This window comes from Murimonas intestini (genome assembly GCF_024622195.1).
In the GTDB taxonomy this organism is placed as follows: Bacteria; Bacillota; Clostridia; order Lachnospirales; family Lachnospiraceae; genus Murimonas; species Murimonas intestini.
On record NZ_JANKBI010000002.1, the window covers coordinates 230,686 to 461,371 of the forward strand.

The window sequence follows — 230,686 nt, forward strand, 5'->3', positions numbered from 1 at the left end:
TAATCCTTACAGCAGAAGGATCATGACAAATATCTATGTCCACGCTGACCTGAATGAGATGAACCTCTATCCATGTGCGTACAGTATGACCTTCAATGTGACTAAGGAAAAGGATTCTGAGAAGCTGGTGCTCAACGCTGTGCTTAACCAGCGCTCCCAGGATGTGTTGGCGGCAAATAACTGGAATGTTTGCCAGTATGCGCTGCTTGTCCATATGATGGCACAGTCCTGCGGTATGCAGGCAGGTGAGCTCGTCCATGTGATAGCTGACGCACATATCTATGACAGGCATATCCCGCTTGTAAAGGAACTGATAGAACGTGAGACATACGATGCGCCCAGGGTCTGGCTGAATCCGGAGATCCATGATTTCTATTCTTTTACAGTGGATGACCTGCATGTAGAAGATTATGTTACAGGGCCGCAGATCAAAAACATACCGATAGCAGTGTAGGATGAGGGAGGAAAAACATGAATTTAATAGTAGCAGCAGATAAAAACTGGGCAATAGGCAAGGACAATAAGCTTCTTGTGAGCATTCCGGCGGATATGAAGTTCTTTCGTCAGACAACCACGGGAAAAGTAGTTGTGATGGGAAGGAAGACGCTGGAGAGCTTTCCTGGCGGCCAGCCTCTTAAGAACAGGGTGAACATTGTGCTGACAGGAAATGAAAATTACAGAGTGAAGGATGCTGTCATAGTCCACACAAAGGATGAACTGATGGAAGAACTTAAAAAATATGACAGCGGGGATGTATATGTTATCGGCGGAGCAAGTGTGTACGAAATGCTCCTGCCTGAGTGCAGCGTAGCCCATGTAACAAAAATAGACCATGAGTATGAGGCGGACACTTACTTCCCGGATCTGGATAAAAATCCTGAATGGGAGATCACAGGTGAGAGTGAGGAGCAGACCTACTTTGACCTGGAATATACCTTCTTAAGATATGAGAGGAAATGCTGATGGAAATATTTCTGGGACTTTTAATTCCGTTTATTGGGACAACGGCAGGCGCTGCCTGTGTGTTCTTCATGAAAAATGATCTGAAGCCTCTTGTGCAGAAGATGCTGCTGGGCTTTGCCTCCGGCGTCATGGTTGCAGCATCAGTGTGGTCCCTTCTGATGCCGGCCATGGAGATGTCATCAGATATGGAGAAGTTCTCATTTGTTCCGGCAGCAGTTGGTTTTTTATTGGGAATTGGCTTCCTGCTGCTGATGGACAAATTGATCCCCCATCTGCATATGGGATGTGAGCAGTCGGAGGGGCCTAAATGTAAACTTAAAAAGACGACTATGCTGGTGCTTGCGGTGACACTGCACAATATACCTGAGGGAATGGCTGTGGGTGTTGTGTTTGCGGGTATGCTTTCCAGCAATGTGGAGGTTACAGTTGCGGGGGCATTTGCACTGTCCATCGGTATCGCCATACAGAACTTTCCGGAGGGGGCCATTATCAGCCTGCCTCTGAAAAGCCAGGACGGACTGGGAAAAGGAAAGGCGTTTTTATATGGAACTCTTTCAGGAGTCGTGGAGCCTGTGGCTGCGGTAGTGACTATACTGCTCTCAGAGGTGCTCACCCCCATACTTCCCTATCTGCTGGCCTTTGCGGCAGGCGCTATGATCTATGTGGTCGTAGAAGAATTGATACCTGAAGCGTCAGAGGGTGAACACAGCAATATCGGAACCATAGGGTTTGCGCTTGGATTTGTGCTCATGATGATCCTGGATGTGGCGCTGGGATAGAAGTTAAAAAGCTGCTGTTCACCTCGCGGGATATTGGCTGTGAACAGTGGCGTTAAAAAACTTCTTGACATTACTATGGAAAAGTATAATAATGGGTAGCAAAGTTAAATACGGGAGGATTAAGAAAATGTTAGATATTAAAATTGAAAAAACAACGAATCCGAAACCAATTCCCGGACCAGAAGATCCATTAGTATTCGGTACTATTTTTACAGATCATATGTACGTGATGGAGTACTGCCCGGAAAAGGGATGGCATGATCCGGCTATAATGCCGTATCAGCCCATATCTCTGGCGCCGTCAGCAATGGTATTTCATTACGGACAGGAAATGTTCGAAGGTTTAAAGGCATATAAGACAGAGGATGGAAGAATCCTTTTATTCCGTCCTGATAAGAATGCAGAGAGGGCCAACAATTCAAACCGCAGGCTCATGATCCCGGAAATAGATCCTGAGGATTTTATTAATGCGGTGAAGACGATCGTAGAAGTTGACCAGGCCTGGATCCCCACAAAACCGGGAACATCTCTGTATGTCAGGCCATTCGTGATCGCTACGGACCCATTCCTGGGTGTGAGGCCTTCCAATACTTATAAGTTCATCATCATCCTCTCACCTGTAGGAGCTTATTATCCGGAAGGGCTGAATCCTGTAAAAATCTGGATAGAGGATAAATATGTCAGAGCCGTCAGAGGCGGCATCGGTGAGGCTAAGACAGGCGGCAACTACGTGGCATCCCTGGCAGCACAGATCAAGGCTCACGATGAAGGATATTCCCAGGTTCTGTGGCTGGACGGTGTAGAGCGCAAGTATATAGAAGAAGTCGGAGCCATGAATATTTTCTTTAAGATAAACGGGACAGTAGTGACTCCTGTTTTAAATGGAAGCATCCTCCCTGGAGTGACAAGAGATACATGTATCGCTCTGTGCAAAGAGTGGGGACTTCCCGTAGAAGAGAGAAGAGTCTCTGTGGAAGAACTGGAAGCTGCTGCAAAGGACGGAAGCCTCGAGGAAGTATGGGGAACAGGTACGGCAGCAGTCATCTCACCTGTAGGCCATCTCAGATACGAGGACGACGTATTCCAGATCGGAGACGGAGGAATAGGCCAGATCAGCCAGAAGCTGTATGACACAGTGACAGGCATCCAGCTGGGCAAGGTAGAAGATAAATATGGATGGACTGTGGAAGTAAAATAAGAAGGAAGGTAACTATTCAACAGGTCTGTGCATTTACTGCACAGACCGTAAGAAAATGATTCAAGGGTGCAAAAATCCCATTGCCGGAGGCGATTTTAAATGGATTTTTGCATGTAACTGTGAAGGTACTGAACAGTTACGAAGTAAAATAAGTCAGGACAGCCCCATGGCAGCAGACAGATGATGTCGCTGCCGTGGGGCTATTTCGTTATTCTATAAGAAACTTCGTTCCTTATAGAATAACACCCTCCGGGGAGATGCGCAGCTGCGCGCGCGGAACAAAAGCTGCGCTATTCATAATATTGGCCCGCGGTGGTGTGCAGAGCGCACTTTTGTTATAAAAACTCTTTCTTGAAAATCCCGGCTAACCTTGTTATACTTAAAGTCAGTTATTGACTACGGTTAGGCCGTACCCGGTTTGGTGGAAAGGGGTAAGAGATGGACAGGACACATACTAAGACGATACATATAGGAGACAGAGTGATAGGCGGGGGGAACCCGGTGCTTATCCAGTCTATGACAAATACAAAGACTGAGGATGTGCAGGCGACTGCAGACCAGATCAACAGGCTGGCGGCGGCAGGCTGTGATATAATCCGCTGTGCTGTGCCGAACATGGAAGCTGCCAGGGCTTTGAAGGAGATCAAGAAGCAGATCACAATCCCTCTTGTGGCGGATATTCATTTTGATTACAGGCTTGCCATCGCATCCATAGAGAACGGTGCAGACAAGATCCGCATCAATCCCGGCAATATTGGAAGCAGGGAGAGAGTAAAGGCAGTCGTGGATGCTGCAAAGGAGAGAAATCTGCCCATAAGGGTGGGAGTTAACAGCGGTTCTCTGGAAAAAGAGCTGGTTGAGAAATATCATGGGGTGACGGCTGAGGGGATCGTGGAGAGCGCTCTTGATAAGGTGAAAATGATTGAAGATATGGATTATACAAATCTTGTCATCAGCATCAAGTCATCAGATGTGCTCATGTGTGCAAGAGCTCATGAGATGATTTCCCAGCGGACAGATTACCCGCTCCATGTGGGGATCACAGAATCAGGTACCTTGCTTTCAGGAAACATTAAGTCGGCTGTGGGCCTGGGGATCATCCTTTATCAGGGGATAGGAGATACCATCAGGGTGTCCCTGACGGGAGATCCTCTGGAAGAGGTAAAATCTGCAAAGCTCATACTGAAGACTCTCGGACTTAGAAAGGGAGGGGTGGAAGTTGTATCCTGCCCCACCTGCGGAAGAACTCAGATAGATCTCATTGGTCTGGCGAATGCAGTGGAGGATATGGTAGCTGATATACCACTGGATATCAAGGTGGCGGTTATGGGATGCGTGGTGAACGGCCCCGGAGAGGCGAAGGAAGCAGATATAGGTATTGCCGGAGGAAAGGGCGAAGGGCTCCTGATCAAAAAGGGAGAGGTCATAAAAAAGGTTCCGGAGGAGAAGCTTCTGGAGGCTCTGAGAGAAGAACTCGGCAAATCATTTTGATGGAGTGACAATATAGATGGAAAAAATGTTCTTTGAGGTGTTCCCACAGCTGCAGCTGGGGGAACACCTTTCAGGCCTTTTTGCCCAGGTTGTGGTACCAAAGGTCACCATGACATCTGCAAAGGACCTGATACGTGTTTATATATCGAGCGAGAAGCTCATACATAAGAAATACATCCTGGAGACAGAGCGGTCCATTAAGGACCAGCTCTTTTCTGCTGTAGATGTAAAGATCAAGATCATAGAGAAATTCATGCTGTCCAGGCAGTACACGCCGGAAAAGCTCATGCCTCTCTACAGGGAGAGTATCCTGCTGGAACTGAAGAATTATAATATTTTTGAGTTCAACCTGTTCAGGCAGGCCGATATAGAATTTCCGGAGCCTGAGCTTCTGAAGCTGACCATGGTTGACAGCGTGGTTGCGGAGGGAAAGGCGGAGGAGCTTATCAGAGTCCTGGAAAAGATATTTTGTGAGCGGTGCGGCATGAACCTAAAGATCCAGGTGGAGATGAAAGAGCCGGTAGAGAGCAGGGCCAGAAGAAATTCAGAACTTCGCATTCAGCATGAGGTGGAGGCCATAGTGAGCCGTCTGGCGCCCGGAAAATCAGATGAGTACGGCGAGGACGGGGCAATGGCGGCAGGAGCAGAGGGCCTTGATACCTCCCGGACTTCCGGGGCGTCCCAGGGAGGGGAAGACGCTGCAAAAGGCAGCGCTGCAGCTTCAGCCAGACAGCCTGCCCGGGAGGCAGGAAAACAGGAAGCCGGAAAGGGGTTCCAGGGAAACGGCAGGGGAGGAAAAGGGTACAGGAAGGATTTCGGAAGGAAGGGCGGCTTTGGAAGAGGCGATGCTTTTTCTGGCAGCTTTAAGAAATCAGATAATCCTGATGTCCTCTATGGCAGAGATTTTGAGGAAGAGGCAATATCCATCGAACAGATATTAGGTGAGATGGGAGAAGTTGTGATAAAAGGCCAGGTTCAGAACATTGAGACAAGAGACATTAGAAATGAGAAAACGATCATAATGATTGAGATCACGGATTTCACAGATACGATCGTAGTCAAAATGTTTGCAAGGACTGAACAGGTTCCGGATATCACTGCGGGGATCAAAAAGGGCGCCTTCTTAAAACTGAAGGGGGTCACTACCATTGATAAGTTCGATGGCCAGCTTACAATAGGCTCCGTAGTGGGCATTAAAAAAATAACAGATTTCAGGGTAGGGAGGAAGGATACGTATCCTGAAAAGAGGGTGGAACTTCACTGTCACACAAAGATGAGTGATATGGACGGGGTCTCTGAGGCAAAGGATATAGTAAAAAAGGCATATTCCTGGGGACAGCCGGCAATAGCGATCACAGACCACGGTGTAGTGCAGTCTTTCCCTGATGCCAATCATGTCATGGATGACATTGATGCAGACTTCAGGAAAAAATATAAAGAAGAACATCCTGACGTGGACGACAAAGTTCTGAAGAAAATGAAGAGCCCGTTCAAAGTGATCTATGGGGTGGAGGGATATCTTGTAGATGATCTCCAGAAGCTGGCTGTGAACTCTAAAGGCCAGAGCCTGGATGATACTTATGTGGTATTCGACCTGGAGACAACAGGCTTCAGCCCTCTGACCTGCAAAATTATCGAGATCGGGGCAGTGAGGGTCACCGGGGGCAGGATAACAGAAAAATTCAGTACCTTTGTGAACCCCGAGGTGCCTATCCCATTCAGGATAGAAGAGCTGACGGGCATCAATGACAATATGGTACTGGATGCCCCTTTAATAGAAGAGGTACTGCCTAAATTCATGGAATTCTGCGGGGACGCAGTGATGGTGGCGCACAATGCGTCATTTGATATGAGCTTTATAGAGGAAAACTGTAAGCGCCAGGGTATAGCCACTGATTTTACTGTGGTTGATACTGTTTCCATGGCCAGGGTGCTTCTGCCCCAGCTAAACAGATTTAAACTGGATACTGTGGCCAAGGCGCTTCATGTTTCTCTGGAAAACCACCACAGGGCTGTAGATGACGCAGGATGTACGGCAGAGATATTTGAAAAGTTTGTGGAGATGCTCAAAGAGCGTGACATCCTGGATCTGGAAGGCCTTAATGAACTGGGAAGTTCTTCTGACAGCCAGATAAAGAAGCTGCCCAGTTATCATGCCATTATACTGGCGAGAAATGAGATAGGGCGCATTAATCTGTACCGCCTTGTATCTATGTCTCATATAGATTATTACCACAGGGTGCCCAGGATCCCCAAAAGCGTATTCATGGAAAACAGGGAAGGACTGCTGCTGGGGTCTGCCTGTGAGGCGGGCGAGCTTTACCAGGCAGTGCTGAATAACAGGCCCCAGCAGGAAATTACAAGGCTGGCGGAATTTTATGACTACCTGGAGATACAGCCTCTGGGGAATAACTCATTTATGATCAGGGATGAGAAGAGCGATATCGCTTCAGAAGAGGACCTGATCGCCATAAATAAGAAAATAGTAAAGCTGGGCGAACAGTTCAACAAGCCTGTGGTTGCCACATGTGACGTACATTTCCTGGAGCCTGAGGATGAGGTGTACAGGAGGATCATCATGGCGGGAAAGGGCTTTAAGGACGCGGATGACCAGGCGCCTCTTTATCTGCGCACTACAGAGGAGATGCTCAAAGAATTTTCCTATCTGGGAAGTGAAAAGGCTGAGGAGGTTGTCATCACCAATACAAATAAAATAGCAGACATGTGTGAGAAGATATCACCCGTCCGTCCTGATAAATGTCCCCCTGTCATTGAAAATTCTGACCAGACCCTGAGAGCTATCTGCTATCAGAAGGCTCATGAGCTGTATGGGGAAGAGCTGCCGGAGGTGGTAAGTGAGCGTCTGGAAAGGGAACTGAACTCTATCATAAGCAACGGATTTGCCGTTATGTATATTATCGCCCAGAAGCTGGTGTGGAAATCAAACCATGACGGATATCTGGTTGGGTCACGCGGCTCTGTGGGTTCCTCATTCGTGGCAACCATGGCGGGGATCACGGAGGTAAATCCTCTGCGTCCGCACTACTATTGCGAAGAGTGCCACTATAGTGATTTTGATTCTGAGGATGTGAAGCCCTATGCGGGCAAGGCGGGGTGCGATATGCCTGACAAGATATGTCCAAACTGCGGGGCAGTGCTCAGGAAGGACGGCTTTGATATCCCCTTTGAGACGTTCCTGGGCTTCAAGGGAAATAAAGAGCCGGATATTGACCTGAACTTCTCAGGAGATTATCAGGGAAATGCCCACCGCTATACGGAGGTCATCTTCGGTAAGGGGCAGACCTTCCGCGCAGGGACCATTGGTACGCTGGCTGATAAGACTGCTTTTGGATATGTGAAGAATTACTTCGAGGAGAGAGGGGAGAGAAAGCGTGTCTGTGAGATCAACAGGATCGTGCAGGGGTGTGTGGGAGTGCGCAGGACAACAGGGCAGCATCCCGGAGGTATTATTGTGCTTCCTCACGGAGAGGAGATATATTCCTTTACTCCCGTGCAGCATCCGGCAAATGATATGACTACAGATATCACAACGACTCATTTTGACTACCACTCCATCGACCATAACCTGCTAAAGCTTGACATACTGGGACACGATGATCCTACCATGATCCGTATGCTGGAGGACCTCACAGGGCTGGATGCAAAGAAGATCCCTTTAGATGACCAGGAGGTTATGTCACTGTTTACAAGTACCCAGGCCCTTGGCATCACGCCTGACCAGATAGGCGGCTGTAGGCTGGGAGCCCTTGGGATCCCTGAGTTTGGCACAGATTTCGTTATCCAGATGCTTGAGGATACAAAGCCCCAGAGCTTTTCTGACCTGGTCAGGATATCAGGGCTTTCCCACGGTACTGACGTGTGGCTTGGAAACGCACAGACACTGATCCAGGAGGGAAAGGCAACGATCTCTACAGCTATCTGTACAAGGGATGATATTATGTCATATCTGATCCAGATGGGACTTGAAAGTGAACTTTCATTTACCATTATGGAGAGCGTCCGTAAAGGGAAGGGCCTGAAGCCGGAGTGGGAGACAGAGATGAAAAAGCACGATGTTCCTGACTGGTATATATGGTCCTGTAAGAAGATCAAGTATATGTTCCCCAAAGCCCATGCGGCGGCGTATGTCATGATGGCATACAGGATCGCTTACTGCAAGGTATTTTATCCGCTCGCCTACTATGCGGCGTTTTTCAGTATCAGGGCTTCAGCCTTCAGCTATGAGCTGATGTGCCAGGGCCAGGAAAAACTGCTCTATTACATGGAGCAGTATGAGAAGCGGGGAGATGAGCTCTCAAAAAAAGAGCAGGATGCATATAAAGATATGAAGATAGTCAGGGAGATGTACGCCAGGGGATTCGAGTTTCTTCCCGTTGACATCTACAGGGCGCAGGCTAACAGGTTCCAGATCATAGACGGCAAGCTCATGCCTTCATTAAGTACAATAGAAGGCCTTGGGGACAAGGCCGCTGACGGTGTAGTGGATGCGGTGAAGGACGGTCCCTTCCTGTCAAAAGACGATTTCAGGGAGAGGACAAAGGTCAGCAAGACAGTGGTGGACCTGATGGAGGATCTGGGCGTGCTTCAGGGACTTCCGGAATCCAACCAGCTCTCACTCTTTGATTTTTCGTAACACAAAATTTTATATTGTCCATACCCGGGATTTGGTATATACTAATGGACAGCAGTAATTTTTCAGCCGACGGGCTTTAGAGAAGGCGGCTACAAAAAGAGGAGTATCTATTATGAGAATATTTGAAAAATCTACGAAACTGGATAATGTGTGTTACGATGTGAGAGGCCCTGTTGTAGATGAAGCAAACCGCATGATTGAAGAGGGTATCGATATCCTGAAGCTCAATATAGGAAACCCGGCTCCATTTGGTTTCCGCGCTCCGGATGAGATCATCCGGGAGATGGCGGGCAGCCTGACAGATACGGAAGGCTATTCTGATTCAAAGGGGATCCTTCCGGCAAGAAAGGCGATTGCAGAATACTGCCGGAAAAAGAATATCCCCAATGTGGAGATAGGAGATATCTATACAGGAAACGGTGTAAGCGAACTCATTGTCATGGTCATGCAGGGACTTTTAAATGACGGGGATGAGATTCTGATGCCGTCACCTGATTATCCTCTCTGGACTGCAGCGGCAAACCTGTCAGGGGGCCGTCCTGTACATTATGTCTGTGACGAGAAGGCAGGCTGGTATCCGGACATGGATGATATCAAAAGGAAGATAACAGACAGGACAAAGGGTATCGTTATCATCAACCCCAATAACCCCACGGGAGCATTATACCCGAAGGAAGTGCTTGAGGAGATCGTACAGATAGCCAGAGAGCATGAACTGATCATTTTCTCAGATGAGATCTATGACAGGCTTGTCATGGACGGCAAGGAGCATGTCTCCATAGCTTCCCTGGCTCCCGATTTGTTCTGCATCACCATGAACGGGCTTTCCAAATCGCATAAAGTGGCAGGGTACAGAGTGGGATGGATGTGTCTGAGCGGCGATAAGTCAAAGGTCAAAGGATACATAGAGGGGCTGAACATGCTCTCATCCATGCGCCTGTGTTCTAATGTGCCTGCCCAGGCTATTGTAGCTCCGGCGCTGAAGGCAGCAGCCTGCCAGGATGACCTGCTGCTACCGGGAGGGCGTATTTATGAACAGAGAGAATTTATCTGTGACGCACTCAACAGCATTCCGGGAGTATCAGCAGTGAAGCCTTCTGCCGCTTTCTATATATTTCCAAAGCTGGATATCAAACGCTTTAATATCAGGGATGATGAGCAGTTTGCCTTAGACTTCCTGAGACAGGAAAAGGTGCTTCTTGTCCACGGCAAGGGATTTAACTGGGAGGTGCCGGATCATTTCAGGATCGTTTACCTTCCGGAGATGGATGTCCTGGAGAAAGCCATGAAAAAACTGGAGATATTCCTCAGTACATACAGGCAGGTGTGATTCTGTCCCGGACAGAGTACGAAAAACAGTGAGGCATACCGTAATAACTTATAAGAGGTGGGAAAATGGTAAATAATGCGGCGGTAATTCTGGAAGGCGGAGCTGTCAGAGGAGTCTTCAGTTCTGGAGTCCTGGATTATCTTATGGAGCAGGAATGCTATTTTAAATATGTGTACGGTGTCTCGGCAGGGTCCTGCAATGCAGTGGACTTTGTATCCAGACAGCCGGGAAGGACCAGGGACTGTATTATCAGGAGCAAGGAGGACGGAAGTCTTATCAGCTTCAGAAATGCGATCAGGAATAAAAGTATCTTCGATATGGATCTTTTATTTGAGAAAGACCCTGAGGGGAGCCATCCCTTTGACTATGATACCTTTTTTCATTCCAGGTCCAGGTGTGAGATCGTGCTGACGAACTGCCTGACAGGCAAAGCAGAGTATAAGACGGAGAACCAGGACAAAAAAAGGCTGATGCAGCTTTTAAGGGCATCGTGCAGTATCCCGCTGGGATCTCCCATGGTGTTTATAGATGGGGTGCCGTACCTGGACGGAGGAATAGCGGATTCTATCCCCCTCATCCATTCAATGAAGTCAGGCAATAAAAAGAATGTGGTAGTGCTGACAAGAAATAAAGGATACAGGAAGACAATATCCAGGAAACGGATGTCTGTATATGCTGCGGCATTTAAGAAGTATCCAAAATTTGTAGAGGCCCTGTGCCTCAGGCCGTACTATTATAATCAGATCGTTACCTACATCGAAAAATGGGAGGAAGAGGGGAAGGTTTTCGTGATCAGGCCCCAGATAAAGCCTGTTTCAAGGACTGAGAGGGACCCGGAGGTCCTGACGGAGTTCTACAGGCACGGTTATGAACAGATGGAGAAACAATACCAGGACATGATGGAATTTTTAAAAAAATAATGCAGGATAATACAGGAAGGCGAATAAAATATGCTGGAATCATTTTATCCGGATGAATATCTGGATTCAGCCTATGTGATTGATTATAAAAAGCTGTCTGAGGAAGGCTACAGAGGTGTGCTCTTTGATATAGACAACACCCTTGTGCCCCACGGGGCGCCGGCGGATGAGAAGGCGGCAGCTTTTTTTGAGATGCTGAGGAAGCTGGGTTTTTCAACATGTCTGATATCCAATAATAAAAAGAGCAGGGTCCAGCCATTTGCAGATGCCGTGGGTTCCGCATATATAGAGAATGCCCACAAACCTTCCAGAAAGAATTATCTGGAGGCGTGCAGAAAAATGGGTACAGACGCGAAAAACACTATATTTGTGGGAGATCAGCTCTTTACAGATGTCTATGGCGCTAAGAGGGCGGGAATCAGGTCAATTCTTGTCAAACCGATCCATCCTAAAGAAGAGATACAGATCGTGCTGAAACGCTATCTGGAAAAAATAGTTTTATATTTCTACAGAAAAAAGGAAAAAAAGAAATGAACCACATCATACTGATCGGTTTTATGGGGAGCGGAAAGACAAGTGTGGGGAAAAAGCTGGCAAAAAACAGGAAGCTGGAGTTTGTGGACACTGACAAAATGATAGAAGAACAGTCCCATATGAAGGTTTCGGAAATATTTGCAGAGTATGGGGAGGAATACTTCAGAAATCTGGAGACACTGACCCTGAGGCAGCTCCTGGACTGTGAAAAAAGTCTTGTTATCTCTGTGGGAGGCGGTCTGCCTGTCCAGCCCCAGAACAGAGAGTACCTAAAAATGCTGGGAAGCGTAATCTATTTAAAGGCTTCTACCAGGACGCTCACGGAAAGACTGAAAGGCGATACGAGCAGGCCCCTGCTGGCAGAAGACTCAGGGGAGAGCCTGTCAGAGAAAATAGACCGGCTCAAATCAGGCAGGGAAGATATTTACAGAGAGGTGGCGGATTTTGAGATCACCACGGACAATAAAGGTTTCAGAAAAATAATAGAGGAGATTAACAGATATGTTGGATAAGAGAATCAGTGAAATATTAAAAGAAAAAAAATTGGATGCGATCCTTGTCTCTGACCCGTTTAATATGCGCTATATCACGGGATTCAGAGGAGGAGAAGGCTATGTATATCTCTCAGAGCAGAGGCAGGTCCTTCTGACGGATTCACGGTATACGACACAGGCCAGGGATGAAGCAGACGGATTTGAGATAGTCCAGGTGGATGGCACTGCTGATTATATTAAGCGCCTGTATGGTTTTATGCAGGAAGAAAATGTAAAAGTTCTCGGCTTTGAGGATGAACATCTGATCTATGTGAGCGTAAAGGGCCTGCAGGACGGATGCCCGGGAGTAGAATTCGCGGCGCTGGGCGGTGCGCTGAACAGGCTGCGCATCATCAAGAATGAGACTGAGCTTAAGGCTCTCAGGCAGGCTGAGCATGTGGGCGATCTGGCATTTGAAGAGATACTGAAGATCATCCGTCCGGGAATGACGGAGCTTCAGGTGGCTGCTGAACTGGAATATTCCATGAAAAAAAATGGCGCAGTGCGCACAAGCTTTGAGACGATCGTAGCTTCAGGCATTAATTCTGCCATGCCTCATGCCATCCCTTCAGAGAAGAAGATTGAATCCGGCGATTTTGTGACTATGGACTTTGGATGTATGATAGACGGATATTGTTCAGATATGACAAGGACCATAGTAGTTGGAAAAGCGGATGAGAAGCAGAAGGAGATCTATAATATTGTGCTCCAGGCACAGCTGGCTGCACTTGATGCAGTGAAAGCGGGCATGAAAGGCTCGGAAGTGGACAAGGTGGCAAGGGATATCATTTACAGCGCCGGGTATCAGGAGTGTTTCGGACATGGCCTGGGCCACAGCGTGGGCCTGTTTATTCATGAGGATCCGCGTCTGTCTCCGAAATGCCATGAGGTTCTGGAAGAAAATATGATACAGACAGTTGAACCGGGCATCTATGTACCTGGATTCGGCGGCGTCAGGATTGAAGATATGATCATTGTAAAGAAAGACGGCCACGAGAATCTGACTCATTCTCCAAAAGAATTACTGGAAGTGTAAAAAACAGTTGAAAAAGTGTTTATTTTATTATAAAATGGTATAAACTATGGGAATCGCGTAATTCCTGTATTTGAAATTTAAGGAGGAATATTAAATGATATCAGCAGGTGATTTTAGGAATGGCATTACACTGGAAATAGAAGGCAATGTTGTTCAGATTATTGAATTCCAGCATGTAAAACCAGGTAAAGGCGCTGCATTCGTTCGTACAAAGTTAAAAAATATAATCAACGGTGGTGTGGTTGAAAAAACATTCCGTCCTACAGAAAAATTCCCGCAGGCACGTATCGACCGCGTGGACATGCAGTATCTGTACAGCGACGGAGATTTATACCATTTTATGAATGTAGAGAATTATGAGCAGATCGCGCTTAATGAGGAAGCTATCGGGGATTCTTTAAAATTCGTAAAAGAAAACGAGATGGTCAAGATCTGTTCCTATAACGGAAACGTATTTGCCATTGAAGCACCATTATTTGTTGAACTGGAGATCACAGATACAGAACCGGGATTCAAGGGAGATACAGCCCAGGGAGCAACAAAACCGGCTGTAGTGGAGACAGGCGCAAGTGTTAATGTGCCGCTGTTCGTAGAGCAGGGTGACAAGATCAAGATCGACACACGTACAGGGGAATATCTCTCCAGAGTATAAGTTTATCCCGAGCAGATATGCGATAGGATTTCAGCTGTCTTTGCCGTTTGGCGAAGGCAGCTTTTTAAAGCTTAAAAATATATCACATTTTGCTGTCACTTAAAAACTACTTGCAATAAGTTACTGCATGTGATATAGTTTACAACATAGAAAGTCTTTATGTTCTATATATCTTATCTTGTGCGTTCGCACGGCATTCCAATTAATTAAAATTAAAAAAAGGAAGGATGGTTGAATGAATTACGAGGATTTTATCTGCTATGTTCAGAGAGAGGTACAGACAAAAATGGGGGAGGGGGTGCGTGTTGAGCTGCACCGGGTGATGAAGAACAATTCTGTACAGCTGGACGGGCTGTCTCTTGTGGAGCTGCCTCACAGCATTTCCCCTACGATCTACCTGAATGATTATTATGAAGAATATCAAAAGGGAAGGACGATACCTGAGATCGTGCAGGACATTGCAGATGTCTATCAGGAGACGCGGGTGGAGATGGCAGTGGATACAGATTTTTATTCTGACTTTGAGAAGGTCAGGGATTTTGTGGCTTTTAAGCTCATTAATTACAGGCGCAACAGGGAGCTGTTAAAGAAGGTGCCGTTTGTGCCGTGTATGGATCTGGCAATTGTATTCTATTATATCTTCAGGGATGAAAATGTGGGTAAGGGGACAATACTGATACATAACAGCCATCTGAATATGTGGGGGATCACACCGCAGAACCTGTACGATACCGCCAGGCAGAATACATTAAAGCTGCTCCCCTATGAATTCAGGAGCATGATGGACATTATGATGGAGGTTATGGAGGGACCGTCTGTCTCTGAATTCATGCCGGATTCGGAGAAAGAAAATCCTATCCCCATGTATGTCCTTTCAAATTGTGAGCGGAACCTGGGGGCTGCCTGCATACTCTATGACAGTGTGCTTTCAGAAGTGGGGGAGCAGTTGGGGAAGGATTTTTATGTGCTGCCCAGTTCTGTCCATGAATGCATCATAGTGCCCTGTGATGTGGCGGTCTTAAAGGAAGAGCTCAGGGACATGGTGAGGGAGATAAACGCCACCCAGATTCCGCCTGAGGAGATATTATCAGACGAAGTCTATGTGTATGACAGAGAAAATCATCGCTTATCTTTGTGAAAATTAACCGAAAAACAGTCCAAATCTCCGTTTCGCTTTACAAGCTGTTTAAAATGTGTTATTATGGCATAGTAATTTTTCAGCCATGGGAGATTATGCAGCAATGATTAGATATGCAAAATCTTGTCCGATGGAATATTACAGTTTAGTTCGCGCTTGTAGCTCAGGGGATAGAGCACTGGTTTCCGGTACCAGGTGTCGGGGGTTCGAATCCCTCCAGGCGTGCTTCTGTTATATTTAGGAGGATAATCTGCCGTCAGTGTGTGGTCCGCACATTCAGGGGCAGGTATGTCGGTAGCCGGTAGTGATCAGCTGAAGGTGTTTTGTCCGGTTCCGCGTTTATTTGTATATCTTACGGCGCCAAAAAAACGGAGGTAAGTATAGTGGGTAATTTTAGAGAATGGCTTTCAGATAATCTAAGATATATCTTACTCGGCTTAGCAATCATTTTAATACTCGTGGCCGCCATTTTCGCAGTCAAGCTTGTGAACAAGCTGAATAGTGATACCCCGGCAGAGACGCAGAAAGAAACACAGCCGGTGATTGCGGAAACGAATGCCCAGAGTGAGACAAGCGTACAGGTTCCGGCATTGGAACAGAATGTACCGGCAGTTTTAGAATTGATGCAGCAGTATTATGCAGCAGTGAGCAGTAAGGATATTGAGTTGCTTAAGACATTTGTAGAAAATCTGGACGAGGAACAACAGCAGGATATCCTGAATGATAATTACATTGAAAGTTACAGCAACATCACCACATATTCCAAAAAAGGACTGGCAGACGGAAGTTATGTAGTCTATACGTATTACGATGGAAAGATCACCGGCATTGATACATTGGTACCAAGCCTGACAGCTTTCTACGTAAAGACGGATGAGAGCGGAAAACTGTATGTAGCGGACAGGAATGCAGATCCGGATGCAGAGGCATTTTTGGAGAAGACAAATGCAGAGCAGGATGTTGTGACTTTGATTGAAGACGCAAAACAGAAATACGATGCAGCCGAGGCATCTGATCCGGCACTGAAGAAATTTATGGATGATCTCGCTGTCCCGGAGACACAGAGCGGTGCGAACATTCCTGACAGCAGTGATGCAGGGGTGGAGGTCAATAGAGTAGTTACGGCCAACACGGTATGTAATGTCCGTGAAGATTCAACAGAAGATTCTGAGATCATTGGTATGCTGAATACAGGTGATTCAGTGACGAGAGTCAGAACACTTGACAATGGATGGTCAGAAATCCGCTATGAGGGCGGAAGGACCGGATATGTGATGAGTGATTTCCTGACAGACAGCAAGGACAATGCAAATGGTTCTGGTGACGACGGCAGTTCCGGAGATGGAGCAGATGCACCATCAGATGACGGGAATACAGGCGAATAAAAAATACAGCAGCCTGGATTTGTTCAGAAATGAATAAATCCAGGCTTTTTCCATATCCTAACCAGAGAAAATATGACAGGAGGAGTAGCTTATGCTGACACACTCAGAGCAAAATATTCTGGAGGATATATGCAGGAACAGTAAAACGGCGATCCTGGACATTCATACCATACTGGGAAAGGTATATGATGATGAACTGGCCCTTGACCTGAACAGGCAGGCAGCCAGATATTCCAGGATGCAGGAAAAGGCAGTGGACAGGCTGCTGGAAAAAGGAGTCATGCCCCAGCCGATCGGAATTCTGGAGAGGACGAAGAGGTGGGCAGCCATACAGGCGGAGACAGCGCTTAATGTGAGCACACCGCATGTGGCTGACATGATGCTCCGGGCCAATGAGGAAAGAGTGGAGAGAATGCATCACACTGTGGAAGAAAATCCGGTGACAGACAATGCAACCTGTGAATTGGCGGAGGAATTCCTCGATTTTGAGGAAGAAAATCTTCACATTTTGAAAACGTATTTATAAGGAATATGCCAAAGCTTAAAAAAACCTGAAATTTTTAGCAGTATTAAGAAAAAATTTAAAAAGAGAAGAAAGACTTTGTGGTATAATTCTTGTATATTGGGACATTGGCCATAGCCGTACCTAAATGAAGGCGGATTTGGCAGATGACCAGACAGAGAGAAATATATAAAATAAAAGACAGAGGATGTTTAGAATGTGTGGAATTTGCGGTTTTGTTGGTAAAACACGTGACAGAGAAAATGTACTAAGTGACATGATGCAGGCGATCATACACAGAGGACCAGATTCAGACGGTAAATATTGTACAGAGGATGCCTGCCTGGGGTTCCGGCGCCTCAGTATCATTGACTTAAATGAAGGTTCGCAGCCGATGTATAATGAAGAGGAAGACAAGGTGCTGGTGTTCAACGGCGAGATATATAATTATCAGAGCCTGCGGAGCGTTCTTTTGGAAAAGGGCCACAAGTTCCGGAATCATTCAGATTCTGAAGTTTTGCTGCATGGCTATGAAGAGTACAGAGAGAATCTGCTGGATAAACTGCGCGGCATGTTTGCCTTTGCTATCTGGGATGAGAAGGAGCAGAGGCTCTTTGCCGCCAGGGATCCTTTCGGGATAAAGCCTTTTTATTATGCCCTGATTGACGGATGTTTTGTATTTGCTTCCGAGATAAAAAGCATCCTCAAGTTTCCAGGATATAAAAAGGAGCTTAACGAAGAGGCTCTGGAGCAGTATCTCTCTTTTCAGTACTCAGCCCTACCGGAAACCTTTTTTAAGGGAATATACAAGCTTCTTCCGGGCAGCTATCTGACTTACGAGAACAGGAGACTGGAGATCCATACTTATTATGATCCTGTACTGACACCTGACAAGAGTCTGAAGGAAGAGGAACTGATCAGGGCGACGGATGAGATCATGGGGGATTCTATAAAGCATCATATGATCAGTGATGTGGAAGTAGGCGCCTTTTTATCCAGCGGTGTGGACTCAAGCCTGGTGGCAGCCAGGTGCGGCGCTAAGAAAACTTTCACAGTGGGATTTTTAGATGACAGCAGCAAATATAATGAGATACATTTTGCCAAGGAAACGGCTAAAAAACTGAATCTGGAAAACACCAGCAAGGTAGTCTCCAAAGAAGAGTACTGGGATGCGGTTCCCAAGGTCATGTATTATCTGGACGAGCCTTCAGGTGATGCGGCTGCGGTAGCATTGTACTTTGTAGCCCAGGAAGCAGCTAAACAGGTAAAGGTAGTGACATCAGGCGAAGGGGCGGACGAGCTGTTCGGCGGATACAATATATATCTGGAGCCTAAGGCTCTGAAATGGATATCATGGGTTCCAAGGCCGCTGCGCCGGGGAATTGGGAAAGTGGCGGAGAAGCTTCCTGCACATATGAAGGGGCGCAATTACCTGCTCAGAGGAAGTAAAGATGTGGAGGAGCGTTTTATTGGCAATGCCAATATCTTCTCAGAAAAGGAAAGAAAGAGTATCCTGAAAAATCCGGGCAAAGCAGTCTCGCCAGAAGAACTGCTGCGCAAGAAATATAAAAAGATGGAGCGCCAGAGGGATATCAACAAGATGCAGTACATAGACCTTACATGCTGGATGCCGGGTGATATCCTGCAGAAGGCGGACAAGATGAGCATGGCGCATTCACTTGAGCTGCGTGTACCGTTTCTGGACAAAGAGGTCTTTGAAGTGGCCAGGAAGATTCCTACAAAGCTTAAGACAAAGCATTATACAACAAAGTATATCCTGCGTCAGGCTTCCTGGAAATATCTTCCCAGGGAGACTGCTGATAAGAAAAAACTGGGATTTCCGGTTCCTATCAGAGTATGGCTAAAGGAAGAAGAGACATATAAGGAAGTAAAAGATACCTTTACGGGGGAAGCTGCGTCTAAATATTTTGAGACAGACAAGCTTGTGGGTCTTCTTGATGCCCACCGCAGAGGGGAAGCGGATAACAGCCGCAAGATCTGGACCGTATATGCATTCCTTGTATGGTACAGGATCTTTTTTGGCGAAAAGAGTGAGGCAGGGAAATAACCGGACTGGTTTATAAGATATCAGGGGGCCGTTGCATTTGCAATGGCCCCCTGATATCCTTATCTGTCAGCTGTGAAAGGAGCATCGGCGGGATAACCGCCTGCCGCTTTCTGCATACAGCGCTGGATGCTGTCTTTTGAATTCCCCCAGTCCTTGTCCTTGTTCCTGTAGTCATATTTTTCAGTAAACCAGGTGACCTCCTCTTCGAGACGTTTCATGTTTTCTTCCATCAGACTAAAAAGGATGGGATAAAATTCAGCCTTCTGCTTATCATTCAGCTTATTTTGTCCGCCTGCAGCCAGTTCTTTGAAATGGTGGAGGCAGAACCCCTTACTCTTCTTAAAAAGTTCCAGAAATTCAGGGTTTTTCTTATAGAGTTCAAAGAAAGTGTCCAGATACCTGTCATAATTCTTCTCTATGTAATTACATACATAGCAGCTGTGTTCCTTTTTCTCTATCCAGTCAGAAAGCGGGTTCTCAGACGCCTTGCTCTTTTTAAAGAGAGAAGTCTTTCCCGGAGAAAATGCTTTTATCTGCTCCTTTAAGTCTTTGTTCAACTTCTTGAAATGAGTGCTCAGGATCAGCGCGCTGCCCAGCCTGTTTCCGTAGTCATACATCATTTTATAGTGATGACGGCAGAAGCCTGTCTCATCTGTCTCCATCCGGATATCATCTTCCATATAGGCAGATCCCAGGATAAATGAAATAGCATGCTGTTCCAGTTCCCTCTCAATAAAGCAGAAAGGGCATTCGTCATCCGCCTTGAAAGCATCCATCAAGGGGATTGTATAAAGTGATTCTTTCATATTGAACCTCCAGATATTATTTACGCGTAAGTGTATGTCTAATACTATACAGATGTGCCGGCTGATTTGCAAGCAAAAGGTTGTAATAGTGTTACAGTTCAGCCGTCTGCTGTTCAGCAGCCGTCTGACCTATAACAACGCTTCGCGATGCACACAAAATGCTGTTTACAGCATTTTGGCGCTGCTGCTCTCGGGATTTTCGTGCATTTTGCACGAAAACACCTCGCGGAACAGTGGAAGGCTGAACTGTTACGTAATAGCAATAATACACTGGCTTGAATATTGGACAAAAAATGTGTATACTGGTAGAATGTCCATGAAAGGAATGAAGAAGAGATGAGAGGCCCAGAAGAAAGGGAATTTACGGACAGGGATATAAACGGGCCTGTCCGGCTGAATAAATATATAAGTGAGTGCGGAATCTGTTCGAGAAGAGAGGCAGACAGGCTGATCGGAGCAGGTGAGGTGACAGTGGACGGCAGCATTGCCGTGAGCGGAATGAAAGTGCTGCCGTGCCAGGAGGTAAAGGTAAAAGGAAAGCTGGCCGTCCGTGAGGAAGAGATGGTTATCCTGGCATTCCACAAACCGGCAGGGGTCGTGTGTACTACAGATAAGAGATGGGGGGATGTGACTGCAGAGGAAGCAGTCGGCTACCACAAGCGTCTGTTTTATGTGGGAAGGCTGGATAAAGACTCGGAAGGCCTGCTCCTGATGACAAATGACGGTGAAATACTGAATAAAATTATGAGAGCTGGAAACTATCATGAGAAAGAGTATGAAGTTACAGTTGATAAACCCATAGATGGGAAGTTCCTGGAGGGGATGGAAAAAGGTGTCCCTATCCTGGATACGGTGACAAGGCCGTGCAGGGTCAGGAAGCTTGGAAAAAACAGATTCTCCATTATCCTGACACAGGGACTGAACCGGCAGATACGCAGGATGTGTGAATACTTTGGATACAGAGTTACGAGGCTGGTGCGCACTAGAGTGATGAACATCCGCCTGGAAGGATTAAAGAGCGGTGAATACAGGGAGGTGACAGGCTCAGAGCTGAGCTGTCTGAAATCTATGCTGAAAGATTCCCGCAGCGGCCCGCCGTCAGGCAGGCCTGGCCAGAAAAGAAAAATAATGCAAAAGACCGGAGGCAGAAATGGAAAATAAGCTTCAGAGAATGAAGGAGTTAGCAGGCCTGTTAAGCGAGGCTGCAAAGGCATATTATCAGGAAGACAGAGAGATCATGAGCAATTATGAATACGATAAGCTCTATGACGAACTGCAGATGCTGGAGGAGGAGACAGGGACAGTACTGACAGGAAGCCCTACAATGAAGGTTGGCTATGAGTCAGTTGATGAACTCCCCAAGGAACGCCATGAGAGGCCTATGCTGTCTCTTGACAAGACGAAGGATGTGGCTGTTTTAAAAGAATTTGTTGACGGACAGAAGACACTGATATCCTGGAAACTGGACGGCCTTACCGTAGTACTGACATACAGGGGCGGAGAGCTTGCCAAGGCAGTTACAAGGGGAAACGGTGAGGTTGGAGAGGTCATCACAAATAATGCCCGGGTGTTCAGAAATATACCTCTTTCAATACCTTTTAAGGGTGAACTTGTCCTGAGAGGGGAGGCGGTCATTTCCTATTCTGATTTTAAGGAGATAAATGAAGAGATAGAGGATGTGGATGCTAAATACAAGAACCCCAGAAATCTCTGCAGCGGTTCTGTGAGGCAGCTGAATAATGAGATCACGGCAAAGAGAAAGGTACAGTTCTTTGCATTTTCTCTTGTGAGGGCAGAGGGCCAGGAATTTGAAAATTCCAGGGAATGCCAGTTTGAGTGGCTTCGGAGGATGGGCTTTGATGTAGTGGAGTACAAAGTGGCTTCAGCGGAGAATCTGGAGGAAACTGTGGAGTGGTTTTCTGAGAGGATAGCAGAAAATGACATCCCCTCCGACGGCCTTGTGGCAGTTTATGATGATATAGCTTACGGACAGTCACTGGGAAGCACTGCCAAGTTTCCAAGGGATTCCTTTGCCTTTAAGTGGGCGGATGAGATCAGGGATACCCATCTGCTGGAGATCGAATGGAGTCCGTCCAGGACAGGGCTGATCAATCCGGTGGCTATATTTGAACCGGTAGAGCTGGAAGGGACGACGGTGAGCCGTGCCAGCGTCCATAATCTGAGCATTATGAAGGGGCTTGAACTGGGGCTGGGGGATACGGTGCAGGTCTACAAGGCTAATATGATCATTCCCCAGATAGCAGAAAACCTGACCCGCAGCAATAATATAGAGATTCCTGATAAATGTCCCGTATGCGGGCATGAGACCCAGATCAAGAACCTTAACGGCGTGGAGACACTGTACTGTCCGAATGATTCCTGTCTGGCTAAGCAGCTCAAGCTGCTGACTTTATTCGTGAGCCGCAATGCAATGAATATTGATGGCCTTTCAGAGGCCACGCTGGAAAAATTTATTGCCAGGGGCTACATCCGGGAATTTGCTGATATCTTCAAGATAGGCAGATACCGGGAAGAGATCATGGAGATGGAGGGATTTGGGGAGAAATCCTACAGCAACCTGGCTGAGAGCATTGAGCGTGCCAGGATGACAACTTTGCCCAGGCTGATCTACGGTCTGGGGATCTCCAATATCGGCGTGGCGAATGCAAAGATGATATGCAGGGCATTTGACTATGACCTGGAGAAGATCAGGAATTCAAGCCCCGAAGAGCTTTCTGAGATAGACGGGATCGGGGAAGTGATCGGCAGGGCATTTTCTGATTATTTTAAAGATGAGGAGAACAGCCTGCATCTGGATCACCTCCTGGCTGAACTGGAGATTGAGAAGCCTGAGTCAGAAGAGGGGGAGCAGGTGCTGCAGGGACTGAATTTCGTAATTACAGGCAGCGTGGAGCATTTTGCAAACAGGGATGAGGCGAAAGCTCTTATTGAAGAAAAAGGGGGAAAAGTCACAGGCAGCGTAACGTCAAAAACGAATTATCTGATCAATAATGATGCGGCGTCTAATTCATCAAAGAACAGGAAAGCAAAGGAACTGGGGATTCCTATCATTTCTGAAGAAGAATTTCTGCAGATGATAAGATAACCGAGCTATTCATCAGGTCTGTGCATTTACAAGACAGCATATATCGGAAACCGCCCAGGTCAGGTGAGCGGGTCTGGCTTTGGCCCGCTGTCCGCGGGAATATAGGATAAGAGGAATCAGGATGAGTGAAAAGATAAAGATAAATAAGCAGGCTACCATAGAAAAAGGGAAAAAAGGCTTTTTTGGCCTTGTATACGGGAGAACGGCTGTAGTAGTCCTTCTGCTGGTATTGCAGGTGATCATACTCATGGCAGGCTTTTTCTGGCTGGGTGAGTACATGTACTATATATACGGAGGAGTTACAGCCCTGGCTGTGCTTCTTGTATTGTTCATTATAAATAAACGGGAAAATCCTGCATTTAAGCTGGTATGGATCATTCTCATACTGCTGGTGCCGGTATTCGGAGCCATGCTCTATCTCTTCGTAGAGCTTCAGATAGGGACGAAGTGGATGAATGCCAGGATACAGAAGCTCCACCAGCAGATGAGAAGATATACGGTCCAGGACCAGGTGGTAGCGCAGAATCTGGAGAGAGAGAATCAGCAGGTGGCACATCTGGCGAACTATATTAACCGATTTGGGGGGTATCCGGCTTACCAGAATACTTCGGCTAAGTTCTTTCCGATTGGGGAGGATAAATTCAAGGAGATGGTGATACAGCTGGAAAAGGCTGAGAAATTTATTTTCCTGGAGTACTTCATTATCCACGAGGGTTATATGTTAAATACAGTGGTGGATATATTGAAAAAGAAGGTTAAGCAGGGAGTGGAAGTGAGATTTATGTACGATGGGATGTGCAGTCTCGCCCTCATGCCCTACAGATATCCGGAGGAGCTGGAAAAGTACGGGATACAGTGCAGGATGTTTTCACCTGTGAAGCCGGCGCTGTCCACCCACCAGAACAACAGGGACCACAGAAAAGTTCTTGTAATAGACGGGCGTGTGGCATTTACAGGAGGCGTTAACCTGGCAGATGAGTATATTAACCAGAAAGTCAGGTTCGGCCACTGGAAGGATACAGCTATCATGATCGAGGGAGACGCAGTGCGCAGCTTCACGCTCATGTTCCTGGAAATGTGGAATCTGGATAAATATAAAGTGATAGAGGATTATGATAAATATCTGAGTGTGAATTTTCAGAAGACCCCTGATGCGGGGGACGGCTTTGTGATCCCTTACGGTGATAATCCTCTGGACAGAGAGCCTGTGGGTGAGCTTGTCTATATGGATATCCTGAATACGGCCAACAGGTATGTACATATCATGACGCCGTACCTGGTGCTGGACAATGAGATGATGACGGCCCTGACATACGCCGCCAAGCGGGGTGTGGAGATCATTATCATTATGCCTCACATTCCGGATAAATGGTATGCGTTTGTCCTGGCCAAGACTTACTATAATGAACTTCTGGATGCAGGTGTCCATATCTACGAATATACACCGGGCTTTGTACATGCCAAGGGCTTTATATCTGATGATGTGAAGGCTGTGGTTGGAACTATTAATCTGGATTTCAGGAGCCTGTACCTGCATTTTGAGGATGCGGTATATATGTATAAAAATTCCGCTGTGGCTGATGTGGAAAGAGATTTCCAGGAGACACTCAAAAAGTGCCAGAAGATAACACAGGAGGATTATAAGAAGCAGAAGCTGTTCAATAAGCTGGCGGGAAGGGTGCTGAGACTTTTGGCGCCGCTGATGTAGAAAGAAAAATGACGGAAAAGCCATGAAAACAGGCATTTCCGTCATTTTTGTAATTATTCAGCCTTCAGATGATTTCTTAGTATTAAAGTCAGGCGTCCCGTGGAGATCATAGGGGGTAGTCTGATATACGTAATAATTCAGCCAGTTGGTGTAGAGATTGTTGGCGTGGGAACGCCATAAGAGCAGGGGCTTATTTTCAGGATCATTATCCGCATAATAATTTTTAGGCAGCTGGATATCCAGCCCTTTTCCCTTATCTCTCTTATATTCTCCGTCCAGTGTGACCCTGTCGTATTCCGGATGGCCCATCACGAATATCCTGCGGCCTTCATTTGCCATGCCCAGGAAGAAGCCTGCTTCCTCCGATTCTGCAAGGATAGTGATATTGCTGCATGCGCGGATATCTTCGATAGGTACTTCAGTATGTCTGGAATGGGGGGCCAGAAACATATCATCAAACCCTCTGACAAGGGGGATTTTCCTGTTGAGGACCTTATGCCAGAACAGGCCGAACATCTTGTGGTCCAGAGGTTTCTTCTGAAGGCCGTAGTGGTAATAAAGGCCTGCCTGGGCCGCCCAGCACAGATAAATAGTAGAAGTGACATTCCGGTCACTCCATTCCATCACCTTTGTCAGCTCATTCCAGTAATCCACATCTTCAAATTCCATATTTTCAACAGGAGCCCCGGTGATGATCATACCATCGAATTTAAGGTCTTTCACCTGGTCGAATTCAATGTAAAATTTATTCAGATGGCTGGTGGAGGTATTTTTAGACTCATGAGTGCTCATAGTCATAAAAGTAACATCCACTTGGAGAGGAGTGTTGGAGAGGGAACGAAGCAGCTGCAGTTCTGTCTCCTCCTTGAGCGGCATCAGGTTCAGTATCAGTATCTGGATAGGACGTATATCCTGGTGAACAGCCCTGTTTTCATCCATTACAAATATATTCTCACGTTCCAGTATTTCTTTTGCTGGCAAATCACTTTGTACTCTAATCGGCATTATTTTCACCCCTTAATAAATATAGAGATAGTATAACACATGATTGGGTTTTCATGGAAGTATAAAATAATAGTACAAGTGTGCGCGGACGGGCGACAGCTGAATAGATACAAATAATGTAACTGTTCAGTACCTTCACAGTTACATGCAAAAATCCATTTGTAATCGCCTCCGGCGATGGGATTTTTTCACCCTTGAATCATTTTCTTACGGTCTGTGCAGTAAATGCACAGACCTGCTGAATAGTTACCAAATAATTTACATATTTCTCTGTGTATTCTTCATGGTATTATCAGGAATATTTTTATAATATTATGACAGGCAGCAGAAAAAGGCAGATGTAAGGAGAATAAAAGAATGCAGGAGAGAGCAGAGAGTATAATTAATATTACAGATAAAGGCAGAGCCTCTGTATTACATTCCATGAGTGGAAAAGACAGCAGGGGAAATTTATATGAAGCTGATAATGTCAGCTTTATAAAAAACGGGAAGCGTTTTATTCCTGTAATGGGAGAATATCATTTTTCAAGGTATGAGCCTGAAGGCTGGAAAGAGGAATTGCTCAAGATGAAGGCCGGAGGGGTGAACATTGTTTCAACCTATGTTTTTTGGATCCATCATGAGGAAAAGGAGGGGGTCTGGGACTTTGAGGGATGCAGAAACCTGAGAGCTTTCCTGTTTGCCTGCAAAGAGACAGGGATGTCCGTATGGCTGCGCATCGGTCCGTGGGTCCATGGTGAATGCAGGAACGGAGGTTTTCCCGACTGGCTTGTCAGGGACACATCTCCTGTCAGGATAGATGACCCCATTTATCTGGAGAGGGTAAGGCGGTTTTGGGAAAAGACGGCGGAGCAGGCAGAAGGAATGATGTGCAAAGATGGAGGGCCCATCTTGGGTATCCAGCTGGAAAATGAATATGGCCATTGCGGAGGCCAGATCAGCTGCAGTGCGGGTATGGCCCATATGCGTACCCTGAAGAAAATGGCGAGGGAGACAGGTTTTGTGGTGCCTTATTATACGGCTACAGGGTGGGGGGAAGCTTATGTGCCGGATGATGAGATGCTCCCTGTATTAGGCTGTTATGCAGATGCGCCGTGGGCCGGGCATGTGGAGGAGATGCCTGCAAATGCTAATTTTCTTTTTACTTCCTATAAAAAAGATGAGAACATCGGTTCAGACTGGAAGAAGAATGAGGAGAGCAAATCTACCTTTGATCTGAAAAAATGTCCTTATCTGACAGCAGAGCTGGGAGCCGGACTGCAGGTAACCAGCCACAGGAGGACATATCCCTGGCCGGAAGATATTGAGGCCCAGGCTTTGTGCGTGCTGGGGAGCGGTGCAAATATGCTGGGATACTACATGTATCACGGAGGAATTAATCCGGACGGAAAATACAGTACCCTGCAGGAATCCAGAGCTACAGGATACAGCAATGACCTGCCCGTAAAGAGTTATGACTGCCAGACCTGTATCCGGGAATCAGGGGAGATAAATAAAAGCTACGGAAGACTGAAAAAAATGCATCTTCTGCTGGACTCTTTTGGAGAAATTCTGGCCGGGGCTGACGCTTATTTTCCGGAAGAGCAGCCGGAGGCGGCGGAGGACTGCCATACACTGCGGGTCTGTGCGAGAGTAAACCATAAGGCGGGAGCCGGTTTCCTTTTTATTAATAACCATCAGAGAAAAAGGCATATGGATGATCATGAGGACTGCAATATCCGGCTGATCCTGGATGGAAAGGAAATAATACTGCATCATATTACAGTAAAGGACCACGACTGCGGGATTATACCATTCCTCCTTCCGAAAAATGACAGTGAGGACAGTCCGGCAGAAAGAGAGGCAGTATCCCTTCTGCCTTATGAAACGAATGCATTCCTTTTATGCAGAATAAAAGACAGGCTGTTTTTCTATACTGACCTGGAGAAGACCTGGTTTTTACCGGAAACCGGGAGGGCAGGCCATGTAGTTCTCACCAGCGGACAGGCAGAACGGGCATTCATGTTTGGGGATAAGTTATATATAACAGAGAGGGCAGACAGCTGTATAGTCTCTGAGAACGGGCATTTATACCTGATAACTAAAGCAGAGCAGGAGATGATCACGGTTTACGGAGAATGCGGGGAGCCTGAACAGATACAGGTAAAGAACAATAAAATAGAGATCCCTGTTAAAATAGAGAGGCTGGAACAGGACAAAGAGGCAGGCAGCAGTTTGGAATATGTGGATTACCTGGTAAAAATTGATAAAGATCAGAACATATCCCCCTGGCAGCTGTATCTGGAAGCTGACTATCTGGGGGACAGGGCAGAGGTTTACATAGATGGCAGATTGGTGGATGACTGGTTTACTACAGGAGAAAAATGGCATATATCCTTGAAACGTTTTGGCTATCCTGAAGTGATGACCCTCCGCATATATCCCAGTAATAAAACACTCCCAAATCCGTATGGAAACAAGGTATATTATGACCTTCCGGTGAGAGAAGGGTGTGAGATAATGGAAGTCAAAGTACTGCCGGAATATAAATCAGAAATTATTTTACATATTTTCCGATAAATTCTGCATGGTATAAGCCTCAGGTTTTTTATAATATAGTGAAAGAAAGGAAGGCAGGAAAGAATATGAAGATAGCATTAGTATATACAAGTACGACACCGGAACTGACAGAACTTGTTGAGAGGGAAGTTAAGAAAAATATCGGGGAGGAGGCCGGGATCATAAGCCTTCAGGACCCTTCTATACTGGCTGAGGTCAGGGAGGCAGGATATGTGACAAAGACAGCCGCAGCCAGACTGATCGGTATGTTTATGGATGCTGTGGCACAGGGGGCTGACGCTGTTCTTAATATATGTTCATCAGTAGGCGAAGCGGCTGACTGTGTGCAGGAGGCTGCAGCTTATATTGGTGTTCCCATAGTGCGCATTGATGAAGAGATGTGCAGGGAGGCAGCAAGAAGGGGGACAAGGATAGCAGTGCTGGCGACTCTTCCCACTACACTGGAGCCCACAAAGAATACCATCAAAAGGGTGGCCAGATCCATGGACAGGCATGTAGAGATCGTGGAAGGGCTGATAGACGGGGCTTTTGGGCTTGATCAGGAGCAGTTTAGGACACTTCTTATTGCCAAGGCAGAGGAAGTAAAGGCATATGCGGATGTGATCGTGCTGGCACAAGGGTCCATGGCTTATGTGGAAAAAGATATTCAGGAGGCCTGCGGCATATTGACGCTTTCCAGCCCCCGTTTCGGGGCGGTGGAACTTAAAAAGGCTCTTGAAGAGAAGGGAGTGATGTAAACCGTGTTGACAGATACAAAAAAATCCCCGTATGCCAGACTGTATTCCCTTCCCTGTGAAGATATATCCTGGACAGGCGGGATCTATAAAGAACGGTTTGACACATGTGCAGAGGTGACGGTACCCCACCTGCAGAAGATGTTTGAAAGCGCTGACATCAGCCATGTGGTAGAGAATTTCAGGATAGCTGCAGGGGAGTCCGAAGGAGAATTTGACGGGACCGTATTCGGTGACGGCGATTTTTATAAATGGATGGAAGCTGCCATGTACACAGCTGTCAAGAAGGGCAGCCGGGAAATGACAGAACAGCTGGAAAAATATGTGGAACTGATCGGAAGGGCCCAGCTGGAAGACGGCTATATATCCACCAAGCAGATCATTGGAGAGAAAAACGGGACAGGCGCGGGACGTCTGGGGGATATCAATGACTTTGAGGTTTATAATTTCGGACATCTCTTTACAGCTGCCTGTCTGTATAAGAGGCTGACAGGACGGGACAGCTTCCTGAAGATTGCCGGAAAAGCTGCGGGATACCTGGAAAATCTGTATGAGGAGGCTGAGAGGACAAAAGAGGTCCAGACAGCGGTGTGCCCTTCACATTACATGGGGCTCATAGAAATGTACAGGACCACGGGTGAGCAGCGTTATCTGGAGCTGGCCCGGACAGCCATAAGACTCAGGGACAGCGTGGAGAATGGGCTGGATGATAACCAGGACAGGATTCCTGTAAAAGAGCACGAAAAGATCGTGGGGCATGCAGTGAGGGCGAATTACCTCTATGCGGGGCTGGCAGACCTCTGCATGGAGGAGGATGATGGAGAATACAGGGAAGTCCTTCACAAAGTCTGGAAAAGCCTTGTGACTCAGAAAATGTACATAACAGGCGGCTGCGGCGCTCTCTACAACGGGGCATCACCCTATGGGAATTTCTTCGTGCATCAGATCGTACACCAGGCCTATGGATATGAATACCAGCTGCCAAATGTGACAGCCTATAATGAAACATGTGCGTCTCTGGGAGGAGTGTTCTGGGCCTGGAGGATGTTCTGCATGGAAGGAAAGGCAGAGTACGTGGATGTGATGGAGCGCATGATGCTGAATGTAAATCTGGCGGGCATCAGCCTGGACGGGCGCAGATTCTTCTATGAAAATATGCTGCGCAGGGCAAAGGAGCTGCCTTATGAGCTTTTCTGGGGACAGGAGAGAGCATCTTATATCTTAAGCTACTGTTGTCCTCCCAACCTGGCCAGAACCATAGCTGAGTCATCAGAATATGCATATGCCCTGGATGAAGAGGGCGTATGGATGGGGCTTTACGGGGAAAATACCGCCCATATACAGCTAAAGAGCGGGACACGCTTTACACTCAGCCAGAAGACAGACTATCCATGGGAGGGCAGGATTGCCTTTGAGATAGAGGATGTACAGGATTTTCATCCATTTACACTTCATCTGCGGATTCCAGGATGGGTAAGAAGAGGAAAACTGGCCCTGGGAGAAATAAAAAAGGAGATATCCAGGAAGGAGGCCGGGACATACATAGATGTCAGGATTGAAAAGCCGGACCCTGCATGTGTCCTTCTGGAGCTGGATATGCCTGCAAGGCTCACCTGCGGCCATGCCCTGATCGAAGAAGACAATGGCCATGTGGCAGTTGAGAGAGGGCCGCTGGTATACTGCCTGGAATCATGTGATGTGCATGAGGCCGGTTCATTGGCGGAGCTGGTGATACCATCTGACGCAGAATTTGAGACAGAAGATATTCTGATCGAAGGGCGCAGCATACGTTCGCTGAATTCTGTATTCCTGAAACTGAAGCAGAGGGAATATGACGAGGATGCCCTGTATCAGGATTTCCTGTTTGACGGGTATGACAAAGTCAGGGTTAAGCTGATACCGTATTTTGCGTGGGATAACAGAGGAAGAGGCGAGATGATGGTCTGGATGCCTGTTTCCTGCAGGCAGGAGGCATAGATGGAAAAATACAGACAGATAGATGCCAAAGCGCTGGAAGACAGAGGAAGGCCTGACGGGGCGGCCGCCAGAAGGATATTCCAGGCTGAATACACGGGTTTTAGCAAAAAGATCATTGTGCTGGACGACGACCCCACGGGAACGCAGACGGTCCATGATGTTTCTGTATACACTGACTGGAGTTATGAGAGCATACTGGAGGGCTTCTGCGAAGATAGAAATATGTTTTTCCTGCTGACTAATTCCAGAAGCTTTTCAGAAGAAAAAACAAAGCAGGTGCACCGGGAGATAGGAGAACGTATAGTCAGGGCATCCAGGGAGACAAAGAAGGATTTTCTTGTGATCTCAAGGGGGGACTCGACCCTCAGAGGTCATTATCCTCTGGAGATGGAAGTGCTGGGAGAGGCACTGAAAGAATATGACGGGCGGATGCCGGATGGGGAGATACTTTGTCCGTTTTTTAAAGAAGGCGGGCGGTATACCATAGACAGTGTCCATTACGTACAGGAGAAGGGAAAGCTTATCCCTGCAGCACAGACAGAATTTGCCGGGGATGCCACTTTTGGGTACAGTCATTCTGAACTGGGAGAGTATGTGGAAGAAAAGAGCCGGGGCAGGAAGAAATCACAGGACTGTATACGTATTACCCTGGATATGCTCCGGGGACCAGATCTTGAAGTGCCGTCAGAGAAGCTGCTGGAAGCCGGAGGATTCTCCACTGTGCTGGTGGACGCCGTCTGTTATGAAGATGTGGAAATATTCTGCGCAGCTCTTTTGAAGGCATTGAAAGCCGGTAAGCGGTTCCTGATAAGAAGCGCGGCAGCCGTGCCGAAGGTTCTGGGGAATATAGCTGATAAACCTCTTCTGGGGCGGGAAGAGCTAATCAAACCGGGAAGCGTCACAGCAGGTGGTACCATCACAGATGCAGCCAGTGTACCGGGAGGGATCGTACTGGCAGGTTCCCATGTGAAGAAGACTACTGTCCAGCTGGAGAGGCTGCGCGAAGCTGACTGCCCATTGTCATTTCTGGAATTCAATGTGAATACTTGTTTTCAGGAGGAAGGGCTATCAGCCGAGGCAGACCGCATTACAGACAGAGCAAGTGAGGAAATGAAGAAGGGCAACACGGCAGTCGTATATACAAGCAGGGAACTGTTTGCCCCGGCGGGTTATTCTAAGGAAGAACTGCTGAAGGCCTCTGTGAGGATATCAGATGCTGTGACAAGTGTGATCCAAAAGCTCACTGTCAGGCCCAGGTTCATAATCGCAAAAGGCGGGATCACGTCAAGTGATGTGGCTGTAAAGGCGCTGGCAATAAAAAAAGCTGTTGTCATGGGGCAGATACAGCCGGGAATACCTGTCTGGATGACTGGAAGCGAAAGCAAATTTCCGGGAATGCCCTATGTGATCTTTCCGGGAAACGTAGGCGGCGAAGACACACTGAAAAAAGTGGTGGAGACTCTCTCACGGGACAGTGAAGAGCAACAATAAACCGTCAAAGTACGACAGGCAACGGAAAGAGAGGATGAAAATGAAAAGCAATGATGAGAAAATGAGCCGGGAGTGCAGAAAGGTAATAATTTCACTGGCTCCTGTAGCAGCAGGAACACCCACAGATGTGGAAAAATTGGGAGAAGATGTGAGAAAGTCGTGGCAGGCAGGAGCAGCTATGTGCCATCTGCACTGCAGGAAACCGGATGGCAGCCTGACACCTGATACGGGCTTTCTGACAGAACAGTTTGAATATATAGCTGAGAATACAGATATGATCATCCAGGCATCTACAGGAGGCGTTTCTGATATGAACATTGAAGAGAGATGCCGTCCTCTGGATTACTGGAGGGTTGAAAGCGCTTCTCTGAACGGAGGGACAACAAACCTGGGAGAGGCAGTGTACATCAATTCATTTGAAGACATCCGCTATTGTGCCAGGGCCGTGTATGAACGCGGCATCATACCGGAAATAGAGGTATTTGATATTGGAATGATATACAATATTGAATACACAAAAGGACAGGCGCCTTACCGGGAGCCGGTACTGTATAATCTGGTATTTGGCCATAAGGGTGGAATGCAGCCGGATATAGACTGCCTGTGCGCATTTCGTGGGGCAGTCCCACCGGGAGCGAAGTGGGGTGTGACACATTTTGGCAGAGACAACTGGGACTTTCTGGCAGCGGCTATCGCCATGGGGGCGAGTGTTGTAAGAATAGGATTTGAAGACAGCGCCTTTCTGGGGCCGGAAGAGACGGCAAAGCAGAATTACCAGCTGGTAGAGAGGCTTGTACGGCTCATCCGGGCCATGGGCCTGGAAGCGGCCACACCCCGGGAAGCCAGAGAAATCATGGGTATACTGCCAAGAACTGAAAAGTAAAGTCAGAGTGAACATAAAATAATTAGTATATAAGGAGACTTCTCATGAAGACATCAGAAAACAAAACTACAGCACCGGAGTGGGGCAGGGTTGTGCATGAAGCGCCCAAATGGTTCCGTGATGCCAAGTTCGGCCTCTTTTTCCACTGGGGCCCGTACAGCGTCCCGGCTTATCAGAATGAATGGTATTCCAGAAATATGTATACACAGGGACTGGAGCAGAATATCCACCATGAGAAAACGTATGGCAGCCTCCATGATTTCGGGTATAAAGATTTCTATGACATGATGGACGGAAGCAAGTTTGACGCTGACGCCTGGGCGGATCTTGTTGTGCGCTCCGGGGCGCGCTATGCAGGGCCGGTGACAGAACATTGTGATAATTTCTCCATGTGGGACAGCCAGGTCAATCCTGTGAACAGTGTAAATTACGGACCCCACAGGGATATCACGGGAGAATGCGCAGAAGCCTTCAGGAAACGCGGGATCAAGTTTTTGTCCACCTTCCACCACCAGTGGCTTTGGGGCTGGTTCATGTCTACTGACAATGAGGCAGATGTATATGATCCGGCAAATGAAAAATATTATGGACCGGCTCTGCCGCTTGAGACAAACCGCTATATTCCGTACAGGTATCCTGACGAAAAGTTCTGTAAAATGTGGAGGGAAAAGGTATTTGAGGTCATTGATAAATACCAGCCGGATGCCATATATTTTGACAGCCGTACATGTATCATTGACGAGGAAAGCCGTTTTTCAATAGCAGATTATTATTATAACAAGGCAGGACATACAGACGGGATCATCACCTACAAACAGGAAGACTTTCCGAAGGGCATCGGTGTATATGACATAGAGTGCGGGCGTTTTTCACAGGCAAAGCCTTATCCCTGGCAGTCAGATGACCGTCTGGAAGATAATATCACCTGGTGCATGGTACAGGAACCAAAGTATAAATCTGCCGCCAGGATCATACACCAGCTCTGCGATATTGTATCTAAAAACGGATGCCTGCTCCTGAATGCAGGGCCGTATGCGGACGGTTCATTCCATCCCGAAGCAGTAAAGGTTTTATATGAGATTGGGGACTGGCTGTCAGTGAACGGGGAAGCTATCTATGAGACACGTCCTTTCAGAGTAGCAGCCGAAGGGCCGACCGACGTGCAGGATGCCAATTACGATGTGGAAAAGATCCGGGAGCAGCTGGATAAAGGGGATGCAGCAGATGTGCACAGCGATATCCTCACAAGCCTGGACTTCCGTTTCACTCAGAAAGACGGAACAGTCTATGGGATTGCCATGGGCTGGCCGGAGGATAATACACTGCGGATCCGTACCCTGGGAAGAAAAGGGCCGGGGAAGCTTGTTCTGGATGAGAATTCCAGGCTTTCACTAGTGGGCAGCAGCAGCCCTGTCGTATGGAAGCAGGAAGATGAGGCTCTGGTTGTAGATCTGCCGGAGGACAGGCCATGTAAGCATGCATATACAGTTCGCATTGAAGGCGGGCATTTTTAAAAATCATCACGGAAAATAACAGGCAGGAAATATCCCTAAAGAGGTATTTCCTGCCTGTTTTGACTAACTTCTATAGTTTGCAGGGACAAAAAGTATGGTTTGTGGGGATGCCAGCACGTATATAAATGTTACATTGAGAGAAAAGATTAACTGTTCAATCTGACTGTACATTTACTTTCCAGTCTGCTGTATGGCCCCTGGACAGTTAAAAAAATATTTGGAGGAAATGTATGAGAAAAGGAGCATTTGCAACAGGTGTATACCGTAATATTTTTGCAGAAATGGGGTATGACGAACAAGAGGTTGAAAAACGAAAAGAAGAAATTTTTCATACCCTGTTTTATGGGAATGAGGAAGAACGTATTTACCATCCGGTGGGAAGTGACATGGGATATATTGAAGATACAGGGAATCATGATGTGAGGACAGAAGGAATGTCATATGGCATGATGATGTGTGTCCAGATGGATAAGAGAGAAGAATTTGACCGTCTGTGGAATTGGGCTAAGACTTATATGTATATGGAAGATGGGGAAAATGCAGGATATTTTGCATGGTCATGCCGGACAGATGGAAGTAAGAATGCCCATGGGGCAGCACCGGATGGAGAAGAATTTTTTGCCATGGCATTATTCTTTGCATCACACAGATGGGGAAACCGGAAAGGAATTTATCACTACAGCAGGGAAGCACAAGAAATTCTACATGCTTGTATACATAAGGGTGAAAATGGCGAGGAAGGACGTGCCATGTGGGATACACAAAATTATCTGATCCGTTTTGTGACTGATGTGGATTTTTCTGACCCCTCCTACCACTTGCCTCATTTCTATGAACTGTTTGGACTGTGGGCTGAGGAAAATGACAGATTATTTTTTAAAAAGGCGGCAGCGGCAAGCCGTGCATATCTGAAGAGTGCGTGTCATCCTGTTACAGGGTTATGTGCAGAATATGCGGAATTTGACGGCACACCATACGAGTCTGATGGAAAGATGTGGGGAGGCCGCCACGACTGGTATTATAGTGATGCATACCGCACGGTAGCAAATATTGCCCTTGATTATCAGTGGTTTGCAGCAGATGAATGGGAAAAACAGGAGGCGGAAAACGTCCAGAAATTCTTTTGTGAAACCCTGGATGAGAAGGACAGAGATGGGGTTTATCTCACTGACGGCACAGTGCTTAAAGAGAAGGCGCTGCACCCGACTGCAGTCATTTCTGTAAATGCTCAGGCCAGTCTGGCCGCCGGTGGGAAAAATGCCGTTTCCTGCGTGCAGGCGTTTTGGAATACACCTCTGCGCACCGGAGACAGAAGATACTATGATAACTGCCTGTATTTTTTTGCGTTTTTGGCGCTTAGCGGAAATTATAGGATCTATTAAACTATTGAAGCAGGAAATACAAAAAGAGGGCTATGCCTTTCAGATTGAAACGTTCAGGAGGATTTTATAAATGAATACAGATATCAATCCGATTATTAAACTGGATTATCCTGACCCGGATGTCATACGGGTGGGGGACACTTATTTCATGGTTTCTACAACAATGCATTTTATGCCGGGATGCGAGATACTGCGGTCATATGATCTGGTGAACTGGGAACATGTTTGTTATGTATATGAGACTCTGGATGGCACGCCCGGGCAGCGCCTTTCAGATGATGAATCGATCTATGGAAAAGGGATGTGGGCAGCCTGCATACGTTTCCATGAGGGAAAATTTTATATATGCTTTGTGGCAAATGATACCCATAAAACATATTTATTTACAGCAGAAAATATAGAGGGGCCATGGGAAAAACATTTTATTGAAGGATTTTACCATGACAGTTCGCTGCTGTTCGATGATGACGGAAACGTTTATATTGTATACGGAAATAAAGACATTTGGATAACACAGCTGAAAGAGGATCTGTCCGCTCCAAAGCCCGGCGGCCTGAACCGGATTATTATAAGCGATGAAGGCCATCCGGGGCTGGGGTATGAGGGATCACATATCTATAAGATCAATGGAAGGTATTATGTTTTTCTGATCCACTCCAGGCGGGACCGGTGGTTTAGGACAGAGGCGTGTTTTTCAGCAGAATCGTTAGAAGGGAAATTTACAGGCAAAGATGTTCTGGAAGACGACAGGGGCTACTGCGGCCAGGGAGTTGCCCAGGGAGGGATTGTGGATACGCCGTGGGGAGACTGGTATGCCGTGCTTTTTCAGGATCACGGCGCGGTTGGCAGGATACCTGTGCTGATGCCCGTAACCTGGAAAAATGACTTCCCCGTTTTTGGAACGGAGGGGAAAGTCCCGGGAAAGGTATCAGTTACCAGTACAAGACCCGGATATGCATATAAGCCTCTGACAGGAAGTGATGATTTTTATTATAGTCCTGGTGCGGACGGAAAAATCCGGCCGGATGCGAAATGGCAGTTTAACCATGAACCTGCGGAGAGTGCATATAAGTTGGACGGACAGAGCGGAACGTTCGAAATAACAGTATCAAAAATCTGTAAAAACCTTACCCAGGCGCCAAATACCCTTACACAGAGGATGTGTTTTCCTGCCTGCAGTGCAGAGGTAACGATAGATGCAGGAAATTTGTCAGAGGGCGATTATGCGGGACTTTGTGTTTTACAGGGCTGTTATGCTATGGCAGCCCTCACCCGCAGAAAAGGCAGGCTGTGGATCGTGATGCAGTCCAGAGAAGCGGAGAATGCATCTTTAGAGGCCATGGAACCTGATCTTTCATCAGGGATGGAGTGGGAGGCAGTGCAGATAGAGGGAGATACAGTGAGGATAAAGGTGACGGCGGACTTTGGCCATATGAAGGATGAGGCTGTGTTTTATTATCAGAAGAACGGACAGTTTATACCAATTGGGCCAGCACATAAATTGTATTTTAAGATGGATCATTTTACTGGCTCCAGGGTGGGTCTTTTCTGCTATGGTACCATGACATTGGGAGGAAAGGCATATTTCAGCCGTTTTGTGTATGGAGCCGGCAGAGAGTAGAACGCTGTCCCACATGTATAATTTCCCCTGATTTTATATATGCTTTGTCCGGTTGTTAATTCAGCCCAATACAGTAAAATAAAAGCATAAATAAATGAATCAGGAGATGGCTGGCAGGAGAAAATGAGAGACTTATGAGAAGGCAGGGGCGGCCGTTTTCCGGAGAAAATCAAGGAGGAAAAAGAATGAAATTCAGAAAGGTGGCAGCAGTGCTGCTCGCAGCTGCGATGACAGCATCCATGATGTCAGGCTGCGGAAAGTCAGCAGAGATTGGAGCATCATCTGCAAAAGAATCATCAGATGCAGCAGAGCAGACAAACGATGAAGCAAAAGCGGAAGAGGAAGCAACAGCAGGGGCAGAGGAACTGGATGCTGTTAAGACAAGCAGCGCAGGGGAGGATGTTAAGGAATTTACAGCATTTTTCGCAGTCCCCGGAGATGAACTGAATGATGATAATGAAATACAGCAGAAGATAGCAGAAATTACAGGCGCCAAGGTGAAAGAGACCTGGCTGACAGGGCAGACTGCGGAGGAAGCAGTAGGAACACTGATTGCAGGCGGCGAGTACCCGGATTTTATAGATGGCAGCGATGGAACAGCACAGCTGTATGCGGCAGGTGCATTAGTGGCGTTGGATGATTACCTGGATAATTATCCGAACCTGAAAAATTTCTGGTCAGAGGAAGAGTGGGATAAGGTACGCCAGGACGACGGCCATATCTACTGGATCCCTCAGTTCGGAAATCCGTATGAAGAAGATATGACGGCTACTCCGGCAGAGGCGTTTTGGATCCAGACAAGGGTATTGAAGTGGGATAATTATCCTGAAATCAAAACGCTTGACCAATACTTCGATCTGATTGAAAGGTACAATGAAGCAAATCCTGTGATGGAGGACGGCACATCCAATATACCATATACAATCCTCTGTGATGACTGGAGATATTTCTGCCTGGAGAATCCGCCGCAGTTTTTGGATGGATATCCAAATGACGGATCTGTCATTGTAAATGTGGAGGACAAAAAGATTGTAGATTATAATACTACTCCAACGGCAAAGGCATACTTCCAGAAACTGAATGAAGAATTCCAGAAAGGTATTGTGGATCCGGAATCATTTACCCAGTCCTATGATGAATACATAGCTAAACTTTCAAGCGGAAGAGTTTTGGGAATGGTAGACCAGGCATGGCAGTTCCAGAATGCGATGGATACACTTAAGCAGCAGGGACTGGAAAGCCAGGGATGCAGTTATGTCCCGCTGGCATTAACGATCAGCGAAGATTTAACACCGCAGTATATGTCAGAACCGGCTATTAATGTGGCAAATGGAGTTGGGATTACAGTGAGCTGTGAGGACGTGGAAGGTGCACTGCAGTTCCTGAATGATATACTGGAGCCTGAGGTGAGGATATTAAGAAGCTGGGGAATAGAAGGTGTGGATTATGAAGTTGGAGATGACGGTATTTTCTACAGGACAGATGAAGAGTGGGCAAAGTCTACAAACAGCGCTTATAAAGCATCACACGGGTGTGCATACTCTTACCTGCCTAATTATACAGGACTGCTGGCAGACAAGATAAATACCTCTGATCCGAAAGAACAGCCAAGCGAATTTATAAAGAGTCTTCCTTCTGATACCCAGGAATGTCTGAAAGCGTATGGATGTGAGACATATGTTGACATGATGGGCGGAATTGCTCCGGTGCCTGGCCCGTGGTTCCCAATGTATTCCTATTCAAATACGATGACTACAGCGACAGCTGGCGGTACTGCCTGGACCAAGATGGGTGAGATCAAACATGAATATCTTCCTAAAGTGGTAATGGCTGAAGACTTTGAACAGGGATGGAGTGAATATCTTGATGTTTATGCAGGGTGTCAGCCTGAAGACTTCCTGAGCGAGATGCAGGAAGAATTAGACCGCCGGATTGAAAACGCAGCAAAATATCAATAGCAGGATTTATGCGGGCAGCCGGAGTGCAGTGGCATTTCTGGCTGCCTGTACTATGCAGATATTTGTCAGATGCGGTGAGCTGTGAAAAAGCGGCGGGAAGAGGAAAGGAGAGCATATGGCTTCAAAAGCAGAGAAGGTGAAATCACCTGTTAAAAAATTTGACTGGAAAGAATTTAAAAGGCAGAAGGTATTAATGATCTGGGCGGCGTTATTTGTAATATACGGAATTATATTCTGCTATCTGCCGTTAGCCGGATGGGTAATGGGATTTCAGAACTATACGCCTAAGAACGGGCTTCTTCACTCCGAGTTTATAGGCCTGGACAAATTCCGGCAGCTGTTTTCCGATACTACTTTTTTAAGAGTAATCAGAAATACGCTTGCAATGGGCGTTATGAACCTGGTATTTACGTTCGTGGCTGCCATAGGCTTCGCCATTCTGTTAAATGAAATAGTCTCAAAGGGAGGGAAGAAGACTGTACAGACCATATCTTATCTGCCTCATTTCCTTTCCTGGATCGTTGTTACCGGTATCCTGCATGATATTTTGTCCGGGACTGGTATCGTCAATGAACTGCTGCTAAAGGCAGGTATCCTGAGCCAGCCGCTGAATTTTTTTGCTCATCCGAAGTACTTCTGGTGGATCGTAGCAGCTGCAAATGTCTGGAAAGAGACTGGCTGGAACGCGATTATATATCTTTCAGCGATCACCTCTATAGATCCTTGTCTGTATGAGGCGGCATCTATCGATGGCGCAGGGCGCTGGGCTAAAATCAGGAATATCATTTTGCCGGGGATTAAGCCGACTATTATGATCCTGCTGCTGATGAATGTAGGCAATGTCCTGAATGCCGGATTTGAAGTGCAGTATCTGCTGGGCAATGGGCTTGTACAGAGCGTGTCCCAGACGATAGATATCTATGTCCTGAAATGGGGCATCAGCCAGAACGATTTTGCAATCGGTACTGCGGCAGGCATATTCAAGAGTTTTGTAAGTATCATTCTGATCGTGATAGCAAATCAGATTGCAAAACGCAGTGGTGAAGAGAGCCTGTTCTAAGGAGGATGAAAATGAAAAAATCAAGTAAAGATGATATCAATATAAAGCCGCCCAAATATAAAACAAGTGTGGGAAGCAAGATTTTTACTGTCTGCAATGTTATTTTCATGATTTTATTTGTGACAGTCACTTTGTATCCGGTACTGAATACGCTCGCAATCTCGTTTAATGACGGTGTGGACGCACTCAGGGGAGGCATTTATATCTGGCCCAGAAAGTGGTCATTGCAGAATTATATTACTGTATTGCAAAAGGATAACCTTCTGACAGGAGCCTATATATCTGTCGCAAGAACAGTCTTAGGCACGGTACTGGCGCTGGCGGCTAATGCCCTGCTGGCATTTATTGTGAGCCGGAAAAGATTTTTGTTTAAAAACCAGCTGTCCCTGTTCTGGGTTATTACCATGTATGTGAATGGAGGGATGATACCTGTCTTCCTTCTGTACAAAAATCTGCATTTGACGAACAGCTTTTGGGTATATGTCATACCCGGAATGGTCAGTGCGTTCAATATGCTGGTGATGAGGACTTATATGCAGGGAATTCCTGACAGCCTGGAAGAATCAGCTCAGCTGGACGGGGCAGGATATATGACTATTTTCGCCAGGATCATATCGCCGCTGTGTAAACCGGTGTATGCTACAGTTGCCTTATTTATCGCTGTGGGCCAGTGGAATTCCTGGTTTGATGCGATGCTGTACAACAGGATGAGTTCTCAGTATACGACTCTGCAGTATGAATTGATGAAACTGCTTTCATCAGTTACAAATCAAAGCGCCAGCGCTGAGACAATGAAAAATGTTGCCAATGCAGTCACTCCCACATCAGTGCGTGCGGCAGCCACGATCATCACAATGCTTCCCATCGTCTGTCTGTATCCATTTCTGCAGAGATATTTTGTGGCAGGTCTGACCATCGGAGGGGTAAAAGAATAATGAAAAAAGAATATAAGATTGATGAAACGGCGGCATGCCAATTTAAAAACAGGGCAGGGTATTGTGTGGGAACAGGACGCATGGGACTTGCTCTTCAAAAGGAATACCAAGAACAGCTAAAGCTGGTACAGGAGCATATAGGCTTTAAATATATAAGAGGTCATGGAATTTTCTCTGATGATATGGGTATCTATCAGGAATATGAGGATGAGAATGGAAAAATCATACCCGAATATAACTTTACATATCTGGATAGGGTAATGGACTCCTATCAGGAGATGAAGATCAAACCATTTCTTGAATTAGGTTTTATGCCGCAGAAAATGGCAGGCGGAGAGCAGACAGTCTTTTATTGGAGAGGTAATGTGACCCCGCCTAAATCCTATAAGGCCTGGACAGACATGGTACAGGCTGTGCTGAACCATTTAATAGAACGCTATGGCAGGGATGAGGCAGTGAGCTGGCCCATCGAAGTATGGAATGAACCAAATCTCTCCATTTTTTGGAAAGATGCGGATATGGAGGAGTATTTCAGCCTGTTCAGACATACTTTCAGGGCTGTGAAAGAGGTGGATGAACAGTTTCAGGTAGGTGGCCCCTCTATCTGCGGTGTGGATGATGTAAATTGGCTCAGGCAATTTCTGGATTATTGCAGCCGGAATAACCTGATGCCGGACTTCTTCACCCGTCACCACTATATGTGGAGTGAACCTGTAAAAGAAGGCCGTTACAGCTACGGAAAACTGCGTGATCCACAGGAGGCCATGGAAGAATTAAAGGTTTCCAGGACAATTATTGACAGCTTCAGACAATACCAGAATCTTCCCATGTATATTACTGAGTTTAATACTTCTTATTCTCCGGACAGCCCGGTACATGATTCTGTCCAGAATGCTTCTTATGTGGCGTGGCTTTTGTCCAGGATGGGAGAAGTCTGTGACGGATATTCTTATTGGACATTCGGAGATGTTTTTGAAGAAAACGGAGTGCCGTTTTCACAATTCCATGGCGGTTTTGGCCTTGTGGCAAACGGAGCAGTTCCCAAACCTTCTTTTTGGGTCTTTGCATTTTTTAAGAATCTTCAGGGGCGTCGTGTCCATCTGTCTGATGAAGCTGTGGTTGTGCAAAAAGAGGACGGAAGTTATTGCGGTGTGGCCTGGAATTTGTCGTTTGGCAAGCAGGAGCCGCTGGATATCGAATTAGCTTTGCCCTGTAAGCCAGGAGCAAACTTCTGCTTTTTGCAGAAATTAGTGGATGAAGAGCATGGGAACCCGGTAAAGCTATGGCATGATATGGGGGAACCTTCCAATCCTTCAAAAGAGCAGCTTGCTTTATTGAGAGAGGGCGCAGCTCCGTGGCTGCTGACAAAAAGGCTGGCGGAAGAGGAAGGGTATGTAACTGCTGCCCTTCATTTAAAACAGGATGCAGTTGTGTACTTTGAATTAAGAGAGACAGAGGTCTGCAGTGACAGAGGATACCACATTATTTCTCTAAATAAATAAAACGGGGATTCCCTGGTAAGGTTAAGTTATGATATGATATGCTGTATATAATGATCCAGCAGGCCTGTGCATTTGCTGCACAGGCCTGTTGAACATGATGTAAGAACGCAGAAATCGATGAGTTATCTGAGCAGCAGTGAGGCCGGAGGGAGAGACATGGGGAGAAGGAATAGAACAGGGCTTTGCTTTGAATATTTAAAATCCGTCGGCAGGGGACTGGCAGAGCAGCTTTCAGACAGGATCAATAATTACAAAGTACAGAAGAAGCTGCATATGCTGTATATCTGCTGTGTGCTGATCCCGCTGGTCATTACAGACAGCGTGATACTGGCTATTGTCCTCAGGTCTGACAGTGCCTCCAGGAAACATGAATTGGAAAATATTGCTAATGCTGTCCGGTACAGCATTGCGGGGAGCATAGATACGGCCGCGATGACGGTAAAAGATATCTATATGAATAAATACATAAATAATTTTCTGGATGGTACATATGAGTCTGCACTGGATTATTATAATCATTACAGATCATTTATGAAAGATTCCCTGTTTGAGAGCAGTATGGGGTCCAGCAGTTCCACAGTGACCATGTATGCAGATAATGATACGATTATAAACGGCGGGGAATTTGCACGGCTGGAGGGAGTAAAAGATACTGAGTGGTACCAGTACCTGGATGAGTCCGGACAGGATATCGTGCTGTATACATATTACGATGAGAGCAATACCCCGGCGGTTGAGGCCAAAAGAAAAATATCCCTGATCAGGAGGATGAACTTTTATAAAAGAGAGGGCTGCGAGAAAATAATAAAACTGGATCTGGATTACAGTGGTATTGTGCGCGACCTCATGCAGATGAATTATGATGCACCGGTATATATCTGCAGCAATAGGAAAATTTTATTTTCTAACGATGGAAATTCCAGTGTGGGCAAGGACTTTGAGATCTTTGATATGCAGGCGGATATAGGATATGAAGAGGGAATGGTTTCTTATGGACAGGGAATGGATATCTATGTACTTCGGAAGAGTCAGAGCGCATGGAAACTGATATGGAGCAATCTGCCCCTGATACTTTTTTTGATCTGCATAAATGCCTTTCTGCCCTGGATGTTTATGAAACTGCTCAATCGTTCCTTTACAGAGAGACTGCAGGAACTGAGCAGTGTATTCGACAAGATAGAAGGGGACAACCTTCAGGAAATACAAAGAGCCAGAGGCAGCGATGAACTTGGAATGCTCATGCGCAACTATAATAAGATGGCGGGGCGGATCAATGAGCTGATACAGACCGTATATAAGGACAGGCTGAAGGAACAGGAGATGGATATTGCCAGACAGAATGCGGAACTTCTCGCGCTGCACAGCCAGATCAACCCTCATTTTCTGTTCAATGCCCTGGAGAGTATCAGGATGCACAGTATCCTGAAAAAAGAAATGGAAACAGCGCATATGGTAGAGATGCTGGCCGTGATGGAGCGCCAATATGTGGACTGGGGGACGGACCTGGTCACAATAAAAGAAGAACTGAATTTTGCACAGGCATATCTGGAGCTGCAGAAATACAGATTTGGAGAGCGGCTGTCCTATAAAATCGAGATGGAAGACGGCTGCAGCGGCTACTATATTCCGAAGCTCAGCGTAGTCACATTTGTAGAAAATGCCTGTGTACATGGGATTGAAAACAAATCAACACCTGGCTGGGTATTTGTACGTGTTTATATGGAGAAGGAAAAACTCTGCCTGGAAGTAGAGGATACCGGAAACGGGATAGATGATGCTCTGCTTCGCGAACTGCAGTACAATATGTCACACTGCGGAATAGCATCCCTGAAAAAGAAAGGGCAGGTAGGGATTATGAATGCCTGCCTCCGGCTTAGGATGGTGACCGGGGATGCGGTAATATTTGCCCTGGAGAGCGAGGCGGGTGCCGGGACAAGTATAACGATCCAGATGCCCGTTAATGAGAAACAGACAACAGAGCAGCGGTGAGTGAATGGAAAAGAGGGGGATGACATGCTGCGTGTATTATTAGTGGATGATGAGCCATTTATTGTTCAGGGTCTTTCTGTACTGATAGACTGGGAAGCAGAAGGTTATGAGGTTGTGGGAATGGCTGCAAATGGGGAGGAGGCTCTGGAATTTTTAAAGGTCAACCAGGTGGAGCTTATTATAGCTGATATTAAAATGCCGGTTATGAGCGGTATAGAACTCCTGGAAATAATTAAAAAAGACAGGATATCAGATGCATATTTTGTAATATTGAGCGGCTATAGTGATTTTAATTATGCACAGCAGGCTATCCGGTTTGAATGTATGGATTATATCCTTAAGCCTGTGCAGCAGGAAGAACTTACAAGGATACTCAGAAAAGTGTCAGGAATGTACCAGACAAAGGAACGTGCGTTAAAAGAAAGCCGCCAGATGGAAAAAGCATATCTGTCCAGGAATGTGATATCTTTGCTGTCAGGAAAGTATGACCAGATTAACATAGACTATGTGAAGGCGCATATGCGCCTGTCAGAAAAGATGAGGTACATTGATATTGAAATTGACGCTTTGAGCCTTCCGGAGGAGATGGAAGAAGAAAAAAAGCGCGCCATGCAGCGGCAGCTTTATCAAAAATGCATGGAGTATCTGGGAAAAGAAGACAGTCTGCACTGTATTTTTGATGTGGCAAACCATGAATATGGCTATGACATCGGCTTTTTGTACTGCAGCTACATGGCGGAGGAACGCGGGCTTACAGAGCAGCAGTTCCTGGATGCATTTTCGGATACACTGACGCGGGAGACGGAGGCACCTGTGCTGATGTTTGTGGGGAGTCTGGCGAAAGATATGGATGAACTGTCAGAATCCTACAGGACAGCGGCCATAGTGAAATCTTTCCAGGCTTTTAGCAGTATACGCAATATCACGTATTATGAAGCTGAGATACGAAAAAACCATGACGGCACCATCTTGTGCAAACAGAATCTGGATGCCCTTGTCACAGCTGTGGAGCAGAATAATCAGGCAGATATTAATCAGTCAGTGCGCCAGCTTTACGAAGTGATGAACCGCCTGGGCATGGACGCCCAGTTAATTGACCTGAATATAAGTTATCTGCTGTTTCAGCTGATCCACCTGGCGGCAGAGCAGGATGATCATGTAAATCAGGAAGAGATTATGCACTATATCAGCACAAATGCCTTTGACAGGGGAACCATGAGGGGAAGCGAACGTCATCTGAGGAGGTTTGCATATGAGTATGCGGAATACCTTGTCCAGCTCAGGAAGAATGTATCAAGAGGAGTTCTGGGGGATATAGAAAAAGAGATAAAAGAGCATTATATGGAGAATATGACATTAAAGGAACTCAGCAAAAAGTATTATGTCAACAGTGCATATTTAGGCCAGCTGTTCAGGAAACAGTATGGTCAGTCCTTTAAAGACTACCTGAACAATTACAGGATAGAACAGGCGGCTGCTCTGCTGCTGAGGACTGATAAAAAAATATATGAGATTGCGGAAGAGGTGGGTTATCATGACCTGGACTATTTTATTAACCGCTTTATATCGGTGAAAGGATGTACCCCAGCCAAATTCAGAAAGCAGTCCAGAGAACAAAAAAACTAAGTGACGGAAAGCAGAATGCGAGGTTTGGGGATATGAAAGGATCACGGAGCAGATGGAAGGCGGAAATGCCATTTAGGAATAGAAAAACAGGCAGAGCTGTAATTTATTTTATTTTGGCGGCATGTATATGGATTCTGCCCGGATGCAGAAGTGAAAAAGAGATAAAAGAGTTTACGGCTTTTTTTAATGTGCCGGGAGATGAAATTGACGAGAACAATGAGATTAAAAAGAAGATTGCGGAAATAACCGGTGCAGAGTGCAAAGAAATATGGCTGGCAGGACAGACTCCGGAAAAGGCCGTCAGTTCACTGATAGCGGGCGGGGAGTATCCTGATTTTATCGGTGCGGACGCCCAGCTTTATGAAGCCGGTGTGCTGGTTCCGCTGGATGAGTATTGGGATGATTATCCCAATATTAAGAACTTCCTGAGTGAAGAGAAGTGGGAACGCTTCCGCCAGGAGGATGGCCATATCTATTGGATACCGCAGTTTGGCATCGCGAATGGGAGAACAGAGGGTGTGATACACAACGACGAGGCATTCTGGATACAGACACGTGTATTGAAGTGGGCAGGGTATCCGAAGATTGAGACACTGGATGAATATTTTGCACTGCTGGAGGCCTATGCGAAAGAAAACCCCACGATGGAAAATGGACTGGAGAATATCGCTTTCACAGTCCTCTGCGATGGGGAGCGGTATTTTTGCCTGGAAAATCCGCCGCAGTTTCTGGAAGGTTATCCAAACGATGGAAGCGTGATCGTAGAACCTGATACACAGAAAGTCAGGGACTATAGTACGACACAGACAGCGCAACGGTATTTCAGGAAGCTGAATGAGGAATTTCAGAAAGGCTATCTTGACCCTGAATTTTTTACACAGACTTACCAGGAGTATCTCAATAAATTATCCAGCGGCCAGGTACTTGGCATGGTTGATCAGTGGTGGAGATTTGCATATGATATAAATGCGGTTCTGGAACGTCAGGAATTGTGGAAGGAGGGGTGCAATTATGTGCCTCTTCCAATTACAATTGATAAAGGGATAAAGAATCAATGGCATACCATCGGTGGGGATATGTATAATGTGGCAGAGGGGCTGGCAGTGACTGTCAGCTGTGAAGATCTGGCAGGAGCCCTTTCCTTTGTGAATGATCTTTTAAGCCCTGAGGTTCAAACACTTCGGTTATGGGGAATAGAAGGGGTGGACTATGAGGTGGATGCAGAGGGGATCTTTTATCTTACAGAGGAGCAGAGCGCCAGGTCTACTGACAGCGAATATAGTGCATCTCATTTTTGCAGCTATTCTTATTTTCCCAGATACGAGGGTCTGAATCCTGACGGGATCAATGCTTATTCACCTGAGGTACAGCCGGGTGAATTCTTCAAGGGGCTGCCTCAGGATGTGAAAGACTGCTTTGATGCATATGGGTGCAGGAATTATGTAGAAATGCTGGGCTCCAATGAAAAGCCGGGCCCCTGGTTTCCGATGTATTCCTACTCTGCCCAGCTGACATCCTCCAGCAGGGCGGGAGAAGTGTGGGCGGCCATGACAGAAGTGAAGCAGGAATATCTCCCCCGGGTGGTGATGGCGGAGGATTTTGACACTGCATGGAATGAATATATGGAAGAATACACCAGATGTGAGCCGGAAGTTTACCTGGAGGAAATGCAGGCAGAAGTGGAGCGCCGGGTGGCGGCAGGAGACTCTGCCTCTATACTTTCAAAATAGCGTTCATTCTGCCTCTGTATGTATTCGTCCAGCCCCTGTTTTTTGTAGCCGTCCAGCACCTTCTCCCACATGAGGACCGCGTCCTCCTCTCCGATAATGCACTTTACAAAACTGTTAAATGCATTTGTAGTGCTGAAGATATCGGAGGTCTCTTTGGGAAACAGTAAGAATTGATAGGGGCGTTCCAACTGTATGGTGTTTTCCTGGTTCCAGGTGACATCCTTTTTGGCCAGAGTGACACAGTGCCTGCCATAACGCAGATAATTGGCCTCGGTTTCTTCGAAATCACTCCAGCCGCCGTTCAGTGAAGCCAGATTGGCGAACAGGTAGATAGAAGGGTACTTTTCCTGAAGTACCCGTATGGTACTCTGGCTGTCAGTGTCCAGCAGGCAGGAATAGCTGCCGTCTTTGTCCAGCTCATAGTCTTCTCCCTCCAGACCGTATTTTGTCAGGCGGATCCCTTCGTCAGAGAGAAGATATTCATACAGGCAGAGTATCCTCTCCATTTTTTCGTCATCCACCTGGGAGGAGATAAAGGACTCGGACCAGGAGACGAAGCTGGAGTTGCTGTAGCAATTTCCGTCTGGAGCCGGGAATATATGGAGGATGTCCACACATTCGTCAAAGGGCTTGTCGTTATAACGGTCCCACAGGGCCTTCAGGTCTTCCAGGGAACCGGCTGCTGACTTATATTCCAGGGCGCCCAGACGTCCGTTGGCGAAATCTTCCATAACAGCATTTGGTGTTTTAATATAAAAATCAGGATCCAGGCCGCCGGATTCATACATTCTTCTGTAGGCTGCCACCACATCTTTGAACCCTTCTGTAGTCCAGCATGGCACAAATGTGCCGTCATCTGATTCTACCCATGTGTAAGTGTTGCATTCAGGAGCTATACCCAGCATCACCCATTTACCTATGGCAACCAGGTTATTTACATTGTAGCCCAGCGTATCATCAATGCCATTGCCGTCAGGATCATCCTTTGCAAAAGCTGTTATCATATCAATGAATTCATCCAGGTTCTTTGGATCATCGATGGATAGATTATCCATCCAGTCACGCCTCACGAGCATGGCGGCATCAGTACTGCCCAGGATCTCATCACGGAAGCTGACCCGGGGAATGGCGTAGTATTTGCCGTCCTGGCGCCGTGTATATTCAAGATCATCAAATAAGCTGTTTAAATCTGGGTATCCAGTCAGATCATCCGGCAGAGGCCTGATGGCGCCTGAATTTATAAAATCTTCAAATATTGCGCTGTCATTCGAATCATTGGAGGATATTGTAAGTGTGGCGAAGACATCAGGAAGATTATCGGTGGCATTTAGCATTTGGTAGTATTCCTTATAATTTGTCCATGTGACGGATACAGGCTTGATTGTGATATTGAGAAGTTCTTCAATATATTTCTGTATTGCATCTGGCTGTGTGCGCGCAGCCATTTCCTCGATATTCCAGTAGCCTACGCTGATTTCCAGATGTTTTGAGAAATCCTTCCCGGCCATCCATTCGGGTTTTTCACCTCCGCCTGCAGTCTGGCTGCATCCTCCGGCTGCACATACGCCCAGGATACAGGCGGATGCAAGTACTGTTAAGAAACAATTTTTTATCTTCATGGCTCACTCTCCTCATCACTGCCGTCTTCAGAATTTTGTCCCAGCACTTCTTTCCGGTAGGAGGTAGGTGTTGTGCCAGTGATTTTCTTAAAGACTTTTGCAAAATAGAAATAGTCCCTGTAGCCCACATGGGAAGCGATTAAAAAGACTGCCATATCTGTAGTGGCCAGCAGGTGTACGGCCCTTTGTATACGAAGATTTGTCAGATGGCTGCTGAAGGTGGTCCCGGTTTCCTGCTTGAAGAGCTGGCTGGCATAGTTTGGATTGATGTAGCAGAGGTCAGCCAGTGTCTGGATAGAGATATCTTCACAATAATGAGCCATCATGTAGTCCAGCATTGTCTGTACGGTCCTGTTGGATACAGTCATGGATTTTGGAACAAATGTCCGCGGAGGGGGAACGTTTATGGGATCTTGTATTACTGATTTCTGTTTTTCCAGAATATGATAAGCCTTCTGCATGGAATCCAGCAGCTCATTTCTGGAGAAAGGCTTCAGGCAGTAGCCGATAGCATTATGCTGCATGGCTTTCTGGGCATAGGCAAATTCAGCATGTCCGCTGATCACGATAAATAGAGTTTTACATCCGTACTCTTCTGCGGCCTTGAGCAGCTCCAGGCCGCTCATGCCGGGCAGCCTCACATCCACAAACGCCAGTTCCGGCATGGAATTCTGTATATAGGAAAGTCCTGACACTCCGTCATAGAGCTCTTCTACGACCTGAAAATAATCCTGGTCCTTTATAGTTGCAATAAGGCTTTTTACAACCCATTTCTCATCATCGATTACAATTGCACGATACATTAAATCACCTCATTTTTGTCTGCTTCCTTTTCAGACTCTTCACGTGTGTGGTAAGGTATCCGAAGTTGTATATTTGTTCCCACATTTTCCTCGGAATCAATAAGCAGGGAATATTCTTCACCAAAATATAGAGTCATGCGGGTATTCACATTCAGTATACCTATGCTTTCATGATTCTGTTCATCCATCTCCAGCAGATCCTTCCTCGCGTCTCCCGATTTTGTCCTGGAGGAGCGTTTCAGCGCCCTGCGGATCTCTTCCAGCTTTTCTGAAGGCATCCCCACACCAGTGTCATAGATCCAGAGAGCCAGGTAGCCATACTCTGGATTGCGTCCGGCGCCTATCAGCAGTTCACCTTTTTTCAGGCTCTGTTCCAGTCCGTGTACAATGGCATTCTCCACAAGCGGCTGTATGATCATCTTGGGGATCAGGCAGGCATAGGAATCATCTGACATATCATAACGGACTGTGAACCGTCCTTCGAACCTGGTCAGCTGTATTTTTAGATAAGATTTTACTATTTCCAGTTCCTCAGCTACAGTTACAAGGTCAGAACCCTTGATGCTGTACCGGAATATCTGTGAGAGTGCATTAGTGACAGAGATAATCTCATCTGTCATGCCTGCGGAGGCCATGCCGCATATAGCTGTGAGTGTATTATACAAGAAATGCGGGTTGATCTGACTGCGAAGAAAGGCAATTTCAGTATTGCGGTTATTCATTTCCAGCTCGTACATTTCCGTATAAGTTTTAAAAATCGTATAATTAAGCCTGTTTGTCTCCCTGAGCATTTCATTAAATGCGTCACTGATGTTGGTGATCTCCAGACATCCGAACATTCCCTGCTTTATGGTGATCCCTTCTTTGGCAGCTTTACGCTCCCCTTCTGTGATCTTCTTCATAAACTGTGTCAGTTCATTTAATGATGAGATCAGGGGATGGAAAAAGCGCAGCAGGAGGACTCCGGAGAAGAGCAGGATCACAGCCATCCATAGCAGCTGACGCCCGGCCAGCTGCAGGGTCCGGGCACTATACTGGCTTTTGTCGACCAGGACATAAAGGTCATAGCCCAGATGTGACAGGGAGTAGTGGTTGGCGGCATAGGTGGCGGAGCCTGCTTTCAGGCTGAAGGATTCAGAATTTTCTCCGGCTTCCAGGACTGCGTCATACAGTTTGCCGTCCCCATAGATAAGTTCACCTTCAGAGGATGTGGCAAAGAGGACAGAAGGTTTGTATTCTGCATTTTCAGGCATGCCGTTTTCAAAGAAACGGCTGATGTCTATGGCCAGGAACATAGCTCCCAGATAAGAAGATCCGGCCTGGAGTCTGTGGACAGGCATGGCAAGGATATGGCTGTCAATATACTTTACTGTCATGATACCCATAGACTGATAGGAAAAACGTGACGACGGAAGAGAGTCAGCCAGTGCCTCGTAGGAGTCAGTAGACCCGGAGAGAGCTATGGAATTGCCATTTTTGCCTATAACTGCAATATCAGTTATGTAGCTGTCCAGATTGGCGGTATTGCTCAGATAATTCTGCATTTCCTGGTACTCATCATACTTCTTCAGGGGATCCGTTTCGCAGATATAATCCTGTATAGCCTGATTGAAGGCCACACTGTAGCAGATATTCTCGTAAGTCTCATAGACCTGCCGTGTATTCTTGGCCAGCTGTGTTGCATAGAGCCGGTTATTATCCTCGATCATTGAAGTCTGAAGCTTCTTATAATCATAGGTACTGTATATTGTTATAGCGATGATACATATGGTAAAAATAATCAGCAGCTCAATCAGATGAGATTTCAGCGGCCTGGTTTTTGGAGTTCTTTTTATATTTATCATAAGAAATACCTGTCATTTATTTTTTAGTCAGCAGATATGCCTTTTGCAGCAGCTGGGATAGACTTTGCCGTTACACTTTTTAATTTTACCGTACTATTATAAGGGCTGGTTATGGAAAAATCCATAAAATATATGGAAAAATTACATATTTTTTGCCTGTCTATAAAAGATTCATAAAAAAAATACATAAAAACACGGGGTATCGTCCATTCAAAATAACCAAATATGAATTTATAATAAACATGTAATTGTTCAGTAACTACAGTTACATACGGAATTCCATTTAAAACGGCTTTCAGCAATGGATTTCTGCATTCTATAAAGAAAAGAAAGGAAATAGAGAGAATGGGAAAGAAAAGTAAAAAGGCTGCATCCTCGTCTGTGATAGCGGCAAGCCCAAAAACATCCTTCTGGAAAACACTTTGTAAGCAGCGGACGCTGCTTTTAATGCTTTTACCCGGGCTGCTTCTGCTGATAATTTTTAAATACGTGCCTATGTACGGTATCCTGATTTCATTTAAAAATTACAAGTCTTCTAAAGGTGTTTGGGGGAGTGCATGGCTTGACCCGCTGTTTAAGAATTTTATAACCTTCTTTAAAAATGTAAACTGCTGGAACATTATATGGAATACTGTAAAAGTCGGAGTGATGACTATGCTGTTTACATTTCCGGCGCCAATCATATTTGCCCTCCTTTTAAATGAAGTCAGAGGCAAATATATGAAGAAATCCATACAGACGATTTCATATATACCGCATTTTATTTCTATAGTGGTTATCTGCTCCATGCTCAATGGATTTGGTTCCACAACAGGGTTATTTAATGATATCCGTGAATTCTTTGGAATGGCAAGGGTGGATATGAATAACGGAAGTACATATTTTATGCTGGAATATGTAGGGTCAGCCGTATGGCAGACAATCGGGTGGGGTTCCATCGTATACTTGTCGGCCCTGACGAATATAGATACTTCACTTTATGATGTGGCGAACATTGACGGCGCTAACCGCTGGCAGAAAGTTAAGAATATTGCATGGCCGGCTATAGTGCCGACTACAACAGTCATGCTGATTATGAATGTGGGACAGATATTGAATGCTGATTTCACAAAAATCCTCTTAATGCAGAATGATACGAACAGAAGCCAGCTGGATGTCATCGCTACCTTCGTATACCAGAAAGGTATCGTGGAGGGCAAATTCTCGTATTCAACGGCAGTAAACCTGTTTTCATCTATTGTCTGCTGCATCCTGGTATTCGGCACGAATATGATAATCAGGAAGACAAATCCGGAAAATAGCTTGTGGTGAGGGGGAGAAAAATGGACAAAACAAAGAAAAGAAAAAATAAAATATACATCGGGAACAAGGCTTTTGATGTGGTTCTGATCATCTTCATGCTGCTGATGTGCGTGATCTTCCTGTATCCGTTTTTAAACGTCCTGTCAGTATCATTTTCCAGCAACAGTATGATCACAACAGGGCAGGTCACATTCTTTCCAAGGGAGTTCAACCTGGAAAGCTATAAGGTGCTTTTTGATGCCGAGAATATTCTGAGGGCCTATGGCAATACAATCGTCATTGCTGCAGCAACAACGATTTTGAATCTGGTCCTTAATTCTCTTGTGGCATATGTGCTTATGGTTCCGGAGTTCTGTCTGAAAAAACCATTGTCGATCATCATATTGATAACAATGTTCTTTACAGGCGGTACAGTACCAACTTACCTGCTGATCCAGAACCTGGGGCTTTTAAACAGCTGGTGGGCGCTGATTCTGCCAAATGCAGTGTCAGCTTACAATATCTTCTTATATAAAGCATTTTTTAAGGGGATTTCACCGGAGATAAGAGAAGCGGCTAAGATCGACGGCGCAGGGGAACTGACAATTTTAACAAGGATATATGCGCCGCTGTCAAAAGCGCTCTATGCCACATTCGGGCTGTTCTCTGTAGTAGGCGTATGGAATAACTACTATGAGGCCCTGCTGTATATTAAAGATGCTGATAAACAGCCGATACAGATGATCCTGCGTAAAATTGTATTTTCATTTACAACCACGAGCATGGGGGATGCACAGGCGATGATCGGTCATGGAAAATTAAACCAGCTCAGCGTGCAGTATGCATGTATCATAGCGGCAATACTCCCCATCCTCTGTATCTATCCTTTCGTGCAGAAGTACTTTGCACAGGGAATGCAGGTGGGTGCGGTCAAGGGGTAGTTACGTAAACTTGTGAAACGGTATCACAAATTCAAATATGGATTTTGATATACATAGAAAAAATGGGAGGTAAACAAAATGAAAGCAAAAAAAGTAACAGCATTACTGCTGGCTGCAGTCATGACTGCAGGGATCGTATCAGGCGGTTCATTAGGCAGAGTTGAGGCGGCAGAGGATACGGCAGGCGAGTGGGCTACAGCTGCAGGCAACGGGATTGAGCTTCCGGAGCTGGAAGACGGTACATTAAAGCTCAGCGTAAGTATCACGGATTATCAGACATCTTCAGACGGAAAGAGGCTTCAGCAGCTCTGGCAGGAGCGTATGGAAAACTACTTGGGATGTAAGCTGGATATCACATGGACAAGGACTCCAAGCCTTGACTATGCTGACAATGAGCTGGTAGTGCTTCAGTCCGGCCAGGTTCCGGATGTGGCAACTGTCACAAAAGGCGCTGCAGTTAATGAATACGGCGAGGACGGGACACTTTTAAACCTTTCTGATTATTCAGATTATATGGTTTACTATCCGGAGTATATGAAGGATACAAACGGCGGGGAAGACTTTGCCAAAAATGAAGACGGATCCATGTACTATTTTATGGATGGCTTCTACAATCCAAAGAATATTGAAGGAGCACAGTCCTTTGCAGACTTTGCATACCGTTTTGATATCCTCAAAGAAAACGGCTGGGAGCCGCCCACAACACTGGATGAGTTTACAAAGCTCTGCGAGGATATGAAAGCAAAGATCGATGACGGATCCCTGGATCTGGATTATGTCATTATGAACAGCACAAAAGACTACTCACTTTACAGAGGCTTTGTGGGAATCTTCCATACATGGGACTGCCTCTATTATAATGACGGCGAGTGGAAATTTGGACCTCTGGAAGACAATTTCCGCGAGATGCTGGCATACCTCAACGGCCTGTATGAAGCAGGTTATATTGATCCGGAATTTTCAACAGCAGACTTTAATGCAGCCCAGGTAAAGGCTACCACAAATGTAGCAGGCATCTGCCCGACACTGTGGTCAGGAAGTGCTGCAGGATGGAATACGGCTTCAACAGATGAAAATATGGAATGGGGACTTGCCTTCCTTCCTGAAAATGAAAAATACGGTACACCATGGAAATGGGGTTCCAGACAGGCAGGAAAATCGCTGAATCCTAATATGGGTATCTATGTAAGCGCAGAGACAGAATATCCGGAATATGTAGTAGCAATGATTGACTACCAGTATTCAGATGAGCTTGTTGAGATGATGAACTGGGGAATCGAAGGCGAAGACTACACTGTTGAAGGTGACACAAAACAGTTTGCCGACAAGTACATGAATGCGGAAGACCCTGCTTTGGCAGTGGCAGATGAAGGTATTCTGGCATCCTCTGTATGCCGCTCAGGAATTGCATTTGTACCATTGGATTTCGATGCTATGCTGGAAGTATCTTCCCAGTCTGAGCCATGGTGGAATCCGGAAGAAGGATATTATGTAGGCAAATACTGGGTAGAGACATCCAAAAACGGCGGAGAAGAGTCAGTGTCTCCTTATGACAGAGCTCCTGTTACTTACCTGACAGCAGAAGAAAAGACTTCAAAAGCACAGCTGGATTACGGCGGTGTATGCGAGACAAGAGTAAAAGAGCTGGCGCTGCAGTTTATCACAGGGCAGCAGGATATTGAAGATGATTCAGCATGGGAGAATTATGTTGCTGATATCAAGAGCCAGACAGATGATGATTTTGATGGTATACTTGAGATGATGAATGAGAATACAGTGAAATGATATTTTTAAAGAATTAAAACAGGAAAAAGGGCTCTTATTACCAGGGCCCTTTCTTCCTATATCGTTACAGTTCAGCCGTCTGCTGTTCAGCAGCCGTCTAACCTGTAACAACGCTTCGCGATGCACACAAAATGCTGTAAACAGCATTTTGGCGCTGCAGCTCTCGGGATTTTCGTGCATTTTGCACGAAAACACCTCGCGGAACAGTGGAAGGCTGAACTGTTACCCTATATCAACAATTCTGACAACGGGACAATCCGGTGAGACAGCAGCGTGTGGACGTAACATTTTGGAGGACATTAATTATGAAAGTATGTGGGCTTCGTACAGAGAACAAAATAAGGCCAATTGATATTACAGTAGAGAAACCGGCATTTCGCTGGAGGGTAGAAACAGAAGAAGAGAACTGGAGACAGAAGGAATACAGGATAGTAGTCAGAAATGAAAGGAAAACAGTGTGGGACAGCGGATTTATAAGGAGCGCGCAGATGACAAATGTGCCTTACCAGGGTGAGGCTCTTGTGTCAGATGAGCGCTATTTCTGGTATGTGGAATGTGTTTCGTCGGAGGGGGAGATCGCCTCAGGTGAAGAGACATGGTTTGAGACAGGCCTGTTCTGCGAAGAAGACTGGAAAGGTATTTATATCGGAGAGAAAGAAGACCATGTCTATCATATCTTCCGAAAAGAATTCGAAATTGAAAAAGAGGTTGTGAAGGCCAAGCTCTATGTATGCGGGCTGGGGCATCACGAATTTTATATAAATGGTGGGAGGATATCCGACAGAGTACTGGAGCCGGGCTGGACGGATTACAGGAAGACCTGCTTCTATTCAGCATACGATGTTACAGATTTTATAAAGAAAGGTAGAAACGGAGCCGGGGTAAAGCTGGGGGACGGCATGTACAATGTGCCGGGAGCAGCCTCGGAAGGCCGCTATGTTTATTTTGAGCGCAGTTACGGCAAATGTAAGCTGAATGTACAGCTGAACATCACATATGCGGACGGGAGCAGGCAGGAGGTTGTCACGGATGAGAGCTGGAGAATGGCAAAAAGCCCGATCCTCTACTGCTGTATCTACGGCGGAGAGCTTTACGACGGAAGGCTGGAAAAGAAAGGTTTCTCACTTCCGGGGTATGAGGAAGGGCAGGATTGGGAAAATGCAGCGGCCGTTGAGCCTCCTACGGGCCGGGTGACTGCCTCCCCCGTGCCTCCCCTCAAGGTGATGCAGAAATATACACCTGTATCCATACAGGAAAACAGACCCGGGTCATTTCTCTACGACCTTGGCACAAACTTTTCCGGCTGGGCCAGGATCAGGATATGTACAGACGGGAAGATGGCCGGGCGTAAGATTACCATGACTCCGTGTGAGATACTGGACAAGGATATGAGACCCGACCAGCGTGTGACAGGACATGATTACAGGTGGGAATATATACTGAATGACCAGGAGGAGCAGGAGTTTGCACCGGATTTCACGTTCACAGGTTTCCGATATGTGGAAGTCACAGGCGCAGTCCCCAGGTTTGATCTGGATGAGGAAGGGGAAAATACGGGCATGGACCCCAGAAGTCCGGAAGGGGGGATTCCTGTTATCATCTCCATGGAAGGGGAATTTATCTATCCGGACATAGAAGTGACAGGAGGATTTTCCTGTTCAAACCAGCTATTTAATGATATACATAAGATAATCAGCCAGGCAATATTAAGTAATACGAAGAGCTATTTTACAGACTGCCCACACAGGGAAAAGCTGCCCTGGCTGGAACAGACACATTTGATCGGCCCGGGAATCATGTATAATTATGATGTGCACAATCTTTATCTGAAGATAGAGCAGGACATGGCTGATTCTCAGAGAGAGAACGGCCTGGTGCCGGATATCTGTCCGGAGTATGTGGTGTTCGGGTACCATGAAGGGTTTGTAGATTCACCGGAATGGGGAAGCGCATGTATCATAAATCCATGGTATGTGTATAAGAGATATGGGGATACCTCCCTGATGGAAAGATATTACAATACTATGGAAAAGTATATGGATTACCTCACAGGACGGACACATCACAATGTGCTCCACCACGGGCTGGGAGACTGGCTGGATATCGGGCCGTGCACTCCCTATTCCCAGAATACGGCAGTGCCCATTGTGGCTACGTCAGTCTACTACTATGATCTGTGCATCATGAGCGAGGTGTCTGCACTGCTGGGGAAAAGAGAAAAAGCAGAGTACTATGAGGAGCTGAAAAAAGATGTGTTCAGAGAGTATAACCTGCAGTTTCTGGATGACCAGACAGGGCGCTACGGGACAGGCAGCCAGGCATCCCAGGCCATGAGCCTGATGGCAGGTCTTGTGCCGGAGGAATATGAAGAGAAGGTTCTGAAACAATTAAGAGATGAAGTGGTTAAGAGAAAATATGCGATCACGGCAGGGGATGTGGGACACCCATTCCTGATAGCAGCCCTGATGAAATACGGCATGTCAGATCTGCTTTGCGAGATGACAAATATTACTGAGACCCCGGGATACGGGTACCAGGTCGTACACGGCGCCACCACCCTGACAGAAGAGTGGGACGGGCCGGATCCTGAGAGGCCCCATGGCTCCCAGAACCATCTTATGCTGGGAAGCATAGAGGAGTGGTTTTACGGGGGGCTGGCAGGGCTTGCCAGCTTAAGGAGCGGGCTGGCGTTTGATGAAGTGCTTATTAAGCCGCATATTGCTGAAGGGGTGGATACCTGCAGCGCCTGGATGATGCATCCCTACGGCAGGCTGTCTGTATCATGGGAGCGGAAAGGGGATATGGCTGAGGTAAATGTAACCATACCGCCTAACATGATTGCTTATCTGGAATCAGAGGACGGCAGAGTGAAAAGAAAAGCAGGCTCAGGAAAATACACATACTTTGTAAAAGTTAAGAAAGGATAGAAGATGATCTCAATACATGACGAAAGAATACAGAAATATCTGACACCATATAAGTATACACGTCCTGTGCTCACGGGCTCAGGCATAAAAGGAGCCTTCGACGAGCAGGCAGTGGATATTCCTTTTGTTTTCTGGCATGGGGGCCTGTACCATATGCTCTATACTGGTTTTGACGGGACGGGATACCAGTCGGCCCTGGCCGTCAGTGATGACCTGCTGAACTGGAAGCATAAAGGCATGGTGCTGACAAGGGATCTGGACAGCGGCAGATGGGATGGGATCGGTGGGGCAGCCACCTGGATGATCAAAGAGAGCGACAGTTTGTGGGATATTCCTAAATTGAAAAAGGTGGATGGGAAGTACTGGCTGGTATATCATTCTTATCCGGGAATGGGATATGAGGACGGGCCTGCCCAGATAGGGCTTGCCTGGTGTGAGGATGAAGAGCTTCTGGACTGGCACAGGCTGGATGAACCGGTGTTTTCCTGGAAGGACGGAGAAGAATGGGAGGCCGGGGGCTTATACAAAGCCTGCGTGATAGAGCATGAAGGACTCTGGTATATGTTCTATAATGCAAAAAACAGGGAAGCAAGATGGACAGAGCAGACAGGTCTTGCAACCTCCAGGGATCTGCTCCACTGGGAGAGATGCAGGGAGAATCCTGTTTTAAGAGTCACCGAAGGGGCCTGGGATGAGAGGTTTGTCTCGGACCCGTATGTTGTCAGGGACGGTGATATGTGGATTAACTTTTATTTTGGACTGGGGCCGGGACATGCCCAGGAAGGGCTGGCGCTGTCCACAGACCTGATCCACTGGGAGAAAGCAGACTCTCCCATCCTGACACATGGAAAGCCGGGAGAACTGGACTGCACACATGCCCATAAGCCGTCCATGCTCTATGCGGACGGAAGGCTCTATCATTTCTACTGCGGGACAAGGCCGTGGCAGGAAGGTGACCCGGCAAAGATCTATCAGGAATTCAGGACTCTCTGCGTGGCCTCAGATCAGCCATTCACACAGGGGGAGCATATGCACAGGGAAACGTTAAAAAATGTAACGTTTGAGGAGGGATAGCATGGAAGCTCTGAAAAGGATAATAGATGGGAACGGCGGCAGCCATATCCTGCCCTTTTTCTGGATGAAGGGTGAGGATAATCAGACTATAAGGGAGGAACTGGATGCAGTATGTGAATGCGGCATCCGGGAAATCTGCCTGGAATCCAGGCCGCATCCTGATTTCTGCGGCCCCGGATGGTGGGAAAATCTGGATTTTATAATGAAGGAGGCCAGAGAGCGCAGGATGCGCATCTGGGTCCTGGATGATGATAAATTTCCAACTGGACACTGCAACGGAGCCATAGAGAAGAAGTATCCACATCTGGCAAAGACCTACCTGGCGGAGAGGCATATGGATATCTGCGGGCCGTGCAGGAATAATGCAGTTCTGGTGGAAAACTTCCTGGGCAGTGACGGAAAGCTCCTGGGCATCCTGGCTGTTCCAAAGCCGGACGGGGAAAGCCTTGCCGTAAGCGGAGAAGGGATCGTTGACCTGACAGAGAAGTACTATGATGGCTTTGTCTACTTTGACCTGCCGGAGGGACGCTACAGGCTCTTTATACTGTTTACCACCCAGGCAGGGGGAGGCAGGCCCCATTATATGAACCTGATCGATTCTGCTTCAGTGAGGGTGCTCATAGACGAGGTATATGAAAAGCACTATGAGAGATATAAAGAATATTTCGGAAAAGAGTTCGCCGGATTTTTCTCCGATGAGCCGGAGCTTGGAAACGTACCGGGATATCCTTTTGACTGCGCCTTGGGACAGAAGGACACGAAACTGCCCTGGAGCGGGGAACTGGAGGATGCTTTAAGGGGAATCTGGAAAGGCAGCTTTCTGAAGAGCCTTCCCGCCCTCTGGTATGAGAGCGGGGCTAAGACAAATGCCATAAGGTTTACATATATGGATGAGATGACTAAGCTTGTATATAAGTGTTTTTCAGGGCAGCTGGGCAGCTGGTGCGAAAGCCGGGGGGCAGAGTACATCGGCCATATCCTGGAGGATGCCAACAGCCATACGAAGCTGGGCTGCGGCACAGGCCACTATTTCAGGGAGATGAGGGGCCAGCATATGGCAGGTGTGGATGTGGTCCACCATCAGATCGTACCCGGATTCACAGAAAAAGTGCACCAGTGGATAGCCGGAGATACGGACGGGGAATTCTTTCACTTTGGCCTGGCAAAGCTGGGCAGTTCAGCGGCCCACATTGATCCATCCAAGAAGGGCAGGGCGCTGTGTGAAATTTTCGGCAATTATGGCTGGGCAGCAGGGATGCCTCTTATGCGCTGGCTGACAGACCATATGCTGGTGAGGGGGATCAATGAGTTTACGCCCCATGCGTTTGCAATGAAGTATCCTGACCCTGACTGTCCGCCCCACTTCTATGCCAGAGGAAATAATCCCCAGTTCGGCTGCTTTAAAGAGCTGATGAAATATATGAACAGGGCAGCTGCATTACTGTCAAAGGGCGTGCATAAAGCACAGGCAGCCGTCCTTTATCACGGCGAGGCAGAGTGGGCTGATGAAAATGCCATGCTTTTCCAAAAGCCGGTGAGAGCGCTGATGGAGAGACAGCTGGACTGTGATGTGGTTCCCTGCGACGTACTCTGCGGGGAACAGGATCAGGGCAGGCAGTCTGCAGCTGCCGGCGGGGCGTATGTTCAGGACGGGCTGCTGCACATTAATCAGGAGTCATACGCCTGCCTTGTTATACCGGGCTGCAGGATGCTCCCCCCAGGGCTGGCGGAATTTGTCATAAATTCAGCCAGGGCCGGATTAAAGATATATGTGGCGGGAGAGATGCCGGGCAGGCTGACAGATGGTTCAGACCTGCCGGAAGGATTTACAGCTGCCTGTGAGAATACAGAGCTTACAGCTCTGGCAGACAAGGTGGAGGCGCAAAATGCTGCGCCAGTGACTGTAACAGAACACAACAGGGGGCTGAGGCTCTATGTGACAGAGCAGGAAGACGGCCTTGTATGTATGCTGTTTAATGAAAATGTCTCAGAAAAGATCAGTACAGCGCTCAGGTTTGCTGATGCTGAAATTGACAGGGTGACGTATTACGATGCATGGAACAACAGGAGCGAGACATATAAGCTGCCGGGGGAAGGTCTGCCTGTCTCTCTGGAGCCTGGCAGTTCCCTGCTGCTGGCAGCCGGGAAAAATAATGACGTAACTGCGGGAGAAGATACAGAAGAGATTCTTAAAGAGATTCCGGAAGAAGCAGGAAGCAGGACGCTTTCTGTTGAATGGAAGGTTTCCAGAAGAAAGGTATCAGCCCGGGGATACGAGGAATCCGGGGAGGCTTTTGAGGAATATGTGACACTGCCGCCGGCAGCTCTGCTTCCGAACCTGAACGGTCCCGGATATGATATTGGATTTACCGGGACATACAGGTATGAGGGGAGCTTTGTATTGGAAAAAGAGGAAGGCGTCAGGTATTTCCTGAAATTCCCTGAAGCTTCAGATGCCCTTTGTCTTTATATAAATGACAGGGAGGCCGGATGGCTGGGAAATTTCCCGGGAAGCGTGGAAGTGACAGAGCTGGTCCTAGACGGCGAAAACAGGATCAGGGCGGACGTTACAACTACTCTTGTGTGGGAGCGCAGGGACGGCGCGTCCACTCATCTGCAGATACCCGCATCAGGGATCACAATGCAGCCGGTATTAGAAATGTACAGATAATGTACAGATAGGTAACTATTCAGCAGGTCTGTGCATGTAACTGTGAAGGTACTGAACAGTTACACAGATAGGTATAAATAATTGGAGGAATTATATAGATGAAGAAAGCTGACAGGATTTATTACGGAGGGGATTACAACCCGGATCAGTGGGATGATGCCACGATCGATGAAGATATGAGATATTTTAAGGAAGCGGGGATCAACCTGCTGACTCTGCCCGTGTTCTCATGGGCAAAGCTGGAGCCTGATGAGGGTGTGTATGATTTTGGCTGGCTGGACAGGATCATTGACAAGATATGGGAGAACGGCATCTATGTCTGCCTGGCCACACCGACTACGGCCCAGCCAGCCTGGCTCTCCACAAGATATCCCGAGGTGCTTCCTGTAGATATACAGGGGAGGAAGAGGACGCACGGGATGAGAGTCTTCTTCTGTGTAAACAGCCTGAAGTACAGGGAGAGGGCTGCGGCTGTGGCAGAGGAGATGGCTAAGCGCTATGCACATCATCCGGCCCTCGCCATGTGGCATGTGTCAAATGAATATGGCACCTACTGTTACTGCCCCACATGCCAGGCCAAATTCCGCCTGTGGCTGCGCAGAAGATACGGAACCATAGAAGAATTAAACAAGAGGTGGCATACTTCATTCTGGGGAAGGATTCTCACCAGCTTTGAAGAAGTGACGCTTCCCACAGAGCTGAACGATGACTACAGGTTCAACCCTGCCATCCAGCTGGACTATATGCGCTTTGTGACAGATTCCACGATTGAATGCTTCCAGAATGAGTATGATGTACTGAAAAAATATAATCCAGAGATTCCCATCCAGACAAATATGTCAGGATTTATTAAAAAGCTGGACCAGTTTGCCATGACAAAGCATCTGGATATAGTCGGCTGGGACAATTACCCCTGGCCCACGGACCCGGCATATTTTATAGCTATGAAGCATGATATCATGAGGGGGCTCAAAGGAGGCCAGTCATACGTGCTGACAGAACAGTCACCCAACCAGCAGAACTGGCAGCCCTACAACAAACTGAAAAGGCCCGGGGAGGTCAGGCTGCTGAGCTACCAGGCAATGGCACATGGAGCTGATACATGTCTGTTCTTCCAGATGAGGCAGTCAATAGCAGGCCAGGAAAAATTCCACGGCGCTGTGATCACACATGCAGGCCACAATAATACACGTGTGTTCCGTGAGACGGCCGCCCTGGGTGCGGAGCTGGAAAAGATAGGACAGGCATTCCTGGAAGGCAGGGTAAAAGCCAGGGTGGGAATGATCCTGGACTGGAATAACTGGTGGGCTCTGGAGCTGTCCAGCGGCCCGAGCCAGGATATGGATTATCTGAAGACATTTTCTAAATATTATAAGCCCTTCTATGAGAAAAATATCCCTGTGGATGTGCTCAGCACGGAAAGCAGCCTGGAAGGCTACAGCGTGATCGTGGCGCCTATGCTTTATATGATGAAAGACGGCATAGCAGAAAAGCTTCAGAAGTTTGTTGAGCAGGGAGGGACATTGCTCACAACAGTGATGTCAGGCCTGGCTGATGAAAACGACAGGTGCATATTTGGGGAATATCCAGGTCCGCTTAAAGATATACTGGGAATCTGGGTGGAGGAGACAGACGCCCTGCGCCCTGAAGAGCAGAACATTATAAAGATTAAGGATGGCGGGGAGAGCGGCATGACATTTGGCAGAGAGTCTTATTCCTGCGGATTTCTGTGTGATATTATCCACCTGAGGGGTGCCAGAGGGCTGGCTTCCTACGGAGAGGACTTCTATGCAGGCAGCCCGTGTGTGACAAGAAATGAATACGGGAAGGGCAGGGCTTATTATGTGGGGACACAGCCGGAGGATGATTTTCTGCTGGAGCTCACAGGCCTGATCGCGGAGGAAGCGGGAATAGAGCCTCTATATCCTGCCGCAGCAGGTGTGGAGCTGACCGCACGTGAAAATGAAAGAGGCTGTGTGGTATTTGCCATTAATAATAATGAAGAGAGCGCCTGGGTTGATTTCGGTGATGAAAGACTTGAAAACCTCATGACAGGAGAAGCAGTCACAGGAAGGACCATGCTGGCGCCGCGGGATGTGATCGTGGCAAAGATAAACAAGGACAATTAAGGAACAGGAGGATGTTATAGTATGAGTATTTTATTTCCAAAGGTGGACGGCCTGCTGCACGGGGGAGACTATAATCCTGAACAGTGGCTGGATCGGGAGGATATTCTTAAAGAGGATATCAGAATGATGAAAAAGGCCCATATCAATACAGTTACCCTGGGAGTGTTCTCCTGGTCAGTGTATGAGCCTGCGGAGGGTGAGTTTCATTTTGAATGGCTTGAGAAAATCATGGACAGCCTGTATGAAAACGGCATCTACACAGTGCTTGCCACTCCCACAGGGGCAAGGCCTGCCTGGCTGGATGCCAGATACCCTGAGGCTATGCGTGTGACCAGGGACGGGGTGAGGAACCGCCATGGTCTACGGCACAATCACTGCATGAGTTCGGAAAAATTCAGGGAAAAGGCTGAGATCATAATCAGGGAGCTGGCAGGACGTCTCGGGGGACATCCGGGACTGATCCTCTGGCATATCTCAAATGAGCTGGGAGGGGAGTGCTGCTGTCCCTCCTGCCAGGAACGTTTCCGGGAATATCTTAGAAAGAAATTTGACGGTGATATTGAAAAACTGAACCATGCCTGGTGGACTACATTCTGGAGCCACAGGTTTTCGGACTTTGATGAGATCGAAGCGCCTATGACGAACGGTGAGGGAAGCATCGGGGGGCTGAACCTGGAGTGGAAGCGTTTTAATACATGGAACATGACAGATTACATGAAATTTGAGATAGGGCTGTTAAAGGAGATCACACCTGATATCCCGGTGACAACGAATTTCATGAAAACTTATCCTTATCTGGATTACAGGGTGATGGCAAAAGAACTGGATATAATTTCCTGGGACAGCTATCCCAGATTTCACAATGATTATGAAGAGCTTAGTGATACATTTGCAGAGAATGCATTTGACCATGCCCTGATGCGCTCCATGAGCGGGGATAAGCCTTTCATGCTGATGGAGAGCGCCCCGGGCCTGGTGAACTGGCATCCTTTTAATAAACTGAAGAGGCCGGGAATCCACAGCCTTGCAGGAATCCAGGCTGTGTCCTGCGGAAGCGACACTGTCCAGTATTTCCAGTGGAGAAAGGGCAGAGGGTCATATGAGCAGTACCACGGGGCCGTGGTAGACCACCTGGGCAGGGATGACACCAGGATATTCAGAGAGGTGGAAAAGATGGGGGAAGAGCTCCTGGCCATGAAAGCGGCCGCGGGCAGCAGGGTAAAGGCGGAAGCCGCACTGCTTTTTGACTGGGAGAACCGCTGGGCCCTTGATGATATGGCCGGCGCCAGCCAGGAGAAAAAGCAGTATGAGAAAACCTGTCTTCTGCAGTATAAGAGCTTTCTGAGAATGGGAGTGGAGATGGATATCGTGTCCATGAATGATGATCTGAGCTCCTATAAAGTAGTGGCAGCCCCTATGCTTTATCTTCTTAAAAACGGTGCGGCAGAAAATCTGCGCTCCTATGTGGAAAATGGCGGTAGGCTGATAGCCACATATCTGACGGGATATGTGGATGAAAATACACTCTGCTATCTGGGAGGATTTCCGGGAGACGGACTGACAGAGCTTTTCGGGCTTTACAGTGAAGAGCTGGATACACTGTATCCGTCTGATAAGAACGAGGCTGTGTTTACAGACGGGACCATCTGCAGCATCAGGGATTTTGCAGAGATACTGAAGGTGAAGGATGCAGACATTGTGGCCTCCTACGGGATGGATTTCTATGCCGGGACTCCGGCCGTCACCCGGAAAAGGTCAGGCATGGGAGAAGCCTGGTATATAGGCGCCCGGCTTGATCAGGCGGGTATGGAGAAGATATACCGGACCTGCTTAACAGAAGCGGGCGCTGCAGTTATGGAGCTGCCTGAGGGTGTTGAATACAGGGTCAGAAGCGATGGGGAGCATGATTATGCTTTTTATCTGAATGAGACAGATCATGAGGCAGCGCTGCCGGATGCATCCGGGGTTGATCTGCTGACAGGGAAAAGAGCAGAGGGACTAACTCTAAGGGCTTACGAGGCAGCAGTATTAGAGTCGGATGCGCTCTGATCAGGACGGAGGAAGAGGCTTGAAGATATTTATAAATACAGCTGCCGGGAACGGCCATGATACGTGGCAGCTTGCAGTGCGCTGGATGATGACAGAAGAAGATACCGGAGGGTCAGACAGAGCTGCCCAAAATGCAGACTTCATACGGATCAGGATCGAAGATGCAGCGGACAGTGCAGATGAGACTGCCCCGGAGGTGATCTCACAGACTGAATATCTGCTTTGCGGCAGCGGGGGAACATTCAGGGTACAGATAAAAGGTGTCAGGCCATGGAGTCCGGCAGACCCTGTATTGTACACAGCAGATATACTCTTAAGCTTCCGGGGGAGAGAGATAAAAGTCCGGGAGAGAGTGGGCTTTCGAAGTATAGAAAAGAGAGGGAATAAAGTATTCTGGAATGGGGAGCAGATGAAGCTGAAGGGGATCTGTTTCAGGGAAAAGCCGGGAATGACAGAGGATGAGCTGTACCGGGTTCTTATGATGTTCAAGGAAGCGGATATCAATTATCTGAGAAGTATTTACGGGCCTTTTGGCCGGACAATGCTCTGCTTATGTGATGAACTGGGATTCTGGGTGGAAGACACAGCGCCCCTTTACGGCGTGGGGGATTCCCGCCCCGCCACACAGAACAGCCCCGCCCATCTGGAGTCTGATTATATGGGGCCATTTCGCAGAATGACAGAGGAGTCTTTCTCCCATGTGAGCATCCTTTTGTGGTCACTTGGGCATGACTGTATCTGGGGCAGGAATTTCAGAAAAATGTACGAGTACATAAAAGGACTGGATGATACAAGGCTCATAAATTTCCATCTCCCTATGACAATACCTGCTGAGGAACCGCAGATGGATGTGTGGTCAGTAAATTATATTGACTGGAGACAGCCTGCGGATGAACACTATGACCAGATGGTGATCTTCCATACCCAGGGAGCACACAATGAGATCGGGTATGCCACAGGCCGGGCAGAAGATTATACTATGCCGGCACTGCATGATATCTATGCGCCGGCGCCCTGCCGCAGCCTGGACGAGATAGAGCGCGACCCCGGGATCAGAGAGTTCTGGGGGGAGAGCCTGAAACGCCACTGGGAAAAAATGGAGAGCATGCCGGGATGTCTGGGCGGCGCCATACTTGCGGCAATTGATGAGGAGGGCGTTGTCCTGGACGGTAAGGGGGCTGAGATACCTGAGATCAGAGACATCAAGTGGGGTATTCTGGATGCGGGACATAACCCTAAGCCGGAATACTTCCATGTAAAGATGGTATACAGAGAGCATCCCGCCTTTGTGAAAAAGGAGCTGCCCGGGGAAGCTGTAGTGACTAACGGTATATACGAGTATTATTTTTCCAGGGAGAGCTGTCTGATGACAGGAGCATATGTGAAGAAAGCAAAGATCCTGGATGGAGGGCCGTATCTGCAGGCCACAAGGCTGAAGCTGGAAAAATGGCAGGGGATGGGACTGGAAATACTGACAGCCGGGCCTGGCATCAATAAGGGAGCAGCTTTAGTGAAGATGAGAGGCAGCTACGGAAATGTGTGTGATATAGAATTCACCATGACGCTGTCTCCTGACGGGAAGATCAGGACAGAGTATGAAGTACTTAAATTATCAGCCTTCATGCCCCATACAGTGAAGGCAGGCATCGGCCTGGATCCCGGAGGTCTGGATGAGAGAGGGCTCGCTTTTCGCACTGCCGGAAAAATGGAGAAATTTTCCTGGGAGAGAGAAGGGCTGTGGGACTGGTATCCCCAGGGACATCCGGGCGCCGGAACAGGATCAGCCGCGGCCGCAGAGAAGGAAGCATTTCACAGCATGAAGCATCATATCCGCAGGGCTTTCATATCCAGGCAGGAGGACGGCGCAATGATCCGGGTACACTCAGATGGCAGCCACAGTGTCAGGCTGGAGGAGTGGCCTGATGACAGGATGGTGATTGATGACAGGGACAGCAGGATTGTCTATGAAGGAAACTGGCTGCAGATGGATGACGGCTGCGGAAATTATATGGACACAGAGACCATGAGCGCCAGGGCTGGAGATAAGGCTGTCTGCAGATTTAAGGGAACCGGGATCGCCGTGTATGGCCCCACCGATATCATATGCGGTAAATGTGATGTGATCCTGGACGGCAGGACTGCAGCCGTTGAGATATCACAATATCCAAAACCTGTAGAATTCATGACTATGAGCAGAGGGTATGAAAAGAGATACAGAGTCTGCCTCTTTCATGTATCAGGTCTGGAGTATAAAGAGCACCTTCTGGAGATCAAAGTGCGGGGAGACAAGGAGGCGGGAGCACAGGACACATATACTTCCATAGATTATTTTGTAGTGGAATCACCTGAGTATCCTGTTTCCCAGAGGCTTATCATCAACAATGATTTCAACTATGCGCGGCTTGTCCAGGGAAACTATATGAATGATAAGGTGGCGCTGAAAGCAGGGATAAAAGAAGGATGCACTATCAGCATAGGAAGGGAGAGGCAGGAATGGAAAGTATGACAGATAAGAAAAAGACATCCTCCGGCAGCCCGGCAGGAAAAGGCCAGGCCTGGGATCAGGCAGAGGATTACAGCAGAATACCGGGAACAGCTGTAAAGCCATACTGGTCAGCTGCAGCTGCAGTTCCTGTGATTTCTCTGGACGGTCCGTGGGAGGTAAAGCACACGGATTCTTTGGAGAAGGAGATTGGATCAGTAATTCAGACAGGCTGGCGGCAGATAGATATCCCTTCAGATATGAATGCCCACAGGGATTCAGACTTTACCGGGAAATATGTATACAGGAGGCTTATAGAGGTACCGAAGCTTGTCAGAGGCAGCCATATCGTACTCAAATTTGAGGGGGTGAACGGCTTTGCCCAGGTCTGGATCGACGGCAGGGCCGCTGCCTCACACAAGAATGGCTTTGTGTCCTGGAGCGCTGATATCACTGAGCTTGTAGAAGGCAGGAAGGAAGCTTATCTGTATGTCACTGTGGATGAGACAGCAGACAGAGTATGTTCCTTCAATCATGGGGGTATCCTTCACAGTGTATTTATGTACTGTCTGCCGGAAGCTTGGCTGGATGGGGTATATCTGACCACCAGCTTTGAAAATGGATATGAAGACGCCGTGCTGCGGGCCGATGTGACCATCTGCGGGCAGAAAACAGGAGATGAGCTTCTTTTTAAGGTATATCCGCCGGACGGTATCCAGGAATATGAACTGCAGATCTCCACACAGGGGGGAGAAAGAGGGCACAGCACAGCTGTCATAAATATGAAAAACCCCCTGAAGTGGGATGCCGAGCATCCATGGCTCTACCGCCTTGAGATCTCGCTTATCCGAGACGGACAGGTGCTGGAAAAGGCCGGGCGCTTTTTCGGAGTCAGACAGATCGAGAGAAGAGAGAACCGTCTTTACGTGAACGGTCAGGAGGTAAAGCTTCGGGGAGTATGCCGCCATGAGATCACTCCTAAAAATGGAAGGGCTGTTACGAAGGAGATCATAGATAAGGATATCAGCCTGTTCAAAGAGGCAAACTGTAATTACATCCGTACCTCCCACTATCCGCCAAGTGAGTATTTTCTGGAGGAGTGCGACAGGCGCGGGATGTACGTGGAGGATGAACTGGATCTGGCTTTTATTGCCAAAAACCTGGATTATACGCAGAGAGATCCGGCATATACGGACCGTTATCTGTCTGTATTCGCGGAGGTTCTGGCCAGAGATTACAGCCACCCTTCAGTCCTGATCTGGTCATTGGCAAATGAGGCCTTCGGAGGTTACAACTATGACCTCCTGAACCGTTTTGCACATAGGATGGACAGGACTCGTCCCACAAAGTTCAGCTATCCCATGACTATGCAGGCTGAACATGAAGGGATAGATATCTGGAGCATCCACTATGCAAATGTGGAGGGAGAGGCGGATAAAAAATGTGATAATGTAAGTGTGGGATATACAGAAGGCCATGATGTCCCTATTCTGAATGACGAATATGTGCACATCCCGTGCTATAACAGGAGAGAGCACAGGAGAGATCCTAATGTGCGGCATTTCTGGGGGGAGAGCCTCAGAATGTTCTGGGAAAAGATATGGGAGACTAAGGGCGCCCTGGGCGGCGCCATCTGGGCAGGAATCGATGAGACTGACATGTTCACAGATACAAGGAAGAATTTTCCCATGACGAAAAGAAACGGAGATACATGTCTGGAATGGGGGATTATTGATATCTGGAGAAGAAGAAAACCCGAGCACTATATGACAAGGAAGGCTTATACGCCTGTGCTTATCCGGGAGAAGACATTTAAGTGGGCAAATGGCTGTGCGCTGATACAGGCGGAGAATCGTTTCTGCCACACAGATCTTTCGGAAGTGCGGATCGAATGGAATGTACCGGGAAATACAGGAAGCATACCAGGGCCGCAGGCCGCCCCCGGGGAGACAGTGATCATATCAATTCCGGCTCAAAATGCAGGATCAGGTGCGGAAGATGCGGCCGCTCCCCGGGAACTGGAACTGAAAATCTTTGATGCCTTTGGAAACCAGGTGGATGAATACTGCCTCAGGCCGGAAGGACGGCAGGTACAGAGCGGCGGCAATGATACGCAGGCAGGTCAACAGCAGGTGTCAATAGATGAAACGGCAGATCAGACAGAGGTTGGCAATGATGATTTTAAATTCTGTTTTTCAAAGAAGACAGGTCTTCTGACTTGTGCCAAAAGGGGAGGAGAACTTCTTCTGATGGGCGGCCCCATTCTGCATGTACCTTATCTGACACTGGGAGAGTGGAAGCTTCGGAGCATATGTGCAGAAAAGGATGAAGGAACGTCAGAGGCAGCAGTCCGCATCTCCGGCAGCTATACAGGTACCGCCGATGTCACATTTACGATCAGGATCAGGCGGGATGCATCCTTTGTGACGGAATACAGGATTGACCGGCTGTATGCTGTCATGCCCAGGGAGAAGAAACTGCGTGTGGGAGTGGATGCCGGAGGGCTGGATGAACTTGGCATATCATTTATAGCAGCTCCGGGGATGGACAGTCTTGGCTGGAAGAGAGAAGGACGGTATACTCTGTATCCTGAGGACCATATTGCCAGACTGGAGGGGATCGCGGGACGGTTCAGCAAAGGCAGTATTTTTGCAGAAGAGCCGGACATCCCATGGGCACAGGAAATGAAGAATTATATCCTGAATGGTATCTATGACGTAGATTACAGAGGGACAGCAGACTTCAGAAGCCTGAAGGAAAATATATATACTGCCAGTCTGTATAAGAAGAGCATAACACACGCTGTCACTGCTGTATCTGACGGCAGCTGCCACGTTCGGGCCGAGGTTTTAGAGCCGGAAGAATACCTGGTTTCTGACAGGGATGAAAGGATAAAATACCATGGCGCCTGGTATCCTGTGGAGGATTTTAGCGGCTGCAGGGGAAATACAGAGACAGTCAGCTGTGAAAAAGGAGCTTTTGCGGAATTTACTTTCTGCGGAACAGGAATCGTGTGGTTTGGCTCTGTGGACACTATAAATGGGATTGCAAAGGTATGGCTGGACGGCAGACTTGCGGATAAATGCATCAGCCAGAAGGTGGCGGGTGTGGATTTTCCGGGCTCTGCTGCAGGATACGACAAAAAATATGGTTATCCGCTCTATTATGTATCCGGGCTTCCGGCAGGAGAGCATACTATACGAATAGAAGTATCAGGAGAGAAGACGGCAGATTCAGGAGGCTGCTATATATCAATCGATTATTTCAGAATACTGACAGAAGGGCGGCCGGAACCTGTGAAGCTTGCCGTGCTGAACGACTTTAATTATCCGCAGATATCATGGGGAAATTATAAGAAGCCGGCTATACGCATCAGTTCCGGTTATCACAATCAGGTGGAGATGGTGCTGTCTGTCCGCACATGAAGCTGTTACTGTTCACTCCGTGACCAGTAACACGCTTCGCGATGCACAGAAACGGCCAAAAGTGCCGTTTCGCGCTGCAGCCCTCGGGATTTTCGTGCAAAATACGCACGAAAACACCTCGCGGGACGGTGACGTGTGAATAGTAACCATGAAGCTTACACTTTTATACATCAAGCAGTTGCTTGACATATTTCACAGTATAATTTAAACTAAAATTATAAAAAGAGGAACATCGTGAAAGGAAGTGCTGCTATGGCAATACCACAAAAACAGATATACACAGAAACCGACTATTATGATCTTCCAGAGGATGTTCGGGCCGAACTGATTGACGGGCAAATTTATTATCAGGCGGCGCCCAGCCGGGCGCATCAAAAAATTTTATCAGAATTGCATATCACTATCGGGACTTACATCAGGTCAAAGGGCGGCTCCTGTGAAGTCTATCCTGCCCCATTCGCTGTTAAATTGCATGAGGACAGGAAAACCATAGTGGAACCGGATATAAGCGTTATATGCGACCATAACAAACTTACGGACCGGGGCTGTACAGGGGCACCGGATTGGATTATTGAAATTGTTTCCCCAGGCAATTCCAGCCATGACTACATCCGCAAACTGAACCTATACGCGGATGCAGGCGTTCGTGAATACTGGATTGTGAACCCTGTGCAGGAATCTATCTATGTATACCATCTGGAAGAAACTAAATTCGGGACAAACGCCTACTCTTTCCAGGACAAAATAAAGGTCAATATCTATGATGATCTATGGATTGACTTCAAGGAAATCACCCTGTAATCATTTTCAGCAATCTGGCAGCAGGCGGGAGTTACTTCTCTGCTGCCTTTTTCTTATCCCTTAAATCAGCCTGTTTAAGACCTCCTTCATGCTGCGAAGCCCGGACCTGGCTAAATAGCTGTCATCTTCAATAGTCTGGATCAGTGATGACACAGTAAAATCTAATTGTATTTTTCGAAGCACATCTATGCAGTGCCTGGCTGTTTCCTCCTGTATGATCCGCCCGGTCCTGTCCATCCAGGACTCTATGGCATCTATGTTCATATTCAGCTCATGGCGGGATGCATTCAGGTCAAACTGTGCATCTGCAGTTAAATTGCAGACTGACCAGCCTATGCCAAGAGGCAGGATGACCTGAGGATTTATATTCAGCAGGATCCCATCCTGGTATAAAACCGGTTTTCTGATATGCAGGTCTTCGCCTGCATAATTGTCTGAAATGAGGTCATTTTGAAAGAATCTGAAACTGTTGTTACTTATTTCAGGAAGCGGGTAGCTGTTCTCAAAATCATATAGTGATACATTGTATAGAATCTGGAATTCATTTTCATCACAATAGATAATATTAAATGTATAATCCCGGGATTCGTAATCCTGGGCACTGTAATCCTGGGAGTATGTATATGGCTGCCAGGTCATTGATTTATAATAATCTTCACTGTCTTCAGTTTCATAGCTCAGCTTTGTCTCGTACTCCAGGTCTTCCAGCTGCTCCAGACCCAGAATGCCATCACGGCTGTTCTCCTCATCCGGGTCGCTGTATACCTTTACAAGGGATTTTACGAGTTCTCCCCGGTGGAAGAGAAATGCGTTTACAGCCTGCCATTCAATACCTGATTCAGGCTTATCTATCCGGGTTTTTATAAAAAGGATTCCACTTCCTTTACATTTTTGATCCAGGCGGTTTTTTTGGATACTCTCTGTATTGAAATTGTTATTGATTTTGACACACTGAAGCTCGTAATCAACAATGTCCATGATCCTGCCGTTGTCAATAGGGAAGGTGAAGCTGGGGTATTGGCTCATATACAGCTCAATCTCGCCTTTTACGTTAAAAATTAATTTACTTAACTGGACATCGTCGTTTTGGGCAGCTTTTTCTGCCAGCCGTATAAACTCTTCCCGGCGGGCATATATGATTCCTTCAGGGTCTGCTGCCTCTGTCAGGAGTTTTATTTTGCCGGGCAGCATACTTTTTTTTCTGTCTTCCTGTTTTTCTATTATTATCTTTTCGAGGAGCCTTTTATCCAGCTGATACTTATGAATAGTGCTTTTCCTCAGTTTTTCAATATTTTCATATTCCTGTATAACAGTGAGGATGTTTTCTATGAAATAATCATCCTGTCTGCCCCGGGGCAGTAAGCAGAGGCTCTTATCCAGCCGGTATAAGCTGTCCAGATCGATCACCGCGATGGGGACACTGGGATATCTGAAAGTTAAAATCAGATATTCTTCCAGTTCTTTAAAAGAGAATCTGTTTTTTACTTCAAGCTTCACTGTTGTCCCTGTTATATCTGATTCAGGGTGCCTTTCGATAAATGCAATTGTACTCTTTCCCTCGATCTCGGCTTTTATTTTCTTTTCACCTGTTTTCTGGGAGGAGATCTCGATCTTATCTGCTTTTGTAAGGCAGGAGGCAAATCCAATGCCAAATTTTGCTATTGCCGGAAAAGCAAATGAACTCCGCCCCCTTTTTAATTTATAGCCGGAGCTGGCAGCTTTAAAGAGATAGTTTTTGATGCCCTCCTCAGACATGCCTATGCCTGTATCAGATACATACAAAAGCCCCTTTTCGGCGGAATAAAGGACGTATACTCTGTCTTTGACGCCCCAGCTCCTGGGCGACGCAAACTCTAACACATTAGATTCATCTGAATAATATTTTAAAAGAACAGCGTCAATGGCATTCTGTATCAGCTCTCTTATATAGTCCGTCTGGTTTGTATAAATATTTTTTGTCAGGATATCCCACAGGGCGCCCTCCTCATCCAGCTGGAAGCGTATCTCTTCCACAAGGAAATTTGCGCCGGGGTCCGGTTTTATTTCAAAAGAGAGCCCTGGGAGCCTGAGCTTTTTAATATCGTGTGTCCCAATGCTCTGGAAATAATGCGTGTTTGCGTACATGATCTCATTGTCCAGGTATTTCAGCCAGGCATTCCAGATTTTATAGCGCTCCCTGTTTGAGGTCTTGACTCCCACCTCTATACCCTCAGGAGAGTAATTGTATTTTGTGAGTTCAAGGTGTCTTTCGTGGTGTTCTATGGAAATTTTATTCTGGTAATATGACGGATTCAGATGCATATTAAATTCACTTGTCCTGCCTTCCTCAAGATCCATCAGATCACCGGTGCGCAGAAGCACTGCCAGCAAGCCGTACCTCAGCCTCTGGCCCTGTATAGTATCATTCTTTCTGAAAGTTTCATCAGAATAGAGCTCTTCAATATCCCGGCCATGAGCTTCGCAGACAAAAACAACACAGTCCCTGATCCTTCTGTGCTCACTGTACATCCCCAAATATTTTTCGCAATATTGTATGATGGGCTCCCTGGCATACAGATGGTGGCAGGACCGCTGTTTTTCTTTATCTTCAATATCAGTCAGTGTCATACCTATATCATGAAACAGGGCTGACATAATAAAACAGAAGATTTCCACATCTGTCAGCCGGTCTTTAAAATCGTCGCTGAGAATATCATTAATATAGTCTATAATGCGCAGAGAATGCTGTATGCCGTGTTCTGTGAAACCGGGAAAGTTGGTTTTAATAAATTCCAGCACAGGAGCAACAGCGGTCTCCATATTAAGCAGTGAACCCGCCAGGCTGATTGTAAAAGAATCTTCTTTTCGTGCTTCTAGTAATTTATACATTCTGCATGTTCTTAATATCTTTTGCATATGATTCCTTTCTGCTGCAGCGCCAAAATGCTGTAAACAGCATTTTGTGTGCATCGCGGAGCGTTGTTATAGGTCAGACGGCTGCCAAATGGCAGACGGCTGAACTGTAACATTTCTTTAACCAATTATAGCATGAATACTTGTACAGGGGGTTAAAAAATGATACCATGGATCATAACGATACATCAGATATGTGCATTAACTGCGCAGGAATATGATGCAGGAGTGAAGTAACCAACAAATTTACAGAGAAATGGGGAGCAGATACCATGTATGAAAGAATGCTGGATAAAATGAACAGGCCGTCAATTGAAGAATTCAGGTCCTTCATAGGCAGCCGGGAGGATATGTTTGAAAATTTGGATGATTTTATGGGGGAGGTGCAAAATATTCAAAGGGAGCTCAGATTCCCTTACGGAAACCACTATGGCTGGGGAATCAAGTATTCAGTCAGGAAGAAACATATATGTGATATTTTTGCGGAGAAGGATGCTTTCACTGTTATGATGAGGCTGTCAAACGACCAGTTTGAAGGCTTATACAGCGGCTTGTCAGCTTATACAAGAGAATACATAGATAATAAGTACCCCTGCGGCAGCGGGGGATGGATCCACTACAGGGTCTTAGAGCCGGAGCATCTTGAAGATGTGAAGAAAATGCTCGGTGTGAAGCTGCACGCATAACCGGGTTTTTACATTAAAAGTGATCAGGAGCAAGTGAAATCAACTGTGAGTAGAATTATCCAGCCAGGCTCAAATAACAAGTTATTGTATGTCAGGGATAAGAATATTACAATCTTCCTATAGACGGCAGCACAAAGGAAAAGGAGAATACAGTTATGCTTGATAATAAGAAGATTGGTGAGTTTATAGCTTCAAAAAGAAAAGAGTCAGGGCTGACACAGTCGGATATTGCGGAAAAATTGGGAGTATCCTTTCAGGCAGTTTCAAAATGGGAAAATGGTACTCTGCCCAACATTTAACTGCGGCGTGGGGATGATCATGGTGGTGGGGAAGGAATATAAAGACCAGGCCATAAAGCATATCATGCCTTGCTGTGACTGCTATGAGATAGGAAGAATCATAGCAGGGAGCAGAAAAGTTGTATTTAAAAATCATTTCAGCTGGTAATATTAATCATAAAAGCGATAATATTCATCACAAAAGTAGTTGAAGAACCGGAAAGAGCTATGCTAATGTTTAAAGTAATAAGCTCTTTACAGGTGCAGACAGATGGGAAATAGAGGAAAGCAGCCGTCAGTTGGACAAAGGCCATAAATTCTGTTAGGATTATTTACAGAGTTTATGGCCTTTATCTGTTTTTAGGAGGGGGAGGAAAATGAAAAAGAAGCAGAAGCCGCTTTATTTGAACAGGGCAATTTCAATGATCGTGATGGTTGGATACAGTGCTTTTTTAATACTGATGCTGATCATGGACTGGTACCTGATACGTGAATACCAGTACGAGAACAGGAGGGTGGAGCAGGCCGCCCTGAATTCATATATTGATAAGACCAGGAGCTATATGGACAGGATTGACAGGCAGTTATACGATATATATGCAAATGACGAGAATTTTCAGGCTCTGCAGAAGAAGGAAGAGCCGGTAGATGAATTCGGACATGCATATGAGCTGAAGGAAACATTGAATAAGAGAATGCTGGCGGAGGAGAATATGAGCGGTTTTTTTGTATTCTATGATAACCGTCAGAAGTCCTGGTACTATACGAATCTGGCCAAGGTGAGGGCTGAACAGACAGCAGAGATAAAAGAGATCCTCCTGCGCCATCTGGAAAATGATGGGAAGATGAGGAGCTGGATATCCCTGACTGTAGACGGAGACACGAACCTGGCTACATATTATGAGAAGGACAGAGTGGCTGTATTTGGCATCCACAGTATGAAAAACATGGAACAGGAGCTGCGGGAAAGCATGGGCAAAGAGATAAGCGTCATCCTGCTGGACAACGGGATAGCGCTGGAGAATAAAGAGCTTTCAAAAGAGCTTGGACTCTCAGAAACGGTACAGTCATACTCAGATTCATTCCAGATGAAAAAGGGGAAATACCAGCTGTACGGGCGCCGTATCCCAAATATGGATCTGTGGGTGTGCACTGCGTATCCTGTCAATATATGGAGCGTTATGACTGTACAGCAGCTTTTTTTGCTGATCCTGACCGGAATCTCTGTATTTGCAGTGGGCGTAATGTACAGATTTGTGCGCAGGGAAGTAGTCCGTCCCCTCCATCAGCTGACAGACACCATGAATACTATACGCAGGGGCGGAAGCAGGGAAGTCCCCCGAATGGATGCGCGGTTTTACGAGATACAGGAAGTGAATGATACATTAGGGGAGATGGTCAGAGAACTGGAAAAACAGAAGCTGCTTGTATATGAGGAAATCATTGAGAAGCAGAAAGCCCAGATGCAGTATCTGCAGCTTCAGCTGAAGCCCCATTTCTATCTGAACGGACTGAAAACATTAAATGCCCTGGCCATAGAGAACCAGACAGGAAAGATGCAGGAGCTGATACTGAATCTGTCTGCCCATCTGCGCTATCTGCTGCAGGCGGAGAGGGAATTGGTGCCTCTGCGCATGGAACTGGAGTTTGTGGAGAATTATGTCAGCATGCAGAAGCATATCACCGGGCGTCCTGTGAACTGCAGCATTGTGAGGGATGGTGAAGCAGACAGCTGGCTCGTACCTGTGCTGGCAGTGCATACCTTTGTGGAGAACAGTGTAAAGTACGCACGCCTGGGCGGAAGCAGCATACCTCTTGAGATACAAGTATCTGCAAGCCTGCTTGCCGCGGAGGAAGGCCGGTTTTTAGATTTGATCATACAGGACAACGGGCAGGGCTATCCTGATGAAATTCTGGAGGAAATCAATGGAGATACTGCTGTTGGGACAAGGTGTGTGGGGATCAATAATATTAAACGGCGCTGCCAGCTCTTATATGGAGAGAGGGCGGAGTACAGCTTCGCTAACTGTGACGGGGCTATGAGTGAATTAATAATACCGGAAAGGAAGCAGGAAGATGAATGTTTTGATTGTAGATGACCAAAAGGCGGTTGTGGAAAGCCTGAAGAACGGGATACGCTGGGAGAGGCTGCCTGTGGAAAAAATATATACAGCCTGTAGTGCAAAAGAGGCGAAGCTGGTCCTTATGAATTTTGAGACGGATGTGCTGGTGAGTGATATTGAGATGCCGGAGGAAGACGGTATCTCACTGTGCAGATGGGCAAAAGAGAAGTTTGAGGGGCTGGAATGTATTTTCCTTACGTCCCATGCAGAGTTTGAGTATGCCAAAGAAGCCATCAGAATGGGAGGCTTTGACTATATCCTCCAGCCTGTGAGGTATGAGGAGGTGGAGAAGGTGCTTTTAAAAGCCTGGGAAAAGATCAGCAGGCAGAAGAAGATACTGCAGATCATGGATACCCGGAAAATGGTAATACAGCAGAGAAATACCATACTGGACGCCATGATCTCAAAGATGCTGCAGGGTAAGGAGGAGGACGCAGGCCAGATTTATTCCCATTTTCACGAAATGTTCAGAACAGAATATAAAGACTGTGGGATATGTCCTGTACTGGTGCAGATCAGGAAGTGGAAAAAGATAACAAATGTGTGGGATGAGAAGCTTGTGAGAATGGTGCTGTGCAATGTGATGGAAGAACTTTTCCGGGAGGAAGACGGAAAGGCAGGGGTTTCCTGTCTGAGGGAGAACAGGTACTGGGTATTTTTGATCCTGGAAAAGGAAAAAGCGGGAGAGGAACTGGTGAGACAGAAAATCATGGCCTTCTACCAGTTCATAGACAGCAATATGGATTTTTCAATTGCTGTCTATCCCCCTGACCCATTATTTGAACAGGATTTCGTGAAGGCTTTCAACAGGCTGGGGCAAAGGGCAGATAATAATAAGGACAGGCAGAGAGGCATTTTCTGGGAGGATATTCCTGATGAGATCCGGGAAACAGAAGAAGATCCAATTGAGAAATCTATCCAGTATATAAAGCAGAATTTGAATAAGAACATCTCCAGAACAGATGTGGCAGGATACGTACATTTAAATGAAGAGTATTTTTCCAGGCTTTTTAAGCAGGAAACAGGGGCTACCTTCAAAGATTATATCCTGATGGAGAAGATGAAGGCGGCGCAGAAGCTTTTGGAAAAATCCAGGCTGTCAGTGAGCATCATAGCCTCTAAAGTAGGATACGATAATTTTTCCCATTTCTCTAAAATGTTTAAAAAGGTTACGAATCAGACTCCGCAGGAATACCGCAAAGAGAAACAGAAGTCATAAAAACAACAATGGATATCATGAAAGTAGCAGTTTTTTATGAAAAGCCTTGGGAAGGCAATGGAGACATCACAAAAAGAATAAACAGAATCATAAAAACAGCAGAGAAAACAGACAGGAAAAAGTAAAATAACATCATCAGAAGCCTGTTGGAAAACGGGGCGGTAAAAGAGAAATGGAGGATGTTAGTATGAGAAGAGGTTTTAAAAAGACGATTGCATTTGCAGGAGCGGCGGCTATGGCATTATCCCTGACAGCATGCGGGGGAGGAAGCGGCAGTGCGAAGGGCAGCAATGAAAGCAGCAAAGAAGGGGCGGCAAAGGATGAGGTTACAAGTGTAAATGTGCATATTCCCACAGCTTATGACCTGCCCGATGCACAGCTTGTGGAGGATGAGATCAATAAGATCACAGAAGATAAGTATAAGCTCCATCTGGATCTTAACTTTATTTCCACAGGAAACTGGCTGAACCAGTCCAATCTGCTGTTTACAGGAGATGAAGCAGACGTGATTGCCGTATATTCCACACCCCTGACTACATATGTGAGAAACGGACAGCTGGCAGACCTGACAGATTATTATAATAATTCCACAGAAGGGATGAAAGGTATCTGGTCGGAGGCGGAGATAAACGGCACCTCAGTTAATGGAAAGATCTATGCGATCCCAAATATGAGAAACTTTGGAAATTATTTCGGCGTGACTGTAGATAAAGATATTGCGGCGGAATATGGATGGGAGGCAGGACAGAAGATTACATTTGAAGATCTTGACAAATTCCTGGCGGATATGCATGAGAAATATCCTGACCGCTACGGACTTGCACCCCAGGGCGGTGACACGCTGATCGGACAGTGGAGCTGGGATGGCCTGGGTGATACAAAGATGATAGGGGTCCTGCCCGATCAGGGCCAGTCCACAGAAGTACAGAACCTGTTTGACACAGATGATTTCCAGGATTTCTGTAACTGGGCGCATAAATGGTATCAGGACGGCTATATCATGAAAGATATTTTAAGCAATACAGAGCCCTGGCAGGGTATGATCAGAAACAAAAAAGCAGTGGCGGCGCTTAACAACTATGGGCCGAATAAGCTGGAAGGAATGATTAATGTAGTTATCCTGGATAAATGGGTTCCGGCCGGAAATTATCAGGATCTCTGCTATGGAATCAGTATGAACTCCAAAAAGAAGGACGCTGCATGGAAAGCCATGGAGATCCTCTATACAGATAAAGAGGTGGGGATTCTTCTGAATAATGGTATTGAAGGAAAGCATTATGTAAAAAATGAAGACGGTACCATTTCGATCCCAGACGGAAAATCAGCAGCTGACTGTGGATATGGGATGTCAGAACTGAACTGGATCACACCTTATTCAGCAAATTCCTATCCTCTGCAGACAAATGGGGCGGATTATTTTGAAAAGCTGAAAGACTTCAATGCTTCCACATTAAAATCGAAGGCAAATGGATTTTTCTTTGACAATACAGAAGTGGCAGACCAGTATACTGCCTGCTGCAATGTAATGGATAAATACTATAAGGCATTGATGTCAGGCGCTGTAGATGTTGAAAGTACAGTCAAACAGGCGAATGAAGAGTTAAAGGCGGCTGGCATTGACGACATCATCAAGGCTAAACAGGAACAGCTGGATGCTTTCTTTGCCCAGCAGACGAAATAGGACGTGCGGAGTAAGGAGGGTACTATGGCAACTACAGCAAAGCCGGGGGGAATTCGAAGAACCAGCATGGCCAAAAGAAAAATGACATTGGCATTGTTTTCTATGATGGTTCCGGGACTTATCTACCTGGTCATCAATAATTATATCCCCATGGCGGGACTGACCATCGCATTTAAAAAGTTTGATTACAGTAAGGGGATCTGGGGCAGTGAATGGTGCGGACTGAGCAACTTTACATATCTTTTCAAGACCCGGGATGCTTTTAATATTATCAGGAATACAGTACTGTACAATCTTGTGTTTATTGTCCTTGGGACAATACTGGCTGTCACAGTGGCCATCATGCTGAACCTTCTGAGGGGAAGCATGAATAAAAAGATATATCAGACAGTGATCCTGATCCCATATCTGATCTCTATGGTAGTAGTATCTTATATTGTCTACGGGTTTCTCAGCCAGGAAAATGGATTTTTAAACAGTATGATCGTATCAGCGGGCGGTGAATCCGTCAGCTGGTACACACAGTCCAAATACTGGCCGTTTATACTGACAATAGTGAACCTGTGGAAAGGTTTCGGCTATACAAGTATCCTGTATTACGCCACAGTCATCGGAATCGACTCATCTTTGTATGAGGCGGCCACAGTGGACGGCGCCGGCAGATGGAAACAGATCTGGCACGTTACTCTTCCCGGACTGAGAGGTACTATCATCACTATGGTACTTTTAAATATAGGCCGCATGTTCTACTCAGATTTTGGATTGTTTTACCAGGTGCCCATGCGTTCAGGCCTTATCTCTTCTGTGACTGATACAATAGATGTATTTGTTTACAAAGCACTGACACAGCTTAACGATGTGGGACGTGCTTCAGCGGCAGGATTTATGCAGTCTGTTCTCGGATTTATTCTGGTATTTGGCGCAAACATGATAATCCGTAAAGTAGATGAAGAAAGCGCATTATTCTAGGAGGAAATAACATGGTAAGCAGAAATAAAACAGGGCAGGCGGTCCTGAACATAATATTTATCTTGCTGACGGCAGCAGCAGTAGCTCCGTTTCTTTTACTGGTTTCCTCCTCTCTGACAAGTGAAGCATCACTTGTCAGAGAAGGATACTGTTTCGTTCCCCACGAATTTGACCTGGGGGCGTATACATACCTGTTTAAGAGCGGAGCCAAGATACTCAGGGGCTATGGCATAACTATACTTGTCACTGTGATGGGAACTACTCTCAGTGTGCTTTTGACGACTTTGTTTGCGTATCCCCTGTCCAGAAAAGAGCTGCCGTTCAGGTACGGCTTCTCCTTCTTTGTATTTTTTACAATGCTGTTTAATGGCGGGCTGGTTCCCACATATATGATGTGGACTCAGGTTTTTCATATTAAGAATACTATTTTTGCCCTGCTTCTTCCGTCCCTGCTCATGAATGCATTTTATATCATCATGATGCGCTCATTTTTTACTTCTAACATTCCGGATGCGCTTGTGGAGGCGGCCAGGATAGATGGAGCCGGTGAGTACAGGATATTGTACAGGATCGTACTTCCACTTTCCAAGCCGATGATGGCTACTATCTCTCTCATGGTAGGGCTGGGATACTGGAACGACTGGATGAACAGTCTCTATTATGTCTCAGATGAGAAAATGTTCAGCATACAGGCGATCTTAAATACCATCATTACGAATATCCAGTTCCTCATGAGCAGTTCCAGCACTGCCAGCTCCGGCATGGATGTGAGTACACTGCCCAGTGTGGGGATCAGGATGGCGATCGCTGTGATAGGGGTTGTGCCTGTTTTATGCATCTATCCGTTCTTCCAGAAATATTTTGTGAAAGGGATTGTGGTAGGCGGTGTTAAGGGGTAAGATGGAAGGAAGCTGAGGAATATCAGGAGGAGCAATATGAAGACGATATTGATTTTTATGGACACATTGAACAGGCATATGCTGCGGGTATATAATCCGGAGGCAAAGGCAGTGACGCCGAACATCGACCGCCTGGCGGAAAAAAGCATGGTGTTTGACAAACATTTTATAGGTTCGGCGCCTTGTATGCCGGCGAGAAGGGATATCCTTACAGGCAGGCTGAACTTTCTGGAGAGAGGCTGGGGGCCGGTTGAGCCTTATGATGTGACTCTGCCCCAGCTGCTACGGGCACAGGGGGTCTTTACACATATAACAACCGACCACAGCCACTATACTTCCATTGGGGGAGAAGGCTATATGCAGCAGTATGATACGTGGGATTTCAACCGGGGCCAGGAGACAGATGTGTGGGAGTCCAGGCTGGAAGAGCCCCCTGCTCCCAGGTCTTACCTGGGAAGGGTCGGACGTCAGTACCAGTGGAACCGCCAGCATTATAAAACAGACGGGGACAGGCCGACTCCCAGGACATTTGCGTCAGCAGTCAAATGGCTGAAAAATAATGAAGACAGAGATGATTATTTTCTGACAGTGGAGGCTTTTGACCCTCACGAGCCCTTTGATGCCTCTGAAGAGTTTAAGGCCATGTATCCTGATTCCTTTGACACCTTTTATGAATGGCCCCGGTATGATGCGCTGAATGAGCAGGAGACGCCGGAGGCAGTTGAGCATCTGAGGAACCAGTACTGCGCCACACTTTCCATGGCAGATAAGTGGCTTGGAAAACTGCTGGATGAGATGGACAGGCAGGATCTGTGGGAGGACACTCTTGTAATATTTACCTCAGACCATGGCCATATGCTGGGAGAGCACGGTGTCACAGGAAAGAACAGATATCATGCCTGGAATGAGATGAGTCGTATTCCTCTGTTTATACATCTGCCAGGGGGAAGAAACGCCGGTGAAAGAGCAGAGGGAGTGACCCAGAACATAGACCTGTTTCCCACCATCCTGGAATATTTCAGCAGGGAAAAGGAAGAGCGCATGGAGCGCGCCCAAAGAAGAAAAGAACAGGATAAAAAGAATCTGGCAGGAAGGATGTTCATCCCGCCGGACTGGAGTATGCCGGTCCAGGGCAGATCCCTCTGGTCGCTTCTGAATAGGGAAAAGGAAAAGATACGGGACTATGCCATCTATGGGTGGTTTGGAAAACCGGTAAACATTACAGATGGGGAATATACATATTTCAGGGCAGCGGCAAATGATAAAAACGCCCCCCTCTACCTGTATGCGGCAGGGCTGACTTCCTTTGAGCAGTACCTGGGATGTAATCTGCCGGGAGAAGACATCTGTGCAGGTTATTTTCTGAAGAATGTTCCCATGCCTGTATTCAGGATCGACATGAGCAGGAAGACGCCAGAAAAACCGTCTATGGGTCTGGGAGAAAACAGACTCTACAGGATCTCCCATGATCCGGGGCAGCTGCATCCTCTGACAGATCCCCTTTTGGAGGAAAAATACTGCCAGGCTCTCATAAAGACAATGAAAGAGCATGATGCACCGGAGGAACAATTTGAAAGGCTGGGATTAATATGAGCTGCAGAAAACCGAATATTGTGTTTTTCTTCTCAGACCAGCAGCGTTGGGACACGGCTGGATGTCTGGGAGGCCCGGCCCAGGTAACGCCTAATCTGGATGCCATGGCAAAAGAAGGGGTGTGCTTTACAAATGCATTTACCTGCCAGCCGGTCTGCGGTCCGGCGAGGGCCTGCCTGCAGACCGGGAAATATGCTACTCAGACGGGGTGCTACAGGAATAATATCGCTCTTCCTATGAAGGAAAAAACTCTGGCTTCTTATCTGAAGGAAGCGGGATATAAAGCAGGATACGTAGGAAAATGGCATCTGGCGTCCACAGGGGATGCATCTAATGAGCCCCTGGAAGATCCTGTGGAATATATATTTGAAGGGGTACCCAGGGAGCGCAGAGGCGGATATGATGACTTCTGGATCGCTTCAGATGTATTGGAGGCCACTTCACACGGATATGGCGGCTATCTCTTTGATGAAAAGAATAAGAAGACAGAATTTACAGGCTACAGGACAGATGCGGTGACAGATTACGCGCTTGGCTATATAAAGAGCTGGAGGAAGGATGAGCCGCATTTTCTTTTACTGTCCCACATTGAGCCCCACCATCAGAATGACAGGAACTGTTTTGAAGGACCGGCAGGCTCGAAAGAGAGATTCAAAGATTTTGCTGCTCCGGCAGATCTTAAGGATGCGCCGGGAGACTGGGGCAGTGACTGGAAAACACAGTATCCTGATTATCTGGGATGCTGCAGGCGACTAGATGATAATCTGGGAAGAGTGCTGAAATGTCTGAAGGAGAACGGGCTAAGGGATAATACAATTGTCATCTACACAAGTGACCACGGTTCTCATTTTAAGACCAGAACCATGGAATATAAACGTTCCTGTCATGATGCCAGCATCCATATACCACTTGTGATAAGCGCGGGAAAAGATGTGCTGAGCAGCTTTACAGGCGGCAGAAAGGAGGAAAGGCTGGTAAGCCTGATCGATCTGCCGCCTACTATCCTGCGTATGGCAGGAATACGGCCCCCGGAGGATATGGCCGGACATGCTGTTCAGGATATGGAGAAGGGGCAGTGGCAGCAGGATGTATTTCTTCAGATCAGCGAAAGCCAGGTAGGACGCTGCATCCGCACAGAAAAATATAAATATTCTGTCAGGTCTGTAGAAAAAAACGGATGGCTGGATGCGGGGGCGGATGTATATTATGAAGATTATTTCTACGATCTGGCAAAGGATCCTCATGAACTGCATAATCTGTCCGGACATGCCGGTTATGAGCAGGCGGCGGAAGAACTGAAGAAACGTCTGAAGGAGTATATCAGGCAGGTGGAAGGAAAAGAGGCTGTAATCCTGCCGCCGCTTCCCTGGGAGTCAGTGCATAATGGGCTCAATGCCAGGGTATGTGACCTGGTGGAACATCCTCTCACAAAGAGAATGATGAAAGAATTGCTTCCAGCAGATTTTACTGAAAGGGTGGTCTATCAGCAGACAAAAGATATGCGGATATCTGAAGCCCTGAAAATATGGGGAAATCGGGCAGGAGAAGATATTGAGGAAAGGCTGTTATCCGGTCTGTGCAGATACAGCTGACCGGGATGCGTCAGGATGAAAAAATGTCACAAAAGTATTATACTTTGTCAAGAAAGGAATAGAACGCGGCGGTGTTATCCGGTATACTTCTAAATACAGGAAGTCTGCAGAATGCAGATACAGGAGGAGATTATATGAGCTTTTATTTGAAGGATATATTAGTAGAATATCAGGATCATCCCATAGGCCTGGATGAGGCCGCGCCGCGTTTTTCGTGGATACTTGACGGGGATGAGAAGAATATCCGCCAGGAGGCCTGCCGGATACTTGTGGGCAGCCGGGAAGGAAAAAGCGACTGCTGGGATTCAGGAAAACTGGCTACGGCTGAGTCAAAGGGGATCCCTTATGCAGGGACAGACCTGCAGCCATGCACCAGATATTTTGTAAATGTGACTGTGTGGTGCAGGGGAGGCCAGGAGCAGACGGCAGCCACATTTTTTGAGACTGGCCTTATGGATCCTTCCATTGAAGCCTGGGAAGGGGCAAAATGGATCGCGGCGCCCAGATATACGGTGAATGCGGCCAACAGGGGTGTATTTATCCTGGAATCAGAATTCCGGCTGGGTGAGGGTTCCGGCAGGGCCGGCGTGGTATTTGGGGCCAATGACAGCCGTCTTCTGGATGAGTCAAAAAATGAATACAGGATTGCCGGGGAAAATTACATACGTTTTGAGATAAATATAGGGAAAGAGCAGCCGGTACTTGATATTTACAGGGTCGGCTACGCCAGTGAGGACAGGGCGGACGTGCCTTTTGCCAGTGTGCCGCTTGTAAATTTTGAGGGTGAAGAAAAGCGCCCGCTGATCACTGATGATAATAAATACGGATTTCACACACTGCGTATTGAGATAGATGGGAATAATTCTTTTACTTATCTGGATGGTGTTTTAGTTGATGCTGCTGTTCAAAAGGATGCCTTCGGGACAAAGACGGTGGGACGTGTGCTGAATCCCAGAGGGCATAATGATGTCATCACATATCCCAGGCTGAACGAGATTGGATTTTTTGCAGGAGACAAAGACACAGCTTACTTTAAAAATCTTACTGTCAGAAATATGCGCAAGCCGTCAAATGTATTTATCCGGGAGACACCTGCGGGCGGTCTGTACGGCAGAAAAAGTATCTTTGAGGGCAGGATTGAAGTGCAGGACGGATGCTTTGTAATGAACGACGGACAGGTCACGGCTGACCCGTCTGATACGTCGGTGCCCATGTTCAGAAGGTCTTTTGCGGTGGAAGGAGAGAGAAATCTAAAAAAAGCCAGGCTGTATATTACCTCCAGGGGCATCTATGAGTGTAAGGTGAACGGGGAAGTCCTGAATGGGAACCTTCTCGCTCCGGGGCTGACCCAGTATGACAAGAGGATAAATTACCAGACATACGATATCACAGGAAAAATAAAAGATGGAGATAATGCCATCGGTGTCACAGTAAGCTCCGGCTGGTGGAGTGATGCACAGACATTTGTGGTGAAGAATTATAATTATTTCGGGGATAAGGAGGCACTCCTGGCAAAACTTGTTTTGGAATATGAGGACGGCACGCGCCGGACAGTCGTATCAGATGACAGGGAATGGAAGTATTACGGGGAAGGGCCTTATGTATATGCCGGACTGTTTAACGGGGAGATCTATGATGCCAGAAAGGCAGATATCTATGAACAGTATTCGGTCCCCGGCTACGACGACAGCAGCTGGGAAGCGCCGGTGATCTATAAGCCTGTCATGATTGAAAGCATCAGGACTATGCCGGAAGGCTTTGGAAGGGCATGGCCTGCTGTAAATGAAGGGGAGCCTCTGCTGATTGGAGGCTATGACGCCCCTGTGGCTGTGGTGGACAGGCGTGCTGCAAAGACAAGGACAGAAGTCTTAAACGGGGTCTATATCTATGACCTGGAGCAGGAGATGGCAGGCGTGCCCAGCATCACATTCAGGGAAAAGGCAGGAACTGTGATCACCCTGCGCTATGCGGAGGTGCTCTATCCTGACATGCCTGAATATGCGGGAAATGAAGGCAGGATGATGCTGGAAAATTACAGGGATGCAGCCAGCACTGATGTATATATATGTCAGGGCAGGGAGGGCGGAGAAATATACCAGCCGCGTTTTACATTCCATGGATACCGCTATATCGAGATCAGCGGAGCCTTAAATCCGCCAAAGCCTGACGAAGTTGTGAGCCTGCAGTATTCCTCCATACAGGATTTTGAGGGCAGCTTCGACTCATCCAGCAGTCTGCTGAACCGGTTCACACAGAATGTTAAATGGTCGCAGCTCTGCAATTTTATCAGTATACCCACAGACTGCCCTCAGAGGAATGAACGCATGGGATGGGCAGGGGATACGCATGTTTTCTGTCACACAGCGCTGAACAACAGTAATCTGAAAGGTTTCTATGAGCGAAATCTGACAGCGATGGCTGACCTGCAGGAGGAGAGCGGACAGTTCCCGGAGATAGCTCCTGTAGGAGGGGGCTTTGGAGGCATTACTTGTGAATGCGCTTCCATATTTATGACTTATGAGCTCTACAGCCAGTATGGGGATATAAGGACTGTGGAAAAATATTATCCGGGCCTTGTAAAGTACATGGACTACATGGAAGGACAGGGACTTCCGGGGGAGGCGCCTGTAAGCACGATAGGGCCCCTGGGTGACTGGCTGGCGCCCCAGGAGACGGACATGCAGCTTTTGTGGAATGCGTTCTATTACAGAGAAGCTGACCTGATGTCCAGGCTTGCAGCCATTCTGGGCAAAACGGAAGACCAGGAGAAGTACAGCCATCTGGCGCAGAAGATCCGCAGGTTCTGGAATGATACGTTTGTGGATAAAGAGACAGGCAAAACTATCACAATGGATAAAAAAATATGTGACACACAGTGCTCCTATGCGCTTTCTATAGAATACGGAGTGATGGAGGATGTAAAGCGGGCCGGTGAGCATCTGGCACGCAAGGCAGAGGAGCTAAACTATACGGTTGGTACGGGATTTTTTGGCACAGGGCTTTTAAACAGGGCTCTCACCCGGCTGGGATATGAAAAGGCGGCATACAGGCTCATGCTTCAGGAAGGATTTCCGTCATGGCTCTACCCGGTGACCCAGGGGGCGACTACCATCTGGGAGCATTGGGATTCCTATACAAAAGAGAAGGGGTTCGGAGGGCAGAATGCCATGAACTCTTTTAACCACTACTCCCTGGGAAGTGTGCTTTCCTGGCTGTATGAGACAGTGCTTGGAATTGTGAGGGAGGATGAGCATCCGGGCTACACTCATTTTACGTTAAAGCCTGTAACAGGAGATCTGGAATACGCAAAAGGGAGTGTATCCAGCCCATATGGCACCATCAGCAGCGGATGGAAAAAAGAAAATGATATTCTTGTATATACATGCAGGATACCGGCCAATACAGGAGCCACATTAATACTGCCTGACGGAAGTGTGCAGGAGCTGGGATCTGGCGAATATGAGTTCAGGAGGAATTGGAAATGAAACAGAGAGATTTAGAGGCACTTTTAGCGGATATGACACTGAAGGAAAAGGCGGACCAGATGCTTCAGGTCGTGGGACAGATGATACTGTCGGAGGATAAAAATGTAATCACAGGGCCTATGCAGGAGCTGGGGATCACAGAAGAAGATGTAAGGCTGGCAGGAAGTGTGCTGGGAAGCATGGGAGCGGCTGATATTAAGAAAATCCAGAAAAAGTATATGGAGGAGCAGCCTCATAAGATCCCGCTGATATTTATGCTGGACGTGATCAATGGCTACAGGACGGTATTTCCTATCCCTCTGGGGCAGGGAGCTACATTTGAGCCGGAGGTGTCAAAGAGGTGCGCTGCCGTGGCTGCCAAGGAAGCAGCTGTGTCAGGCGTCCAGGTCACTTTCGCTCCCATGGTGGACCTTGTCAGAGATGCCAGGTGGGGAAGAGTCATGGAGTCAACAGGGGAGGACCCCTATCTGAACAGCCAGTTCGCGAAAGCGATGGTGGAAGGCTTCCAGGGCAGTGATGTGAGCGAAAAGTATAAGGTGGGCGCCTGTGTAAAGCATTTTGCCGGATATGGCGGGGCAGTGGCTGGACGTGACTATAATACTGTGGAGCTGTCAGAGCATACCTTCAGGGAATTCTACCTTCCGGCATATAAAGCGGGGATCGATGCGGGGGCAGAGCTTGTGATGACATCCTTTAATACAGTGAACGGGATCCCGGCATCCGGAAATAAATGGCTCATGAGGGATATACTGAGGGATGAGATGGGCTTTGACGGAGTGCTGATCTCTGACTTTGCAGCCATTAAAGAGACTATTGCCCACGGATATTCCAGTGATGAGGCAGATGCGGCCAAAAAAGCCATCGAGGCCGGGGTGGATATCGATATGATGACCAGCTGCTACAGCAAAAATCTGGTAAAGCTGGTAGAAGACGGCGAAGTTGATGAAAAGCTGGTGGATGAGTGTGTGATGCGCATCCTGAAGCTGAAAAATAAACTGGGGCTTTTTGAGAATCCATATAAGGATGCAGATGAAGAGGAAGAAAAGAAATTTATACTATGTAAAGAGCACAGGGCGCTCTCAAGAGAGGCGGCCGTGAAATCCTTCGTACTCCTGAAAAACGAGGATCAGGCGCTCCCGCTGAAAAAAGGCCTGAAGGTGGCATTTATCGGGCCGTACACAAATAACCACAATATTATGGGGAGCTGGTCCCTCATCGGAAAACGGGAGGAGACAGTTACTATTGAGGAAGCAGCCAGAGAGGTGATGGATCCTGAAACGACTGTGTTTCGCCAGGGCTGCCCTGTGCTGGGAAATGATGTGCGTATCCACGCGTTTAACGGCAGTGAGCAGGAGGCAGAGGTGGAAGAGGCAGACCAGGAGAAGATGATGGAAGAGGCTCTCAGGGCGTCCGGAGAAGCTGATGTGGTAGTAATGCCCATAGGAGAACATTTCCTTCAGTCAGGTGAGGCCACAAGCCGTGCCATGATAGATATCCCTGAGGTACAGATGGAGCTTTTCCGCCGGATAACGGCAGTCAATGACAATGTTATAACAGTCCTCTTTAATGGAAGGCCTCTGGACTTAAGAGAGATCACCAGAAAGTCAAAAGCAGTGCTGGAAGTATGGATGCCTGGAACCGAGGGCGGACATGCTATTGTGGATGTGCTGACAGGAGCTGCATCTCCCTGCGGAAAGCTGCCCATGAGCTTTCCCTACTGTGTGGGGCAGGCGCCGGTCTTTTATAATGAATATTCCACAGGACGTCCCTATACAGAAGGGATAGAAGAGGTGGACAGGTTCCGTTCCAGATATCTGGATGTACCGAATAAGCCTCTGTATCCATTCGGATACGGACTGACATATACGGATTTTAGCTTATCGGAAATAACTCTGGACAAGGAGAAGATGGAAGCTGATGGTGTCATAAAGGCATCTGCCATCCTGAAGAACACAGGCAGCGTCAGGGGGACAGAAGTAGTCCAGCTCTACATCAGGGACCTGGCGGCCAGCATCGTGCGTCCGGTAAAGGAACTGAAGGGCTACAGGAAGGTCACACTGGAGCCGGGAGAGGAAAGAGAAGTTGTTTTTGAAATAACAGAAAAGGACTTGCGTTTCCTGCTGCCTGACAATACCTGGGACAGTGAAAAGGGCAGCTTCAAAGTATATATTGGAACAGACAGCCAGACAGAGAATGGGGCTGGATTTGAATTGATTTAATTCTTAAAGGTATTAGCTTCAGCCGGGGCGGGCCCTTTTATTTCCCAAAGGGAGCAGCCCCGGCTGAAGTTTCTGAAGATATGCTGTAACGGTTCAATGCTTTCACAGTTACTGGAACGGTTTCTGCCGGTACTGTGTCAAAGTAAGGCCGCTGTAATTTTTAAATGAAGTGCAAAAATATGCAGGATTATTTATAAATCCTGTTTTCTGGCAGAGCTCAGTCAGCTTGATATCAGGATTCTGTGATATCAGTTCTTTCGCATACTGCATACGCTGGTCAGTCAGATAATTTGAAAATTTCTTCCCTGTTTTTTTCTGAAACAGTTTCCCTAGATAATTCTCATTCATATACAATTTATTATGGGCGATCCATTTCAGGCTCAGGTCAGGATTGGACAGCTCCTCATTAATAATAAGCTTTACTTTCTCTATAGGATCCTGCGGGGAGATTTGGGCGGGGACACTGGGGGAGGCGCCGGTAAAAGGACGGCGCCTCCTTTGCTCCGTATACAAGTCCGCGGCAATTTCTTTCAGGGCCTGGATGATCTGGGATTCATCTGTGGGTTTGAGGAGATAATGCCTCACTCCGTAGTGCATGGCGGATTTGGCATATTCAAATTCTCCATAGCCTGTGAGCAGGATAAAGCGTACAGAGAATCCGGCATTAGCACATGCGCGTATCAGTTCAATGCCGCCCATCAGAGGCATACGGATGTCTGTTATAACAATATCCACAGGACAAGTACTTATATATTCAAGAGCTTTCTGGCCGTTTTCGGCGCAGCATACCAGCTCCATATCCAATTCATCCCATGAGATCAATGTAGAGATCCCTGTCCTTATGATCTGTTCATCATCTGCTAATAAAACTTTTATTGACATTGGAAGCCTCCTTCCAGAGGGATCAGTATTGTGATGCATGTTCCTCCCTGCTCATCTGTAGTTATCTGCAGCGGCTCATCCATAGAATACAGGAGCTTCAGGCGGTCGCTGACATTTTTAAGACCGACACCGCTGCCCCGGGGTTTTAACTGGCCTGACAATATAAGAGGGACAGTTTCGGGCAGAATGCCGGGACCGTTGTCCAGGATGCGGATACGGCAGCAGTCAGGCTTATAGGGCTTCACCTCCAGCAGGATCTCGCATGTCTTATCCATATTCTCCAGAGCATATTTTATAGAATTTTCTATAAGGGGCTGAAGTATCAGTTTTGGGACGGGCAGGGAGAGCATTTTGTCATCAATGGAGTTGGAAAAGTGAAGACGTTCTCCATAGCGTATCTGCTGGATCGACAGATAATTCTCCAGCAGCTTCAGCTCATCCCCAAGTGTATATCCCTCATTCCCGGCGCTCATAGTCTGGCGCATCAGGGCGGCCAGCGACTGGACTATAGTGGATATATCCTTCTGGCCAGCCAGCTTTGCCAGCCAGTTGACTGAGTCAAGTGTATTGTAGAGAAAGTGCGGATCTATCTGGGCCTGAAGTGCTCTCAGCTGTGCATCCTTGTTCAGGAGCTTTACCGCATAATTTTCAGTGATAAGCGTATCAAGCTGGTCTGTCATCTGAATAAAATGAAGGCAGATTGAGCGCAGCTCATCATCCGCAGTGCTGTCTAGAAGTTCATCCTCCCGGATCTGAAAGTTCCCTGATGCCACAGAGTCCATTTCCCTGGAAAGATGGAAGAGGGGAAGGGTGATACGGCGTGACAGGCAGAAGCTTGTGAGGATGCACAGAAAAATCAAAAATATAAATATGAGTATAAGGCTTACTGTTATTGTGACGATCCGTCCCAGTATCTCTGATTTTGGAAGAAGGAGGCAGTAGCTCCAGCCAGCGACAGAAGAGGGCTGGGTAGTCACAAAATAGGCGGTGTCATTAAAATCCTGGTAGATGGAACTGCCCACTGAGGTGACAGTATTCAGTTCTTCTGCGTTCCCGGGCCTGTAGAGTATTTCTCCGGAGGGTCCTGTAATAAAAAAGAAACTCTTATAATAATTCTTTGAGAAATTTTCCAGATCTGTCAGAACATCCACATCTATGTAAAAGGACAGGATCCCCAGAGGCTCATATGTAAAATTATTATTTATAGTCTGAATCAGCCGTGACATGACAAGCTGCCCGGATGACTGGCCGGAGGGGGATATCTCCCACACGCAGCGGCCTTTTTCTCTGATAATGTGCTGCAGTTCCTCATATGTCTGACCGGGCTTTGTGATCCTGCCTGAAGCGGAGGAGAGAAACTGGTTTCCGGGAGTTATAATATCAGCATGGTCCATATAGTCAAGTGAGGAAGCAGAGAGGAAAAGCTTCTCATTAAGCCTGTTCTTTATCATCAGCAGCTCATAGGAATCTTTCGTGGAAGAGAGGTTCACCAGATTATCCTGGACAGCAGAGTCAAAGATCAGGTTCAGGGAATATCCCGCCAGCTGAGAGAGGGAATCATCCAGCTGCCTTGTATAGAGGTCCAGGGTTTTGGAAGTCATAGTGACAGTCTGATGGGAAAAATCTTTATATATAAAGAGCAGGGCGCTGAAAATGGTGATTCCGATGAGTGATAATGAGGATATCAGAAAAAGCAGAAGTTTTTTTCTGATAGGCTGGTTCATGTAATGTCTGATCAGATGCATAGTCTTTCCTTTCCAAAATTAATCTAAAAATATTATAAAATAAATATTCTGAAATAAAAAGGACTTGCGGAGAAAAAACAATTTTTTTGAAAGTGCAGAGCGTTTTTTTGAATTGTTATTTCCAGCTGTATTTCATATAATCACCATATCGGCCGAAGAAAGAAAAGGAGGAAAAAATGGGGAAAAAGAAATTGAAGGACAGAAGCCTTCCGTATTTGATGATCCTGCCGTCGGTGATCCTGCTGCTTGGTATTTTTGGATATCCCATCCTGAAAGTATTTATGCTGAGCCTTCAGAATTACAATTATGCGGATTATGCGAATAAAGGGTTTGCGGGCCTTGAAAATTTCAGGAAAATATTTACAGAGGATACAGTCATTAAAGAAAGCCTTGTTTTCTCACTGAAATGGGTAGTTTCAGAGGTAGGGCTGCAGCTGGTATTCGGAATGATACTGGCGCTTATCCTGAACGCCAGATTTAAGGGCAGGGGAGCAGTCAGGGCGCTGGCTCTGATCCCATGGGCAGTATCAGGAGTGCTGACTACCATGCTGTGGATGCTGATCTTGAACCAGAGCATCGGGCTTGTAAACCAGCTTCTGATCAGGTTTGGAAGCATGCCGGGCGAAGTACCGGCCTGGCTGGCAAATACAGGACTGATATTTCCCTCCATCGTAGTGATAGAATTGTGGAGAGGGATTCCGTTTTTCGCTATAACACTGCTGGCAGCTATGCAGGGAATACCGTCTGATGTATACGAAGCCTGTGATATAGACGGAGCGGGAAAAACTGCCAGGTTCCGTTACATAACACTGCCCTATCTGAAGGAGACGATCGTCCTGACGACACTTTTACGAGCCATATGGGAATTTAATTCAACTGATATGATCTTTACACTGACAAACGGAGGACCGGTAAATATGACAACAACACTGCCGATATATATGCTGAAAACAGCAGTGGTGAGCGGAAATTACGGTTATGGTTCCGCACTGGGGGTCATTGCATTTGTAATCCTGCTGGTATTCGCGGTTCTGTATATGAAGGCCAGCAGATTCGGAGGGGAAGACAATGAATAAGAGACGAAAAATAATAGAAAAAATATTTCTGATCTATCTTCCGCTTACAGTCATGATGCTCTTTGTGCTGATACCTTTTGTCTGGGCGCTTGTCACCTCCTTCAAGACACCGGAGGCTATCACAGGCACAGAGATATCACTGCTGCCCCATCCGGCTGTATTTGATAATTATATCAAAGTGTGGAAGACGAATAAGTTTTCAACGTATTTTATAAACAGCCTGCTGGTCTGCACGGCGGCCCTTATCGTGATCGTGCTGTGCTCAGTGTTAAACGGCTACGCTCTGGCCAGGTTTAATTTTAAAGGCAAGAAGCTGTTTATGCTCCTGCTGATCGGAACACAGCTGATGCCTGTGATCATCCTGATCATTCCGCTTTTTGTTATATTTAAGCAGATAGGACTGATCAATACAAGATGGTCACTGATCGTATTTTATATTGCCATGCAGATACCTTTTAATTCCATATTGATGAAGGGATTTGTATCAGGGATACCAGTATCCATTGAGGAAGCTGCATGGGTGGACGGGGCGGGAAGAGTGAAGACAATGCTCTTGGTAGTATTCCCCAGCCTCCTGCCGGGTATCGTGGCAACAGGCGCCTTTGCGTTTGTAAGCTGCTGGAATGAATTTATGATATCATTTTCTTTTATTACGTCACAGGATCTGTTTACGATCCCTGTCGCACTAAAATACATGATAGGTGAATACACGATTGATTATGGTTCACTTGCGGCAGGAAGTATTATTGCACTTATTCCCCCTGTATGTCTCTTTGCCTATATTCAGAAATATCTGATCAGCGGCCTGGGAGCAGGGGCAGTCAAAGGTTAAAGAAAGGATGGAGAAAAATGAATAATAAAATGATGAAGTGGAATTGGAAAAGAATAGCGGCTGCAGGTATGGCAGTCAGCCTTGCAGGGGCAGCACTCTCAGGATGTGCAGGTAAAGCGGATGCGGCAAAGACAGAGGAGACCGCGGCAAAGACGGAAAATACCGGGGCTGTCAGGACAAAGGCCTCTGATGGCGGGGAGAGCGTCACTTTAAAATTCTGGAAGGCTTCTGCAAACGACGAGAGGAATGCCTGGTGGGAAGAGACGATCGCAAAATTTGAGGCGGAGAATCCGGGAATTGAGATAGAATACCTGGGTGTGGCAGGCGATGACAGCGCTTTCAACCAGAAACTGGATATGGCATTTGCGGCGGGGGAGATGCCGGATGTGATAAGCACATACTGTGAAGCAAATTATATTACAAGAGAGCTTCTGGAACCTCTTGATTCCTACTTTGAGAATTGGGAAAGCAGGGACCAGATACCGGAGGTATACCTGGAGCAGGTCAGGGCAATGGATTATGCAAGCGAGGACAAGAAGCTGTATACGATCCCATTCGGAGGAAATGTCCAGTGCATGTATGCGCGCCCTGATATCTTAAAAGAAAGCGGACTTGATATCCCCGGGACCTGGGATGAGTTCTTCACAGCTGCCGAGACAGCAACAGATAAGGAACAGGGACTTTATGGATATGTCATCCGTGGAGGCTCAGGCGGAGCAAATGCGCTGGAGATGCTCATGTATTCTTATTCCGGCATTACAGATTTCTTTATCGATGATAAATGTACGCTCAATGATCCCAGGAATGTAGAGTTTGTGGAAAGATTCTTAGGCAATTATGGCGTCCTTACTTCTGAAGATGACATAAACAAGGGATGGCCTGAGATGGCAGCCCAGTACCAGTCTGGAAAAGCCGTTCTCATGATGCACAATCTGGGCTCTGCACAGGCGAATTATGAGGCCTTTAAAAATGATGAGAATGTTATAAAAGCAGTGCCTCTTCCAAAGGGAGTGGATGGAAAGCTGACCCTGCCTACCTCAAAGCCTGCAGGAAACATGATAACTGCAGCATCTGAGCACAAAGAAGAGGCATGGAAGTTCGTGTCATGGCTGGCAGAAAAAGAACAGGCCAGTGCCTATGAGCAGATGATGGGGAATCTTCCTGTGAACTCAGAAGCAATAAAGGACAGCTGGGTCCAGGATATCAGCTATATGAAAATGGGCGCTGACGCGTACACAAGCCCGGATTCACAGTTCTGCAGCTTTCCGTACTACCTTCCGAATTTCACTAATATAGAGACAAACTATGCAATGCCGAATATGCAGAAGGTCCTTCTGGGGCAGATGGAAGTACAGGAATTTATGGACGGCTGGGCAGCTGAGCTTCAGAAGGAATATGATAAGGTCGTGCTTGGAAAATAGAAAGGCGGTTAAGATGGGGGCAGATAAACTGTGGTACAGAAAGCCGGCAAAAACCTGGATACAGGGTATGCCGCTTGGCAATGGCCGGATGGGTGCAATGATCCAGGGGCATTTGAGGAATGAGACTGTAGTTCTAAATGATGACACAGTGTGGGCGTGCGGATTTACTGACAGGAATAACCAGGAGTCCGCAGCGTACCTGCCCCGGGTACGCAGGCTTTTGATGCAGGGGGAGCCAGAGAGGGCGCAGATGCTCTCAGAGATGGCCATGGTAGGCACGCCCAAAAAAGGTTCAGCTTATCAGATGCTTGGAGAATTGAATCTGATCTTTTCAGACCACTGTGATGATTCAATGGAAATTTTCAGGGAAGGGACAGCGCTTGCTGCCATGACTGACCTGTTTGGAAAAAGAGTCAGGAATTACAGGCGCGGGCTGGACATGTCAGAGGCTGCCGCATACGTAAGTTATGAGCTGGACGGCGCAGAATATACAAGAGAATTCATAGTCAGCCAGCCTGATAATGTGATGGCAGTCCGCCTTGCATCAAAGCAGAGAGGCGGACTGCAGGTGGGGATATCCCTGTCAAGGAGGTTTGACGCATCAGTCAGGACAGAGGGAGAACGGCGGATCTGCATGGAAGGCCGGTGCGGCGCAGGCGGCTCCGGATTCTGTGTGATCCTCTCGGCGGAGACGCCTGACGGAAAGATACAGCCGGTGGGAGATTACCTGTATATTGAAAATGCCAGTGAGATCATTTTAAAGATAGTGTCTGAGACAGACCAGAGATGTGCAGAGTATTCAAAGATCTGCCGGGAGCGTATAGACAGGGTGGAGCATATTCCGTACAGTGAGATCCGCAGGAGGCACACAGAGGAATATCAGAGCTGGTATAACAGAGTCAAGCTTGAGCTTTCATGTGATCCAGGGCTGCTTTCATTGCCCACGGATGAACGCCTGCAGAGGATTAGGCAGGGAGAAACTGACAATGGAATGATAGAGGCTTATTTTAACTTCGGGCGTTATCTTTTGATATCCTGCAGCCGTCCTGGATCGGAGGCGGCAAATCTTCAGGGAATCTGGTGCAATAGCTTTGTTCCTGAGTGGGACAGCAAATATACTGTAAATATCAATACCCAGATGAATTATTGGCCTGCCGAAGCGTGCGGTCTGGGGGACTGTCAACTGCCTCTGTTCGGACTCATAGAAAAGGCAAGGGTAAACGGGCGTGAGACAGCACAAAGGATGTATGGGTGCAGGGGCTTTGTCATTCATCACAATACAGATCTGTGGGGTGACACGGCACCGTATGACCATACGCGTGCGGGCCTCTGGCCCATGGGGGGAGCGTGGCTCTGTTATCACCTGTGGGAACATTATCTCTACAGCTGTGACCAGGATTTCCTCAGGGAAAAGGCATATCCTGTGATGAAGGAGGCAGCAGAATTCTTCCTGGATTACCTGCAGGAGGATGAGCATGGGCAGCTGCTCAGTGGCCCGTCTCTGTCGCCTGAAAACAGATATATAACAGAGGACGGCCAGATGGGAAGCCTGTGTATGTCGCCTGCTATGGATACGCAGATCATAAGAGGGCTGTTCGGGAGGTGCCTGGATGCCGCCGCCTGCCTGCATATAAGTGACAGCTTTACCTGCCGTGTAACAGAGAGCATGGGGAAACTGCCGCCCATGAAAATCGGGAAAGGCGGGAGACTGCAGGAGTGGATGGAGGACTACCAGGAGACTGATCCGGGACACAGGCATATCTCACATCTGTTTGCTGTCTATCCTGACTCGCAGATTAACAGAGAAGAGACGCCCAAGCTTTTTGAGGCGGCCAGAAAGTCCCTTGAGAGACGTGTAAAGAATGACGGAGGCGGAACAGGCTGGAGCCTTGCATGGATGACGGCATTCAGGGCCAGGTTCAGGGAGGCGGAGCAGGCAGAAGAGACATTGTACAGGCTGCTGCGTGATATGACAGAGGACAGCCTGCTGAATCTGCATCCTCCTCATACATTTCAGATCGACGGTAATCTGGGGGCTGCTGCGGGGATTACGGAGATGCTCATGCAGTGCAGAAAGGATACACTGTATATCATGCCAGCACTCCCTGAGCATTGGAGAGAAGGGTCTGTAAAGGGACTTCGTGCATATGGCGGCCTGGAGATAGATATGGAGTGGGCAGATAAAAGGTGCGCCGTCACATTCCGGGCACATAAAGATGTCAAAAAGTTTGTGAGAACCGGAAAAGAAGATTCTGCATTTTGTACGGTTGATTTAAAGGAAGGGGAAAACTGCAGACAGGAATTTCAGATGTGACAGGAGGGCTGTTTGTTTTTTAGTGCTGCTTAGAATTTACTTCCGCAGGCAGCAGGCCAAGGTCAAACAAGCTTAAGCAAGCTAGACTTTGGCGGCTGCCGCGGGAATGTATCGCTCTGCTCATATTCAATGGTCAGCGCTGCCCTGGAGCGTGGCAGCATTATTTTGTAATGACGGTGCCGGTCCTGCCAAGCATGGCGTCAGCAGCATGTTCCAGATTTGTGATGATAGCTTTGCGGCCTTCACCGCTGGTGACAAAGTCAACAGACGCCTGGATCTTCGGCTGCATGGCAGCCTTGCCGAATTCACTGTTTTCAATATGTGTCAAAGCTTCGGCAGCAGTTATATTATCGAGCGCCTTTGGCTGGTTTGTATGGTACGCGATGCAGACTTTTTCTTCATTTGTCAGGATCATAAGAACATCAGCATCGATAAGTTCAGCAAGTTTGCCTGCAGCCAGGTCTTTTTCAATGATGGCGCTGGCGCCTTTAAGAGCGCTTCCCTGTGCAAGAACGGGGATTCCGCCGCCGCCGCATGCAATAACAAGCTGTCCGGCATCCACCAGGGCGCGGATGGCATCGATCTCTATGATATCCTTGGGACGCGGGGCTGCAACGATCCTTCGAAATCCGCCTCCGGGCACTTCAGTGACAAAGTTTCCCTTCTTTTCTTCCTCCTCTGCTTCCTCAGAGGTCAGGATACGGCCTATTTCCTTGACAGGATTATACAGGGCATCATCGTAGGGATCCACCAGCACCTGTGTGATGACAGTGCTTACGGGTTTGTAGATTCCTCTGCCCACCAGCTCCGCACGGATGGCATTCTGAAGGTCATATCCGATATATCCCTGGCTCATGGCAGAGCAGACGGACATAGGCGCTACAGTATAGTCATCATGTGATTTGCCGAATTCATTCATTGCAGTGTGGATCATGCCTACCTGGGGGGCATTGCTGTGGGAGATGATGAGCTGGCATCCGGCCTCAACCAGATCTGCCAGTACCTTTGCAGATTTTTTGACAGCAACCTGCTGTTCCGGCAGAGTAGTACCAAGTGCCTTATGGCCTAATGCGATAACAACCTTTTTCTTCATATAATTTACCTCTTTCATGTCTATTTTTATGCGGTCCAAAGACCATGTAGTATCAGAACAGATGGGTATATAATTGTTCAGTACCTTCACAGTTACAGTTATTGTATAATTATATAAGTTAGATAAAAAAATTGCAAGAGTGGATATTACTTTCCAAAAAGGAGAAATCATGTTTACAAAAAATGAATCAGGAATATTTCAGAGCGCAGGAGAGGGAGTTACCAGGAAAATATTATCCTGGAGCGAGAATATGATGATCGTGGAGATGGAATTTAAAAAGGGGGCTACAGGAGCTCTGCACAGGCATATCCATGAACAGATCGGATATGTGGTTAAGGGAAAGCTTGAGCTTACGGATGAAGGAGAGAAGACTGTCCTTATTGAGGGTGACAGTTATTACATGGCTCCGGGGGAAGAGCATGGAGTGAAAGCTCTGGAAGAGACTAAGCTGATAGATGTCTTCACTCCAATGAGACAAGATTTTCTATTCACTTTGTGACCAGTAGCATACTCCGCGATACACAGAAACGGCAAAAATGCCGTTTTGCGCTTCAGCTCTCGTGATTTTCTTTGCCGGGTAAATAAGGAATGAAAATGACATAAATGTGCATTAAAGTCAGAAAATAGATTACAATTATTACCAATAAAAAATAATATATTTTTAATTGAAATAATGCTTGACAAAATTCAACACCAGAGATATAATGAAAACAACAAAAGAAGAGAGAGTAAAATTAAAGCACAAAAGAAGGGAAATACCAAGGAGGACGGTCCAATGGGAAGGTAATTTAAAAGAAGTCATTTCAATTCAATAGGATACAGAATGAAGTAATTGTCTGAGAAGGCGAATGACTGAAATTAAAAATAATCCAAGGAGGTACAGACCACCAAAAACTTAATCTTACTTGCTTTTGTATAAACAAAGGTGAGAAAAAAACAATTAAATAGTAAAAATGATTTGAAGTTCAAGGATAAAAAATTAAAGTCCGGAAGATTAAAACTGACAACGAAGATTAAACGAGTTCAGGAAATTGAAAAAACGATAAGAAGAAATTGAAGTGTAAAGTAAGAAGATAGTGATTGAAGAACTTAGAGTACCAATAAGAAATTTGAGGAACAGTAAGAACTGAAATTAAGAGTCGATTTATTTTAAGAAACGAAGTTTTAGAAGATCAGAAGTATCATTTTAGGAATTGATAATTTAGTTGGAAAGTTCTAATGATGAAGGATGATAGTTTTAATCTGAGAAGTGAGAATCATGGAACAGAGAGGTAAGTTAATGATTGAAGTTCAGTAGAGAACGGGCATGGTAAAAAAAGTACATGTCCGTTCTCTATTTTTATTTCTGCTGACAATGAGCCGGGTAAACATGCCTGCATGTGCATTGGGCGAATGCAGCGAGGATACTTGATTTCAGGGAAAAATGCCTGGATAAGCATCATGGAATGCTTTGATGAGTATAAATATAACAGTTAAGCAACATATAAATAGCTAAAATGACAGAAGACAGAGGAGGCAGATTTTAATTTGGATGCGTGTACGATTTATTATGACAGCAGCAGTGCGGACAGTGTAATGGCAGCTAAGGTACTGGCTGAAGATATAGGCGGTATTGCTGTCTGCGCCCAGTCATGTTCCGGGCGGATTATTTATGAGAAAAATACTGAGGTGGGGTTTATCTTTGCCAGTGATGAAGGTGCACTGCCTGCAGTTATGCGAAATGTGGCAAACCGTATAGTTATGGATAAAAACAGTTACATATTTGCGGTAGTCATAGGGGGGCCGCGTGAAGTAAAAGCCGTAAAGGAAATTTATGAGCTGCTTGAGAACAGGGGATATCAGCTTTCATGTGCCTATACAGAATTCCTGCTTGCCAAGATATCGCCGGACTGGCGGGAACAGTTTGAACAGGTGGAAGAGGATATAGCCAGCAGACACGAGACATTCAGTGAGAGAAGAAACTACCTTCAGAGCCTCTCCAGGAGCGAGCTGAAAAAAGTGATGAAAAAAAATCTCAAGGAATTTCTTGAGTTTAAGAAAAGACAGAAAAAGGGAGCCAGGTAGGATACAGGCCGGGTGCCTTTTAAGATAACCGTTGTTAAAACCGGATCAGCCGGATTTTGACAGCGGTTTTTTAATGCATATTTATGGGACAGCCTCATATATTGTGTAAAAGGGGTGAGAGCATGAAGGGAAAGGATGAGCTGATTAAGATATTTTCAATCAGACTGCGGGGAATCCTGCAGAGGATGGATGTAGACCTGGAACAGCTGCAGGAGATCAGGCTGAGGGTGGATAAGCCTCTTATGATAGCCTATGGGGGACGTGAATATTTTGTGGCGGAGAGCGGGAGGATCTCACTGGATGAGGCGTCCGGGTATGTGGTAGATAAAAAAGAACTGCTGGAGACCATGGAATATATTGCAAACTATTCACTGTATGCATTTGAAGATGAATTAAGGCAGGGCTTTATAACAATACAGGGCGGACACAGGGTAGGGGTGGCAGGTAAGATAGTGATGGATGGGGACAAGATTAAAAGTGTCAAATATATCTCCTTTATCAATGTGAGGCTTTCCCACCAGATAAAGGGATGCGCCGGGGAGGTGCTTCCATATGTCATACAGGGGGAAGAGGTATGCCATACGCTGATCATTTCGCCCCCCAGATGCGGAAAGACAACACTGCTCAGGGATATGATCCGTCAGCTGTCTAATGGAACAGATTATTTCCCGGGCATTACGGTAGGAGTGGTGGATGAACGGTCGGAGATAGGGGGAGCATATCTTGGAGTGCCCCAGAATGACCTGGGGATCAGGACAGATGTGCTGGACTGCTGTCCAAAGGCTGAAGGGATGATGATGCTGGTGCGCTCCATGTCACCCAGGATCATAGCTGTTGATGAAATCGGAGATTATGGCGATATCCATGCCATTGAGACTGTACTGCACTGCGGATGCAAACTTCTGGCAACCGTGCATGGCAGCTCCATAGAAGATGTAAAGAAAAAACCTCTTTTGCAGAAGCTTGTCCTGGAACGGATCTTTGAGCGCTATGTCATACTGCACAACCATAACCAGGTGGGGAAGGTGAAGGCGATTTTTGATGCAAGAGGAACAGCGCTGTACGAAGGGAGGGGGACGGGATGCTGAAATGGGTGGGGATCGGGCTGATGATAGGAGCGTGCAGCGCCATTGGCCTCTCTATGGGCCAGGACTTGAAAAAAAGAGTGACACAGCTGCAGGAACTGCGCAGGATGACAGGAATGCTGCAGGGGGAGATACAGTATGCCAAATCTCCTCTTGCAGAGGCATTCCGACATGTGGCGGGGAGGATCAGAGAGCCGTTTTCAGATTTCCTGAGACATACGGCAGAGGATATGGAAGAATTTTCGGGGGAATCGTTCAGTGAGATATTCAGCAGAAATGCTGAAGAGGACTTGAAGGGGTCCGGGCTTCTGAGGGAAGACATGGAGCAGCTGAGAGGTTTTGGTGAACACCTGGGATATCTGGACCAGGAAATGCAGCTTCGCACGATCGATCTCTACAGGACCCAGCTGATGGAGACATGTGAGACGGCCTCTGAAGAATTCAAAAATAAGGAAAAAGTCTACAGGTATCTGGGAGTCTGCATGGGATTGTTTCTGGCCATACTGTTCGTATAAGATGAGGAGATGAGTATGAGTGTTGATCTGATTTTTAAGATAGCGGCAGTTGGCATTCTGATAGCAGTCATCAATCAGGTATTAAAACAGAGCGGGCGGGAGGAGTACTCGTTTCTGACAAGTCTGGCAGGACTTGTGCTGGTGCTGTTCTGGGTGGTGCCATACATTAACCAGCTATTTGACAGTATCAAAACACTTTTTGCGCTTTAGCATACCGCAGGGAGAGCATTTTTCAAACACGCTCCGGGATTGGAGGAAACTTATGCTGAAGATTGGTGCAATAGGGCTGACAGGAATATTGATCGCACTTTTTCTGAGGGAAGTAAAACCTCAGTTTGCCGTCTATATCAGTATGGTGACGTGTCTTTTGATATTCTTTTATTCAGTCAGCAAACTAAGCTATATTGCGGACACGCTGGTGACTATGAGGAATTATGTGGACATTGAGTCTTCCTATCTGACCACACTGCTTAAAATAGTAGGGATCACCTACATTGCTGATTTCTCGTCTAATCTGTGCAAGGATGCGGGTTATGGGGCAATAGCCGGTCAGATAGAAATATTTGGGAAACTCTCGGTGCTGGCTATCAGTACTCCTATTCTGATGGCACTGCTTGAAACTGTTCAGTCTTTTTTGAAATAGGGATGGGGGTGGCTTGTGAAAAGGACAAGGATATTTATCCTGTTCCTGGTACTGTGGGTGTTCTTGCCCGCTGTTCCGGTTCACGCTGAAGATAACGAAGATATGCAGGGGTATTTTCTGGACGAGCTGGACTTGGGCGAAGTAGATAAAGCCCTTGGAGATTCCATGAATGGGACAGGCTTTTCCTTTTCAGAAGCCGTCATGTCACTTGTGAAGGGCGATACCCCCTTAAATATGGAGAGTATCGGTGATCTGCTCTGGAATACACTGTTTTCAGAACTGGAGCAGAACAGAGAAGTGGCAGTGCATGTGCTGATCCTGGTGATCGCAGCCGCTGTATTCACAAATTTTACTAATATATTCGAAAAAAGCCAGGTAGGTGATATAAGCTTTTATATGATCTATCTGCTGCTGTTCACACTGCTGATGCAGGCTTTTTACAGTATCAGCGTCCTGACAGCTCAGACATTGGCAAATGTAGTGAATTTTATGCAGGTCCTCATGCCTGTCTATTTCCTGGCTGTCTCCATAGCGTCAGGGTCCGTCACTGCAGGAGCCTTTTATGAATTTACCCTGCTGCTGATCACAGGTCTTCAAATGCTGATGAAATACTTTCTCATACCAGCAGTGAACCTGTATGTTCTTTTTATGCTGCTGAATCATCTGGCCAAGGAAGAATATCTCTCCAAAATGGCAGATTTGCTGAAGCTTTTTGTGGAGTGGAGCATAAAGACAATGATTGCTGTAGTTGTAGGGTTTCAGACAGTTCAGTGCCTGGTGATGCCGGCTGTAGATGCGCTGAAGACGGCCATTTTAAACAAAGCGGCCGGCAGCATACCAGGTGTGGGCAATGCCTTTAATGCAGTGACAGAAGTGGTGCTTGGTTCAGCGGTCCTGATCAAGAATGCTGTGGGGGCAGCAGGGCTGATCGTGCTTGCGGTTATCTGTATTGTGCCTCTTATGAAGCTTGGCATCTGCACGCTTTTATATAAGCTGATGGCTGCGGTAGTACAGCCGGTATCTGACAAGCGCATGGTAGAATGTATCGGGGCTGTGGGAGACGGGGCAGGGCTGCTGCTGAAGGTCCTTGGCACCACAGGCATCCTGTTCTTCCTGTCACTGGCTATGGTAACTGCTTCGGTAACAGCCGGATAACTGGATGGAGGTGAAAGGGTGGATGCCATATTTGGGTGGATCAGGAATATTGTTTGTTTCCTTTGTTTCATAAATCTTTTTGTGCAGCTCCTTCCTAATAACAGCTTTCAGAAATATGTAAAGTTTTTTGCAGGTATCCTTCTTGTGATCATTGTCCTGGGACCTTTGGCGGACGTAGCGGGATTGAAAGGGAAATTCGAGGCTGCATGGCGGAAGGAAAATCTGAAGGGAGATTACAATGAACTGGAGATAGATATGCACGGAATGGAAGAACTCAGGTCTAAGAAGATCATGGAAGTGTATGAGGGCGAATTAAAGAAACAGATTGAGTCTATCGTAAAATCCCACGGTCTTTTTTTAATTGACAGCGAGATCATCTTTAAAAGCGAGGACGGCTCTTATGTGCCTGAGAGTATAAGTGTGACGGCATCTTATGAAAAGTCAGGCATACGTATAGAGGTTGCCCCGTTTACAGAGAACGGGGGAGAGAGCGCAGAGGTAATAAATATAAAAAATGAAATTCAGGAAGTCTATAACATCCCGGGCAGTAATATAAATATTAGTATACAGGAGTAGGCCATGGAAAAGGAGAAGGATAAAAACGTAAATTTCAAAACCTGGCTTTCAAAAGTTAAAAATCTGAAAAAGAATCAGATTTTTATGGTTTTACTGGCAGGAATCCTGCTTGTCATCATTGCTCTTCCTACAAAGCAGGGGGAGGAGACAAGATCAAAAAACCAGACAGAACAGGCGCCTGTGGAAAAGGTTTCAAATGAGAAGACAGACACAGATGTCCTGGAAGAAAAACTGGTGTCAGCCCTTGGCAAGGTTAAAGGTGTAGGCAAGGTAGAGGTCATGCTGACAAGAAAATCTTCCGGGCAGAAGATTGTGGAAAAAGATAAGCCTGTATCAGATAAGACTACAGATGAACAGGATAATCAGGGGGGAAACAGAGTTACCAGGGAGTCCACTCAGGGAGAAGAGACTGTATATGCACAGGATGGCAGCGGCGCCCAGACTCCGTATGTGATAGAAGAACTGGAGCCGGAGATCCAGGGAGTGGTGGTTGTGGCAGAAGGTGGTGATAATCCAGTTGTAGTCCAGAATATTACTGAAGCAGTTATGGCATTATTTGGAGTAGAGGTGCATAAAATCAAAGTGATGAAAATGAGTTAGGAGGGGGAAAGTGTGAAACATATCTTTAAGAAGAATCAAATTATCATTACCGCACTGGCCGTCATGATAGCAGTGGCCGGCTATCTGAATTATTCAGGTACAAAGCTGGGAGGCCAGGCTCAGGAGACGGTGGCAAAGGATGAAAATGCAGCAAAGAAAGATGGGAATGCAAAAGATACGGCGCTTGTGGATATTGAGAGCCTTGATGCAGATATAGAAGATCTGGACACGGCCGAGGGTGAGACTTCAGCAAGCCAGGATAAGCAGAGCGCAGATGCTTCAGATGTAGTAAATCTGGAAGATGCAGCGGCAAAGGAAAATACAGAAGCTTCAGAAAAAGGCGGTCAGACGGCAGATGCAGGCCTGACAGATGACAGCTTCAGTCCGGATGCAGGTGATGTGGCAGACAATGGGGCAGGTACTGACAGCGCAGCAGCAGACAGTACAGATGTAGAGGCAAATGCAGCCGACACAGCGGGCCAGGATACAACAACACCTGGTGAAGCAGTCCTGACAAGTTCTGCAGCAGCATCTAATTTTGCAGCAGAAGCAAAGCTTTCAAGAGAACAGGTACGTGCCAAAAATAAAGAGACGTTTCTGGAAGTTATCAATAATGCGAACATAGAGCAGGAACAGAAGCAGAATGCTGTCAATGGCATGAATGACCTCACAGAGATCGCAGAGCGGGAAGCAGCAGCTGAACTCATGCTGGAAGCAAAGGGATTCACTAATTCCGTTGTCAGCATCACAGACGATGAGGCAGACGTAGTCATTGCCAAGGCAGAACTCTCAGAAGCAGAACGCGCCCAGATAGAAGATATCGTAAAGCGCAAAACAAACGTGGCAGGCGAGAACATCATAATAACACCTATGTCAGTAAAATCTGAAGAGCAGTAAATACCTATAGGGCCGGAGATTCTTCTTATTATAATAGAAGAAAATCTCCGGCTTTTCAAATGTCGTACCAAAGAAAATTTTTGCCATAAAAAGGCACTTTTTTATTTTATATGCAGCAGACATGTGATAGAATCAGTACACGATAAAAAATATGTTACCTGACGGAAGTGCTTAAGGAGGAAAAGGATGAAATACAAAAAAGGACTTGCAAAGAGACTTATGGCATTGTTTCTTGCATGTGTAATGATAATTTCTTTGGGGAATGGGTTTTCTATGCAGGCGGCTGCGCAGATGCCGCAGCTAGAAACATCGCAGCCGGAGCAGACGGACGCTATGGAGCAGACGGGCGCTGCGGTTACGGAGGCTCAGGCTGAAACGACAGCGCCTGAAACATCTTCGGAAAGCACCGGCGGAGCATCAAATGTGTTAGGAACAGAGTCTTCTGCTGAAACCCAGGCGTCTGCCGAAACGGAGACGGAGACAGAATCCGAAGAAACCGCATTTATGTCTTTGGATGACACGTCCTCCAGCTTTGTGATCGAAGGTTCGGTGAATACGGTTCAAAATCTTTCTGCCAGCGTTCTGTCCGGAGAAAGTTTTGATTATATTATCGGATATACCGTCCCTCCGATCCAGGACGGAGACAGCTATAGTGCCGCTGCCATTCAGATCGAGTTGCCGGAGCACTTGTCCGTGGTTCCGGACGCCGATAATTTTAATCAATTAAGTGTGAATGGTCAGGATGTAAAGTCCTCTTATATGCTTGAACGTACACTGGTCATTAAGCTGGATCAGTCATTGATGACCGGTGAACCAAAAACGGTGACAATTAAATTTCAGACCGATAACTTTAAATGGAAGAATGGTTCTGAGATTACACTTAACCCGGTACTGACCGGAAATAAATCAGGAGGCGCCTCTGTAACCGGTAAGCTTGCCGAAAATGCAAAGCCAGTCGTTACGGTCACTACGGATGATGGATGGATGATCGATAAGACTGTTGGCAGTGTTTCTTCAGATGATGCGTATTATTATGCGCCGTACACAGTTAAGGTGATTAATACCAAATCCGGTACAGCTGCAGATGAGGATCGTTTAGGCCGTTTGGATGTTGCAGGTATGCAGGTGATCGATATGCTGCCTTTGGCCTATGCAGGAAGTATCAACGCTGACGGGCAGCATATTGGCTATGCCGTCAATGGCGCTCAGGCTGAGATCATCGATGTGAAGATGGGGGAAACGGCTCTGACGAACGGTACCGACTATACGGTATCCGGAGACAATGGTCAGATTGTTTTCAAAAGGACTGCTGTAAGTGCTGCTGACGGCAAATATACAAAGGCCGGCACACCGATTTCTGCAACGTACACTTATACTGTAAAGTACCCAAAGGCAGCATACATAACCCCGTCCAATGAAAGTAAGGCGGAGGAATACTGGCTTCAGAATACAGCGATTTTAAAATATACCCTTCTCGGACAAAATGAGGCGACAGATAAGGATACCGCGGAAATCGTTCTGGGCGAAAAGGAGAAGTCTGATGGCACTGTGGAATCTATTGCAGCTGGCCAGGAGCCGGTTTTTGATAAGGCAAATCTCTATGATGATGAGAAAGGCAATGTATCCATCATCAAGCAGGTAAAATGGCAGGGGATGGATACGCCCGCAAAGGATGTGGAGTTTGCGCTTTATGCTGTATCAGGGCGCGGCCAGGCACATGATGAAAACAGTACCGCAGCGGCCACGCTGAAAACAGACGGACAGGGCAACGCTAAGAGCAAGCCGCTGGACGCCGGATGGTATGAGCTTGTGGAAACCAAAGTTCCAGAAGGATATGCAAAGGCTCCGAGCTACTGGGTAGAAATTAAAAACAATGAAGAAAGCACTACGCTCTATAATGAGAATGGCGATGCACTGGGCAACACGATCGTCAACGAGGCCGATAAGGGTAAGTTCATTCTTTATAAGTATGATGGTGATGAGAGTACAAATCAGAGCAGTCTTACCCAGCTGGATCAGGCTCAGTTTACGATCGAACGGAAAGTATCCGACGCGCCCGAAAAGTGGGAATATACGGTTAATAATGACAGAAATCAGTCTATAATAACCGTCCTTGATGATACGAATCAGCCTGGTAATTACCATTACGAGTCCGGGTACCTGGAACCGGGAACATACCGGATTACAGAAATTACGACGCCTGAGTATTCCTATGATAATGGGGGAACGCAGCAGACCATCACATTTGCTCTGAATGGCAGCGCGCAGGAGTTTGAGATTACTAAGGGAGAGACATTGAACGTTAATGCCTACAACAGCCCGCAGGGCTCCATCACACTGACCAAATATGGCCAGTACGATCCGGATCATGTGGATGCCCTTAAAACACTGTCAGGCGCCACCTTTAAGCTTTATAAAGATGGAGCCTGTACCCGGGAAATTGAGAACAGTCTGAGGACTGCCGATGGCAATGGCGTCTGCAGGTGGGAGAATCTGGACCCTGGAACATACTATATTAAAGAGACGGCGGATGGGAAGACGGCGGTAAATAATGCAGGCTTTGAGATATCAACAGAAGTTCAGAGCGCAGTTATTGAGTCGGGGGCCCTGGCAGTCAGAATTGCATCCGCGGATGCCAGTATTAGCGATCCGGAGAAAGCAAAAATTTACAAGGATGTTACCTTTGTCAACCAGTCCAACGCCGGAAAAATCCGTATCGTGAAAACCAATGCGGACGGAGCTCAAAAGCTGTCCGGCGCCGAATTTAAGATCTTCGCGCAGGAAGGAACGGGTTGGAGTGCTGTACCGTTACAGACATTAACCATTACCGATGCCACGAATGGTGTTGTATCTGATTTCCTTAAAGCGGAAATAACCGGAACAAAGTATAAGATTGTGGAAACCCACGCCCCCGAAGGTTATACGCTGGATGGGGAGATGGTCGAGCTGGAGCAGATCGTGACGGTTTACCCATACCATGAACCATCACTGGAAAGTGGTGCGGACAGCCATAATTATGTCACATTCAAAAATGAAAAGGATGACAGCATGACAGGCCTTAGCGGCAAAATCCATAAACAGATCCGGGAAGCCGGTGATGGCGACAACGAGACGACATTTTCCGATGACCCTGTCACTGCGGATGTGAGTCTGCTCAGCAGTGCCTACACCCTGGAATTTAAGGTGGACGGCTATGCTGACGGCGAGAATGAAAAGCCGGTGAAGGAGCTTACAGTCACCGATAACCGCATCGGGCTGGAATACATTGAAAGCGTAAATTCCGGCTCGGAGGTATACAAGGACTTAACGGTTACCGACAGAGATTATACGATAAATTATCTGACTGTGAATTCATCAGAGAATAAGGAGAACACGGCTGAAAAGCCAGGCGCTGAAGTTTACATTCAGAGCAGTATGGCTGAAAAGGCAGCAGGAACATGGACGCACTTAAAGACATTGTCTGATGTTTCCTCGGAGCAGACCATAAGCTTTGACGGCCGGAAGGTTGTGGGCGTGAAGGTCGTTTATACAAACACGCTGGAGAAGTTCAGCAGTGACGGCCTCATTATCAATATAACCTTTGCAAACCGGGGAGAGTGGTCCACTGAAACTGATCATGAAGTCCGGCGGATCAACAATACGGCGGATATCACCTGGAAAGACACGTATCTGGATGCCGCCGGCCAGGTAAAGACAAGAGAGCAAAATAAAAATTCCAATACAGTTTTGGGCAACGTTCCGTCCTTCACGATGAAAATACCGGAGATTGCGATCAAAACGGAAATAACGGATAGCAAGGCGACCTTCTGTTCCGGTGATGAAATCAATTTCCAAGTCCTGGCGACAAATATGTCGCTGCCCGGTGAGGACCGGATTTTAAGACAGCCGGTGCTTTCCTTAAAGCTCCCGGCACAGACGGCGCTGGATGAATCAAAGGACCAGTCCAGCCAGGGCTTCCTTGTACGTAAGGTTGCTGCCGGTAGTTCGGTGATCATACCTCAGTCCTTATATACAGTTACCGCCATAGAGGTTCCGGCGGCACTGAAGGATCAGGGCGGTGATTCATATGGTGAGGATGCCAATTATACAACAACACAATATGCCTTCGCCTTTGCCGACAACGATATGACTACACTGGAAGAAGGCGAGAGCATCCAGATTGAGTTCAGGGGCTATATCTCCTATGAGAGTAAGAGTGGTTTCGATTTAGTCATTCCTGCATATTTAAGCAGCAGTGCCAAAATACCGAAATCCAGTGAAAACCCCAAAGGCTTAAGCTTTGTACCGTATAATCAGACATTGTACGAAAATCCGGTAACCGATGAGCTGGTTGGTGATGACCTGAGCTATATCAATGATACCGCCAGCCGGGCTGTGACAGATGCGACGGATGTGAAGCTGCTCAAATCCATCGGCGTTAAGGGGGATGACGGGCAGATACGTTGGCTCAGCCGCGGGGCTGTGGCCACCGTACATCCGGCCGGAGAAATTTATTACAAGCTGACCCTTTATAATTATTCAGATGCATATATTGAAACTGCAAAATTTGTGGATGTGTTCCCGGGGCCGGATGATACGTATATCACCAGCATGTCCCAGGGCAGAGGTACAGATATCCCATTTGGTCCGGGTTATGAAAATATGACTCTGCTGAATGCTTCCGCCGGAGGAAATATTACCTGGTACTCCACAGACTACGACTTTAGTACACGCAGCGGCAGTGAGACAACAGGAATCCTTCAGCCGCTGTATTATATGCAGTCGGACTGGAGTAATTGGAGCGGTGGAATTATGAGCAATGCCACAGCTCTTGGCGCTGAGGTGGACTTTACCAATGGCGGCGCCGCAGAAGGGCTTGAACCTTCCGGAAGCTATGAAATTATCATCAGCATGAGAGCACCGGGATATACGGCCGATAAGATCAGCGAGTATTATGGTAGATTCATGGACAATTCTGCGGCCGTTAGCGTTGTAAAGGCAGGCGCTGCATCCAGCGGGAACGCCACGATTCCTGAGAATGACCGTATGGAGCCTAATAAGGTTCGGGCCGCTATGGATCTGCCCACCGGAAGTATCGGTGATTACGTATGGTTTGACAGCAATGCCAATGGCATGCAGGACAGCGGTGAAGCTCCGGTGGAGGGCATGACCGTGGAGCTGTGGCAGACCCGCTATCATACATTTAACAGTTCTGTACGCAGGGAAACAAAAATGCTGCAATCCACAGTAACGGATCAGGACGGCAAATACCTTTTCAGCGGGCTGCCCTGCCAGTACCTGACCGACGGTTCCACCGAAGGCTCGCAGAATCCGTCCGACTATGTGGGCGGTGAGTATTACACTTATCAGGTGAAGTTTATCCGCGGTGAACGTTATGACGGCTACACCTTTACAGAGCAGGAAGCCGGAGGTGACCGCGCCGCGGACTCTGATCCGGATGTCAACGGCGAGACAAAGGATATACAGCTCAAGGTCATTTCCAATGCGGACGGCAGCCTGTCCGGCGAGTCCAATATGACCATTGATGCAGGTATCTTTACTTCCTATGCATTAGGCGACTATGTATGGCTGGATAGCAACTGCAACGGCGTACAGGATGACGGCGAGACCGGCGTTCCGGATGTTCCGGTATTCCTCTACAAGGTCGATGGACCGGACGGTGAGGTGGCAAAGGATCAGGACGCTATTAGAACAGTTACTGATAAGGACGGACGCTACTGGTTCGATAACCTTATGGAGGGCTATTATGTGGCAGAGTTCGATATCAGCAGCCTGAAGAAGCTGACGGATGACGGATATACCTATCGTTATGATTTTACACAGGTTCAGGATACATCCCGCGGCGAGATGGCCGCGGATTCCGATGCCCGCCATGCAGTGGATAAGGATGGACGTATCCGCCGGACCAATGTCATCACGCTGACAGAAGAGGCTCTGAGGAGTGCTGGCCTTGAGGAACATACGGACGCGCGCTGGGATGCAGGACTTGTGACCTGCAGTGCTATCGGCGGTTATGTATTCGATGACCAGGATTATGATGATCTGCAAAGTATTTATATACCGCTGGAGGGAACGCTGGTTGAACTTTTCGAGGTCAATCCGGACGGAAGCCTTTCAGATCAGCCGGCGGCCGCTCAGGTGGTCGGTGCAGATGGGAAATATTTCTTTGGTCATCTGGTCTTTGGCACGGAATTTAAAGATTACAGCGTTAAATTTACTTATCCGGAGGGGTATATTGGAGTGGATGCCAATGCCGACGGCGATGGCGGAACCTCAGACCCGGCGAAGGATTCACGTTTTGATTCCGACGTGAATGATTTTGCCACAGATGCATCGGGCAATGAGGACCGTACAAACGGCTATATCCACAGGATACGTTTGGGTCAGGATATGATTACTGCGACATGGGATGCCGGCGCCAGAAAATACAGTGCCATCGGCGGCTATGTATGGAACGATGAAAATAAGAATGGCCAGCGGGATGATGATGAAAAGCCGGTTTCCGGTGTGACCGTTATATTGCAGAGCCGCAGGGACAGCAGTTCACCATGGGAATATGAATCTGATACAGTGACCGATGAGAACGGCCGGTATGCGTTCCAGAACCTGGAGAGCAGCGGCAGGATCACAAAGGAGTACAGAGTCGTATTTGAAGCAGGTCAGGAATTTACCGGTGGCTATGCGACGGCTTACATCAAGCCGGGGTATGGCGAGGAGGATATGGCCTGGAATGCCGGTATTTACAAGTCGCCAGACATAACCGACCCAGAAACGCCGGAAACACCAGAAATACCAGAGACACCAGAGACACCGGAAACACCAGAAACGCCGGAAACACCGGAGACACCAGAAACACCGGAAACACCGGAAACATCAGAAACACCGGAAACACCGGAGACACCAGAAACACCGGAAACACTAGAAACACCGAAAACGCCGGAAACGCCGGAAACGCCAAAAACACCGGTAACGCCGGAAACACCAGAAACGCCAAAAGCACCAGATGAAGAAAAGAGCAATGTGCGTACCGGAGATACAACACCTGTGAACATTCTTCTTGGGATAGCTCTTGTCAGTCTGGGTGTGATCGTCGTTATTGTCTGGCGTAAAAAGAAAAAGAATGACGGTGGCAGGAAATAATTGATAAGCAAAAAGTATCGTAACTGGTAACTGTTCAGCCTTCCACTGCATCGCGAAGCGTAGTTACATATAATCGCCTTCGGCGATGGGATTTTTGCACCCTTGAATCATTTTCTTACGGTCTGTGCAGTAAATGCACAGACCTGCTGAATAGTTACAAAGTATCATCTAATTGGAGCTGCCGCACTAAGTGATTAATGCGCAGCTCCTTTTTGTTGCTGTTCACTTCGTGACCAGTAACACGCTCCGCGATGCACAGAAACGGCAAAAACCGCTGTTTCGCGCTGCAACTCTCGGGATTTTCGTGCAAATACGCACGAAAACACCTCGCGGGATGGTGACGTGTGAACAGTAACTCCTTTTTGACTGCAAATAATAACTGCAGCAATAAACCATTGACAACACCCAGATAACCTTGCTAGAATAGTTTAGGTTTACGTAGAGTGGATATTTCTGGCTTTTTGTGAATAATCAGCCAGGAAATACAAAAAATATATTCAGAACAGACAATGGAGGAATAAAAGTGACTGATATCACAAAAGAAATAGAGAAACGCCGGACGTTTGCTATCATTTCACACCCGGATGCCGGTAAGACGACACTGACGGAAAAATTCCTGCTTTATGGCGGGGCGATCAATCTGGCGGGCAGTGTAAAAGGAAAGGCTACTGCCAGGCATGCGGTGTCGGACTGGATGGAGATTGAGAAGGAGAGAGGTATTTCTGTCACTTCTTCCGTGCTTCAGTTTAATTATGACGGGTTCTGCATCAATATCCTGGATACCCCGGGGCATCAGGACTTTTCAGAGGATACTTACCGTACACTCATGGCTGCGGATTCCGCAGTGATGGTTATCGACGCGTCCAAGGGCGTCGAGGCGCAGACGAGAAAGCTTTTTAAGGTATGTGTCATGCGCCATATCCCCATATTTACATTTATCAATAAGCTGGACCGGGATGCCAATGATACCTTTGAGCTGCTGGATGAGATAGAAAAGGAACTTGGGATCGCCACATGTCCAATTAACTGGCCTATCGGGTCAGGAAAGAATTTTAAAGGGGTTTATGACAGAAACACCAGAAAGGTGACAATCTATACAGATACAGAGAAAGGCACAAAGGAAGGGACTGCGACAGAAATTGACGTGGATTCACCGGAGCTGGAAGCCTTTATCGGCATGGAGAACAAAGAACAGCTCATGGAGGAGATAGAGCTTCTGGATGGAGCCAGTGCAGAGTTTGACCAGGATATGGTCAATATCGGAGAGCTGTCACCGGTCTTCTTTGGATCAGCGCTGACAAACTTTGGAGTGGAGATCTTTCTGAGAAACTTCCTGGATATGACGAGTTCACCCCTTCCGAGAAAATCAGATGCAGGTGAAGTGGATCCCATGACTAATGATTTCTCAGCTTTTGTGTTCAAGATACAGGCTAATATGAATAAGGCACACAGGGACAGGATCGCGTTTATGCGTATCTGTTCAGGTGAATTTGATGCGGGCATGGAGGTATTTCATGTACAGGGCAATAAGAAACTGCGCCTTTCCCAGCCCCAGCAGATGATGGCACAGGAACGCCATATCGTTGACCATGCGTATGCAGGGGATATTATAGGTGTGTTTGACCCGGGTATCTTTTCTATTGGTGATACGATCTGCGCTCCGGGACAGAAATTCCAGTATGAGGGGATTCCCACCTTTGCGCCTGAGCATTTCGCAAGAGTGCGCCAGGTGGATACTATGAAGAGGAAACAGTTTGTCAAGGGCATCAGCCAGATAGCCCAGGAAGGCGCCATCCAGATATTCCAGGAATTTAATACTGGAATGGAAGAGATCATTGTGGGCGTTGTGGGCGTCCTGCAGTTTGAAGTTCTTAAGTACAGGCTGCAGAATGAATATAATGTAGAGATCATCCTGGAAAACCTGCCCTATGAGCATATCAGATGGATCGAAAATAAGGAAATTGACCTGGATATGCTGACAGGCACCTCCGATATGAAGAAGATCAAAGACCTGAAGGGAAATCCTCTGCTTCTCTGGGTGAATTCATGGAGCATAGGAATGACGCTGGACCGCAACAAAGGGCTTGTCCTGTCGGAATTTGGACGGTAGGCCTGGGGAGTGAATAGAAAGAATTTTTGCAGAGACTGTGAAGGTTCTGAACAGTTACCAATATTTTATTTGCAAATAGTTAATTATTTGTTATAATAAAGGCAGCGTAACTGATAAGATACTGAACAGTTATAAGACAGCATAGTTGTAGTAGAGATAAAGATGGAGGTTATGACCATGGGCAAAGAAGAGAATCAGGGCAATTATACCGTACAGGCGGATGAAAGCTTTGGACAGGTTCAGATAGCAGATGAAGTGGTTGCCATTATAGCAGGGCTGGCCGCGACGGAAATTGAAGGGGTTGCCAGCATGGCAGGCAACATCACAAATGAACTGGTATCAAAGCTGGGTATGAAGAAGCTTTCCAAGGGCGTTAAGGTAGTGGTGACAGAAGGTGTCGTCAACGTAGATGTGGCTATTAATATCAGCTATGGGTACAGTGTTCCGAAGACCAGCAAGAAGGTCCAGGAAAAAGTAAAGGCTTCAATCGAGAACATGACTGGACTTTCAGTGGCAGATGTGAATGTACGCATTGCATCTGTGGATATGGACAGCCGCAAATAATGTTACTGTTCGCTCCGTGACCAGTAACACGTTCCGCGATGCACAGAAACGGCAAAAACCGCCGTTTCGCGCTGCAGCCCTCGGGATTTTCGTGCAAATATGCACGAAAACACCTCGCGGGATGGTGACGTGTGAACAGTAACCAAATAATTCTTTTCGTAAAGAAAAATATGTAGTATAATAAGGGATGTCTTTATAAGACATCCTTTTTTAGTCTCACAGGAGGCAGCTGCCGTTTTACTAAATTGATGATAGATAAAATCCCGGAGGATGATGATGAGTAGAAGAGAACTGCGCGAGCATATATTTAAATTATTATTTTTTATAGAATTCCATGAAGAGGACGAGATGCCGGAGCAGCTTGCCCTGTATTTTGAACAGATGACCCATCTGGATGAGAAGGACCACATGTACATTGAAGAAAAATATAACCATGTGTGTGAACGTATGGAGGATATAGACAAGGCTCTTGACGGAGTGTCACAGGGCTGGAAGGTGAGCAGGATGGGAAAAGTAGACCTGGCTATCTTAAGGCTGGGGGCTTATGAATTAAAATTTGACGACGAGATACCAACAGGCGTGGCGATCAACGAGGCTGTAGAGCTTGCAAAAATTTACGGCGGAGATGATTCTCCTGCATTTATTAACGGGATTCTGGCAAAGCTTGTATAAAGAGCAGCTATTTCCGGATGAAAGGGCAGCATGAATGAAGAATGTTTATAGTGTAGGCCAGGTAAACAATTATATTAAAAATATGTTTACCCAGGATTTTATGTTGAGCCGGATCTATGTAAAGGGGGAGGTATCGAACTGTAAATACCATACCTCAGGACATATATATTTTTCTTTAAAAGATGAAACAGGGACCATCGCATGCGTCATGTTTGCAGGAGCCAGGAAGGGTCTGGCCTTCAGGATGCAGGATGGGCAGAAGGTAGTGGCGCTGGGAAGCGTCAATGTCTATGAGAGGGACGGGAGATACCAGCTCTACGCCAGGGAGATCATTCTGGAAGGCGCGGGGCTTCTCTATGAGAAATACGAGGCGCTGAAGAAGGAGCTGGAGGAGATGGGTATGTTCTCTTCTCAGTTTAAACAGCAGATACCGTCCCATATTAAGCGTCTTGGCATTGTCACAGCCCCCACAGGGGCTGCAGTCAGGGATATTATGAATATATCCCGCAGGAGGAACCCATATGTACAGCTCGTGCTCTATCCGGCGCTGGTACAGGGTGAGGGGGCAGCAGACAGCATCGTAAAAGGGATCAGGATGCTTGACGAATATGGTGTAGATACGATTATTGTAGGACGGGGCGGAGGATCCATCGAGGATCTGTGGGCGTTTAACGAGGAAAAAGTGGCAAGGGCCATTTTTAACTGCAGGACGCCTGTGATCTCTGCCGTGGGGCATGAGACTGATGTGACGATCGCAGACTATGTGGCCGACCTGAGGGCTCCCACGCCATCCGCTGCTGCGGAACTGGCCGTGGCAGATGTGCGCCAGGTGACAGAGCGGCTGTCACAGTACCGCTATGCATTTTATGGCAGGATGACCGGGCAGATCGAGAGAGCCACGCAGGAGGCAAAGAGGCGCCTGTTAAGGCTGAATTATTTAAGCCCGGAGAATCAGATCAGGGAGAAAAGACAGAGTCTGATTGATAAAGAGGAAAGGCTGCAGCTTCTCATGAGAAGTGCTCTGGAGGAAAAACGCCACCAGATGATGATCTATGTGGAGCGGATGAAGGGCCTCTCACCGCTTGACAAGCTCTCGCAGGGATATTCTTACATAGCGGATGAAAGTGGAAGAACAGTAACCAGCATCGATGATGTCAGCGAGGGTGAGAGGCTTAAGGTTTATGTGACAGATGGATATATCAGGGCGGAAGTAGCCGGGAAGGAGAAGATGACGTGGCAGAAAAAGAAAAACTGACGGAAGAGAGAAAGCAGGACAGTGAAGAGCTGACTCTTGAGGAGTCTTTTCAGAAATTAGATGAGATGCTTCTGGCGCTGGAGAGCAGGAATATTTCCCTTGAAGAGTCATTTGCGACGTACCAGAAGGGAATGGAGCTGCTGAAAAGCTGTAATGAGAAAATAGACAGGGTCGAGAAAAAGATGCTGATCTTGAACGAAGAAGGTGAAGCAGATGAATTTTGAAGAAATCCGAAAAGAGAGACTGGAACAGATCAACAAAATTATTGAGCTTTATCTTCCAGAAGAGGAAGGGTTCCAGGCAACTGTCAAGAAAGCTATGAATTACAGCGTGAGAGCCGGCGGAAAGAGGCTGCGCCCTATGCTGATGCAGGAGACGTACAGGCTGTTTGGGGGAGAATCCAGGATCATTGAGCCTTTTATGGCGGCCATAGAGATGATCCACACACATTCCCTTGTCCATGATGACCTGCCTGCCATGGATAATGACGAGTACCGAAGAGGAAGGAAGACAACTCATGTAGAGTTTGGAGAAGCCATGGGGATACTTGCCGGTGACGGACTGCTGAACCTGGCATACGAGACTGCGGCCAGAGCATTTATGATGGAACCGGACAATCCCCATATCGGCAGGGCCATAGGTGTGCTGGCTGGTAAATCCGGGATATATGGCATGCTGGGAGGGCAGTCTGTAGATGTGGAAGCAGCCGGACAGGCGGTCAGCCGGGAAAAGCTGGATTTCATATACCGTCTCAAGACAGGAGCGCTGATAGAGGGTTCTATGATGACAGGAGCTATCCTGGCAGGCGCCTCAGAGGAAAAGGTGGACCTTATAGAGCGCGTGGCTGCCGGTGTGGGGCTGGCATTCCAGATACAGGATGATATACTTGATGTGACCAGCACTGTGGAGGAGCTTGGAAAGCCGATCAACAGTGATGAGAAGAATAATAAGACCACATATGTTACAATAGAGGGCATTGAGAAAGCGCGCCGGGATGTGAAAGAGATATCTGAGAAGGCTCTGGCCTGGCTGGACGGACTGGAAGAGAAGAATGAATTTTTGAGGGAGCTGGTTCTGCAGCTTATTAACCGCAAAAATTAGAAGGTGAACCTATGGTTTTAGAAAAAATAAATTGTGCAAATGATATTAAAAAGCTGGAAAAGGATGAGCTGCCGGCGCTGGCCGAAGAGATCAGGGAATTTCTGATCCACAAGATCAGTGTTTCAGGAGGCCATCTGGCCTCCAACCTGGGAGTTGTGGAGCTTACCATGGCTCTTCATCTGGCTTTTGACCTGCCGGAGGATAAGATCATATGGGACGTGGGACACCAGTCTTATACCCATAAGCTTCTGACCGGCAGGAAGGATGGATTTGACCAGCTCCGTAAATACGGGGGGATGAGCGGCTTTCCAAAGACCAAGGAGAGCCCCTGCGATGTATTTAATACAGGACACAGCTCTACCTCCATTTCAGCAGGCCTTGGCTATGCCAGGGCGCGGGACATCCAGGGGAAAGACTATTCTGTCATCTCAGTGATCGGCGACGGCTCACTGACAGGCGGCATGGCTTATGAAGCCCTGAATAATGCATCACAGCTGAAAAGTAATTTTATCATTGTGTTAAATGACAATAATATGTCTATATCAGAGAATGTGGGCGGTATGTCCACATACCTGGGGGAACTCAGGACAAACGATGTCTATACAGGACTGAAGACGGGGGTCACGAACGCTCTTACTAAGGTTCCTGTATATGGAGACCGGATCGTTAAACGTATCAGGAAGACGAAGAGCGGCATCAAGCAGCTCTTTATACCGGGAATGCTTTTTGAAGAGATGGGCATTACCTACTTAGGACCTGTGGACGGGCATAATGTGGCTCAGATGGTGAAAACCTTCAGGGAGGCCAGCAAGCTAAATGAAGCTGTGCTCGTGCATGTCATAACAAAGAAAGGAAAAGGCTACGCGCCTGCGGAACGGCATCCCGCCAGATTCCATGGGGCCGAGCCTTTTGAGATAGAGACTGGGATTCCAAAGAATACAAAAAAGAAACCCAGCTATACAGATATATTTTCCACTGTCATGAGGAAGATGGGGGACAGGGAAAAGGACGTGGTGGCTGTCACTGCGGCCATGCCGGATGGAACAGGCCTGAAAAGGTTCAGGAATATGTTCCCTGAACGTTTCTTTGACGTGGGGATAGCTGAAGAGCACGCTGTGACCTTTGCAGCAGGGCTGGCCGCAGCAGGTCTGATCCCTGTGGTGGCTGTCTATTCCTCCTTCCTGCAGAGGGCATATGACCAGGTGCTGCATGACGTATGTATCCAGAACCTGCATGTCATATTTGCTGTTGACAGGGCAGGACTTGTGGGCAGTGACGGTGAGACTCACCAGGGTATCTTTGATCTCTCCTATCTGTCCAGCATACCTAATATGTGCATTATGGCTCCCAAGAATAAATGGGAGCTGTCAGATATGATGAAATTTGCAGTAAAGTACTCAGGACCTGTTGCCTTAAGGTACCCGAGAGGAGAGGCATATGACGGCCTGAAGGAATTCAGGGCTCCGGTTGCATATGGGCGCGGGGAAGTCATATACGATGAGAGTGAGATAGCCATACTGGCTGTCGGCAGTATGGTCAGGACAGCGGAAGAAGTCAGGCAGCAGCTAAAGGAGATGGGATATGCGTGCAGCCTGATCAATGCCAGGTTTGTGAAACCTATTGACGAAGAACTTATTCTTGAAATAGAGAGAGATCACTGCCTTATCGTCACACTGGAAGAAAATGTAAAAAGCGGAGGCTTTGGTGAAAAGGTTCTTGATTATCTGAACCAGGCCGGAAGCCATGCGAAGGTTTTGAATATAGCACTGCCTGATGACTATGTGGAACATGGGAATGTGGATGTGCTCAAGCAGGAGGTCGGGATTGATGCCGGCTCTGTTCTGAAGAAAATTGTAGCAGCTTATATAGGGCTGTAGACGCCTGAAGGCATAATGCCGCAGAGCGGAGGACAGGAGAAGACAGGATGAAGGAACGATTAGATATTTTGCTGGTACAGAGGAATCTTGCCGCATCCAGAGAAAAGGCCAAGGCAGTTATTATGGCCGGCAGCGTATATGTGAATGGACAGAAGGAAGACAAAGCAGGCTCTATGTTTGATGAAAAGGTCCAGATCGAAGTGAGGGGCAGCACCCTTAAGTATGTAAGCCGGGGAGGGCTGAAGCTGGAGAAGGCCATGAGCCATTTCGATGTCTCACTGGAGGGTAAGGTGTGCATGGATGTGGGTTCCTCAACAGGGGGCTTTACCGACTGTATGCTGCAGAACGGCGCGGTTAAGGTGTACGCCATTGATGTGGGACATGGACAGCTGGACTGGAAGCTGCGCCAGGATGAAAGGGTAGTCTGCATGGAAAAAACGAATATCCGGTATGTGACACCGGCGGATATCCGGGAGCCTGCAGAATTTTCATCCATTGATGTCTCTTTTATTTCTCTGACAAAGGTGCTTCTGCCTGTCAGGGAGCTGCTGTCCGGGGACGGGCAGATCGTGTGCCTGATCAAGCCCCAGTTTGAGGCGGGCAGGGAAAAGGTCGGAAAAAAAGGCGTAGTGCGCGACCCGGCAGTACATAGGGAAGTGATAGAGAAAGTAGTCAGCTATGCCTCCTCCATTTCATTAAAGCCGCTCCATCTGGAATACTCCCCTATCAAGGGACCGGAGGGGAATATTGAATATCTCCTGCATTTGCAAAAAGAGGAAGAGGGGAGTGCGGCAGAAGCGGCGCTGCTTGATATCGCTGCTGTAGTGGAAGCCGCACATGCCTCGTTAGACTGACGGGTGGATGGGACTATGGAAAAATTCTATATTATTACAAATGAGCTGAAGGACCCGGGTCTTGAGACTACAAGGTTTGTGCAGGAATACCTTCAGAAGAGAGGGAAAATATGTGTCGTCAGGGAAAAGCAGGATGAAACAGTTCCTCACTCCTACAAGTATACGGATGCATCCCTTGTCCCTGAGGATGTGGACTGCATCCTTGTACTGGGAGGGGATGGGACTCTTCTGCAGGCGTCCAGGGATCTGGTGGAGAGGGAACTCCCAATGCTGGGGGTGAATCTGGGGACACTGGGATATCTGGCCGAGATCGACAAGTCGGGCATCAGGCCTGCGCTGGACAGGCTGATTGAAGATCAGTACAATATAGGAAGACGGATGATGATAAAAGGCGTAGCCATCCATAAGAATAAACAGATCATGTCAGATATCGCGCTGAATGATATTGTGATAGGCAGGTATGGAAGGCTGCGTGTGATTGATTTTAATATCTATGTAAATCAGGAATTTCTCAATTCGTACAGTGCGGACGGAGTGATCATCTCTACGCCCACAGGGTCTACAGGCTACAGCCTGTCGGCGGGAGGCCCCATCGTCTCACCGGAGGCATCCCTCATCATGATCACACCCATAGCGCCCCATACGCTTAATACCAGGAGCATTGTTCTTCCGGATGATGCAGAGATCACGATAGAGGTGGGCGCAGGGCACAGCACGCCCCAGGAGGGAGCCGAGGCCAGCTTTGACGGGGACTCTACTGTAAGGCTGGAATGCGGGGACCAGATCGTGGTCACCAAGTCAGAGCGCTATGCCAGAATGGTGAAGATCAACCAGGTCAGCTTTTTGGAAGTGCTGCGCAAAAAGATGAGCGAGCAGTGAGGAGGTAAGCAGGATGAAGATAGCAAGACATGCAAAAATCGTTGACTTGATCAATAAATACGATATAGAGACGCAGGAAGAGCTGGCAGAGAGGCTGAATGCCGAGGGCTTTAGCGTGACACAGGCTACAGTGTCCAGAGATATAAGGGAACTGAAGCTGACAAAGATCGCAGTCAATGGCGGGAGACAAAAGTATGCTGTTATGAGCCCTCAGAGCGCTGCCATGGATGAGAAATACCTGAGAGTCTTAAAAGACGGGTTTTTATCCATGGATATGGCACAGAATATTCTTGTGGTGAAGACTGTATCTGGGATGGCCATGGCGGTGGCAGCCGCGCTGGATTCCATGCACTGGCCGGAGATCGCAGGCTGTATCGCAGGAGATGATACAATCATGTGTGCCATCAGAAGTGCAGATGACACCCTGCTTGTGATGGATAAGATCAATAAGATCTTGGAGAGTTAAAGTTTTTCAGGGAATATTGGGATGCCGGCGTGCTTGTGCGGCGGCAGATTGCGCGGGAGAGAGTGCAGGTAAAATATGTTAGTAAATGTACATGTAAAAAATATGGCTCTGATACAGGAGGCGGATGTGGACTTCGGCAGGGGTCTCAACATCCTGACAGGTGAGACAGGAGCAGGAAAGTCCATTATCATAGGTGCAGTAAATGTGGCGCTGGGGATGAGAGGCTTTAAAGGATTCGCCAGGGAAGACGCAGATACGGCTCTCGTGGAGCTTGTGTTTTCTGTGGAAAAGGAAGAACAGGCGGAGAAGATCAAGGCCTTTGATATTCCAGTTGAGGATGGGCTTGTCATTTTGTCAAGAAGGATGACTGGAAACAGAAGCATCAGCAAGGTGAACGGGGAGACAGTGCCTGTGAGCACGATCAGGCAGATAGCGGAGATCCTCATTGACATACACGGGCAGCATGAGCACCAGTCGCTGCTCCATGCTTCAAAGCATCTGGAGATCCTTGATGAGTTTGCAAGGGATGAACTAAGGCCCATGAAGCAGAAAGCTGCTGCGCTCTACCAGGATTATCTCGGGCTTGGCAGGGAGCTGGAAGAGAACAGGATCGACGCGGGACAGAAGCAGAAGGAGATGGATTTCCTGAATTTTGAGATTCAGGAGATTGAAAATGCTGCCCTTAAACTAAATGAGGATACTGAACTGGAGAGCCGCTACAGGAAGCTGTCAAACGGCAAAAAAATCATGGAGGCCGCATCTCTTTCCTATGAACTGACAGGATATGAAAATGGAGCGGCCGGGGACGGCATCGGCAGGGCTTTAAGAAGCCTGGGCGGTGTGACCATGTATGACGGCGCTTTGGAGGAGCTGGCGGGCCAGCTTGAAAATCTTGAAAATCTTTTGAATGATTTTAACCGTGATCTGAAAGACTATATGGGAGAACTAAGTTTTAATGCGGCGGACTTTGACGAGATCGAGCAGAGACTGGATCTGATCAACCGTCTGAAAGCTAAATATGGGGATTCCATTGAAGCTATCCTTTCCTATAAAGCAGAAAAAGAAGAGCGGCTTAAAAAATTAGTTGATTATGAACATTATTTTGCCGGGCTTGAGAAAAAATATGCGCTTGCCAGCGAGCGTCTGCTAAGCTGTGCCGCGGATATGTCAAAGGTGAGAAAAAAGCATGCTAAAATTCTGGAAAAGGCCATATTGGAAGCTCTTATTGACTTGAATTTTCTGGATGTCAGATTTGAGATCTCTTTTGGCAGGACGCATAATGTGACGGATCACGGATATGATGAAGTAAATTTTCTTATATCCACCAATCCGGGCCTGCCGGTACGGCCATTAAAGGATGTGGCGTCCGGCGGTGAACTCTCCAGGATCATGCTGGCTATCAAAAGTGTTCTTGCTGACAGGGACGAGACAGATACATTGATCTTTGACGAGATCGATGTGGGCATCAGCGGCCGCACTGCCCAGAAGGTATCTGAAAAAATGGCAGTCATTGCCAGAAAACATCAGATCATCTGTATTACTCATCTGGCTCAGATCGCTTCAATGGCAGACAGCCATTATGTGATTGAGAAAAAAGTGGAAGGTAATGCCACGGCTACCAGCATCAGGGCCTTGTCTGATGATGAGAGCATCGAAGAGCTGGCCAGGATTTTAGGCGGAGCAAAGATCACTGACATCGTAATGCAGAGCGCCAGAGAGATGAAAGAATTGGCAGTATCGACAAAAAAATACTAGTGTGAAACAACCGTATTTTCACATACTAAGGGAGGATGCACCACATGGAGCATTCTCCTTTATTAATTTTTGTGAAAGGATGTGAAGATATGGAGGAAAAACGCCATTCCCGCCCGCTGCTTAGCATTTTTATCATGCTTGGGCTGATTATTGCGGCAGCAGGCGGTTATTTATTCCTGCAGAGCCGGATCCCGGACAGCATGACTATGGCCAGAGGCGAGGAAACGGGATTTGAGATTGCCGAGGCAGGAAGCCTGGTCAGGTCTAACATACCTGAAGGCCAGGTAAAGATAGATAGACCGGATAACTACACTGTACAGTACAGTCTTTTAGGCATCATACCGCTGAAAGAAATGCAGGTAAATGTAGTTGACAGAAAAGTAGTCTCCCCCAGCGGGATGCCTATTGGAATCTATATGGAGACAAGCGGTGTCCTGGTGGTGGGGACCGGGAAAGTAAACGGGCTTGACGGACTTGATTATGAACCATCTGAAAATATTTTAAAATCGGGTGATTACATTTTGGCAGTCAATGGGACCTCAATAAAAGGAAAGCAGGAGCTTGTAAAGATGGTAAATGAGTCTCAGGGCAAAGAGATGACTCTCGATGTGCTCAGGGAGGGAGAGAAAACCACTCTTGCTGTCGCACCTGTGATGACAGGGCCTTCGGAATACAAACTGGGACTCTGGGTCAGGGACAATACACAGGGAATAGGGACACTTACCTATGTGGATGAGAACGGAAATTATGGAGCCCTGGGCCATGGCATCAGTGATGTGGATGCCGGAACACTGCTGTCTTTAAGTTCAGGCAGGCTCTATCATACAGATATCCTTTCAGTAGTAAAAGGGGAAAAAGGATCGCCGGGTGAGCTGTCGGGCGTGATACACTACCAGGATGACCAGATACTGGGGACTATCACAAAAAATACAGATATGGGCATATTCGGGTGCCTGACATGCAGCCTGAACCAGTTTACAACAAAAAGCCCGGTGGAAGTGGGATATAAGCAGGAAATTGAGACAGGGCCGGCTACAGTGCTGACTACAGTTGACGGTCATACAAGGGAGTATGGCATTGAGATCACAAAAATTAATTTAAGCAGCCAGGATGTTAATAAAAGTATGGTCATCAGAGTAACTGATCCGGAACTCCTGGAAAAGACAGGGGGAATCGTACAGGGCATGTCGGGATCCCCAATACTCCAGAATGGGAGGCTAATCGGTGCAGTGACACATGTATTCATACAGGACAGCACTCAGGGCTACGCTATATTTGTTGAGAATATGCTCCAGCAGTAATATGTTTTTGATAGGGATAACACAGATCAGCTTCTGGGTCGTCCCTATTTAAAGCTGGTGTACATGCAAGATCTGCTGAATAGTTATAAACTGCTTTACAAATTCAACATGAAAATTTTACTTAAATTTGATGATACTAGGATTTGTACAATGTAGAATGTTAATTTAACAGCAGGCCGCTGTTAAATTAATAGTATAACTACAAACCAGTTCCAGATTTTTGTAGTTTTCATCTTGCATTAAAAAAGGAGACAAAATGGCAGAATCAACATTTTGGAAGGAGAGAGTGAGGCGGGGATATGCTTCACTTCGTCCATCAGAGCAGCATGTTGCGGACTATATGCTTGAACATATGGAAGAATTGAAGAAACTGACAATTGGAGCTTTGGCAGACCGGGCACAGGTAAGTGAACCTACTGTGATCCGGTGTGTGCGGGGATTGGGTTTTACCGGCTACAGGGCTTTTAAGCGGGCATTGAATGGATTCTTAGATGAAGAAAAAGAAATACTCCAGGTTTTTGATCCTCTGAGTGGGTTTTCACTCCGCTCATGGGATAAGATAGAGGATCTGCCGCTGAAAACCGTTCATATTGAAACAATGCTGCTGGAGCAGGCGTTAAAAGGGATTGTGGTAAAGAATCTGGAACAGGCCGTTACATATTTAGCAAATGCAAGGATGATAGATATCTACAGTGTTGAAAATTCCTGTACGCCTGCCTCTGATATTTTGACAAAACTCACATACCTGGGACTTAACTGCCGCATGCACACAGACGCGTATCTTCAGCAGATAGCGGCGGCACATCTCACGAAGGAAGATGTGGCAGTTGCATTTTCTCACTCAGGATGTTCAGCAGACACAGTGAAGGCATTAAAACTGGCACACAGGTCCGGGGCAGTTACGATAGCTGTCTCCGGACGCCAGAATCCGGTCATGAAAAAATATGCGGATATTTTCCTCTGCGCGGGCGGTACAGAGTGCTCAATCTATGGGAATGCCATATTTTCAAAAACCTCTGAGATGGCAGTTGTGGATATGCTCTACATGGGTATCATATTAAGTAATTATAAGAGGTTTTCTCGAAATCTGGACCGCAGCGGAGCGGTGATCGCGGACAGGGAATACACTGAAATATAATTGAATAGCAGGCGGATCATAAGAGAAACAGTTTTGCAGGTAAAACTACAAAGCTGTTTCTCTTTTTTGATCTGATTTTACACAGTACTGATAAAAGCTTTACTTCTGCCAGATAGCTGGGGGCTTTCAAAATATGGTAATCTTTTGTTGTCGAAGCGGCCAAAGAGGCTGCCGATCATAATTAGTAGGAGGAAATAATATTATGTTGGAGCTTAAATATATTGAAAAATCATTTGACGGCGTCCAAGTGCTGAAAAATCTATCTTTGCAGGTTGATGACGGAGAGATCATTTCCATACTTGGTCCGTCAGGCTGCGGAAAAACAACGTTACTGAATCTTATATTAGGAATACTTGATGCTGATGAAGGACAGATCATTTATAACGGCAATGATATTACAGACACTCCTATGGAGAAAAGGGGATTTAATATTGTATTTCAGGACTATGCCCTGTTCCCGAATTTAAATGTACAGCAGAATATTCTGTACGGGCTGCGTAACCGGGCCGGTATATCTACTGAAAAAGAGATAGCCGAGCTGATAAAGCTGCTTGGATTGGAGGAGCACCTCAATAAACGGATTGAGCAGCTTTCAGGGGGGCAGAAGCAGAGAGTGGCGCTGGCAAGGACTATGGTCATGAAGCCGCATATCCTTTTACTTGACGAGCCGCTGTCAGCGCTGGACGGTGTTATAAAGGAATCTATAAAAGACCGTATTAAAACAATTGCCCGCGAGTTTAAGCTGACGACCATCATAGTGACTCATGACCCTGAAGAAGCGCTTACACTTTCAGACAGAGTACTGATCATCAACAACGGTGAGATTTCCCAGTATGCCCGTCCAAATGAGATCATTAATACTCCATCAAATGATTTTGTCCGGAAATTCATACTGAATCAGCTTGAGATAAAAAGAAATAATATTTATGCTCTGTTTGGCGGCTTTTCTGCTCCGGCTGTTATGGGGTATACAGTATGAAGCATAAAAATACAGAACTGAAATGTATTTTTGTAATCATTTTGCTTCTGTTTGCCTCATTTCTTGTCATACCAACACTGAACCTGCTTGTTAAATCCTTCTGGGGAGACAATGGATTTACAGGTGAATTTTACACTGCGGTTTTTGCCGGCAAAAATTTTAAATCAGCGCTTGCAAACAGCTTTACAGTTTCGGCAGCGGCAGCGGTGATCGCGGTATGCATTGCGTTTGTGATTGCATACGCGGTACATTATACACATCTGCCGGGCTTCCTTAAAAGTTTTCTGCAGTCAGCGGCCGTACTGCCTATGTTTTTGCCAACTATTACTTACGGATTTGCAATCATATATTCTTTTGGCAGGCAGGGAGTCATCACAAGACTTTTAGGAAAGCAGCCGTTTAATATATATGGCTTTGGGGGACTTCTGACAGGTTATGTGATCTATACAATACCGGTGGCATTTTTGCTTATACATAACACAATGGGCTATGTAGACAAAAAAACTATTACAGTTTCTAAGGTCATGGGCGACAATAATTTGAGGACTTTCTGGATAGCGGTTCTGCGTCCGCTGCTTGGAACACTGGCAGGCGCTTTTATTCAGGCATTTTTCCTGTGCTTTACTGATTTTGGCATTCCGGCTTCAGTAGGAGGAAAGTATGATGTGATCGCTGTCACACTCTACAACCAGATGCTGGGCGGTATTCCTGATTTTAACAGGGGCGCGGTTGTTGCCATGATAATGCTTCTTCCGTCTGTGGCCAGTATCATGCTTCTGCGCTATCTGGAACGGTATAATATCAGGTATGACCGCATAAGCCAGGCCCAGCTCCGTCCCGGCAGATTACGCGACACCGCATGGGGGCTCTCTGGTACAGCACTGTCATTATTGATGTTATCAATATTTGCGGTGATATTTATCATTCCCATGGTACAGAACTGGCCCTACCAGGCGTCTTTTACACTGCAGCATTTCAAAGATGTTTTTAGTGACAGTGAGCTGCGCACAATATATCTCCACTCGCTGTCAATGGCGCTGCTTACAGCGTTTTTTGGGACAATGATCTCTTACGGCGCGGCGCTTATTACAGCCCGCAGCAGTCTGCATAGGAGATGCAAACAGATTATAGACTCTATCGCGCTTATAACAAATACAATCCCGGGCATGGTGCTTGGACTGGCGTTTTTATTTTCGTTTACAGGGACATCCCTGCAGAATACCTTTTTGCTAATGATTTTATGTAATATCGTACATTATTTCTCAACTCCATATTTAATGATGAAAAATTCACTTTCAAAAATGAATTCGGGCTGGGAAACTACAGCCATGCTTATGGGTGACAGTTGGATAAAAACAATCATCAGGATTATAACGCCAAATGCAATAGGGAGCCTGCTTGAAACCTTCAGCTATTATTTCATAAATTCAATGGTCACTGTGAGTGCACTGGTATTTCTGGCCGGAGCCCGCACAATGGTGCTGACTACCGAAATCAAGCAGCTGCAGTATATCAATAAATACAATGAGGTCTTTGTACTGTCACTGCTGATATTATTTACAAATTTAGTTGCTAAGTTCTTGTTTTCAAGACTTGCAGAATATACTTCAAAAAAATATGCTTATGAAAGGAAAAGAAAATGAATTCGAAAAAAATATTGGCAACAGGTATTATATTTAGTATCACATGCGCGGCGTTTGCGGGCTGCGGGGCTTCTGCAGACGAAGTAAAGGCCGGACAGGACCAGGTTGTTATCTATTCTAATGCAGATGACGAGGCGGTCACAGCTATGACTAATGCATTAAACAATAACGGATTTGAAGGAAAATATATTTTTGAAACCTTCGGTACGTCTGAACTTGGCGGAAAGCTCCTGGCGGAAGGGACATCGCTGGAGGCGGACCTTATAACAATGAGTACATTCTATGTCCAAAGTGCCCAGGAACAAAATAATATGTTTCTTCCGCTGGCTTTTGATGTAAATACGCTGGAAACTGTACCGGACTTTACTGCACCCATAACTTCACAGGAGGGAGCCATCATTGTGAATACAGCTATGCTAAAAGAACATGGGCTGCCTGTGCCGGTCAGTCTTAAAGATCTGGCAGACCCTGTATATTCAGGTTTTCTGGCAGTCACGGATGTACAGGCCTCTTCTACTGCGTGGCTGCTTATGCAGGCGCTTGTGTCAGAATATGGTGAGGAGGGTGCACAGCAGATACTTCATGATATTTATGTAAATGCCGGCGACCATATTGAATCCTCAGGCTCCTCACCGCTTAAGCTGTGTGAGGCAGGAGAAGTGGCGGTTGGGTTTGGCCTCCGCCATCAGGCGGTAGCAGCAAAAGCAGAAGGACTTCCTATCGATTTTGTTGACCCGGCGGAAGGCAACTTTTCACTGACTGAGTCGGTTTGTGTCATAGATAAAGGCAGTAAGACAAATCCGGCTTCAATGGAAATGGCCAGGTGCATAATTGAGAACAGCCGCACAGAGCTGCAGGAGTATTATCCAAATGCACTTTATGAAGGAGAAAAATCTGACAGCCAGAATAAATCTGCATATCCAAAAACCTTCAGTGAACCGTTGACATTTGAACTTTATTCACGCCATCAGGAAATTTCAGAGAATGCAAAACCATAATGCAGCATGATGTAAAAAAATATAAATGAGAGGATTTTAAAGATGAAAGACTATAAATTACTGACACCAGGACCTCTGACTACAACAAATACAGTTAAGGCAGAAATGCTTTTTGACCACTGCACCTGGGATAATGACTATAAACAGATCACACAAAGCATACGTGCATCACTGCTTGAGCTTGCACATGTTTCACAGCCGGAGTATACGGCGGTGCTTATGCAGGGCAGCGGCACATTTGGGGTAGAATCAGTGCTGACAAGCGTCATTGGCGGCCATGACAAGCTGCTTATCTGTGCAAATGGTTCCTATGGGATGAGAATGGAAGATATTTGCAGGCATGCAGGCATTGCCTGTACTGTCTATAAAGAAAATAACGATTGCCGGCCGGAACCGCAGAAAATAGCGGAAATACTGGCAGAGGATAAATCGATTACTCACGTCGCGATGGTGCACAGCGAAACAACCAGCGGGATCCTTAATGACATCGCAGCAGCAGGCAGGGTGGTTAAGGATGCCGGCAAAACATTTATTGTAGATGCCATGTCATCATTTGGAGGCATGGATATACCGGTCGCGGACTGGGGAATAGATTTCCTTGTATCCAGCGCCAATAAGTGCATTCAGGGCGTTCCGGGTTTTTCTTTTATCATTGCCAATAGAGAGAAGATTGAACAGAGCAGGGGAAGAGCGCGTTCGCTTTCACTCGATCTGTATGATCAGTGGAAGGGGATGGACGAAGACGGCAAATGGCGTTTTACTTCACCGACCCATGTAGTGCTGGCGTTTGCAAAGGCACTGGAGGAATTAAAGGAGGAAGGCGGCATAGAGGCACGAAATGCACGCTATGACCAAAATCAGCGTTTGCTGACAGAGCGTCTTGGCAGTCTTGGATTTAAGCCTTATCTTGCGCCTGAAGTTCAGGGTCCTGTCATCACTACCTTTTATTATCCTGAAGGCGCCGGGTTTTCATTTCCTGAAATGTATGAATACATAAAGGAACGCGGTTATGTGCTTTATCCCGGCAAGGTCATGGAGGCTGATACCTTCAGAGTAGGAAACATCGGGGAAATATACCCGGAGGATATAGAAACACTCAGCTCGATCATGGCAGACTTTTTAGAGGAGAAAGAAAAATGAAGACAAAACTTATAATCCTTGACTGGGCCGGCACTACGGTGGACTATGGATGTTTTGCGCCGGTAAACGCCTTTGCCCTTGCTTTTAAAACATGCGGGATCGATGCCTCGGTGGATGAGATACGCGCTCCCATGGGCATGCTTAAACGTGACCATATACGTACAATGCTTGAAATGAAACGTATTCATGATTTGTGGGCCGGACTATATGGCACGGAACCGGATGAAGATGATGTAGATCGCATCTATGGTGTCTTTGAGGAATCTCTTATGGAGAGCCTGGCAAATTATGCAGCGCCCAAAAGCGGCACCGTAGAAACTGCCGCACGTCTGAGAAAAATGGGGCTGGCGATCGGTTCTACCACGGGCTATACAGATAAGATGATGAAGGTGGTGGCACAAAAAGCGGCAGAGCAGGGATATGCACCGGACGCTTGCTTTACTCCTGATTCAGTTGGCGGGCTTGGGCGCCCATACCCATATATGATCTATGCCAATATGCAGAAAATGCGGATTGATTCCGTATACAGCGTAGTAAAAGTCGGGGACACTTTAGCTGATATAAAAGAAGGGAAAAATGCAGGTGTAAAGACCCTGGGCGTGATTGAGGGCAGCAGTGCCCTTGGCCTTTGCCAGGCAGAGTTTGAGGCGCTTCCGGCAGAAGAGAAGAGTACTTTGACTGACAAAGTCCGGAAGATGTATCTTGCAGCGGGGGCAGATGGCGTGCTTTACAATTTAGCAGAGCTTCCCGGCTGGCTGGAGGCCGCAGATGAATAAGAGATTTATACCAAAAGCATGATTTCTGTCGATTAATGGAGATAAGTTTTTCTTGCTAATGTCAGTAGATGTTTATATAATACAAGTAGTTTTTGTGTGTTACAATTTTTGGTAAGCCGTGCGGTTTATATGTGGCCGTCAGCTTAAGGGCCCCCAGGATTTAACGGCAATGACAATTTTTTATATAAAACGGAGGACTGTTTCATGGAAAAATTAAATATAGCGATTGCTGACGATAATGAACGTGTTGTGCAGCTTCTTGACAGCATCGTTAGCAGCGATGAGGAGCTGCAGGTTGTGGGAAAGGCCGGAAACGGAGAAGAGCTTTATGAGATAATCAGGGAGAAAGAGCCGGATGTTGTATTGATGGATATTATCATGCCGAAGGTTGACGGACTGACAGTGATGGACAGGGTCAATAAAGATAAAAGTATGAAAAAGCATCCGGCCTTCATCGTGATCTCAGCCGTAGGACAGGAAAAAATAACAGAAGATGCTTTTAATCTGGGGGCTGACTACTATATACTGAAGCCTTTCGACAATGATATGGTGATCAGCCGTATTAAACATACGAGAAGCAGCAGAGAGCGGAATTTTGCCGAAGTCCGCAAGGTCAATGCATATGAGAGCAAGAATGAATATATGGAGAGAAATCTGGAGACAGATGTGACTAATATCATTCACGAGATAGGAGTTCCGGCGCATATCAAGGGATACCAGTACCTGAGGGATGCTATCATCATGTCAGTGGGCGATATGGAAATGCTCAATTCTATCACAAAAATATTATATCCTACTATAGCAAAGAAGCATCAGACTACGCCAAGCAGAGTGGAGAGGGCGATCAGGCATGCTATTGAAGTAGCCTGGAGCAGAGGCAAAATGGATACAATTGATGATCTCTTTGGATATACAGTCAGCAATGGGAAAGGAAAGCCTACGAACTCGGAGTTTATTGCACTTATTGCTGATAAAATACGTTTGGAATACAAGAACAGGTAGGAAGCAGAAATGAAAAACTTAAATAATTCAGATAATACTTTTCATCGGCCGGAAAATGCGTTATAATTTATAAAAAGCGTGGCTAGAATACAGGAGGATTATTGTATGAAGAAAGTGTTATTTGTAGCTTCCGAATGTGTACCGTTTATTAAGACGGGAGGATTGGCAGATGTTGTGGGATCTTTGCCAAGATACTTCAACAAAGAAGAATTTGATGTCCGTGTCATTATACCTAAATACTTATGTATGGACCAGAAATGGAAAGACATGATGCAGTACCGCACACATTTCTATATGGACATGAACTGGAGAAGCCAGTATGTAGGTGTGCTTGAAATGGAATACAACGGAATAAAGTACTATTTTATTGATAATGAGTTTTATTTTTCAGGACCAAAGCCGTATGGCAACATTTTTCAGGATATAGAGAAATTTGCGTTTTTCTCAAAAGCAGCTCTTTCGGCATTGCCTTTGATCGATTTCAGGCCTGACATTGTCCATTGCCATGACTGGCAGACCGGGCTTATTCCGGTCTATTTAAAAGACAAGTTCCATGACGGGGAATTTTTCAGGGATATGAAGTCTGTCATTACTATACATAACCTGAAATTCCAGGGAGTCTGGGATGTGAAGACTGTCATGGATATCACAGGACTGCCGAAATATTATTTCTCACCTGATAAACTCGAGGCCTATGGTGATGCAAATTACCTGAAAGGCGGAATCGTCTATGCAGATGCAGTCACCACGGTGAGTGAAACATACGCGGAAGAGATCAAGATGCCATTTTATGGGGAAGGGCTTGACGGCCTGATGAGGGCGCGCGCCAATTGTCTGCGCGGTATTGTGAATGGTATCGATTATGATGAATACAATCCGGCAACGGATAAATATATCGTACAGAATTACGATGCAAGAACCTTCAGGAAAGAAAAGATAAAGAATAAACGTGCTCTGCAGGAGGAGCTGGGACTGGAGAGAGACGACAAGAAATTTATGATCGGCATTGTCTCCAGGCTGACGGACCAGAAGGGATTTGACCTGATCAACTACATCATGGACGAGATGTGCCAGCAGGATGTGCAGTTTGTAATTCTGGGTACAGGAGAAGAGAGATACGAGAATGCTTTCCGCCATTTTGCGTGGAAATACAGCGGAAAGGTATCTGCAAATATATACTATTCAGAAGCTTTATCGCATAAGATATATGCTTCATGTGACGCATTCCTGATGCCGTCACTGTTTGAGCCATGCGGCCTGAGCCAGCTGATGAGCCTCAGGTATGGAACTGTGCCGATTGTCAGGGAGACAGGCGGCCTGAAAGACACGGTACAGCCTTATAATGAATTTGAGGGTACAGGCACAGGCTTCAGCTTCAAAAATTATAATGCACATGAGATGTTTAATTCTGTAAAATATGCAAAAGATGTATACTATAACAGGAAGCGGGAATGGAACAAAATAATAGACAGAGCTATGGGCGCTGATTATTCATGGAACAGCTCGGCAAAGAAATATGAAGAGATGTACCGCTGGCTGTAAAAACTGGAAAATTGTTTCAGCAGATATATTAAAAATTTTTGAGTTATACTGTTTTTGGGAATAGAAATTTAGAATAGGAATCCTCCTTTTCTGGCATAATAAGAAAGTAAATTGCTTGGCTAACAGCTTGGCAAATTAAACTTAGCCAGAAAAGGAGGATTTTTTTATGACAGAGATTTCAGAACTGGACTTACAGAACCTTCGTCACCTGATCGGAGGATTTTCCACAACTCACTGTAAAATGCAGGCATATGCACAGCAGGCTACAGACCCGGCAGTTAAGCAGTTTTTCCAGAAGTCTGCACAGTCATCAATGGAAACAAAGCAGCAGCTGATGCAGTTCTTACAATAGGAGGGATATGAAAATGGACGAAAAAACAATGGTTTCAGACACACTTGCAAGCATTAACAGTGAACTTGGACGTTATGCAGAGATGATCACTCAGACTGAGAACCCACAGCTGAAGCAGACACTCAAACAGATCCGTAACCAGTGTGAGATGTCTCAGGAAGAGGTATACCAGATCGCCAGAAGCAAACAGTACTATGTACCGGCAGCAAAGGCTACAGCAGAAGAAGTGGCACACGTGCGTTCAATTCTGACTCAGGGCTGATAGAAGATACAGAGAAGCATTTTTGAGAAAATGAAAAATATGCCGCCGCAGAACAGCAGGAATGCATTCAGCGGCGGTATTTATTTTATATAAAGTAGTTTAACCGGCAGCAGCCTTTTTCCTGGTAAGCCAGAGCAGAGCTATGTATGCAGAGCTCATTACTAAAACAAGAAGGATGAGGCTGAGAAGAGAAGGAAGGACAATGCCGGATTTTTCAAGGACAAAGCTTGTAAAAAATGAGATCCCGATTCCTGTTAAGAGTATCAGGGAGGGTTTCAGGAGCCATTCAGCTGCATTAAAGGTGAAGGGAATCTCCTTAAACAGTGAGTGCGCTGATAAAAACGCTGTAAACAGCTGGCTTGCGAGAACACCCCACAAGTATCCTGTGATACCGGCAGCCGGGATGACAAACCATACGAATATGATCCGGATCCCCAGCCCGGCCATGCTCTGAAAGAAAGTGGTGGATGTCTTTCCAAGGCCATTGAGTATGCTGGTCAATGTAGCGTTTAAATACATAAAAGGACAGATCCACCCCAGTATACGTATAAAACTGCAGGACATCTCATTGTTATAAAGCACCATGCCGATGTCACTCCCGAAGGTGACAAATATACCGGTAAACAGGATACCAAGTATAAGGCTGTATTTTATGGTGGCCTGTATTGTCTGGGCGATCCTGGATCTGTTTCCCGTGGCCTGTGCCTCGCTCACTGTGGGAAGAAGGACGATGGACACGGAGCTGGTGATGGCTGACGGGAAGAGGATCAGTGGCATTGCCATTCCGGTCAGGACGCCGTACACACTCAGGGAGGAAGAAGTATCCAGGCCAAACAGCCTGAGCCTGAGGGGGATACAGATGGCTTCTATACTCTGGAGCACATTGATGAGCACACGGTTTGCTGTAAGAGGAGCAGACAGAGCCAGTATGCTTTTGATATTTTTTATCCAGGATACTCTGCCCAGGGAGGACAGCTTTTCCTTGCCGAAGTGTATCAGGATAGCTGTTCCGGCAAAGAGGAAGGAGGTGATCTCCTCCATGACCATGCCGATGATCGCAATAATGGGAGTCACGGCCATTCCTTTTTCCAGCAGGATCAGATACAGCAGATAGGCAGAACCCACACGGACCAGCTGCTCCACCAGCTGTGAGACGGCAGGGATCTCTGTCCTTCTTATGCCGTAATAGTAACCGTTGATGCAGGCGTGAACGCTGCCAAACGGAAGGGCGAAGGAGAGCAGCTGGATAAGAGGGATGCAGCGCTCTTCTTTGAGGAGGGATGCGGCTATGAAGCCTGCATTGTGATACATGACCTGGCATATGATGAGGGACAGGCCAAGGGCGAAGATGAGGCCTGAGAGGAAGATGCTCTTTGCTCCCTTTTTGTCACCCACGGCAACTTTGCCTGCCACAAAACGTGAGAGGGCGGTCTGGATACCGGCGGCGGTCAGGGAAAAGGCCATAGAGTATACAGGCACCACCAGCTGGTAGATGCCCATGCCCTCTGCACCTATCGTGTGGGATAAGAATACTCTATAAAAGAAACCTATGAAACGGGTGAGCAGACCTGCCAGAGTCAAAATAAAGGCTCCCCGTATAATTACGTGTTTTTGACCCATTGTGCACCTTAAAACAATCTTTTTTTTAATATATTCAATGGAAGTGCTTGACAGAACTTCATACCGGTGATATATTCAAAACAGAAATCCCAGTAAAACACTCGGATTTGCAGTTGGAAATTAAAATGTCCTGATAAATATAGAAAGAGCAGGTGATTGGATGAAGCTGTCTACGAAGGGAAGATATGGACTCCGCGCTATGATAGACCTTGCTGTCTGCAGTGAAGAGGAGGCTGTTTCCATAAGCAGTATCTCATCCAGGCAGAATATATCTGAGAGCTATCTGGAACAGCTGGTGGCTAAGCTGCGCAAGGCCGGGCTGGTAGTCAGCATCAGGGGCGCCCAGGGCGGATATAAGCTGGCCAGGGATGCTTCTGAGATCTCTGTGGGAGATATTCTGCGTGCCCTGGAGGGCAATCTGGATGCTGTAGAATGCCCGGGTCTGAAGGCTGAGAATGGATGCCAGGGAGCTGACGTGTGTGTGACTAAATATGTCTGGCAGCGGATCAATGAGAGCATTACAGAAGCAGTAGATGACATAAAACTGCAGCAGCTTGTAGAAGAAAGCAAGAAAGCAAATAAGAAAGGCCAGCCTAACCATGCAGGCTGTGAGAACTAGGAGGGTAAAAAATGTCAAAAAAATTAATATATCTTGATAATGCGGCAACGACGAAAACGGCGCCGGAGGTAGTGGAGGCCATGCTGCCTTACTTTACAGAGAATTACGGAAATCCTTCAAGTGTTTATGAGTTTGCCGGAATCAGTAAAAAGGCAGTGACAGAGAGCCGTGAGATCATAGCAGGCGCTCTGGGGGCTGACCAGTCTGAGATTTATTTTACAGCCGGCGGCAGTGAGGCGGACAACTGGGCTTTAAAAGCGGCAGCTGAAGCATATAAGAGCAAAGGACGCCACATCATTACAACGAAGATAGAGCATCATGCGATCCTGCATACATGTGAATATCTGGAGAAGCAGGGCTATGAAGTGACATATCTGGATGTGGATGAGACAGGTATCGTGAAGATGGATCAGTTAAAGAAGGCTGTCAGGCCGGATACGATCCTCATTTCAGTAATGTTTGCAAATAATGAGATAGGTACTGTCCAGCCGGTTAAAGAGATCGGTGAGATAGCAAAGGAGAAGGGGATCCTTTTCCATACTGATGCCGTACAGGCCTTCGGACAGCTGCCCATCAATGTGGATGAATATCACATTGACATGCTCAGCTCCAGCGCCCATAAGCTGAATGGGCCAAAGGGCATCGGATTTTTATATATCCGCAAGGGTGTAAAAATACGTTCCTTTGTACACGGGGGAGCACAGGAGAGAAAACGCCGGGCGGGAACAGAGAATGTGCCCGGGATCGTGGGCTTCGGAGCGGCTGTGAAACGTGCCATGGAGACAATGGAGGAGCGTACACGGAAAGAACAAGAGCTGCGTGACCATCTGATAGACAGGGTGTTAAAAGAAGTGCCGTATGTAAGGCTGAACGGGCACAGGACTAAGAGACTACCCAATAATACAAATTTCAGCTTCCAGTTCATAGAAGGTGAATCCCTTCTGATCATGCTGGATATGGAAGGTATCTGCGGTTCCAGCGGCTCCGCGTGCACATCAGGTTCTCTTGACCCGTCACATGTGCTTTTGGCCATAGGGCTGCCCCATGAGATCGCCCACGGGTCACTGAGGCTTACTCTCAGCGATGAGACAACCATGGAGGATATTGACTATACAGTAGAGGCGATCAAGAAAATAGTGGAAAGGCTGCGCAGCATGTCACCGCTCTATGAGGATTTTATTAAAAAATCTGCAAGGTGATCAGGACTGCAAAAATATATCTAATATAAAAATACGGAGGAAATTATATATGTACAGTGAAAAAGTAATGGAACATTTTCAGCATCCAAGAAACGTAGGTGAGATAGAGGACGCCAGCGGCGTAGGAACAGTAGGCAACGCCAAGTGCGGAGATATCATGAGGATATATCTGGATATCGATGAAAACCAGATCATCAGGGACGTGAAATTTAAGACCTTCGGCTGCGGGGCGGCAGTTGCCACAAGCAGTATGGCTACAGAGCTTGTAAAGGGAAAGAATATCCAGGAAGCGATGCAGATCACAAATAAGGCAGTTATGGAGGCGCTGGACGGGCTTCCGCCTGTAAAGGTCCACTGTTCACTTCTGGCTGAGGAGGCTATCCATGCAGCTCTCTGGGACTATGCCGAGAAGAACGGCATCAAGATCGAGGGCCTGGAAAAACCAAAGTCTGACATCCATGAGGGAGAAGAGGACGAAGCTGAAGAATATTAATGTTACTGTTTCAGAGTGAACAGCAGCATATTGACAGAGGTTAAAATGGAAAAAAAGAAAGTAGTGGTAGGCATGTCAGGAGGAGTGGATTCCTCCGTGGCTGCCTGGCTTTTGAAAGAACAGGGATATGATGTCATTGGAGTCACGATGCAGATATGGCAGGACGAAGACCGTGAAGCAGTGGAAGAGAACGGCGGATGCTGCGGCCTGAGTGCTGTGGAGGATGCCAGGAGAGTGGCGGGTCAGCTTGACATTCCTTATTATGTGATGAATTTTAAAGCAGAATTTAAAAAAAATGTCATGGACTACTTTGCAGCAGAATATGCCAGAGGAAGGACGCCGAATCCCTGTATCGCATGCAACCGCTATGTGAAATGGGAATCACTTTTAAAGCGCAGCATGGACATAGGCGCGGATTATATAGCTACAGGACATTACGCCAGGATCGCAAGGCTGGAAAACGGCAGATATGCCCTGGAGAAGTCTGCGACAGCTTCCAAGGACCAGACATATGCCCTGTATAATCTGACGCAGTACCAGCTATCCCATACACTTATGCCTGTGGGTGAGTATACAAAGGATGAGATACGCTCCATAGCTGACAGGCTGGGCCTGAATGTGGCACATAAGCCCGACAGCCAGGAGATCTGCTTTGTTCCTGACAAAGATTATGCCAGGTTTATTGATGAGAATTATGGACTGAAATGTCCTGAGGGAAATTTTGTGACAACAGGCGGTGAGGTTATTGGCCGCCATAAAGGAATCACACACTATACTATAGGCCAGAGAAAAGGACTTAATCTGGCTATGGGACATCCTGTATTTGTAACAGAGATACGCCCTGATACAAATGAAGTTGTGATCGGAGAAAATGAAGACGTTTTTGGAAATGTGCTTTATGCAGGCCATCTGAATTTTATGGCTGTGGAGGACTTGGATGGCGAGAAAGAGGTCGTGGCAAAGATCCGTTATAACCACAAAGGCTCCCCATGTGTAATCACAAGGACAGGGGAAGATGAAGTGAAGTGTACGTTCCCGGAACCAGTCAGGGCTATTACTCCCGGACAGGCTGTTGTCTTCTATGATGGAGATTACGTGCTGGGAGGAGGGACGATCCTGTGATAACAGCTGATTACCATATCCACACCTCACTCTCGGAGGATTCCACAGCCCCGATGGAAGAGATGATCGAGCAGGGGATCCGTGCAGGACTGACTGTCATGTGTTTTACGGAACATATGGACAAGGATTATCCTGGCGGGGGAGCCGGTTACTTTGAAGTAGACACTAAGGCCTACAGGGAAAGATTTCTGGAATGCCGGGCAAAGTATGCGGACAGGATCGAGCTGCTCTTTGGCATTGAGCTGGGGCTTTCTCCTGACCTGGCCCAGTGGCAGAGAGAGTATACAGAGTCCTGGCCCTTTGATTTTGTGATAGGTTCGTCCCACCTTGTGCATGGGGAGGACCCATATTATCCGGAGTTTTATAAAGACGGAGAGGATGAGGGGTACAGGCGGTATTTTGAATCAGTCAGGGAAAACCTGGAGGCTTTTTCAGGTATTGATACATACGGCCATATTGATTATGTGGTCAGGTACGGCCCTGAGAAGAATAAAAATTATACATATGAGAAATACCGCAGCGAAATAGACAGTATCCTGACAGCCCTGATTGATAAAAAGATAGCATTGGAAGTGAATACCGGCGGATATAAATATGGATTAGGTGAACCAAATCCTGCAGCGGAAGTGATAAAGCGCTACAGAGAGTTGGGAGGAAGCCTTATCACGGTGGGGTCTGATGCCCATGAACCGCAGTATCTGGCTTATGAGTTTGAAAGGGCCGGGGAGGTGCTTCGGGCCTGCGGATTCGGGTATTACACACAATTCCGGGGCAGAGTGCCGGTGCAGGTGAGATTTTAGAGTAATTAGTGCTGATTTTCAGCGTTTAAAAGGTACAATAGTTATAAATATGTAAAAGAAGAATAAAATTTGAAATTTTACTTGAATTTTCATGGTAAATTAGGTAGAATATGACGTAGAGTGACAGGCAGTCATCTGCGTGTAACTATGGATTGATTATTCTTTAACAATCTTGTGCAACTCAATAATAGCCTGATGCCAGTCACCAGGTTAAAATATTTTATTTCTAGGAGGAATTAAAATCATGGCAGTAAAAGTAGCAATCAATGGTTTTGGACGTATTGGACGTCTTGCATTCAGACAGATGTTTGGCGCAGAAGGATATGAAGTTGTTGCAATCAACGACTTAACATCTCCGAAAATGTTAGCACACTTATTAAAATATGATTCATCTCAGGGAAAATATGCACTTGCTGATAAAGTTGAAGCTGGTGAAGATTCTATCACTGTTGATGGACAGACAATCAAGATCTACGCTGAACCAGACGCTAACAATTGCCCATGGGGTGAGCTTGGTGTAGACGTAGTTCTGGAGTGCTCAGGATTCTACACATCCAAAGCTAAAGCTCAGGCTCATATCAATGCAGGCGCTCGTAAAGTTGTTATTTCTGCTCCGGCTGGAAATGATCTTCCTACAATCGTTTACAATGTTAACCATGAAGTATTAAAAGCAGAAGACACAATCATCTCTGCAGCTTCCTGTACAACAAACTGCTTAGCTCCTATGGCAAAAGCATTAAACGATTTAGCTCCTATCAAGAGCGGTATCATGTGCACAATCCATGCTTACACAGGCGATCAGATGACTCTGGACGGACCTCAGAGAAAAGGTGATTTAAGAAGATCACGTGCAGCAGCTGTTAATATCGTTCCTAACAGCACAGGCGCAGCTAAAGCTATCGGCCTTGTTATTCCGGAATTAAACGGAAAACTGATCGGTTCTGCTCAGCGTGTACCGACCCCGACAGGATCAACAACAATCTTAACAGCAGTTGTAGAAGGAAGCGTAACAGTTGACCAGATCAACGCAGCTATGAAAGCAGCAGCTAATGAATCCTTCGGATACAACACAGATGAAATCGTATCCAGCGATATCGTTGGTATGAGATTCGGTTCTCTGTTCGATGCTACACAGACAATGGTTCTGCCTCTGGACAACGGAACAACAGAAGTACAGGTAATTTCCTGGTATGACAATGAAAATTCCTATACAAGCCAGATGGTTCGTACAATCAAATACTTCTCTGAATTAGCATAATTTAAATTTCGAACGAACATAGAGTTTAGCAAGATCCAAAAGGGTCCGGTCGCGTTGGGCCGGGCCCTTTTAATGAAGCGCTGCTTTATTAAAAGGGCGTTCCGGGCAGGATGCACAAGCTGGCCGGAGCGGTATCAGTAGATTTGCAACTATTTAAATTTGAGGAGATATATAAGATGCTTAATAAAAAATCAGTTGATGATATCAATGTAAAAGGAAAACGTGTTTTAGTAAGATGTGATTTTAATGTACCGCTGCAGGAAGGCAAGATTACAGATGAGAACCGTCTCGTGGCAGCTCTTCCTACAATCAAGAAATTGCTCGCTGACGGCGGAAGAGTTATCCTCTGCTCTCATCTTGGAAAGCCGAAGGGAGAGCCAAAGCCAGAGCTTTCACTGGCGCCTGTTGCAGCACGCTTAAGCGAACTGCTGGGACAGGAAGTTAAGTTTGCAGCTGATCCGGAAGTAGTAGGACCTAATGCAAAAGCAGCTGTAGAGGCTATGAAGGACGGAGAAGTTATTCTTCTTGAAAATACACGTTACAGAGCAGAAGAGACTAAGAACGGCGAAGCGTTCAGCAAAGAGCTGGCTTCTCTCTGCGATGTATTTGTCAATGACGCATTTGGAACAGCCCACAGGGCACATTGCTCCAATGTAGGCGTTACACAGTATGTGGACACAGCAGTAGTCGGATACCTGATGCAGAAAGAAATCGATTTCCTTGGAAATGCCGTAAATAATCCTGAGAGACCATTTGTGGCTATCCTGGGAGGATCTAAGGTTTCTTCCAAGATCTCCGTGATCAATAACCTGCTTGACAAAGTAGACACTCTGATCATCGGCGGAGGAATGTGCTTTACCTTTGCCAAGGCAGCAGGCATGGAAATCGGTAAATCCTTATGTGAGGATGAATATCTGGAGTACTCTAAAGAGATGGTTGAGAAGGCAAAGGAAAAAGGAGTTAAGCTTTTACTGCCTGTAGATTATCTGGCAGCAAAAGAGTTCTCAAATGATGCACCGTTCCGCGCAGTAGAAGGCAGCCTGGAGGCAGATGAGATGGGACTGGATATCGGACCGAAATCAGCTGCTATGTTCGCAGATGCTGTAAAAGATGCAAAGACTGTAGTATGGAACGGACCTATGGGCTGCTTCGAGATGTCCAATTTCGCAGGCGGCACAGTTGCAGTAGCAAAGGCTTTGGCTGAAATCGATGCTACAACCATCATCGGCGGAGGAGATTCCGCAGCAGCTGTTAACCAGTTAGGTTTTGGCGACAAGATGACACATATCTCAACAGGCGGCGGCGCTTCACTGGAATTCCTTGAAGGAAAAGAGCTTCCGGGCGTGGCAGCAGCAAACGATAAGTAAACCTGGAGCACTTAGCCATTGGCAAGCCGAAAAATAAAATATTAGGAGAATAGTATCATGAGAAAAAAAATTATAGCTGGAAACTGGAAGATGAACATGACTCCGTCTGAGTCAGTTGCATTAGTAAATGAATTAAAGCCGTTAGTAGCAAATGAAGAAGTGGATGTAGTGTTCTGTGTCCCTGCTATTGACATCATTCCTGTTGTGGAGGCTGCAAAAGGCTCTAACATCCAGGTTGGCGCTGAAAATATGTACTACGAAGAAAAAGGCGCTTATACAGGAGAAATCTCTCCGGCAATGCTCACAGATGCAGGCGTAAAGTATGTAGTTCTTGGACATTCTGAGAGAAGAGAATATTTTGCAGAGACAAACGAGACTGTAAATAAGAAAATGCTGAAAGCTTTTGAGCATGGTATCACACCGATCATGTGCTGCGGCGAAACTCTGGAGCAGAGAGAGCAGGGCGTGACAATGGACTTCATCCGCCAGCAGGTTAAGGTAGGATTCATGGGAGTTACAGCTGACCAGGCTAAGACGGCAGTTATCGCTTATGAGCCGATCTGGGCTATCGGAACAGGAAAGACAGCTACAACAGAGCAGGCTCAGGAAGTATGTAAGGGTATCCGCGAGTGTATCGCTGAAGTATATGATGAGGCTACAGCAGAAGCTATCCGTATCCAGTATGGCGGATCTGTAAATGCTGCTACAGCTCCGGAACTGTTTGCACAGCCTGATATCGACGGCGGCCTTGTAGGCGGAGCTTCTCTGAAACCAGATTTCGGAAAGATCGTAAATTATAAATAATTGATAGTGATTGGGCTGTGAACCAGCCTGATGACAGGGGATGCTGCTTTTTGCGGCATCCCTTTTTGTCGGCGGTTATATCATCTGCTTTGAGTCATCGAAGATAAATTACTTGACTGCCCGCAAAAATAGTCGTATTATGGATACGAAACACATAATCCCTCTTCGGGAAATTTGAGCTCCGTATATCCTCTTTCGTAAAAGGGCCTGGGATATGCGGAGCTCTTTATGGCATGGGGATCTTAAAGGTGACACAGGTGCCCATCCCCTTTTTGCTCTGAATGTGCAGCGAGCTTTCCGGGCCATATTTGAGCAGCAGACGGCGGTTGATATTGGTCAGTCCGATGTTCTGGCTGCTTTCATCCAGAATGCGGCTGTACACTTCTTTGATTTCCGGCCTGGTCAGGCCGATGCCATTATCAATGACTGTAAAATGTGCCCATCCCTTTCTGCTGCAGGCCCGGACCTTGATGCAGCCTGTAGACTCAAGGGGAGCGACGCCGTGGCTCAGGCTGTTTTCTACAAGGGGCTGTAGCATCAGCCTGAATACAGAGAAATCCAGCAGATCTTCTTCTATTTCATAGTAAATGATAAATTTGTCACCAAGCCGCTGTTTCTGGATGTCCGCATACTTTTTTAAATAATCCAGTTCATTCTTAAGCAGTACGGGCTTGACAGGATCTTCCAGGGAATATTTCAGGATGTCAGAGAGATTCTGTATCATCCTGTTCAGTGTGGAAGGCCCGCCAGATATTCTTAAGGCCTCAAAATCAAGGGCCTGCAGGGTGTTGAATAAAAAGTGCGGGTTGATCTGCAGCTGAAGGGAGGCCATTTCAGTGAGCTCCTGCTTGTACTGTTTTTCTGCCAGCTGATGCTTCAGATAGCTGGAATTTAAGAAAACAGCAATTACATTATTTAATATCACATCGTATTCGTCATTCACTTCTGTCTCTTTTTTCTTCGGTATATTCCCCTTTTCTGCTTCATCAAATGTCTGGATGATATCATCTATCTGCTGGAAATTCCGTTTTGTGACAAAGTATGCCAGAAGAAGAGAGATCACACAGTTGGAAATGACTGCTCCGGCCAGCACCAGGAAGGTGGGCAGAAGCTGGGAGGCTATACGTCCAAAGGGGACAAGGGAGAGAAAAGTGACCCCGTATTTCCCGGCGGTGAGAGATTGGAGAAGATAACTTTTTCCCTCAATACTGACCCATTTAGGATCAGAAGGGCCGGGGGAATATAAAAATGCAGAATCCTTATATTCAGCAAGAGAATCTTTTATGGGAGAGCCTGCGTCATTGCTGCACAGAGGCAGCCCCTCTTCATCCATGAGGAACAGCAGATTGCCGTCTGAGCCGGCATTTGTGAGTACTGTCTCAAAATTTTTGATATTAATATTTACCACGATGACGCCTTTTATATTTGACATCCGCTGGAACATAGTCATGTATTTTTTCGGTTCTGCGTATGTGTATTCCTGAAATTCCCTTTTCTGGATCCACATGCGGCTGTCCAGGTCAGCTGTCTCATACATCTCATACCAGCCCTCATCCTTTGTTGTATTTAGATCTGCGATCCCGTCAGACGAGGAGAAGTAGCTGTCATAACCATCCAGGTAGAGGTAGATGGAATCAATGTAAGAGTGGGCTTGGGCGATAGCGCTTAGAGAAGTCTTTACACTGTTCAGGAAAATGACGTCAGTATACTCGAAGGTATTATGGCGGAGCAGCTTTTCAAGCGACAGGACAAGACGTGGGTTATAAGTCAGCAGTTCATACTGGTAAGCTGAGGTGCCAAGGACAATGTCCAGATTATCATTTATAATAGAGAGCGAATTTGCAGATTTCTGAGTAATGGAGTCCTTGCTGCCAATGTAAATGAATACTGTGGACAGGCAGAAGAGGATCATGATCGGGATGAGCATAATAAGGAAAAAGGATTTGCACCTTTTCAAAAAGAATTTTTTCATCATATGAGTGTTCCTGCCTTTTCTAATGTAGATATTTGTCCCGGAATTCCCTGGGTGAGATCTTATAATACTGCTTAAAGGCTCTGGAAAAATTTTTGGGATTGTCGTAGCCGATGCGGTAGGCAATCTCATAGTGTTTATAGGAAATATCACACAGCAGCTCAGCGGCTTTCTTCATCCTGAGCTCATTTAAATATTCAGAAAAACCCACATGGGCTTTTTCTTTAAATATCTTTGAAAGATAATTCGGACTTAAATTGACCCTGGATGCAGCTTCCTCCAGGGTGGCATTCTGGTAATTTTCCTGAAGGTAGCTGCAGATTTCAGAAATAATTTTCCCATAATAGGAAGAGGTGCCGCCGTGGACCTGGGTGTCTACATGATGCCTCTCATCCAGGATCTGGCGGATCCTTTCGAAGCAGGTGTAGAGATCCTCATATTTTATAGGCTTGAGCAGATAGTCAGAGGCATGATTGAGGATGGCAGTGTGCATGTAAGAAAAATCCTGATATCCTGTCAGAAAGACAAAGGGCAGATCAGGATAATCGCTGGCCAGATGCCTGCTCAGATCGATGCCGGACATGACAGGCATACGGATATCGGTGAGCACCACATCCACATTGTGGGATTTGATATATTCCAGGGCCTGAAGACCATTTGCGAACTGCCCTGTGACCTGGTATCCGTTCTGCTCCCAGGGAAACAGGTTTACGAGGCCCTCTCTGATTTTGATCTCATCGTCTACAATAATAAGTGAATACATAAATTTCTCTCCTTCGGAATTCAGAATTGCAAGAAAAGCTGCTGTTCATATTATACTATAAAAAAGACCGTGTTAACATGAGAGAAGAAGGAAAGCGTAAAAAATGAAGAAAGATTGTAAAAAATGTGGACGGTAAGATTTACAGAGTAAGAAATGAAGAAAAATGATAATTCAAAGGATTGGAAAATATGGGGTTTCCGGATAAAATCAAATCATAAAAAACAAACGGGAGGTAATAAGAAATGAAAAAGAAAAGTGTAATGGCAGCCAGCCTGGCGGTAATGCTTGCAGGTTCCGTATTTATGGGGGGTGCAGGAAGTGTTGCAAAAGCAGCAGACAGTGCAGAGGATAAAGAACCTGTGACCTTAAGGTTCAGCTGGTGGGGCGGCGATGAGAGAAATGAAGCGACGCTCCAGGTGATCGATAACTTTGAAAAGGAATACCCGTGGATCACTATTGAGCCTGAATTCGGGGGCGACCAGGGATACTTAGAAAAGCTTTCCACATCTCTGGCAGGGGGCCAGGCTGCTGATATCATCCAGAATGGACCGGGATGGATGCCAAGCTTTATGAGCAAGGGAGATTTCTTTATTGATTTTAATGAGTATAAGGACAATATCGATCTGTCTGGATTTTCAGAGGAATATCTGGAAAATACATGTACATACAATGACAAGCTTGTGGGCCTGCCCAGCGGAATAGGGACAACGGCACTGCTGGTAAATAAGACCCTGGCAGATGAGATCGGACTGGACTTTTCAGGTGATGTTACATGGGAAGGCCTGACAGAGATGGGTAAGAAGGTGCAGGAATACAACAGTGACATGTATCTTCTGAATATAGATACCAGCTTCCTGGTAACAAATGTATTCCGCCCATACATCATGCAGATAACAGGTACACCGTTTGTAAATGATGAGACTAAGAGCCTGAGCTGCTCAGAGGAAGAGCTGACACAGGTACTGTCATATATCAGATCACTCTATGATGACAGGGTGGTGCAGCCGGCAGGCGAGACAGCTTCTTTTGAGGGCGCTCCCCAGACTAACCCGAAATGGATCAATGGTGAATGTGTCGCTGTTATGACAAATGCATCCCAGATCAATAATCTCACAAGCGCAAATGAAGATGCAGAATACATGGTTGTGTCCATGCCTGAGATGCAGGATAAAGAAGCACAGAAAAATGAAGGATATTATGCAAATCCTCCGCAGCTCATGTGTGTAAATAAATCAAGTGAGCACATTGAAGAAGCAGTCATGTTCCTGGATTATTTCTTCAACAATGAGGAAGCAGCAGCTATCTTAAAAGATCTCCGCTCAGTGCCGCCTACAGAAAGCGCCCGTCAGATCTGCGAGGAGAAAGGACTTATCAGCAGTCTGGTAACAACAGCAGTAAATCTGGGGCTGGAGAAGAATGGAATCAATGAGATGGGACTGACTACAGACTCTGAAGTTGAGGCAGTGATCAAGACCATGATCGAGAGTGTAAGCTTTGGTGAGAGCACACCGGAAGAAGCGTGCGAAAGCGGTATAGACATGCTGGAGAATATCCTCTCTGAAAAGTAATACACCTTACGTGCTTTACACGATAATGTTTAGGTTTTAAAACGGGCTGTTATAAAGTAAATGGAAACAGATCCTCTGCTTTATAGCAGCCTTTTTCTGCCCCGGCACGGAAGCGCCTGGAGGCATAAAAAGGAAAGGCGGAAGAATATGAAAAAGAAAACGAAAGTGAAGAAATACCGCAGGATCGACTATATGGGGCTTGTTTATATAGCGCCGTGGCTGCTGGGATTCCTGCTGCTGCAGCTGTATCCATTTTTAAGCTCCCTGTTTTATTCATTTACGGATTACCAGTTTTTTAATGAGCCATCATTTGTAGGCCTGAAGAATTACATCAAACTCTTTACGACAGATCCGGAATTCTATAATTCACTGAAGGTGACAATTGTCTATACCCTCTATACTGTTCCCGGAAAACTTATGATGGCATTGTTTATCGCTGTGCTGCTGAATAAGAACATAAAAAGGATCGGCCTTATCCGCACAATTTACTATCTGCCGTCGCTTTTTGGAGGCAGCGTTGCCGTAGCTATACTATGGAAACTTCTGTTTATGGATGACGGAGCTATCAATAACATTCTCTTAACCCTTCATCTGCCCAAGGTACAGTGGCTGGGCAATTCATCCACAGCCCTCATGACCATCTGTCTTCTGGAGATCTGGCAGTTTGGGTCTTCTATGGTAATGTTCCTGGCGGCTTTAAAACAGGTGCCTGCATCCCTCTATGAGGCGGCTTCCCTAGACGGGGCGGGAAAGGTCAAGAGTTTCTTTCATATCACCCTGCCGCAGATATCACCGATCATCTTCTTTAATATTATTATGCAGACCATCACGGCGCTGCAGAACTTTACATCCTCCTTTGTAGTGACAGGAGGAGGGCCGAACAAAGGGACATATGTACTTGGCATGAAGCTTTATACTGACGCCTTTACTTATTTTAAAATGGGATACGCCAGCGCCACATCCTGGGTGATTTTCGGGCTGATCCTCGTTGTCACGCTGCTGCTTTTCAGATTTTCATCAGGCAAGGTGTACTATGAAGACGGCGGAGATTTTTAAGTAAAGGTCAGGGAGAAAACAGAATGGCCTTAAAAATAGAAGGAGGATATCATGGGAAAACGAAAAAAGAGATTAAACAAGATTATTTTATACATAGTGATCGCTGCAGTGGGAGTTGTGATGGTATATCCTGTCATCTGGATGTTTCTGGCAGCGTTCAAGACAAACAGTGAGATCTTCGGATCTCTGAAGCTGCTGCCTGGTTCCTGGAGCCCGGATGCATTTATAAAGGGGTGGCAGGGAACAGGAAAATATACTTTTGGGAAATATTTTATTAACACATTTCTGATCGTAGTTCCGACCACCTTATTTACAGTAGGCTCCTGTGCATTGGTAGCTTACGGGTTTGCAAGATTTAAATTTCCGGGGAAAAAGTTTTTATTCGCTGTCCTGATAGCCACGCTGATGCTGCCAAATACAGTGATCATCATACCCAGATATACACTTTTTAATAAATTTGGCTGGCTCAATACTTATCTGCCCTTTTATGTGCCTGCTCTGCTGGCCTGCTTTCCATTTTTCATTTATATGCTTCTCCAGTTTATGAGAGGAATCCCCAGAGAGCTGGATGAATCGGCATATATAGACGGATGCGGCACATTCAGGACGTTCAGGAGCATACTCTTTCCTCTGCTCAAGCCGGCAATGTTTTCAGCAGGGCTGTTCCAGTTCCTCTGGACATATAACGATTTCTTCAATTCACTGATCTATATCAACAGCGTGGATAAATATCCCCTTTCGCTGGCGCTTCGCACAGCGATAGATTCAGACGCAAATGTGCAGTGGGGGCAGATCATGGCTATGGCTTTCGTCTCAGTGCTGCCTCTGATCATTCTGTTCTTTGTGGCACAGAAATATTTTGTAGAAGGGATAGCTACAAGCGGACTGAAGGGCTGATGCCGCAATGGTTACAGTTCAGCCATCTGCCATTCGGCAGCCGTCTGACCTATAACAACGCTCCGCGATGCACACAAAATGCTGTAAACAGCATTTTGGCGCTGCAGCTCTCGGGATTTTCGTGCATTATGCACGAAAACACCTCGCGGAACAGTGGAAGGCTGAACTGTTACCGGCAATGACCAGAAAGATAATGGAGGAGATATGACAGAGATGGATAAATATAAGGGGGCTGTGGCCAGGACAGCCCATGATTTATGGAAGGCGGATACAGGAGAAGGCAGCTACAGAAATCCTGTGCTCTTTGCAGATTACAGTGATCCTGATGTGATCAGGGTGGGGGAGGATTTTTTTATGATAGCTTCCAGTTTTACTTATCTGCCGGGGATACCGCTGCTTCATTCTAAGGACTTGGTGCACTGGAGCCTTGTAAATTACTGTGTGAGGCATCTGCCATTTTCCAGGTATGAAGTGCCTGCCCACGGAAGCGGTACATGGGCGCCGTCCATCAGGTACCACAAAGGCTGGTTCTATGTATTCGTTCCCCTGCCTGACGAAGGGATCTTTGTAACTAAGACAAGAGATCCATTTGGACAGTGGTCTCCCATAAAAGCGCTCAGGCATGTGAAGGGGTGGATAGACCCGTGTCCGTTCTGGGATGATGACGGAAAGGCTTATATGGCATTTGCATATGCGAAGAGCCGCTGCGGGATAAAGCATAAGATTTCTATATGTGAGATGTCGCCGGATGCACAGGAATTAATCTCAGAGCCCGTGACTGTCTTTGAGGGGGTACAGACGAATCCCACCATAGAGGGGCCAAAGCTGTATAAGAGAGATGGGTACTACTACATATTCGCCCCGGCAGGCGGAGTGGAAAATGGCTGGCAGACAGTACTGCGGTCAGAAAATATATACGGACCCTATGATTACAGGATTGTCATGCACCAGGGAAATACAGATATTAATGGGCCTCATCAGGGAGGATATATAGAGATGGAAGATGAGGCAGGATATTTCCTGCATTTCCAGGACAGAGGACCTTACGGAAGGATCTGCCACCTGCAGCCGGTGAGCTGGGCACAGGGATGGCCCTTTATAGGTCAGGAGCAGAACGGTGACGGGATAGGCGAACCAGTGTCAGAATGGGAGATGCCTGTCTGCGGGGAAGCGCTGCAGGACGGCGGCCAGGCAGCCATTCCCGTCAGCGGTAAAGTTCCGCCGGACAGTGACCAGGCAGGCATTCCCATAAGCGATGACTTTGACACGTGTCAGCTGGGGCTTCAGTGGCAGTGGCAGGCGAACCCTGTGGATTCCTGGTATTCCCTTCTGGAACGCCCGGGATATCTGCGGCTGTATACCTTCAGGAATGTGCGCAGGGAAGAAAATCTGCTCTGGTATGCACCCAATGCCTGTAGCCAGCTGCTCCAGGCCCCGGCCTTTGAGGTGACGGTGAAGCTTGAGCTTCATCCCGGAGCAGATGGTGATCTCTGCGGATTTGGGATGATCGGCCATGAGTATTCTTATCTGGGGCTGGCATACAGAAATGAAAAATACTTCCTTGAGCTTAGAACCGGAAAAGTCACAGAGAAGCAGGGAGAAGGGCAGGCGGAGGAGAAAGTGGCCTGGAGTATGGAAGAAGCTTGCAATAAGATTGAAATAGGACTTGATCTCTCGGAGGATGGTACTTACAGTTATTTTGTCTGCGGGGAAAAAACTGATATTCCAGGGAGATTCAGACTCTTTGGAGGGACATGGACAGGAGCCAGGCTGGCGCTTGTGTCACTTAATACGGAAAACAGGCCTTCAGGCGGAGCCGGGGACTTTGAGTATGTGCATTATCGAGCGAAAGAAAGGGGCATTTGAGATGCTGCAGGATTTTATGATTCAGAATGGAAACGGATATGAACTTCCATATCCCGCCGAGCGGTGGGAGGAAGGGACACTGATCGGAAACGGCAGCCAGGGTGCAGTTATCATGGGAGATGCGGAGAATGAGGAGATCATTTTCAGTCATGAGCGCCTGTTTGCACCTGTGGATATAGGCCTGCAGCCTATTCCTATGGCCGGTGAACTGCCATATATCAGAGAGCTTTTAAGTAAAGGAAAATATGGTGATGCCGTCAGGCATATTCTTGATATGTACAGGCAGCAGGAGGGGAGAGAAGATAAAATATGGACAAATCCCTTTATTCCTGGGGCCGTTCTCCATATAGAGACAGCGGGCTGCTGCGGGTACACAGATTATATGAGAAAGCTGGAATTTAGCACAGGGGAAGCCAGGGTGAAATTCAGGAGCGGGAAGACAAATTATGACAGGAAGGCTTTTTATTCCAGAGCAGACGGCTGTATGGCCTTGAGGCTTACGGCGGACAGTCCGGCCTGCTGGAGGATTAAGCTTTCACAGCGCCCCTACAGGAAAGACGGCAGAAAGGTATTAAAACCCATGTTCCCTCAGGAAAATGGAGAGTATTTTCTTCTGCCAAAGGCGGGGGTACAAGACGGCTGGGCCTGGTATCTGTGCGCATATCGCGGCAGAAACAGCGGATATGCTGTGCTGTGCCATGCTTTTTCAGAAGACGGGAAAATCAGGGCTGAGTCAGAAGCATTATGCATCAGCAGTGCAAAAAGCGCCCTTCTGCTGGCTAAGGTGATACCCATAAATGACATGGATAAGGCAGAGCAGATACTGGAAAAAGAGGCTGCTTCTATACAAAGGCTGCTTTGCCGGGAGTACGGGGAGCTGCTGGAAAGACATCTGGAAATACACGGCGAGCGGTTTGGGCGTCTGGAAGTGAAGCTGGACAATAAACATCTGGAGACTATCCTGCATGCAGGGCGCTATGCCATACTGTCATCAAGCGGGGAAATGCCGCCGAATCTGCAGGGGGTATGGACAGGTACTTATGACGGAGGCTGGTCATCTGACTATACTCAGAATGGAAATCTGCAGACTGCGGTCCTGGGACTGCTTCCCAGCGGTGATTTTGAAGGGATGGAGAGTTATTTCAAATATCAGGAATCTCTTATGGAGGATTACCGAAGAAACAGCAGGATACTGTATGGATGCAGAGGGATCCATATCCCGAGCAGGACAAGTGATTCAGGGCTGGACTTCCATTTTGATGAGACATGGCCTATGGTATTCTGGACTGCAGGGGCCGCATGGTGTGCACATTTTTATTATGATTACTGGCTGTATACAGGTGATGACAGGTTCTTTGCAGAGAGGGCTCTGCCATTTATGAAGGAGGCGGCATTGTTCTATGAGGATTATCTCATTGAAGATGAGACCGGGCACTGGGTATTTTCGCCCTCCTATTCTCCGGAAAATACTCCTATGGGGAGGGAAAATGCAGCGTGCTTCAATGCTTCCATGGATATAGCGGCGGCGAAAGAGCTGTTTATGAATCTGATCGTGGGGTGCAGTACACTGGGGATCAATACAGGTGAAATTGAAAAATGGAAAGGTATAATGGCAAAAATGCCGCCGTACAGGATAAACAGCGACGGAGCGCTGAAAGAATGGGCGGCGGACGGCCTTGAGGACAGATACGACCACCGCCACTCTTCACATCTGTATATGCTCTACTATGACCTTCCCTGGTATGAGGACCAGAAAGTGCTGGATGCCTGCAGGCGTGCGTATGAATTGAAGATGGAGCATAAGAAGAAGGAGCAGGGCACTATGGCGTTTGGCCTTGTACAGGCCGGCATGGCAGCAGCCCACCTGGGTGACGCCAGTATGGTTGATGTTATGGTGAAGTCCATGGCAGAAAATAATTATTACAGGACTTATGCTTCCTCACATGACTATGGCCCTGATATATTCAATACAGACATCAGCGGCGGGATGCCTGCCCTTATGCTGGAGGCGGCAGCCCAGTCCTCGCCTGTAATAGACAGCGATATGAAGATATCCGGATATCAAATACGTCTTCTCCCGGCGCTTCCGGAATCGATGAAAAGCGGAAGTGTACGCGGGATGAGGCTGAGAGGCGGCTTCAGCCTTGATATGGAATGGAAGGACGGAGAACTGGGAGAGTATACTCTCACCTGCAAAGCACGGATGCCTGGAAAAGTTCAGGTATGGGATGCCCGCAGGGGGATAAAGTTACCTGTAACGCTTGCCTGAAAGCGGCACTGAGCGTATAATCTTTGTAGAGATAAACGCGAAAGGACAGTTTCAGGACTGTGAGGTAAGGTTAAATGAATGAAGCAAAAAAGATCAATATTGCACTTTTGGGGCTTGGAACAGTGGGCACAGGTGTTTATAAGGTTTTAAAAATGCAGGAGGAGGAGATACCGCGCAAGGTAGGCGCAGAGCTTGCAGTGAAAAAGATCCTTGTGAGAGATCTTAAGAAGGCTGCGCTGAAGGTGGACGACCCGTCTGTACTTACAAATGACTGGAAAGAAATTTTAGACGATGAAAGTATTGAGATCGTCGTTGAAGTCATGGGAGGCATGGAACCGGCCAGAACTTATATGATGGAGGCACTGGCAGCGGGCAAGAATGTGGTGACTGCAAATAAAGACCTTATGGCGGAGAGCGGCAGGGAGCTTTTTGATATGGCAGAGCAGAGCCAGAAGGATCTGCTTTTTGAGGCAGCAGTGGCAGGAGGGATTCCGATCATCTCCCCGCTCAAACAGTCTCTGGCAGGGAATCATCTGACGGAGATCATTGGCATTGTAAATGGGACTACGAATTTTATATTGACAAAGATGACTTCAGAGGGGATGGAATTCAATGAGGCCCTCTCTCTGGCTACTGAGCTTGGGTATGCGGAAGCCGATCCCACGGCGGATGTGGAGGGGCTGGATGCAGGCAGAAAGATGGCGATCATGGCTTCCATCGCCTTCAATTCACGTGTAACCTTCCGCGATGTATATACAGAAGGTATCACCAGGATCACAGCAACTGACATCAGATATGCCAAAGAAATGGGCTGCGACATTAAGCTGCTGGGGGTGGCAAGAAATACACAGGAGGGGATAGAGGTCAGGGTTCATCCCATGCTGATACCCAGCACGCATCCCCTGGCATCTGTCAACGATTCCTTCAATGCAGTGTTTGTCCATGGAGACGCAGTAGATGACGCTATGTTCTACGGGCGGGGAGCAGGCGAGATGCCTACTGCCAGTGCAGTGGTTGGGGACATATTTGAGATCGCGCGCAATATCAGATTCGGCTGCAATGGGCGCATCAGCTGTACCTGCTACAAAGAGCTTCCCATCAAGAAGATGGAAGAGATAGAGAGCCGTTATTTTATCAGGATGCAGGTGGAGGACCGCTACGGAGTCCTGGCCAGCATAGCAAGTGTGTTCGGCAATAATTGTGTCAGCATAGCAAGGATAGTCCAGAAAGAGAAGAAAAATGATGCCGCTGAGCTGGTGGTCATCACAGACAAGGTGAGGGAGCGTCATCTGAATGATTCTCTAACAATATTTAAAGGAATGTCCATGGTTAAAGAAATCCCGGCTGTCATCAGGGTATATTGACGGCTGTTACTAAAATTTTTAGAATTTTCCTCCATATTTTCCCTGGGTTGTGAATTGACGGATGCTGTGAAATCATGTACAATAAGTAGTTGTAAACAAGGTACAGTACAGTAAGCGGCATGCCGCAAGGCAGCCTAATTTCATAAAATAAAGGAGAAATCGAAATGAGCAAGAAACCAACTGTTTTAATGATCCTGGATGGCTATGGCCTTAATGAAAAGACCGAGGGCAATGCGGTTAAAGAGGCTAAGACTCCTGTTATGGATAAACTGATGCAGGAATATCCTTTTGTTAAGGGATATGCCAGCGGAATGGCAGTAGGGCTTCCTGACGGACAGATGGGAAATTCTGAGGTAGGCCACCTGAATATGGGAGCAGGGCGTATCATATATCAGGAGCTGACAAAGATCACAAAGGAGATCCAGGACGGAGATTTCTTTAAGAATCCTGCCCTTCTGGATGCTGTTAAGAATGCTAAGGATAAAGGAACATCCCTGCATATGTTCGGACTTCTCTCTGACGGCGGGGTACACAGCCACAACACACATCTGTATGCGCTTTTAGAGCTGGCAAAGAAAGAAGGCCTCAGTAAAGTCTATGTACACTGCTTCCTGGATGGACGTGACACACCGCCGGCCTCAGGAAAAGATTATGTACAGCAGCTCTCTGACAAGATGCAGGAGATCGGCGTTGGTGAGATCGCATCAGTTATGGGACGTTACTATGCTATGGACCGTGACAACCGCTGGGACCGCGTGGAACTGGCATACAATGCCATGGTAAAGGGCATCGGACATACTGCGGACAGCGGAGTGGCAGCAGTGCAGCAGTCATATGATGATGGAAAGAATGACGAGTTTGTGATCCCTACCGTAGTGGTGAAGAACGGCGCTCCTGTGGCAACCATCCAGGATGATGATTCCGTTATCTTCTTTAACTTCCGCCCTGACAGGGCAAGAGAGATCACACGCACCTTCTGCAGTGATGATTTTGACGGCTTCAAGAGAGGCAGCAGAATTAAGACATGTTATGTATGCTTTACAGAGTATGATGAGACGATCCCGAATAAAGAGGTCGCTTTCCACAAGACAGCGATAACAAATACATTTGGTGAATTTCTGGCTGCAAACAATTTAAAACAGGCCAGGATCGCGGAGACAGAGAAATATGCACATGTTACATTCTTCTTTAACGGCGGGGTAGAGGAGCCAAATGAAGGGGAGGAACGTATTCTTGTAAAGTCCCCGAAGGTGCCCACATACGATATGCAGCCTGAGATGAGCGCATATGAGGTATGCGATAATCTTGTAAATGCCATCAAATCAGAAAAGTATGATGTGATCATCATCAACTTTGCAAATCCGGATATGGTAGGACATACAGGTATCGAAAATGCGGCAGTGAAAGCAATTGAAGCTGTAGATGGCTGTGTTGGCAGAGCTGTAGAGGCAATCAAAGAGGTGGATGGACAGATGTTTATCTGTGCTGACCATGGAAATGCAGAACAGCTGGTGGATTACGAGACTGGAGAACCGTTTACAGCCCACACTACAAACCCTGTTCCTTTTATCCTTGTAAATGCTGACCCGTCCTACACCTTAAGAGAAGGCGGCGTGCTTGCGGATATCGCGCCTACCCTGATTGAACTGATGGGAATGGAGCAGCCCAAAGAGATGACAGGAAAATCTCTGCTGATCAGAAAATAAAAAGAGTCAAAAGGCTCTGCACAGGGAGACAATAAATGTGCAGGGCCTTCTTAAATTATTATTTATTAAGGAAGTGTATCTGGTGGTAAAAGAAATCGTAAAGACTGCCGTAGAGACTAAAATGACATGCAGATCTGTAAGCCCTATCATTTCAGGCGGTGAGTACTGCTATGCGTGCGGGCTTATGATGAGGATACTGGGAGCCGGACAGGAGCTGATCCAGTCGGCAGTGTCCCAGCCTGACGTGCCATCCATGCAGGCTGCAGTAAAGCCGTTTCTGGAATCTGAGAGAGAACGCATCCAGGGAGAAGCAAGGTACGAAAGACTGATAAACCTGCTGCTGCAGAGCAAGGCAGATGATAAACTGACAGAAGAGACATTAGAGCTGTTTGATATGGGGCTGAAAGGGAACTGAGTCAGGTATATTAATAGTAAAATTGGATATAATTTAATTGACAATTATATCCTGCTGTGGTAAACTAAATGAGGTTTAATGACATAGGAGGTGTGGTTCATGGAAATTTTAAGAGGTATTCTTACCGTTATCTTCATACTGGTTTGTATTGTGTTGACCGTTATTGTGCTTATGCAGGAAGGCAAGGACGCCGGACTTGGAAGCATCGCAGGTATATCAGAGACATACTGGGGAAAAAATAAAGGACGCTCCATGGAAGGAGCTTTGGTAAAAGCTACAAAATATCTGGCAATTGGCTTCATCGTATTGTCAGTGATACTGAACCTGAATTTTTAAGGAATGTGAGACACTCTTGTAACCATGCAAGAGTGTTTTTTATTCTATAGAAAATTAAGAAAGTGAGTGAAAATGAAAGAAGATATATTTGAAAAGAGAAAGAAAGTAATTTATGACCTTATCTGTGACGAGCATTATATCCCCATGAAAGTCAAGGAGCTGGCCATACTTCTGCAGGTTACGAAAGAGGAGAGGCCCAGCCTGCAGGCAGTGCTGGATGAGCTTGTCAAAGAGGGGAAAATAGAGGTCAGCAAAAGAGGAAAATATAAAAAGCTGGAATCCCCTGTTCTGGTGGGTACTTTTATAGGAAATCAGAAGGGATTTGGGTTTGTAGAGATAGAGGGCGCAGAGGAAGATATATTTATCCCTGAATCAGGGGTAAACGGCGCTCTGCATCAGGACACTGTGCAGGTGGCTCTTGTTTCCGGAAAGCCTGGCAAGCGCCGTGAGGGCGAGGTTGTCAGAGTATTGGCAAGGGGCATCACTGAGGTGGTGGGAACTTATCAGAAAAGTAAAAACTTTGGGTTTGTAGTGCCGGACAGCCTTAAATTTACAAGAGACATCTTTATTCCCATAGAGCGCTCAAAAGGCGCTGTTGACGGGCACAAGGTCCTTGTGGAGATCACTGATTATGGCAGCAAAAATAAGAAGCCGGAAGGAAAAGTAAAGAAGATCATCGGGCATATCAATGATCCTGGCACAGATATCCTGTCCATCGTCTATGCATATGATCTGCCGGTGGAGTTTTCCGACAAGATCATGCATCAGGCGGAAAATGTATCTAACGAGGTCAGTGAGGCGGATATGGCTGGCAGGATGGATATCAGAGACTGGCAGATCGTTACTATTGACGGTGAAGATGCAAAGGATCTGGATGACGGAGTCTCTCTGACAAAAGAGGGGGATATTTACCATCTGGGAGTGCATATAGCTGACGTATCTAATTATGTCCAGGAAAACAGTGCTCTGGATCGGGAAGCGCTGAAGCGCGGGACAAGCGTTTATCTGGTTGACCGGGTCATTCCCATGCTTCCCCATAAGCTGTCTAACGGCATCTGCTCTTTAAATGAGGGGGTGGACAGGCTGGCTCTGTCCTGTATAATGGATATAGACGGCAAAGGAAATGTGACAGGGCACCAGATAGCAGAGACAGTGATCAAAGTTGACCGGCGCATGACTTACACAAGCGTCAAAAAGATACTGGAGGACAGAGATCCTGAAGAAACTGCAAAGTATGAGAAGCTTGTCCCAATGTTTGAGATGATGCAGGAGCTGGCGGCAATATTGAGGAAAAAAAGGCGGCAGAGGGGATCGATTGACTTTGATTTTCCTGAGACAAAGATAATCCTAGATAAAGAGGGGCATCCTCTGGAGATCAAACCCTATGACAGAAATGTGGCCACAAAGATCATCGAAGATTTTATGCTCATAGCAAATGAGACCGTGGCGCAGGACTATTACTGGCAGGAGCTGCCGTTTGTATACAGGACCCATGACAATCCTGATCCTGAAAAGATACAGCAGCTGGCTTTATTCATCAACAACTTTGGATACGCCATTAAAAACACAAGGGATGAGATCCACCCAAAGGAGTTGCAGAAGCTGCTTGCCAGAATAGAGGACTCACCTGAGGAGACACTTATCAGCCGTCTTACACTGAGGTCTATGAAGCGGGCCAGTTATACAGTGGAATGTACCGGGCATTTTGGCCTGGCGGCGCCTTACTACTGCCACTTTACTTCACCGATCAGGCGGTATCCGGATCTGCAGATCCACAGGATCATCAAGGAAAACCTCAGGGGAAAAATGAATGAGGGACGTATAGAGCATTACCAGAGCATCCTGCAGACTGTGGCTGATCAGTCCAGCAAGCTGGAAAGACGGGCCGATGAGGCAGAGCGTGAGACTGAGAAGCTTAAAAAAGCAGAGTATATGGAAAATCATATTGGTGAGACATTTGAAGGCGTGATTTCCAGCATTACCTCATGGGGAATGTATGTGGAGCTCTCTAATACAATAGAGGGCATGATACATGTGACAAATATGTATGATGACCGTTATTATTACAGAGAGGAGACACATGAGATGTTCGGCGTAGACACCGGAAAGGTCTATAAGCTGGGACAGAAGGTCAGGATACGTGTTCTGGGCGCTGATAAGCATACAAGGTCTGTTGATTTTGAGATGGCCGCTGAGGATGAGGAAGAACAGCCATAACCTGAAATGATTTTCAAACATGATTTAGGGGAAAAGGAGAGAAGAGTATGGGAGCACAATCTGTCAAACTGATTGCCAACAATAAAAAAGCGTACCATGATTATTTTGTAGAAGATACTTATGAGGCGGGCATCTCACTGCACGGTACTGAAGTAAAATCCCTGCGCATGGGAAAATGCAGCATTAAGGAATCCTTTATCAGGATAGAAAAGGGAGAAGTATTCGTATACGGGATGCATATAAGCCCATATGAAAAGGGAAATATCTTTAATAAAGATCCCCTCCGCATCAGGAAGCTGCTGCTTCATAAGTATGAAATCAATAAGATGGCCGGGAAGATGGCTGAAAAGGGATATACTCTGGTGCCGCTGAAGGTTTACTTCAAAGGCAGTCTTGTGAAAGTGGAGATAGGGCTGGCAAGAGGTAAGAAGCTCTATGACAAGCGCCAGGATATCGCAAAGAAGGACCAGAGGCGTGAGGCAGAAAAAGATTTCAAAGTAAAAAATCTATATTAAAACTTTATATTAAACACTCAAAGGGGAAATATATGATACCGACATCAAAAGAAGAATTATCGAAACTTGTCACCCAGACAACTGTGGAGACATATGAGGAGCTGACACCTCAGCTGGTTATGCTCCTGGACCAGGTAAAGCATAATGAAGAGCTTACAGAAGCCCAGAAAAATGACGAAATCCTGCTAAACATGATGGGATATGTGAAATCTTGTACCAATGAGATCATCATTGAAGTGTTGTCAGAGATCCTTGGTCTGGATTAATTTTATGCCCCTTGACAAAAGGAAAAATATCAGGTAAAATACAGCTCTAGTATAACATTTAGTTATTTGCTGCAAGTTATGCTGGTAGGTTGTTAAATTCCATTGTCTGTGAACCTGTACATCTGTTTTGAACAAGACAGTAAGCTTGATTTGATCAGGGGTTGTACTGGTTTCGACGGGGGTTTTGCAATTGTGGTAGCCATCCGCGGGCCGGGACCGCGCAGTAAACCGGAAACTTAAATATAAACGCAGACGAAAATTTAGCGTACGTAGCCTAGTGGCTGCTGTCGGCCTTAAGTCTCTCGCAGCTTAAGCAACCGGCATCAAATAATGCGGGGCACTTTATCTCCAAAGCTTTGAGGGGATAAAAGAACTTATGAAGCTACTAAAGTCCGAAGCCTGTCATTAGGCGCCGGGCGGAGGGAATGTTAAAATAATGACTGCGATGGGAGAAGCTGCAATGAATAGGCTTTCGGACAGGGGTTCGATTCCCCTCAGCTCCACTAATAAATACAAATCCGGACTCGATGAGTCCGGATTTTGTACGTTCTGCATTATTTTGGAATGACCGGCAGCCAAATGTATGATCCGCGATGCCATACGCAGACATCCTTCTTTTTCTGCCCACGGCGGAACCGGCTAAAATTTAACTACAGACTTGATAACCTCGCCCTTGTGCTCAAGGCTGTACTCTATGGCCTCTATGCAGTCTTTAAAATCAAAGGTATGGGACACGATCTTCTTCAGTGGGATCACACCTGAAGAGACTGCTTCTATTGCCTTCGGATACAGGTTCCTGTAGCGGTACACAGAATAGATGGTGCCTTCCATGGCATTTAATGTGGCTATGTCCAGTTCAAGCACGGGCTCAGGGGACACGCCTACAAGTGTTACCTTCCCGGCACGCCTGATCAGACGGCATGTCTGCAGTGTAGTGATACGGTTCCCGGCACATTCATATACCTGGTCAGCTCCGCCGCCGGGAAGAGTTTTGGCGAATTCTTCAATACTTTCTTTCCTGCTGTTGAATACTCTTGTGGCGCCCACTTCCATTGCCTTCTCCAGGCGTTTATCCAGAACGTCAGCCACATATATCTGGCTGACACCCCTGGCCCTGAGGCTCATCACAGTGCACAGGCCTATGCAGCCGCTGCCAAGGACAATAGCTGTCTCACCGACTTTTGCATTTGACAGTTCTGTGGCATGAAGTCCGACACTGAGAGGCTCTATGAGGCCGCCCTCCATAGTGCTCACATTCTGGGGCAGCTTATAGCACATGCTGGCATCATGTACGCAGTACTCTGCAAAGACGCCGTCTCTTTCTCCGGGGATTGCCAGCATTTTAATATTCCGGCATAAATTATAGTTTCCTTTTCTGCAGTCTTCGCATTTCCCGCATGGAACTGCAGGCTCAAGGGCTACCCTGTCACCTGGCTGAAAGCCTTCCACACCTTCGCCGATGGCAGATACAACGCCGCCCGGTTCATGACCCAGGGCCAACGGGCCGTTCAGCTTCCAGTTAGCCAGCTGTCCTTCCTGATAGAAATGCAGGTCTGAACCGCACACGCCGACATATTCTAATTTTATCTGCAGTTCACCCGGTCCGGGTTTGGGGATTTCCCTCTCTATCCATTCCAGACTTTGTTTTCCGGTTAATACGCATACCTTCATTTTCCCATCCATTCTAATACCATCCTTTTCTAATAGGCTAAAGCAAAGTTTCTTATTCAATTCTAATATTATCAGATAAATATTGCAAGCTAAACCTGGTATAACTCAAAGTCTGGCACGGCAGCAGTTACTGTTCACTCCGTGACCAGTAACACGCTTCGCGATGCACAGAAACGGCCAAAAGCGCCATTTCGCGCTGCAACCCTCGGGATTTTCGTGCAAAATACGCACGAAAACACCTCGCGGGACGGTGACATGTGAATAGTAACCGGCAGCAAACTCCATCCGGCCAATAAAAACGTTTACAATATAGAAAAATAAATATTTGATTGAAATAGAGGATATCCAAGGGGGGTATATGCAAAATAACTAAGAAATAAAAGCAAATATAAACGTTTACATTCCTTGGTTTAGCTATTTTGTAGAAAATAAATGGGGCGTTAGCAGTTTTTCATAGAAATATGATGGGAAATTTAGCAGTTTTTGAGACTTGCAAATAAAAACATTGCTGTTATAATAAGGATAAATAAAAACGTTTACACAAATAAATACTCTGGTAATCAATAGGAAGGGTGTGGTAAAATAAGGAAAAAATGTAAACGTTAATAACGTAAAAGGGAGATTGAGATGAACAAAAACCAAATTACAATCAAAGATGTCGCAAGAGACGCAGATGTATCCATCGCCACTGTATCCAGAGTAATCAATAACCAGGATAAAGTCAGACCAGAAACTGTACAGAAAATAAAAGCTTCTATGGAAAAACTGAATTTTTATCCAAACGCGTTAGGACGTAATTTAAGGAAGATGGAGAGCAGGATGATCCTTATTATTCTGCCGAGCATATCAAATCCATTTTTTTCACAGATTGTAGACGGCATGGGAGAGATCGCTATGAACAATGGATATAACATTATGATCTGCCCGACGAAGTTTCAGACTAACGCCCAGAAGAGGTATATGAACCTGATTGCTACAAGGCAGGCTGAGGGGGCAGTCTTCCTGGCAAGTGAGCCGCAGGACCGCGAGATCGTAAATCTGTGTGAACAATATCCGGTGCTTCAATGCGGGGATTACAATGAAAAACTGGATCTTCCAAGGATATCCATCAATAACAGGCTGGCAGCATATCAGGTGACAAAGTATCTGCTGGATATGGGGCATACAAGAGTTGGATTTATAGGAAGTGTGAACAACTCAGTTTCTTCTGTACTCAGGCTTGAAGGATATCAGGATGCTCTGGCAGAAGCCGGCATAGAACAGGATAATTCAATCATAGCTTATGCAGATTCTGATTATAGCTACAACAGTGCCGGAGCAGTAGTCAGGAGAATGCTCTCAATGCCGGACAGGCCCACAGCCATATTTGCTATCTCAGATATTATGGCGATCGCGGCTGTGAATGTAGCGAAAGAAATGGGATTCGGTGTTCCGGCAGACATATCTATCTTTGGTTTTGATGATATCGAGATGGCATCTATGACAGAACCTAAAATATCCTCAGTAAACCAGTCAAATTACATAATGGGGAAAAGAGCCATGGGAATGCTTCTTGATATTTTGGGAGGAAAAGAACTGTCTGAGAGACAGGTGTATGTGGAACATCAATTATTGATCCGGGGTTCTACCGGAGCTGTAAAAAAGTAAAGGAAATGGAGGTATGACATGAAAAAGAAAAAAAGGAAAACGGCGGCAGAAGGGTATCTGTTCGTGATGCCGGCCACTCTGATAGTGCTGCTTGTGACGGTTTATCCGCTGGTCAGGGGAATTCTGGTTAGCTTCACAAATACAAATTTTCTTTATCCGCAGAAGGCTAAGTTTGTCGGACTGAAGAATATCATAGATATTTTCAAGGACAAAGAATTTATTTCGGCACTGGGATTTACCATATTTTTTGCAGTAAGTTCCGTGGTTTTGATCTATTTAATAGGACTGGCCCTGGCTCTGCTGCTGAACAGGGAATTTAAGGGAAAAGGGCTGTTCAGGGCGATCATGCTTCTCCCTTGGGTAATACCAAATGTTGTAGCTTCCAATATGTGGCTGTGGATGCTGAATGACCAGACAGGTATGATAAACCTGACTCTTCTGAAGCTTGGAATTATAAAGGAACCGATTTTATTTTTGGCAACGCCGTTTATGGCCAAGATATCCACAGTGATTGTAAATACCTGGAAATCCTTCCCCTTTATGCTGCTGGTTCTGATGGCTGCCATGCAGAATATACCGAAGGAGCTTTATGAATCAGCCTCGATGGACGGAGCAAACGCATTCCAGAGGTTTAAAAATATCACACTGCCCATGATCAAGCCGGTAAGTATCACATCCACAGTCCTGATCATGATCTGGAGCTTTAACAATTTTGAAACAGTGTTTCTGCTCACAAAAGGCGGACCGGCGAGCGCCACATCAAATATATCCATCTACATGTATAATTCAGCATTTTTCCGAAACCAGATGGGATATGCTTCAGCCATCGCATTAGTTATGCTGGTGTTTATGATTGTTCTGTCTTCCCTATATCAGTATGTTTTGAACCGGAAAGAAGACTAATGAAAGGAGGAATATAAAATGAAAATAAAACGGATATTCAAGACAATTGGTTTTTACCTGCTGCTGACGATTATTGTGCTGTTTATCAGCCTGCCCCTTATAAATATGGTAGGTTCTTCATTTAAGAGCACAAGGGAGATTTTGAACAATAATAACATATTCCCGGAAGTTTTTACCTGGGAGAATTACAGAAATGTGCTTAACAGGACGCCATTTCTGACTTATGTGAGGAACAGCGTGGTAGTCGCCGTCCTTACAGCAGTCGTTGTCGGTATCACAAGCTGTCTGGCGGGCTATGCCATAGCCAGATACCAGCGCCATATCCGCGCATTCAGGTATTTTTCAAAGCTGTTTTTGATTCTGCAGATGTTTCCCGCAGTACTGCTGATGATCCCGTTAGTTCTTGTATTCATAAAAGTGGGATTATCTGATTCACTCTTGGGAATCTCGCTGATCTACATAGCTTTCAACATACCATTCTGTACATGGATGATAAGCGGATTTTTTGAAGGCATTCCGGTAGAAATGGAAGAGGCTGCACAGATAGATGGATGTACAGTGTTCCAGTCTTTCTGCAAGCTGGCTGTACCGCTTTCTCTTCCCGGAATTGCATCCATCATGATCTATGCCTTTATAGGAGCGTGGAATGAATATATGATGGCAAATGTCATTAACAAATCAGCGGAAGTAAAAACACTGCCTGTCGGCCTGCAGTCATTTATTCTGCAGTTCGATACGGACTGGGGTTCCCTGATGGCAGCATCAGTGCTGGCGATCATACCGGCAATGTTATTTATCATATTCATGCAAAAGTATATAGTTGCAGGATTAACAGCGGGGGCTGTGAAGGGTTAGGCGCGTCCCATAAAACGATCCGGAAGAATTGCAGGGCATGTAACTATAAAGGCGCCGGACAATTAAGAACACACAAAATCAGGAGGTAAACTTATTATGAGAAGGAAAACAGTTAAAAAATTATTTAGTGTATTATTAGCAGGAACTATGGCATTATCATTGGCCGCATGCGGAGACGGAAGCGGAAAAGATACAGAAAAGGCAGCAGTGCCTGAGACAGCAGCCAAGGAAGAGACAGAGGCTGCCAAGACAAAAGCATCAGAAGACGGCGATGTAGTGCTGGAATTCTGGGATATGCCATGGGGGTCTGTAGCATATCAGGAAGCAGCACAGGCATTAGTTAAACGTTTTAATGAAGAGCACCCCGGGATAACGGTTAATTATACATCAGTGCCATGGGATGGAGATTATCAGACCTTTAATGTGGCCATCACTTCAGGGAATGCTCCTGATGTGAGCACAGGTTCAGGCTATTCACCGTTCCAGTTTGATGCAATGGGCGAGATCCTTCCGCTGGATGATCTGATGGAAGAGATGAAGGCTGACGGAAGCGCTGACTTCGAAGAGACAGCTATGAAACAGTTCGTACAGAACGGCCATCAGGTAGCAATGCCATGGAATCTGGACCCAAAATGTATCTACTACAGAAAAGATATTCTTGAAGAGAATAATATCCCTGTACCGACTACTTGGGATGAATTACTTGACGCATGCAAGCAGCTTTCAAACGGTGATTTCTATGGAATGGCAATTGAAAGTGCAGGCGCATGGCCGCTGAATATTTTCCTTATTAACAATGGGGTTAGTTTTATAGATGAAAATAAGCAGGCTGCTTTCACATCAGACGGCGTAAAAGAAACTCTGGAATATTTCAGGACACTGTCAGAAGAAAAAGTTATTGCACCGGGAAGCGCAGGATATACAGCAGCAGAAGCACAGAAACTGTTCCTTCAGGGAAAAGCAGCATTTATTCCAACCAGCGCAGATTTTGCAAATTCTATTAAAGACCAGGGCGAAGAATTCTATAACAATGTAGAACTTCTTGCACCTCTCACAGCACCGAGCGGAACAAGCCTTTCTATTATGGGCTGCAACGGGATCATGGCTTACCAGCAGACAGAGCATCCGGACGAAGCTAAGATGTTTATCAGATGGTGGCTGGAGAATTCAGATACATTGTGGACAGAGGGCGGCATGGGAGCATTCCCGGCACTCAGGACAAAATATACACTTGATGTATTTACACAGGATAAATTCAAAGCAGCTCTGATCGAGAAGGTTCTGCCAGTATCCGTACCTTTAAATTATCCGTCTGAGAACGCATTTCCGGCAATGAACTCTATTCAGGGAGAATTACTTACATCCCAGGCATGCAGTATGGTTCTTGGAACAGATAAACCTGTCGAAGATATCATGAATGAGATCAATGATAAGGTAATTACGATCCTGGATTCCTTCGGGACAGGAGAGGAATAAAAAAGCAGCAAGCCACATGGCAGACGCCATACGGACATGCATGCATGTCCGCCTGGCAGGCTGCCTGCGGTAATAATGACATCCATTCAGAAACGGGAGAACAATATGGACAGATTTCGGAATTTCAAAATAGCTTCTTATGCACATGCAAATTTTTTATCAGAGGCTGATGCAAATGATATCCAAAAGGGGATCGATTATTTTAACAGATATGTGCCCCTGGATAAAGTATATCTGGAAGTGCACCGCGGACCTTTTGATATCCCGCGTGAGAAATTAAGACAGTTTAAGGATAAATTTCAGGAGAATGGGATAAAGGTGGCAGGCGGCATAACTTCCACACTGAGTGTTGAAGGAATGAAGAAAAACAGCATATTTGACGTGCTCTGTTATTCGGAGCCGGCTTACAGAAAAAGATATCTGGAAATTGTAAAGTATGCGGCGGAAGAGTTCGATGAGATAATTTTGGATGATTTCTTTTTTACAGCATGCAGATGTGAGAGATGTATTGAAAAGAAAGGTGCGAAAAGCTGGGAAGAGTACCGCACCGCGCTCATGGAAGAGGTTGCACGGGAAGTTACAGAACAGGCGGCTGCGGTGAATCCTAAGTGCAGAGTGATCATCAAATATCCAAACTGGTATGATTCTTATCAGGAGACAGGCTACTGTCCTGACAGGCAGAAGGACATCTTCGCAGGGATCTTTACAGGGACGGAAACGAGGAACACGGTATATGACCAGCAGCATCTTCCAAGATATCTGTCGTACAGCCTGCCCCGCTATCTGGAGCGGACTGCCCCGGGGAGAAATGGCGGCGGCTGGATTGATCTGGGATTTTCCTCAGGAAATCTGAACTATTGGGTGGACCAGGCCTGCTTTACGCTTTTGTCAGGAGCCAGGGAGCTGATGCTCTTCAATTTCAGTGAACTGACAGGTTCGCCGGCCCTGCCTCCATTAGCGCCTGTACTTGAGAGGATGGATAATTTCCTGGACCAGGCAGGAGTGCCTGAGGGGCTTTTGGCATATGAACCTCTGCGGTCTGTGGGAGAAGATTTTATCATGCAGTATATGGGGATGCTGGGAATACCGTTTGAACCTGTGCCGGAATGGGAAGCAGACGGCCGGACAGAGAGCATTTTCCTGGATGAACGGGCAGCCTGTGATCCTGATGTGGTGGAAAAATTAAAGAAGCATTTGCTCTTGGGCAAAAAAGCGCTCATTACCACAGGATTTTTAAGGGCAGCTTACGACAGGGGAATGAAGGATCTCACTTCTATACGCTTTACGAACAGAAGGGTATCAGGCAGAGAATACTGGATCGACTCCTACACCCTTAACAGAAAGAGCCATCATACAGGAGATGAGCCTGTGAGCCTGGAAGTACTTGAATACCGGACAAACGCCACATGGTGTGAGGCTGCAATGGTGGCAGGCGAATGTAATTTCCCGCTGCTGCTCAGTGACTGCTATGGTGACGGATGCATGTATACGCTGAATGTGCCGGATAATTTCAGTGATCTTTATTTCCTTCCGCCGGAGGTGACAGGATATATTGCTAAAAGTGCAGCGCCTGAACTGCCTCTGTATATGGAATCAAAGGCTAAACATTCCATGTTCCTTTATGACAATAATGTATTCGGAGTGGTTTCACTCAGACCTTATCCGGAGGATGTAAAACTGGTCACAAAAGGAGAAGGCGTGAGAGCCCTGCAGGATATTGATACAGGAGAGATCATAGAACCATCTGCCATTAAGCCAGGCCCGGTCAGAAGGTTTGATGTTGTGGAGGCTGCCAAAGAACCGGTCCGGAAGGTTTTTGATGTGCCGGTTGAAAATGGAGCCTACAGATTTTTTAAGATTCTTATGGAATAATAGCAGGAAAAGCACGGGAGGAAGATGATGGGAGCTTCATTATATGACGTAGTATGTGCCGGGCATGCGGTGGTTGACGTTTTGATTAAAGGGCAGGTCCGGGAGATGGACCAGCGGGACGGAGATTTGGAGCAGGCGGTTATTTCTACAGGAGGTGACGCTTTAAATGAAGCGATCGTCCTGTCAAGGCTGGGGCTTAAGTCAGCATTTTTGGGCAGGGTAGGAGAAGACCTGGCCGGTGAACTGATCAAGGCGGAATTGAACAGGAATCATGTGGATGCCTCCGGGATTGTTGTAGATAAAGAGGTGGACACGACCATATCAGTGATTCCCGTGGGGCAGGATAAAAAGCATCATTTCTGGTGCCACCAGGGCGGAAATAACCGCATATGCCTGGAAATGATGAAAGAAGATTATATAAATAAAGCTAAGGTTCTGAATATTGGGAGCATTGTACCAGGTTCAGATATGGATTTCGAAGGAGTTGCAGAGGTCTGTGCCAGGGCCAGAAAAAATAGAGTGATCACTTCGGCGGATGCGGTGCTCACAGGCCCATTCAGGGACAGCCCGGATTACAGTGTAAATTTAGAAAGGCTGTGCAGCCTTCTAAAGGAGCTGGACTATTTCCTTCCCAGTGAGGATGAGGCATTGGAGATCACAGGGAAAGATAATACAGAAGAGGCGCTGCTGGAGCTTTTAAATATGGGGGCGGGCCAGGCAGTCATCAAGCTTGGGAAAAAAGGCTGCCTGATCTATGAGGATAACAAGTTTGAAACAGTTTTAGGGTATCCTGTCAGGGTAGCTGATACTGTAGGAGCGGGAGACAATTTTGTGGCAGGCTTTACCGCAGGCCTGTCCAGGGGCTGGAGCCTGAAACAATGCGCGATGTTTGCCAATGCGGCGGCAGCTCTTTCGGTGACACAGAAAGGGGCTGTGAAGGCAGCATCAGATTTTATGACAGTCAGAAAATTTATGGAAGAGAATGGGAAAGGAGATGGCTACGTATGGAATTGGTAACACTTAAGGAAATATTAAAGGATACGAGACAGAAAAAATATGCGGTGCCTAATTTTAATGTATTTAATATTGAAATGCTTCAGGGAGTTCTAAATGCAGCACAGGATTTGCACTCGCCGGTCATCATTGCATACGGGGAAGGATTTAAGGATGTGATGCAGGTGGAAGATTTTCCGGGAATTGTTAAAACAGTTGGCGCTAAATATACAGTTCCGGTATGTATCCATCTGGACCATGCATTTACATATGAACTTATAGAGAGGGCTGTGCCATGCGGGTTTACGTCTGTGATGATAGATTCTTCAGATAAACCATTTGAAGAAAATATCAGGATCACACAGAAGGTAACAGATCTGTGCAGGCCGCTGGGTATATCAGTGGAATCAGAATTAGGGCATGTATCAGGCCTGGGAGATATGGTAGAAAATGATGACCACGTGTACACAGATGTGGATACAGCTGATATTTTTGTAGAGAAGACAGGGATCGATGCTCTGGCAGTGTCCATAGGGACGGCACATGGTGTCTACAGAGAGATACCGAAGCTGAGCGTAGACAGGCTTAAAGAACTTGCAGAACGCCTTGAACTGCCCCTTGTGCTTCACGGCGGTTCAGGATTGACAGATGAGCAGTTCAGAGAATGTGTAAGAGAAGGAATTTCAAAAGTAAATATACATACGGACCTGGCAATGGCAGCAAAGAAGAGGATCGAGGCAGATATTGCAGAAAAAGGATATCTTGATTTATGTACCGTGGCCCAGGAAGGCGTATACGAAGAAGCAGTGAAAAAAATAAAGCTGTTCGGTTCAGAAAATAAGGCATAACAGGAGGAAAATCATGGAAATGTTAATTGGCGGCGCTAAAGTGGGAGCCAGCAATAATCAGACAATAGATGCAGTAAATCCGGCGACTGGAGAGGTAATAGATACTTTTCCGTCAGCGTCAAAAGAGGATATTGAGAGATGCCTGGAAATCGCCCAGGCAGGAAAAGAAAAATGGGGCAGCATGTCTATGGATGACCGCTCTAAAATAATGAGAAGGATACCGGAAGTGTTCAGAGCCCATAAAGATGAACTGGCAGAACTGCTCTGCAGGGAAATGGGAAAGCCTATTTACCAGTGCGAAGATGACCTGGAAGTGACAGTGGGGATCTTTGAAAATATCGTGGAAGAGGCAAGACATCTTTTGGGAAGCTCCTTTATGGATCTCTCTTCAGGAGGAGAACTGGGCGATGTTCAGTTTACAGTATATGAACCGCTGGGAGTGGTAGTGTGCATTGCACCATTTAATTTCCCGTATGATACCCTTACACAGAAGGTGGCAGCTGCCCTTATTATGGGTAACAGCATTGTGATCAAGCCGCCATCAGATGTGTCCCTGTCTCTGATCAGGTATACGGAGCTCTTACTGGAAGCAGGAGTACCGGGGGATGTGGCTCAGATCGTGACAGGACGCGGAAGTGTTCTCGGGGATTATCTTGTAAAGACACCGCTTGTAGATGCTATCAGCTTTACCGGAAGCACAGAGGTAGGCGTTAAGATATGTCAGGATTCTGCACCATATCTGCACAGGCTGATTATGGAGCTGGGCGGAAACGATCCGTTTATCATCTTTGATGATGCCGATCTGGACCTGGCAGTAGAAGAATGCTGGATGAGGCTCCGCAATTCCGGTCAGACATGCTGTTCATCCAAGAGATACATCGTACATAATTCAGTGAAGGATAAATTCTGTGAGAAACTGGTAGAGTGGCTGAAAGGCTTTAAGATGGGAGATCCTAAGTCACGGGAAACAGATATCGGCACTGTGATCAATGAAAAAGCTGCGAAGGAAATAGAAGAGCAGATCGCCCACACAGTTTCCCAGGGAGCACGTCTTGTATATGGCGGCCAGAGGGATGGGGCTTTTGTTACACCGGCAGTACTTATGGATGTGACGAAAGACATGGATGTGGCAAAAGACATGGAGATATTCGGGCCTGTATTCCCAATCATCGGGTTTGATACAGAAGAAGAAGCTTTAAAGATCGCGAACCAGACCATTTATGGACTGAATGCAGGATGCCTTACAGCTGATATGACAAGGAGCCTTCGTGTGGCATCAAAACTGAAAGCTGGCACAGTAGTTTCTAACGGGTGCAGCACATGGAGAGGCCCTGAGATACCGTTTGGGGGTTACAAGATGAGCGGTATCGGAAGAGAGGGAGGCAGATACAGCCTTCTGACAATGTCCCAGGAAAAGACTATTGCTATCCGCCGTATAAAATAAGAGAGGAGTGTGCAGTCATGTTTGGAGATTATAAAATCGTATTAGGAGTAGCGCCTACAAGGAGAGATGTATTCCCTCCCAGAGAATTTGCGCTGAAGACAAAAGCCGCAGCCATGAAGAGGGTCTATGAGATTCTGGGAGATATCCCTGATCTGGAAGTAGTGACCATCGAGGACCTTGTACCGGATGGACTGCTGATGGATATTGCAGATATACCAAAGATAGTGGACCGTTTCCAGAGCTGTCATGTAGATGCACTGTTTGTTCCTCATGTGAATTTCGGGCAGGAAGAAGCAGTGGCAAAGCTTGCAAAGGCATTAAATAAGCCGGTGCTTCTCTGGGGACCCAGGGATGAGGTGCCGCCGGAGGATTTTTCCACCAGGCAGTCAGATACACAATGCGGCCTGTTCGTGAGCGGAAAAGCTCTTAAGCGCCACAAGATCCCATTCACATATATTGAAAACTGCTGGCTGGATGATCCGTCACTTCCGGGACAGATAGAAGATTTTATACGGACAGTCAGTGTAGTGAAAAAGTTCAGAGGCATGAGGATAGGGCAGGTGAGTGTTAGGCCCAGACAGTTTTTGAGCACCAGGATCAATGAAAACCAGCTGCTTGAAAAGTTCCAGGTGGATGTGGTTGCGCTGACTGCTGCAGAGGTGCTGGACGAGATAGAAGCTGTTCTGAAAGAAAAAGACGAAGAATTTAATAAGGTGCGCAAAGACATCTGTGACAATACAGACCATACAGGCAACAGGGAAGAAGAGCTGGACAACATAACAGCCCTGGAATGCGCCTACTTAAGACTGGGCAGAAAGTACAACCTGGATGCCATCGCTGCTGACTGCTGGAGCACTTATCCAAAGCATCTGGGAATCGTTCCCTGCTTTGCTAACGGGGATACGACTGAAAAGGGGCTTCCGGTAGCGTGTGAATGTGATGTTCACGGAGCGCTCACTACAGCACTGCTTTTTGCAGCTGCAAGAGGTGAGGGGACTGCATTTTTAGCTGATCTGACAATACGTCATCCATTTAATGATAACGGGGAGCTTTTATGGCACTGCGGGCCATTCCCTAAATCACTTGCTAAAGACGGCGTGACACCGAAGCTGGTAGAATGCCAGGGACGCTATGAATTAAAGGGCGGCCCGCTGACAGTGGCAAGATTTGATGATGACGAGGGGAATTACCAGCTGTTCATTGATAATGCAAAGGGTGTTGACGGTCCTCCTACAGGCGGGAACTATTTATGGATGGAGACGGACAATTGGCCGGCATGGGAGCGCAAGCTGGTATGCGGACCATATATCCACCACATAGGAGTGATCCATGGCGACTATGCCCGGATATTGAGAGAAGCTGTAAAATATATGAACGGGGTCATGCCCGACAGAGCCAGCAGGGAAGATTGAATCTGGCGGGAGGAGAAGATATGTTTCAGATAGACCAGTTAAAAGAAAAGATAAAGAAGAATGGCGTGGTGGTAGGAACACATGTTAAATGGCCGGAAGGCAATATTGTGGAACTGTTTGCCATGGCCGGCTATGATTATATTTGGATCGACGGGGAACACAGCACTCTCGGGATCAATGATGTGAACTCTCATATCAGGATCGCCCAGTCAAATAATGCAGCGGCCTTTTACAGGGTGAGATGCAATGAGCCGGCAGTCGTTAAACCGATTCTGGAATTAGGGCCTGACGGGATCATTTTCCCCATGGTATGTACAGCAGAAGAGGCCAGGCGGGCTGTGGCCGCCTGCAAATATCCTGCGGCGGGAGTCAGGGGCTATGCCCCCGGCCGCGCCATAAAGTACGGGCTCATGGACCTTGATACTTATCTGGAAGAAACGAAGAAGATATGGACTATCATCCAGATAGAGCACATAGAGGCGGTTAAGAATCTGGATGAGATCCTTCAGGTGCCGGGTATAGATGCCATAGTAGTAGGAATGATGGACCTGTCCGCATCTCTTGGAAAGCTGGGGCAGGTGGAAGATCCGTATGAGATGGAGCTGCTGGATACGATCGCAGAAAAGACAAAAAAAGCAGGGCTGCCATTTGGTGTCTCCATGGGATATAACCCGAAGATCGTCCAGGATTGGATAAGGCGGGGAGCAAGCCTGATCTCTGTGGGAGGGGAAGAAGAGTTCCTCTGCAGGATGGCAAGAAAGACTCTTGAGGAAATGAGAGAGTTTGGAGAAAGAGGAAATATAGAATGAAAATCATAAATGTGACATTGACATTGTTTCCGTGGAAGGGGCTTGAAGAGGCAGAAGACGCCGCTTATAAAAAAGAGCTGACGGGCAGCATCAGCCTGGGACTGTTGCGTATCTATACTGATGAGGGAATAGAGGGACATGCCTTTTTAGGTTCTTCTGTGTACTCTGCAGAACAGGATGGGGCCAGTCTGATAGCGTCATTAAAGCCTGTACTCATGGGAAAAGATCCGCTTATGCGGGAAAGCCTGTATAAGGAGCTGATCAGCTGGCAGAGGCTCCGCAATACTACATTCAGAGCTGTGGGAGCAGTGGATATTGCCCTGTGGGATATAGCAGGAAAAGCGGCGGGCATGCCGATCTACAGGCTGATCGGAGGAAGCAGGGAGCAGATAGCTGCTTATGCAAGCTCCCAGGTGCTGCCGGACATTGAAACTTATGTGGATGAAGTGAAGCGTTATCAGGATATGAATTGGAAAGCCTATAAGATCCATCCCCCTGTGCGCGACTACAGGGAAGATATAAGGATCTGTGAAGCGGTCAGGGAGGCAGCAGGTGATGGATATGCGCTGATGCTGGATTCCATGTGGGCTTACAGCTATCCCCAGGCCGTGACAGTAGGACGGGAACTGGAAAGGCTGTCTTATGAGTGGTTTGAAGATCCGCTGCCTGAGCATGACCTGTATAATTACAGCAAGCTGTGCGAACAGCTGGATATACCTGTCATGGCTACGGAGTATCCTGGCGGGGACTTAAAGAGCTACACTCCCTGGCTGATGGCAAAGGCAACCGATAAGCTCAGAGGCGATGTGGCTGTAAAGGGAGGGATCACAGCTCTTATAAAGGCGGCAGCTCTGGCAGAAGCCTTTGGTATGGAATATGAGATCCATCATGGAGCCAATTCCCTGAATAATGTTGCAAATCTTCACGTGGCCCTGGCTGTGGGAAATTGCTCTTATTTTGAGGTAATGCTGCCGGATATCAACCAGAAGTATGGGATGGCTGAAGAGATCGTGGTAGATGAGATGGGAATGGTGAACGCGCCTGAGGGCAGCGGACTTGGCATGGCGATCGATATGGAGCGTATCCTGCACGATAAGACGGCGGTACTTGAATAGGAGGTTTGATGCAAGAATGAAAAAGTATAGGGTTGGAATCGTTGGAATGGGGTTTATCGGATGCGCTCATGCTGATGCGCTCCACAGGCTGGGAAATGTGGAGATTGCTGCTGTATGTGACGAGGCTGACATGTCCCGGAGAAAACAGATCATACAGGATGCAGCAGTGTATCGGGATTATAAAGAGATGTTTGAAAAGGAACAGTTGGATGCAGTACACATCTGTACGCCCAATAAGCTGCATTTTCCGGTAGCAAAAGAGGCACTCAGGAGGGGGATCGCAGCAGTGTGCGAGAAACCGTTCACATGGTCCCTTGCGGAGGCGGAAGAACTGGCGGAACTGGCGGAAAAAGGAAAGGTTCCAAACTATATAAATTATTGCAACCGTTTCTATCCCATGGTACGTGAACTTAAGTCCAGAATATCAAAAGGAGCGCTTGGAGAACTGATCTCAGCAGAGGGGGGCTATTGGCAGGACTGTCTTCTGTATGATACAGATTTCTCATGGCGTATGCTGGCAGAAAATTCAGGGAAGACCAGGACGATCGGAGATCTGGGTTCCCACTGGTTTGACCTGCTGGAGCATTTGACGGGGCAGAAGGTGACAGCGGTACTGGGACAGTTTAAGGTGCAGTATTCTGAGAGGAAGAGAAGCCTTGGGTATCATGAGATGTTTAAAAAACAGGAAGAAACCGGGTGCATGGAAAACGTGGCGGTAGATACAGAGGATATGGCAAATGTCCTGTTTAAAATGGATAATGGCGCTGTAGGCAATGCCATGTTTTCACAGATGTGTGCGGGAAGGAAGAATGAATTGTGGATCAATCTGGATGGCACACAGGCTTCCTTTAACTGGAATCTGGAAAAGCCTGAAGAACTGCGGATCGGCAAGAGAGGGGAAGGTGTCCTGATATCCAGAAAGGACGCAGAGACCCTGGATGAAGCTGCCATGGCTTTCGCAGGTTATCCGGCCGGGCATACAGAGGGGTTTGCGGACGCCATCTATCACGGATTCAGGCAGTTCTATGATTCAATGGAAAAAGGAAAAGGCGCGGCTGTCTATGCGGATTTCCAGGACGGCCGCAGGAGTATGCTGCTGAATGAAAAAATTTACGAGAGCGCATGTAAAGAACAATGGGTGCGCATATAAGGTACTGTTCATGGGGCAATGAATAACAACTATATAAGCCGGAGGAGATAAGATGAATTTAGAACCATTTGGTGTAGGAGTAATTGGGGCAGGGGAAATCAGCTATACATATCTCTATAACATGACAAGGACATTCGATATCCTGAATGTGATCGGAATCGCTGACATGAAGGAAGACAGAAGCCTGGAGCGTGCACAGCAGTTTGGAATCAGCCAGATGAGCGTAGAAGAGCTCCTGTCTGATCCCAGGATCGACATTGTGGTGAACCTGACATATCCCAGTTCCCATTATGATCTGAATAAACGTGCTTTAGAAGCAGGAAAGCATGTTTATTGCGAAAAGACGATCGCAGATACATATGAGCATGCAAAAGAACTGCTGGAACTGGCGGAAAGCTCAGGCCTGTATCTGGGTGCCACACCTGATACATTTCTGGGCGGAGGATGGCAGACCTGCAGGAAGCTGATTGATGACGGCATGATCGGGGAGCCTGTTATGGTAAATGCCCATCTTGTCAGGAGCTATCAGACTTCAGGAAAGGATCCCTTCCCCAGGCCGGGAGGCATGTGGGTGCCGGGCAGCGCCATTCCGTATGATATGGGGGCATATTACGTGCACGCACTTGTTAACTTACTGGGGCCGGTTAAAAAAGTTTCCGGGTTCTCCAGGAGATATAAAAAATATTTTACACATCCGTGCAATGAGCATTATAAAGAAGAAGTTACAGTGAGCGCCCCAACTGTTCTGACAGGCACTCTGCAGTTTGCAGGAGGCTGTATCGGCACCTTATGCATCACCTCGGAAGGCGCCATTACAGATACAGCGGTTGTGATACATGGTACAGAAGGTTCTCTCTACTGCCCGGATCCGAACTTTTTCGGAGATGAGATATATCTCATCCGCAAAGGGGATACACAGAAATATAAAATGCCTTTCACTCACGGTTTTGTGGATATGGATGAAAACACTCCGCCTTTTACAGGAAAGCGGGAAGCCTGCCATAACAGCGTAAGGGGAATCGGCGTGGCGGATATGGCATGGGCTATCCGCAATCACAGAAAGGCCAGGGCAAACGGCGAATTGGGAGTCCATGCTCTGGAAATTATAGAAGGAATTGACAAAAGCTGCCTGGAAGGCAGGACGATCGAACTCTCATCACAGCCGGAACAGCCTAAACCTCTGCCTCATGGATATTTTGGGGAAGATGCAGAAAGCTGCCTGGATGATTGACAGACAGGAGGTAAAAGATGTGTCTATGACAAAGATTTCATTGCAGCTGTACTCTGTACGGGAGCATACACAGACGCCGGAGGACTTAAAAGAGACATTAAAAAAATTAAGAAATATAGGCTATCAGGCTATCCAGGGCGGAAGAGCCGCAGGAATGACGAAGGAAGAATATAAGGAGGTCCTGGACAGCCTGGGGATCAGTATGACAAGCTATGCCGCTGATCTGCCGGAAATTGCCGGAGATTTAAAAGGATATATTGAGGACTGCCATTATTTTGGACAGGATGAGATCATGATCGGCTGTCTTCCGGCAGAGTACCGGAGAGATGAGGATACCTACAGGCAGGGGATAGCCAAAATGAACGAAGTGGGACGGGAACTTAAAAAAGAAGGTATTTATTTAAGCTTCCACAATCATGCACAGGAATTCCGGCGTTTTGCAAAAAGCGGACGCAGGGCTGCGGATATGATTTTTGAGGAGACAGACCCTCAGGCAGTACGCTTTATCTGGGATACGCACTGGATAGCGGCAGGCGGCGAGGATGTATTGGAATGGATCAGAAAAAGCCAGGGCAGAATGCAGTATCTGCATGTGAAAGACCTGCGGGTAACTTATTCTGCCATGGCCTCAGATACAGAGTATGTCCGCAAAGAGTGGGCTGAGATAGGGGAAGGAAACCTTCCATGGGAGCAGATCATCAGGCTGGGAGAATCCCTTGGCATCAAAGCTTACATTGTAGAACAGGATCAGACATATGAGAGGGATCCTTTTGATGCGGTGGAGATTTCATATAAAAAACTAAGAAAACTGGGTTTAAAGTAGAGGAGGAATATTATGCCAATCGGAGTATGTGGATGGACTATCAGGGATTACATATTTACAGAGAAACAGACAAGGGAAACACTGAAAAAAATAGCAGATATGGGATATAAGGGAGTTGAATTAGGACAGAGAGAATTCTGGACGCCTGCCCAGCAGAAGGAGGCTCTTGATGAATACGGCCTTCAGGCGATCACAATTGACGGAGATCTGGCAAATCCGGAAGAAATCATAAAGAAAGCAGAAATTGTCAAATGCAGTTCTGTCTGTCTGAAGTCTATTCCAGGAAATATGATGGGGAGCCCTGAGGGCTTTATGGCTTACGCGGAGATGGTAAATAAACTGGCAGAGCCTTACAAGGGGACAGGGATCCATTTTATTTACCATAACCATGCCCAGGAGCTGCGCAATTTCCCTGAACTTGACGGAAAGACAGGACTGGATATTCTCATAGAGAATACAGATCCGGACGTTGTGTGGTTCCAGATAGATGTACACTGGCTGGTAGCCGGAGGCGGAGATCCTGTACAGTGGCTGAAAAAGCTGAAGGGAAGAACAAGCATAATCCACTATAAAGATTATGGGATCGACTTCAGATGCAGGGAGACGAGCCTGGGAAATGTGCCAAGACAGTTCCTGGAAGTAGGCCAGGGAAATATAAACTGGGAACCGATTACAAAGGCATGCTATGAAAACGGGATCGAGTGGTTCTCTGTAGAGCAGGATCAGACAGCAAGAGATCCGTTTACAAGCCTTCAGATTTCCCTTAATTATATGCGGGACAAACTGAACATCGAGTGATGTAAAAGGAGGAGGTAGAAACGTGAAAGTAGCGGTTTCTTCTGAAATGATTCCTTATCTGCGGACCTGTGCGGATAAAATGACAGAGGCAAATGATATAAGGACAGCACTGGAAAAAATAAGTGCTGCCGGCTACGAGGGGGTCATGCTGGATGTTTCAAAGACAAGACTTCCTGCAGTGCAGCAAAAGAAGTATTTAGAGGAGTGCCATCTACTGCCCGCCGGCCTTCTGGTGGATGATTACAGTATGCTAAAAGAGACTGATAAACGGGAACAGCTCTTAAAAGACTGCCTGGAAATGGGATGTGAATATATCAGTTTCACCGGCCTTGACAGAGAAGCCCTTCTGGACGCTGGCCGTGTAAAAGAGATTTCCAATGTACTGGAAGGGGCCGCTGCTGCTGCAAAAGAGCAGGGGATCAGCCTGGCGCTGAGGGTAAAGGCAGCCTGCTTTATACGCAGGGAAGGCCAGCCTGTCATCGAAGAGATCCTGGCTCAGACAAATGCGCTTATGGTGGAGTGGAACACTTACGATATGACAGTAGGGGGAGCGTATATTCTGGAATGGCTTGAAAAGACTAAAGACAGAACACTGTGTGTCCAGTTTGAAGATTACCAGATTGATGAGGAGTCTGACACTACATTTTTGGAATGTACCCACCACATGCCATCCGGTACAGTTGGGAAAGGAAGCATTAACTGGAAAGCAGTCCTGAAAGCATGTGACGGCATACAGTGGGGCTGTGTGACAGCACGGAGACCTCAAAGTCCCATCTACAGATCAGCAGCTGATTCTCTGACATATCTGAAGGGGCAGATGGAAGTATAATGATAATAACCTGATGTTTCGCAAGATCATATCTGCGTAACATCAGGTTATTATTTGTTTTATACTATGAAGCTTCTATATTGGGAAGTGCCTCAGCCGGTTATTATGACAGCTGGAAAGCCGCATTTCTCCAGTTTTTCGCACATGGCAACAGCATTGTCCTTGTTTTGAAACGCACCTGCTTCGATTTTATACAGTCCGTCGATAAATGCAACATATACATCAAAACCAAGGGATTTCATCAAGGCAGCCTGTTCGTCTGCCGCAGCCTTTTCCTTATATGCTCCTGCCTGGACATAATAGGTGATATCCGATCCGCCACCGCCGCTGCCACCGCCTAAATATCCCATAACTTTATTTTTAAATCCAGCCCAGGTAGTGTTGCCGTTGTCATAGACAAAAGGGTTGGGGCAGATTTTGGCGTTCACGTCATAGTGGCGGATCACATGGTTGATGTCTATATCCAGCTCCTCCATGAGATGGGCTGTCAGCCAAGCGGCAGACTCTACAGTGGCATCCTCAAAATACCAGTCTCTGTCTGTGGCGTTCATTGTGTTGTGGTTTCTTTTATGTACGCACATCTCTATGCTGACAGAATTACTGTTCAGGGCCACCTGAAAATAGGGATGCGGCCCATCCCCCTGCAGGCCTCCGCCTATAGCCCAGGAATAGAAGTTCCTGTAATCATTTCCCTGCCATATATCACCGGCGAAGCCCACCCAGAAATCAGCAGATGCCCCAACATCGTTGTTTTTATAGTAGTCTGTATTTTCACGGGCATCCCCCAGCGCTCCCACATAGTGGATGACGATCCATTGGAATTGTGAAGTTGAACGTCTGAGCGGGGTGTGATTTTGGTTCATTAGATTTTGATTTATCTGCATAATGGTATCCTCCTTTTGCTTTATATTTCAAGTATAACAGGAACCATACCCAAAAAAATCAGTTATTCACCATAAATATGGGGTCATTCACAAAACAAAGATGGTTTATGAAGCTTTCATATTGAGAAGTACCTCAGCCGGTTGTTATTACAGCTGTAAAGCCGGTTTTTTTCAATTTTTCGCACATGGCGTCAGCTTTGTCTTTGTCCTTAAACGCCCCTGCTTCGATTTTATACAGATCGTCGGTAAATGCCACATCTACTTTAAAACCGAGAATTTTCATCAAGATAGCCTGTTCATTTGCTGTAGCTTTATCTTTATATGCCCCTGCCTGTACATAGTAGGTAATATCCGGGCTGCCGTTGCCGCCGCCCAAATATCTCACAACTTTATCTTTAAATCCAGCCCAGGTAGTCTTATCGTTGTCGTAGACAAACGGGTTGGGGCAGATCTTAGCGTTCACGTCATAGTGACGGATCACATGGTCGATATCTACATTCAGTTCTTCCATAAGATGGGCAGTCAGCCATGCAGCCGACTCTACAGTAGCATCCTCAAAATACCAGTCTTTGTCCGTGTCATTCATTGTGTCCTGATTTCTTTTATGTACGCACATCTCTATGCTGACAGAATTAGTGTTCAGGGCCACCTGTAAATAGGGATGGGGCCCATCCCCCTGCACTCCTCCGCCTATAGACCAGGAATAGAAATTTCTGTAATCGTTCCCCTGCCATATATCACCGGCAAAGCCTACCCAGAAATCAGCAGATGCCCCCACATCGTTCTTTTTATAGTAGTCTGTAAGTTCACGGGCATCCTCCAGTTTATTTGCATGGTGGATGACGATCCATTGGAATTGTGAATTAGAACGTCTAAGCGGTGTGTGATTTTGGCGCATTAAGTTTTGATTTATCTGCATAATGGTATCCTCCTTTTAATTTACATTTCAAGTATAACAGGAACCATACCCCAAAAAAATCAGTTATTCACCATAAATATGGGGTCATTCACAAAACAAAAAGGTTTTTGGCAGTTATTGCTGCTTCATGCAGTACTCTTTTATGATATCACGGAATATTTCCACATGTATCTGTTCGTCTTCCACGATCCGCTTCAGGTTATCAATGATATTCTCATCCTGGATGGCGGCCATCTGGCGCTCATATTTTTCAATGGCTGCAAGCTCGTTGTGCAGCACATTTTCCATTATTGCAGGAAGGGCAGTGGGATATTTGTTGTAGCCTGGCGTCCAGTAAAGCCGGCTGCGGCCGCGCTGGGTCCAGAGCCTTGGATTTCCTCCCAGCTGCAGGGTGAGCTGTCCGAATATGTTCAGATGATGCATCTCAACAATGCTGATCTTGTGAAAAATATAAGAGATTTCCTCATAACTGTGTGTAATAAGGTTATTATAGATATAGCTGGAGACAGCTGTCATCTCTGAGTTGGCTCCGCCCATATTGTCCTGCATCCAGCTGGCATAGACGTTATTTTGACAGGCAGGTGCGATTTCTGGGTATGGAGAAGATGAGGCAAAAGACATATCCTGGATATTCAACATGGATTTCCTCCCAAAAGGGTTTTATGGTAAATTTTATGTCCGCAGCTGAAATAATATGAACTGCCCCGTTGTCAATTTCCATATTTTATGCTATGATGGAATATCACATAAAGCAGCTGACATGGCTGAATTAGCAGTTATGGGCAGCTATTATAAAAGTTAACTGGAGGGTATCATGGAAAAGGAGATTATTTCCAAGAATTTTATTGAGCAGATCATTGAGAAGGATCTGGCAGAGGGCCATTGCGATACGGTGCATACACGTTTCCCGCCTGAACCGAACGGATATCTGCATATAGGGCACGCCAAATCTATACTGCTGAATTACGGGCTGGCACAGAAATACAACGGCACTTTTAATCTGCGCTTTGATGACACAAACCCGACAAAGGAAAAAGTAGAGTTTGTAGAGTCTATTAAGAAGGATATTGAATGGCTGGGCGCTGACTGGGAGGACAGGCTCTTCTTTGCATCCGACTATTTTGAACAGATGTATGAGGCAGCTGTAAAGCTGATCAAAAAGGGAAAGGCATATGTCTGTGACCTGCTCCCGGAAGAGATCAGAGAATACCGCGGGACCCTTACTGAACCGGGAAAGGACAGCCCCTGCAGAAACAGAAGCATTGAAGAGAATTTAGAGCTTTTTGAGAACATGAAAAATGGTGTATATAAAGATGGGGAGAAGGTACTTCGCGCCAGGATAGATATGTCTTCCCCGAATATTAATATGCGTGACCCGATCATCTACAGGGTGGCTCATATGAACCATCACAGGACCGGCGATACATGGTGCATATATCCCATGTATGATTTTGCCCATCCTATCGAGGACGCAATTGAAGGCATCACACACTCTATCTGCACACTGGAATTTGAAGACCACAGGCCTCTATATGACTGGGTAGTCAGGGAACTGGAATATGAGATGCCGCCAAAACAGATAGAATTTGCCAAGCTTTATCTGACAAATGTAGTCACAGGAAAACGTTATATTAAAAGGCTGGTAGAAGAAGGCATCGTGGATGGCTGGGATGACCCCAGGCTGGTTTCAATAGCAGCTCTGCGCCGCAGAGGTTTTACACCGGAATCGATCAAGATGTTTGTGGAGCTGTGCGGAGTGAGTAAAAGCCAGAGTTCCGTTGACTATGCTATGCTGGAATACTGCATCAGGGAAGACTTAAAGCTGAAACGCCCGCGTATGATGGCAGTACTTGATCCTGTAAAGCTGATCATTGACAATTATCCGGAAGATGAGATGGAATATCTGGATATTGATAATAATCTTGAGAATGAAAGCCTGGGTACGCGTAAAGTTCCTTTTGGAAGAGAGCTCTATATTGACAGGGAAGATTTTATGGAGAATCCTCCTAAAAAATATTTCAGGCTCTTCCCGGGAAATGAGGTCCGCCTTATGGGCGCATACTTTGTAAAATGTGTCAGCTACGAAAAGGATGAGGACGGAAAAGTGACAGAGATCCACTGCACCTATGATCCTGAGACAAAATGCGGTTCAGGTTTTGCAGGGCGCAAGGTAAAAGGAACCATCCACTGGGTGGCTGCCAAAACGGCTGTCAAGGCAGAAGTACGCCTTTACGAAAATATTATTGATGAAGAAAAAGGTGTCTATAATGAGGACGGCAGCCTGAATCTGAATCCGAATTCTCTGACTGTTTTAAAGGACTGCTATCTGGAACCGAATTTTTCAGATGCCAAAGCATATGAAAGTTTCCAGTTTGTCCGTCAGGGCTTTTTCTGTGTAGATGCCAGGGATTCCAGACCGGATGCCCTTGTATTTAACAGGATAGTTTCATTAAAGAGTTCCTTTAAACTGCCTAAGGCTGAGTAGCTTAGCGTATGGGTCAATATCAGAGGTAAAAGATGACAGAACTTACGATCAGCCTGGATACAAAGAGTTCCAGGCCTCTGTATGAACAGATATATGCATATATAAAGGAAGAGATACAAGCAGGAGGGCTGCCTTTTAAAGAAAGGCTGCCCTCTTCCAGAAATCTGGCTAAGTATCTGCAGGTAAGCAGGAGCACGGTGGATCTGGCCTATGAGCAGCTCCTCTCAGAAGGTTATATTGAATCAATTCCATGCAGGGGGTATTTTGTAAGTGAACTGGATGGGCTTTGCTTTCTGAAGCAGGAGACAGAAGAGGAAAAGGAAGATAAAGAGGAAGAAAACTCCAGGTATGACTATGATTTTTCACCGTATGGCATAGATGTGGCCAGTTTTCCCCAGAGTGCATGGAGAAAAGTGTCTAAGTCCATCCTGTCTGAGGAAAACCATGATTATTTCCAGCTGGGCGATCCAAACGGGGAGATATTGCTGCGCAGGACGATAGCAGAGTATCTCCACCAGGCCAGGGGGGTCAACTGTACTGCCTCACAGGTGATCGTCGGGGCAGGAAATGACTATCTGCTTATGCTTCTGTGTACCATCTGCGGCAGGGAGTATAAGATAGCCATGGAAAATCCTACTTACATGAAGGCCTACAGGGTTCTGAAGATGCTCTCAAAGGAAATGGTGACGATCCCCATGGACCAGGAGGGGATGAAGGTGGATGCGCTGGAGAAGTCCGGGGCGGAGATGGCATACGTGATGCCGTCACACCAGTATCCGTTGGGTACTGTCATGCCGATCAGACGCAGGATGGAGCTGCTGCGCTGGGCTGTGAAAAAGGAAGGGCGGTACATCATCGAGGATGACTATGACAGTGAATTCCGTTATAAAGGAAAGCCGATCCCAAGCCTTCAGGGGTATGATAATGCGGGAAAGGTAGTTTATATAGGAACATTTTCCAGATCTATCGCGCCGTCTATCCGTATCAGCTATATGGTGCTGCCCCACAGTCTTCTGGAACTGTATCAGAGAAGAGGCGCACTGTTCTCATCAACTGTCTCCAGGGTGGATCAGATGATCATAACGAGATTTCTGAAAGAAGGTCATTTTGAACGCCATCTCAACAGAATGAGGGCTGTCTACAAAGGACGGCATGACCTGCTTCTGGAATGCCTGAAGCAGAATGGCATCCTTGACATCTGCCGTGTGTCAGGCGAAAATGCAGGAGTTCATATTCTTCTGGAATTTGTAAATGGAATGGGGGAACAGAAAGCCATAGACCAAGCAGCAAATGAAGGTGTAAGAGTCTACGGTCTGTCAGATTACTGTGTGGATATCCCGGAAGATATACGGGAAAAGACGACTGTCAGTGAGGGAGGAGCGCTGCCCGGCATACAGGCCACAGTGATGCTGGGTTATGCAAATATGAAGGAAGAAGAAATAGAGGAAGCTGTCAGAAGACTTGGCAGGGCATGGCACAGCCTATAAAATTAATACAGGCTGCCGCATGAGGGATTTCATCTTGCGGCAGCCTGTTTTAGACATTTTACCTTTTGGTCCATATCAGCGTACACGGGTGCTCCGCAGCCAAAACCGCTGGTGCTTCAGAGTTGTCCCTTACAGACTAAGTCCGCAGTAATATCCCTGTGATACAGCGGTTGCAATGGAGTCAGGCTGTACACTGTCACCTGCATTGTACACTTCATCTATTTTGCCCTTTAATTCTTCGTAAAGAGATGCATCAGCCCGGTCACCTACGGCGGCGATGACGGTATCGGCAGGTATAGTGTGTGCCTGGCCGTCAGCATCCAGATAAGTCACAGAAGTATCTGTGATCTCCTGACAGCGGCAGGAGGTATATAATTCTACATTCAGTCCCTTCAGATGTCCCATCAGTATGGTGCGGGCCACATTCACCATTTTTCCGGCCATAGTATCCAGCATTTCAATAACAGTCACCTTTTTGCCCTTTTCGGCCAGATACTCAGCTGTCTCACATCCTACTACACCGCCTCCTATAATGACGATCCGGTCACCGGATTCTCTGCCGGTGAGTATCTCTTTTGCAGACACTGTCTTGTCAAAGCCGGGAATAGGAAGTACAGGAGGCTTTACACCTGTTGCACAGACAACAGCATCTGGTTTCATCCGGAGAATATCCTGGGCTGTCAGTGTACTGCCAAGATGAACATCAACATGATTCAATTCCAGCTGACGTTCCAGATATGGGATCAGCGGGATCATATTTTCTTTGTGGGGAGGAGCCACTGCGTAGAACATCTGGCCGCCGATTCTGTCACCCCGCTCATACAATGAGACGTGGTGGCCGCGTTTTGCAGCTATTCTGGCAGCTTCCACTCCTGCCACACCGCCGCCTGCAACTACCACATTTTTTGGAGTTTCTGCCATGGGGATCGTATAGTCATTATCATCATGCCCCAGGACAGCATTTCCTGAGCATCTGGCACATTCACCGTCCTGAAGCTGAGAATCGATGCATACTCCGCAGCCCAGACAGGGACGTATCTCGTCCTCACGGCCCTGATCTATGAGATTTACAAGGTCTGGCTGTACTAATACTCCTTTTCCGATAAAGATAAAGTCACACTGTCCGGATGTCAGTGCCGCCTCCGCTACATTGGGATCCTGAGCCCGTCCTCCGCCTATCATTTTGATCGTGGCGGGTGAGCCTGTCATCTGCTGGATTCCCATCTTTAAAGCCATGCACAGCCCGACAGCCTGCCCTTTTGGTGACGCTGTATCCGGCATATCCTCCATTGATGCCTCTTTCTTCCAGGTACCTGCAAGAACCTCCAGGGCATCCACGCCTTCATCCTGAAAGCGTTTTGCATAATACATGCCATCCTGCATTGTAATACCTGCATCTTCCCCCTGTTCAACTGCACTGAGCTTTACTGCGATCGTAAAATCATCACCGCAGAGCTCACGTATCCTGCGTATGATATTCAGATGGAAGCGCACCCGGTTTTCCGGATTTCCGCCATATTCGTCTGTCCGGACATTTGCAGTGGAAGAGAGGAACTGTTCCCCCAGATAATAACCCACACTATGTATCTCTACTCCGTCAAAGCCTGATTTTTTGGCGCGCAGTGCAGCCTGTGCATATTTTTCTTCAATTGCGTGTATCTCATCAATTGTGAGCGCCCTGGGTTCTTCATTGCTCAGCCCCATCATAAAGGAATAAGGCATGGCTACGGCGCTGGGGCCGACTGGCTGGCTGCCGGTGATAGCCCTTCTGGCGCCGCGTCCTGTGTGGCTGATCTGCAGCAGGCACTTTGCTCCATTTTCATGTATTGCTTCAGCCAGCTTCGTCATTCCGGGAATATATTTATCGTCATCGATTACCAGCATTCTGGAAGTATTCAGTCCCAGCGGTGTATCAACACATGTCACCTCCACCATGATAAGGCCGATACCGCCTTTGGCACGTTCAGCATAGTGATTGATAACAGCCGGGCTTACATGTCCATGATCTGACTGGCTCATACCCATTGCACACATGACTGTCTTGTTCCTGATCTCCAGGCTGCCGATTTTTCCTGGCGACAGCAGAGTTGGATAATTTGTGTTCATAAAAACCCTCCTTAGTGAATTGAAATCATAAAATGAATTAGATTCACTTTTTATAGTACGGGATTTTTTGGGAAAAGTCAATGAGGAAATACCGTTTAGCGGAATAACCAGTTATGATTTACAAAAAAGCGGTGAGGTGTTAATATGTTACTGTTCACTCCGTGACCTGTAACACGCTTCGCGGGACGGTGACATGTGAACAGTAACGTTGATATAGCTATTAGAAAATGAGGAATCGGGGAGTGAGAATGGGGACGAGACAGCAGGAAAAATCTGAGATGACGAGAAATGAATTAAAGGAATCGGCGAAGAAGCTGTTTCTGACGAAGGGATATGAGGAGACATCAATACAGGATATTGCAGATGCAGCGGGTTACAGCGTTGGTTCTGTATACAGGCAGTGGAAGAGCAAGCAGCAGCTGTTTATGGAAATCTGGGATGAATATGTATCATGCTTTATCAGGGAAAGTGTCATAAATGCTCCTAAGGCTCCGGGAAATGAGGAGATGATCGATTATCTCCTTAAGCGCTCTAATGAATTTGCAGAAATGGATATGTCTAAAAAGCTGTATGGGACAAGCATGACTCTTTCAGCTGCTTATGAATATGAGGGGCTGGCAGACTGGGCTTACAAGTATCAGCAAATGCTGTATCTTTTTTTGAAGCAGGTCAGCAGTACGGAAAATGAGGAGAAATTAAAGACAGTTGCAAGTATTATGCACTGTGTATTGAATGCCGATGCTATGAAGGCGGCAGAGGTGAAGTCGCCCAGATATGAATTTGAGCAGAGATCACTTAGAGAATGTCTGCTGGCAATTGTAAATACCTGCCGGTAATAATTTCAAGCCACATATTTTGTTAAAACCGCCGCATCGGGAGTTTATATATCCAGATACGGCGGTTTTGACTTTGCGGCAGGGTTTATTCTTCTTTATCAGCAGCAGCTGTATCCTCAGCCGCGTCTTCAGTCTTTTCTTCTTCAGCTCCGTTTTTTTCTTCTTCAGCTTCAGTCTTTTCTTCTTCAGCTTCGGGTTTTACGGTTTCCTCTTCAGGGAGATTATCATCCTCAGCCCCGGCATTTTCTTCCTCTTCTGGTGTCTCATCAGTGGAATCTGCCGCTTCTTTGGCTGATGTACTTTCTTCAGCTGTAGTCCCATCCTCAGTCTTGGGCTCTTTTGGTATTGTCACATATTCGCGTGAAGGAGCAGGCTCTTCGTCCAGATCCTCATCATCGAATTCGTCCTGGAAATCGTCAAAGTCATCATCCAGTGATTCATCCTTCTGTTTGCATTTATGGAAGTAAGCAATCCCTCCTGCAACAGCTGCGCTTACGATTGCAGTTCCTAATAAAAATTTTCCAAAATTCTTAGCCATAGTGTAACTCCTTTCGTCAATAGGCATAAGCAGCTGGTCATATATTGAACAGTTACAGCCATAATAGATATAGCTATTGTAATACTTTTTTACAAAAAAGGAAAGGGGTAAATTCAAAATACTGTCTGGACCAGAAACATATAAAGAAGGGTACCGCCGCCAATGCTTAAGAGCGTATTACGCTTCCAGAGATGGACCAGAACAATAGCGATAATGGAGATAAATTCCGGCAGCCCATAAGGCGCGGTGACTACGGAAACCTCCTTTAAACAATAGACGACCAGCATTGCAATAATTGCATAGGGCAGCACCTTGCCCAGATATAATATGTAGCCCGGAGTTTTCTTGTTCCCTGGAAAGAGCAGGAATGGAAGACCTCTGATCATAAATGTGATAACAGCCATGACAAGTATCATGGAAAATGTCTGAAAATCTGAAATTCTCATATTCTCTCACTCCTCCTTTCAAGACTGCCGCGCAGTACAGTGAGCACGGCTAAAATAGAGATCATTGCAGGGATGATAAAATTCCCGGGACCGAACAGAAGCAGGCAGGCTACTGAGCAGATGAGCCCGATGACAGCAGGAAGGCGGTCCTGAGCATTGAGCCACTGATCTGTAAAAATAACAACAAAAAGCGCTGTCATGACAAAATCGATCCCTTTTGTGTTAAGCTCAACAAGTGAACCAAAAATCGAACCAACTGTACAGCCAATGATCCAGTACAGATGATCCAACATGGAGATGGAGAGATAGAACATATTTTTGTCAACACCTTTTGGCGGGTCACAGGAACATATCAGAGAATATGTCTCATCAGTCAGCTCATGAATAAGGATGAATTTTTTCTTGCCTGCATCTCTGTACTTATCGATCAGTGAAAGACCATAAAAAAGATGACGTATCTGGATCATAACAGTCATAATGGCAGTGGAAATGAGAGATGCCCCGCCTGCGAGCAGGTCTATTGCCACATATTGCATAGAGCCGGCATAAATAATAATGGACATGAGGATGGCCCAGGGAAAAGCAAATCCTTTGCTTTCCAAAAGAATGCCAAAACCTATGCCAAGGAAAAGATATCCTGCCATGACAGGAAATGTATGTGGGAAAGCTGCTTTTAGCGCTTTTCTTCTCATGATTCCCTTCCTCCCATTCCGGTTCCCTCACTTGGAAGCATTTCTTTTAATATGTTATGAAACTGGTTGCCGCACCTCTCCATCTCCCCTAAGACCTTATCAATCTTATCAGGATCTAAAAACCAGTTGTCACGGCTGATCCTCCGGGTAATGACAGGAGAGACACAGAACCTGACCTCGGGGAAGAGGAGCTGGTAATACAGCAGGCAGCGCCTGGCATGATATGCCTGGCAGGATAATATGGCTGTATGTATGGTGATCCCCAGTTTATCAAGCAGGCGTCTGGAAAAAATTGCATTCTCATAAGTATAGGAGGCTTCAGGCTCAGGCAGCACAGCAGAAGCAGGAACCCCATTCTGCATGAGAACAGCGCTCAGATAATCACATTCTGTTTGGATAGAGTCCAGGTTTTCTTTATTATCCAGATATTTTGATGAATCCTGAGGCAGGCAAAATCCATTAGAAAGAATGCTGTACTTCCCGGAAGGCATGACATATGGAGCCAGCCCCTCCCTATAAAGAGCAGCCGCATGGGCAGCCAGGCAGCCGTAATCACTGCCGGGTATAAAAATGATGTCAGATTTTTGAGGCCGATCTTCTATAAAAATAAATTCAGTAATAGCGTCATAAAAGGCCACGGTACTTATTCCCCTTTCAAAAATGGTAAACATGATATCTATGCATGTATTTGTCTATAATAAAGCCACTGTAATGCGGCACACGGAAAAAGTATATCATTTTATGGGGAAAAGTGGAAGAGGGAATTGCTGTTTGACGGATTAGAGGCGGGGAGGACGCTTTGCATTGTAGGCAGTGAATCAGCGGGAGGGACAGGCGGGCGAGAGGGTTCGTGGTTCAAGTCCGAACCGCTGCGTCGTGAAACTCTAAGGCCCCGGAGGCTGCTTGAAACGCAAAAGGCGGGCGGAAACTCGGTGCGTTTGCTGATGCAAACACCCCTCAGACAGCTCCGCCCTTGAGCGCAAGCGCTCACTTTTTTTGTAAGTCCCCCTCCTAATGTCGGCGGACGGTATGACCGCAGCCTCCGGAGCCTAAGAGTTTCATCTCCTCGCTCAAGTCCTTCACCACGAACCCTCTCGCCCGCCTGTCCCTCATGCTGATTCACTGCTTAAATGCAAAGCGTCCTCCCGCCTCTAATCAGCTAAACAGCAATTTTATCAAAATCCAAAAGAAATAGTTGACAGCCAGCACCAATGGAAGTATACTCAATTTATAAAGTTTAGTAATTGAACTAAATGGCCCGGAGGTTTTGTGGGCTGTCTGACCATTTTGGATTTACTGAAGGAGGACAATTTATGTTGGAGATTAAAAAAGTGACGGATGTTTCATTTGCGCGGTATGGCCATGTGATTACAGATATCGACTGTACAGAGCTGGCTGCGAAGGTGAAGGAAGTTACACCTGTACCGGAGGATGTGACTTATGTGCCGTCAGTGCCGGAGCTGGAAGCGCTCAGTGTATTTGAAGAGTTCCAGACAAAAGGCTACGGGGAGCTTCCCATCCAGATAGGCTACTGCAATGGCCACAATAAGCTGCTGAACGGGGTGGAGTACCACCGGTCATCAGAAATAAATGTAGCGGTGACAGATCTTGTGCTTATGCTGGGCAGCCAGCAGGATATTGAAGCTGATATGACGTATGATTCAGCTAAGATAGAGGCATTTCTTGTGCCTGCAGGCACAGTCATTGAGGTCTATGCCACAACACTTCATTATGCTCCGTGCCATGTGGACGAGGCAGGATTCCAGTGTGTAGTTGTATTGCCGAAGGACACAAACCTTCCGCTTGATGAGGCTCATGACAGAGGAGATGAAGACAGGCTCCTTGCAGCAAAGAACAAATGGCTGATAGCTCATCCTGACGCACATATCGAGGGCGCATTTAACGGAATCAAGGGAGAGAACCTCTCTTTATAAGAAGAAAGTAATGCAGATAAAATTAATAAGACAAAATTAAATAAGATAATACTAACAACACAATATTAATAACACAATATTTACAAATAGAAAGATGGAGGATAAAAACATGATGAAAAATATGCCAAAGGTGAAGATTGGTATTGTAGCAGTGAGCAGGGACTGTTTCCCGGAATCTCTTTCTGTTACCAGAAGAGAAGCATTAGTAAAAGCTTATACAGATAAGTTTGGTGCAGAGGATATTTATGAATGTCCGATCTGTATTGTGGAGAGCGAAATACATATGGTTCAGGCTTTAGAGGATGTAAAGAAAGCAGGCTGTAATGCGCTTGTTGTATACCTTGGAAACTTCGGACCGGAAATCTCAGAGACACTTCTTGCAAAGCATTTTGACGGACCTGCAATGTTTGTGGCAGCAGCAGAAGAGACAGGCAGCAACCTGCTTCAGGGCCGCGGCGATGCATACTGCGGTATGTTAAATGCCAGCTATAATTTAAAATTACGCAATATTAAGGCATATATCCCTGAATATCCGGTTGGAAATGCAGAGGAATGTGCTGATATGATCCATGAATTTGTGCCTATCGCAAGAGCAGTTGTGGGGCTTTCCAAGTTAAAGATCATCAGCTTTGGCCCAAGACCGCTTAACTTCCTGGCATGCAATGCGCCGATCAAGCAGCTTTATAACCTGGGTGTGGAAATCGAAGAGAATTCCGAACTGGATCTGTTCGAAGCCTACAATAAACATGCAGGAGATCCGCGTATCGCCGAGGTGGCAAAAGATATGGAAGCAGAACTTGGCGAAGGAAATATGAAGCCGGAGATTCTGCCGAAACTGGCACAGTATGAAATCACTCTGTTAGACTGGGTAGAAGAACACAAGGGATACAGAGAATATGTGGCGATCGCAGGAAAATGCTGGCCGGCATTCCAGACTCAGTTTGGATTCGTGCCATGCTATGTAAACAGCCGTCTGACAGGAATGGGAATCCCTGTATCATGTGAAGTAGATATTTACGGTGCTCTGAGTGAGTTTATCGGCACATGTGTAAGTGACGACGTCGTTACACTGCTGGATATTAATAATACAGTGCCGAATGATATGTATGAAGAAGATATCAAGGGCAAATTTAATTATACACAGAAGGATACCTTCATGGGCTTCCACTGTGGAAATACATGTTCTAAGAAACTGGCCTTCTGCTCTATGAAATATCAGATGATCATGGCCAGGGCACTTCCGGAAGAAGTGACACAGGGAACTCTGGAAGGGGATATCTTACCTGGAGATATTACTTTCTACCGTCTGCAGAGCACAGCTGACAACAAGCTCCGTGCATATATAGCACACGGCGAAGTACTTCCTGTTGCAACACGCTCCTTTGGAGGAATCGGTGTATTCGCTATTCCTGAAATGGGCAGATTCTACCGTCACGTGCTGATCGAGGGCAATTATCCTCACCATGGAGCTGTTGCGTTTGGACACTATGGAAAAGCGCTGTATGAAGTATTTAAGTACATTGGCGTGGAGTTAGATGAGATAGGCTTTAACCAGCCGAAGGGAATGCTCTACAAGTCAGAGAATCCATTTGCATAGGAGATCATATATGTTATATATAGGTGTAGATTTAGGTACTTCTGCCGTGAAGCTGCTTTTGATGCAGGCAGACGGAACTATTGAAAATGTTGTTTCAAAAGAATATCCTCTTTATTTCCCCCATCCGGGCTGGTCTGAACAGAAGCCGGAAGACTGGTGGGATGCCGTTAAGGAGGGAATCAAAGAGCTGACAGCTGCCTGTGACAAGTCACAGGTGGCGGGCATAAGTTTCGGGGGCCAGATGCACGGCCTAGTCATTCTGGATGAAAAGGATGACGTGATCCGTCCGGCTATCCTGTGGAATGACGGAAGAACAGGGAAAGAGACAAATTATCTGAACGATGTTATCGGTAAAGACAAGCTTTCCCAGTACACGGCAAATATTGCATTTGCAGGTTTTACGGCTCCTAAGGTGCTTTGGGTGAAAGAAAATGAGCCGGAAAATTTCTCAAGGATCAAAAAAATAATGCTGCCCAAGGACTACATTGCATACAAATTGTCGGGCACCTTCTGTACGGATGTGTCTGACGCATCAGGCATGCTGCTCTTTGATGTAAAGAATAAATGCTGGTCAGAAGAAATGATGGAGATATGCGGCATCACAAGAGATCAGCTGGCAGATATCTATGAGAGCTATGAAGCAGTAGGTAAGCTGAAGAAAGATGTGGCAGAAGAACTGGGACTCCCGGAATCTGTAGTTATTGCAGCCGGGGCTGGGGATAATGCAGCAGCAGCAGTAGGCACAGGGACTGTAGGAGACGGACAGTGCAATATCTCACTTGGAACCTCAGGAACGATCTTCATCTCAAGCAGAGATTTTGGCGTGGATGAAAATAATGCGCTTCATGCCTTTGCACATGCAGACGGACATTATCATCTCATGGGATGTATGCTCAGTGCAGCGTCCTGTAATAAGTGGTGGATGGATGAGATCTTAAGATCAAAGGATTATGCAGGCGAACAGGCAGCTATTGAGAAATTAGGTGAGAATAATGTATATTTCCTTCCCTATCTCATGGGTGAGCGGTCTCCGCACAACAATCCTGATGCGAGAGGCACATTTATTGGAATGACAATGGATACCACGAGAGAAGATATGATCCAGGCTGTGCTGGAAGGGGTAGCTTTTGCAATCCGTGATTCCTTTGAAGTGGCAAAATCCCTGGGAATACAGATAGAACGCACAAAGATCTGCGGAGGCGGAGCGAAGAGCCCGCTTTGGAAGAAGATCATGGCTAATGTGCTTAATATTAAAGTAGATGTGCTGGTGACTGAAGAAGGACCGGGGCTTGGCGGCGCTATGCTGGCAGCAGTAGCCTGCAATGAATATGCGGATGTGGAAGAAGCAGCTGCAAGGATTGTCAAAGTTGCAGATACGATCGAGCCTGATCCGGAACTGGCTGCAAAATACGAAGAGAAATACAGGAAATTCGCACAGATATATCCGACAGTAAAGGATCTGTTTACGAAGCTTCTGTAAGCGCCAAAAGGCAAATAAGACATCGAGAAAGGTAGAGATACATTTTTCGGTGTCTTTTCTATGTAAAACAAATTGCACGTTCGTATTTCTTTGGCTGATTGCTTATAATGTAAACCCGCAGAGCCCACATAAGCTTGAAAAATGGCAGTATATTTGTTATTATGAGCAGGAAAAGGAATATCACAGTGAGCCTTTGAATGTGGCTGACGGGCAGTTACAACAGAGGTAGTTTAGGGAGGGGCTTTATGGACAGGGCTAAAAATGAGATTTTATTGCTTCTGACAGACCGTTGGTGTGACTGGGAGGCAGGGTATGCGATAGCGGTGGCAAATTCTTTTTCTGATTATGAAGTAAAAACCATAGCTGCGGACTATGATGCAAAGGTATCAATGGGAGGCCTTAAAACACAGGTTGATTATGTGATTGATGATTATAATGATTTTCACAGTCTGGCCATGGTCATCATACCGGGCGGCCTGTCATGGGAAGAGGACAGCCATGATGATATAGCCACCTTTGTAGGGGCGGCAGCCGGACACGGGGTGCGGATAGCGGCGATATGCGGTGCAGCATTCTTTTTGTGCAGCCATGGATTTCTGGATCATGTAAAACATACAGGAGATTCGCTGGAATTATTCCAAAGCGCACCTGGATATAGGGGAGCGGATCTTTATATACAGGCACAGGTGGTGACCGATGGGGGATTTATCACTGCAAATGAGACTGCAGCAGTTGAGTTCGCATATGAGATTTTTAAAATGCTTGAGGTTGACAGCAAAGAAGAAATGGATATTTGGTACAATAATTTTAATCTTGGCGCTGTGTCCTCACCTGTGATTGACCATATCCACGTCACAGTAAGTGATATCGGGAGGGCCGAGCAGTTTTACGACAGGCTGCTGCCTATGCTTGGTTTTGATTTGTCACTGAAAGAAAAGGATAGTGTGCCGGATCATGAATATCAGATCATAGAATATCATAATAAAAAGTTATCCTTTGGAATTGTCAACCAGCGCAGGGAGTATGAAAATGAAAGAGTCAGCAGGAGGAAGGCGGGCGCCCTGCATCACCTGGCTTTCTATGTAAAGAGCAAAAAGAAAGTAGACGAACTTTTCAAAATGGTGAAAGAGATTTCTGCTGTGATCGTCCATGAACCCCGGTATTACCGGGAATACTGCAAGGATTATTATGCCTTTTTCTTTAAGGATTCAGAAAATATTGAATATGAAATCGTTAATTTTATGAGGGAAAACAGTTTTCCGGCAGGAAAGTAAACAGATACGGAGGTTATTATGTTCAAAGCAGCTATATTTGATTTAGACGGAACTCTTGCAGATACGGTAGATTCCATGGCATACTGCGGGAACAGGGCTTTAAAGGAGCTGGGACTTCCTGAGCAGCCATACGAGGAGTATAAGCATTTTGCAGGGGATGGAGTGGATGAGCTGATCAGAAGAGCTCTCGCAGCCGCCGGAGATACAAAATTCGTGCATTTTGACGAAATGGGTAAAATTTACAGGGAATATTTCAGCAGGGACTGTATGTATCATGTATTGCCATATGATGGAATCATTGATATGCTAGAAGTGTTAAAAGAAAAAGGTATAAAAACAGCAGTGCTTTCAAACAAGCCGGATGCCCAGGCTGTTGACGTCATTGAGACATTATTTGGCAAAGGATATTTTGACCACATCCAGGGGCAGAGGGAAGGGATCCCGAGAAAACCCTCACCGGAAGGTGCATTGGCTATTGCAGAGAAATTTCGGGTAAGGCCCGGGGAATGTCTGTATTTGGGAGATACGGACACGGACATGAAGACTGGAAATGCAGCCGGGATGTATACTGTGGGAGTGCTCTGGGGATTTAGGACAAGGGAAGAGCTGGAGAAGAACCATGCTATGAGCATTGTGGAAAAGCCATGGGAAATTTTGGAATTGGTGAAGAGACAAAATGATTAAATTAATTGCAAGTGATCTAGACGGAACATTATTACAAAACGGCGCCCAGGATCTGAATCCCGGGACGGCAGAACTGATACATGAACTTACACGGCAGGGCCGGATATTTGTAGCCTCCAGCGGAAGGCAGTATCACAATCTTTGCCGGCTTTTTGAACCTGTAAAGGATGAGATCGCATTCATATGTGAAAATGGTGCGCTTGTCATGTATAAAGATGAAATAATTGCAAAACATGTGATTGACAGACAGACCGGACAGGAGATATTAAAGACAGTGGTTGACAGAAAAGGCAGCGAGGCTCTGCTTTCTGGTGTGCATACTTGTTATATCCAGCCTAAAGATCCGGCGTATCTTGTCCATTTGAGGGATGTAGTGAAAAATGATGTGACAGTTGTAGATGATATTCTGGAGACATCAGAAGATTACCTGAAGATATCAGTATATGAAAAGGCGGGTATCAATAATTCAGAAGAATACTGGAAAGAAAAATTTGGTGACAGAGTGACAGTTGTCACTTCAGGTATGGCATGGCTTGATACGGTTCCAAAGGGGGTCAATAAAGGTACTGCAATGCAGGACCTTATGGAAAAGTTCAATATAAGCAGGGAAGAGTACATGGCATTTGGAGACCACTATAATGATGTGGAGATGCTTGAGATGGCAGGATATGATTTTGCTATGGAAAACGCCCAGGAGGGTATCAGGGAAATGTGCCATTATAAAACTCACCTTGTGGAAGAAACATTGAAAGAAGTCTTAGGAGGCAAGTATGATTAAGCTGATTGCATCAGATATTGACGGTACTCTTCTGCCTGAGGGTACAGACAGGATAAACCGGGAAATCTTTGACGTGATACTGAAGTTAAAGGAGCAGGGCATTATGTTTGCGGCGGCCAGCGGGCGCCAGTATAACAGTATCTACGAATTGTTCCAGCCGGTGGCCCATGAGATGATCTTTATCTGTGAGAATGGAGCATACGTAAACTGCCGTGGATATCAGATGTCTGCCTCTGTCATGGACAGGCAGATGACTGAGGACGTCATACGTTATATCAGGGGCCTGGACGGATGTTTTCTGACAGCTTCCTGCACAGACGCCATGTATATAGAGACGGCGGATGAGAAGTTTGGCAGGCTGCTGACAGAAGGGTATCATAACAAGATCAAGATCGTGGAGGATGTACTTGCTGAGGATCTGGATATTATAAAAATGTCTATTTATAAGGAGACAGGTATCCATGATATAGCAGAAGAGACAATAAAACGCTGGGGTGACAAGATGCATGTGACTGTGGCGGGGGATATCTGGATAGATTTCATGGATAAAAAAACAGACAAGGGAAATGCTATCAAAACAATACAGGAAGTGATGCATATCCTGCCTGAAGAAACCATGGTGTTTGGAGATAACCACAATGACCTGGGAATGATGAAAAGGGCAGTGGAAAGCTATGCGGTAGCAAACGCACAGCCTGCTGTCATTGAGGCAGCTAATAATCTGGCAGATAAAAATGTAAATGACGGCGTATTAAAGGTCCTTAAGACCCTGCTTGGAGAGTAGGACAAGAGAACATTATTGTTTCAGCCGCTGTTGGCGGCAATAAAAATAGTAGGAGGTTTGAAATGGGAGAATATAGTGAAGAATGCCTGCAGTATTTTTTAGAGAACCAGCTGCAGCTTTTTGATGAAAAGGTGGCGGAGACACCGGAAGAGGCAGAAGCATTTCTGGAGGACTGCATGGCAGTTGTAGTAGACTCAATAAAAGAAGTTAAAGAATATCTGGAAGACAGCGGGATGGATGCGTCTGACATGTCAGATGATGAACTGGAAGCAGCAGCTGAAGTCTTTTCTCTGCCGAACGGACAGTATCTGATCGTTGAAGGCTGACGGGAGAGACTTTCCAGACTCAACGGTGATACTTAAAGAGTAAAAGGGGATTCTGCAGTTTTGCAGCATCCCCTTAATTGTAACTATTCAGCTCAATGGATATATTTCAGAAGCAGCTGGGCGATTCCCCAGAAGGCGAGCAGATGGAGTGGGTAAAACCAGTAGAAAAAGCTCTTCAGCCTGATGCCGCGCTTTCCGTTGTAGAGCCATATAAAAGGAAAGGCAAACACGGCGAATATCTCCCAGAATACGGAGATAGCTCCCCAGATGACCTGCTGCAGCCTGTTATACCGGAATGCATAGAGGATTACGATCAGAAGGACTCCTTTGTAGTCGTAATCTGTCTCTAAAAAGTAGGCCAATACCATGCCGGCTGCAAAGATCAGGCCCTGCACGGGCGGCTTGTCCCGGAAGCGGTCAGCGGCAGCTATGGTGATCAGCCCGATGAGAAGTGTAAAGAACACATTCTGGTAATGCGGTGAAAGTAAAGTTCCCGAAATAGCCAGATTAAATGGGATCTCTGAAATAAGGGCGAAGAGGAACAGGCGCAGGGTATATCTTTTCAGGTTGCTTGTGTGAAGGAATCCCTCCACCAGCAGAAAGCAGAAGATGGGAAAAGCAGAGCGTCCTATATTGCGGGTAATCCGGTAGAAGGTATACCAGTTCTGCCAAAGTGCGTGATCAGCCCGGATCGCCGGATTTCCTAATATGCCCTGAGATATCACAACTGCTCCAAAATGGTCGATAGCCATTATGATGATGGCAAGGATCTTTAATGTGCTGCCGGAGAGCCCGGGTTTTTTTAATATATTGGAGAAATTCATGTAATAAGCCCTTTCTTTATAAATTGATAACTTTAAAAGCGATTTTAGTGGATTTTTGCATGTAACTGTGAAGGTACTGAACAGATACAGTATAATTCATAATTGTCCGGGGCGCAATAAAAAATCAAAAAGACTGCAATGCTATATCAGGAAGGAAGACAGAAAATGAAAAGGATGATCAATCTGACAAGCAGCCCTGACGATCTGTCAAGGTATGAGGGTGCTGAAGACTTGAAAGCGTTCTGCAGACAGTTTGGCTGTGATGGATATGAGTATCAGAATCTTGGAGATGAAAAAGAATGCCTGATACCGGAAGAACTGGTGATAGGCGTGCATCTGCGCTCATTTAACAGCTGGCTGGACCTGTGGAAAGGAAGAAACAGCGCTCTGATAAAAGAATATGGAAGTATGGAGCAGGTGAAAAATGTATTTGGAGGCTGCGACAGGAGCGCTCTGGTCAATGCGTTCAGGGCTGATCTGGAATTTGCCCGGAAAATCAGGGCACAGTATGTAGTATTCCATGTGTGCGAAGTTAAAATCGAAGAATCCTATACATACAGATTTGCTTATCAGGATGAAGAGGTGGTCGGGGCAGTATGCGAGCTTATTAATGAGCTGCTGGACGGACAGGGGTATGAATTTGATTTTCTTATGGAGAATCTGTGGTGGCCGGGATTCACGTTCACAAGACCTGAAATAACAAGAATGATGCTGGAAGGCGTACATTATCCTCATAAGGGCATTATGCTGGATACTGGGCATCTGCTGCATACTGACCTGGAGCTGCGCACCCAGGAAGAGGCCTGCAGCTATGTAAAAAAACAGCTGGAGGCTCACAGGGAGCTTATCTCCTATATAAAAGGAGTTCACCTGAACCAGTCCCTTACAGGGGATTTTGTGAAGAAGATGCTGGCGTCACCAAAGGCATTAAAAGAAAATTATTATGAGAGATGGTGCCAGGTATTTGGAGATATCTTTCAGATAGACCTGCATCAGCCCTTTACTGCTCCGGGGATAGGAGACCTGATAGAGGAGATCGCTCCCAGGTATCTTACTTATGAATTTATAAGCAGAGACAGGAAAGAGCATGAGGAGATGCTGCAGAGGCAGGCAGAAGCTCTGACTTATGAAGCCATTCATTGCCTCCCCTGAATCAGTCAGAGTTCTTTCAGTCGTTAATGATAAGCGCCATAAAGACCAGGTCATCGTCGCCTGTATTATCCAGCCCATGTCCATGGTTATCCGGGGTAAAGGTGATATCGCCCGGTTTTACAGGGCGGACAGTACCGTTGTCATTATAATCTCCTGTACCGGAGAGAATGTAGTATGTCTCGCTCTCGCCATGGTGTTCATGATATCCAAGTGTGCATCCGGGCTCAATTGTAACTTTTGCATAAAGCCCGCATTTTCCGTTTAACTCTTTTTCACCGAGAATGTGGCTGATAATTACATGTCCCTTGCCGCCGCACATGTTTTCGATACGTTCTGTTTCTGCCATAATAAAGTCCTCTCTTTCTTATAATTAATTATATGTAAAAGCGCCGGAATGATTTTTCAAATACATCCTGGAACGCTTTTGCTCCCTAACCATGAAGAGAGTTTTCGATAACATGCAATTATCGGAAACTCTCTTCTTTGAGATATATATTCAAATGAATTTTCAAATACGCTGCAATCCCATAATCTGGGAAATCTATTATTTTTCGATGATTATACCACTTTGGATGGGCAATGTCAAATACGTTCCGGATATGTTTTCAGGTAGTTCAGCACATCAGAGGCGGATTTTCTGGAATCATAGGTCGGAAAGTATTCCAGGCCGATATATCCGTCATAATCAGCGCAGGCCGCAGCAGCCAGGATATTTGGATAATCATTTTCTCCCAGGAAATGCTCATGGCGTCCCGGACAGCCGGCAGTGTGGATATGGCCGGTGAGAGAGATATTCCGGGTAAGATTGGAGATAATATTTCCTTCCATGATCTGCATATGATAAATATCATAGACAAGTCCAATCCAGGGGCAGTCAGCACATTTTATGATCTCATAACCGTCTGCGGAGGAATCAAGAGTATAACCCTTATGCTCCACGAGGGTATTTAAAGGCTCCAGATTAACATGGATCTCTTCCTTTGCAGAGAGTTCCCCGATCCGGGAGAGATTAGAGATCAGGATATTTTTCGGATTGCTTCCGCGCCCTTCTGCCATACCGGCCAGGACAAGCATATTTCTGGCGTCAAGTTCCTTTCCCTTCTTTAGAGATTCCTGTACAGTCTTTTTAATCTGGCCGAATGGAAGTGACATATTCTGCTCCCACGCATCCAGACAGTTATAATTAGCAACACGTATACCGGAAGTTTCACAGACATTTCTGAGCTTTGTCACATCCAGTTGGGAGATATCCCACAGTTCAATACCATCAAAGCCTAATTCCGCAGCAATCCTGACACGGTCGTAATAATCATAATCTGTAAAAACAGGGTCCAGGCAGAGCGAAAATTTCAATTCCTTCATCACAAAATTCCTCCTTCATAACTTCTTTCATAATTACTTGTGATATTTATCATATAAAATATTTTAAGTTCTGGCAAGAGATAGTAATTGTCTTTAGCATTCATTATTTTATCAGATAAATCTAAGGACAAAAAGTGAATGCTGTTCTTAAATTTTGAAAGTTGTAAAGCCCCGGATGGAATGGTATCTTGACATTAATACAAGGCAAACCACAGGAGTAAGCTGAATAGGAGGGAAAGATGGCATCTTATGAATTTCTGGAAATGAAAAAAAGACATCCGGACTGGATCTGGCCGCGCAGTGATACACATATGGTGATAGGAATGCCTGGTTCGCTGGAATGTTACAAAACCTGGGTCGAGCCGGGAAATTCTTTTTCACCGGGTATATCATCTTTTGGGGTATCTCTTTGGATCTACGATCTGGACGAGGAGGCGTGGTATATTCCGGAGCAGATGAAACTGGAAAGTTTTTCATGGCACTTTCTGGAGGGTAAAATACCTGTTTCTGTATGCAGCTGGGAAACAGGTACAGCCAGTGTCCGCACACACTTGTTTCAAAACGGGAATGTAAAGCGTCAGACCTATACAGATACAGAAAGGCTGTTTTTATATGGAAAGAAGCAGACGTCCCTTGAAGTCTATATGGTCCTGCATTCATATGGGGCATGCGGCGGTTTTATTGAATCAGTGGAGGCTGAAGATAATAAAACAGTCCAGATCAATGGTTTCCCGCTGGTACAGGGAACTGTTCCGTATGACGGCTATGGAGCGGAGGATTTTGAAAAAGGGGAGGCAGATATCTCTTCCTGGGTCTTAAAGAGGGAACTTCCTGAAAAACGGAGAGGGTTTCAGGAGAACGGCTGGTGCAGCGCGGCACTAAAGTATCAGGTAAATCTAAAGGAAGGCGAGGAAAAAGAACTGGCATGGCATTTTCCGGTCTATCTGCCAAAGTCTAAGGCCAGCGGACTTGTAAAATTCACAGGTATACAGGAAGCTGATCCCCAAAAGGCAGAGGAACAGGTGAAAGAGTATTGGAAAAAAATGTTTGGAAAACTGGAGCTTAAAGTTCCTGATAAAAGGTTTGAACAGGCATTCTATGGGACTTTGCTGCACATGCTTCTGATGGTGACAGGTGATGATGTAAGGATAGAGACCAGCTTTTACCCGTTATTCTGGCTGAGAGACGGAGTATATATTATAAATGCGCTGGAAAAGTGCGGGATGGGCGAGATGGCGGGAAAGGCATTGAAGAGGCTGATATTCCAGGATTTTGCAGGAGGCTTCGGATCAGAGGCAGACGCCCCGGCGGAAGGAATATGGGCTCTCTGCGAGCATTACCGTTTTGGAAGGGACAAAAAATGGCTCAGTGAGGTATATCCTGCCATCAGGAGAAAAGCTGAATGGATAGAAAGAATGCTGGATACGGAGGAAGATATTTTTGACTGCTCCACAGAGATGGTGACCAGCTTTATACGGGCATGCATGGTCTGCGGACTGGTGTGCCATCCGTCAGAGGATGGACTGATACAGGGAGTGATGGATCACCATATCCCAATATACTGGATCAACTGCTGGGCTGTGTTTGGGCTGGAGCAGGCAGAATTCTGTGCTGGAGAGCTTGGATATAAAGAAGAGTCGCTGCGGTACGGAAAAAGGAAAGAAGAATTAAAGGAAGCCCTCTATGCTTACTATCCGAAGGAGTTTCTGGAGACTCCGGAGCTTCAGGGAATCTATTCTTTTGGATGCGCCGTTTGGCCTACGCAGGCTTTTCCAAAGGAGATGGTGAGGGATAAATTTGAAGAGTGGTGGAATGTGTGGAGGAACAGGGGAGGAGAGTACAGGCCCGGATTTGACTGGACGTATTTTGAGGCTGCACAGGCCCATAATTATCTGCTCCTTGGAGAACATTCCAAATACCGCACAATGCTGGAGCGGTACTATGAATATCAGGACGTGCCTGGAATGTACGGATATAATGAGGGAAAAGGCTGCTTTGAACGGGGAATTCCCGTATATGGTGGTCAGGACTGGGGATTTGGCAATATCCTGCCGTACAGGGGATGGGATCTATTTGACTGCAATCTCCCCCACAACTGGGTCAGCGCAGAGTTGTTTTTGATGCTCCGTGATGCCCTTGTCCATGAAGAGGACGGCGGGCTTGTGATAGGGGAGGGCGTGGAGGAAGAATGGCTGCGGGATGACTGGCAGGAGGATAACCGGCAGGAAGATTGTGAAAGTACTCAGAGATATGTCCGCATCTTGGGCTTTCCAACCTACAGCGGGACAGTTTCTTTTGAAATATATCGCAGGGAAAAGAAGCTGCATTTTAAATTTGTGTCAGAGCTGCCGGTTTCCAGGCTGTTTCTGAGGATTCCTTCCATCGGACTGGAAAAAGTCTGGGAGAATATAAAAGAACTGGAGTGGACGGACAAAACTGAAAAGGGAGAAGGTGCAAAAAAGACGTGAAAATGATGGAAAAGCCGGGAGCTGTCAGAGTAGGAATCATAGGTTTAGGCGGAATAGCCAGGACACATCTGGAACAGTGCAGAGCCATGGGGGATCATGTTATTCTGCAGGCTGCAGCGGAAGCAGATGCAGGCAGGCGCAGACAGGTATGCAGTGAATATGGGATCACGCACTGTTATGATGATGGTATTTCAATGATGGACCAGGAAGAACTGGATGGAGTGATCATATGTGTACCGCCGTTTTTGAGGGAACCTTTAATACGCTGTGCAGTAGAAAAAGGGATCGGGGTCCTGTGTGAGAAGCCGCTGGCAACCGGACTTGAGGAGGGCAGAAGGATACTGGATATATGCAGAGCCCATCCGGAGGTTCCTGTTCTTTTGAATTTTAAGATGCGCCAGGGAGGCAATTTCCAGAGGGCAAAACAGTGGATGGATAAAGAAGCCGGAAGGCCCACAGCTATACTGGCAAGATATGCACTAGTCACTGACCCTGATATCTGGGCGCCGCCCAGGTGGTTCTGGGATATAAAGGCATCAGGCGGCCTTCTGATTGAAAATGCAGGCCATATGATCGACTATATTATGTGGATCGCGGGAAAGGCTGATATGATCTGGGGGTATACGAAGCAGAAAAGCATAGCCTCCCTGCCTGAGGATTATATGCGGAAGTCACAGACGGAAGACCATGCAGTTATTGTAATGGAACATGAAGGAGGCTGTACCACTACTTTTGTAAATACGATCTGTTATCCTGGAAACAGGGACGGTTCTATAGAGATAGCTACCAGCAGAGGATATTTTCTGGAAATCAGTGAATGTGTCAGGCTGAGGATCCGGAAAGGAGAAGAAATTCTGGCAGAATATGAGGAGGAGCCATATGGAATCGGAGACGGATATACTTTGAAGCAGTTTATAGAGGTGCTTAAAGGGGGTGAAAAAGGCTGGGCTGCCACGGCAGAGGATGGTTATCTGGCGCTGGAGGCAGCAGTAAGAGCAAGAGAGTCGGCCCGGACGGGGAATTGGGTACATATAAGAGAGAAGGGATGACATGAAGAAATTAAAGGTAGCGATGGTAGGCGCAGGAGGATTTGGACGGAGGCATGCGAGTGCATATGCAGCCAATCCCAATGTGGAATTTTGTGCAGTCTGCGGGAGGACAAGTGAAAAGACTAAAGTCCGGGCCGAAGAATTCCATGTGCGGGCATACACGAGCATATCAGAGATGATGGAAAAAGAAAGGCCTGACCTGACAGACGTGGTAACACAGGAGAAAGATCAGTACAAAGCAATAATGGAAGTAATTCAAAGCGGATACGCGAAGGCAGTACTTACAGAAAAACCCCTTGGCATAAATGTAAAAGAGGCATATGAGATGGTACTGGAGGCCCAAAAACGCAGGGTTGATTTCGGTGTAAACTTCAACAGAAGATTCACGATACCCTATCAACTCATGAAACAGTGGAGCGGCAGCGGTGAATTGGGAGACCTCACTTATCTTACGCTGAAATTCAGCCACGATCCATATGACCCGGAGAAAGAGGAGGATCCATACAGATGGTTCTTTAATGTTTATCCCCATGGATTTGATATGCTGACCCATATGGCGGGGCCTGTAAAAACAGTGAGCGCATTTTTTACAAAGCCGGAAAACCATTTCTATTACAAGAGATTTACTATAAACTTCCTGTTCCGGGATAATGGAGTTGTGGGCAATCTGATCGGAGGGGGAGAAGGTAAATGGCGCCACGAAAGTGAATACATGGAAATAGGCGGGACGAAAGGGCAGGCTGTGGTAAAAAATGTTACAGAACTGGCCGTTCTCAGAAAGCATGGGGAAGAGTTAGAGCATATCTGGAAGCCGGCCATAACAGAAGGTCCCGGCCTGGATATTTTTGAAGAGTCTGTAAAGAACCATCTGGATAAAGCAGTAGAATGCCTGCTTGCAGGGGAGAGGCTGCCTTCACAGGCGGTATGTGCACTGTATACGCAGGTGCTGATGCAGGCTGCCAGACGTTCCCATGAAAATGGAGGAGCCCCTGTAAAGATACAGGAATTTGTGCGGGAGTATCCATATGAAAGACTGGAAGAGCTGTTGGAGATTTGAGATTGTAGAGTGCAGACACAAGAAAGGAGAACAGGTATGAAAAAGAGTATTTTAAGGGTGACAGCAATAACTATGGGAGCTATGCTCCTCTCAGGCGCGGCTGCAGGAGATGTGAGAGTATGTGCGGCAGCAGAAACGGAAAAGCAGGAAGAGATATCAAATAATCTTCCCATCTGTGAACCTGGTGAGATTGAACTCACTTATGCGGGATATGACAGCTGGCTGTCTAATTACAGCTATGCCGACGGACTTCCTGTCTGGAATGAATTTGAAAAGCGGACAGGCGTTAAGGTGAATTATGAGGTCTATCCTTACAGCGATTGGGAATCAGCTGTCCAGGTGAGGCTGGCATCAGGGGAAAGCCTGCCGGATATCACACAGATCCCTCCGGCATTTACTAACACAGGTGTGATGAAATACGCGGAGGACGGAGTGATCATCCCGCTGGATGACTTGATTGATGAATACGCTCCCAATATTAAGCATCTTCTGGAGACAGATCCTTATTTTGCATCCATGATGTATGCTCCTGACGGGCACATTTACAGTGTGATGGATGTGATGTATCCCATCAATGAGTATGTACCTGTTTCTATTTCCATCAGAAAAGACTGGCTGGATAAATTAGGGCTGAAAGAACCGGCTACATATGATGAGTGGATCGAAGTGCTGACAGCTTTTGCGACACAGGACCCGAATGGAAATGGCATACAGGACGAGATACCGTTCCTGAACCATGATCTGGAAGGGGCAGTGGGAATCTTTGGCACAGGGGCAGGTTTCCCGTATACTGCCACGAATGATAACCGCTATGCATATGACGAGGAGGGAAATGCCAGCTTCCTGTTTGCAACCCCGGAGATGAAAGAAAATCTGGAATTCCTGAATCAGTTATACGAAAAAGGCCTGATCTATAAGGAACTGGATGCCAAGAACGATGTCCTTGAGAGCTATATTGCCCAGGACGTAGTTGGGGCCTACTGCGGACAGCCGGTAGACTGGCTCAGCCGCGCTGATTCCCTGGCGTCTGATGCATGCCCGGATGTAAATTACGTGATGATAGCGCCTCCGGCAGACAAGGACGGTAACAGGAATATTTCCATGAGATTCCCCACAGGGACATATTACGGTATCACAAGCGCCTGCAAAAATCCGGAAGCTGCCATCAGGTGGATCGATTATGTGGGATACAGCAAAGAAGGCAATATCTTAAAGGATTATGGAATTGAAGGAGAGACATTTACATACGATGAGGATGGAAATCCTCAGTTTACAGATTATATCATGCACAATCCGGACGGATATTCACCGCATGACGCCTGCAGGACAGTAGGAGCCGCACCGGCAATCCTGGTCTTTGACACACCTGTTAATTTTCTGCAGAAATATGAGGGAAGCGTGGTGGAAGAATGCGCTAACGCACTGGCTCCCAATATGGTAGATGCGCAGCCGATGATGCTGCCGTCAGCGGAGGAAAATAATGTATACAATTCTATATGGCCTGATCTGGAGACTTATTATAAGGAAGCACTGTATAAATTCATATCAGGGGCTGAGTCTTTAGATAATTTTGATGAATATCTTCAGACGCTGGATGACATCGGGCTTCAGGATATACTGGATATTAAGACGGCACAATATGCCAGATATAAGGAAGCCACAGGCAAATAGACAGATGAGCAGATAAGAAGCCGCCCCGGGAACATACCTGGGGAGGCTGGTAAAAAAGGAGACTGATTCCTATGAAAAAAACGATAAATCTCATTAAAAGAGATAGATACCTGCTGCTTCTTGTCCTGCCTGCTTTTCTGCTGATCCTGCTGTTTAACTATATACCTATGGGAGGCCTTCTTATGGCCTTTGAAAATTACAGTACAAAAAAGGGTATTTTTGGAAGTGAATTTGTAGGGCTGGAGAATTTTAAACAATTCTTTTCCAGTATCTTTGCATTCAGGGTTATCAAGAATACATTCCTGCTCAGCTTTCTGAACCTGCTGTGGGGATTCCCGATTCCAATCATTTTCGCGCTGATGCTCAACGAACTGAAAAACGGGCCGTTTAAAAAGGTGGTCCAGACGGTCAGCTACCTGCCGCATTTTGTATCAACAGTAGTCATAATCGGTATGATGATCAGCATGTTTGATCCTAATTTTGGCCTGGTAAATGTTCTGAGGGCAAAGCTGGGGCTTGACAGTATCGCATTTATGTCAGATGCGTCCTGGTTTCGTACTTTATTCGTAGGATCAGAAGTATGGCAGAACTTTGGGTGGAATTCTATTATCTACATAGCGGCAATTGCAGGGATCAGCCAGGACCTGTATGAAGCAGCCAAGATTGACGGGGCGAACAGGTTCCAGCTGGCAATGAAGATCACGCTGCCCAGCCTGGTCCCTACGATCCTGACACTGTTTATCCTCAACTGCGGCTGGATGTTCAGCCTCGGGTTTGAAAAGGTGATCCTGATGTATTCCCCCGGCACGTATGCAGTGTCGGACATTATATCCACCTATGTATACAGAAAAGGTATACTGGGAGCGGATTTCGGGTATGCGACAGCTATTGGGCTGTTTAATTCTCTGATTAACGTGGTGATCCTTCTTTCGGTAAACAAAATAAGCAAAAAGGTAAAAGGGGTAAGTATATTCTAAGTAACGGCTCAGGTTATCTGAACTGTTGCACTTCTGGGAGGTGGGAAGAGTGAAAGAAAAGACACACAGAAAGATACATTGGGGCCATGGAGTAATAGTGGTGATCCTGGCACTTATCATGATCATCACCCTCTACCCGTTCCTATATACATTTTCAAATTCAGTAAGTGATCCCATGGCAACAATACGAAATGAGGTCTATTTCTGGCCAAAGGGATTTCAGCTGAACACATATAAGCAGGTCCTGCAGACAAAAAGCTTTCTGACATCCTACGCAAATACGATCTGGTATACAGTGGTGGGAACGGCAGTGAGCACGGCAGTGATTTTTATGGCGTCATATCCGCTGTCAAGAAAGGAATTTTTTCTCAGGAAGCAGCTGAACACACTGTTTATTATTACCATGTATTTTTCGGGGGGAATGGTTCCGCTGTTCATCGTAGTGAACAGACTGGGGCTCTATGACAGCAGATGGTCCATCATCCTGCCGGTGGCAGCAAACGTATACTACATGATCATTTGCAGAAGCTTTATGGATGATATTCCGGACAGTATGATTGAATCGGCTAAGCTGGACGGGGCCAATGACCTGCAGATACTTAAGAATTTGATACTTGGGGTGTCAAAGCCTGTCATAGCCGTGCTGGTGCTCTTTAATGCGGTGGGGTATTGGAATACTTATTTTAATGCAGTCCTGTACCTGCCGTCCACAAAGCTACAGCCTCTGCAGATTTATCTGAATAAGCTGCTGGTGAATAACAGTGTGAAGGGAGGCGGCAATGCAGTGGGACAGATGGGGCTGGACGCGTCCCTGAATATACACCAGTTCAAGTATGCTGCTATCATGGTTACAATTCTGCCTATCATATGTGTATATCCATTCGTTCAGAAATATTTTGTGAAAGGTGTTATGATTGGAGCAGTAAAAGGCTGACTTAGGAGGAAGATTGATGAAAACAAAGATGCATAGGATCATAAAGACAAAGACCAGGACTTTTTTGCTCTGTTTCACCATTATGTTTCTTTTTTCATCATTCTTTTTGGGAATGTACTGCCATCTTGTCATACAGAAGGAGATTCAGATGCAGCTTAATTCCAGCCAGAGTAAATTTGAACAGAGTGTCAGAAATTTTCAGGAGGAATTTAGAAAGATCCAGGAGTTTGCAAGCCAGCTCTCCGAGACAGGCTGGTTTAAAGGCCTGCTGTATAAGCGCGCATTTGATGAACAGATTTCTGAAGGCGCTTATGAGCTTCACCAGAGCAACATAGAGCTGAAGGCCTATACGCTGCTTAACTCGTTTATGGAAACAGTATTCATCTATTTCCCTGAGAGAGGCTATACGCTCAGTTCCATCGCCTTATTTTATGACGGGAAGATCCCGGAAAATATTTTTTGTCTGGAAAATATCCCAAAAGAGGAGTGGGAGGAAATGACCAGCACAAGGAATGTGAGCAGATATGTGCCGGGAGTGGAAGTGAGCAGGAATAAAAGAAGAGAGACGGGGATGCTGTATCTGACGTCTTACCCGTTTAATAATCCTTCCATCCGCGCCAATCTTGTCATTTATATTTCAGATGAGAAAATGAGGGAGCAGATCAATCCAGACCTGCTGGATCATGCCAGTTTTCTGATCGTGAGGAATGGGGAGATCCTGTGGGGAGACGGGGAGGGGACTCTGCCAGAGGAACTTCCGGCGGAAGAGGGCGTGCAGAGGATAGGAGATATCTGGTATTTTACAAAAGGGGAGGGAATCCAGAAATATTATATGGAGGTTCCCAAAGAAATCCTGGATGTGAGTTATCTGTATCTGAACTTTGTTTTTTACTATGTGGTTTTACTGGTGCTCTGTGTGGGAGCGGCGGGATTTTTGTCTAAGAGGATCTATTATCCTCTGAAGCATATCCTGGAGTCAGCACTGATACCTATGGACTATGATGCCACCATGAATGAATACAGGTGGCTGGAAAAAGAAATAGGAGCTCTTGTAGAAAAGGAATCTGTTCTGAGAAAAAAGGTAGAGGCACAGAAGCCGCTCCTTATGAATGCAGTCCTGGAGACAGTCCTTTTCGGAAGCAGAGAAGAGGAAGAATTTGAAAAACTGATGGCTCTTTTGGGAGTGTCATTTCCCTATCGCGGATATCAGGTCCTCACAGTAGAATATCAGGGAGAGCTTGTCCATGAAGAGGTAGAAAAGATCATACGCCAGCTGCCGCAGGATATATGTGCCGTTTACTATATTTTTCTAAAGGATATGGTGGCGCTGATCGTGAACGCAGAAGGCCGTGAGGTTTTTGAGCGGATCCAGAGTATACTGTACCAGTCGTTTGCAGCCTACCAGCAGATGCAGGGATCTGCTTATGGGGCGGGAAAGACAGTCTGGTCGGCCATAGCTGTGAATTCCTCCTTCCGCCAGGCGGTGCGGGCAGGGAAATACTGCTACTTTTCACAGGATGCAGGATTTCTGGAAGGAACGGAATTTGAGCGGAGAAATGAATATTATGAATTGTCTGAGCTGGAAAAGAAGGGGATGCTCTGCGACCTGAAAAACAGGCAGGAAGAAGAAGCCTTAAAGAAGCTGGAGGAGATACTGGACAGAAATGCGCCCAGAGAGAATCTGACGCCGGAGGCAGCCAAAAAGCTGCTGGGAGAACTGTGGAATGGAATCACAGATTTTGAGGCAGAGCTGGAACTTCAGAGGGAAGGGCCCTGCAGAGTACTTGCCGGAAAAGATTATGACAGTGATGTGGAGAGCTTGAAGCGGCACCTGTACAGGGTAGGAAAAGAAATTGAAGAAAAGTATGATGCCGGAGGCCAGAAACCCGTAGGGGATATCTTAGGATTTGTAGACAGCAACATGTATAACAGTGAATTATCCCTGCAGATGGTGGCTGAGCAGTTCGGATACACGGCGGCATACACCAGCAGGATCTTTAAAGAATACTTTAATAAAAATTTTCTGGAATATGTGATGGACGGAAGGATCCGCAAGGCGAAAGAACTGCTGGAGCTGACAAACCTTCCCATCAAAGAAATAGCTGAAAAGACAGGCTTTGGAAGTGATATCACTTTCCGCCGGGTATTTAAAAAAGAGACGGGGATGATCCCAAGCAATTACCGCTCTTTTTACCAGAAATAACAGGGGCGGAAATAGTTGGGAAGTTATTTAACGGTTATGACAATGAAAATTAAAGGAGAGACAGACATATGAGAAGTTATGATCCCGGAAAAATCGGATGCTACGCCGGATGGAGGCGCTATGAGGGAAATCCGGTCATTGATGAGAGAATCGGAGAGGTTTCCGATGCTGTGGTCCTGGAAGAGAACGGAAAATATAAGATGTACTATTCACACCGCTTTTTGAAAAAGATTCTGCTGGCAGCAGGAGAAAATGGTCTTGATTTCCGGCCCTACGCAGAGGGGGCTGTGACAGACGAGGACGTTGACACAAAGGCATATATTGTGGGTGACCATTTTTATGCGGACGGGGGAGATTACGGTTATACGCTGACACGCAGGCCGGAACTTGGATGGGAAGCAGCGGTCTGCCAGCCATACGTGATAAAAAAGGACGGCGGCTATCATCTGTTTTATACAGGGAAACATTTTGACCTTCTGCAGGAGAAATATGACAGGTCTGTGATCGCACATGCTGTGAGCAGGAATGGACAGAACTGGAAGCCCCGGAATACACCTGTTCTGGAGGGAGACCAGCTCTGGGAGAAGGATATGACAAGTTATCCTTGTGTCATGTGGGATAATGAAGAACAGCTCTTTAAAATGTGGTACTCAGGAGGGGATATAGAGAAGCCTTCCGCGATAGGCTATGCAGTCAGCAGGGACGGTGACCACTGGGAAAAGCCTTTCAGGGGGCCTGTTTTTGAGAAAGACGGCACTACTCTTGAGAAAGAGAGGGCAGGGGCATGCCACGTGATAAAAGAAGACGGATGGTACTATATGTTTTACACGGCATGGCAGGATGAATATAAGTCCAGGATCTGTGCTGCCAGATCCAGGGACGGTGTGACCTGCTGGGAAAGGCATCCGGCAAATCCGCTTGTGACATGGGGACAGTTTGGAGCCTGGGATGTGGAATCAGTCTGCCGCCCCTTCGTGCTCCACGAACAGGGAAGGTGGCTGTGTTATTATACGGGAAGCGCCAGGGGGCAGAACAGGATCGGTGTTTTGCTGCATGATGGTGAAGATCTGGGATTTGGAGGTGCTTTATGATATCAAAAGATAAGACTAAAATAGGCTGCTACGGGAACTGGAGGCGGTATCAGAACAATCCTGTACTGAAAGATGACTGGGGCGAGACATTCGATGTCACCGTGCTGCGGGTGAATGAAAAACTCAGGATGTACTTATCCTGGAGGTCTACAAACAGCATAGCATTTGTTGAAGGTGTGGACGGCATCCACTGGAGTGAACCAACGATCGTCCTGACTCCTGATTTTACCACAGGATGGGAGGAGGATGTAAACAGGCAGATTGTAATTGAGAAGGACGGTAAGTACCATATGTGGTACACTGGCATGAAGTTTCTGGGGGCCGGTGAACGTATCAACAGCGGAAGATCCTGCATTGGCTATGCGGTGAGCGATGACGGCATCCATTTTGAAAGAAGAAAAGAACCGGTGATGGAACCGGAAGGAGGCTGGGAAAAGACAAACCTGATGTGTCCTCATGTGATCTGGGATGAAGAAATGCAGAAATTCCGCATGTGGTATTCGGCAGGCGGCTTCTGGGAGCCTGACCAGATCGGATATGCCCAGAGTGATGACGGGATCCACTGGGAAAGGCATCCTGACAATCCAATCTTCAGGCCTCACCCCGGTCATTTCTGGGAAAGAGAGATCGTCTCAGCATGCCAGGTGCTTCCCATGGATGGCTGGTATTATATGTTCTACATAGGGTTCGAGGATATGTACAAAGCAACAATCAATGTGGCCAGATCAAAAGACGGCATTACAGGATGGGAGCGTTTCGGCGGCAATCCTATTATTTCAGGCGGCGCTGCGGGAGAATGGGATGCGGAGGCGGTTTATAAGCCCTGGGTAGAATATCTGGACGGACAGTGGCTGCTGTGGGCAAACGGCAGACGGGCAGCCATTGAACAGGTTGGGCTTTACATTTATGACGGGGATGATATGGGCCTGAAGGACTGGAAATAAGCCGGACATGAAGCCTCCTGAATGGATATTGGCATATGTAATATGAGGAGAGACAGAGAATAGATAAAGAATAGGTAGGGGGAAGCGCATGGAGAAGATCTGCAGGGGAACAAAAGGCGGCTGGAAAAAATATCAGGGAAATCCTGTACTTGGAGGAGATTACGGTACCTGTTTTGATATCAGCATGCTAAGAGAAGACGGGAAGTACAGAATGTATTTTTCGTGGAGAAAAAAAGGATGCATAGCAACGGCTGTCAGTGATGACGGAATACACTGGAGTGAACCCCGCATCTGTATAGGACCCAGAAAGACAGAAGAGGGGTGGGAAGATGAGGTGAACCGCCCTGTAGTTGTAAAAAGGGGGAATACATATCACATGTGGTATACAGGGCAGTATAAACCGGGACAGGCGGATGGGAATTCTTATCTGTTTTATGCTGTAAGCAAAGACGGTGAAGAGTTCACAAGAGTGAGAAATACACCTGTGATGAGGCCGGATTGTTATTGGGAGAAGGCAGCTGTCATGTGCCCTCATGTGATCTGGGACGGTGGGCAGAAAATGTACAGGATGTGGTACTCCGGCGGTGACCAGTATGAGCCTGCGGCGATCGGCTATGCCAGGAGCCGGGACGGGATCAGTTGGGAGAAATATGGAGGAAATCCTGTCTTTATGGCGGATAAGTCTGCTGCGTGGGAACAGCATAAGGCGGCAGGATGTCAGGTGATCCCTTTTAAGGATGGTTATCTCATGTTCTATATCGGTTATCGAAATGAAGATTATGCGCAGATTGGAATGGCATGGTCAGCAAATGGCATCACTGAGTGGAAAAGGTCACTTGATAATCCGATCATTGCTCCGGATGAGGATGGGTTTGATGCAGAAGCCTGTTATAAACCTTTTGCACTTTTAGTGGAAGGAAAATGGATGCTCTGGTATAATGGAAGAAATGGGAGCCTGGAACAGATTGGACTGGCGGTTCATGACGGGGAAGAGCTTTAAGGCAGAGTCAAAGGCTTTAGCCGAAGGAGGACTATGTATCAGATCAGCGGAAACACTATAGAACGTATCTACGCAGGCTGGCTGGGGAAGATTATCGGCATCCGCCTGGGCGCTCCGGTAGAAGGCTGGAGCTGTGATAAAATTGCAGATATCTACGGTGAGGTAGATGATTATCTGGTGGATTACAGGGATTTTGCGGCTGATGATGACAGCAATGGGCCGGTTTTTCTTGTGCGCGCCCTGGAAGACAGCAAGAAGATGGAAAAGATAGAGCCCCGGGATGTAGCGCAGGCACTGCTAAACTATGCTCCATATGAGCATGCATTTTTCTGGTGGGGAGGATATGGGATATCCACTGAACACACAGCCTATCTGAATTTGAGGGCAGGGATACCGGCACCTGCTTCAGGGAGCGTTGCGATGAACGGAAAGACTGTAGCCGAACAGATCGGAGGACAGATATTTTCTGACTGCTGGGGATTTGTATCCCCGGGGGATCCCAGACGGGCAGCACATCTGGCAGAGACTGCGTCCAGTGTCACACATGACGGGAATGCAGTGTACGGGGGGCAGTTTATAGCGGCCTGCATCAGCCTGGCATTTTTGGGACTCTCCCTGGAGGAGATGATAGAGGAGGCTCTGGAACAGATCCCTGATGATTGTGAATATTCCAGGGTTGTAAAGGCAGTGCTTGAATTTTACCGGGAACATCCTGATTCCTGGAGAGCATGTTTTAAATATCTGAAGGAGAACTTCGGCTACGACAGATACCCGGGAAACTGCCATGTGATTCCCAATGCGGGAGTGATTATACTCTCCCTCCTTTACGGGGAGGATTCTTTCGGGCAGGCGGTAAAAATTGCTGTCATGTGCGGATGGGATACAGACTGCAACGCAGGGAATGTGGGAGCTGTCATGGGAGTGCGGTGCGGCGTGGAAGGAATCAGCAGCAGGAAGTGGAGAGAGCCTGTCAATGACCTGCTGATCTGCTCAAGTGTCATGGGAAGCATGAATATCACAGATATCCCTGCGGGAGCTGCTTATTTTGCCCGGATGGCCTTTAAGATGGCAGGAGTCTGTCCTGAGGGAATATGGAAAGAAGTACTTTTTGGAGACCGCAGGAGACTGCATTTTGAATATCCGGGTTCCACACATGGAATGAGGATACGCAGGGATGTTCCTGAGGGCAGCGAGTATCCGGGACTGGAATCACGGCTTGTGAACTCTGATGAAAAGGCCTGTACAGGGAAAAGGTCACTGAAAATCACGGCAAAGCCTCTGCACCCGGGAGAGCAGGTCTTTATATACCAGAAAACATATTATGGGAAAGAGGATTTGCACGACAACAGATATGATCCATGTTTTTCACCTCTGATCTATCCGGGACAAATTCTTAAAGGAAAACTGCTGGTTCCGTCAGGCGGGTGTGAATGCCTGGCCAGGATGTACGTGAAAGAGCAGCACAGTAAAAAGGTATTCTATGGGCCGGGAACCGTATGCAGGCCGGACAGGTGGGAAAGCCTCATGTTCGCTGTCCCGGGGATGGAAAAGGCTCTGCTTACGGAAGCGGGAGTGGCGCTGACAGTCCTGGGAGACACTGCTGATGACTGCGTTCTGGAGGCCTGGATGGATGATATGGAATATGTCGGACCGGCTGATTATACACTGGATTTTAACGAAGAGAAGCAGGAGATGTGGAGTGGAACACATAGTGAAGTGACCCAGTTTACAAGACTGAAGGGCTGGACCTGGCTGGAGGAAGGCAGGCTTCACCTGCTGGCGGCGGATTTTGGGGAGACATATACCGGCAGCCATGAGTTTGAAGATTATGCGGTGGAGGCAGTAATACGGCCTGTCACAGGGAAGCACCACAGGATCAATGTGCGGGTACAGGGAGCAGTGCGTTCCTATGCCGCGGGACTTGACGGCCCGGACAGCCTGGCGCTTCTGAAAAATGAAAATGGTTACAGGGAGCTTGTAAGGATACAGTATCCGTGGAAAGAAGGCCATGATTATTGGCTGAAGGTAAAGGTGGAGAAGGACGTGATATCTGTATATGACAGGAATGGAGAACTGTTCAGTTACAGAGATGAAACAGCTCCTTATCTGACCGGCGCTTTTGGATTTTCAGCAGAACAGGGGAGCCACGGCAGTTACTCAGAAGTAAAGGTCCATCCTGTAAATCAGGATATTTAGAACAGCGTACAGCACTCGTATTATGCTCCCTGGGGTTACTGTACACACGTCACCATCCCGCGAGGTGTTTTCGTGCGTATTTGCACGAAAATCCCGAGGGCTACAGCGCGAAACGGCGTTTTTTGCCGTTTCTGTGCATCGCGGAGCGTGTTACTGGTCACGGAGTGAACAGTAATCCCCCCGGGAATGCCGCAAATGCGGCATCCTCCGGGGGGTTTTAACTATTTAGCAAGAAGCATCATGATCTCATTGCTGCGGCTGATGAATTTTGTCATTTCTTCCGGTGACAGCGGCTTATGGCTTAAAAGAGCCAGATCATAGAGCTGTTCACAGAACATCGGGATATTCTCTGAATCTTTGTTGTCAAAGATATACTTAACAAGCTTATTGTTTGCGTTGAGTACAAGAGTCTCAGAGGAACCGAACATGGACGGATCCATTCCATACATGTTGTACATCTTCATCATATCCTGCATACGGCGGGATTCCTCAGAAAGTGTGATCATAGAAGAGATATTCTCATTCTTTAATTTCTCAACCTTTACTTCCAGCTTATCCTTGCCAAGCGCCTTGCGGAATACTTCTGTCAGTGTATCTGTCTCTTCCTTCAGGTCTGCAGCGTCGTTTTCTTTGACATCAGCATTTACCTCGGAATCGATCCTCTGGAATTTTATTTCTTCGTTCTTCTGCTCTACGTGTGAGATGAACGGAGAATCAATATTATGTTTCAGGATAACAGCGTCAAGGCCTTCTTCTTTAAACATGTTGATATACTGGCTCTGCTGTACTTCGTCCGTTACATAATAGAGGATAGTCTTTGGCTTCTCAGCATTTTCCTCCTTAGAATCATCAGAAGCTGTGTCAGCCTGCGGCTCGGCCTGCTCAGCATTTTCTTCTTCCTTCTTTGTCTCCTCGATGAAATCCTTCAGTGTCAGATATCTTCCGTCCAGATTTTTATAGAGGATATAATCCATCATCTTTTCACTGAATTTTTCTTCCTTCAGGCAGCCGAACTTGATAAACGGGCTGATATCATCCCAGTATTTTTCATAATTCTCACGGTCTGTCTTGCACATTCCTGAAAGCTTGTCTGCCACCTTCTTAGAAATGTAATCAGAGATTTTTTTGACAAATCCATCATTCTGAAGAGCGCTTCTGGATACATTCAGCGGCAGATCAGGACAGTCGATGACACCCTTTAAGAGCATCAAAAATTCAGGGATGACCTCTTTAATATTGTCAGCGATAAATACCTGGTTATTGTACAGCTTGATGGTTCCTTCAATGGAATCGTATTCTGTATTGATCTTCGGGAAATAAAGGATTCCCTTTAAATTAAACGGATAGTCCATGTTCAGATGGATCCAGAAAAGAGGCTCCTTGTAGTCCATGAATACCTTGCGGTAAAAGTCTCTGTATTCGTCATCTGTACATTCATTTGGATGCTTCATCCACAGGGGAGAAGTATCGCTTAAGGATACAGGGCGCTTGTTGATCTTTACACGGTCCCTGGCAGGTGATACCTCAACCTGTTCCTTTTCACCATTTTCGTTCTCTTTTTCTTCAAATTTGGCATCCTCATGGATGTGTTCTACAACTACGTCATCTTCTGTCAGCTGATCCTCGTCGATAGTCTCATACTGCTGTTCAGCAGCTGCATTATCCAGGAATATCTCAACTGGCATGAAAGAGCAGTATTTTTCTATAACTTCACGGGCGCGGTATTCATTGGAGAATTCTACACTTTCCTCATTCAGGAAAAGAGTGATCTCAGTACCTACTGTTGTCTTTTCTCCATCGCTTAAAGTATATTCTGTTCCGCCGTCACATTCCCAGTGTACAGGCTTAGCGCCTTCTTTATAAGAAAGGGTATCGATGTGCACTTCATCTGCAACCATGAATGCTGAGTAGAAGCCAAGGCCGAAATGTCCGATGATCTCATCGTTGTTGGTCTTATCTTTATATTTTTCCAGAAATTCAGTTGCACCTGAAAAAGCTATCTGGGTGATGTACTCCTCAACCTCGTCGGCATCCATACCAAGACCATTATCTATGAATTTAAGAGTCTTGTCCGTAGGATTTACGATAACTTCAATTTTAGATCTGTATTTCTCAGGGAAACTATATTCCCCCATGATCTCCAGCTTTTTTAACTTTGTGATGGCATCACAGCCGTTGGAAATCAATTCACGGAAAAAGATATCGTGGTCTGAATACAGCCACTTTTTGATGATTGGAAATATATTCTCGCTGTTGATTGATAAGCTTCCTGTTTTATTGCTCATTCAAAAACACTCCTTTGCATTTTTACTTGTTTCACTCTAGAAAGTAGTGTAATACGATGTGACGGAAAAGTCAAGAAAAAATTAGCACTCAAACAAGGTGAGTGCTAACAATTTTTTATAAAATTTATTAACAAAAAATAAAAAAGGCCATTACAGGAGTTCAAAATCAATTTCCTGCTTTAAAAAGAACTTCTGTACCATGTGGTCCCATTCATGCTCCAGGGACTTGTCAAGTGTGAAGAGTGACATGGAGGTGCCTGTGATGCAGGTAAGCATACTCCCATCATATTTCAGGTTCAGGAAAAGGCCGTTTACGTCATCGGAAGTAAACGGCAGCTGTGCCTGGGTGAGAAGCCGCTTCAGGTTTGGCCTGGAGAGCTGGAAAACGATCTTAAAACCAAGAGGCGTCTTCCGCCCTTTCATAAGCTCAAAGCAGATCGGACGTACCTGCTCCCAAAGTGAAAATGTACGTTCAGACAGGGACTCATCCTCCAGTTCTTCTTTTGAAAAGAAATCTTTCTGGAGATGGCCGTCTATATAAAATGTATTATAGGTAGTGACTGCCGCTTCTGTGACCAGAAAATGGTCAAATGTGCCGGTCAGAAGCAGTTTATTCATAAAATTTTTCAGTCCCGAAATCTGTAGTGATATCATAGATCCTCCTTGTGCCAGCATAAGACAGCTGTATTTCCACAAACTGTGTCTCACATCTTGCGGAAAGCATTTTTCAAACACGCTATAGAGCTATTATATAATTATTTTTTTGAAAAGGGAAGCAGAAAACCCCTTTTCAAAGGGAATTATATGTGCTATGATAATGTAGTATTCAAAACTACATTATATATTTTCTTTGACGAACTCTTATAGGTATTGATTTGAGGTATTATAGAAAGAGAATCGGTTAAACTGTAATGTCAGAAGGAGCATATGATCTGGTACATAAGGGAAAGATCTGGGGTACCGGATATTTAATGTTACTGTTCACTCCGTGACCAGTAACACGCTTCGCGATGCACAGAAACGGCTCAAAGCGCCGTTTCGCGCTGCAGCCCTCGGGATTTTCGTGCAAAATACGCACGAAAACACCTCGCGGGACGGTGACGTGTGAATAGTAACCAATTATTTGCAAATAAATTTATAAAAGCGGTCTGCGGGACCGCCGGGCCAGGAGGATTTTAAATGAGCTATAAAATTGTAATTGACAGCTGCGGAGAGCTGACACAAGAAATGAAGGAGAGCGGACTCTATGAGACAGCGTCACTTACCATGCAGGTGGATGAATACACAATAGTAGATGACGAGAGCTTTGACCAGGCTGATTTTTTGAAAAAGGTGGCGGACAGCCCGAACTGCCCAAAGTCATCATGTCCATCGCCGGAGCGTTATATGAAAGCATATGACTGCGGAGCTGAGCACGTATATGCAGTCACTTTGTCCGCGGAGCTGAGCGGTTCTTATAACAGCGCCATACTCGGCAAGAATCTGTTTGCAGAAGAAAAACCGGAAGTAAAAGTGTATGTGTTTAATTCTCGATCAGCGTCCATAGGTGAGACGCTCATAGGGCTTAAAATACGGGAGTGCGAAGAAGCCGGCATGACTTTTGAAGAAGTTGTTGAGGCTGTGGAAGCATATATTGCGGAGCAAAATACATGGTTTGTACTGGAAAACCTGGATACCTTAAGAAAAAACGGCCGCTTAAGCACGATCAAGGCATTTGTGGCCACTGCCCTTAAAATAAAGCCCCTTATGGGCGCCAATGAGAATGGTGAGATCATTCAGCTGGACCAGGCGAGGGGAATGAACAAGGCTCTTATAAAAATGGTAGACTCCATTATAGAAAAGGTAGAAAATCCGGAGGACAGGATCCTGGCCATATCCCACTGCAACTGTCCGGACAGGGCGCAGATGGTAAAGGAAGCCATTTCAAAACGGATAGGTTTGAAGGATATCTTTATCGCAGATACAGCAGGTATCAGTTCCATGTATGCGAATGACGGCGGCATTATTGTGGTCTGCTGACAGGCTCTAATATAAAAGTGAAGAAAAAGTAAAAAAGACATGCAAAATTCACAAAAATGGTGTATAATCTTCATAAAAGAGCGGCATATTCCAGGATAGACCGTTCGTATCGATTATGTAAGGAGAGAATTATAAGATGAGCCAGCAGAAAGTAGACCGGTACAAACAGGAAAAGGCTAACCGCCAGAAGATGATTAAAAAGCAGAAAAGAGAGATTTTGATCCTGAAGATAGCAGGCAGCCTCATCGCATTGGCTTTGGTGGGATGGGTTGGATTTTCTGTTTATGACATGACGCATGTGGAGACAAAGCAGACATATGAGATAGATACAACTGCACTTGATGAGTACATGCAGACGCTGAGTACAGAACAGAATTAAGTATCTGTCAGGTATGTGACAGCTGTCAATTTAGAAGGATATTGGACAGCCCTGTGATTCGAATCAAATATCCTGCTGCCTGCAGCGGGGGATTTGATCAGAGTTACAGGGCTGTTTTTATTTCATAAGAAACTTCGTTTCCTATGAAATAAAACGTTACTGGTCACGAAGTGACCAGTAACACGCTCCGCGATGCACAGAAACGGCAAAACCGCCGTTTCGCGCTGTAACCCTCGGGATTTTCGTGCATATACGCACGAAAACACCTCGCGGGATGGTGACGTGTGAACAGTACCAATAAAACCCTCCGGGGGGATGCGCAGCTGCGCGCGCGGAACAAAAGCTGCGCTATCCAAAATATAGGCTCGCGGGGGGCATGGAGCGCACTTTTGTTCTGTATAGAGACATAAAGGAGGAATCAAAGATGAAAGCAGCAGTTTATAAGGCTGACGGCAGAATTGTGCTGGAGGAGAGGCAGGTCCCGGTGATACAGGATCCCAGGGACGCTGTCATAAAA

The 230,686-nt window shown here is 46.6% G+C and carries 182 protein-coding genes, 1 tRNA gene and 1 other RNA gene (2 of these 184 running past the window's edge); 158 read left to right on the forward strand and 26 right to left on the reverse strand.

Going from position 1 to position 230,686, the window contains the following annotated elements:
• The 17 genes from thyA to asnB form a co-directional block, all read left to right on the forward strand.
• Positions 1-454 carry the 3' portion of a thymidylate synthase gene (gene thyA / locus NSB28_RS05090; RefSeq protein WP_109625484.1) on the forward strand. It extends 398 nt beyond the left edge of the window, so only the last 454 of its 852 coding nucleotides appear in the window; the start codon falls outside the window, past its left edge; its stop codon occupies positions 452-454.
• A gap of 17 nt (positions 455-471) precedes the next feature.
• Positions 472-963, forward strand: a complete 492-nt coding sequence (locus NSB28_RS05095; RefSeq protein WP_109625485.1) for a dihydrofolate reductase — start codon at positions 472-474, stop codon at positions 961-963.
• Positions 963-1,742, forward strand: coding sequence for a ZIP family metal transporter (locus tag NSB28_RS05100; RefSeq protein WP_109625486.1), 780 nt, complete (start codon positions 963-965; stop codon positions 1,740-1,742). The genes NSB28_RS05095 and NSB28_RS05100 overlap by 1 nt, the downstream gene beginning before the upstream one ends.
• A 127-nt stretch (positions 1,743-1,869) precedes the next feature.
• Positions 1,870-2,940, forward strand: a complete 1,071-nt coding sequence (locus NSB28_RS05105; protein ID WP_109625487.1) for a branched-chain amino acid aminotransferase — start codon at positions 1,870-1,872, stop codon at positions 2,938-2,940.
• 438 nt (positions 2,941-3,378) lie between these two features.
• Positions 3,379-4,431 carry a flavodoxin-dependent (E)-4-hydroxy-3-methylbut-2-enyl-diphosphate synthase gene (ispG, locus tag NSB28_RS05110; protein WP_109625488.1) on the forward strand — a complete coding sequence of 351 codons (1,053 nt, stop codon included), beginning with the start codon at positions 3,379-3,381 and terminating at the stop codon, positions 4,429-4,431.
• Positions 4,432-4,447: 16 nt separating this feature from the next.
• Positions 4,448-9,085 (forward strand): PolC-type DNA polymerase III, encoded by a 4,638-nt coding sequence (locus NSB28_RS05115; RefSeq protein WP_109625489.1) that lies wholly within the window; start codon positions 4,448-4,450, stop codon positions 9,083-9,085.
• A 112-nt stretch (positions 9,086-9,197) separates the two neighbouring features.
• Entirely contained in the window at positions 9,198-10,415 is a 1,218-nt protein-coding gene (locus NSB28_RS05120; RefSeq protein ID WP_109625490.1) for an aminotransferase class I/II-fold pyridoxal phosphate-dependent enzyme, read from the forward strand.
• Positions 10,416-10,480: 65 nt separating this feature from the next.
• Complete coding sequence (locus NSB28_RS05125) at positions 10,481-11,335, forward strand: patatin-like phospholipase family protein (protein ID WP_109625491.1); 855 nt, start codon at positions 10,481-10,483, stop codon at positions 11,333-11,335.
• 30 nt (positions 11,336-11,365) lie between these two features.
• A complete protein-coding gene (locus NSB28_RS05130) occupies positions 11,366-11,869 on the forward strand; it encodes a YqeG family HAD IIIA-type phosphatase (RefSeq protein ID WP_109625492.1) in 504 nt (167 codons plus the stop codon).
• A complete protein-coding gene (locus tag NSB28_RS05135; RefSeq protein ID WP_109625493.1) occupies positions 11,866-12,381 on the forward strand; it encodes a shikimate kinase in 516 nt (171 codons plus the stop codon). Before NSB28_RS05130 ends, NSB28_RS05135 begins: the two co-directional genes overlap by 4 nt.
• Positions 12,371-13,438, forward strand: a complete 1,068-nt coding sequence (locus tag NSB28_RS05140) for a M24 family metallopeptidase (protein ID WP_109625494.1) — start codon at positions 12,371-12,373, stop codon at positions 13,436-13,438. Before NSB28_RS05135 ends, NSB28_RS05140 begins: the two co-directional genes overlap by 11 nt.
• A gap of 94 nt (positions 13,439-13,532) precedes the next feature.
• Positions 13,533-14,090 (forward strand): elongation factor P, encoded by a 558-nt coding sequence (efp, locus tag NSB28_RS05145; protein ID WP_109625495.1) that lies wholly within the window; start codon positions 13,533-13,535, stop codon positions 14,088-14,090.
• 235 nt (positions 14,091-14,325) lie between these two features.
• Complete coding sequence (locus NSB28_RS05150; protein WP_109625496.1) at positions 14,326-15,228, forward strand: DUF5688 family protein; 903 nt, start codon at positions 14,326-14,328, stop codon at positions 15,226-15,228.
• 152 nt (positions 15,229-15,380) lie between these two features.
• Positions 15,381-15,453, forward strand: a tRNA-Arg gene (locus NSB28_RS05155).
• A 158-nt stretch (positions 15,454-15,611) separates the two neighbouring features.
• Complete coding sequence (locus NSB28_RS24810; protein WP_109625497.1) at positions 15,612-16,613, forward strand: SH3 domain-containing protein; 1,002 nt, start codon at positions 15,612-15,614, stop codon at positions 16,611-16,613.
• Between the two features lie 91 nt (positions 16,614-16,704).
• The gene (locus NSB28_RS05165) at positions 16,705-17,139 is read left to right on the forward strand and encodes a hypothetical protein (protein ID WP_109625498.1); all 435 of its coding nucleotides are present in this window, start codon (positions 16,705-16,707) and stop codon (positions 17,137-17,139) included.
• A gap of 193 nt (positions 17,140-17,332) precedes the next feature.
• Positions 17,333-19,183: an asparagine synthase (glutamine-hydrolyzing) gene (gene asnB, locus NSB28_RS05170; protein WP_109625499.1), complete on the forward strand. Its 1,851-nt coding sequence runs from the start codon at positions 17,333-17,335 to the stop codon at positions 19,181-19,183.
• Between the two features lie 59 nt (positions 19,184-19,242).
• On the opposite strand, the gene NSB28_RS05175 is transcribed toward asnB, so the two are convergent.
• A complete protein-coding gene (locus tag NSB28_RS05175) occupies positions 19,243-19,989 on the reverse strand; it encodes a DUF6062 family protein (protein WP_109625500.1) in 747 nt (248 codons plus the stop codon).
• Between the two features lie 336 nt (positions 19,990-20,325).
• Here NSB28_RS05175 and NSB28_RS05180 point away from each other — a divergent pair, with 336 nt between their 5' ends.
• The 3 genes from NSB28_RS05180 to cls all read left to right on the forward strand — a co-directional run bounded on the left by NSB28_RS05180 (position 20,326) and on the right by cls (position 24,803).
• Entirely contained in the window at positions 20,326-21,150 is an 825-nt protein-coding gene (locus NSB28_RS05180; RefSeq protein ID WP_109625501.1) for a pseudouridine synthase, read from the forward strand.
• On the forward strand, positions 21,140-23,095 hold the full coding sequence (gene ligA, locus NSB28_RS05185) for an NAD-dependent DNA ligase LigA (RefSeq protein ID WP_109625502.1): 1,956 nt from the start codon (positions 21,140-21,142) through the stop codon (positions 23,093-23,095). Before NSB28_RS05180 ends, ligA begins: the two co-directional genes overlap by 11 nt.
• Positions 23,096-23,216: 121 nt before the next feature.
• Entirely contained in the window at positions 23,217-24,803 is a 1,587-nt protein-coding gene (gene cls / locus NSB28_RS05190) for a cardiolipin synthase (RefSeq protein ID WP_109625503.1), read from the forward strand.
• A 57-nt stretch (positions 24,804-24,860) separates the two neighbouring features.
• Here cls and metA read toward each other — a convergent pair whose 3' ends face one another.
• On the reverse strand, positions 24,861-25,808 hold the full coding sequence (gene metA, locus NSB28_RS05195; RefSeq protein ID WP_109625504.1) for a homoserine O-acetyltransferase MetA: 948 nt from the start codon (positions 25,806-25,808) through the stop codon (positions 24,861-24,863).
• Between the two features lie 357 nt (positions 25,809-26,165).
• Between metA and NSB28_RS05200 the strand changes: the two genes are divergently transcribed.
• The 15 genes from NSB28_RS05200 (at position 26,166) to NSB28_RS05270 (ending at position 48,769) form a co-directional block, all read left to right on the forward strand.
• Positions 26,166-28,367: a beta-galactosidase gene (locus tag NSB28_RS05200; RefSeq protein WP_109625505.1), complete on the forward strand. Its 2,202-nt coding sequence runs from the start codon at positions 26,166-26,168 to the stop codon at positions 28,365-28,367.
• A gap of 65 nt (positions 28,368-28,432) precedes the next feature.
• Complete coding sequence (locus tag NSB28_RS05205) at positions 28,433-29,104, forward strand: aspartate/glutamate racemase family protein (protein WP_109625506.1); 672 nt, start codon at positions 28,433-28,435, stop codon at positions 29,102-29,104.
• 3 nt (positions 29,105-29,107) lie between these two features.
• The gene (locus tag NSB28_RS05210) at positions 29,108-31,078 is read left to right on the forward strand and encodes a glycoside hydrolase family 127 protein (protein ID WP_109625507.1); all 1,971 of its coding nucleotides are present in this window, start codon (positions 29,108-29,110) and stop codon (positions 31,076-31,078) included.
• Positions 31,079-32,569, forward strand: coding sequence for a four-carbon acid sugar kinase family protein (locus NSB28_RS05215; RefSeq protein ID WP_109625508.1), 1,491 nt, complete (start codon positions 31,079-31,081; stop codon positions 32,567-32,569).
• A 40-nt stretch (positions 32,570-32,609) separates the two neighbouring features.
• Positions 32,610-33,452 carry a beta-keto acid cleavage family enzyme gene (locus tag NSB28_RS05220; protein WP_257497682.1) on the forward strand — a complete coding sequence of 281 codons (843 nt, stop codon included), beginning with the start codon at positions 32,610-32,612 and terminating at the stop codon, positions 33,450-33,452.
• Positions 33,453-33,496: 44 nt separating this feature from the next.
• Entirely contained in the window at positions 33,497-34,966 is a 1,470-nt protein-coding gene (locus tag NSB28_RS05225; protein ID WP_109625509.1) for an alpha-L-fucosidase, read from the forward strand.
• A gap of 230 nt (positions 34,967-35,196) precedes the next feature.
• Positions 35,197-36,348 (forward strand): glycosyl hydrolase family 8, encoded by a 1,152-nt coding sequence (locus NSB28_RS05230; RefSeq protein ID WP_109625510.1) that lies wholly within the window; start codon positions 35,197-35,199, stop codon positions 36,346-36,348.
• Between the two features lie 70 nt (positions 36,349-36,418).
• A complete protein-coding gene (locus NSB28_RS05235; RefSeq protein WP_109625511.1) occupies positions 36,419-37,969 on the forward strand; it encodes a glycoside hydrolase family 43 protein in 1,551 nt (516 codons plus the stop codon).
• A 185-nt stretch (positions 37,970-38,154) separates the two neighbouring features.
• Positions 38,155-39,927, forward strand: coding sequence for a type 2 periplasmic-binding domain-containing protein (locus NSB28_RS05240; RefSeq protein WP_109625512.1), 1,773 nt, complete (start codon positions 38,155-38,157; stop codon positions 39,925-39,927).
• A 115-nt stretch (positions 39,928-40,042) separates the two neighbouring features.
• The gene (locus NSB28_RS05245; RefSeq protein WP_109625513.1) at positions 40,043-40,987 is read left to right on the forward strand and encodes an ABC transporter permease; all 945 of its coding nucleotides are present in this window, start codon (positions 40,043-40,045) and stop codon (positions 40,985-40,987) included.
• Positions 40,988-40,992: 5 nt separating this feature from the next.
• Positions 40,993-41,922, forward strand: a complete 930-nt coding sequence (locus NSB28_RS05250) for a carbohydrate ABC transporter permease (protein ID WP_392391498.1) — start codon at positions 40,993-40,995, stop codon at positions 41,920-41,922.
• Positions 41,922-43,424 (forward strand): GH39 family glycosyl hydrolase, encoded by a 1,503-nt coding sequence (locus NSB28_RS05255; protein WP_109625515.1) that lies wholly within the window; start codon positions 41,922-41,924, stop codon positions 43,422-43,424. The genes NSB28_RS05250 and NSB28_RS05255 overlap by 1 nt, the downstream gene beginning before the upstream one ends.
• A 156-nt stretch (positions 43,425-43,580) precedes the next feature.
• Positions 43,581-45,413, forward strand: a complete 1,833-nt coding sequence (locus NSB28_RS05260; RefSeq protein WP_109625697.1) for a sensor histidine kinase — start codon at positions 43,581-43,583, stop codon at positions 45,411-45,413.
• Between the two features lie 24 nt (positions 45,414-45,437).
• Positions 45,438-47,039 carry a response regulator transcription factor gene (locus tag NSB28_RS05265; RefSeq protein ID WP_109625516.1) on the forward strand — a complete coding sequence of 534 codons (1,602 nt, stop codon included), beginning with the start codon at positions 45,438-45,440 and terminating at the stop codon, positions 47,037-47,039.
• A 65-nt stretch (positions 47,040-47,104) separates the two neighbouring features.
• Complete coding sequence (locus tag NSB28_RS05270; RefSeq protein ID WP_257497681.1) at positions 47,105-48,769, forward strand: extracellular solute-binding protein; 1,665 nt, start codon at positions 47,105-47,107, stop codon at positions 48,767-48,769.
• Here NSB28_RS05270 and NSB28_RS05275 read toward each other — a convergent pair.
• From NSB28_RS05275 to NSB28_RS05285, 3 genes are read right to left on the reverse strand one after another with little or no spacing between them, the layout of a single operon-like run.
• On the reverse strand, positions 48,694-50,388 hold the full coding sequence (locus NSB28_RS05275; protein WP_109625517.1) for a type 2 periplasmic-binding domain-containing protein: 1,695 nt from the start codon (positions 50,386-50,388) through the stop codon (positions 48,694-48,696). The genes NSB28_RS05270 and NSB28_RS05275 overlap by 76 nt on opposite strands.
• A complete protein-coding gene (locus NSB28_RS05280) occupies positions 50,385-51,191 on the reverse strand; it encodes a response regulator transcription factor (RefSeq protein ID WP_109625518.1) in 807 nt (268 codons plus the stop codon). Before NSB28_RS05280 ends, NSB28_RS05275 begins: the two co-directional genes overlap by 4 nt.
• A complete protein-coding gene (locus NSB28_RS05285) occupies positions 51,191-53,035 on the reverse strand; it encodes a sensor histidine kinase (RefSeq protein WP_109625519.1) in 1,845 nt (614 codons plus the stop codon). Before NSB28_RS05285 ends, NSB28_RS05280 begins: the two co-directional genes overlap by 1 nt.
• Before the next feature lie 345 nt (positions 53,036-53,380).
• On the opposite strand from NSB28_RS05285, the gene NSB28_RS05290 reads away from it, so the two are divergent.
• The 11 genes from NSB28_RS05290 (at position 53,381) to NSB28_RS05340 (ending at position 74,600) form a co-directional block, all read left to right on the forward strand.
• On the forward strand, positions 53,381-54,346 hold the full coding sequence (locus NSB28_RS05290; protein ID WP_109625521.1) for an ABC transporter permease: 966 nt from the start codon (positions 53,381-53,383) through the stop codon (positions 54,344-54,346).
• Between the two features lie 11 nt (positions 54,347-54,357).
• A complete protein-coding gene (locus NSB28_RS05295) occupies positions 54,358-55,257 on the forward strand; it encodes a carbohydrate ABC transporter permease (protein ID WP_109625522.1) in 900 nt (299 codons plus the stop codon).
• 78 nt (positions 55,258-55,335) lie between these two features.
• A complete protein-coding gene (locus tag NSB28_RS05300) occupies positions 55,336-57,042 on the forward strand; it encodes a type 2 periplasmic-binding domain-containing protein (protein WP_109625523.1) in 1,707 nt (568 codons plus the stop codon).
• Positions 57,043-57,347: 305 nt separating this feature from the next.
• On the forward strand, positions 57,348-59,969 hold the full coding sequence (locus NSB28_RS05305) for a family 78 glycoside hydrolase catalytic domain (protein ID WP_109625524.1): 2,622 nt from the start codon (positions 57,348-57,350) through the stop codon (positions 59,967-59,969).
• A 3-nt stretch (positions 59,970-59,972) separates the two neighbouring features.
• Positions 59,973-61,043: a glycoside hydrolase family protein gene (locus NSB28_RS05310; protein WP_109625525.1), complete on the forward strand. Its 1,071-nt coding sequence runs from the start codon at positions 59,973-59,975 to the stop codon at positions 61,041-61,043.
• Position 61,044: 1 nt separating this feature from the next.
• Complete coding sequence (locus NSB28_RS05315) at positions 61,045-63,714, forward strand: hypothetical protein (protein WP_109625526.1); 2,670 nt, start codon at positions 61,045-61,047, stop codon at positions 63,712-63,714.
• Positions 63,715-63,812: 98 nt separating this feature from the next.
• Positions 63,813-65,843 (forward strand): beta-galactosidase, encoded by a 2,031-nt coding sequence (locus tag NSB28_RS05320; RefSeq protein ID WP_109625527.1) that lies wholly within the window; start codon positions 63,813-63,815, stop codon positions 65,841-65,843.
• A 21-nt stretch (positions 65,844-65,864) separates the two neighbouring features.
• Positions 65,865-67,892: a beta-galactosidase gene (locus NSB28_RS05325; protein WP_109625528.1), complete on the forward strand. Its 2,028-nt coding sequence runs from the start codon at positions 65,865-65,867 to the stop codon at positions 67,890-67,892.
• 19 nt (positions 67,893-67,911) lie between these two features.
• The gene (locus tag NSB28_RS05330; protein WP_187374341.1) at positions 67,912-70,398 is read left to right on the forward strand and encodes a glycoside hydrolase family 2 TIM barrel-domain containing protein; all 2,487 of its coding nucleotides are present in this window, start codon (positions 67,912-67,914) and stop codon (positions 70,396-70,398) included.
• Positions 70,386-73,799, forward strand: coding sequence for a glycoside hydrolase family 2 protein (locus NSB28_RS05335; protein WP_187374340.1), 3,414 nt, complete (start codon positions 70,386-70,388; stop codon positions 73,797-73,799). Before NSB28_RS05330 ends, NSB28_RS05335 begins: the two co-directional genes overlap by 13 nt.
• A gap of 252 nt (positions 73,800-74,051) precedes the next feature.
• The gene (locus NSB28_RS05340) at positions 74,052-74,600 is read left to right on the forward strand and encodes a Uma2 family endonuclease (protein WP_109625531.1); all 549 of its coding nucleotides are present in this window, start codon (positions 74,052-74,054) and stop codon (positions 74,598-74,600) included.
• A gap of 60 nt (positions 74,601-74,660) precedes the next feature.
• Here the strand turns inward: NSB28_RS05340 and NSB28_RS05345 are convergent, their stop codons facing one another.
• Positions 74,661-77,468 carry an HD domain-containing protein gene (locus tag NSB28_RS05345; protein ID WP_257497680.1) on the reverse strand — a complete coding sequence of 936 codons (2,808 nt, stop codon included), beginning with the start codon at positions 77,466-77,468 and terminating at the stop codon, positions 74,661-74,663.
• Positions 77,469-77,764: 296 nt separating this feature from the next.
• Here NSB28_RS05345 and NSB28_RS05350 point away from each other — a divergent pair, with 296 nt between their 5' ends.
• The 12 genes from NSB28_RS05350 to bglX all read left to right on the forward strand — a co-directional run bounded on the left by NSB28_RS05350 (position 77,765) and on the right by bglX (position 94,236).
• Positions 77,765-78,178 carry a DUF3788 domain-containing protein gene (locus tag NSB28_RS05350; protein WP_109625533.1) on the forward strand — a complete coding sequence of 138 codons (414 nt, stop codon included), beginning with the start codon at positions 77,765-77,767 and terminating at the stop codon, positions 78,176-78,178.
• A 155-nt stretch (positions 78,179-78,333) separates the two neighbouring features.
• Positions 78,334-78,477, forward strand: a complete 144-nt coding sequence (locus NSB28_RS05355) for a helix-turn-helix domain-containing protein (RefSeq protein WP_109625534.1) — start codon at positions 78,334-78,336, stop codon at positions 78,475-78,477.
• On the forward strand, positions 78,455-78,625 hold the full coding sequence (locus tag NSB28_RS05360; RefSeq protein WP_257497679.1) for a hypothetical protein: 171 nt from the start codon (positions 78,455-78,457) through the stop codon (positions 78,623-78,625). Before NSB28_RS05355 ends, NSB28_RS05360 begins: the two co-directional genes overlap by 23 nt.
• A 208-nt stretch (positions 78,626-78,833) precedes the next feature.
• Complete coding sequence (locus NSB28_RS05365) at positions 78,834-80,555, forward strand: sensor histidine kinase (protein ID WP_109625535.1); 1,722 nt, start codon at positions 78,834-78,836, stop codon at positions 80,553-80,555.
• On the forward strand, positions 80,533-81,798 hold the full coding sequence (locus NSB28_RS05370) for a response regulator transcription factor (protein WP_109625536.1): 1,266 nt from the start codon (positions 80,533-80,535) through the stop codon (positions 81,796-81,798). The genes NSB28_RS05365 and NSB28_RS05370 overlap by 23 nt, the downstream gene beginning before the upstream one ends.
• A gap of 187 nt (positions 81,799-81,985) precedes the next feature.
• Complete coding sequence (locus tag NSB28_RS05375; protein ID WP_257497678.1) at positions 81,986-83,479, forward strand: ABC transporter substrate-binding protein; 1,494 nt, start codon at positions 81,986-81,988, stop codon at positions 83,477-83,479.
• A 24-nt stretch (positions 83,480-83,503) separates the two neighbouring features.
• A complete protein-coding gene (locus tag NSB28_RS05380; RefSeq protein WP_109625538.1) occupies positions 83,504-84,448 on the forward strand; it encodes an ABC transporter permease in 945 nt (314 codons plus the stop codon).
• An 11-nt stretch (positions 84,449-84,459) separates the two neighbouring features.
• A complete protein-coding gene (locus NSB28_RS05385) occupies positions 84,460-85,347 on the forward strand; it encodes a carbohydrate ABC transporter permease (RefSeq protein WP_109625539.1) in 888 nt (295 codons plus the stop codon).
• A gap of 36 nt (positions 85,348-85,383) precedes the next feature.
• A complete protein-coding gene (locus tag NSB28_RS05390; protein WP_109625540.1) occupies positions 85,384-86,940 on the forward strand; it encodes a sulfatase in 1,557 nt (518 codons plus the stop codon).
• Complete coding sequence (locus tag NSB28_RS05395; protein ID WP_109625541.1) at positions 86,937-88,532, forward strand: sulfatase-like hydrolase/transferase; 1,596 nt, start codon at positions 86,937-86,939, stop codon at positions 88,530-88,532. Before NSB28_RS05390 ends, NSB28_RS05395 begins: the two co-directional genes overlap by 4 nt.
• Before the next feature lie 134 nt (positions 88,533-88,666).
• Positions 88,667-92,017, forward strand: coding sequence for an alpha-L-rhamnosidase (locus NSB28_RS05400; protein ID WP_109625542.1), 3,351 nt, complete (start codon positions 88,667-88,669; stop codon positions 92,015-92,017).
• On the forward strand, positions 92,014-94,236 hold the full coding sequence (gene bglX, locus NSB28_RS05405; RefSeq protein ID WP_109625543.1) for a beta-glucosidase BglX: 2,223 nt from the start codon (positions 92,014-92,016) through the stop codon (positions 94,234-94,236). The genes NSB28_RS05400 and bglX overlap by 4 nt, the downstream gene beginning before the upstream one ends.
• A 108-nt stretch (positions 94,237-94,344) precedes the next feature.
• On the opposite strand, the gene NSB28_RS05410 is transcribed toward bglX, so the two are convergent.
• A complete protein-coding gene (locus tag NSB28_RS05410) occupies positions 94,345-95,118 on the reverse strand; it encodes a response regulator transcription factor (protein ID WP_187374337.1) in 774 nt (257 codons plus the stop codon).
• A complete protein-coding gene (locus NSB28_RS05415) occupies positions 95,109-96,863 on the reverse strand; it encodes a sensor histidine kinase (protein ID WP_109625545.1) in 1,755 nt (584 codons plus the stop codon). Before NSB28_RS05415 ends, NSB28_RS05410 begins: the two co-directional genes overlap by 10 nt.
• Before the next feature lie 176 nt (positions 96,864-97,039).
• On the opposite strand from NSB28_RS05415, the gene NSB28_RS05420 reads away from it, so the two are divergent.
• Genes NSB28_RS05420 through NSB28_RS05435 form a run of 4 tightly spaced genes read left to right on the forward strand, consistent with a single transcriptional unit; the run spans position 97,040 to position 102,506 of the window.
• Positions 97,040-97,939 carry a carbohydrate ABC transporter permease gene (locus NSB28_RS05420; RefSeq protein WP_109625546.1) on the forward strand — a complete coding sequence of 300 codons (900 nt, stop codon included), beginning with the start codon at positions 97,040-97,042 and terminating at the stop codon, positions 97,937-97,939.
• Positions 97,932-98,771, forward strand: a complete 840-nt coding sequence (locus NSB28_RS05425) for a carbohydrate ABC transporter permease (protein ID WP_109625699.1) — start codon at positions 97,932-97,934, stop codon at positions 98,769-98,771. The genes NSB28_RS05420 and NSB28_RS05425 overlap by 8 nt, the downstream gene beginning before the upstream one ends.
• A 17-nt stretch (positions 98,772-98,788) precedes the next feature.
• On the forward strand, positions 98,789-100,192 hold the full coding sequence (locus tag NSB28_RS05430; RefSeq protein WP_187374336.1) for an ABC transporter substrate-binding protein: 1,404 nt from the start codon (positions 98,789-98,791) through the stop codon (positions 100,190-100,192).
• A 13-nt stretch (positions 100,193-100,205) separates the two neighbouring features.
• Entirely contained in the window at positions 100,206-102,506 is a 2,301-nt protein-coding gene (locus NSB28_RS05435) for a glycoside hydrolase family 95 protein (protein WP_187374335.1), read from the forward strand.
• 160 nt (positions 102,507-102,666) lie between these two features.
• On the opposite strand, the gene arcC is transcribed toward NSB28_RS05435, so the two are convergent.
• Positions 102,667-103,599 (reverse strand): carbamate kinase, encoded by a 933-nt coding sequence (arcC, locus tag NSB28_RS05440; RefSeq protein WP_109625549.1) that lies wholly within the window; start codon positions 103,597-103,599, stop codon positions 102,667-102,669.
• Between the two features lie 169 nt (positions 103,600-103,768).
• Here arcC and NSB28_RS05445 point away from each other — a divergent pair, with 169 nt between their 5' ends.
• The 33 genes from NSB28_RS05445 to NSB28_RS05605 all read left to right on the forward strand — a co-directional run bounded on the left by NSB28_RS05445 (position 103,769) and on the right by NSB28_RS05605 (position 140,940).
• Positions 103,769-104,098, forward strand: a complete 330-nt coding sequence (locus NSB28_RS05445) for a cupin domain-containing protein (RefSeq protein WP_109625550.1) — start codon at positions 103,769-103,771, stop codon at positions 104,096-104,098.
• Between the two features lie 1,028 nt (positions 104,099-105,126).
• On the forward strand, positions 105,127-105,663 hold the full coding sequence (locus NSB28_RS05450) for a hypothetical protein (protein WP_109625551.1): 537 nt from the start codon (positions 105,127-105,129) through the stop codon (positions 105,661-105,663).
• Positions 105,664-105,785: 122 nt separating this feature from the next.
• Positions 105,786-106,751, forward strand: a complete 966-nt coding sequence (gene spoIIIAA / locus NSB28_RS05455) for a stage III sporulation protein AA (RefSeq protein ID WP_109625552.1) — start codon at positions 105,786-105,788, stop codon at positions 106,749-106,751.
• On the forward strand, positions 106,745-107,263 hold the full coding sequence (locus tag NSB28_RS05460; RefSeq protein WP_109625553.1) for a stage III sporulation protein AB: 519 nt from the start codon (positions 106,745-106,747) through the stop codon (positions 107,261-107,263). Before spoIIIAA ends, NSB28_RS05460 begins: the two co-directional genes overlap by 7 nt.
• A gap of 15 nt (positions 107,264-107,278) precedes the next feature.
• Complete coding sequence (gene spoIIIAC / locus NSB28_RS05465; protein ID WP_109625554.1) at positions 107,279-107,473, forward strand: stage III sporulation protein AC; 195 nt, start codon at positions 107,279-107,281, stop codon at positions 107,471-107,473.
• Positions 107,474-107,525: 52 nt separating this feature from the next.
• Entirely contained in the window at positions 107,526-107,906 is a 381-nt protein-coding gene (gene spoIIIAD, locus NSB28_RS05470; RefSeq protein ID WP_109625555.1) for a stage III sporulation protein AD, read from the forward strand.
• Between the two features lie 15 nt (positions 107,907-107,921).
• Positions 107,922-109,061 (forward strand): stage III sporulation protein AE, encoded by a 1,140-nt coding sequence (locus NSB28_RS05475; RefSeq protein WP_109625556.1) that lies wholly within the window; start codon positions 107,922-107,924, stop codon positions 109,059-109,061.
• Between the two features lie 18 nt (positions 109,062-109,079).
• The gene (locus NSB28_RS05480; protein WP_187374334.1) at positions 109,080-109,637 is read left to right on the forward strand and encodes a stage III sporulation protein AF; all 558 of its coding nucleotides are present in this window, start codon (positions 109,080-109,082) and stop codon (positions 109,635-109,637) included.
• Between the two features lie 3 nt (positions 109,638-109,640).
• Entirely contained in the window at positions 109,641-110,237 is a 597-nt protein-coding gene (locus NSB28_RS05485) for a stage III sporulation protein AG (RefSeq protein WP_109625558.1), read from the forward strand.
• A 12-nt stretch (positions 110,238-110,249) separates the two neighbouring features.
• Positions 110,250-111,134, forward strand: coding sequence for a SpoIIIAH-like family protein (locus NSB28_RS05490; protein WP_109625559.1), 885 nt, complete (start codon positions 110,250-110,252; stop codon positions 111,132-111,134).
• Positions 111,135-111,320: 186 nt separating this feature from the next.
• Positions 111,321-118,274, forward strand: coding sequence for an SdrD B-like domain-containing protein (locus tag NSB28_RS05495; RefSeq protein WP_109625560.1), 6,954 nt, complete (start codon positions 111,321-111,323; stop codon positions 118,272-118,274).
• A gap of 523 nt (positions 118,275-118,797) precedes the next feature.
• On the forward strand, positions 118,798-120,384 hold the full coding sequence (locus NSB28_RS05500; protein WP_109625561.1) for a peptide chain release factor 3: 1,587 nt from the start codon (positions 118,798-118,800) through the stop codon (positions 120,382-120,384).
• A 177-nt stretch (positions 120,385-120,561) separates the two neighbouring features.
• Positions 120,562-120,948, forward strand: coding sequence for an Asp23/Gls24 family envelope stress response protein (locus tag NSB28_RS05505; protein ID WP_109625562.1), 387 nt, complete (start codon positions 120,562-120,564; stop codon positions 120,946-120,948).
• Between the two features lie 276 nt (positions 120,949-121,224).
• Entirely contained in the window at positions 121,225-121,620 is a 396-nt protein-coding gene (gene nusB, locus NSB28_RS05510; RefSeq protein ID WP_109625563.1) for a transcription antitermination factor NusB, read from the forward strand.
• 34 nt (positions 121,621-121,654) lie between these two features.
• Positions 121,655-122,875 (forward strand): exodeoxyribonuclease VII large subunit, encoded by a 1,221-nt coding sequence (gene xseA / locus NSB28_RS05515; protein ID WP_109625564.1) that lies wholly within the window; start codon positions 121,655-121,657, stop codon positions 122,873-122,875.
• Complete coding sequence (gene xseB, locus NSB28_RS05520; protein ID WP_243134925.1) at positions 122,854-123,099, forward strand: exodeoxyribonuclease VII small subunit; 246 nt, start codon at positions 122,854-122,856, stop codon at positions 123,097-123,099. The genes xseA and xseB overlap by 22 nt, the downstream gene beginning before the upstream one ends.
• On the forward strand, positions 123,089-123,976 hold the full coding sequence (locus NSB28_RS05525; protein ID WP_109625565.1) for a polyprenyl synthetase family protein: 888 nt from the start codon (positions 123,089-123,091) through the stop codon (positions 123,974-123,976). The genes xseB and NSB28_RS05525 overlap by 11 nt, the downstream gene beginning before the upstream one ends.
• An 11-nt stretch (positions 123,977-123,987) precedes the next feature.
• Positions 123,988-125,853 (forward strand): 1-deoxy-D-xylulose-5-phosphate synthase, encoded by a 1,866-nt coding sequence (gene dxs / locus NSB28_RS05530; RefSeq protein ID WP_109625566.1) that lies wholly within the window; start codon positions 123,988-123,990, stop codon positions 125,851-125,853.
• A 47-nt stretch (positions 125,854-125,900) separates the two neighbouring features.
• On the forward strand, positions 125,901-126,707 hold the full coding sequence (locus tag NSB28_RS05535) for a TlyA family RNA methyltransferase (RefSeq protein ID WP_109625567.1): 807 nt from the start codon (positions 125,901-125,903) through the stop codon (positions 126,705-126,707).
• A gap of 15 nt (positions 126,708-126,722) precedes the next feature.
• Positions 126,723-127,586, forward strand: a complete 864-nt coding sequence (locus tag NSB28_RS05540; protein ID WP_109625568.1) for an NAD(+)/NADH kinase — start codon at positions 126,723-126,725, stop codon at positions 127,584-127,586.
• Between the two features lie 13 nt (positions 127,587-127,599).
• Complete coding sequence (gene argR, locus NSB28_RS05545; RefSeq protein WP_109625569.1) at positions 127,600-128,052, forward strand: arginine repressor; 453 nt, start codon at positions 127,600-127,602, stop codon at positions 128,050-128,052.
• A gap of 75 nt (positions 128,053-128,127) precedes the next feature.
• A complete protein-coding gene (gene recN, locus NSB28_RS05550) occupies positions 128,128-129,807 on the forward strand; it encodes a DNA repair protein RecN (protein WP_109625570.1) in 1,680 nt (559 codons plus the stop codon).
• 44 nt (positions 129,808-129,851) lie between these two features.
• Complete coding sequence (spoIVB, locus tag NSB28_RS05555; RefSeq protein WP_109625571.1) at positions 129,852-131,108, forward strand: SpoIVB peptidase; 1,257 nt, start codon at positions 129,852-129,854, stop codon at positions 131,106-131,108.
• 256 nt (positions 131,109-131,364) lie between these two features.
• A complete protein-coding gene (locus NSB28_RS05560) occupies positions 131,365-132,246 on the forward strand; it encodes a MurR/RpiR family transcriptional regulator (RefSeq protein WP_109625572.1) in 882 nt (293 codons plus the stop codon).
• A 202-nt stretch (positions 132,247-132,448) separates the two neighbouring features.
• Complete coding sequence (locus tag NSB28_RS05565) at positions 132,449-133,225, forward strand: ABC transporter ATP-binding protein (RefSeq protein ID WP_109625573.1); 777 nt, start codon at positions 132,449-132,451, stop codon at positions 133,223-133,225.
• Positions 133,222-134,868: an ABC transporter permease subunit gene (locus NSB28_RS05570; protein ID WP_109625574.1), complete on the forward strand. Its 1,647-nt coding sequence runs from the start codon at positions 133,222-133,224 to the stop codon at positions 134,866-134,868. Before NSB28_RS05565 ends, NSB28_RS05570 begins: the two co-directional genes overlap by 4 nt.
• Complete coding sequence (locus tag NSB28_RS05575) at positions 134,865-135,866, forward strand: ABC transporter substrate-binding protein (protein ID WP_109625575.1); 1,002 nt, start codon at positions 134,865-134,867, stop codon at positions 135,864-135,866. The genes NSB28_RS05570 and NSB28_RS05575 overlap by 4 nt, the downstream gene beginning before the upstream one ends.
• 42 nt (positions 135,867-135,908) lie before the next feature.
• A complete protein-coding gene (locus NSB28_RS05580; protein ID WP_109625576.1) occupies positions 135,909-137,006 on the forward strand; it encodes a 2-aminoethylphosphonate--pyruvate transaminase in 1,098 nt (365 codons plus the stop codon).
• A complete protein-coding gene (gene phnX, locus NSB28_RS05585) occupies positions 137,003-137,782 on the forward strand; it encodes a phosphonoacetaldehyde hydrolase (RefSeq protein WP_109625577.1) in 780 nt (259 codons plus the stop codon). Before NSB28_RS05580 ends, phnX begins: the two co-directional genes overlap by 4 nt.
• A 204-nt stretch (positions 137,783-137,986) precedes the next feature.
• Positions 137,987-138,784 carry a sporulation transcription factor Spo0A gene (spo0A, locus tag NSB28_RS05590; protein WP_109625578.1) on the forward strand — a complete coding sequence of 266 codons (798 nt, stop codon included), beginning with the start codon at positions 137,987-137,989 and terminating at the stop codon, positions 138,782-138,784.
• A 105-nt stretch (positions 138,785-138,889) separates the two neighbouring features.
• The gene (gene glgA, locus NSB28_RS05595) at positions 138,890-140,326 is read left to right on the forward strand and encodes a glycogen synthase GlgA (protein WP_109625579.1); all 1,437 of its coding nucleotides are present in this window, start codon (positions 138,890-138,892) and stop codon (positions 140,324-140,326) included.
• A gap of 166 nt (positions 140,327-140,492) precedes the next feature.
• Positions 140,493-140,678 carry a hypothetical protein gene (locus tag NSB28_RS05600; protein ID WP_109625580.1) on the forward strand — a complete coding sequence of 62 codons (186 nt, stop codon included), beginning with the start codon at positions 140,493-140,495 and terminating at the stop codon, positions 140,676-140,678.
• 13 nt (positions 140,679-140,691) lie between these two features.
• Entirely contained in the window at positions 140,692-140,940 is a 249-nt protein-coding gene (locus tag NSB28_RS05605) for a spore coat protein (protein ID WP_109625581.1), read from the forward strand.
• 99 nt (positions 140,941-141,039) lie between these two features.
• Here NSB28_RS05605 and NSB28_RS05610 read toward each other — a convergent pair whose 3' ends face one another.
• Complete coding sequence (locus tag NSB28_RS05610) at positions 141,040-142,560, reverse strand: putative polysaccharide biosynthesis protein (RefSeq protein WP_109625582.1); 1,521 nt, start codon at positions 142,558-142,560, stop codon at positions 141,040-141,042.
• A 160-nt stretch (positions 142,561-142,720) separates the two neighbouring features.
• Here NSB28_RS05610 and NSB28_RS05615 point away from each other — a divergent pair, with 160 nt between their 5' ends.
• The 8 genes from NSB28_RS05615 to tpiA all read left to right on the forward strand — a co-directional run bounded on the left by NSB28_RS05615 (position 142,721) and on the right by tpiA (position 150,222).
• Complete coding sequence (locus NSB28_RS05615) at positions 142,721-143,179, forward strand: RrF2 family transcriptional regulator (RefSeq protein ID WP_109625583.1); 459 nt, start codon at positions 142,721-142,723, stop codon at positions 143,177-143,179.
• An 11-nt stretch (positions 143,180-143,190) separates the two neighbouring features.
• Complete coding sequence (nifS, locus tag NSB28_RS05620) at positions 143,191-144,378, forward strand: cysteine desulfurase NifS (RefSeq protein WP_109625584.1); 1,188 nt, start codon at positions 143,191-143,193, stop codon at positions 144,376-144,378.
• A 49-nt stretch (positions 144,379-144,427) separates the two neighbouring features.
• On the forward strand, positions 144,428-144,871 hold the full coding sequence (gene nifU, locus NSB28_RS05625) for a Fe-S cluster assembly scaffold protein NifU (RefSeq protein ID WP_109625585.1): 444 nt from the start codon (positions 144,428-144,430) through the stop codon (positions 144,869-144,871).
• Positions 144,872-144,916: 45 nt separating this feature from the next.
• The gene (mnmA, locus tag NSB28_RS05630) at positions 144,917-145,993 is read left to right on the forward strand and encodes a tRNA 2-thiouridine(34) synthase MnmA (RefSeq protein WP_109625586.1); all 1,077 of its coding nucleotides are present in this window, start codon (positions 144,917-144,919) and stop codon (positions 145,991-145,993) included.
• Positions 145,990-146,793 (forward strand): histidinol-phosphatase HisJ family protein, encoded by an 804-nt coding sequence (locus NSB28_RS05635; RefSeq protein WP_330581469.1) that lies wholly within the window; start codon positions 145,990-145,992, stop codon positions 146,791-146,793. Before mnmA ends, NSB28_RS05635 begins: the two co-directional genes overlap by 4 nt.
• 244 nt (positions 146,794-147,037) lie before the next feature.
• The gene (gap, locus tag NSB28_RS05640; RefSeq protein WP_109625587.1) at positions 147,038-148,051 is read left to right on the forward strand and encodes a type I glyceraldehyde-3-phosphate dehydrogenase; all 1,014 of its coding nucleotides are present in this window, start codon (positions 147,038-147,040) and stop codon (positions 148,049-148,051) included.
• A 176-nt stretch (positions 148,052-148,227) separates the two neighbouring features.
• Positions 148,228-149,418, forward strand: a complete 1,191-nt coding sequence (locus tag NSB28_RS05645; RefSeq protein ID WP_109625588.1) for a phosphoglycerate kinase — start codon at positions 148,228-148,230, stop codon at positions 149,416-149,418.
• A 54-nt stretch (positions 149,419-149,472) separates the two neighbouring features.
• The gene (gene tpiA / locus NSB28_RS05650; RefSeq protein ID WP_109625589.1) at positions 149,473-150,222 is read left to right on the forward strand and encodes a triose-phosphate isomerase; all 750 of its coding nucleotides are present in this window, start codon (positions 149,473-149,475) and stop codon (positions 150,220-150,222) included.
• Between the two features lie 226 nt (positions 150,223-150,448).
• On the opposite strand, the gene NSB28_RS05655 is transcribed toward tpiA, so the two are convergent.
• Both NSB28_RS05655 and NSB28_RS05660 read right to left on the reverse strand, forming a co-directional pair.
• A complete protein-coding gene (locus tag NSB28_RS05655; RefSeq protein ID WP_187374333.1) occupies positions 150,449-152,197 on the reverse strand; it encodes a sensor histidine kinase in 1,749 nt (582 codons plus the stop codon).
• Between the two features lie 19 nt (positions 152,198-152,216).
• Entirely contained in the window at positions 152,217-152,957 is a 741-nt protein-coding gene (locus tag NSB28_RS05660) for a response regulator transcription factor (protein ID WP_109625591.1), read from the reverse strand.
• A gap of 242 nt (positions 152,958-153,199) precedes the next feature.
• On the opposite strand from NSB28_RS05660, the gene NSB28_RS05665 reads away from it, so the two are divergent.
• The 13 genes from NSB28_RS05665 to ssrA all read left to right on the forward strand — a co-directional run bounded on the left by NSB28_RS05665 (position 153,200) and on the right by ssrA (position 167,938).
• Positions 153,200-154,525 carry an ABC transporter substrate-binding protein gene (locus NSB28_RS05665; RefSeq protein ID WP_109625592.1) on the forward strand — a complete coding sequence of 442 codons (1,326 nt, stop codon included), beginning with the start codon at positions 153,200-153,202 and terminating at the stop codon, positions 154,523-154,525.
• Positions 154,526-154,717: 192 nt separating this feature from the next.
• Positions 154,718-155,581: a carbohydrate ABC transporter permease gene (locus tag NSB28_RS05670; protein WP_392391500.1), complete on the forward strand. Its 864-nt coding sequence runs from the start codon at positions 154,718-154,720 to the stop codon at positions 155,579-155,581.
• A 51-nt stretch (positions 155,582-155,632) separates the two neighbouring features.
• Entirely contained in the window at positions 155,633-156,478 is an 846-nt protein-coding gene (locus NSB28_RS05675) for a carbohydrate ABC transporter permease (protein WP_109625593.1), read from the forward strand.
• A gap of 213 nt (positions 156,479-156,691) precedes the next feature.
• Entirely contained in the window at positions 156,692-158,344 is a 1,653-nt protein-coding gene (locus NSB28_RS05680; protein ID WP_109625703.1) for a glycoside hydrolase family 43 protein, read from the forward strand.
• Positions 158,310-160,613, forward strand: coding sequence for a glycosyl hydrolase family 95 catalytic domain-containing protein (locus NSB28_RS05685; RefSeq protein WP_109625594.1), 2,304 nt, complete (start codon positions 158,310-158,312; stop codon positions 160,611-160,613). Before NSB28_RS05680 ends, NSB28_RS05685 begins: the two co-directional genes overlap by 35 nt.
• Positions 160,614-160,687: 74 nt before the next feature.
• Positions 160,688-161,977: a homoserine dehydrogenase gene (locus NSB28_RS05690; RefSeq protein WP_109625595.1), complete on the forward strand. Its 1,290-nt coding sequence runs from the start codon at positions 160,688-160,690 to the stop codon at positions 161,975-161,977.
• Positions 161,978-162,141: 164 nt separating this feature from the next.
• On the forward strand, positions 162,142-163,683 hold the full coding sequence (gene gpmI, locus NSB28_RS05695) for a 2,3-bisphosphoglycerate-independent phosphoglycerate mutase (RefSeq protein ID WP_109625596.1): 1,542 nt from the start codon (positions 162,142-162,144) through the stop codon (positions 163,681-163,683).
• A gap of 82 nt (positions 163,684-163,765) precedes the next feature.
• A complete protein-coding gene (locus tag NSB28_RS05700) occupies positions 163,766-164,098 on the forward strand; it encodes a DUF3837 family protein (protein ID WP_148410831.1) in 333 nt (110 codons plus the stop codon).
• 99 nt (positions 164,099-164,197) lie between these two features.
• Positions 164,198-164,434 (forward strand): preprotein translocase subunit SecG, encoded by a 237-nt coding sequence (gene secG / locus NSB28_RS05705; protein ID WP_109625598.1) that lies wholly within the window; start codon positions 164,198-164,200, stop codon positions 164,432-164,434.
• Between the two features lie 72 nt (positions 164,435-164,506).
• Positions 164,507-166,651, forward strand: a complete 2,145-nt coding sequence (rnr, locus tag NSB28_RS05710) for a ribonuclease R (protein ID WP_109625599.1) — start codon at positions 164,507-164,509, stop codon at positions 166,649-166,651.
• Between the two features lie 47 nt (positions 166,652-166,698).
• The gene (gene smpB, locus NSB28_RS05715; protein ID WP_109625600.1) at positions 166,699-167,166 is read left to right on the forward strand and encodes an SsrA-binding protein SmpB; all 468 of its coding nucleotides are present in this window, start codon (positions 166,699-166,701) and stop codon (positions 167,164-167,166) included.
• A gap of 32 nt (positions 167,167-167,198) precedes the next feature.
• Positions 167,199-167,432 (forward strand): hypothetical protein, encoded by a 234-nt coding sequence (locus NSB28_RS05720; RefSeq protein WP_109625601.1) that lies wholly within the window; start codon positions 167,199-167,201, stop codon positions 167,430-167,432.
• A gap of 157 nt (positions 167,433-167,589) precedes the next feature.
• Positions 167,590-167,938: a transfer-messenger RNA gene (gene ssrA / locus NSB28_RS05725) on the forward strand.
• Positions 167,939-168,071: 133 nt separating this feature from the next.
• Here the strand turns inward: ssrA and NSB28_RS05730 are convergent.
• Positions 168,072-169,115, reverse strand: a complete 1,044-nt coding sequence (locus tag NSB28_RS05730; protein ID WP_109625602.1) for an NAD(P)-dependent alcohol dehydrogenase — start codon at positions 169,113-169,115, stop codon at positions 168,072-168,074.
• 615 nt (positions 169,116-169,730) lie between these two features.
• On the opposite strand from NSB28_RS05730, the gene NSB28_RS05735 reads away from it, so the two are divergent.
• The 16 genes from NSB28_RS05735 (at position 169,731) to NSB28_RS05810 (ending at position 187,308) form a co-directional block, all read left to right on the forward strand.
• Complete coding sequence (locus NSB28_RS05735) at positions 169,731-170,750, forward strand: LacI family DNA-binding transcriptional regulator (protein ID WP_109625603.1); 1,020 nt, start codon at positions 169,731-169,733, stop codon at positions 170,748-170,750.
• A gap of 18 nt (positions 170,751-170,768) precedes the next feature.
• Entirely contained in the window at positions 170,769-171,653 is an 885-nt protein-coding gene (locus NSB28_RS05740; RefSeq protein ID WP_109625604.1) for a carbohydrate ABC transporter permease, read from the forward strand.
• An 18-nt stretch (positions 171,654-171,671) separates the two neighbouring features.
• Positions 171,672-172,508, forward strand: a complete 837-nt coding sequence (locus NSB28_RS05745) for a carbohydrate ABC transporter permease (RefSeq protein WP_109625605.1) — start codon at positions 171,672-171,674, stop codon at positions 172,506-172,508.
• 96 nt (positions 172,509-172,604) lie between these two features.
• Complete coding sequence (locus NSB28_RS05750) at positions 172,605-173,984, forward strand: ABC transporter substrate-binding protein (RefSeq protein WP_109625606.1); 1,380 nt, start codon at positions 172,605-172,607, stop codon at positions 173,982-173,984.
• Positions 173,985-174,089: 105 nt separating this feature from the next.
• Positions 174,090-175,856 carry a hypothetical protein gene (locus tag NSB28_RS05755; RefSeq protein WP_109625607.1) on the forward strand — a complete coding sequence of 589 codons (1,767 nt, stop codon included), beginning with the start codon at positions 174,090-174,092 and terminating at the stop codon, positions 175,854-175,856.
• Between the two features lie 27 nt (positions 175,857-175,883).
• On the forward strand, positions 175,884-176,873 hold the full coding sequence (locus tag NSB28_RS05760; RefSeq protein ID WP_257497677.1) for a carbohydrate kinase family protein: 990 nt from the start codon (positions 175,884-175,886) through the stop codon (positions 176,871-176,873).
• On the forward strand, positions 176,861-177,697 hold the full coding sequence (locus tag NSB28_RS05765; RefSeq protein ID WP_257497676.1) for a class II fructose-bisphosphate aldolase: 837 nt from the start codon (positions 176,861-176,863) through the stop codon (positions 177,695-177,697). The genes NSB28_RS05760 and NSB28_RS05765 overlap by 13 nt, the downstream gene beginning before the upstream one ends.
• 13 nt (positions 177,698-177,710) lie before the next feature.
• Complete coding sequence (locus tag NSB28_RS05770; protein WP_109625610.1) at positions 177,711-179,141, forward strand: aldehyde dehydrogenase family protein; 1,431 nt, start codon at positions 177,711-177,713, stop codon at positions 179,139-179,141.
• Positions 179,142-179,158: 17 nt separating this feature from the next.
• On the forward strand, positions 179,159-180,553 hold the full coding sequence (locus NSB28_RS05775; RefSeq protein WP_257497675.1) for an L-fucose/L-arabinose isomerase family protein: 1,395 nt from the start codon (positions 179,159-179,161) through the stop codon (positions 180,551-180,553).
• Between the two features lie 20 nt (positions 180,554-180,573).
• Positions 180,574-181,362, forward strand: coding sequence for an HpcH/HpaI aldolase family protein (locus NSB28_RS05780; protein ID WP_187374329.1), 789 nt, complete (start codon positions 180,574-180,576; stop codon positions 181,360-181,362).
• On the forward strand, positions 181,359-182,477 hold the full coding sequence (locus tag NSB28_RS05785; protein ID WP_109625613.1) for an enolase C-terminal domain-like protein: 1,119 nt from the start codon (positions 181,359-181,361) through the stop codon (positions 182,475-182,477). Before NSB28_RS05780 ends, NSB28_RS05785 begins: the two co-directional genes overlap by 4 nt.
• A gap of 16 nt (positions 182,478-182,493) precedes the next feature.
• Positions 182,494-183,627 (forward strand): Gfo/Idh/MocA family protein, encoded by a 1,134-nt coding sequence (locus NSB28_RS05790; protein WP_109625614.1) that lies wholly within the window; start codon positions 182,494-182,496, stop codon positions 183,625-183,627.
• A gap of 52 nt (positions 183,628-183,679) precedes the next feature.
• Entirely contained in the window at positions 183,680-184,858 is a 1,179-nt protein-coding gene (locus NSB28_RS05795; RefSeq protein ID WP_109625615.1) for a Gfo/Idh/MocA family protein, read from the forward strand.
• 25 nt (positions 184,859-184,883) lie between these two features.
• The gene (locus NSB28_RS05800; RefSeq protein ID WP_257497674.1) at positions 184,884-185,681 is read left to right on the forward strand and encodes a sugar phosphate isomerase/epimerase family protein; all 798 of its coding nucleotides are present in this window, start codon (positions 184,884-184,886) and stop codon (positions 185,679-185,681) included.
• A 12-nt stretch (positions 185,682-185,693) separates the two neighbouring features.
• A complete protein-coding gene (locus NSB28_RS05805; RefSeq protein WP_109625617.1) occupies positions 185,694-186,479 on the forward strand; it encodes a sugar phosphate isomerase/epimerase family protein in 786 nt (261 codons plus the stop codon).
• A gap of 22 nt (positions 186,480-186,501) precedes the next feature.
• Entirely contained in the window at positions 186,502-187,308 is an 807-nt protein-coding gene (locus NSB28_RS05810; RefSeq protein ID WP_109625618.1) for a sugar phosphate isomerase/epimerase family protein, read from the forward strand.
• A 92-nt stretch (positions 187,309-187,400) separates the two neighbouring features.
• Here the strand turns inward: NSB28_RS05810 and NSB28_RS05815 are convergent, their stop codons facing one another.
• The 3 genes from NSB28_RS05815 to NSB28_RS05825 all read right to left on the reverse strand — a co-directional run bounded on the left by NSB28_RS05815 (position 187,401) and on the right by NSB28_RS05825 (position 189,750).
• Entirely contained in the window at positions 187,401-188,192 is a 792-nt protein-coding gene (locus NSB28_RS05815) for an N-acetylmuramoyl-L-alanine amidase (protein ID WP_109625619.1), read from the reverse strand.
• A gap of 133 nt (positions 188,193-188,325) precedes the next feature.
• Complete coding sequence (locus NSB28_RS05820) at positions 188,326-189,111, reverse strand: N-acetylmuramoyl-L-alanine amidase (RefSeq protein WP_109625620.1); 786 nt, start codon at positions 189,109-189,111, stop codon at positions 188,326-188,328.
• A gap of 114 nt (positions 189,112-189,225) precedes the next feature.
• Positions 189,226-189,750 (reverse strand): ferritin-like domain-containing protein, encoded by a 525-nt coding sequence (locus NSB28_RS05825; RefSeq protein WP_109625621.1) that lies wholly within the window; start codon positions 189,748-189,750, stop codon positions 189,226-189,228.
• 175 nt (positions 189,751-189,925) lie between these two features.
• Between NSB28_RS05825 and NSB28_RS05830 the strand changes: the two genes are divergently transcribed.
• Both NSB28_RS05830 and pdxR read left to right on the forward strand, forming a co-directional pair.
• On the forward strand, positions 189,926-191,596 hold the full coding sequence (locus NSB28_RS05830) for a glutamine--tRNA ligase/YqeY domain fusion protein (RefSeq protein ID WP_109625622.1): 1,671 nt from the start codon (positions 189,926-189,928) through the stop codon (positions 191,594-191,596).
• 32 nt (positions 191,597-191,628) lie between these two features.
• Complete coding sequence (gene pdxR / locus NSB28_RS05835) at positions 191,629-193,083, forward strand: MocR-like pyridoxine biosynthesis transcription factor PdxR (RefSeq protein WP_109625623.1); 1,455 nt, start codon at positions 191,629-191,631, stop codon at positions 193,081-193,083.
• 129 nt (positions 193,084-193,212) lie between these two features.
• Here pdxR and NSB28_RS05840 read toward each other — a convergent pair whose 3' ends face one another.
• Positions 193,213-195,189 (reverse strand): FAD-dependent oxidoreductase, encoded by a 1,977-nt coding sequence (locus NSB28_RS05840; protein ID WP_109625624.1) that lies wholly within the window; start codon positions 195,187-195,189, stop codon positions 193,213-193,215.
• A gap of 248 nt (positions 195,190-195,437) precedes the next feature.
• On the opposite strand from NSB28_RS05840, the gene NSB28_RS05845 reads away from it, so the two are divergent.
• Positions 195,438-196,025 carry a TetR/AcrR family transcriptional regulator gene (locus NSB28_RS05845; RefSeq protein ID WP_109625625.1) on the forward strand — a complete coding sequence of 196 codons (588 nt, stop codon included), beginning with the start codon at positions 195,438-195,440 and terminating at the stop codon, positions 196,023-196,025.
• Between the two features lie 85 nt (positions 196,026-196,110).
• Here NSB28_RS05845 and NSB28_RS05850 read toward each other — a convergent pair whose 3' ends face one another.
• The 4 genes from NSB28_RS05850 to NSB28_RS05865 form a co-directional block, all read right to left on the reverse strand.
• Positions 196,111-196,563, reverse strand: a complete 453-nt coding sequence (locus tag NSB28_RS05850) for a hypothetical protein (RefSeq protein WP_257497673.1) — start codon at positions 196,561-196,563, stop codon at positions 196,111-196,113.
• Positions 196,564-196,676: 113 nt separating this feature from the next.
• Entirely contained in the window at positions 196,677-197,009 is a 333-nt protein-coding gene (locus tag NSB28_RS05855) for a branched-chain amino acid transporter permease (protein ID WP_109625627.1), read from the reverse strand.
• On the reverse strand, positions 197,006-197,701 hold the full coding sequence (locus tag NSB28_RS05860; RefSeq protein WP_109625628.1) for an AzlC family ABC transporter permease: 696 nt from the start codon (positions 197,699-197,701) through the stop codon (positions 197,006-197,008). Before NSB28_RS05860 ends, NSB28_RS05855 begins: the two co-directional genes overlap by 4 nt.
• Entirely contained in the window at positions 197,698-198,339 is a 642-nt protein-coding gene (locus tag NSB28_RS05865) for a YdcF family protein (protein WP_257497672.1), read from the reverse strand. The genes NSB28_RS05860 and NSB28_RS05865 overlap by 4 nt, the downstream gene beginning before the upstream one ends.
• 675 nt (positions 198,340-199,014) lie before the next feature.
• On the opposite strand from NSB28_RS05865, the gene NSB28_RS05870 reads away from it, so the two are divergent.
• The 8 genes from NSB28_RS05870 (at position 199,015) to NSB28_RS05905 (ending at position 206,558) form a co-directional block, all read left to right on the forward strand.
• Positions 199,015-199,635: a DUF4867 family protein gene (locus NSB28_RS05870; protein ID WP_330665345.1), complete on the forward strand. Its 621-nt coding sequence runs from the start codon at positions 199,015-199,017 to the stop codon at positions 199,633-199,635.
• A gap of 112 nt (positions 199,636-199,747) precedes the next feature.
• The gene (locus NSB28_RS05875; RefSeq protein ID WP_109625705.1) at positions 199,748-201,232 is read left to right on the forward strand and encodes an L-fucose/L-arabinose isomerase family protein; all 1,485 of its coding nucleotides are present in this window, start codon (positions 199,748-199,750) and stop codon (positions 201,230-201,232) included.
• Between the two features lie 10 nt (positions 201,233-201,242).
• Positions 201,243-202,712 carry a xylulokinase gene (xylB, locus tag NSB28_RS05880; protein ID WP_109625630.1) on the forward strand — a complete coding sequence of 490 codons (1,470 nt, stop codon included), beginning with the start codon at positions 201,243-201,245 and terminating at the stop codon, positions 202,710-202,712.
• A 245-nt stretch (positions 202,713-202,957) separates the two neighbouring features.
• Entirely contained in the window at positions 202,958-203,986 is a 1,029-nt protein-coding gene (locus NSB28_RS05885) for a DJ-1/PfpI family protein (RefSeq protein ID WP_257497671.1), read from the forward strand.
• 18 nt (positions 203,987-204,004) lie between these two features.
• The gene (locus NSB28_RS05890) at positions 204,005-204,670 is read left to right on the forward strand and encodes an HAD family hydrolase (protein ID WP_109625631.1); all 666 of its coding nucleotides are present in this window, start codon (positions 204,005-204,007) and stop codon (positions 204,668-204,670) included.
• Positions 204,663-205,448, forward strand: coding sequence for an HAD family hydrolase (locus NSB28_RS05895; protein ID WP_109625632.1), 786 nt, complete (start codon positions 204,663-204,665; stop codon positions 205,446-205,448). The genes NSB28_RS05890 and NSB28_RS05895 overlap by 8 nt, the downstream gene beginning before the upstream one ends.
• A complete protein-coding gene (locus NSB28_RS05900) occupies positions 205,441-206,232 on the forward strand; it encodes an HAD family hydrolase (RefSeq protein ID WP_109625633.1) in 792 nt (263 codons plus the stop codon). Before NSB28_RS05895 ends, NSB28_RS05900 begins: the two co-directional genes overlap by 8 nt.
• A 62-nt stretch (positions 206,233-206,294) precedes the next feature.
• A complete protein-coding gene (locus tag NSB28_RS05905) occupies positions 206,295-206,558 on the forward strand; it encodes a glyoxalase (protein WP_109625634.1) in 264 nt (87 codons plus the stop codon).
• Between the two features lie 92 nt (positions 206,559-206,650).
• Here the strand turns inward: NSB28_RS05905 and NSB28_RS05910 are convergent, their stop codons facing one another.
• The gene (locus NSB28_RS05910) at positions 206,651-207,382 is read right to left on the reverse strand and encodes a TraX family protein (RefSeq protein ID WP_109625635.1); all 732 of its coding nucleotides are present in this window, start codon (positions 207,380-207,382) and stop codon (positions 206,651-206,653) included.
• Between the two features lie 165 nt (positions 207,383-207,547).
• On the opposite strand from NSB28_RS05910, the gene NSB28_RS05915 reads away from it, so the two are divergent.
• Positions 207,548-208,534, forward strand: coding sequence for a TIM barrel protein (locus NSB28_RS05915; RefSeq protein WP_257497670.1), 987 nt, complete (start codon positions 207,548-207,550; stop codon positions 208,532-208,534).
• A 16-nt stretch (positions 208,535-208,550) separates the two neighbouring features.
• Here NSB28_RS05915 and NSB28_RS05920 read toward each other — a convergent pair whose 3' ends face one another.
• Both NSB28_RS05920 and NSB28_RS05925 read right to left on the reverse strand, forming a co-directional pair.
• Positions 208,551-208,880, reverse strand: coding sequence for a cupin domain-containing protein (locus tag NSB28_RS05920; protein ID WP_109625637.1), 330 nt, complete (start codon positions 208,878-208,880; stop codon positions 208,551-208,553).
• 236 nt (positions 208,881-209,116) lie between these two features.
• Positions 209,117-209,896, reverse strand: a complete 780-nt coding sequence (locus tag NSB28_RS05925) for a TIM barrel protein (RefSeq protein WP_109625638.1) — start codon at positions 209,894-209,896, stop codon at positions 209,117-209,119.
• A 239-nt stretch (positions 209,897-210,135) separates the two neighbouring features.
• Between NSB28_RS05925 and NSB28_RS05930 the strand changes: the two genes are divergently transcribed.
• From NSB28_RS05930 to NSB28_RS05980, 11 genes are all read left to right on the forward strand, one after another.
• A complete protein-coding gene (locus NSB28_RS05930) occupies positions 210,136-212,364 on the forward strand; it encodes a glucosidase family protein (RefSeq protein ID WP_109625639.1) in 2,229 nt (742 codons plus the stop codon).
• 2 nt (positions 212,365-212,366) lie between these two features.
• The gene (locus tag NSB28_RS05935; protein WP_109625640.1) at positions 212,367-213,413 is read left to right on the forward strand and encodes a Gfo/Idh/MocA family protein; all 1,047 of its coding nucleotides are present in this window, start codon (positions 212,367-212,369) and stop codon (positions 213,411-213,413) included.
• Between the two features lies 1 nt (position 213,414).
• Positions 213,415-214,470: a Gfo/Idh/MocA family protein gene (locus NSB28_RS05940; RefSeq protein ID WP_109625641.1), complete on the forward strand. Its 1,056-nt coding sequence runs from the start codon at positions 213,415-213,417 to the stop codon at positions 214,468-214,470.
• 36 nt (positions 214,471-214,506) lie between these two features.
• A complete protein-coding gene (locus NSB28_RS05945) occupies positions 214,507-216,141 on the forward strand; it encodes an extracellular solute-binding protein (protein ID WP_109625642.1) in 1,635 nt (544 codons plus the stop codon).
• 71 nt (positions 216,142-216,212) lie between these two features.
• Positions 216,213-217,118, forward strand: coding sequence for an ABC transporter permease (locus NSB28_RS05950; RefSeq protein ID WP_109625643.1), 906 nt, complete (start codon positions 216,213-216,215; stop codon positions 217,116-217,118).
• Between the two features lie 49 nt (positions 217,119-217,167).
• Positions 217,168-218,052: a carbohydrate ABC transporter permease gene (locus NSB28_RS05955; protein WP_109625644.1), complete on the forward strand. Its 885-nt coding sequence runs from the start codon at positions 217,168-217,170 to the stop codon at positions 218,050-218,052.
• Between the two features lie 16 nt (positions 218,053-218,068).
• Positions 218,069-220,255 (forward strand): helix-turn-helix domain-containing protein, encoded by a 2,187-nt coding sequence (locus NSB28_RS05960; RefSeq protein ID WP_109625645.1) that lies wholly within the window; start codon positions 218,069-218,071, stop codon positions 220,253-220,255.
• Between the two features lie 68 nt (positions 220,256-220,323).
• A complete protein-coding gene (locus NSB28_RS05965; RefSeq protein WP_109625646.1) occupies positions 220,324-221,346 on the forward strand; it encodes a family 43 glycosylhydrolase in 1,023 nt (340 codons plus the stop codon).
• Complete coding sequence (locus tag NSB28_RS05970) at positions 221,343-222,290, forward strand: glycoside hydrolase family protein (protein WP_109625647.1); 948 nt, start codon at positions 221,343-221,345, stop codon at positions 222,288-222,290. Before NSB28_RS05965 ends, NSB28_RS05970 begins: the two co-directional genes overlap by 4 nt.
• 88 nt (positions 222,291-222,378) lie before the next feature.
• On the forward strand, positions 222,379-223,290 hold the full coding sequence (locus NSB28_RS05975; protein ID WP_109625648.1) for a glycoside hydrolase family protein: 912 nt from the start codon (positions 222,379-222,381) through the stop codon (positions 223,288-223,290).
• A gap of 33 nt (positions 223,291-223,323) precedes the next feature.
• Positions 223,324-225,486 (forward strand): ADP-ribosylglycohydrolase family protein, encoded by a 2,163-nt coding sequence (locus NSB28_RS05980; RefSeq protein WP_109625649.1) that lies wholly within the window; start codon positions 223,324-223,326, stop codon positions 225,484-225,486.
• A gap of 221 nt (positions 225,487-225,707) precedes the next feature.
• Here NSB28_RS05980 and htpG read toward each other — a convergent pair whose 3' ends face one another.
• Positions 225,708-227,771, reverse strand: coding sequence for a molecular chaperone HtpG (gene htpG / locus NSB28_RS05985; protein WP_109625650.1), 2,064 nt, complete (start codon positions 227,769-227,771; stop codon positions 225,708-225,710).
• A gap of 150 nt (positions 227,772-227,921) precedes the next feature.
• A complete protein-coding gene (locus NSB28_RS05990; protein ID WP_109625651.1) occupies positions 227,922-228,425 on the reverse strand; it encodes a DUF5721 family protein in 504 nt (167 codons plus the stop codon).
• Positions 228,426-228,950: 525 nt separating this feature from the next.
• On the opposite strand from NSB28_RS05990, the gene NSB28_RS05995 reads away from it, so the two are divergent.
• From NSB28_RS05995 to NSB28_RS06005, 3 genes are all read left to right on the forward strand, one after another.
• The gene (locus NSB28_RS05995) at positions 228,951-229,790 is read left to right on the forward strand and encodes a DegV family protein (protein ID WP_109625652.1); all 840 of its coding nucleotides are present in this window, start codon (positions 228,951-228,953) and stop codon (positions 229,788-229,790) included.
• 136 nt (positions 229,791-229,926) lie between these two features.
• On the forward strand, positions 229,927-230,169 hold the full coding sequence (locus tag NSB28_RS06000) for a hypothetical protein (RefSeq protein ID WP_109625653.1): 243 nt from the start codon (positions 229,927-229,929) through the stop codon (positions 230,167-230,169).
• 424 nt (positions 230,170-230,593) lie between these two features.
• Positions 230,594-230,686: the 5' portion of an alcohol dehydrogenase gene (locus NSB28_RS06005; protein ID WP_109625654.1), read on the forward strand. The gene runs 948 nt beyond the window's last position; only the first 93 of its 1,041 coding nucleotides appear in the window; the start codon lies at positions 230,594-230,596; its stop codon lies beyond the right edge, outside the window.

What these genes read in the sequence shown, in the direction of transcription:
- NSB28_RS05345 (WP_257497680.1), bottom strand. Translation starts at nt 77,468, where the DNA reads ATGTATAAATTACTAGAAGCACGAAAAGAAGATTCTTTTACAATCAGC.
- NSB28_RS05735 (WP_109625603.1), top strand. Translation starts at nt 169,731, where the DNA reads ATGAACAAAAACCAAATTACAATCAAAGATGTCGCAAGAGACGCAGAT.
- NSB28_RS05200 (WP_109625505.1), top strand. Translation starts at nt 26,166, where the DNA reads ATGCAGGAGAGAGCAGAGAGTATAATTAATATTACAGATAAAGGCAGA.
- NSB28_RS05575 (WP_109625575.1), top strand. Translation starts at nt 134,865, where the DNA reads ATGAATTCGAAAAAAATATTGGCAACAGGTATTATATTTAGTATCACA.
- metA (WP_109625504.1), bottom strand. Translation starts at nt 25,808, where the DNA reads ATGCCGATTAGAGTACAAAGTGATTTGCCAGCAAAAGAAATACTGGAA.
- NSB28_RS05825 (WP_109625621.1), bottom strand. Translation starts at nt 189,750, where the DNA reads ATGTTGAATATCCAGGATATGTCTTTTGCCTCATCTTCTCCATACCCA.
- NSB28_RS05435 (WP_187374335.1), top strand. Translation starts at nt 100,206, where the DNA reads ATGGGGGCAGATAAACTGTGGTACAGAAAGCCGGCAAAAACCTGGATA.
- NSB28_RS05690 (WP_109625595.1), top strand. Translation starts at nt 160,688, where the DNA reads ATGAATGAAGCAAAAAAGATCAATATTGCACTTTTGGGGCTTGGAACA.
- dxs (WP_109625566.1), top strand. Translation starts at nt 123,988, where the DNA reads ATGGTTTTAGAAAAAATAAATTGTGCAAATGATATTAAAAAGCTGGAA.
- NSB28_RS05875 (WP_109625705.1), top strand. Translation starts at nt 199,748, where the DNA reads ATGAAAAATATGCCAAAGGTGAAGATTGGTATTGTAGCAGTGAGCAGG.
- NSB28_RS05400 (WP_109625542.1), top strand. Translation starts at nt 88,667, where the DNA reads ATGAGCTTTTATTTGAAGGATATATTAGTAGAATATCAGGATCATCCC.
- spoIIIAA (WP_109625552.1), top strand. Translation starts at nt 105,786, where the DNA reads ATGAAGGGAAAGGATGAGCTGATTAAGATATTTTCAATCAGACTGCGG.
- NSB28_RS05870 (WP_330665345.1), top strand. Translation starts at nt 199,015, where the DNA reads ATGTTGGAGATTAAAAAAGTGACGGATGTTTCATTTGCGCGGTATGGC.
- NSB28_RS05375 (WP_257497678.1), top strand. Translation starts at nt 81,986, where the DNA reads ATGAGAAGAGGTTTTAAAAAGACGATTGCATTTGCAGGAGCGGCGGCT.
- NSB28_RS05280 (WP_109625518.1), bottom strand. Translation starts at nt 51,191, where the DNA reads ATGTATCGTGCAATTGTAATCGATGATGAGAAATGGGTTGTAAAAAGC.
- NSB28_RS05655 (WP_187374333.1), bottom strand. Translation starts at nt 152,197, where the DNA reads ATGATGAAAAAATTCTTTTTGAAAAGGTGCAAATCCTTTTTCCTTATT.
- NSB28_RS05915 (WP_257497670.1), top strand. Translation starts at nt 207,548, where the DNA reads ATGAAAAGGATGATCAATCTGACAAGCAGCCCTGACGATCTGTCAAGG.
- spo0A (WP_109625578.1), top strand. Translation starts at nt 137,987, where the DNA reads ATGGAAAAATTAAATATAGCGATTGCTGACGATAATGAACGTGTTGTG.
- NSB28_RS05285 (WP_109625519.1), bottom strand. Translation starts at nt 53,035, where the DNA reads ATGATAAATATAAAAAGAACTCCAAAAACCAGGCCGCTGAAATCTCAT.
- asnB (WP_109625499.1), top strand. Translation starts at nt 17,333, where the DNA reads ATGTGTGGAATTTGCGGTTTTGTTGGTAAAACACGTGACAGAGAAAAT.
- NSB28_RS05940 (WP_109625641.1), top strand. Translation starts at nt 213,415, where the DNA reads ATGAAGAAATTAAAGGTAGCGATGGTAGGCGCAGGAGGATTTGGACGG.
- NSB28_RS05165 (WP_109625498.1), top strand. Translation starts at nt 16,705, where the DNA reads ATGCTGACACACTCAGAGCAAAATATTCTGGAGGATATATGCAGGAAC.
- NSB28_RS05220 (WP_257497682.1), top strand. Translation starts at nt 32,610, where the DNA reads ATGAAAAGCAATGATGAGAAAATGAGCCGGGAGTGCAGAAAGGTAATA.
- NSB28_RS06000 (WP_109625653.1), top strand. Translation starts at nt 229,927, where the DNA reads ATGAGCCAGCAGAAAGTAGACCGGTACAAACAGGAAAAGGCTAACCGC.
- NSB28_RS05380 (WP_109625538.1), top strand. Translation starts at nt 83,504, where the DNA reads ATGGCAACTACAGCAAAGCCGGGGGGAATTCGAAGAACCAGCATGGCC.
- htpG (WP_109625650.1), bottom strand. Translation starts at nt 227,771, where the DNA reads ATGAGCAATAAAACAGGAAGCTTATCAATCAACAGCGAGAATATATTT.
- NSB28_RS05760 (WP_257497677.1), top strand. Translation starts at nt 175,884, where the DNA reads ATGGGAGCTTCATTATATGACGTAGTATGTGCCGGGCATGCGGTGGTT.
- NSB28_RS05335 (WP_187374340.1), top strand. Translation starts at nt 70,386, where the DNA reads ATGGAAAGTATGACAGATAAGAAAAAGACATCCTCCGGCAGCCCGGCA.
- NSB28_RS05240 (WP_109625512.1), top strand. Translation starts at nt 38,155, where the DNA reads ATGAAATTCAGAAAGGTGGCAGCAGTGCTGCTCGCAGCTGCGATGACA.
- secG (WP_109625598.1), top strand. Translation starts at nt 164,198, where the DNA reads ATGGAAATTTTAAGAGGTATTCTTACCGTTATCTTCATACTGGTTTGT.
- NSB28_RS05565 (WP_109625573.1), top strand. Translation starts at nt 132,449, where the DNA reads ATGTTGGAGCTTAAATATATTGAAAAATCATTTGACGGCGTCCAAGTG.
- NSB28_RS05540 (WP_109625568.1), top strand. Translation starts at nt 126,723, where the DNA reads ATGGAAAAATTCTATATTATTACAAATGAGCTGAAGGACCCGGGTCTT.
- NSB28_RS05840 (WP_109625624.1), bottom strand. Translation starts at nt 195,189, where the DNA reads ATGAACACAAATTATCCAACTCTGCTGTCGCCAGGAAAAATCGGCAGC.
- NSB28_RS05325 (WP_109625528.1), top strand. Translation starts at nt 65,865, where the DNA reads ATGAGTATTTTATTTCCAAAGGTGGACGGCCTGCTGCACGGGGGAGAC.
- NSB28_RS05610 (WP_109625582.1), bottom strand. Translation starts at nt 142,560, where the DNA reads ATGGGTCAAAAACACGTAATTATACGGGGAGCCTTTATTTTGACTCTG.
- NSB28_RS05460 (WP_109625553.1), top strand. Translation starts at nt 106,745, where the DNA reads ATGCTGAAATGGGTGGGGATCGGGCTGATGATAGGAGCGTGCAGCGCC.
- NSB28_RS05765 (WP_257497676.1), top strand. Translation starts at nt 176,861, where the DNA reads ATGGAATTGGTAACACTTAAGGAAATATTAAAGGATACGAGACAGAAA.
- gpmI (WP_109625596.1), top strand. Translation starts at nt 162,142, where the DNA reads ATGAGCAAGAAACCAACTGTTTTAATGATCCTGGATGGCTATGGCCTT.
- NSB28_RS05600 (WP_109625580.1), top strand. Translation starts at nt 140,493, where the DNA reads ATGACAGAGATTTCAGAACTGGACTTACAGAACCTTCGTCACCTGATC.
- NSB28_RS05800 (WP_257497674.1), top strand. Translation starts at nt 184,884, where the DNA reads ATGACAAAGATTTCATTGCAGCTGTACTCTGTACGGGAGCATACACAG.
- NSB28_RS05430 (WP_187374336.1), top strand. Translation starts at nt 98,789, where the DNA reads ATGAATAATAAAATGATGAAGTGGAATTGGAAAAGAATAGCGGCTGCA.
- NSB28_RS05385 (WP_109625539.1), top strand. Translation starts at nt 84,460, where the DNA reads ATGGTAAGCAGAAATAAAACAGGGCAGGCGGTCCTGAACATAATATTT.
- efp (WP_109625495.1), top strand. Translation starts at nt 13,533, where the DNA reads ATGATATCAGCAGGTGATTTTAGGAATGGCATTACACTGGAAATAGAA.
- recN (WP_109625570.1), top strand. Translation starts at nt 128,128, where the DNA reads ATGTTAGTAAATGTACATGTAAAAAATATGGCTCTGATACAGGAGGCG.
- NSB28_RS05425 (WP_109625699.1), top strand. Translation starts at nt 97,932, where the DNA reads ATGAATAAGAGACGAAAAATAATAGAAAAAATATTTCTGATCTATCTT.
- NSB28_RS05225 (WP_109625509.1), top strand. Translation starts at nt 33,497, where the DNA reads ATGAAGACATCAGAAAACAAAACTACAGCACCGGAGTGGGGCAGGGTT.
- NSB28_RS05580 (WP_109625576.1), top strand. Translation starts at nt 135,909, where the DNA reads ATGAAAGACTATAAATTACTGACACCAGGACCTCTGACTACAACAAAT.
- NSB28_RS05095 (WP_109625485.1), top strand. Translation starts at nt 472, where the DNA reads ATGAATTTAATAGTAGCAGCAGATAAAAACTGGGCAATAGGCAAGGAC.
- argR (WP_109625569.1), top strand. Translation starts at nt 127,600, where the DNA reads ATGAAGATAGCAAGACATGCAAAAATCGTTGACTTGATCAATAAATAC.
- NSB28_RS05750 (WP_109625606.1), top strand. Translation starts at nt 172,605, where the DNA reads ATGAGAAGGAAAACAGTTAAAAAATTATTTAGTGTATTATTAGCAGGA.
- NSB28_RS05365 (WP_109625535.1), top strand. Translation starts at nt 78,834, where the DNA reads ATGAAAAAGAAGCAGAAGCCGCTTTATTTGAACAGGGCAATTTCAATG.
- NSB28_RS05275 (WP_109625517.1), bottom strand. Translation starts at nt 50,388, where the DNA reads ATGAAGATAAAAAATTGTTTCTTAACAGTACTTGCATCCGCCTGTATC.
- NSB28_RS05775 (WP_257497675.1), top strand. Translation starts at nt 179,159, where the DNA reads ATGTTTGGAGATTATAAAATCGTATTAGGAGTAGCGCCTACAAGGAGA.
- NSB28_RS05505 (WP_109625562.1), top strand. Translation starts at nt 120,562, where the DNA reads ATGGGCAAAGAAGAGAATCAGGGCAATTATACCGTACAGGCGGATGAA.
- NSB28_RS05315 (WP_109625526.1), top strand. Translation starts at nt 61,045, where the DNA reads ATGGAAGCTCTGAAAAGGATAATAGATGGGAACGGCGGCAGCCATATC.
- NSB28_RS05290 (WP_109625521.1), top strand. Translation starts at nt 53,381, where the DNA reads ATGGGAAAGAAAAGTAAAAAGGCTGCATCCTCGTCTGTGATAGCGGCA.
- mnmA (WP_109625586.1), top strand. Translation starts at nt 144,917, where the DNA reads ATGGAAAAAAAGAAAGTAGTGGTAGGCATGTCAGGAGGAGTGGATTCC.
- NSB28_RS05660 (WP_109625591.1), bottom strand. Translation starts at nt 152,957, where the DNA reads ATGTATTCACTTATTATTGTAGACGATGAGATCAAAATCAGAGAGGGC.
- NSB28_RS05355 (WP_109625534.1), top strand. Translation starts at nt 78,334, where the DNA reads ATGCTTGATAATAAGAAGATTGGTGAGTTTATAGCTTCAAAAAGAAAA.
- smpB (WP_109625600.1), top strand. Translation starts at nt 166,699, where the DNA reads ATGGGAGCACAATCTGTCAAACTGATTGCCAACAATAAAAAAGCGTAC.
- NSB28_RS05255 (WP_109625515.1), top strand. Translation starts at nt 41,922, where the DNA reads ATGAAAAAAGAATATAAGATTGATGAAACGGCGGCATGCCAATTTAAA.
- NSB28_RS05270 (WP_257497681.1), top strand. Translation starts at nt 47,105, where the DNA reads ATGCCATTTAGGAATAGAAAAACAGGCAGAGCTGTAATTTATTTTATT.
- NSB28_RS05235 (WP_109625511.1), top strand. Translation starts at nt 36,419, where the DNA reads ATGAATACAGATATCAATCCGATTATTAAACTGGATTATCCTGACCCG.
- nifU (WP_109625585.1), top strand. Translation starts at nt 144,428, where the DNA reads ATGTACAGTGAAAAAGTAATGGAACATTTTCAGCATCCAAGAAACGTA.
- bglX (WP_109625543.1), top strand. Translation starts at nt 92,014, where the DNA reads ATGAAACAGAGAGATTTAGAGGCACTTTTAGCGGATATGACACTGAAG.
- NSB28_RS05105 (WP_109625487.1), top strand. Translation starts at nt 1,870, where the DNA reads ATGTTAGATATTAAAATTGAAAAAACAACGAATCCGAAACCAATTCCC.
- NSB28_RS05560 (WP_109625572.1), top strand. Translation starts at nt 131,365, where the DNA reads ATGGCAGAATCAACATTTTGGAAGGAGAGAGTGAGGCGGGGATATGCT.
- NSB28_RS05910 (WP_109625635.1), bottom strand. Translation starts at nt 207,382, where the DNA reads ATGAATTTCTCCAATATATTAAAAAAACCCGGGCTCTCCGGCAGCACA.
- NSB28_RS05960 (WP_109625645.1), top strand. Translation starts at nt 218,069, where the DNA reads ATGAAAACAAAGATGCATAGGATCATAAAGACAAAGACCAGGACTTTT.
- NSB28_RS05805 (WP_109625617.1), top strand. Translation starts at nt 185,694, where the DNA reads ATGCCAATCGGAGTATGTGGATGGACTATCAGGGATTACATATTTACA.
- gap (WP_109625587.1), top strand. Translation starts at nt 147,038, where the DNA reads ATGGCAGTAAAAGTAGCAATCAATGGTTTTGGACGTATTGGACGTCTT.
- NSB28_RS05740 (WP_109625604.1), top strand. Translation starts at nt 170,769, where the DNA reads ATGAAAAAGAAAAAAAGGAAAACGGCGGCAGAAGGGTATCTGTTCGTG.
- NSB28_RS05780 (WP_187374329.1), top strand. Translation starts at nt 180,574, where the DNA reads ATGTTTCAGATAGACCAGTTAAAAGAAAAGATAAAGAAGAATGGCGTG.
- NSB28_RS05945 (WP_109625642.1), top strand. Translation starts at nt 214,507, where the DNA reads ATGAAAAAGAGTATTTTAAGGGTGACAGCAATAACTATGGGAGCTATG.
- NSB28_RS05310 (WP_109625525.1), top strand. Translation starts at nt 59,973, where the DNA reads ATGATCTCAATACATGACGAAAGAATACAGAAATATCTGACACCATAT.
- NSB28_RS05970 (WP_109625647.1), top strand. Translation starts at nt 221,343, where the DNA reads ATGATATCAAAAGATAAGACTAAAATAGGCTGCTACGGGAACTGGAGG.
- NSB28_RS05790 (WP_109625614.1), top strand. Translation starts at nt 182,494, where the DNA reads ATGAAAAAGTATAGGGTTGGAATCGTTGGAATGGGGTTTATCGGATGC.
- glgA (WP_109625579.1), top strand. Translation starts at nt 138,890, where the DNA reads ATGAAGAAAGTGTTATTTGTAGCTTCCGAATGTGTACCGTTTATTAAG.
- spoIIIAD (WP_109625555.1), top strand. Translation starts at nt 107,526, where the DNA reads ATGCTGAAGATTGGTGCAATAGGGCTGACAGGAATATTGATCGCACTT.
- NSB28_RS05150 (WP_109625496.1), top strand. Translation starts at nt 14,326, where the DNA reads ATGAATTACGAGGATTTTATCTGCTATGTTCAGAGAGAGGTACAGACA.
- NSB28_RS05300 (WP_109625523.1), top strand. Translation starts at nt 55,336, where the DNA reads ATGAAAGCAAAAAAAGTAACAGCATTACTGCTGGCTGCAGTCATGACT.
- NSB28_RS05975 (WP_109625648.1), top strand. Translation starts at nt 222,379, where the DNA reads ATGGAGAAGATCTGCAGGGGAACAAAAGGCGGCTGGAAAAAATATCAG.
- NSB28_RS05230 (WP_109625510.1), top strand. Translation starts at nt 35,197, where the DNA reads ATGAGAAAAGGAGCATTTGCAACAGGTGTATACCGTAATATTTTTGCA.
- arcC (WP_109625549.1), bottom strand. Translation starts at nt 103,599, where the DNA reads ATGAAGAAAAAGGTTGTTATCGCATTAGGCCATAAGGCACTTGGTACT.
- NSB28_RS05675 (WP_109625593.1), top strand. Translation starts at nt 155,633, where the DNA reads ATGGGAAAACGAAAAAAGAGATTAAACAAGATTATTTTATACATAGTG.
- NSB28_RS05755 (WP_109625607.1), top strand. Translation starts at nt 174,090, where the DNA reads ATGGACAGATTTCGGAATTTCAAAATAGCTTCTTATGCACATGCAAAT.
- NSB28_RS05180 (WP_109625501.1), top strand. Translation starts at nt 20,326, where the DNA reads ATGAGAGGCCCAGAAGAAAGGGAATTTACGGACAGGGATATAAACGGG.
- NSB28_RS05645 (WP_109625588.1), top strand. Translation starts at nt 148,228, where the DNA reads ATGCTTAATAAAAAATCAGTTGATGATATCAATGTAAAAGGAAAACGT.
- NSB28_RS05140 (WP_109625494.1), top strand. Translation starts at nt 12,371, where the DNA reads ATGTTGGATAAGAGAATCAGTGAAATATTAAAAGAAAAAAAATTGGAT.
- pdxR (WP_109625623.1), top strand. Translation starts at nt 191,629, where the DNA reads ATGACAGAACTTACGATCAGCCTGGATACAAAGAGTTCCAGGCCTCTG.
- NSB28_RS05175 (WP_109625500.1), bottom strand. Translation starts at nt 19,989, where the DNA reads ATGAAAGAATCACTTTATACAATCCCCTTGATGGATGCTTTCAAGGCG.
- NSB28_RS05340 (WP_109625531.1), top strand. Translation starts at nt 74,052, where the DNA reads ATGGCAATACCACAAAAACAGATATACACAGAAACCGACTATTATGAT.
- NSB28_RS05685 (WP_109625594.1), top strand. Translation starts at nt 158,310, where the DNA reads ATGTGCATTATCGAGCGAAAGAAAGGGGCATTTGAGATGCTGCAGGAT.
- NSB28_RS05665 (WP_109625592.1), top strand. Translation starts at nt 153,200, where the DNA reads ATGAAAAAGAAAAGTGTAATGGCAGCCAGCCTGGCGGTAATGCTTGCA.
- rnr (WP_109625599.1), top strand. Translation starts at nt 164,507, where the DNA reads ATGAAAGAAGATATATTTGAAAAGAGAAAGAAAGTAATTTATGACCTT.
- NSB28_RS05885 (WP_257497671.1), top strand. Translation starts at nt 202,958, where the DNA reads ATGGACAGGGCTAAAAATGAGATTTTATTGCTTCTGACAGACCGTTGG.
- NSB28_RS05845 (WP_109625625.1), top strand. Translation starts at nt 195,438, where the DNA reads ATGGGGACGAGACAGCAGGAAAAATCTGAGATGACGAGAAATGAATTA.
- NSB28_RS05920 (WP_109625637.1), bottom strand. Translation starts at nt 208,880, where the DNA reads ATGGCAGAAACAGAACGTATCGAAAACATGTGCGGCGGCAAGGGACAT.
- NSB28_RS05410 (WP_187374337.1), bottom strand. Translation starts at nt 95,118, where the DNA reads ATGTCAATAAAAGTTTTATTAGCAGATGATGAACAGATCATAAGGACA.
- NSB28_RS05605 (WP_109625581.1), top strand. Translation starts at nt 140,692, where the DNA reads ATGGACGAAAAAACAATGGTTTCAGACACACTTGCAAGCATTAACAGT.
- NSB28_RS05100 (WP_109625486.1), top strand. Translation starts at nt 963, where the DNA reads ATGGAAATATTTCTGGGACTTTTAATTCCGTTTATTGGGACAACGGCA.
- NSB28_RS05980 (WP_109625649.1), top strand. Translation starts at nt 223,324, where the DNA reads ATGTATCAGATCAGCGGAAACACTATAGAACGTATCTACGCAGGCTGG.
- NSB28_RS05390 (WP_109625540.1), top strand. Translation starts at nt 85,384, where the DNA reads ATGAAGACGATATTGATTTTTATGGACACATTGAACAGGCATATGCTG.
- phnX (WP_109625577.1), top strand. Translation starts at nt 137,003, where the DNA reads ATGAAGACAAAACTTATAATCCTTGACTGGGCCGGCACTACGGTGGAC.
- NSB28_RS05265 (WP_109625516.1), top strand. Translation starts at nt 45,438, where the DNA reads ATGCTGCGTGTATTATTAGTGGATGATGAGCCATTTATTGTTCAGGGT.
- nusB (WP_109625563.1), top strand. Translation starts at nt 121,225, where the DNA reads ATGAGTAGAAGAGAACTGCGCGAGCATATATTTAAATTATTATTTTTT.
- NSB28_RS05830 (WP_109625622.1), top strand. Translation starts at nt 189,926, where the DNA reads ATGGAAAAGGAGATTATTTCCAAGAATTTTATTGAGCAGATCATTGAG.
- NSB28_RS05995 (WP_109625652.1), top strand. Translation starts at nt 228,951, where the DNA reads ATGAGCTATAAAATTGTAATTGACAGCTGCGGAGAGCTGACACAAGAA.
- xylB (WP_109625630.1), top strand. Translation starts at nt 201,243, where the DNA reads ATGTTATATATAGGTGTAGATTTAGGTACTTCTGCCGTGAAGCTGCTT.
- NSB28_RS05360 (WP_257497679.1), top strand. Translation starts at nt 78,455, where the DNA reads ATGGTACTCTGCCCAACATTTAACTGCGGCGTGGGGATGATCATGGTG.
- NSB28_RS05850 (WP_257497673.1), bottom strand. Translation starts at nt 196,563, where the DNA reads ATGGCTAAGAATTTTGGAAAATTTTTATTAGGAACTGCAATCGTAAGC.
- NSB28_RS05525 (WP_109625565.1), top strand. Translation starts at nt 123,089, where the DNA reads ATGAATTTTGAAGAAATCCGAAAAGAGAGACTGGAACAGATCAACAAA.
- NSB28_RS05130 (WP_109625492.1), top strand. Translation starts at nt 11,366, where the DNA reads ATGCTGGAATCATTTTATCCGGATGAATATCTGGATTCAGCCTATGTG.
- NSB28_RS05680 (WP_109625703.1), top strand. Translation starts at nt 156,692, where the DNA reads ATGGATAAATATAAGGGGGCTGTGGCCAGGACAGCCCATGATTTATGG.
- NSB28_RS05795 (WP_109625615.1), top strand. Translation starts at nt 183,680, where the DNA reads ATGAATTTAGAACCATTTGGTGTAGGAGTAATTGGGGCAGGGGAAATC.
- NSB28_RS05135 (WP_109625493.1), top strand. Translation starts at nt 11,866, where the DNA reads ATGAACCACATCATACTGATCGGTTTTATGGGGAGCGGAAAGACAAGT.
- NSB28_RS05295 (WP_109625522.1), top strand. Translation starts at nt 54,358, where the DNA reads ATGGACAAAACAAAGAAAAGAAAAAATAAAATATACATCGGGAACAAG.
- NSB28_RS05720 (WP_109625601.1), top strand. Translation starts at nt 167,199, where the DNA reads ATGATACCGACATCAAAAGAAGAATTATCGAAACTTGTCACCCAGACA.
- NSB28_RS05320 (WP_109625527.1), top strand. Translation starts at nt 63,813, where the DNA reads ATGAAGAAAGCTGACAGGATTTATTACGGAGGGGATTACAACCCGGAT.
- ligA (WP_109625502.1), top strand. Translation starts at nt 21,140, where the DNA reads ATGGAAAATAAGCTTCAGAGAATGAAGGAGTTAGCAGGCCTGTTAAGC.
- NSB28_RS05990 (WP_109625651.1), bottom strand. Translation starts at nt 228,425, where the DNA reads ATGATATCACTACAGATTTCGGGACTGAAAAATTTTATGAATAAACTG.
- NSB28_RS05570 (WP_109625574.1), top strand. Translation starts at nt 133,222, where the DNA reads ATGAAGCATAAAAATACAGAACTGAAATGTATTTTTGTAATCATTTTG.
- NSB28_RS05260 (WP_109625697.1), top strand. Translation starts at nt 43,581, where the DNA reads ATGGGGAGAAGGAATAGAACAGGGCTTTGCTTTGAATATTTAAAATCC.
- NSB28_RS05890 (WP_109625631.1), top strand. Translation starts at nt 204,005, where the DNA reads ATGTTCAAAGCAGCTATATTTGATTTAGACGGAACTCTTGCAGATACG.
- NSB28_RS05215 (WP_109625508.1), top strand. Translation starts at nt 31,079, where the DNA reads ATGGAAAAATACAGACAGATAGATGCCAAAGCGCTGGAAGACAGAGGA.
- NSB28_RS05485 (WP_109625558.1), top strand. Translation starts at nt 109,641, where the DNA reads ATGGAAAAGGAGAAGGATAAAAACGTAAATTTCAAAACCTGGCTTTCA.
- NSB28_RS05445 (WP_109625550.1), top strand. Translation starts at nt 103,769, where the DNA reads ATGTTTACAAAAAATGAATCAGGAATATTTCAGAGCGCAGGAGAGGGA.
- NSB28_RS05125 (WP_109625491.1), top strand. Translation starts at nt 10,481, where the DNA reads ATGGTAAATAATGCGGCGGTAATTCTGGAAGGCGGAGCTGTCAGAGGA.
- NSB28_RS05115 (WP_109625489.1), top strand. Translation starts at nt 4,448, where the DNA reads ATGGAAAAAATGTTCTTTGAGGTGTTCCCACAGCTGCAGCTGGGGGAA.
- NSB28_RS05900 (WP_109625633.1), top strand. Translation starts at nt 205,441, where the DNA reads ATGATTAAGCTGATTGCATCAGATATTGACGGTACTCTTCTGCCTGAG.
- NSB28_RS05415 (WP_109625545.1), bottom strand. Translation starts at nt 96,863, where the DNA reads ATGCATCTGATCAGACATTACATGAACCAGCCTATCAGAAAAAAACTT.
- NSB28_RS05895 (WP_109625632.1), top strand. Translation starts at nt 204,663, where the DNA reads ATGATTAAATTAATTGCAAGTGATCTAGACGGAACATTATTACAAAAC.
- nifS (WP_109625584.1), top strand. Translation starts at nt 143,191, where the DNA reads ATGTCAAAAAAATTAATATATCTTGATAATGCGGCAACGACGAAAACG.
- NSB28_RS05495 (WP_109625560.1), top strand. Translation starts at nt 111,321, where the DNA reads ATGAAATACAAAAAAGGACTTGCAAAGAGACTTATGGCATTGTTTCTT.
- NSB28_RS05730 (WP_109625602.1), bottom strand. Translation starts at nt 169,115, where the DNA reads ATGGATGGGAAAATGAAGGTATGCGTATTAACCGGAAAACAAAGTCTG.
- ispG (WP_109625488.1), top strand. Translation starts at nt 3,379, where the DNA reads ATGGACAGGACACATACTAAGACGATACATATAGGAGACAGAGTGATA.
- NSB28_RS05785 (WP_109625613.1), top strand. Translation starts at nt 181,359, where the DNA reads ATGAAAATCATAAATGTGACATTGACATTGTTTCCGTGGAAGGGGCTT.
- NSB28_RS05250 (WP_392391498.1), top strand. Translation starts at nt 40,993, where the DNA reads ATGAAAATGAAAAAATCAAGTAAAGATGATATCAATATAAAGCCGCCC.
- NSB28_RS05395 (WP_109625541.1), top strand. Translation starts at nt 86,937, where the DNA reads ATGAGCTGCAGAAAACCGAATATTGTGTTTTTCTTCTCAGACCAGCAG.
- NSB28_RS05205 (WP_109625506.1), top strand. Translation starts at nt 28,433, where the DNA reads ATGAAGATAGCATTAGTATATACAAGTACGACACCGGAACTGACAGAA.
- NSB28_RS05965 (WP_109625646.1), top strand. Translation starts at nt 220,324, where the DNA reads ATGAGAAGTTATGATCCCGGAAAAATCGGATGCTACGCCGGATGGAGG.
- NSB28_RS05305 (WP_109625524.1), top strand. Translation starts at nt 57,348, where the DNA reads ATGAAAGTATGTGGGCTTCGTACAGAGAACAAAATAAGGCCAATTGAT.
- spoIVB (WP_109625571.1), top strand. Translation starts at nt 129,852, where the DNA reads ATGGAGCATTCTCCTTTATTAATTTTTGTGAAAGGATGTGAAGATATG.
- NSB28_RS05420 (WP_109625546.1), top strand. Translation starts at nt 97,040, where the DNA reads ATGGGGAAAAAGAAATTGAAGGACAGAAGCCTTCCGTATTTGATGATC.
- NSB28_RS05245 (WP_109625513.1), top strand. Translation starts at nt 40,043, where the DNA reads ATGGCTTCAAAAGCAGAGAAGGTGAAATCACCTGTTAAAAAATTTGAC.
- cls (WP_109625503.1), top strand. Translation starts at nt 23,217, where the DNA reads ATGAGTGAAAAGATAAAGATAAATAAGCAGGCTACCATAGAAAAAGGG.
- NSB28_RS05745 (WP_109625605.1), top strand. Translation starts at nt 171,672, where the DNA reads ATGAAAATAAAACGGATATTCAAGACAATTGGTTTTTACCTGCTGCTG.
- NSB28_RS05925 (WP_109625638.1), bottom strand. Translation starts at nt 209,896, where the DNA reads ATGAAGGAATTGAAATTTTCGCTCTGCCTGGACCCTGTTTTTACAGAT.
- NSB28_RS05370 (WP_109625536.1), top strand. Translation starts at nt 80,533, where the DNA reads ATGAATGTTTTGATTGTAGATGACCAAAAGGCGGTTGTGGAAAGCCTG.
- NSB28_RS05820 (WP_109625620.1), bottom strand. Translation starts at nt 189,111, where the DNA reads ATGCAGATAAATCAAAACTTAATGCGCCAAAATCACACACCGCTTAGA.
- NSB28_RS05930 (WP_109625639.1), top strand. Translation starts at nt 210,136, where the DNA reads ATGGCATCTTATGAATTTCTGGAAATGAAAAAAAGACATCCGGACTGG.
- NSB28_RS05615 (WP_109625583.1), top strand. Translation starts at nt 142,721, where the DNA reads ATGAAGCTGTCTACGAAGGGAAGATATGGACTCCGCGCTATGATAGAC.
- NSB28_RS05350 (WP_109625533.1), top strand. Translation starts at nt 77,765, where the DNA reads ATGTATGAAAGAATGCTGGATAAAATGAACAGGCCGTCAATTGAAGAA.
- NSB28_RS05815 (WP_109625619.1), bottom strand. Translation starts at nt 188,192, where the DNA reads ATGCAGATAAATCAAAATCTAATGAACCAAAATCACACCCCGCTCAGA.
- NSB28_RS05905 (WP_109625634.1), top strand. Translation starts at nt 206,295, where the DNA reads ATGGGAGAATATAGTGAAGAATGCCTGCAGTATTTTTTAGAGAACCAG.
- NSB28_RS05120 (WP_109625490.1), top strand. Translation starts at nt 9,198, where the DNA reads ATGAGAATATTTGAAAAATCTACGAAACTGGATAATGTGTGTTACGAT.
- NSB28_RS05950 (WP_109625643.1), top strand. Translation starts at nt 216,213, where the DNA reads ATGAAAAAAACGATAAATCTCATTAAAAGAGATAGATACCTGCTGCTT.
- NSB28_RS05770 (WP_109625610.1), top strand. Translation starts at nt 177,711, where the DNA reads ATGGAAATGTTAATTGGCGGCGCTAAAGTGGGAGCCAGCAATAATCAG.
- spoIIIAC (WP_109625554.1), top strand. Translation starts at nt 107,279, where the DNA reads ATGAGTGTTGATCTGATTTTTAAGATAGCGGCAGTTGGCATTCTGATA.
- NSB28_RS05670 (WP_392391500.1), top strand. Translation starts at nt 154,718, where the DNA reads ATGGGGCTTGTTTATATAGCGCCGTGGCTGCTGGGATTCCTGCTGCTG.
- NSB28_RS05535 (WP_109625567.1), top strand. Translation starts at nt 125,901, where the DNA reads ATGAAGGAACGATTAGATATTTTGCTGGTACAGAGGAATCTTGCCGCA.
- xseA (WP_109625564.1), top strand. Translation starts at nt 121,655, where the DNA reads ATGAAGAATGTTTATAGTGTAGGCCAGGTAAACAATTATATTAAAAAT.
- NSB28_RS05935 (WP_109625640.1), top strand. Translation starts at nt 212,367, where the DNA reads ATGATGGAAAAGCCGGGAGCTGTCAGAGTAGGAATCATAGGTTTAGGC.
- NSB28_RS05855 (WP_109625627.1), bottom strand. Translation starts at nt 197,009, where the DNA reads ATGAGAATTTCAGATTTTCAGACATTTTCCATGATACTTGTCATGGCT.
- NSB28_RS05860 (WP_109625628.1), bottom strand. Translation starts at nt 197,701, where the DNA reads ATGAGAAGAAAAGCGCTAAAAGCAGCTTTCCCACATACATTTCCTGTC.